We start from the raw sequence: 225,572 nt of genomic DNA, 5'->3' as shown, positions 1-225,572 counted from the left end.
CGTCGGGGAGCCCGGCCCTTTCTCATGAGCCCTGTGCACCGGTCAGGCTGTCGCATCCGCCTCACGCAGCCGCAGGCGGCGGATCAGCCAGGGCATCGTCATGCCCTGCACGAAGATCGAGAACGCCACTACGGCAAACGCGACCGCCACCAGCGCACCGCGCTCCGGCAGGGTGTCGGGCAGCGCCAGCGCCAAAGCCAGGCCGAGCGCGCCGCGCAATCCGCCCCAGACCAGCACATGCTGGTGCCTCGCATCGACCCGCAACCGGCTGCGGCTGAACAGTAGGCAGACCGGATACACCGCGAGTGCCCGGCCAAGCAGCACCGCGGCGATGGCGATCAGCGCATCCGGGGTGAACAGGGAAGCCGGATGCCTGGCGCCCTGCGCGCCGATCAGGATGAACACCACGGAGTTCGCCAGGAACGCCGCGAACGCCCAGAAATCGAACAGCCATCCCCTGGTCCCCTCGGAGATGGCGCCACGCCGGCCGACGTTGCCGACCAGCAGACCGGCCGTCACCGTCGCGAGCACGCCGGACATCCCGAGATGCTCGGCCAGTATGAAGGACCCGTAGGCGGCGATCGTGGTCAGCGTGGTCTCGACCAGATGATCGTCGGTGCGGCCGACCAGCAGCAGCACGCCACCAGCCACCACGGCGCCCGCGGCGACGCCGCCGAGGACGGTCCAAAGCAGCGAGCCGGCGACCGCGACGGCGCCGCTCGCATCGCCCCCCTGCACCGCCAGCAGGATGCCGAACCCCACCGCGGCCGCACCGTCGTTGAGCAGGCTCTCGCTCTCGACCAGCATGCCGAGCCGGGGAACGACATGCAGCTCCTTGAAGGCGGCGATCACCGCCACCGGATCGGTCGCCGCGATCAGCACCCCGAACAGGCCGGCCGCGATCCAGCTCCAGCCGAGCAGCAGATGCAGGGCGCCGGTCACCACGGCGGTGGCAATGGCCACGCCTGCGAAGGCCAGCATCAGGGTCACCGGCAGCGCATCCCGGAACGGGCGCCAGCGCAGCTGCAGCGCCGCCTCGAACACCAGCGGCGGGAGCAGCACCTCGAAGATCAGGTCGCGCGTGAGCCGGAAATCCAGGCCGGTCTGCATGAACGGCAGCGCGATGCCGGCCAGCACCAGCCCGACGCTGTATGGCAGGTGCGCCAGGCGGGACAGCATCGCCACCAGCGACGCGACCAGCAGGATGACGCCCAGGCCGAGGATGGCATGATCGTGCAACGGCCGGCTCCGGATCTCGCTAGATGCCGCTCAGCGGTCCAGCTTCTCGAGCTCGCGCTGCACCGCCTCGCCCATGACCGAGGTGCCGACACGCGCCATGCCGGGGCTCATGATGTCGGCGGTGCGCAGGCCGCTCGCCAGCACATGCCGGCAGGCCTCCTCGATCAGCAGCGCCTCGCCCTCAAGCTCGAACGAGTAGCGCAGCAGCATCGCGAAGCTGAGGATCTGCGCCAGCGGATTGGCGAGGCCCCGTCCGGCGATATCCGGCGCGCTGCCATGGATCGGCTCGTACAGCGCCGGCCGCCGCCCGAACGCATCGACCGCGCCCAGCGTCGCCGACGGCAGCATCCCGAGGCTGCCGGTCAGCATCGAGGCGAGATCCGACAGCAGGTCGCCGAACAGGTTGCCGGTGACGATGACGTCGAACTGGCGCGGATTGCGCACCAGCTGCATGGCGCAGTTGTCGGCCAGCATGTGCGACAGCTTCACGTCCGGATACTCGCGGCGCTGCAGCTCGGTCACCACCTCGCGCCAGAGCAGACCGCTTTCCATGACGTTGCTCTTCTCGACCGAACACACCGCGTTGTTCCGGCGGCGTGCCAGCTCGAACGCGACGCGCGCGACACGCTCGATCTCGTGCGTCGTATACACCTCGGTGTTGACGCCGCGCCGGCTGCCGTCCGGCAGCGTCTCGACTCCGCGCGGCTCGCCGAAATAGATGCCGCCGACGGTCTCGCGCACGATCATGATGTCCAGGCCGCGCACCACGTCGGCCTTGAGCGTGCTGGCATCCACCAGCGGATCCAGCACCACCGCCGGCCGCAGGTTGGCGAACAGTCCGAGCTCGCGTCGCAGCGTCAGGATGGCGAGTTCCGGACGTCGCTCGAAGCCGACATGATCCCACTGCGGGCCACCGACGGCGCCGAACAGCACCGCATCGGCGTCACGTGCGGCCTGCACCACCTGAGGCCGGATCGGCACCCCGTGCGCATCGATGGAGGCGCCGCCGACCAGCTCCTCGGTGATGTCGAAGCTCACGCCGCGCCGACGCTGCAGCCAGCCGACCAGCCGGCCGACTTCGCGCATCACCTCCGGCCCGACACCGTCGCCCGGCAGGACCAGCAGCTTCTTGTTCGAGGCCATATCGGTTCCAGTCGTCAGGAGACTGCGATAGCGGGCATCCAGGACTGGCTCGCGCTCCGCTCCCGCTCGTAGCCGTCGATCGCATCGCCATGCTGCAGGGTCTGGCCGATATCGTCCAGGCCCTCGAGCAACCGGTGCCGGCGCAGCGCATCGACCTCGAAGCCGATCTCCTGGCCGTCCGGCCGCACCACCACCTGGCGCTGCAGATCGATGGTCAGCCGGCTGTTGGCGCCCTGGGTCGCATCTTGCATCAGCTGGTCGCAGATCTCGCGCGGCAGCCGGATCGGCAGGATGCCGTTCTTGAAGCAGTTGCTGTGGAAGATGTCGGCGAACGACGGCGCGATCACGCAACGTATGCCGAAATCCAGCAGCGCCCACGGTGCATGCTCGCGCGACGAGCCGCAGCCGAAATTCTCGTGCGCGATCAGTATGCCGGCATGCCGGTACGGCTCGCGGTTGAGCACGAAGTCGGGCCGCTCGACGCCGTCCTGGTAGCGCAACGGATCGAACAGGTTGGCGCCAAGGCCGGAGCGCTTGATGGTCTTGAGGAAGCGCGACGGGATGATCTTGTCGGTGTCGATGTTGGCTTCCGGCAGCGGCGCCGCGACCGCGGTCAGCGTGGTGAAGGGCTGCATTCGCTAGACGAGCTCCCTGACGTCGGTGAGCCGCCCGGTGACCGCGGCGGCGGCGGCCATCGCGGGCGACAGCAGGTGGGTGCGGCCGCCCGGGCCCTGCCGTCCCTCGAAGTTGCGGTTCGAGGTCGAGGCGCAGCGCTGGCCCGGCGTCAGCTTGTCCGGGTTCATGCCGAGGCACATCGAGCAGCCCGCCTCGCGCCATTCGAAACCGGCGTCGCGGAAGATGCGGTCCAGTCCTTCCGCCTCGGCCTGCTGCTTCACGATGCCCGACCCCGGCACCACCATCGCCCGTACGCCCGGGGCTACCCTCCGGCCGGACGCGACATGGGCGGCGGCGCGCATATCCTCGATGCGGCCGTTGGTGCAGGAGCCGATGAAGACGGTATCGACCGCGACATCGGTCATCCGCTGCCCCGCCGACAGGCCCATGTAATCCAGCATGCGCTGCAGCTGCGCCCGCCGTGCCTCGTCCGGCGCGCTGGCCGGATCGGGAACGACGCCCGTTATGGCGACCACATCCTCGGGACTGGTGCCCCAGGTGACCAGCGGCGAGATGTCCCCGGCACGCAGTTCCACCACCCGGTCGTAGTGCGCTCCGGAATCGGACGGCAGCGTGCGCCAGTATTCCACCGCCTGCGCGAACGCCTCGCCTTTCGGGGCGAACGGCCGGCCCTCGACATAGGCGAACGTGGTCTCGTCCGGCGCCACCAGGCCGGCGCGGGCGCCCGCCTCGATCGACATGTTGCAGATCGTCATCCGCCCAGCCATGTCGAGCGAGCGTATCGCCGAGCCGGCATATTCGATCACATGCCCGGTGCCGCCGGCGGTGCCGATGGTGCCGATGATCGCCAGCATGACGTCCTTGGCGGTGACACCGGGAGCAAGCGCGCCCTCGACCCTGACCAGCATGTTCCTCGCGGGCTTCTGCAGCAGCGTCTGCGTCGCCAGCACATGCTCGACCTCGGATGTGCCGATGCCGAACGCCAGCGCCCCGAGCGCGCCATGGGTGGAGGTGTGGCTGTCACCGCAGACGATGGTCATCCCCGGCAGCGAGATGCCCTGCTCAGGCCCCACGATGTGCACGATGCCCTGCCGCGCCGACAGCAGCGGGAAATACGGCACCCCGAACTCGGCGACGTTGCGCTCCAGCGTCTCGATCTGCAGCCGGCTCTCCGGCTCCTCGATCGGCTTGTTGCGGTCGCTGGTCGGCACGTTGTGGTCGGCGACCGCGATCGTAGCGTCCGGCCGTCGCACCTGCCGCCCGCTCATCCGCAGCCCCTCGAAGGCCTGCGGGCTGGTCACCTCGTGCACGAGGTGGCGGTCGATGTAGAGGATGGCGGTGCCGTCCTCGAGCCGCTCGACGACGTGGCTCTGCCAGATCTTGTCGAACAGGGTGCGCGGGGCCGTGGCTTGGCCGGACATGCTGGCAGGTCCTCCAGGGGGCGGCGCACCCCGGAGGGTGCCGTAACCCCGTTGCTGACTACTCGGGAGGGTGTGGCGTTACCCGGCGGCCGGAGCGACCATTTCACGGGCGCGCTCGGCGATGCGGGCCGACTTGCCGCGACGGCCGCGCAGGTAATACAGCTTCGCGCGACGCACGTCGCCGCGACGCACCACCACGATCTCGGCAATGGTCGGCGCATAGAGCGGGAACACGCGCTCGACGCCCTCGCCGTACGAGATCTTGCGCACGGTGAAGTTGCTGCCCAGCGCCTTGTTGGAGCGCGCGATCACCACGCCCTCGTAGGCCTGCAGACGGGTGCGCTCGCCTTCGACCACGCGCACCATGACGCGCACGGTGTCGCCGGGATCGAACTCGGGCACCGCGCGGGCGGCGGTCAGGCGGGCGATCTGCTCCGCCTCGTATTGCTGGATCACGTTCATCTGGAGGGTCCTTTTCGTGGCGTCAGTTACGGTGCCCGGCCGTACCCGGCAAGGCGTTGTTTGAAGTGCGGGAGGCGTACGCGGCCCACAGGTCGGGCCGGCGCGCACGGGTGTCGGTCTCGGCCGACGCGCGGCGCCAGGCAGCGATCGCCGCATGGTTGCCGGACAGCAGGATCTCCGGCACCGCGCGGCCCTGCCAGTCGGCCGGCTTGGTGAAATGCGGGTACTCGAGCAGCCCGTCCGAGAAGCTTTCCTCGAGGCCGCTCCGCTCGCTGCCCATGACGCCCGGCAGCAGCCGCACGACGCTGTCCAGCAGTACCAGCGCCGCCGGCTCGCCGCCGGACAGCACGTAGTCGCCGATCGAGACCTGCTCGACGCCGTGCGCCTCGAGAACCCGCTCGTCGATGCCTTCGTAGCGGCCGCACAGCAGCACGACGCCGTCGCCGGCGGCATACCGCCGCGCATCCGCCTGGGTCAGCCGACGGCCACGCGGCGTCAGGTAGATCACCGGTCGCACGTCGCCGGCACCGAGCACGCCGGAAAGCGCCGCATCCACCACGTCCGGTCGCATCACCAGCCCGGCGCCGCCGCCGAACGGGGTGTCGTCCACCGCGCGATGACGGCCCAGACCGTACTCACGGAGATTGTGCGTCTGCAGCGACCAGTCGCCACGCTCGCGTGCACGCCCCGCAAGCGACAGGCCGAGCGGGCCGGGAAACATCTCGGGGAACAAGGTGAGGACGGTAGCGCGCCAGTTCATTCCGCCGCCTCGCCGACGTCATCTTCGTCCGGGCGGACCTCGATCTCTTCCGGACGCACGATCACCACTCGACCGCCGGCCATGTCGACCTCCGGCACGCACGCGCGGGTGAACGGAAGCACGAGGCTGCGGCTCCCTTCGCCGATCTCCAGGCTCGACCCGGCTCCATAGTCGTGCACCGCAAGCACGTTGCCGATGACGGCGCCGTTCTCGTGCACCGCGAGCCCGATCAGGTCGGCGAGGTAGAACTCGTCCGGCTCCGGCTCCGGCAGGCGATCGCGCTCGACATAGAGCTTCCGGTTGACCAGCGCCTGCGCGGCTTCCCGGTCACGCAATACCTGGCCGTCCGTGCCGCGCAGTTCGCCGATCCCCTGGCCGCGCCAGGTCAGCGTCCACCCGCCGCCGCGATCGTCATGCAGCGTGCCGTAGGACGCAAGGTCGGCCGGCACCGCGGCGTAGCTGTGCACATGCACCAGCCCGCGCACGCCGTGCGGCCGTCCCACCACGCCCATCAGGATACGCTGCCCGCTCATCGGTCCTGTTTATGCCGCGGCGCTGGCGTTGGCGGCGGCGCGCTCCTGGGCCTTCTTCTTCGGCAGCGACTGCTTCGGCTGCTCGCGATAGACCGGCTTCTCGGCAAGGCCGGCATTGCCCAGGAACTTCGCGACGCGATCGGTCGCCTGCGCGCCCTCCGACAGCCAGTAGCTGATGCGCTCGCCGACCAGGCGCACGCGGTCCTCGTGCTCGGCGGGTAGCATCGGGTTGTAGCTGCCGACCTTCTCGATGAAGCGGCCATCGCGCGGCGAGCGGCTGTCGGCAATCACGATGTGGTAGTATGGGCGCTTCTTCGCACCGGCGCGGGCAAGGCGGATCTTGAGGCTCATAGTCTGCTGGTTCCTTGAACTGTTACGAAACGAAAATCAGTGCGGACGCTGACCGGGACCACGCCCGCCACCCGGTCCACCCTGCGGCATCATGCCCTTCGGCATCAGCGCCCCCAGGCCCTGGCGCATCAGTCCCTTGGCGCCGAGCTTGTTGATGCGCTTCATCATCGTCGACATGTCGTCGAACTGCTTGAGCAGCCGGTTGACCTCCTGCACGGTGGCCCCCGATCCCGCCGCGATGCGCTTCTTGCGGCTCGCCTTGATGATGTCGGGCGTGCGTCGCTCGGACTTGGTCATCGACGAGATGATCGCCGTGTGACGCTTCAACACCGAGGTGTCGAGATCCTTGCCGGCGAGCTGGCTCTTCATCTGTCCCATGCCCGGAAGCATGTCGAGGATGCCGGAAATCGACCCCATCTTGTTGATCTGCTTGATCTGCGCTGCATAGTCGTCAAGATCGAACTTGCCGCGCAGCATCTTGAGCGCAAGCTTCTCGCTCTCCTCCGCATCAAGCGTGTCGGACGCCTTCTCGACCAGGCCTGCAAGGTCGCCCAGTCCGAGGATACGTCCCGCCACGCGCTCGGGATGGAAATCCTCCAGTGCGTCCAGCTTCTCGCCCGAGCCGGTCAGCTTGATCGGCGCCCCGGTGATGTGGCGCATCGACAGCGCCGCACCGCCACGCGCATCGCCGTCCATGCGCGTCATCACGATGCCGGTGACGCCGACCGCCTCGTTGAAGGCGCGCGCGGTGTTGACCGCATCCTGGCCGGTCATCGCATCGACCACCAGCAGTGTCTCGGCCGGGTTGGTGACGGCGCGGATCTGCCGGACCTCCTCCATCAGCGCCTCGTCGATCGAGAGCCGCCCGGCGGTGTCGAGGATGACGATGTCGTAGCCTTCGCGACGGCCGGTCTCCATCGCCCGTTGCGCGATCTGCACCGGCGTCTGTCCGGCGACGATCGGCAGCGAAGCCACCCCTGCCCGCTGGGCGAGCTGCGCGAGCTGCAACTGCGCCGCCGGACGCTGGGTATCGAGGCTCGCTAGCAGCACGCGGCGACGCTCGCGACCGCCGAGACGCAGACCGAGCTTGCCGGCGGTGGTGGTCTTGCCGGAACCCTGCAGCCCGACCATCAGGATCGGGATCGGCGCTGCCGCATTGAGGTTGAGCGGCACCGCACCGGCGCCGCCGAGCGCCTCGACCAGTGCATCGTTGACGATCTTGGCGACCGCCTGTCCGGGCGAGATGCTTTCCAGCACCTCGGCGCCGATGGCGCGCTCGCGCACCCGGTTGATGAAGTCCTTGACCACCGGCAGGGCCACGTCGGAGTCCAGCATCGCCAGGCGCACCTCGCGCATCGCCTCGGCGACATCCGCCTCGGACAACGCGCCGCGCGTACGCAGGCGATCGAACACTCCGGTCATCCTGCCCGACAGGCTGTCGAACATGCGGCCCTACCCCGGTTTCAGCCCTCGGCACGAGGGCCAATAGTTGACGCGCCGCTGCGCGAACCTTCGCGGAGCGACGTGTCTGGTGGAGCGGGGCTTAGAAGCCGGGGTGCCGGCTGTCAAGAACCGGAAGCAAGCCGCGCCGGCAACATGAAGGCGCTCGCGCCCAGCACGACCGCCATGCATGCCACCAGCCCCAGCGCCACCGTCAGGGAGCTGTGCTGCGCCACCAGGCCGAGCAGCGGCGGCATCGCCATCACCCCGGCGTAGGCAAGCGTGGTCACCCCGCCAACCGCGCGCGTGGAGCCGGCCGAGCCGAGATCGGCGCCGATGCGGCCGGCGACGTTGAACAGGATCGGCGCCGCGTTGCAGAGTGCCAGCCCGGTGAGCGCGAAGCCCAGCACGGTCAGCCACGTCACCGGCGACAGCACCGCAGCCCCCAGGCAGACGCCCGCAAAGCCGACACAGGCGAGCACGGTCCGGTCACCCAGGCGCGAGCGCAGCCAGTCGCCGCAGAGCCTTCCGCTGAGCGTCGCACCGGCGAAGGCCGCGTAGCCGAGGCCGGCAGCCGCCTTCGGGACATGATGGTACTCGCGCAGGAAGATCGCGCTCCAGTCGAGCAGTGCCCCCTCCACCCCGAAGGCCAGCCCCATCAGTGCCCCGGTCAGGATCAGCACCGGCTGCAGCAGCAGCCTGGGCCGGGCGTCTGCATTGGACCGCTCACCCTCCTGCATCGGCAGCTGCGTCCGCGACACCAGGAACACGGCGGCGAACGCCGACCCGGCCAGGACGAACGCCTGCCACGGCGGCGGCAGCAGCGTCAGCAGCAGCGCGCCGATCCCCGCTCCGGACAGCGCTCCGAGGCTCCACAACCCATGCAGCCCGGACATGACCGGCCGCTGCATGCGCGTCTCGACCTGCACCGCCTGCGCGTTCATCACCAGGTCCACGGTGCCGATGCCGGCTCCCATCAGCAGCAGGGCGCCGCCAAGCTGCCAGGCGCCACCGGCAAGCACCGCCATCGGCAGCATCACGCAGCCCAGCAGCATCGCGGCGCGCTGCAGCAACGGGGCGCCCAGGCCGCGCATCAGCCGCGGTGCCAGCTGCATGGCGATCACCCCGCCGACGGCGCCGCAGATGAGGGCCAGTCCGAGCACGCCCGGCTCGAGCCGAAGCCGCTCCTTGACCAGCGGGATCAGTGTCGCCCAGGTGCCGAACAGCGTCCCGTGGGCGGCGAAGGTGACCGACACCGCACGCCGCGCACGACGCACGGCGCTCTCGGGAAGCGGGCTCAGTTGTCCGCGTACGGGTTCTTGGTGCCGCGCAGCTGCAGCCGGATCGGCGTGCCGGGCATCTTGAAACGCTCGCGCAGGCCATTCACCAGGTAGCGCTGGTAGTCCTCCGGCAGCATCTCCGCCCTGGTGCCGAAGATGATGAAGGTCGGCGGCCGAGCCTTCGCCTGGGTGATGTAGCGCAGCTTGAGCCGGCGCCCTTCCACCAGCGGCGGCGTGTGCCGCTCCAGTGCCGACTCGAACCAGCGATTGAGCTCGCCGGTCGGCACCCGCTTGTTCCAGATCTCGTGGGCGGCCCGGATCGTCGGCAGCAGCCGCTTGATGCCGGCGCCGGTCAGCGCCGAGAAGGTCACCACCGGGATGCCGCGCATCTGCGACAGCGAGAACTCGATGCGGTCGGCGATCGCCTTTCGCGTCACCTCGCGGTCCTCGACCGCGTCCCACTTGTTGAGCGCCAGCACGCAGCCGCGTCCCTCGCGCTCGATCAGCCGGGCGATCTGCAGGTCCTGCTCGTGCACGCCCAGCGTCGCATCCAGCGTGAGGACCACGATCTCGGCCATCTTCAGCGCCTCGATCGAGGCCGATACCGACATCTTCTCCAGCGGCAGGTCGACGCGAGCCTTCTTGCGCATGCCCGGCGTGTCCACCAGTTCGATCGGCCCGACCTCGTCGGCGAACCGCACCGCCACGCTGTCGCGGGTCAGCCCCGCCTCCGGGCCGGTGATCATGCGCTCCTCGCCGAGCAGCCGGTTCAGCAGCGTGGACTTGCCTGCATTCGGGCGCCCGATGATCGCGAGCTTCAACGGCCCCGGCGGACGCGGCGGCACCTCGTAGTCCTCGTCGCCGTCCTGCGGCTCCGGCAGATCCTCAACCACGTCCGGCACCACCTCCGGCGGCACCCGGTCGGCGATCTCGCCCATCAGGTCGGCGATGCCCTCGCCGTGTTCGGCCGAGATCGACAGCGGACTGCCGAGCCCGAGGCTGTAAGCCTCCATGGCCGCCGCGGCGCCCGCCCGGCCCTCGGTCTTGTTGGCGATCAGCAGCACCGGCCTGCCCTGCCGGCGCAGCCAGTTGGCGAAATGCTGGTCCGCGGGGGTGATGCCGGAGCGGGCATCGATGCAGAACAGCACAAGGTCGGCGTGCGCCACCGCCATCTCGGACGAGGCGCGCATGCGGCCATACAGGCTTTCCGGCGCCGCCTCCTCTAGTCCGGCGGTGTCGATCAGCCGCACCTTGCGGCCGCGCAGCATGGCCACCGCGTCCTTGCGGTCGCGCGTCACCCCGGGCGTGTCCGCCACCAGGGCATGCCGACGCCCGGCCAGCCGGTTGAACAGGGTCGACTTGCCGACATTCGGGCGGCCGACGATGACCACCACCGGAAGGTACGGGACCGCAGCCTCGCCGCCGGGAGGTCCGGGTTCAGCCATAGGCGGTCAGTCGGCCATCGTCGGTGATCAGCAGCAGCTTGCCGTCGGACGCCGTCGGGGCCAGGCCGGAGGTCGATCCCAGCCTGGCGGTCGGCCCGACCTTGCCGGTGACCGCATCGACGCTGACCATCGCCTGGCGGTTGAAGTCGCTGACGCAGATCAGCTGTCCGTTGGCCAGCAGCGGACCGCTCCAGACGATGGCGCCCTTCTGGCTCTTGGTCTTGCGGAAGCGTGGCAGCGTGCTGACCCAGCGGACATGGCCGGAGAGGCGGTCGAGGCAGGCCAACTGCTGGTCGGCCGACAGCACGAACAACCAGTTGCCCGACACCACGAGCCCGTCCTTGCCGCTGACGGTGCGCTCCCAGAGCCGGCGCCCGGAGCGCATGTCGAGCGCCACCAGCACGCGGCCCAGGCTGATGACGTAGGCAGTGCCGTCGGCAATCACCGGCAGGCCATGGATGGAAGAGAAATCCATCACCGAGTTGCGGCCACCGGCGGCGCCCAGCGTATCGCTCCAGACAGCCTCGCCGGTCTCGATGCGCACGGCGACGATGTCGCCGGAGCCGAACCCGGCCAGCACCACGTTGTCGACGATCGCCGGTGCCGGCTGGCCGAACACGACGGTCGCGGACGGCGTCGCCGCGTAGGTCCAGAGCTGCCGGCCGGTGGCGGCCTCGAGGGCGATCAGGCGCTCGTCGATGGTGCCGAACACCATGTGGCCGTTGACCACGGTCGGCGCCGAGCGTCCCGGCGTGCCGACATCGACGCGCCACTTGATGGTGCCGTCATGCGCGTCGAGCGCCAGGCTCTCGGCCACGCCGTCGACGACATAGACGATGCCGTCCACCACCGTCAGGCCGCCGCCGATGTTCGACGACCGCATCTTCCGGGGCTTGGTGGGCGTGCGCCAGATCTGTTCGCCGCTGTGCAGCGAGAAGGCGGTCAGCACGCCGGCGCCGTCCATGGTGAACACCCGGCCGCCATCGACCATCGGCTGTGCTGCGAGCACGCCGGCTCCGTTGGCGCCGACGCCGATCCTGGCCGACCAGATCTGCTTCAGGCCGATCGGATCGGTGCTGTTCGCGACCCCTGTCGCCGACATCGACATGCCCGGCAGCGCGGCGTTCACGCTCTCATGGCTCGTCACCCGGCCGGGCTGCGGCCACGCCGGCACCGGCACCGGCGCAGGCAGCGAGATCGCCGCGGTATCGGCCGGATCGACGGTCAGCCCGGCGCCGACGCTCAGGACGTTCTCGCGCCTGCCGACGATGATCGGCTTCTCGTCCTCGTCGAACAGCCCGCAACCGGCTGCGGGCGCGGCCAGCACGAGGGCAGCGCCTCCGAGCAGCGCACGCCGCCGGCTGACCAGCATCGTATCCTTCGCGCGGCCGGCCTTCGCCATGCCAGTCCGTGCCGTGTGCTTCATCCCGGGCTCTTCTTCGTCGTGGCCCCGGATGTGTCCGGGGGCGTGTTGTCCTCGAGGGTCTCGTTCAGTCCGGCTGCCCGGTTGCGCAGCTCTTCCGAGGCCGATCCATCCTCGCTCAGCATGGCCAGCTTGCGCCTTGCCTCGGCGACATGGCCGGCCCGCAGGTCGATCAGGGCGTCGAGTTCCTGCGCCATCGGCCGCCAGGGAGCGCCGGGCCTGCTCAGGCTGCCGAGATGGCTTTCCAGCAGGGCGGGATCGCCGTCATCGACCTGGTGCTGCACCCAGAGCAGATCGGCGAGGCCGCGCAGGTCGGGGTCGGCCGCGGCATCGGCGTGGATCGTGCTCCACAGGCCGAGGGCGGTCTTGTGGTCGCCGGCATCCCAGACCAGCGCCGCCTGCCGGAACCGGGCCAGGGTGCGGAAGCCTTCCGGGCCGTCGCGCTCCACCTGCTGGAACAGCGGCACCGCCTGCATCGCCGCGCTATCGCCAGGCGAGCGGCTGCTGTCGGCCTGCTTCATGGCAGCGAAATAGACCGATGCGGTGGCAGAAGCCGCCTGGCGCTGCCGCCAGAGCTGGAACTGCCAGACACCGACAGCGGCGGCAATCACCAGCACGGCCACGACCGCGACGATGCCATACCGACGCCCGGCGGCCCGCAGGCGCTCCGCACGCAGGTCCTCGTCTATCTCCTTGAAGATGTCGTCGGCCAATGTCGCCGTGTTCCCCCTGCCCGCGCAGCCGCCCCGCGTCGGCGCGGCGGACCATAGCGGCGAGGCAACAGGCGGGCAACCGAACCGCCCGCAGGCCCCTCGGAAACGTTTCCTTCACCTGCCGATGCGATGATGCGCGATCATGAACGCAGCAAGACGGATCGCTGGCCACCTTGCCTGCCTCGGCCTGTTGGCCGGCCTGCCCGGCTGCGTGGATGTCGCGGTGTTCCACCGCAGCATCCCCGATCTGATCTATTCCGGGGTCAGCGGCAGGGACTGCTCGGTAGTCCGTCTCGACCAGGGGCAGAGCTACTGCGTCCCGGTGGCGCAACCGCCAAAGCCGCCGCCCTACTGCACCCGCAGCCTCGGCGGCATCGATTGCTGGGCGCATCCGGAGCTGGTCACGAACCTGCCACCCCAGGTCGCGCAGGGACCGCATGACGGCGCGCAGGCGCTCACCGAAGAGCAGGACCGCAGCCGCCTCGCCCGCTGGCCGGCCGATCTGCAATGATCACTCGAGCGAGGGGCGGCGAGACGCGCTGCTCACTTCGCGCCCAGCTTCTGCCCCGCGCTGTGCAACTGCGCCGACAGGGCACTGAAATTGCCGGCGATGCGCCGCTGCACGGATGCGGCTCCGGCGTTGATCACGTCCATGCGGGCACGCGCCTCGTTGCTGATTGCCGTCTGCTCGCTGCCGGCCTGGCGGTTCACGCAGGCGCTGTAGGCACGTGCCGCCTTGTCGTAGGCGCTCACCTTGTCGATGCTGGAATTGTACTGGGACACCGATCCAGACTCGACCGCGGGCGGCGCCGGTTCGCGGCCGCAGCCGGACGCCGTCCAGCCGGCGGCGGCGCGGGACGGCGCCGTGTCTGCCATCGCGACCAGCGGAAGCAGCAGGCCGACGGCGCACCACCTTGAAATTCGTCCGCTTCTCGTCACCATCCTGGTCCTCTCGTCGGCAGCGCGGCATCCGAATGGAGCCGCCGGCTTTCGTCAAGCGGATCAGGAGACATGTCCATGGATGACCGCCACGAAAGCCGGGTCCTGCTCGGCGAACTCACCAGCACCGATGCGAGCCGCCGGATCGCAGCCGGTGCCATCCTGCTGCTGCCCCTGGGCAGCCAGGAGGACCAGGGGCCGCACATCCCGATGGGCGACCATCGCTGCGCCGAGCGCATCGCCGCGATGATCGCGCAAGCGGCAATCCGGGCCGGGATCGACTGCCTCGTCGTCCCGGCGCTGCCCTTCGGCGGCCGCGACTTCTTCGGCAGCCGGCCCGGCGGCATCGCGCTGACGCAGGAGACGCTGCGCGCCGTGCTGCGCGACATGTTCGGCTGCCTGCTGCCTCACGGCGCGACCCGGATGATCGTCATCAACGGCCATGGCGGCAACGCGCAGGCGATCCACGACGTCACCCAGGAGATCCTTCTGCGGCAAGGCGTGCTGGTGCCGAACCTGCAGATCTGGCGCATCGCCGCCGGGTTGCTCCCCGCGATCCTCGGCGCCGACATGGCCTTCCGCGCGCAAGGCCACGGCGCCGACCCGCTGGCCAGCGTGGCGATGCACCTGTTCCCGGACCTGATCCGGCCCGGGACGATGCCGCACGGACCAGCTCCCGCGCGCGACGTGTTCGGCCTGCGGGCTGGAAACTTCGGCACCGGACACCTCGAGACCGACCTCGGCGCTGTGGAGATCGCGCTGCCGCTGGAGATCGGCGACAGCGCCGTCAGTGGCGATCCTACCCTGAGCTCCGCCGGCACCGGCGCAGCACTGACCGGGCAGCTGGTGGCGATCGGCGTCGCACTGATCGCCACCCTTACCGCCCGGGGCTGGGGCGCCTCCTCACCAGCAGCGCCAGCAAGACAAGGATCGTCAGCACCGTGAGGCCCCCGGCGAGCCGCAGCAGCTTGACGATGGCCAGGCTGTAGCGGCCGGTCGCCGGATCGTAGTGGAAGCACAGCAGCAGCACCGGCGAGGCACGGGAGCCGATGCCGTGCGCCCGCGCCACTCCGAGGGCCGCGCGCACCGATGCCGGCTGGTAGCCGACCCCGAGCAGGTAGGACGACACCAGACCCGCCGGCGTCAGCACCACCACGCCGGCCGGGTGCAGGAACTGCTTGAGCGCCACGTCGTAGCGGCTGCGATAGCCGACCGCCCGGCTGACCGAGGAGATGGCGGCTGCATCCGCGGTCGCGAAATGCCACCCCTGCCGCGCGCCGGGGACCGGCGCACGGGCGAGATCGGACGCCAGTGCCCGCGCCGCATCCGGCGCGCGCTCCGCGGGATCGATGCTGAGGAACACCAGGTGGTAGTCGCGCGGTGTCGCCAGGCCCGATGCGGCCAGGGCGTCGAACAGGTCGTCGCGGATGACCCCGCACAGGCTCGGGCAGGTGTAGTAGCCCAGCACGAGCAGGGTCGGAATGTGTCCGATCATCGCCCCGAGGGTGGTCCGGCTGCCGTCCGCATCGACCAGCCTCGTCTCGAGCGGCACCTGGTCGCCGAGCTGTTGCGTATAGCCGAGGCCTCCGAGGTCGGGTGCCGCCGCGCAGGACGGCTGCGGAAGCCCGGATGCGGCCCAGAACACGCCCAGAAGGAGCGCTGCCCTTCTCACGCGGCGAAGTGCGCCAGCCGTCCGCGTGGTGCGCCGAGGATCTCGTCGTCGCGCATCACCGCTTCGCCGCGCACGATGGTGGCGACCGGCCAACCGGTCACCGTCATGCCGTCGAACGGCGTCCAGCCGATCGGGGACGCGATCCAGCTGTTCTCGATGCGCCGGCGTGCGCGCAAATCCACCAGGGTGAAATCCGCATCGTTGCCGGCGGCGATGCGTCCCTTGCCGACCAGGTCGTAGACCCGCGCCGGACCCGCCGCCATCAGGTCGACCATGCGCCCGAGCGACAGCCGGCCGGCATTCACATGGTCCAGCATCAGCGGCACCAGGGTCTGCACCCCGGGCAGCCCGGCGGGGCAGTCCGGCCACGGTTTCGCCTTGGCCGCCAGCGAATGCGGCGCATGGTCGGAACCGATGGTGTCCACCGTGCCGTCGCGCACCGCCCGCCAGCTCGCCTCGAAATGCCGTGCATCGCGTATCGGCGGGTTCATCACCGCGAGCCCGGCCAGCCGCTCGTAGCATTCCGGCGCCACCTGGGTCAGGTGGTTGACCAGCACCTCGACGGTGGCAATGTCGCGGAACGCCTGCAGATACTCCAGCTCCTCCGCTGTCGAGACGTGCAGGATATGCGCCGCCCTGCGGGTGCGACGCGCCAGCGCCATGATCCGCCTGGTGCCGAGGAAGGCGCATTCCTCGTCGCGCCACAGCCGGTGGCTGTCGTACGGATCGCCGCTGCGGAACAGCCTGCGGCGTTCCTGCAGCCGGTATTCATCCTCGCTGTGGAATGCGATGCGCCGGCGGCCGAGTTGCATCACCCGCTCGATGCCGTCGTCGTCCTCGATCATCAGGTCGCCGGTCGAGGAGCCCGCGAACAGCTTCACCGCGCACACGCCGTCGAGTCGCTCGTAGTCGCCGAGCGCCTCGGTGTTGCCCCGGGTGGCGCCGACATACATCGCGAAATCGGTCCAGCTCTCGCGCGATGCGTACTGCTGCTTCCAGGACAGCATTTCGGCGTCGGTGATGGCGGGAGCGGTGTTCGGCATGTCGAACACCGTGGTGATGCCGCCCAGGGCCGCGGCACGGGTGCCGGTGGGGATGCTCTCGATGCTGGCGTCGCCCGGATCGCGCAGGTGCACGTGCGGATCGATGAGCCCAGGCAGCACGTGCAGCCCACGCGCGTCGATGCGCTCGCCGGCCTCGTCGGTGGCGGCCGCCGACAGGCTGGCGATGCGCCCGTCGCGCACCCCGATCCCGGTCGCGACCTCCCCCCAGGGCAGCACGCAGGTGCCGCCTTCGATGATCAGGTCATAGTGCATCGCCGTCTCCCGCTGCGCCGCATCCGCCGGTCTATCTAGACGCGGCACGCACGGGGATCGAGATGCTAGCCGGGACGACGGCCCTGTCCCGGAGGCAGGCTCCGGCCGGTCAGCAGGATGTGCGACGCGCGGTCGAGGAAGTGCCGGCTGTGCGCGTAGCGGCGCTCGAGCTCGTCGAGATCATGCTGGAACTCGCCCTCGTCGCCGATCGCCGGGTTCCAGTGCGGATGCGGCGCGAACCGGCTGTGGAACAGGTCGAGGCCGGTGACCTGCTGCATCGACAGCTTGGCCGCGAACAGCGCCTCCAGCTCGCGCGCGCTGAACAGGTGCGACACGAAGCTGACATGGGTGCCGTCGCGCATGTCGATGTCGAGCCGGTCCAGGCTGTTGTCCTGGCGCCACGCGGCGGCCTTCTCGACGCCGTCGATGTAGATGGTGGGCAGGCTGCCGACGGTGCGCACGGTGACGAACAGCGTGCCGGCGGTGACGCGCGCGAGTTCGGCGGCGACCGCATGCATGGCCGGGCGGGGGATATGGTTGAGGACGCCGTAGAGGCAGAGGCAGAGATCGAAGGCACCATCCGTGAAGGGCAGCGGCTCGGTGGCGTCGGCCACCGTGAAGGACAGCCGCAGCCCGGGCGCCTCCAGAGCCGCCGCGGCCCCGCGGGCGAGCTCGATCATCGTGCCGGAGATGTCGAAGCCGTCCGCCGCGATGTCGGTAAAGCCGAGCGCCGCCGCACGCCGCGCCAGGCGCAGCAGCCAGGTGCCGGGTCCGCAACCGGCATCGAGGACGCGCAGGCTGGTGCGGCCGGAGGCGGCGAGACCGGTAAGCATCGCGTCGATCCGCGCCCAGATCTGCCGGTCGGCGTGACCGTAACGGCTGGAAAAATCCAGCGGCCGCAGCGCGTCGCCGTCCGCATAGGCAACGTAGCCGGCCCCGGCGAGGTCATAGGCGGAGGCGGCGTCGTCCGGCGCCGCCGGTCGTCGCTCGTGTCCGGCTTGGTGGGTGCTGGTGAGCATCGCGTTCGTTGGCTCCAGGATCGATGGTTGGGGACACCCGGCCGACAGGACAGCCAGTGTCTCGATCGCAGATCTGGCCGAGGCCGCCGTAAAGCCGCCATGCGCTTTGCGCCGGGCTGACGTAAAGGCTGCATTGCGGCGCCTGCAGGATTGCCGCCGGCGCGGCGCTACCGTAGGGAGCGGGAATGAGCGGAACGCCATGGAACTGACCGGCCGGGAGGGCATGCTCGGCCGCATCCTGCGCCCGCTGCGCGCCCTGATGCCGCACGACGAGCAGTTCGTGGCCCGGCTGTGCCAGCATTCGCGCCACGTGGTGGAGGGCGCCGTCGCCTTCCGCGACCTGCTCTCCGGCGGCGACCTCGAGGCGCACTACGCCGACATCTGCCGCTACGAGGAGGCCGCCGACGACGTCACCCGGCAGACCATCCAGGCCATCCACCGCAGCTTCATCACGCCGTTCGACCGCAGCCAGATCCTGGAACTCACCACCGCGCTCGACGACACCATCGACCTGATGAAGGAGGCCGGCCGGCGCATCCGGCTCTACGGCGTGGCGCCGAGTGCCGAGATGACCGCGATGGCCGAGTGCGCGGTGCGGGCGACCACCGTGATACGCGACAGCATGCCGCTGCTGAACGCGATCGCGCGCAACGTCGAGCCGCTGAACGCCATGCAGCTTCGTGTGCGCGAGGCCGAGGGCGAGGCCGACGACCTCTGCGACCTCGGGCTGCGCCGGCTGTTCGCGTCCGACCGGTCGGCCGGCGACAAGCTGCTGGTGGAGAAGGTGTACGACCTGATCGAGAGCGTGGTCGACCGCTGCGAGGACGTGGCCGACGTGCTCGAGAGCATCGTCGTCGAGCAGGTCTGACCGCCGCGATGCATCCCGGGTCGCTGCCGCCGGCCGCCCTGTTCGCGCTGGTCGCCACCGCGCTGCTGTTCGACTTCCTCAACGGCATGCATGACAGCTCCAACTCGATCGCGACCGTGGTGTCCACCCGCGTGCTGCGCCCGATCACCGCGGTGTTCTGGGCGGCGTTCTTCAACTTCATCGCCTTCCTGGTGTTCGGCCTGCACGTCGCCAACACCGTCGGCAACGGCCTGGTCATGCACGGCGTGATCGATGCGCGGGTGGTGTTCGGCGCACTGGCCGGGGCGATCGCCTGGAACGTCATCACCTGGATCTTCGGCATCCCGTCGAGCAGCAGCCACGCGCTCATCGGCGGCCTGGTCGGCTCGGCGATGGCCAAGGCGGGGCCCGCCGCGATCCACTGGAGCGGCCTCGACACGGTGGCCGCCGCGATCCTGCTGTCGCCGCTGATCGGCTTCCTGCTCGCGGTCGGCCTGGTGCTGGCAACCGCCTGGCTGTCGCTGCGCGAGACGCCGTTCGCCGCCGACCGCCGCTACCGGGTGCTGCAACTCGTCTCCTCGTCGCTGCTCAGCCTCGGGCACGGCGGCAACGACGCGCAGAAGACCATGGGCATCATCACCGTGCTGCTTGTCTCGCAGGGCCGGCTGCATGGCGGCTTCCACGTGCCGCTCTGGGTGGTGCTGTCCTGCCAGGCGGCGATGGCGCTCGGCACCTTCAGCGGCGGCTGGCGCATCGTGCGCACGGTCGGCTCGCGCATCACCGACCTCAAGCCGATCCAGGGCTTCTGCGCCGAGACCGGCGGCGCGTTGGCCTTGTTCGGCGCCACCTGGCTCGGCGTACCGGTCTCGACCACGCACACCGTCATCGGCGCGGTGGTCGGCGTCGGTGCCGCGCGACGCACGTCCGCGGTGCGCTGGGGCATCGCGCGCAGCATCGTGGTGGCCTGGGTGGTGACCTTGCCGGCCTCGGCCGCGGTCGGCGCCCTGTGCTTCTGGCTGGCCGGGCTGGCCCGCTGACGGCGATCGAGAGACCACCGCGGAAGAGGGATATTCGATCCCCTCGCTGATGTTGCTGTTCAATCCGAAGCTCTGCAGTGCAGTTGCAGGCGGCGCTTCAGCTCGCGCATGACCACGCCGGCGAACAGCCTGCCCTTTCAGCCAGACGCCGGTCAGGCCGCCAGCGTCTCGAACACGTCGCCTTCCGGCGCCAGCCCGAGCACATGCGTGCGGTGCCAGAGCGCATAGAACAGCAGGGTCCAAGCCGCATGCTGCTCTCGGCGGCCGGTCGCGTGCCGGAACAGCCGCATCACCGCCTCCGGCGCCGCGATCTCCTCGATGCCCGGCTGGCGCGCCACCAGGGACGCCAGCCGATCGCCGGCGCCGGCGATCCAGGCGCCGACCGGGACGGTGAAGCCTTGCTTCGGCGCGAACGGCCGCGCTTCCGGCAACTGCGTCTCCAGCCAGCGCCGCAGCAGCCACTTGCCCATCCGGCCGCGCACCTTGAGGTCGTCCGGCAGCAGGAAGCCGGCCGCCGCCACCGCCGGATCGAGCAGCGGCGTGCGGCCTTCCACCCCGTGCGCCATCAGGCAGCGGTCGAGCTTGAGCAGCAAATCGTGCGGCAGCCACTCGGCGATGTCGCTCTCCTGCGCCGCCGCCAGCCGCGACCCGCGCTGCGGCACGCGCAGCTCGATCGCCGCGATCCCGTCGCGCCAGTGCAACGGCTGCCGGCGCAGCACGCCGAGCCCGTCGAAGGTGCCCTGCCGGCGCATCCCGCGCCCGCCACGCCACCATGGCCGCATCGCCCGGCGATAGCGTCCGTAGCCGGCGAACATCTCGTCGCCGCCCTCGCCGCTGAGGATCACCTTCATCTCGCGCGAGGCCCGGCGTGCCAGCAGCCAGGTCGGGATGATCGCATAGTCGGCGACCGGATCGTCGAACGACGCCACGATCTCCGGCAGGTGACGCCAGACCATCGCCTCGTCGATGCGCATGATCTCGTGCCGCGCGCCGCAGGCCTTCGCCACCACCGCCGCCTGCGTGCTCTCGTCGGCGGCGCCGCGCACGTCGAAGGCGGCGGTAAAGGCGCGCACCGGCTGGTCGCTCACGCGCTGCATCATGCGCAGCACGCTCGCACTGTCGATGCCGCCTGACAGGAACATCCCGTACGGCACGTCGCTGCGGCAGTGCAGCGCCACGCTTTCCTCCAGCGCCGCATCCAGCCGGGCCAGCGCCGCAGGCTCGGCGATGCTCTCGACGCGGCCCTGCGGCAGCGCGTCGATGCGGGTGCGATCCAGCACCCGGCCGCCGGCGATGCGTATGGTCTCTCCCGGCAGCACGCGGCTGATACCGGGATAGATCGTTTCGCGACCGGTGGTGAATTGCAGTTGCAGCAGCTCGTCGCGCGCCTGCGTCCGCACGCCCTGGCGCTGCACCAGGCCGGCTTCCAGCAGCGCGCGCGGTTCCGATGCGAAGGCCAGCCCGTGCTCGAGTTCGGCGATGTACAGGGGCTTGATGCCGAACGGATCGCGCGCCAGCATCAGGTTGCTGGTGCCGCGCTCGTGGATCGCGATCGCGTACATGCCGCGCAGCCGCGCCACCGAGGCGGCGCCGTCGCGCAGCCACAGGTGCAGCGGCGGCTCGCAGTCGCTGCCGGTGGCGAAACGGACTTCCGGCAACGCGGCGCGCAGCGCGAGATCGTTGTAGATCTCGCCGTTGGCGATCAGCGCCGCCGGTCCCGCGAAAATCGGCTGGTCGCCGCCGGCAATGTCGATGATGGCGAGCCGGGTATGCACCAGCGCCACCCGCCCCACCATGGTGTGCCCGGCACCGTCCGGACCGCGATGCGCCAGCGCCTGCGTCATCGCCGCCAGCGCGGAACTATCGGGACGCGGCGCGTCGGCGGCGAAGACAAATCCGGCAATGCCGCACATCAGGCCTGCTCCAGTCCGGACAGCACCGTGGCCCAGCGTGCCAGCACCGGGGCCTCGGCGAAGTCGCGTTCGAATTTCCGTCGTCCGGCTTGCGCGAGCCGCGACGCCAGCGCGGGATCGCCGAGCACCGCGCCGATCGCCGCCGCCAGGGCCGGGGCGTCCTCGGGCGGCACAAGGATGCCGTCCTCGCCGCTGTCGATCAGCTCGACCGGCCCGGCCGCCGACGCCGCCACCACCGGCAGCCGCGCCGAGAACGCCTCGATCACCACGTTGCCGAGCGGCTCGTGCCGGGACGGGCACACCAGCAGGTCGGCTGCGGCGAACAACGACCCGGTGTCGTCCGACCAGCCCGGCATACGCAAGCGCGACGCCACCCCTACCGAACGCGCAAGCGCCTCCAGCGATGCCCGCTCCGGGCCTTCGCCGGCGATCAGCAGGACCGCGTCGGGGATCTCCGCCATGGCGCGTATCAACACGTCGAACGCCTTGTTGCGATGCAGCCGGCCCAGCGCCAGCACCAGCTTCGCCCCCGGCGCCAGCCAGGACGGACGGGACCGCGCTACATCGCCATGGTCGGTGGCGAAATTCGGCAGGTAGTGCACGCGTGCCGCTGGCCAGCCCTGATGCGCGATCCAGTCGACGATGCCGCGCGTGTTGCCGATCAGGTGGTCGCAGCGCCGGTAGTACGAAAGGTCGTAGAAGCCGCCGAGCCGTCCGGCCAGCACCCAGTCGCCGCGCGGCGCGAGGCGGGCGGCCCGGTTCATCCAGGCTACCGCGACGTCGGGACCGAAGCGCTGCAGCGCGCGCCGCAGCCGCGGCCGGGTGAGCAGGTCGAGCCGGCCGCCGAAGCGCAACTGCAACGGCCCCACCCCGCCGGCACGGAGGCGCCGCGCCCGTGCCGCATCGGCGCGCATCACCGGCAGGATCGCGCTGCCGGCGCCGTGCTGCGCGGTGACCAGCCTCTCGTAGAACAGCTCGGCGCCCCCAACCCGGGCACCCGCCATGATATGGGCGATCCTCATGCTTCCCGCCTTGCGCGATCGAGCAGCAGCAGGGCGGCATCGGCCACTGCCTGCACCGTGAGACCGTCCATGGCGGCCGCGCCGGATGGGCCCGGTGCCTGAACGAAGGCGGCGCAGCGGCCCGTCGGGGCATATTCCTCCGCGCGCGACGGCCCGAACAGACCGAGCGTCGGCGTGCCGGCGGCAGCGGCGAGGTGCATCAGGCCGGAATCGTTGCCGACGAACAGCGCGCAGCGTCGCAGCGCCGCGGCCACCCCCGGCAGCGACAGCCGCCCGCACAGGTCGATCGCGCCGGGCAGCGCGTCCAGCACCGGCGCCGCCATCGCGCGCTCCGCCTCGCCCGGACCCGCCACGATCACCGGGACCGCCCCCGGCAACGCCGGCGCGAGCTGTCGGAACAGGGCGACGAAGCGCTCCGCCGGCCACACCTTGCCGGACCAGTTGGCGGTCGGGCCGAGTGCCACCAGCTGCTTGCCCGGAGGCGGCAGCAGCGCAGCAGCGGCGGCGTCATCGGCCGCACCGGTCCAGACCACCGGCGACGGCGGCGGATCCAGCCCGAGCACCGCCGCCAGGTGCAGCGTGCGATGGCCGGCCCGGCGGCCGCCGCGCATGATCGCACGCCGCCGGGCCGGCAGCAGCAGCGTCACCGCCGAGCCGCGCAGGTCGATGGCGAGATCCCAGCGCGTGGCGACGCAGCGCCGCCAGACCAGCAGCCAGTGCAGGTCGTATCGCCGCTTCTCCACCACCAGCGTGCGTTCGCGACGCGGCAGCCGCTCGAACAGCCCGGACGCGACCGGCCCGCAGGCGACGGTGAAGCGCGCCTCCGGCATCGTCCGCACCAGGTGGTCGAGCAGCCCGGTGGACAGCACGGCGTCGCCGAGCCGGGTCGCAGTGATGAACAGCACGCGCATCCGCGCCGCATTATTGCATTGCGTGGCGCTTATCCAGCGCAGGCGGGGCGGACGCATGGCCGGCACGCGGAGGAGACACGCCGCCGGCACCCTTGCCGCATCCGGACGTGGAGGCCAAATTCACGCCATGCTGAAGCTGGCCCATCTCCCGGAACGCGCGGTCGTCGCCGTCACCGGCCCCGATCGCGTGACCTTCCTGCAAGGACTCGTATCCAACGACGTCGCCCTCGCGGCACCCGGCAAGGCGGTCTGGGCGGCGCTGCTGACCGCGCAGGGCAAGTGGCTTGCCGACTTCTTCATCCTCTCCGTTAGCGATGGGCCGGACGGCGGACGGCTGCTGCTCGACTGCGAGCGCGCTCAGGCGGCGATGCTGGTGCAGCGGCTGTCGCGCTACCGGCTGCGCGCCGACGTCGCCCTGCGGCAGATCGACCTGCACGTCCATGTCGCCTGGGACACCGAGGCCCGGGAGGCGCACGCGATGGTCGAGCCCGGCAGCATCGCCGCACCCGATCCGCGGCATCCGGATGCCGGCTGGCGCATCCTGTCGCCGACCGAGCGCGAGTGGGAAGCGGATGAAAGCGACTGGGACCGCCACCGCCTGCTGCTCGGCCTGCCCGAAGGTGCGCGCGACTGCGAGAGCGAGAAGACCGTCCTGCTCGAAGCCGGCTTCGACGAACTGCACGGCATCTCCTGGACCAAGGGCTGCTACATGGGCCAGGAGCTGACCGCCCGCACCCGCTATCGCGGCCTGCTCAAGCGCCGGCTGGTGCCGGTCACCTCCGAGGCCGCCCTGCCCGCGCCCGGCACACCGATCACCCATGACGGTCTCGAAGTCGGCACCATGCGCTCGTCGCGCGACGCGCTGGGCATCGCCCTGCTGCGGCTGGAACACCTGCATGGCGACCTGCGGGCCGGCGGCCATGCGCTTCGCACCCGGATCCCGGACTGGATGCGCCTGCCGGCCGAGACGGCATGATAGCCGATCGCCGCGTCCTCGACCGCGTCGCCTTCGGTCCCGACGGCCTGATCGCCGCCATCGCCCAGCAGCATGACACCGGCGAGGTTCTGATGCTGGCGTGGATGAACGCCGACGCTCTGGCCGAGACCCTCGCCACCGGCCAGGCCTGCTATTTCAGCCGCAGCCGAAACAGGCTGTGGCGCAAGGGCGAGAGCTCCGGCCAGACCCAGCGCGTGGTCTCGGTGCGCCTGGATTGCGACCAGGATGCGGTGCTGCTGCTGGTCGACCAGACCGGGGTCGCCTGCCACACCGGGCGGCGGAGCTGTTTCTATCTTGAAGCCGGCCCGGACGGCCTTGCCGAAATCGCCGCCCCGCTCGTAGCACCCGACCAGCTCTATCGCTGACGTGCAGGACGCCACCCTCTACATCGTCGCCGGCGAGGCCAGCGGCGACGTCCTCGGTGCGCGCCTGATGCAGGCACTGCGGACCCACCGCCCCGGGCTGCGCTTTGCCGGCATCGGCGGCGTGCGGATGACCGAGCAGGGCCTCGACAGCCTGTTCCCGATGCGCGACCTCGCGGTGATGGGCCTGGCCGAGGTGCTGCCACGCCTGCGCTCGCTGTCGCGCCGGCTGGACCAGGCGGTCGGGGCGATCACCACCTCCCGGCCCGATCTGGTGATCACCATCGACAGCCCGGGCTTCACCCTGCGCCTGCTGCGCCGCATCGCACCGCTCGGCATCCCGCGTGTCCATTATGTCGCCCCGCAGGTCTGGGCCTGGCGCGAGCATCGGGTACGCGAGTTCCCCGGCCTGTGGGAGCGGCTGCTCTGCCTGCTGCCGTTCGAGCCCGCGTTCTTTGGAAGGCATGGCCTGGAAGCCCGCTTCGTCGGCCATCCGGTGCTGCAGTCCGGCGCCGATCGCGGCGACGCGGCCCGCTTCCGGCAGCGCCATGGCATCGCGGCGGACGCGCCCGTCCTGATGCTGATGCCGGGCAGCCGGCGCAGCGAGGCGCCGCGCCTGCTGCCGGTGTTCGGCCGCACCCTTGCATTGCTGGCTCGCGACATGCCCGGCCTGGTGCCGGTGGTCGCGGCCTCGCCGGTGGTGGCCGAGCAGGTGTTGCGGGCGGCGCGACGCTGGCCGCTGCGGCCGGTGCTGGTGACCGATCTCGACGACAAGCACGATGCCTTCGCCGCCAGTGGCGCGGCGCTGACCAAGTCCGGCACCTCGACGCTGGAGCTCGCCCTCGCCGGCGTGCCGATGGCGGTGACCTACCGGGTCAATCCGCTGACCGCCGCCATCGCGCGGCGGCTGATCCGGGTGCCGCACGTGGCGATGGTCAACCTGCTGGCTGGCCGCGCCCTGGTCCCCGAACTGCTGCAGCAGGATTGCCGGCCCGACCTCCTGGCGAGCGTGGTGCGCAGGCTGCTCGGCGATCCCGCCACCGCGCAGGCGCAGCGGGACGGCTTCGACGCGGTCATGGCCGGCCTGCGAGCCCCGTCCGGCAACCCGGCCGAAGCCGCGGCGCGGGAGGTGCTGGACCTGCTGGACACCCTGCCGCCTCGCCCGCACACCGCCTGAGAACACATGGAACTTGTCCTTTCCGCGGTGCTGCCGATCTTCGGCCTGATCCTGGCCGGCTATGTCTGCGGCCGGCGCAACACGCTGGGCGATGGCGCCACCGACAGCCTGAACCGCTTCGTGGTCTACCTGGCGCTGCCGGCCCTGCTGTTCCTCGGCGCCGCGCACGTCAACCGCGCGACCGCCGGGCCGCCCGGCTTCCTGGTCGCCTTCTCCGCAGCCATGATGGCAAGCTTCGCACTGTCCTTCGCGCTCGAGCGCCGGGCCGGCCACCGGGTCGCCGACAGCGCCATCGCCGGGCTGGGCGGCGGCTACGCCAATACCGGCTTCATGGGCATCCCGCTCTGCCTCGCCCTATTCGGTCCCGCCGGACTGCAGCCGGCGCTGATGGCCAGCCTGCCGAACATCAGCGGCCTGTTCGCGGTGGCCCTGGTGCTGATCGAGTTCGACCTGCAATCCGCGCCCGGGCTGGGCCGCACCCTGCTCAAGGTTGCCGGCGCACTCGCCCGCAACCCCCTCGTGGTGGCGCCGCTGGCCGGCTTCGCGCTCGACCTCAGTGGCCTCGGCATGCCGCCGGCGGTGCTGCACTTCATGACGCTGCTCGGCGACGCCGCCAGCCCGTGCGCGCTGGTCACCATCGGCCTGTTCCTGTCGCACCGCCCGGACCCCGCGCACGTGCCGGGCGACCAGCCGGCCGAACTCCGGAGCATCGTGCGCCAGGTCGCGACCAAGCTGCTGGTGCAGCCCGGTGTGACCTGGCTGTGCCTGCTCGCTCTCGAGCGCTGGCAGGGCGTTGCCATGCCGACGGTCTGGAGCGCCAGCGCGATCCTGATCGCCGCCCTCCCCACCGGCACCGGACCGTTCATGCTGGCCAAGCTTTACGACCGCGAGGCGGCCAGCATCAGCCGCGTCATCCTGGTCTCGACGATCCTCTCTGTTGTCAGCATCACGCTGCTGGTGGCGGGGCTGGTGCCTGGTCCGGCCACGCGCTGATCCGCAACCCGCCGGCAGCTTGGACCGGAGCGGCCGCTGCAGCAGGTCGCGGTGCCGCTGCCCCCGGCCGCGTCACCCGATCGGCTGCTGCTCCAGCACCGTCGCGATCTTCCGCTCAGGTGGCGCCAGCAGCAGCGGCGTCTCCGGTGCACCCGCGCGCAGCAGCGCCAGCCGCTCGATGTTGCGCCGGATCACCGGATGCTCGTCGACCAGGCGCAGGAACTCTCGGGCCCGGATCGCCAGCAGATGGCCGAAGCGCAGGCCGCGCACCGCAGCCGGCATGCGCCGCCCGGCCAGCAGTTCCTCGGCGCCGATCACGTCGCCCTCGGCGAAGCGGATGTCATGCTCGGCGACATGGCTCTCCAGCACGCCGGCGCTGATGAAATAGACCATGTCGGCCCGGGCCCCGCGCCGGTACAGCACCTCGCCTGGCGCCACGAAGCGGATCGACAGCATCATCGCGACGTCGTGCACCACCGCATCCGGCACGCCGCGCAGCGCCGGCACGCTCTTGATGCGCGCCTCGATGCCGCTCTTGAGGTTGAACTTCAGCCGTCGGTCGAGCCGGCGACGGCGCCGCTCGGCATCGCGGCCGAGATCGCGGTGCAGTTCCTCGCTGATCAGGCTCTCGTTCAGCAGGATGTCGTATTCCTCGCCCTCCAGCCGGATCGCCACCTGGCGCAGCATCCGGCTCTCGAGCGCTTCCGAGTAGCCGAGATAATGCAGCCGCATGGTCTCGATGGCGTCCTGCAGCAGCTTCTGCCGACGCTCCAGCACCTCGGAGACGATGTCTGCGACGCGCATGCCGAGCGTGGGCTCGATCCTGCGGCGCATGAAGCGGGTCAGCGCCAGCGACACCAGGTGCTGGATCAGCAGCCGCTCGAAACGTTCCATCATCGCGTACATCAGCGGCTGGTCGATCCTCGCGGTACGGTGCACCCACTGCGCCAGCTTGAACCGCCAGGACGGCCGCAACTGGCGCCGGATCGCCCGCACGTAGCCGAAGCGCCCCTCCAGCCGGGCGCCGTCCACCATCGCATCGGCGGAGCGCAGCAGCGTCTCCATGACGCTGCGCGACAGGCCGCGTATGCGGAACAGGTCGAGCAGGATCGAGCGCTCCTGGTTGGCGATGGTGATCAGCGCGAGCGTCACCCGCTGGCGGTCGCCGAGCGCGCTGTCGAAGGTGTTGGCCTCGCGCTCCTCCTCGATGCGGCGGTCCAGGCCTTCCAGCACCGGGCGGGTGGCATCGCCGGAAAACCCGAAATCGCCGGCCAGCCGCCGCGCGCGGTCGCGCACCTCGCGCAGGCCGATGCCGAGGATCTGGTGGCGCAGCGCCTCGTCGATCGCGTTCAGCCGGTTCAGCCCGAAATACACCACCATCCAGCGCAGCGTGGTGCCGTTGACCAGCAGCGTGATCAGCACGAAGCCGGTCGCCAGGATGCCGATGAAATGCGCGATCGGCACCGGCACGTCCGGATTCTCGGTCACCGCCAGCGCGAGTGCCAGCGTGATGGCGCCACGCAGCCCGCCCCACACCATGGTCACCTTGAACGGCAGCGGCACCGGCGGCGAGATCCTGGTCGCCGCCAGCAGGGGCAGCATGCCGAACACCACCGCCGAGCGCGCGATCAGCCCGGCTCCCAGCGCGATCGCGATCAGCACGCAGTCCCAGCGGGTCAGGCCGACCAGCAGGCGCGGGATCAGCATCGAGGCCAGCACGAACACCAGCGAGCCGGCCCAGAACACCAGCTGCTCCCACAGCTCGCCGAGGAACCGCCAGGTCTGCGGCCGCAGCGTCGACGGGCCGTACAGCGAGAAGGTCAGCCCCGCCGCAGCGGTCGCCACCACCCCCGACAGGCCGAGGGCGTCGTCGCACAGGATATAGGCGATATAGGGCAGCGCGATGGTCAGCGTGACCTCGCCCGCCGGGGTGCCGCCGAGGGCGGTGATCATCAGCAGGGTCAGCCGCCCGAGCAGCGCCCCCACTCCCATGCCGCCGATGAAGGAATGCAGGAACTCCCAGAGCGCGGCGCCGGCATGGACCCGCTGGTGCGCGGTGACGGTGCCCAGCAGGATCGAGAAGATCGAGATCGCGGCGGCGTCGTTCAGCAGCGCCTCGCCCTCGACCAGACGGGTCAGCCGGGTCGCGGCGCCGATGTCGCGAAAGATACCGACCACCGCCGATGGATCGGTGGTGGCGACGATAGCTCCCAGCAACAGGCAGACCTCGAGGTTCATGCCCGCGAACGGAAACAGGGCAAGCCCGATGGTTGCGGTGCTGACCACCACGGCGAGGACCGCAAGCAGCAGGACGGTGCCGATCTCGTGCGACAGCCGGCGCACGTCGATCTCGAGCGCGCCCTGGAACACCAGGATCGGCAGGAAGATGAGCAGGAACGCCTGGCTGTTGATCGGGAAGTTGAGCACCGTGCGGGCGGCGCCGTCGAACACGTTGGTCAGGCTCGTGCGCAGCAGCAGATCGGCGGAGCCACCGATCAGGATGCCGACCAGCGCCAGCAGCACCGTCTCCGGCAGGTGCAGCCGGGCCGCCAGCGGCTGCACCGTGCTGACGATCACCAACAGCACCGCGATTGCCAGCAGGATCGCCGCGAGACCAGTCACCACCATTACGATCTCCTTTCAGCGTCCTGTTTTCACGACATGTTCCAGACCTAGCACACCGCCGGGCCGGCGGTCGCGTGAGGCGCGCCGCCGGGATGGCGGCGGTCCCGGTTTCGTGGCACCGTGAGAACGAAACCGGGCCTTCCACGTGCCCCGGGGTCGGTTGGGAGTTCCGGATGTCTGCATCCCCGCACCGCACGACAGCGCGGGCGCCGCACGCCACCACAATCGGCGCGAGACCGTCCAGGACCGTACACGGCCTGCTCTCGCTCCTGCTGGCCGGAGCGGCGCTGATCGGCACCGCCCCGTTGCAGGATGCTCGCGCGCAGCACGCCACCCAGGGCAATTCGCTGGCACCGGATCCCGCCCAGGCGGCCCCGGCCAACGCCGCCAGGCCGGACCAGAGCGCGCATGGCAACGCTGCCGCCGGGCCTGCCGCCGAGAACGCGCCGCCGCCGCTGCCTCCCGGTCATCAACCGGACGCCCATCCGCCCGCCAACCCGCCCGCGCCGACTGCCTCTGCCGACGCCGCGCCCGCCCCGGTCGCGGAGCCGGCCTCCACCGCCTATGGCCCGATCCTGACCCAGCCGATGCCGTCCGATGCGGCGAAGGTGGCGCTGATCAGGCGCGGCGAATACCTGGTGCAGGCGGCCGACTGCATGCCTTGCCACAGCGCCATCGGCGGCCGTCCCTATGCCGGCGGCCTGATCCTCAAGACGCCGTTCGGCAACATGGCGACGCCGAACATCACACCGGACCGCGCGACCGGCATCGGCGCCTGGACGCAGGAGCAGTTCTGGAACGTCCTGCATCGCGGCCTCGGCGAGCACGACAAGTACGTCTACCCGACGATGACCTACACCTCGTACACCAAGATGCCGCGCGCCGACGTGGACGCGGTGCACGCCTACCTGATGTCACTGCAGCCGATCTATGCGCCACGGCTCGACGTCTCGCTGAACTTCCCCTTCAACATCCGCGAATCCCTGCTCGTCTGGCGCACGCTGTATTTCAGCCCCGCCACCTTCAGGCCCGACCCGTCGAAGCCGGCGGAATGGAATCGCGGCGCCTATCTCGTCGAAGGCCCCGGCCATTGCGGCGAGTGCCATTCGCCGCGCGACGCGATGGGCGGCATCATCAACAGCCGCAGCCTCGCGGGTGCGCGCATCGACAGCTTCTGGGCGCCGAACATCTCGTCCGATCCGCACTGGGGGATCGGCGGCTGGAGCGAGGACGAGCTGGTCGAGTTCCTGCAGACCGGCAGCACCCACAAGGGCGTGGTGTTCGGCCCGATGAGCGACGTCGTGCACGAGAGCATGGCGCATCTCACCGCCGACGACGTGCATGCCATCGCCTTCTACCTGAAGAACACCCCGCCGCGATCCGGCCGTCCCGGACCGGCACTCGCCCGCGCCGAACGCGTCCGCTCGATCGCGCGCGGCCAGGCGGTCTATCTCGCGAACTGCGCGCAATGCCACCAGCCCAACGGCATGGGCGTGAAGGGCGCGATCCCGAACCTCGCCGGCAACGCGGCCATCTCCGGCGACGATCCCGGCAACGCCATCACGCCGGTGCTGGCGGGGCTGCAGGGCCAGGGCAACTATGGCGGCATGCCGCGCTTCGGCGGAGCGCTGGGCGACCGCGAACTTGCGGACCTCGCCAACTACATCCGCACCGCCTGGGGCAACGACGCGTCGGCGAACGCCACCTGGAGCTTCGTGCGCGACCTGCGCGGCACCGCCGCGGTCGGACTGGGTGGCAGCGTCGTCGCCCGCGCCTTCGACTGCCCGAAGATCGGCGACACCACCATTCCCGGAGCGCTCGCGACCGAAGCCGACGTCACCATGCTGGCCACCGCCGACCACAGCAACCTGCAGAACGGCATCACCGGCGTGATCGCCCGGGTGCGCCACGACAACCCCGATGCCACTTCGTCCGATGTGGTGACCACGCTCACGGCCGCCTACTGCCCGGTGGTGGCGACACGCGGCGACCTGACGCAGGCAGAGAAGCGCGCCACCCTGATCGCCTTTTCGAACCAGGCTGGACGCCAGTTCGCCCGCCTCAACCCGCCCGACGTCAGCAAGGTGCTGGTGACCGCGCCGCTGCCGCCCGAGGCGGCGGCGCAGATCGACCAGGCGGCGGCGGCGGCCGGCATGACACCGGGCGCCTATATCGCCAGCAAGCTGGCAGCGCCGAAATCTTCCAACTAGGAGAGGCCAGGGCGCTGCCCCGGACCCGCCGGGGCCCCTCCTTGACGAGAATGGAGGCCCCGGCCCCCAATTTATTTAGCCAACTTCGGCGAGTGTCTCCCTGGCGGCGCGGACGACCGCTTCGGTGGTGATGTCGAACTTCTTGTAGACGTCACCGATCTTGCCGGACGCGCCAAAGCCGTGCATGCCGACGAAGCGACCGTCCAGGCCGGTGTAGCGCTCCCAGCCCAGCTCGACCGCGGCTTCCACGGCGACACGCGCACGGGTCGTGCCCAGCACCGTCTTCCTGTAGGCAGCGTCCTGCTCCTCGAACAGCAGCCGGCTCGGCATCGAGACCACCGCCGTCGGGATACCCTCCTTCTGCAGGATCTCGCGTGCCTGGACAGCGAGATGCAGCTCCGACCCGGTGCCGATGATCGTCAGCTTGCGCTCGCCACCTTCGGCCTCGAGCAGCACGTAGGCGCCGCGCGCCGACCTGTTCTCGTCGCCGGGCTCGCGGCGCAGCAGTGGCATCGGCTGGCGCGACAGCGCGATCAGCGCGGCACGGCGCGGCGCCTCCAGGATCAGCTCCCAGCACTCCGCGGTCTCCACCGGATCGCCCGGACGGAATACCGCGAGGTCGGGGATCGCACGAAGCGCCGCCAGCTGCTCGACCGGCTGATGGGTCGGGCCGTCCTCGCCGAGGCCGATCGAGTCATGCGTCATCACGAAGATCGTGCGGATCCGCATCAGCGCCGCAAGCCGGATCGACGGACGGCAATAGTCGGAGAAGCACATGAAGGTGCCGCCATACGGGATCAGGCCGCCGTGCAGCGCGATGCCGTTCATCGCCGCCGCCATGCCGTGCTCGCGCACCCCGTAATGCATGTAGGTGCCGAGGTACTCGCCGGGCCGGATCTCGACCATGCCCTTGGCGCGCGTGTTGTTCGACGGCGTCAGGTCGGCCGAGCCCCCGAGCAGCTCCGGGATGGCGGCCGCGAGATGATCCAGCACCGCGCCGCTGGCCGAACGGGTGGCCATTTCCTTGCCGCTGGCGATGAACTCGGCGCGTGCCGCGGAGATCGCCTTCTTCCAGTCGGCCGGCAGCTCGCCGTTGTTGCGGCGCTCGAACTCGGTGCGCAGTTCGGTCGGCGCCGCCTTGACCCGATCGGCCCAGGCAAGGCGCGCCGCCCTGCCCTTCGAGCCGATCTCGCGCCAGGCCGACAGCAGGTGCTCGGGGATCACGAACGGCGGGTAGTCCCAGCCCAGGATCTTGCGGGCACCGGCGATCTCCTCCTCGCCCGGTGCGTCGCTATGCGCCTTCTGGGTGCCGGCCTTGGTCGGGAAGCCGAAGCCGATGATGGTCTTGCAGGCGATCATCGACGGCTTGTCGGTCACCGCGCGGGCGGCGTGGATGGCGTCGCGGATCGCATCGGTGTCGTGGCCGTCGATCTCCTGCACGTGCCAGCCGGAGGCGCGGAACCGCTCGACCTCGTTGTCCGACACCGACAGGCTGGTGGCGCCGTCGATCGAGATCGAGTTGTTGTCCCAGAACGCGATCAGGTGGCCGAGCTTGAAGTGGCCGGCCATCGAGATCGCTTCCTGGCTGATGCCCTCCATCAGGCAGCCGTCGCCGAGGAACACATAGGTCCAGTGCTTGCAGAGATCGTCGCCGAACTTCGCGTTCAGGATGCGCTCGGACAGCGCGAAGCCGACCGAGTTGGCGATACCCTGGCCAAGCGGGCCGGTGGTCGTCTCGATGCCATCGGCATGCTTGTATTCGGGGTGGCCGGCGGTCTTGCTGTCGATCTGGCGGAAGCGCTTCAGCTCGTCGATCGTCATGTCGTGCGAGCCGGTCAGGTACAGCAGGCTGTACAGCAGCATCGAGCCGTGCCCGTTCGACAGCAGGAAGCGGTCGCGATCGAACCAATGCGGATCGGCCGCATCGAACTGCATGAAATCCTTGTAGAGTACGGTCGCAATATCGGCCATGCCCATCGGCGCGCCCGGATGCCCGCTCTTGGCCTGCTGCACGGCGTCCATCGACAGGAAGCGGATACAATCGGCGAGGTCGCGCAGATGCTGGTCGCGCGGCTTCGGCACCGACTTTGGCTCGGCAGGCGCGGTCGATGAGGAGGCTGAAGAATGGCTATCGGCTTGACTTGACATCGAGGTGTCTCCTGTTCGCGAAACCGCTGTCGAAGACGGTATGGCACGGCTGGGCGGACACCGGAACCGGGGGGCCGGTCGCTACAGGGGTCGCTGCGGTGCCGGCGCGGTCTCATAGGCGCCCCAGATCGCCTGGTCGTATTCGATCACCGACCCGGTCATCAGGCCAGACTCCGAGGTGGCCAGGAAGGCCACCGCGCGTGCGACCTCCACCGGGTCGATCAGCCGGCCAGCCGGCTGGTTCTGCGCCGCCGCCGCCAGCCAATCCTCGTCGGCGCCGTGATATTCGCGCTGGATGCGGTCCTCGCCGTCCGACGCCATCCAGCCGATATGCAGGGCATTGACGCGGATGCGGTTGCGCAGCAGCGCGTAGGCGGTGTTGCGGGTCAGGGTCCCGAGCGCACCCTTCGAGGCAGAGTAGGCCGCGATGAACGGCTGGCCTGCAAGCGCCGACATCGAGCCGATATTGACGATGGTGCCCTCGATGCCGTCCCGCCGCATCAGCTTGATGCAGTCCTGCATCAGGAAGAACGGCGCCCGCACGTTGACCGCGAAGATAGCGTCGAACAGCTCCGGCGTGGTGTCGAGGATGGTGCCGCGATCGGTCGACCCGGCCGAGTTCACCAGCGTATCGACGCGGCCGAAGCGGCGATCGGTCTGAGCCACCACCTCGCGACAGGCGGCGACGTCATGCAGCTCGGCCGGCACGAACGCCACCTGGGTGCTGCTCGCCGCCATGATGGACGCCGCCACCGCCTCGCCGCGCGTCCGGTTGCGCCCGGTGATGACCAGGGCCGCCGCGCCACGCCGCGCCAGCTCACGGGCGATGGCGGCGCCGAGGCCCTGGGTGGCGCCGGTGACGATGGCCACCTTGCCGGTCATGTCGTGCGTCATGTGGTTCTCCGCTTCATCCAGGCCCCGTTTCATCCCGGCCCCGCTTCATCCCGGCCACGAGAAGCGGATCGTGTCGTCGCGCAGGCCAGCCAGCACGACATCGATGCCGCCGGAGCGGATCATCCACTCCAGCCGGTGGTCGCGATATTCCCGCCGGCGGCCGCCGGTGCGGTAGAAATCGGCCGCCGCCTGCATCTTCGCCGCCGCTTGGTCGAACTCCTCGAAAGTCTCCTGCACCGAAGCCCGTGTCTGCAGCCTCGTGTGCCACTCCGCAAGCGGCGAGCCCGGTGGCGGTCCGAGACCGTAATGCACCGATCGGTTGACCATCGGCGCCACCGCTGCGTCGGCCCAGCCGAAGGCGTGGCCGCCGAACCAGTCCGCATCGCCGAGCCGGCCGGCAAGCCAGTCCTGCAGTGCAGTGGTGTCGCGCGCGGCCTGCTCCTTGAGCCGCTGCGCCGCCGCACCCTCGGCGCGGCGGAACCACAGCAGCTCTCCGAACCCCCAGTTCACCGCTTCATACTGGGAGTCGCAGACCTCCTCGGTCATGCGTGCATAGGCGCGGCGCAACGCATCGCGCGGCAGCAGGGCCGGCTCCGGCCAGCTCTCCTCGATGAAGTCGAGGATGATCGTGGACTCGAAGATCGGCGTCCGGCCGTCGGGCAGCAGCACCGGCACCTCGCCGCGCGGGTTGGCGTTGGCGAACCCGGTATCGCGCCGGCCGGTGCCGAAATCCTCCGGCAAGATCCGCTCGAAGGCGACGCCCTTCTCGCGCAGCGCGATCTTCACCTTCTGGCAGTAGGACGAGAGCGGGTGGTCGTACAGGATCAAACCGGCTTCCTCCGATCGCGTGGTCCATGCGATCAGTTGACCATCCTGCACCTGGGCTTGGTGGTCCAGAGATCCAGGACCAGGGTCGCCCGGGCCAGGCGCGAGCGCAGCATGTGCAGGTCGGGCACCCTGTCCAGCGCGGCGGCCTGACGTCTCGACATGGTCAGCGCCACCAGCCAGAACCGGCTCGCGTCGCTGAAATCCCCGCTGGCTTCGCTCCTGCAGGCCTGCTCGCACCAGAAGGCCGTCTCGTCGACGCAGGGCAACGCCGCGTAGGATTTCGGCGGACGCCCGATGGCGGACTTGATGACACTGCCCTGTGACATGCTGCTCTCTCGAAGAGGTGCGTAGCATCCAGAGTTAAATCTCGAAGCCGGAACGAACTGCGAGACAACTGTCACAAGATAAACGACTATTGGTTGCGTATTGATTAAGGCCACGAGGGGGCCCTGTGGCCCCGTCGCGCCGGGGGCGGCGCCCCCGCTTCGCGCTCCCTAGAACGGGATCTCGTCGTCCAGGTCGCTGCCGCCGCCGGGGGCATCCCAGCCACCTGGCGCCGGAGCCGGGCTGCCACGGCCCGGCGCGGCCCCGCGAGCTGGTCCGGCAACCTGGCGAGGAGCCGAGTAGCCACCGCCGCCGCCCTCGAACCCGCCGCCTTCGTCGCCGCCGCGGTTGGAGTCGATCAGCTGCAGGTCACCGCGGAAGCGGTCGATCACCACCTCGGTGGTGAATTTCTCGGCGCCCGACTGGTCGGTCCATTTCCGGGTCTGCAGCGTGCCCTCGACGAACACCTTGCGGCCCTTCTTGAGGAAGCGCTCGGCCACGTCCGCGATCCGCTCGTTGAACACCACAACCCGGTGCCACTCGGTCTTCTCCTTGCGCTCGCCGGAGGCCTTGTCGTTCCAGGTCTCGCTGGTGGCCAGCGTGAAGGTCACGATCTTTGTACCGTTCTGGGCGTTGCGGACTTCCGGGTCTTTTCCCAGGTTTCCGATCAGGATCACCTTGTTCACGCTTCCGGCCATCGTCACTTCCTGTCTTTCCTGTGGACCGGCCAGGCGGGCGCGGTCACGCTGATCCCAGCTTACCCAAGCAGCCGGACCACTGCACCAGCCCGACGGGGGTCCCCTGCCGGCATGGTAGCCCGTCGGTGCGGAACATAGTATGAACGAACGACCAGAAGCAGGAAACCACGGATGACGCCTTCGATCCGGGTGCGTGGCGCGCGCGAGCACAACCTCAAGAACATCGACGTCGATATCCCGCGTGACCAGCTCACCGTGGTGACCGGCCTGTCCGGCTCCGGCAAGTCCTCGCTTGCCTTCGATACCATCTATGCCGAGGGCCAGCGCCGCTACGTCGAGAGCCTGTCCGCCTATGCGCGCCAGTTCCTGGAGCTGATGGGCAAGCCGGACGTCGACTCGATCGAGGGCCTGTCGCCCGCCATCTCGATCGAGCAGAAGACCACCAGCCGCAACCCGCGCTCCACCGTCGGCACCATCACCGAGGTGCACGACTACATGCGCCTGCTGTGGGCGCGCGCCGGCATCCCCTACTCGCCCGCCACCGGCCTGCCGATTGAGGCGCAGACGGTCAGCCAGATGGTCGACCGGGTGATGGCGATGCCCGAGGGCACCAGGCTGCTGCTGCTGGCTCCCGTCATCCGCGACCGCAAGGGCGAGTATCGCAAGGAACTGGCCGAGCTGCAGCGTCGCGGCTTCACCCGCGCCAAGGTGGACGGCACCCTGTACGACATCGGCGACGTGCCGAACCTGAACCGCAAGCTCAAGCACACGCTGGAGGCGGTGGTCGACCGCGTGGTTGTCAAGGATGGCATCCAGTCCCGCCTTGCAGACAGCTTCGAGACCGCGCTCGGGCTGTCCGACGGGCTGGTCTATGCCGAGGAGGCGCTGCGCGAGGGCAGCAAGGCCGAGCCGGCCCGCACGGTGTTCTCGTCGCGCTTCGCCTGCCCGGTCAGTGGCTTCACCCTGGAGGAGATCGAGCCGCGGCTGTTCTCCTTCAATGCGCCGCAGGGCGCCTGCCCGGCCTGCGACGGCATCGGTCTGGAGAGCTTCTTCGACCCGCTGCTGGCGATCCCCGACGAGACGCTGAGCCTGACGCGCGGCGCGGTGGCGCCCTGGAACGGCACCCAAAGCCCGTACTACGACCAGACCCTGCAGAGCCTCGCCCGGCACTTCAAGGTGAGCACCGCGCTGCCCTGGCACGACCTGCCCGAGGCGGTGCGCGACGCCATCCTGTTCGGCACGAAGGAGGATGTCGAGTTCACCTACAAGGACGACCGCCGCGCCTACAAGGTGACCAAGCCGTTCGAGGGCGTGCTGCGCAACCTGCAGCGGCGCCTCACCGAGACCGACAGCGCCTGGGTGCGCGAGGAGCTGTCGCGCTACCAGGCCGAGAAGCCGTGCGAGGTCTGCCACGGCGCCCGCCTGCGTCCCGAAGCGCTTTGCGTGAAGGTGGCCGGCTCCACCATCGCCGAGGCCTCCGAGCTGCCGATCCGCCGGGCGCTGACCTGGTTCAGCGAGGTCGAGCCGCAGCTCAGCCCGCAGCGCCGCGAGATCGCCCGGCGCATCCTGCGCGAGATCGTCGAGCGGCTGCGCTTCCTCGACGATGTCGGGCTCGACTACCTGACGCTATCGCGTGGATCGGCCACGCTCTCGGGCGGCGAGAGCCAGCGCATCAGGCTCGCCAGCCAGATCGGTTCCGGCCTGACCGGCGTGCTGTACGTGCTTGACGAGCCATCGATCGGCCTGCACCAGCGCGACAACGAGCGCCTGCTCGGCACCCTCGAGCGGCTCAAGCGCCTCGGCAACACGCTGCTGGTGGTGGAGCACGACGAGGAGGCGATACGCGCCGCCGACTACCTGATCGACATGGGACCCGCCGCCGGCACCCTGGGCGGCCACGTCATCGCGCACGGCACCCCCGACGAGGTGGCCAATCATCCCGACAGCCTCACCGGGGCATACCTCTCCGGCCGCAAGCGCATCGAGGTCCCGGCGCAGCGGCGTCCACGCGACAAGAGCCGGCAGGTCAGCGTCATCGGCGCACACGGCAACAACCTGAAGAACGTCACCGCGCACTTCCCGCTCGGCACCTTCACCTGCATCACCGGGGTCTCCGGCGGCGGCAAATCCACCCTGGTGGTCGACACGCTGTACAAGGCGCTGTCACGGCGGCTGATGGGATCGGGCGAGGTGCCGGCGCCGCACGAGGCGATCGAGGGGCTGGAGCTGCTCGACAAGATCATCGACATCGACCAGTCGCCGATCGGCCGCACGCCGCGCTCGAATCCGGCCACCTACACCGACCTGTTCGCGCCGATACGCGACTGGTTCGCCGAGCTGCCGGACAGCAAGGCGCGCGGCTACAAGCCCGGCCGCTTCAGCTTCAACGTCAAGGGCGGCCGCTGCGAGGCCTGCCAGGGCGACGGCGTGCTGAAGATCGAGATGCACTTCCTGCCCGACGTGTTCGTCACCTGCGACACCTGCAAGGGCGCCCGCTACAACCGCGAGACGCTGGAGGTGAAGTTCCGCGGCAAGTCGATCGCCGACGTGCTGAACATGACGGTCGACGAGGCGGTGCCGTACTTCTCGGCCGCCACCCGTATCCACGACCGGCTGTCGATCCTGCAGCGGGTCGGCCTTGGCTACGTCAAGCTCGGCCAGCAGGCGACCACGCTGTCCGGCGGCGAGGCGCAGCGCATCAAGCTGTCCAAGGAACTGGCCCGGCGCGCCACCGGCCGCACGCTGTACATCCTCGACGAGCCGACCACGGGCCTGCATTTCGAGGATGTCCGCAAGTTGCTGGAAGTGCTGCATGCCCTGGTCGACCAGGGCAACACCATCCTGGTCATCGAGCACAATCTCGAGGTCATCAAGACCGCCGACTGGGTGCTCGACCTTGGCCCGGAAGGTGGCGAAGGCGGCGGCCGGATCGTCGCCGTCGGCACTCCGGAGGACATCGCCGCCAGCCCGGAGAGCCATACCGGCCGCTTCCTGGCGCCGATGCTGCCGGTTCCTCGCAAGCGCAAGCGCGCCTGACCTGGTTCACGGCCTGGCGCGCAGCGAGGCCGCCAGGACTGCCAGCCGATCGCCCAGTCCACGCTGCGCGGCGGCGGGGTTGTCATGCGACGCAGACAGGTCGCGCGACGCCAGCACCCTGATCAGCCCCGCGGCGCGGCACGGGCGGGACAGACCCGGCCGCCCGGCCTGCGACAGCCATCCCTGGCCCTCCTCGCGCAGCCAGGCAGCCCTGTCCGGCGGGGCATCCGGCGGAAACGGTTCGCGTCCCAGCGCCAGGACCGCCGGAAGGTGCCGCAGCAGTGCGCCGGCCCCATAGGCAGCCCCAGCCGCCCGCAGCCGGCGCAGCACATCCGGATCCTTCTCGCCCAGCGCCTGTGCGAACGCCACCTGCAGCCCGCCCGGCCCGCCCAGCATGGCTTCCCGCCAGGCTTGCATGGTCTCCAGACCCTCCGCCTCGGCCTCGCGCGCCTCTATCACCTCCAGCAGGGTCTCGCGCGGCAAGGTGTGATCGCCGAGCATCGCCTGCAGCGGCGCCGCCAGCTCGTGGCCTGCCGACCGTCCCTCGATGACATCGCGCCACCACTGCAGCCGGATCAGCGCCGCCATCGGGCCGGCGATGGCGCGGGACGTGGTCATCTCCAGCGCCCGCACCAGCTCGTGGTTGACAGCGATCAGCACGAACAGGCGCTCGCGTCGAACGGCCGGCGCGAACAACGCGGTGAGGAAGCGGTCGGGATCGTGGCGCTGTGCGATCGCGCCGGCAGCGGAGAGGGAGTTGGCCATGACCGTCAGATGACGCCGCGTGTCAAGCACGGCAACTCGCTTGACGACGCGCGGGATGCTCCATAGCTGAGACAGGCGTGCCTGAGACGAAGCGCAAACCTGCGCTGCCGCGAAACGCTAGGTGGTTGTCGTAGAGCACCACAAGCTAAGGAGAATTCCGCATGGCCTTCGAACTGCCGCCACTGCCGTATGCCTACAACGCCCTTGCCGGGCGCGGCATGTGCCAGGAGACGCTCGAGCTGCATCACGACAAGCATCACCAGGCCTACGTCACCGCGCTGAACGGCTTCGTCGAGAAGAACGAGGCCCTGCAGGGCAAGTCGCTCGAGGACATCATCAAGCATAGCCACGGCAATGCAGAGATGGCGCCGGTTTTCAACAATGCGGGCCAGCATTGGAACCACATCGTGTTCTGGCAGGCGCTGTCGCCGACCGGCGGCGCGATCCCCGGGTCGCTGGAGAGCAAGATCACCGAGGACTTCGGCAGCGTCGAGAAGTTCAAGGAGGCCTTCAAGACCGCCGCCACCACCCAGTTTGGTTCCGGCTGGGCATGGCTGGTCGCCGGCAGCGACGGCAAGCTCAAGGTGACCAAGTCGCCGAACGGCTCCAATCCGGTCGCCACCGGCGAGGGCAAGGTGCTGCTCGGCCTCGATGTCTGGGAGCACAGCTACTACATCGACTTCCGCAACCGCCGGCCTGACTACGTGACCAACTTCCTCGACAAGATCGCCAACTACGAGTTCGCCGAGGCGCAGCTCAAGGCGGCCTGATCAGGCAGGCCCGGCCGAGCCATCGACCGGGCCGCCCCCTACTCCTTGACGACCTTGGCCGGAGGAGCGGCATCGTTCGCCGCCACCGAGCTGAGCACGGTGCTGATGGTGTCGCGCACCACCTGCACACGCACGTTCGGCGCAATCTCGACCTCGACCTCGTTGGCGCCGTCGCGCACCTTCTGAACGGTGCCAAGGATGCCGCCGGAGGTCACCACCCGGTCGCCGCGCTTGAGTGCCGATACCATGGTCTTCAGCTGCCGCTGCTTCTGCTGCTGCGGCCGGATCAGCAGGAAGTAGAACACCACGAAGATCAGGACGATCGGCAGGAACTGGCTCAGCCCTGCGAGATTGCCGAACATGCCGCCGCCGGCGTCCTGCGCGTAGGCTGGGGTGGAAAAGAGGCTCATCGCTCGGTGTTCCTGGTGCTGCTCGCAGATCGGGACGGCGCGAGCCTTGCCGCCTCAGGTCGCGGACCATAGGTTTCGCCACCGCGCCGTCAAGCAGCGCCGTGAGCCAGGATCCTGCATTGCCCGATTTCGAGACGCCGCACATCGACAACCGGGTGTTGACCCGTATCGCCGACGCCCTGGAGCGGCTGGCGCCACCGCCGGCGGTGCTCGGCTCGCTGGACGACGCGACCGCCTATGTCTGGCATCCCGAGCAGGGCCGCCTTGCCCCCGTCGGGGCGGTGAGCCATGTCGACCTTGCCCTGCTGCACGGAATAGAGCGCCAGCGCGATCTCATCCTGGACAACACGGCGCGGTTCGCGCGCGGGCTGCCGGCCAACAACGCGATGCTCTGGGGCGCCCGCGGCATGGGCAAGTCGTCGCTGGTGAAGGCGGTGCATCACGAGGTGAACCAGGACCGGCACGGCACCGACACGCTGCTGCTGATCGAGATCCAGCGCGACGACCTCGCCACCCTGCCGATCCTGCTCGGGCTGTTGCGCCAGACCTTGCGACGCATCCTGGTGTTCTGCGACGACCTCTCCTTCGAGCGTGAGGACGCCGACTACAAGGCGCTGAAGTCGGTGCTCGACGGCGGCATCGAGGGCCGCCCCGCCAACGTACTGTTCTACGCCACCAGCAACCGCCGGCACCTGATGCCGCGGGACATGATCGAGAACGAGCGCAGCACCGCCATCAACCCGAACGAGGCGACCGAGGAGAAGGTGTCGCTGTCGGACCGCTTCGGTCTGTGGCTCGGCTTCCACAACTGCAGCCAGCCCGACTACCTGGCGATGGTGGAGGCCTATGCCGCCGCACGAGACCTGCACATCGGGCGCGAGGCGCTGCATGCCCGGGCCAACGAATGGTCGATCACGCGCGGCAGTCGCTCCGGCCGGGTCGCGATCCAGTTCATCGACGACCTGACCGGACGGCTGGCCGGCGGCACCTAGCCGCCGCCGGCTCCGGCCGCCTTCGCTCAGGCGAAATGCGCGGCCAGGTCGTGCTCCGGGGTGTTGGTGAGGTCCTTGCTGAGGGACTTGCCCAGCTTGGCCGACGCCGCCTTGTCGAGCGCCTCGCGGATGTCGTGCAGCATATGCGCGGGGGCTGCCAGCACGATCTCGTCGACCTTGCCGGTGCGCACCGCCTCGTTCAGGCGCGCCGCGACTTGCTTTGCGAAGTGCGACTTCGACTGGTCGTGCGGATCGGATTTCGGCGCCTTCAGCTGGCTCGTCCCGGCGCTGGCATCCTCATCGGTGTCGCCATGCCCGCTGGCGTCGAAATGCTGCAGCGTCCGCAGGTTGTCGGCATCTCCGGCGAGGATGCGGGCCTTGCCGCCATCCGCCACCACATACCAGGTCGTTCCCTTGCTCATCTCGTATATCCCCTTGTCCGGAGCATGGAACGCAGCGCGGCGGCAACTGTTCGCCGCCGCCGGCCGGACCGTCAGGCGGCGATCCGCCGCAGACCGGGCAGATAGGTTTCGAGCGCAGGCGGCACGGTGATCGAGCCGTCCGACTGCTGCCACGTCTCCATCACCGCGATCAGCGTCCGGCCGACCGCCAGGCCCGACCCGTTCAGCGTGTGCACGAATTCCGGGGCGCCACCTCCCGTCGGCCGATAGCGCGCGTTCATCCGGCGGGCCTGGAAGTCACGGGTGTTGGAGCAGGAGCTGATCTCCCGCCAGGCCTGCTGCCCCGGCAGCCAGACCTCGAGATCGTAGGTGCGCGCGGCGCCGAAGCCGGTATCGCCGGCGCACAGCAGCATGCGCCGCCAGGCCAGCCCGAGCCGGTCGAGGATGCCCTCGGCGCACGCGGTCATGCGCTCGTGCTCGGCCGCGCTGGCCTCCGGCGTGGTCACCGACACCATCTCGACCTTCTGGAACTGGTGCTGGCGCAGCATGCCGCGGGTATCCCGCCCGGCGGCGCCCGCCTCGGAACGGAAGCAGTTCGACAGCGCGGTCAGGCGGTGCGGCAGGGTCGCCGCGTCGATGATCTCGCCGGCTGCCAGCATCGTCAGCGGCACCTCGGCGGTCGGGATCAGCCAGCGCCCGTCCGTGGTGACGAAGGACTGGTCGGCGAATTTCGGCAGCTTGTCGGTGCCATACATGGCCGCCTCGTTGACCAGCACCGGCACCGCCACCTCCTGGTAGCCGTTCGCGCCGGTATGGGTGTCGAGCATGAACTGGCCGAGCGCGCGCTCCAGCCGGGCGAGCGGCCCACGCAGGATGGTGAAACGGCTGCCCGACAGCTTGGCGGCCTGCTCGAACTGCATCATGCCCAGCGCCTCGCCGAGCTCGAAATGCTGACGTGGCGCGAAATCGAAGTCACGCCGGGTGCCGCGCTCGTGCACCACCACGTTGGCGCTCTCGTCGGCACCGTCCGGCACCTCTGGATCAAGCCGGTTCGGCAGCTCGGCCAGCGCCGCGCGGATCTCGCTGTCGAGCCGGGCCGCGTCGCGCTCCAGTGTCTCGATCTCGCCGCGCAGGGCGACCGCCTCGGCTTCCAGCGACGCGCTGTCGGCACCGATGCGCCTGGCCTGCCCGATCTGCCTGGACAGCGTGTTGCGGTGCGACTGCCGGTCCTGCAGGGCAGTCAGCGCAGCGCGGCGGGCCTCGTCGCGCGCCACCAGCACCTTTGCCACCCCGGGTGCGCCGCGACGCGCGAGATCGGCATCGAAGCCGGCCGGATCGGCACGCAGCGCCCGCAGATCATGCATCAGGCCTCCTCCTCGACGACCGCCTTCGGCTCGACCAGCTTGGCGGTGAAGATCGAGATCTCGTAGAGCGCGATCAGCGGCACCGCGAGGCCGGTCTGGGTGATGACGTCGGGCGGAGTCAGCACCGCGGCGACCACGAAGGCGCCGACATAGGCGTAGCGGCGGACTTTCCGCAGGCCCTTCGAGGTCACCAGTCCGACCTTGGCGCACAGGGTGAGCACCACCGGCAGCTCGAAGGCTATGCCGAACGCCATGATGAGCTTCATCACCAGGGCGAGGTATTCGCTCACCTTGGCCTGCAGCTCGATCTGCAGCCCGTCGGTGTTGTTCGTCTGGAAGCTGAGGAAGAACCGCCAGGCGAATGGAAATACGAAATAATATGCCAGTGCCGCGCCAAGCAGGAACAGGATCGGGGTGGCAACCAGGAACGGCAGGAACGCGCGTTTCTCGCTGCGGTACAGGCCGGGTGCGACGAAGATCCAGATCTGGCTCGCAACCACCGGAAACGAGAAGAAACCCGCGCCGAAGAACGCCACCTTGATGTAGGTGAAGAACGCCTCGTAGAGCGCTGTATAGATGAGATGAGGCTGCTCACCCTTCTGGCGCATGATGGTCGCCAGCGGCTGCGCCAGGAACAGGTAGATGCGAGCCGAAAAATGGTAGCAGACCAGGAAGCAGATCGCGAACGACACCGCTGACCAGAGCAGCCGCCGGCGCAACTCGACCAGATGCTCGAGCAGCGGCATCGGCTTGTCGTCGATGGCATCGCCGGTCACGGAACCGGTACCTACGCCGTCTGGGGGCATGGCGGGGTCTGGAGCATGGCTAGGGACCTAGAGCATCAGGCGGGGATGCGGAAGCCTGTCGTCTAGTACCGGCTCGCCTGCGGCCGCGACGCCGAGGGCGGCAGGAACCAGGGCGGCGGGGCAGCGGCCCGCTCGCGACGCAGCCGGGCGGCGGTGCGCGGCGGAATCACCACCGGCGCCGGGTCGGTGCTCTCCGCAAGCTCGATCGCCTCGTCGGGCGCATGCGGCGCCGGCCTGTATGGAGGCGGCATCGACACCGTCCCCTTGTCGAGCAGGCTCTGGCCGCTGACCGCCGTTCCGATGTCGACCGCGCCAGGCAGCGCCGTCGCGGCGGCTGCCGGCACCGGCGAGAGCGGGTTCTCGGTCAGGGTCCGTCGCAGGCCGCCGTCGCTGTCCAGGGTCCGCATGATCTGGCCGCGCAGGTTCATGCTGCGCAGTTGCCGGAACGAGTCGCGGGCCTCGCCGAGATCCGCCTCGCGTACCATCTCGTCGACATGGGTCTGGAACTCGCCGGCGAGCTTGCGGCCCTTCTTCAGGATGTTGGTGACCGCCCTGATCGCAGTCGGCATGTCCTTCGGCCCGATGAAGATCAGGGCGACGATGCCGATCAGGGCGATCTCGGACCCGGCGAAGTCAAACATGGTGCCCTGGCATGGGATGGTTTCTTCCGCCGGCGCGGCGCCACCGCGCCCGCATCGTCGGCAGGACTAGCATGCCTCCCGTTCGGCCGAAACCGGCTGCCCGGCGTCCGTCCCGGCTGCGTCTGCCGGCGTCGCCACGGAGGGCAGCTCGACCAGCAGTTCCTCCCGGCGCGGCAGGTCGCGCAGGTCGCGCAGGCCGAAATGGCTCAGGAAGGCCGGTGACGTGCCCCACAGCACCGGCCGCCCAGGCACCTCCTTGCGTCCGCGCGGCACGATCAGCGAGGCTTCGAGCAGACCGTCCAGGGTCGCCTGGCCGAGCGATACGCCGCGTATCTCCTCGATCTCGGTCCGCGTGCAGGGCTGGTGGTAGGCGATGATGGCCAGCGTCTCCATCGCCGCCCTGGGCAGCCGGCGCGGGCGGTGCATCACCTTGGTGAGGGCCGGCGCCAGTTCGGGCACGGTGCGGAACTGCCAGCCACCGGCAACCTGCACCGGCTGCACCGCGCGGTCGGCACAGGATGCCTGCAGCGCCGCCAGCACCGCCCCGAGCGCCGCGGATACATCCTCGCCGTCCGGCAGCGCGTCCTGGCTCTGCAGCAGATCAAGCAGGGCGCGCTCGCGGACCGGCTCGGCGCTGGCGAACAGCATCGCCTCCGCCAGCCGCACGGCCCTTGCCAGCACCGGCACCGTCTCCGTCCCGCTCATTCCGCTGCCTCCTGGATGATGGCGGGATCCGCACGACGCAGCAGGATGGTACTGAAGGCATGCTCCTGGCGCAGTTCGAGCGCACCGCTGCGGGCCAGCTCCAGGCCTGCGATCAGCATTCCGGCCATCGCCGCCCGCCGTTCCCGCGACGCCTGGGCATTGTCGCCGCCACCCTCGCCCACGGTCACGGCCTGGGCGCGGATGAAATCCGGCAGCATGCTGTCCAGCGCGCACCAGTTCGGCAGGTCGCCGCCGAGCAGCATGCGCAGCCGGGCCAGCGCATCCTGCACCGTCCAGAACGCCAGCGGCTTCGGCCGGTAGACCCGCCGCCGCGCGGTCCGGCGCATCGCCGCCATGTAGGCGCCGAGCAGCTGCGGCAGCTCCAGCACCAGCCCGGAGCGGTCGATCTCGGTGAGCTCCTCGGCGGCGCCGCGACAGAACACCTCGTGTCCGAGCTGGTCGCGGCCGCTCAGCCAGCCCGCCGCCCGCCCGACATGGCCCAGTTCCGCCAGCCTTGCCTGCAGCAGCCCGGCGGCCTCCTCGCCATCGGCGGCATCCTCGTCCTCCTGCGGCAGCAGCAGGCGCGATTTCAGCCAGGCCAGCCACGCCGCCATCACCAGCCAGTCGGCGGCAAGCTCCAGCCGGATCGCGCGGGACTGCTCGACCACGGCGAGATACTGCTCCACCAGCCGCAGGATCGAGATGCGGGCGAGATCGACCTTCTGCGCCCGCGCCAGTTCCAGCAGCAGGTCGAGCGGCCCCTCGTAGCCGTCAAGCACCAGGAGAGGACACGCCGGGCCAGCCTCGGTCCCCGGTGCGACGGCGTCGGGAGCCTGCCCTAGCACAGCAGGCCGTCGCGCTCTGCCGCGAGCAGCCGGGCATCCAGCGGGCGGCGATGCTGCTCGACCGTGGCGCGAGCCGCGGCCAGCCGGTGCAGCGCCGGCGCATCGAGCGGCCGCACCCGCGCCAGCACGTCGGCGGTTTCCTCGAACACCCCGGAACAATGCAGCGCGATGTCGCAGCCCGCCTCCAGGGCCGCCGCCGCGCGTGCGCCGGCCGGCCCGGACAGCGCCTGCATGGCAAGGTCGTCCGACACCAGCAGGTTGCGGTAGCCGATCCGTCCGCGCACCACTCCCTGCAGGATCGGTCGGGACCAGGTCGCCGGGTTCGCGGCGTCGTCGTGCCGGAAGCGGATGTGCGCCGTCATCATCCAGGGCAGCCAGGCGAGCAGACGGAACGGCTCGAGATCGTCCGGCTCGATGCGATCCAGTTCGGGCATGGCGAGATGGCTGTCCAGGACGGCACGGCCATGGCCCGGCACGTGCTTGGCCACCGGATGCACGCCCGCCGCCAGCAGGCCGCGCGCCACCGCCTGGCCCAGGTCGGCGATCGCCTGCGGGACCCGCCCGAGGGCGCGGTCGCCGATGACGTCGTTGGCTCCGGCGACCCGCCGATCGAGCACGGGTGCGGCGACCACGTCGAAACCGGCCTGCCGGCAGTCGATCCCGATCAAGGCGCCGGTGAGCCAGGCCGCCCGGATGCCGCCGGCAGGATCGCGCTCGTGCAGCCTGCCGATCCAGGCTGCCGGCGGATGCGCCAGCCACTGCGGCGGACGCAGACGGGCGACCCGCCCACCCTCCTGGTCGACCATCAGCAGGCCGTCCGGCGGCAGCACGGCGCGGATCGAGGCGATCAGCGCCTTCAGCTGCGCCGCCGACAGGATGTTGCGCCGGAACAGGATCACGCCCAGCGGCGCGCACCGTCCCAGCAGGCCGGCCTCTGCCGGTGTCAGTTCCGGACCGGAGACACCGACGATCGCGGCGAGCGGTGCGGCCATCATCAGAAATCGGCGACGGTGCAGGCGACATCCTGGGCCCGCGCCTGCCTGCAGAAGGACAGCGCCGCGGCCTGGCTGCCGAAGCCACGCATGCGCAGCCGATAGATCGCATGGCCGTCGCGATCAGCGCGCAGCACCTCAGGCGTCTTGCCGCCGTCGATCTCCGGGGTGAACAGCCCGGGATGGCGACCCGACAACCGCTTCCATTCCGCCTGTGCGGCATCGTGGCTGTCGACGGCCGCAAGCTGTATGGCAATCCCGCCGGACGCCCCGCCGGTGGAAGCCGATCCCGCAGCCGGCGCCGGCAAAACATCGGTGCGCAGGTCCCTGGCCGGCGCCGGCTGCTCGCTCGCCTTGTCCGGCGCGCCCGGCAGGATCGGCGGTGGCGTGGTTGCCGCGGGCGACTGGCGGGAGACCTTCGGCGGAGCGGCGACGGCGTCGCCACTGCCCTGATCCGCCGCCCGCCGGGCAGCATCGACCTCGGCCTGCAACGCCTCCGGACGCGGCGCTTCCGGCCCCGGCGCAAGCGCCTCCCGGCCGTTGCCGTTCACCGGCGGCGGCGCCTGCGCTCCCAGCGCCTGCATGCCGCCAGCATCGACCGGCTTCAGGCGCACCGGCCCGGCCGCAGCCTCGATCACCGGAATACTTCCGGCATGCCTGCCGCCAAACGCCCAGCCGCCGACCAGGATCGCCAGCAGCAGGCCGATCCCGCCCGCGATGATCGCCAGCCGCCTGGTTGCGGGGTCCATCGCCTCCCGGCCACGCTGGTCCGACGCGCCGTAGCGGCCGCCATCTTCCTCGTCCAGCGCGCGATCCTCGTCGACTGGGGTCATCGTATCTCCTCGGCCGCCGTCATCCCGTGGCACCAGAGCCCGGCCTGGACCGCATCCGCCGTCGCCAGCATCAGGGCCAGATCGACAAGCGCCCGATCGGCCTGCGCCTGCTCCAGGGCCCGGACGGCCAGCCCGAGTGTCGCATGCAGGCCCGATTCGTCCCACACCGCTTCGAAAACCTCCGACAGCGCGCCGAGCCAGCGCCATACGCGGTGCCGGTCCACCGGCGGCGCGGCAGGGTCGAGCAGCACGCAGCCCTGTTCGAGTTCGCAGAGCAGCGTCCGCCGGATGCCGGTCGGCGTGGATGCGATCCGGCCGGCGCGAATGCGCGCAAGCTCGCCGATCCATCCGGCGGCGGGGTCTTCGGCTGCGGCCCGGACCACGCTTGCGCAGCGTGCATGCATGTACTGGATCCTGAACCGGAAATCGCGCAGGTCCATGCACCCCGGCGGCACGAGCCACGGCACAGGCGCCGGTCGGCCAGCCCCGGCAGGCTTTGCCAGCAGACGGGGAAGCAGCCGGGCCAAGGCATCGTCGGCGAAGGTGAGATTGATGAAGCCCGGACCGGAGACGGCGGCATCGTCGATCGCGGGGAGCATGCCCAGCCGGGCCGCCACCTCCCCGGCCAGCGAGACTGCCGGCCGGCCCGCGTCGCCGGCCAGGACGAGGGCAGCATCGGTGCTGACGTCACCGCACCGGGGGCGACGGGACCGCCACATCCGGATGTCCGCCATCCGGCCCGCAGCCGGTGCAAGCGGGACAACCTCCCGTATGGTCTCGATCAGCGCAGGGTGCGACAGGATCGCCGCCACGTCGCACCTCCATCAACACCGGCACCGACCGGGCCGCCGCACCTTCCTGGCTGCGCGATCCCCTGATCTGCGCGATCCACTTGGGAAACGCCTCCGGGCACGCTATCTGAAAAGCATGGAAACAGCGACCGCCGTCCAGGATCCCGGGCCCGCCCCCGTCTCCCGCTTCTCCGTCTCCGAGCGCGCCGCGACGCGTATCGCAGAGATCGTTGCCGCGCAGCCCGGTGCCGCATCCCCGGAGGCGCACGCTCTGAGAGTGGCGGTGCTGGCTGGCGGCTGCAGCGGGTTCCAGTACAGCTTCAAGCTCGATCCGGCCCCGCAGCCGGACGATATCGAGATCAGGGCCGGACAGGCGCGCGTGGTGGTCGATCCGGCGAGCCTGGACCTGCTCGGCGGCGCGCAGCTCGACTACAGCGAGGCGCTGATGGGCGCGCATTTCACCGTCCGCAACCCGAATGCCACCTCGTCCTGCGGCTGCGGAACCAGCTTCTCCATCGACTGAGCCGGCCGGTGAAGCTGGCCACCTGGAACGTCAACTCGATCCGCCAGCGCGAGGCGCACGTGGAGCGCTGGCTGCAGCGCGAGCAGCCGGACGCGCTGCTGCTGCAGGAGATCAAGTGCGAGACCGGCGCGTTCCCGATGCCGCGGTTCGAAGCACTCGGCTACCGCGCCGTCGTCGTCGGCCAGAAGGCCTACAACGGGGTCGCGATCCTGACCCGCGAGGCCCCCGAGATCATTCATCGCCGGCTGCCGGGCCTGCCGGAAGACACGCCCGCCCGCTACGTCGAGATCGCCCTCGGCGGCATCACCATCGGCAATCTCTACCTGCCGAATGGCAATTCCGGCGGCGAGGCCGGCTACCAGGCGAAGCTGGACTGGATGCGGGCGCTGCACGACCGCGCCGGCACCCTGCTCGCGCTGGAGCAGGACTTCGTCCTCGCCGGCGACTACAACGTATGCCCCGCCGACGAGGACCTGGCGCCGGGCGTGCTGGGCGCTGACGACGCGCTGGTGCGGCCGCAGACGCGCAGCCGGTTCCGCAGCCTGCTCTGGCTCGGACTGACCGATGCGTTGCGGGCGGTGCACCCGAGCGGGCCAGCCTACACGTTCTGGGACTATCAGGCCGGCTGCTGGCCGCGTGACCGCGGGCTGCGCATCGACCACGCCCTGCTGTCCCCGAAGTTGGCGGAGCGCCTGCTGACCGTCACCCCCGACCGTGGCGAACGCGACGCGCCCTCGCCCTCCGACCACGTGCCTCTCGTGGTCAGCCTGGCGCCAGCCTGATCGAGCGATCGCGGCGGTATCCGTGTAATGCCGGCGCTGACGGCACCGGTGCAACTTCAAGCTGTCCAGGGTCGTTCCAAGCGTCACAAAATCTGGAGCGTTCCATGCGAATTGAGATCGGTGCCGCCATGCTCGCGGCTGTCATGATCGCCGGCGTCACCAGCGCTTCGGCAAGCGGGCAGACCCTGCCGCACAAGCAGGTCGGCAAGGCCTCGTTCTATTCGAACCGCTTCCAGGGCCGGCACATGGCGAACGGCGAGCGCTTCAACGTGCATTCCAATGCCGCTGCCAGCAAGACGTTGCCGATCGGCACCAAGGCGCGGGTGACCGACCTGCAGACCGGCAAGTCAGCCATCGTCACGATCAAGGATCGCGGCCCGGTGCCGAAGGGTCGCGTGGTCGACCTTACCCCGGCAACCGCGAAGCAGATCGGCCTCACGCCGAAGCAGGGCATTGCGCCGGTGGCCGTGGTACCGACTGCGCTGCCGCCCCGGACCGAGACCGCCAGCACACACTGACGTCCGGGTCAGTCCAGCCGTCCCAGGGCGGCCTGGATGCGGGCGCGGTCGCTACGGAAGCCCTGCAGCCTCGCCCGCATCTCATCGACCACCTCAGGCTTCGCGCGGGCCACGAAGTCCGGATTGGCCAGCTTGCGCTCCGCCTTGCCGATCTCGTCGGCTAGCCGCGCATCCTCTTTCCCGAGTCGGCTGCGCTCGACTTCGACATCGATGAGCCCGTGAAGCGGCAGCACCAGCGTCGCCTCGTCGAGGACCAGTTGCGCCGCACCCTTCGGCATGACGCCTTCCAGTACGCCGACCTCGGACACCCGTGCCATCCGCCCGATCGCCTCGCTCCAGCGATGAGCGCGGGCGACCGTCTCCGGGCCGGCATCGCGCAGCAGCACGGGCGCCATACGCGCGGGCGGCACATTCATCTCGGCGCGCACGGCGCGGATCTCGGTGATGAAGCGGATCGCCCAGTCGACCTCGCCGGCAACCGTGTCGTCATGCAGCGTCTGGTCGGCAACCGGCCATGCGGCGCGTATCAGGCCGCCACGCTCGCCATAGCCGAGCCCGGCCCATAGCGTCTCGGTCACGAACGGCATCATCGGGTTCAGCAGGCGCAGGATCAGGCCCAAGACGTGCGCCGCAGCAGCGCGCACCTCGGCCGCATCGGGATGCTCGGCTGATCCCAGGATCGGCTTCGCGAACTCCAGGAACCAGTCGCAGAACCGGTTCCAGGTGAACCGGTAGCCAGCCTGCGCATACTCGTCGTAGCGGAATGCCTCGAGCGCCGCGTTCATGTCCGCCGCCGCGTGCTGCGCCTCGGCCACGATCCAGCGCGACAGCGGATGCCGTGCCGAGCGCGGGTCGAATGCCGGATCCGGCCGCACCCCGTTCATCTCGCAGAACCGTGCCGCGTTCCACAGCTTGGTCACGAACGACCGGCTCTCCTCGACCCGGCGCGCCCCCAGCCGCGCATCGCGCCCAAGGCCGGTGATCGCGCACACGGTGAAGCGCAGCGCATCGGCGCCGTATTGGTCGATCATCTCGAGCGGGTCGATGCCGTTGCCCAGGCTCTTGGACATCTTGCGGCCCTGCTCGTCGCGCACCAGGCCGTGGATGAACACCGTCCGGAACGGCACCTCGTCCATGAAGTGCAGCCCCATCATCATCATCCGGGCCACCCAGAAGAAGATGATGTCGAACCCGGTGATCAGTGCCGCGGTCGGGTAGTAGCGAGCCAGCTCCGGCGAGCGCTCCGGCCAGCCGAGGGTCGAGAACGGCCACAACGCCGAGCTGAACCAGGTGTCGAGCACGTCGGGATCCTGGGTCAGCGCCGGTGCCGGCTCCCCGGGACGGACGCCGTAATGCGCCTGTGCCTGAGCCTGCGCCGCCTGTGCGTCATGCGCCACGAAGACCTCGCCGTCCGGGCCATACCAGGCCGGAATGCGGTGGCCCCACCACAGCTGCCGGCTGATGCACCAGGGCTGGATGTCGCGCATCCAGGCGAAGAAGGTGTTCTCCCACTGCCGCGGCACGAACTGCATCCGGCCCTGCTGCACGGCGGCGACTGCAGGTCCGGCAAGATGCCTCGCGTCGCAATACCACTGCGTCGTGAGGCGTGGCTCGACCACGGCGCCGCCACGCTCGGCATGCGGCACCTGGTGGGTATGCGCCTCGATGCGGTCGAGCAGACCGAGCCGCTCCAGCTCGGCCACGATGGCACCACGCGCGGCGCCACGCGCCTGGCCGGCGAGCGACCGCACGAAGGCCGGATCGGCGATGCCCTCGACCGGCTGCAACTCGTCCCGGATGTCGTCGAGCACGATGCGCGCCTGCGTATCCAGGATCTGCGGCATCGGCAGGCCGTGCCGCTGGCCGACCTCGAAATCGTTGAAGTCGTGCGCCGGCGTGATCTTGACCGCACCAGTACCCTTCTCGGGATCGGAGTAGTCGTCGGCTACGATCGGAATGCGCCGCCCGGTCAGCGGCAGCACCACTTGCCGCCCGACGAGGGCCGCATAGCGCGCATCCTCGGGATGCACCGCGACGGCGCTGTCGCCCAGCATGGTCTCCGGGCGGGTGGTCGCGACGGTGATGAATTCGCCGGGCGCATCCGCCACCGGGTAGCGCAGGTACCAGAGATGTCCGCGCACCTCGCGGCTCTCGACCTCGAGGTCGGAGATCGCCGAGCCGAATTCCGGATCCCAGTTGACCAGCCGACGGTCGCGGTAGATCAGGCCCTGCCTGTGCAGGGTGACGAACACCTCGCGCACCGCCTGCGACAGGCCCTCGTCCATGGTGAAACGCTCGCGCGCCCAGTCGAGGGACGAACCGAGGCGGCGCAGCTGATGGGTGATGCTGCCGCCGGATTGCTGCTTCCACTCCCACACCCGCTCGATGAAGGCATCGCGACCGATCTGATCACGGCCGCTGCCTTCGCTGCGCAAGGTGCGCTCCACCACCAGCTGGGTAGCGATGCCGGCATGGTCGGTGCCGGGCTGCCAGAGCACATCGTGGCCCTGCATCCGGCGCCAGCGGACCAGCACGTCCTGCAGGGTCATGTTCAGGGCGTGGCCGGCGTGCAGGGTGCCGGTGACGTTGGGTGGCGGGATCATCACCGCGAACGGTGGCTTGCCGCTCTCCGGATCGGCGGCGAAGGCACCGGCACTTTCCCACAGCGAGTAGAGCGGCGCTTCGACGTCCGCCGGGATGAAGGTCTTTTCAAGCATGCCGCAACGCTAGGCCATAAGCGACTTCGGGCCAATCAGCTGCCGCGGCGAACCATCTTCTCGATCTGCGAGCGTACCAGGGCTTCGACCAGGCCCGGCAGGTGCTCGTCCAGCCAGGCGCTGAGCAAGCCGCGCAATTCCTGTCGCACCATGTCCTCGAGGCTCGGACCACCGCCGCGCAGCAGCATCGGCGACGGCGCCGCAGGGGGCGCGTTGGCCGCCTCCTCGCGCTTCAGGGCAGCGTGCAGGGCGTCGAACGATTGCTCGGTTGCCGCTCGCGTACGCGCGGCGATCAGTTCCTCGAGTGCCGCGCGTTCGCTGTCCTCCGCCCGGGAGCGCTGGCTGGCAACGCCAGCAAGGCGAGGCGTGAAGCCCGAGGATAGCGCGGGCGGCGAGATCGACGCCGACTCCGGTGGGACGGGCGGGATGGAGAGCGGAGGCTCGCGCCGTTCAACCGGCTCGGGACGGATCGCTTCCGGCTCCGGCCTGGCTGCGGCGATCGTGCGGGTGTCCACGCTACCCGCTTCCGGTGCGCCGACCCCCGGCCTGGCCACTTCAGGTCTGGTCTCAGGGGGCTTTACCGTGTCGGGCTTCGCAATCTCCGGCCTTGCGGGCTGCGAACGAGCCAACATGGAGTCGTCCAGGATCAGCACCTCCTCGGACGGCCGGTCCCGCGGCGCTTCCGCCGGCGCCGCCTCGTCCTCGTTCAGGATGCGCCGGATCGAGGCCAGGATGGTGTCCATCGATCCATCGTCGTCGCCGGAGGTCTCGCCGGCCTGCTTCGTATCTCTGGGTTTGATCGTCAAGGAATCAGCGTCCCGGTTGCCCTACGGCGTAGTCGTTGAGGCCCCACAGCCGGTCCGCGACCGCCTTGTAGTACGCCGTTTCGTCATAGATGGGCACGTTCAGCTTCAAGTCACGGGCGGTCAGGCGCCCGATCGCCGAGGCCACGCTGTATGACGAAGTGACCATGCTGCTCAGGCTCTGCACCAGGGCGAGCTGTGCCGAGAGCAGCGTCTGCTGCTGCTGCAATACCTCGAGCGTCGTGCTGGTGCCGACGATCGCCTGCCGCTCGACACCGTCCAGCGCCACGATATTCGCCTGCACCGCGGTCCGGTTGCTCTCGATGGAGGCCCGGTAGGCGATCAGGTTCTCCCAGTTGGAGACCCCGCTCTGCAGCGCGGTGCGGCGCTGGACGTCGACCTGGCGACGAGCCTCCTGCTCGGTCTGCCGTGCCTGCCGGACCGCCGCATACTCCGCGCCGCCCTGGTAGATCGGCACCGTGAAGTTCAGCAGGGCCGACTTGACGTCGACGGTGTAGCCCTTGATCCCCTGGTTCAGCTCATGGTTGTAGGCAGCCTCGGCGGCAACCTTGGGCAGCAACTGCGACATCGCGACGTCGAACGCGTCCTTCTGCTGCGCCTGGGTGAACAGGGCGTTGATGACGTTCGGATTGTTCGAGACCGCTTCCGACATCACCTGCTGCTCGTTGCGGACCGGCAGGGCCAGCGGCTGCGGCGGAATGAGGTTCGGCGCCGGCGGCATGCCCACCACCTGGACGTAGGTCGCATTCGCCGTCTGCAGGGTGCCCTCGGCCTGCTGGCGGGTCGCCCGCGCAGTCGCCAGCGCGGCCTGGGCCTGCGCGACATCCGTGCGGGTGATCTCGCCGACCCGGAAGCGATCATCGGTGGCGCGAAGCTGCTCTTCGAGCACCCGCTCGTTGTTGGTCTGGATCTGCAGGTTCTGCTGGTTCTGGATGACGCCGACATAGGCGCTGACGACGTTCAGGAAGACCTGCTGCTCGGTCGCGATCAGGTTGGCGCGCTCCGCCATCACCCGGTTGACCGCCTGGTGGGTCTGCGACGTGGTCCGGCCGCCGGAGTAGAGCGGCTGGCTGATGGTGACGCCGCCGATGTAGCCGGGATTGTCCACCGTGCCGCCGCCCAGGCCAGCCGTGGAGCCGTAGGAGGTGACCCCCTTGTCGTAGGTGAGCTCGGCGGTGCCGGTGATGGTCGGCCGCCAGCCGGCGAGCGCGGTCGGCACGTTCTCGTCCACCGCCCGCAATGCGGCGCGCTCGGCCTGGAGCTGCGGGTTGGTGAGGTAGGCGGCGGCGAACGCTTCCTGCAACGTATGCGGAATGAAGGTCGGCGCACCGGTGCCGTCATATTTCTGCGCCAGCGCCGTGCCGTTGCACAGCAGCGCCGCGAGCCCTGCTCCAATCCCGGTGCGAACCATCATCCCGCCCTTCCGTCAGCCAAGCGCTCATTCTTCGCGCGTTCGAACACCTGCCGGAGATCTCTGCCACAGAACCACACGGCGCTGCCAGCATCGCCGCACCCAGCCGTGCGGCTTGACCAGCTCAGAAGCTGAAGCGTGGCGCCGCCATCAGTTCGGGAATCAGCGGCGTGGTGGCGTCGAATTGCTGCCGGGCCCTCAGGCTGTGGCCGGAATGTTCCGCAAGGACGCCGCTGCCGACCTTGCCCTCTGGCCACAGGACCGTGGCAAGCCGGCCGCCCGGAGCCAGCTGGCCGGCCAGACTGTCCGGCAGGCTGCGTACCGCACCGTCGATCAGGATCAGGTCGTATGGCGCCGCATCCGGGTAGCCATCCGCCAGGGTGCCGGTCACATACCGCACCGTCGGCGCCAGCTCGGCGCACAGGGCGGCACCGGTCCCGGCCAGCGCCGCATCCTGTTCCAGCGCCACCACCGACAGGCCGAGCCGGGCCAGCAGGACCGCCGAGTAGCCGGTGCCGGCGGCCAATACCAGCGCCCGCTCGCCGCCCAGCGGCACCGCGACCTGCAGCAGGCGCGCGATGATGCGCGGCTCGGTCAGCACGCGCCCGGCAGCCAGCGGCACACCCCGGTCGGCGTAGGCGATGGCAACCCGGTCGGCCGGGACGAAGCGCTCGCGGGGGATGTCGCGCATCGCCTTGATGATACGCGGATCGCTGACCTGGAGCGGCCGGATCTGGGTATCGACCATACGGTTGCGGGCTTGTACGAGGTGTTGGAAATCACCGGGCGGGATGGCCACGGCATCGGACGATCCACGCAGGCCGGCGCCGATATGCGCCGGCCAGACGGTTGCCGTGGCGCCAGGCGCTGTCGGTGCGGGATCCAGAGTTTTCATGGGGGCAGCATACCGGTCGCCTCCGGGCCGCGTAAAGCGTCGGCCGGCCCGCGCTCAATGCTCGATCCTGAACACCTTGTGCATCGCCGACATCTCCAGCAGCCGCGCGATCGAGCCGAGCGGCTTGCGCAAGGTCAGCGACGAGCCGGAGCTGCGCAGTTCATCCTCGGCAATCAGCAGCATGCCGAGTGCAGCGGAATCGAGGAATTCCAGACGGCTCAGATCCAGCGTGTGGCGGCAGGAGGGTCGCGCCCGTAGCGCCTCCAGCATCGTTCCGAACTCCCGGAAGTCATTGAAGGTGAAGGAGCCGTCCAGCGTCATGACGGCGCCCTCCGGGGTGTTCTGCTGGGTAAACTTCATCGCCTCGCATCCTCATGCACAGGTTCCCGTCCGCCTTGCGGCGCGGCCGGGTTCAGAACAGCTCGATCTCGGACGCCTCCGCCGGCGCCTCGGCTGCGATGTCCACTTCGGTGTCCCGGTCCGACAGCAGCTGGGTCAGCATGCGGTGCTTGGCCGCGCCGAGGGTCTGCTTGCCGACGATCCGCTCGACCCAGTCGTGGCCGACACCGCTGGCGCCGGCGAGACGGGGGACCGCCGTTATGGTCGCCTCCTGCAGGGCCAGCGTGTTCGCCTGCAGGACGCCGAGCACATCCACCACCTGGGCAAGATGCTGCTTGGTGCGATCCTGGAACTGCATGCCGGTGATCAGCTGGCCGATGGTCTTGGTCAGGTCGCCGGAGGTCTGGGCGGTATCGGCGAGTGCCGCCTTGAATGCGTCGTTCTGCGCCATGATGCCGACAAGCAGATAGTCGATCTGCTGTTTCGCCATGATGTGCTCGGACAGGTCGAGGGTCGCAATCTCCCGGAGCACGCTATGGCTTTCCTGCATGCCGATGCGGATCGCCGAAATGCGGCCGTTCACCGCGCCCGACATGGTCGCGATCTCCTGCGACAGGTCCTTCATCTCCCGCGCGATCACCCCGAAAGTCCCGCCGGCACCCCCGGCGCGGCTCGCCTCGATGGCAGCGTTCAGCGCCAGGTAGCGCGTCTTCGCGTTGATCGCGTCGATCTGCCTGACACACTGCTCGGAGCCCTCGATGTCGCCGGCGACCTGATCGAGCGCGTACACCATGCGCATGGCATGCTTGGACACCGCCAGGATGGCGCCGATTACCTTTACCAGCACCTGCTCGACCTGATGCATGGCATCCTCGATGGGCACCGCCTCGCCATCGACCTCGATCGACTTGGCAAGCCCGATGATCTTGTCGACCTGTCCGACCTGGCCTCGCGCGATGGCGGCCAGATCCTGGAATCGCTCGCTGAGGTCGAGCGTGCTGACCTCGACGAGATCGGACGACCGGATCAGCTCGCGTGACAGCGCGACGAAGGTGCGGCGCTCCACCTCGGAAAGTTCGAGCCATTTCTGAAGCATCATGGCCGCCGCATCGGAAACCGGCGTCGCATCCCGATCGATCGCAGTCCTGATCATGATCGTCTCGGGAACCACACGATGATCGTCCTTCCTATGAATGTGCCGACGATCGGCCTTGATCACCTTCGGGAACGAAGACGCCTCTCGTCATCCCGGATGCTAGCCCCCAGGCATTAACAAATTCCCCTGCTTCGAGGGAGGTTCGACGCCGGAGGCAGGACCGAGCGCCACCGCGACCGCCATGACATCGTCCGAATGGTCGAGGCATCCATACCGGGATCGCAACAGATTGAGCTGGAGCACGGCGTTCGAGGCTGCCTCCTCGAGGCGTCCGGCGGCGGCGATCGCGGCCGCTCCGGACATGGCCGACGCGATGGCCGCCGTCGGGATATCCTCCGAGCCCGCGCCGCTTTCGTAGAGCCCGTCGCTAAAAAGACAGAGGATGCCCGGTCCGCGCAGATCCGCATAGTTGCTGCTATAGCGCTCGCCGGCACGCACGCCGAGTGGAAGGCCACTCGCCTCGAGAGTCCTGCCCCCGTGCGCATCGACGAACAATGGAGGCGGGCCACCGGAACTGGACCAGGCGAGCCTGTGACGGGCCGGGTCGAGCTGGGCATAGATCATCGTGGCGTAATGGCCGATTGGCAGCAGATCATGCAGCCGCTGGTTCAGCAGGCCCGTCATCCGAGCCGGCATCGCGCGCGGCAGGGTGCGCTCGGACAGGATGGCATGCAGCCTGAAGGTGTTCAGCGCAGCACTCAATCCATGTCCAGCGAAATCCGCCAGAGCAAGTGCGAGCCGGCCGCGGCCGGTGGGCCAGGCACCCCAGAAATCACCGCCGACAGCATCGCCAGTCTGGCAGAAGTCGGCCAGGCCAATGCCGCATTCCGCTTGCAGCATGATCCGTTGATCAGCTGTCGGCAGCAGACCAAGCTGCATTCGTCTTGCCGCCGCCAGATGCTCCGCCGCCTTGTCGCGGCCGCGATCCATGCGACCCAGCAGGTCCGGACGCCGCATCGCCTTGCCGACCTCAGTGACGACGTCCTGCGCCAGGAGTGGCCTGACGATGACCGACGAGCCGGCGTCGCGCGTGGGCGCGAAGTCGCAGGCGTTCGCGGCGGGACCAAGGGCCTGACGTAAATCCTGTCCGTTCTGCGCGCGGCTATCGGGTTCCAGCAGCCAGACGACGTTGGGCGCGAGCGCGTGGCCGCAATCCGCGACATGGTCGAACAGGCGCCGCCTGGCGATGGAAGAGACGCCATCCCCGATGATCAGCAGCTCGGCGCGCCGCCTGCCGAGCATGAAGATCGCTTCGTCACAGGTTCGCGCGGTGCAGATCATGTCCAGCCCGGCCGATCGCAACCAACCTGCGATCTGCCGTCCCTCCTTTGCATCGGGGTCAAGCACGATGATCGGCGCCTCATGCGCAGCGCTCACCATGATGTCGAACAGCTCTGATCGGTCACGCGAAACGCAAGCCGCGTGCAGCAGCCGCCATGCAGGATCTCGACTTCCGCCCCGGCGTGGGCCAGCATCAGGCCGCGCCCGGCGGCACGCCGGTTGCCACGCGACGATGCGTGTTCGGCTTCGTCGACCTGGTAGCCCGCCCCCTCGTCCGCCACCGCCGCGCAGGCGCTGATCCCGGGCGTCCATGCGACCGCCACCGTCACCACGCGGGCGGCAAGCTCGACGCGGCTGAGAGCGTCCGCCAGCAATGCCTCGCGCGCAACCAGGTCGGACCATTTCGACAGGCGTCCGGACGTCATGCCGAGATTGCCGTGCAGAGCAGCATTCAGGATGATCTCGTGTAGGGCGAGTATGCCGAGCGGCGCGATGGCTGCACCTTCCCGGCTCAGCATGGCGGCGATGCTGGCCGCAAGATCCGCCTTCAGCGCGATCGCCGTGGTAACCGACACCGCCGCACTTTCGGTAGCATCGAAGCCGTCCAGCAGCACGGCAGGTGCGTGATGGAGCGGCGGCGGGCCGCCAGTCTCGACAAGCCACACACCGCGCCGAATGCACACGGCGAGGGATACCGTGCCCTGGGCGCCCTCGAGGGCGAGAGGTTCAACCAACATCGTCATCTTCAACAGACTACGGCTGCCCTTGCTAAGGATCCGTTAACCGGCCACGGCGCATGACTCAGCGATGCCGCTCATCCCGACGAGGTTCGATCGCCCATCGCCACACGCAACCAACAACCTGCGGCTGCGCAGCGTCATCGACGAGATACAGGTTGCGCGCTTGGGCTGCCCGCGCCTTGACGCGGTGGTTGCTGACATACTCGCGGAACTGGAGCAGGTCGCGCATCCGGACATCGAGTACCAGCGCTACACGTCACCACCGTTTGCCTGCTGGTCCACAAGCCTGACGGATGCCATCGGGCTACTGCCGCCAAGCTACAATTTCTCGGTCGGCCGGCGTGACAGCGTCTCGTGGGCGTGGATCCAGCCGAACGATCGCTGGCAGCCGCAGGAGCACGAGGTGCGTCACGACCATCCCGGCGGCAGCGGACTGGTCGTCGCCTACACAGCGGCGCTGGCGATGACCTGCGCGGTGCTCATCCTGCACAGCCGCCGCCTGATCATCGAGACTGCCTGACGATGGCGCCGACGAGATGCTCGAGAGACATCTCCGCCTCGACCGCCCCGATATCCTTCGCGGCCTTCGGCATCCCGTAGATCAGGCAGCTCGCCTCGCTCTGTCCGAGCGTGTGCGCCCCTGCCTGGCGCATCGCAAGCAGCCCGGCCGCGCCGTCCCGCCCCATGCCGGTCAGGATGATCCCCAGGGCGTTCGACCCGATGGTATCGGCGAATGACCGGAACAAGACATCCACCGAAGGACGATGTCCGGACACCGCAGCGCCGTCGTGCAGCCGGCAGGAATATCGCGAACCGCTGCGGGTCAGCTCGAGATGCCGCGCTCCGTTGGCGATATAGACGTGCCCGGGGTTCACCACCTGGCCGTCCGTCGCCTCGCAGACCGACATCATGCAGATCTGGTCCAGCCGCTTTGCAAACGATGCGGTGAAGCCGGGTGGCATGTGCTGTGCGATCAGGATCGCCGGGCAGTCTGCGGGAAGGTCGACGAGCAGTCGCTGCAACGCCTCGACGCCGCCTGTCGATGCGCCCACCGCGACGATGCGTCCGGCCGCGGATAGCAGCGGGTCGACCCGCGGTCTGAGCCTTGTCGCCGGCTCGCTTCGCGCCCGCGGTCTGGCCTGCGCCGCCGCCTTCACCTTGGTCAGCAGCTCCTCGCGCAACAGGAGCAGGCCATCGCGCACCCCGAGCGTCGGCTTGGCAACGACATCGACCGCACCGAGTTCCAGTGCGTGCAGGGCGATGTCGGTACCCCGCTGCGTCAGCGTGGAGACCACCACGACCGGCATCGGCCGCAAGGCCATCAGGCGCTCCAGGAAGCTGAGCCCGTCCATTCTCGGCATCTCGATATCGAGGGTAAGAACGTCAGGGGCGAGTAGCTTGATCTTCTCCCGGGCGATATAGGGATCGCCCGCCGTACCGACCACCTCGATGCCGGGATCGCTTGCAAGCATCTCCGTCATGAGCTGGCGCATCAGTGCCGAATCGTCGACGATCAGGACCCGTATTGCCATTTCAGTCGAACAGCTCGATGGAACCGGTGGGCGTTTTGCGGATGCTTCGGGCAAAGCCCTGCTCCAGTCTGGCGACCTTGCTGTTCGCTGACTCGATCTGCAGCATCATGACCTTGCCGGTCAGTGGCAGGTATTCGACGCGTCGTGCATGCAACCCACGCAGATCGCACGCGGCAACACTCATGTTTTCCGCGCGCAGATAGGCTTCGGCAAAATCCGCATTCTTGCATCCGATCGCCGCATGGTCCGCCATCATCAGTCCGCCGCCGAACAGCTTGACCTCGAGCCGGCGCCGCACGCCGCCGAGCTGCAGTATGTCGTTGATCAGCCGCTCCATGGCAAAATTGCCGTAGCGCATGCTTTCGCTCGCATCGCCCCAGTTGCCCGTATCGCTCTGCGGCAGCATGAAGTGGTTCATGCCGCCGGCACCGGCGACCGGGTCGCGGATGCAGGCGGCGATGCAGGATCCCAGCACGGTTATGATCAGGTGGCTGGGGTCGCGCGTGACAAAATGTTCGCCGGGACCGATCTTGATTTTCTTCATGTGGCGGAGCTGGCTATCAGCGGATCTTGCGGTAGATGGTGCGGCCCTGGCTCTCGAACCGGTCGCTGACGCCGAGCAGGCTTTCGGAATGACCGATGAATAGCCAGCCATCCGGCTGAAGCAGGTCGGCGAGCCGGTCGAACAGCTGGCGCTGCGTCGGCTTGTCGAAATAGATCACCACGTTGCGGCAGAATATGACGTCGAACCGGCCCTGCATCGGCCACTTGTCTTGAAGATTGAGTCGCTTGAACGCGATCAGGTCGCGCAGTGCCTGCTTCATCTCGACCAACCCGTCCAGGCGGCGTCTTACGAGCCTCTCGAACTGCGGCGGTATCGCATCTGCCCGCTCAGCCTGGTAGCTGCCGGCAGCCGCGAGGTCGACCATGTTGCTGTCGATGTCGGTCGCCAGGATACGCGCGTCCCAACCGCGCTTCATGGCTCCGGCTTTCTGCAAGGCGCCATGAACCACCATCGCGATCGAATACGGCTCCTCCCCGGACGAGCACGCGGCCGACCAGATCCTGAGCCTGCGCTGTTCAGCCGTCGCGAGCATCCGGTCCAGCAGCTCCGCTAGCGCCACGAAATGATGCGCCTCGCGGAAGAAGCTGGTGAGGTTGGTCGTCAGGGCATTGATCATCTGCAGTCGCTCGTCGTCGCCGGCGGGGCTGTCGACCAGCAGACGGTACTGCGAGAAGTTCTCCAAGCCGAGAACTCCCAGTCGTCGACGCAGGCGGCCCGAGACCAGGTCCCGCTTGCTGTCACTCAGCTTGATGCCGGCGATGCGGTGCATAAGCGCCCGGATCGCGTCGAAGTCCTCGCGGCCGATGAGATCGTCCTGGATCGCCACTGCTGCCGGTGCCACCACGAATTGGCCCTCAGAACTCCTTCCAGTCGTTTGCATCGCTGCGCTCAGGCTGTCTGGCCTGCGGCACCGGGCGGCGCATGGCGGCCGGCGCCACGCGCGCGGCTGGAGCGGACTTGCGTGCTACCGGGCCATGCTGTGCGACCGGCACGGGCCGCACCGCGTCGCCGAGGGTGAAACCCGCGACCATGGCGGCGAGGCCGTCGGTCTGGTCCTCCATCGACTTCGCCGCCGCCGCCGCCTGCTCGACCAATGCCGCATTCTGCTGGGTGATCTTGTCCATCTGCATGACCGCGGTGTTCACCTGCTCGATGCCGCCGCTCTGCTCCTTCGATGCGGCGGAGATCTCGGCCATGATATCGGTGACCCGCTTCACCGAATGGACGATCTCCTCCATGGTCTGGCCGGCCGCCGCGACCAGCCGCGAGCCAGACTCGACCTTCCCCCCGGACTCCGAGATCAGCGACTTGATCTCCTTTGCTGCGTTGGCGCTCCGCTGGGCGAGGTTGCGCACCTCGGCCGCGACGACGGCAAAGCCCCTGCCCTGCTCGCCGGCGCGGGCCGCTTCCACTGCCGCATTCAGCGCGAGAATGTTGGTCTGGAAGGCGATCTCGTCGATGACGCCGATGATATCGGTGATCTTCCGGCTCGCTTGGCTGATCCCCTCCATGGTTCGAACCACATCGCCTACGACGATGCCGCCCTTGATCGCGGTCTCGGATGCTGAATTAGCCAGCTTGTTCGCCTGCTGGGCGTTGTCGGCGTTCTGGCGGACCGTTGCGGTGAGTTCCTCGAGACTGGCGGCGGTCTGCTCCAGGCTGGAAGCCTGCTCCTCGGTGCGCTGCGAGAGGTCCGTATTGCCCATGGAGATTTCACGGGCGCCGGTTGCAATCGTGCTCGACGCCTCCACGATGCCGGAGACGACACCGACCATCATGTCGAGGAGACCGTTCACTCCGGCGCACAGGCCCTGGATGTCGCCAGCCTTGCCCTCGAGCGGCACCCGTTCGCTCAGGTCGTTGGACTGCGCGCTGCTGACGACGGCCTGGATCTGCTGCACCGCCAGGCGAAGCAGCTCGGCGGCGCGCACCTGCTCAGTGATGTCGGTAGCGTATTTCACGACCTTGAACGGCTTTCCGTTCATGTCCATGATCGGATTATAGCTCGCCTGCAGCCAGACGTGGCCGCCGCCCTTGGCGATGCGCTTGTACTGGCCGGCATCGTAATCGCCACGCCCGAGCTTGTCCCAGAAGATGCGGTAGTCGGCGCTCTGCCGGTCGACCGGATCGACGAACAGGCTGTGATGCTGACCACGGATCTCGTCGATCGAGTAGCCCACGGCATTGAGGAAGTTCGGGTTCGCGGTCAGGATCCGCCCTTCGAGCGAGAACTCGATGACCGCCTGGGCCTTGCCGATGGCCGCAAGCTGGCCGGTATAGTCGGCATTCTGCAGCTTCTGCTCGGTGATATCGGTTGCCGACTTGACGACCTTGAGTGCCTTGCCCTGTGCGTCGACGACCGGATTGTAGCTTGCCTGCAGCCAGACCTCGCGGCCTCCCTTGGCAATGCGCTTGTATTGGCCGGCATCGTACTCGCCGCGCCCAAGCTTCTCCCAGAACGCCTTGTATTGCGCGCTCTGCCGGTAGGCAGCATCCACGAACAGGCTATGGTGCTGACCGACAACCTCCTCAAGCGTATAGCCCATCGCCGTGAGGAAATTCTCGTTGGCGTGGATCACGCGGCCATCGAGTGCAAACTCGATCACCGCCTGAGAGCGGCCGAGCGCCGTGATCAGGCTGGTATTGGCGACGGACCGGATACGGTCATCCGCATCCGACCATTCGATGCAAAAGCCTATGCGGGTCGCGTTCTCCTTCAACGACGACACCCGCACGTCAAAGGTACGGGTACCGAGCTTGATGGTCGCCTCTTCCGGCACCTCCAGGACCGCCGACATCCGACGCTGGAGGGATGGGTTGCCCTGGAAGATGTCGACGTTGCTGCCGATAAGTTTCCTGGCATCGAAGCCCGGCACCTCACGGCGCATCTCGGGCTCCGCCGCCTGCATCAGGGCGGTGGCGGCCGAGTTCATGTAGGTTATCACCAGGTCGTTGCTGACCAGCATCACGCTTGCCTGCAACGCTTCGAGGGCTGCTTCCCGGCTGTTCAGCCGGCTGAGTTCTACGCTCGCCGCCGCGCGGCGCTCACGGCCGCCACGCCGGTCGATCAGGGTGCTGAAGAACGAGGGAGCGCTATCGTTGAGCATGATTGTCTTTCGCTGATCGAGCCGCCGGAACGGCAAAAAAGAACCTGACAGGAGTGCCCCGCCCTACGCTGCGGCCAGAAGCATGCCGTCGTGGATGAGCGGGGCGGCACCGCCGGTTCCGATCAGCCGTTCGAGAGAAACCAGCGACACCATCCGGTCGTCGAGTGCCACCAGACCTGTCAGCAGGCTCTCCTGCTCGCCCGCCCCCATTTCCGGTATTGCCCGGATGGAGGCAGGCGCCACCGTGATGATGTCCGAGACCGCATCGACCAGCAGGCCGGTGGTGCGCGTGCCGAGCGTGATGATGATGACCACGTGCATCGCCGTCGGCTCGGTGAGCGCCATGCCGAAGCGCGCCCGCAGATCCATGATGGGAACGATGATGCCACGCAGGTTTATGACGCCTCGAATGAAATCGGGAGCGTGCGGGATCGAGGTCGTCTCGATCCACCCCTTGATCTCGCGTATGGCCATGATGTCGACACCATATTCCTGCTCGGCGAGCGTGAAGGTGATGAACTGGCTGCTGTTGCCGGCAGCGGCCTCCGGGGCGTTCGAGGCCCCGCGATGGCCGGTTCGTGACGTCGGACGGTCCATTATCAGTCGTCCCTTGAGTTCTGGTCAGTGGATGGTGGAGACCGCGGCCGGGGACGCGGGGGCGGATGGAAGGTTCGGGGAGCGACCCGCGCCGGAGGTTGCGGGCATCTGACCACCGCGCAGGCCGGCTACGTCGAGGATCAGGGCAACGCGACCGTTGCCGAGGATGGTGGCGCCACCGACCCCATCGACTGCGCCGTAATTTTCCTCGAGGCTCTTGACCACTACCTGCTGCTGCCCGAGCAACTCGTCGACTACCAGTCCGACCTGGCCGGAGCTTTCGCTCTCGACCACGACCACCATGGCGCGGGACGGATCCGTGGCGGCTCCCGGGATGTCGAAATGCCGCGAGAGATAGATCAGCGGGACATAATCGCCGCGGATGGCGACAACCTCGCCGCAGCCGACCACGGGGTGGATGTCGACGCTCTTCGGCCGCAGGCTCTCGATGATGTTGGTCAGCGGAACGATGTAGCGCTCACGGCCGACCGCCACGATCATGCCGTCGAGAATGGCGAGCGTGAGCGGCAGCGACAGCACGAAGCGTGATCCGGTGCCGAGTTGCGAGTGCACGGTAATGCGGCCGCCGAGCGCCTGTATGTTGCGGCGGACCACGTCCATGCCGACCCCGCGGCCGGAGACGTCCGAGACCACTTCGACGGTCGAGAAGCCCGGGAGGAAGATCAGGTTGTCGATCTCCTCCTCGCTCGGCGTCGCGGCCTGCGGCACCAGCCCGCGTTGCCGCGCACGCGCCAGGACACGCTCGCGGTCGATACCGCGACCATCGTCGCTGACCTCGATCACGATGCGTCCGCTACAATGTTCGGCAGTCAGTCGCACGGTACCCTGCGCGGGCTTGCCGGCGGCGATCCGCCGCTCCGGCGTTTCGATGCCGTGATCGAGCGCATTACGGAGCAGATGAGTAAGCGGATCTGCCAGCTGCTCGATCACCGTCTTGTCGATCTCGGTGCCTTCGCCAGCGATCGCGAGATGGACATCCTTGCCGAGCTGGGCTGAGAGTTCGCGCACCAGCCTCGGCATCCGCGAGAACACCGAGCCGACCGGCTGGGTGCGTATCGCCATCACACCCTCCTGCAGTTCCCTCAGATGCTGCGACAGCGTCGCCAGGCCGCCAACCAGCTCCGGGCACAGATCGGGTGGCAGCAGGGCGCCCAACTGCACCAGCATCGCCTGGTTGATGACCAGCTCGCCCACCAGGTTGACCAGGCGATCGACCTTCTGCACGTCGACACGGACCGTGGTCGGTGCAACATGAGCCTCGCCACGGCGGGGAGCCGGCGGTGGCGGCGCGGTCGCGGTATCGACGGCTGCGGATTGCGTCCCGCGCCCGCGATCCACGGCCTCGACCGGCTCGATCACGAGATCGCACTGGTCGGAGACGAAATCGAAGATCTCCTCGATACGAGCCGGTCCGGCCGAGGTCGAGAGCCGCATGGTCCAGCCGATGTAGGCATGCTCGGGCTCCAGCTGCTCGAGCGGTGGCAGGCGGGAGAGATCGACGCACAAGGTCGTCTCGCCGAGGCGGTTCAGTGCGCGTATCAGCAGCAGTGGCTCGTTCGCATTGCGATAGAGCAGGACATGCGGTGTGAAGCGGATCTCGTACAGGACAGCATCCTCCGTATGCTGCGGCGCTTCCCGGGCCGGCGGCTGTGCGATCGGGTTCGCCTGTGCCAGTTCCGGCGACGCGCAGGCGGCGAGTTCGACAAGAAGCGCGTCCTCGAAGCCCTCGCGCGCCGGGATCGCGGTGCGCTCCGCCGCGACCAGGTCGCTCAGCGCGTCCGTGGCGCGCAGCAGCAGGGCGATGACCGGGGCGCCGGCGGCGATCCTGCCGTCGCGTACCAGGTCGAGAAGCGTCTCGAGCACGTGCGCGAAGGCGACCATGCGGTCGAAGCCGAAGGCGCCGCCCCCGCCCTTGATCGAATGGAAGGCGCGAAAGATTGCATGGATGGTGTCCTGATCCTGCCGTCCCTCATCGAGCGCCGTCAGGCTCGCGTAGGCGCTGTCGAGCAGTTCTCCGCATTCCTGGAAATAGGTCGCCTTCAGGTGATCGAAATGACCAGTGGTCATGGCACTAGCCGCAGACGCGGTTGACGACGTCGATCAACTTGTCGGGGCTGAACGGCTTGACGATCCAGCCGGTAGCGCCGGCACTGCGTCCTTCGGACTTCTTCGATGCATCACTCTCGGTGGTCAGCATCAGGATCGGCAAGGCGCGCCATCTCGGGTCCGCACGCAGCGCTCGGATCAGCGCGACCCCGTCCATCACCGGCATGTTCAGATCGGTGATGATGACGTCTACTGGATTGCCGGCGAGCAGCCCCAGCGCCTGACGGCCGTCCTCTGCCGCAATCACGGTAAAGCCGGCGCTGCGCAGGGTGAACCCGACCATGTCGCGCATCGTCTTGCTGTCATCGACCGTCATCACCCGCTTGGTGGTCATGCGGTCGCAAGTCCGAGCGCCCCGGCAAGGCCGAGATTGCGAATTGCTTCAGCAAGCACGCCCGACATCGTCTGCAGATGGAAGCCCTGGCCGCGCGCATCGGCACTCGCGGATGCTGACGCAAGAACCTGAAGACAGGCCGAGGACACCGCCTCGACATCCTGTCCATCGATGACGAGGTCGGTCCCGGCCTGCAGCCTGCTGAGCAGTTCGGCATGCAGCGCGTCGGCCGCCGGCAGTTCAAGCGAGACGGGCAGCCGGTGCACCGCGCCACTGCCGGTTTCGCCGGATGTCATCGGCGTCTGTGATGCCTGCATGTTCTGCCCAGTGCTCATGTCGAGGCGCGTTTCGCCGCATCCCCGCTTATGAGCGCGAATGCTTTCGATCTGCTTAACGACGCGCCGCGTTGTCAGCGGGCCGACGCCACCACCGGACGCACCAGTCGATGTCGGCCGGCCGGAGATCTGGTCCTGCCCACCCCGGATCCGCAGGTGCGGTCAGCACCTAGATTAACCGCGACAACTCGGATATAGCCTGCAGGCCGGGGTCGACGGGGTGGGTTTTCCACCTCTTCAGGCTCCCATGCCCGGCCCCGAGGTCCGGTGGCAGAGTGGTGATGCAGCGGACTGCAAATCCGCGAATGTGGGTTCGATTCCCGCCCGGACCTCCAGGTGCTGCCGCATCCGGGCCACACGCTCCTCATCAGCACAGGCCACCTCCGCGATGGAACAGCAACTCGAGCATCATGAGCATGCCGGTCATGCAGCCGAGCATGGCAACAAGCACGCGGCCCTGCTGGTGGCGGTGCTGGCAGCCTGCTTGGCGATCAGCGAGCAGGGCGCCAAGCATGCCGAGATCAGGGTCAACGAGAACTCGATCGCCGCGGCCGATGCCTGGACGCAGTATCAGGGCAAGTCGATCCGGCAGGCGCTCGCCCACGACCTCGCGGCACTCGGCGCCACGCTGGATCCACCGCAGACGCCTCAGGGCGCCGCCGCGCGCCGGTCAGTGCTGGAACAGCTGGCCGAGGAGCAGAGCCACTACGAGCGGGATCCCGGCGACGGCAAGCAGGCGGTCGCCGCCCGGGCGCACCACTTCGAGGCTGAGCGCGACCTCGCCATGCAGCGCACGCACAGCTACGACAATGCCGCCGCGGCGCTGGAACTCGCGATCGTCCTGGCCACCGTCTCGGTGATCGCCTCGTCGCGCATGCTGCTCGCCGCTTCGATGGCGCTCGGCGCAATCGGCCTCGCGCTCACCCTGCTTGGCTGGCTGGCACCGTCGTACGGGAGCTTCTGAACCGCCTCAGACGTGCAGGCCGGCGCCCGGATCGGTCACGCCGACCAGCTGGATCCGGGTGCCGTCGGCCAGGGCGATCAGGGTCGACCCATTCGCGACCGATACCGACACCTGGCTGGCGTTGTACCCATACAGGTTCACGCTGTCCGGGCCGGGCCTGAAGCCGTGCAGCACGTCGGTGCCGCCAGCCTGGCCGTCGACGACCTGGAAGGTTGCCGCCCCGCTGCCCTCGTCGATGGTGGCGGTGCCGGCGCCGAGCAGGACCTGCAGGCTGCCACCGCCGCCGCTGACCGTGGTCGCTCCCGCGTTCGCGAAGATGAGGCTGGCCCCGTTTCCGGTGGCGATGTCGGATCTCGTCGAGGATGCGGCCACCAGCATGTTGGCACCGCGACCGGTCACGCTGAGCGCGCCGCTGCCGCCGATGACGGAGTCCGCACCGTCGGTGCTGCCGGTCAAGGACAGCGCACCGGTCCCCCCGAAGACAGCGTCGCCATGCTGTGCGGTGACCTGCAGGGCTCCCGCAGCGCCGATGATGGTGTCGCCGCCCGCGCTGCCTCCGACGACGCTGCTGGACCCGTTTCCGGTAAACATCACGGTGCTGCCGGCACCGCCAAGCATGGTGGTGGCACCCGTCCCGCCGACGAGCGTCTCCGATCCGGCGCCCGCCACCATGACATTGTTGCCGGTGTTAGAGCCGAACAGCACGTCGCCGCCGACAGCACCCGCAAGCGTCGTGTTGCTGCCCCCGGCTCCCTGCGCCACCAGAACGTTGTGGCCACCGCTACCGCCCGCATACCTGCCGCCCCCGGCGCCGCCAAACAACGTGGCGGCGCCGGTGCCGGCGGTGACGTCGCTGGCGCCACTCCCGTTGATGAAGGTGATGTTGCCGGCACCGCCCAGGACGGTGACGTCGCCGGCAGCGGCCTCGACCGTGTCGGCGCCACTGCCGGCCTGGACAGTGGCGCCGGCGGGCGCCGCGTAGCTCTGGCTGGCGCCGCCGAGCGTCACCACCCCGACCGGTGCATCGGTGATGGTGACACCCGCCGTATCGGCGGTCGCCTCGGCGTCGACCACCCGGATCAGGTCACCCGGGTTGGCCATGTGGACTGCGGCACTGACCCGGCCGCCGGAGAGCGTCAGCGGGATGAAGGCGCTCTCGGTGGCGCCGGTCTGGGTCAGCACCTCGAGGTAGATCGTCCCGGTCTGGTTGCTGGTGGTCACCGTTTCGGTCACCGTCACCCCGGCACCCTTGCCCGGCTCCTGCACGGTGCCGGGCTGCGTCAGGCTGATCGTCGGCATCGAAGCGGCCGCGCCGGACGGCGCGCTGTAGCTCAGGCTGACGATATGCAGCTGCACCGTGCTGGTGCTGGTGTTGAACGAACCACCCTGCACCTCGGCGCCGAGCACCTCGTTGCAGCCGCCGTCGGCCGCGTCGAGCGGGACGTGGGAAGTGTCCTGCCAGTATTCCTGGCCATCGATGTAGTAGGTCAGGCTGCCGCGTTCCCAGTTGACCGAATAGGTGTGCTGGACCGACGGATCGACATCGATCGTGTGGTAGATCTGGCCGTCATCGTTCTGCCACGACGCGTCGTAGTAGTGCTCGGTGGACAGCACGGTCTTGCTGCCGTCGAGGCTCTCGAGCAGGTCGATCTCGCTATCGACCCCCGGCGCACTCGATGGGAGGAACTGGTTGTCCGCGCGCCACATCAGGACCGCCACGCCGGCGCCCTGGTTCGGGTTGCCGTAGCCGGTGAACTGGTAGAGGCCGTAACCCTCGCCGGCCTGCGCACCCGCCGCGGTCTGCATCATGCCGACCGGCGACCAGCCCTGCGATTGATAGCCGGTCATGGTGAGGGTGCCGTTGCCGAAGCTGGACTGGTCCGGATTGCCCCAATGGTCGGGCCAGAGCGCCGCGTTGTAGGTCGGGTCGCTGCCAAACTGGTCATCGAAGACCAGGGAGAAATTCGAGGTGTTCAGCGTCACGTGCAAGCACTCCGGTCCCGCGCAGGGCCCGGGTGCGACGCCAGGATGAGCGGCGACCCGGACAGGAACCGGCACAAACAAGGGCTACGTTATTATGATGTCAACGGTTCGTCACTGCCACAGCGGCCTTGGGGTTCGACTGTTGCAACAAGCACGCAGGATGCAGGTTGGCGTCAGGAGAAGTCTGCCATCAGCGACACATGCGCGGTGACGATGCGCCATCCATCCTCGAACCGCACCCAGCACTGGGTCTGCCGTCCCACCCCGGCATCGCCATGTGTCGCAGTCCGCCGGAATTCGATGCAGGTGGTGGCGAAGTCTCGTCCGAAGCTGCTGACGGCGCGACGCAGCACCGTGCGCGGCGGCGAGCCTCCCGGACGGGCACGCCGGAACGCGAAAATCGCTTCTGACCCGTAGAGGTTCTCGCCGACGCCATAGCGGACGGTATGCGGCGACTGCCAGAACAGCGCATCGAGAGTCGCCACGTCGTTCTGCATCAGCGCCTGCTCATAGAGCGCGAATACCGCCTCGACCTCCGCCAGCACCTCCGGATCGTCCACCGCCGGCTCAGACATAGTCGAGCGCCTGGCATCCGGCGACGCCAACCGCTTCCAGCCGTTCCGCCAACTGCAGACCGAGCGCCTCGGCGAACGGCCTGGTGATCAGCTGCACCCCGATCGGCAGGGCTCCGACCTCGCACACCGGAACCGTGACCACCGGCAGGCCAATGAAGCTGATCGGTTGCGCGAACAGTCCGAGGTTGGCGCGCGCGGGTACCGGCGCGTCGTCGAGCAGGATGGTGGGATCGTCGAACCGTGGCGCCATGCAGGGCGTCGCCGGCGCCAGCAGCACGTCGTATTGCTCGAACGCCGTCAGCACCTGCCGTCGATACCAGGACCTGAAGCGCTGTGCCTGCACCAGCACGGCCGCCGGCAGCAGGGCACCCGCAAGGAGCCGTTCCCGGGTTGCCGGATCGTATTCCATGGCGCGCAGGGACAGTCTCGGCAGATGCAGCGCGCCGCCCTCGGACGCCGAGATGCAGAATGCCGCCGAACGGGCGCGGTCGGTCTCCGGCAGATCGAGATCGCCGGCGCCGCCGAGGGCCTCGGCGACTCGATCCACCGCGGCCCTGGCTTCAGGGGAGCCGCGATCGAACCATCCGCGCAGCCTTGCCACCCGTGGCGGTCTGGCATCGGCACCAAACACGGTCGGCTCGATGGGGCGGGTGCACTGCACCGGATCGTGCGGGTCGTCGCCCTGCATGCAGTCGTAGGCCAGCGCGAGCTCCCGCACCGTACGGGCGAATGGCCCGACATGATCGAAGCTGGAAACGAACGGATAGGCGCCGGCGCGCGACAGCCGGCCGTAGGTGGGCTTCAGCCCGAACACCCCGCAGAGCGAGGCCGGCACCCGGATCGAGCCATTGGTGTCGGAGCCGAGGGCGAGCGGCACCAAACCGGCCGCGACGGCGGCGGCGGAGCCTCCGGAGGAGCCACCGGCCATGCGCTCCGGATCGTGCGGATTGCGGGTGCGGCCGTGATGCGCGTTCTCGGTCGAGAAGCCGTAGGCGAACTCGTCCATGTTCAGGCAGCCGACCAGGATGCCGCCGGCCCGGCGCAGCTGCCGCACCACGAACGCGTCGGTGGCCGCCGGTGGCTGGTCCGCCAGGATCTTCGAGCCGGCAAGCGTGGTAACGCCCTCGACGTCGAACAGGTTCTTCACGGCGAACGGCACACCCGCGAGCGGCAGGGCCGGCTCCCCGGCCGCATCGCGCGCATCCTGCGCCCGCGCCGCCGCCAGCGCCTGCCCGGACAGGATCGTGGTGAAGCAGTTCAGCACGCCGTCATGCCGCCCGATCCGGTCGAGAACGGCGGCGATGCGGGCCTCGGTTGCACCGGTCATCAGCCGGGCCGGCCTGGGGCGGTGGTCGTCGGATGCGGCTCGCTGGCGAACACCGGCGCGATCTCGACATCCGGCGCGAGCCCGAATGCCATCACCCGCGCGGCATGCGATCGCAGCAGATCGAGATTGGCCGCCACTCCGTCGAGCAGTGACGGTTCGATCCGGACACCCAGCATGGCGGCTGCTTCCAGGGCGAACCGCCGGCTCTCCTCACTCATGTCGTCCCCCTGGACCGTCGTTCCGTCAAATGTTCCGGCTTATGTCTGCAACGCCCGTGCCATGCGTCAGCCGTCCCGCCGCCAATCTTGTTGCACAGCCGGAACATATGCGGCACCCTTTGGCGATGAGAGAATGCCCCGGACCCCGCATTTCGAAGCGATCGTTCGCGCTGCTGGCCCTTCTCTGGATCACCGGGTGCAGCACCACCGATGCGCCACTCTCGTATAGCCCGGCGAGCCCGATCCAGCCACTCGGGCCGCCCGCCATCGGCGCCGTCACGGCTACCGACCTGCGTCACGAGGACGACCCTGGCTGGTATGGCGCCGTCCGCGGCGGCTTCGGCAATCCGATCAAGGTATTGCGGACACCGCAGCCGCTTGCCGACACCGTCGCGGCTGCCTTCCGCGCGGCGCTGGCGCAACGCGGGGCGCTCGGGTCAACCGCATCGGCGCCGCTCGCCCTGCGGATCGAGATCGCAACCTTCCTGACCGACCAGTACATCAACCGGGAGTGCACGATCGAGCTGCGCCTCACGCTGCGCACCCGCGATGGCACGGTGGTCTATGCGGACGCGCCGTCGACCGACCAGCACGAGGACAACGACCCGTTCTCGGTCGGCATCTTCGGCTCCGTCGAGAAGCTGCGCGCCTTCGACGAGCGCACGCTCGGGCAGCTCATCGACAGGGCGCTGCTCAAACCCGGCTTCGGCGATGCGCTGCAGCGCGCCCGCCGGCCCGAGGCAGTCTCAGAGGTGGCTCCAGCCCCTGCGCTCGAAGTCAAGCTCGGCACCGGCCGCATCCAGGACGCGCACCCGGCACGTTCCGGCCTCGAGATGGCCGATGCGGCTGATGTCGGTCCCGCACGCCAGGGCGGCGGCCCGTAGCGCCGCCTCGTTCGCGGGCGGCACCGCCAGCAGCAGCTCGTAGTCGTCGCCGCCGGTCAGGCATGTGGAACGCCAGGCCGGCCCGGCTTCCCGCGCCGCTCCGGAGAGCGGCACCAGCGCCGCCTCGATGACCGCGGCCACGTGGGACTGCCGGCAGACATGCCAGCAATCCTGCAGCAGCCCGTCGGAGATATCCATCGCGGCGGTGGCGATGCCGGGCAGCGCCTGCCCGAGCGCCACCCTCGGCAGCGGCAGCCGGTAGCGTGCGGCAAGATGGCCCGAAGGATCCTCGAGACCGCCCTGCAGGACCACCAGTCCGAGCGCCGCATCGCCGATGCTGCCGGTGACCCAGAGACCGTCACCGGCGGCGGCCCCGTTGCGACGCAGCGCAGCCCCCGGCGCGACATGCCCGAGGATGGTGAGCGACAGCACCAGCGGTCCCGAGGTCGAGGTGGTATCGCCGCCAAGCAGGCTCAGGCCGAACTCCGCCTGGTCGGCGGCGAGGCCGGAGCAGAAGCCGGCGAACCAGTCGTCGGTCATGTCGGGCGGCAGCGTGACGGTGAGCAGGTAGCCCAGCGGCACCGCCCCCATGGCGGCGAGGTCGGACAGGTTGACCCGCAGCAGCTTGCGCCCGACGCTGTCCGGGGAATCGCCGGGCAGGAAATGCACCCCCTGCACCATGGCGTCGGCGGACACCACGAGCTCCCGTCCGGGCGGTGGCGCGAACACCGCCGCATCGTCGGCAAGGCCGAGCGCCGCCGGTCCGGCGAGGGAGAGGAAATGCCGCTCGATGAACCGGAACTCACCCGGTGTGGCGTCGGCCACCCCACCCGGACCGGTCGCGTGTCCGGATGTCGGCACCGGGTCCATCGCGCAAGACGTCAGGAGGACGGTTCGGCGACGCCGGGCGGGGGCTCGCCGCCACGCTGCGGGAAATCCTGCGGCCGCAGCCGGCGCCCGATCACGTCGAGCAGACCGTTCGCCATGCGCGGCTCCTCGCCCGAGAAGAACCCGTGCGCGACATCGAGATATTCATTGATCACCACGCGGCCAGGCGGACCATCGCTCATGGTGAACTCGGCGCCGGCGGCGCGCAGCAGGGCACGCAGCACCGGGTCGAGCCGTCCGAGCGGCCATTCCGCCGGCAGCGCCTCGACCAGCAACGCGTCCAGCCGGTCCTGCTCGCGCACGGCGGCACGGACGATGCGCCCGAACAGCGCCACGTCCGCCTCCGGCACCCGGCCCTCCTCGTAGCCACCGGTGCCCGGCAGCTCGCCGAGCCGATGGCGCACGAACTGGTCAATCACCGTCTCCGGGTTCTCGCCAGCCTGCTCGCTCTGGAACAACGCCTGAACTGCGCCGACGCGGGCGGCGGTGCGCGGTCGGCTGCGCGGCGTGCGCCCAGCCGAAGCGGTGCGCCCTGCCGGAGTGGCGGCCGGCGGGGACGTCTCGTGATCGGTCATGGGCGCTTCATCGCGCCTTTGCAGCGACGGGTCCAGCCTCCCTGACGCCACCCTCCTTCGTACCGGCCGGCTTCGCAGCCGGGGACGATGCCGGCCCGTCGCCGGCGGTGGTGCCCGGGATCGGAACACCCGGCAGGCTCGGCAGCGAACCCAGGATCGCCTCGAAGTCGCGCGCCTCGCGGAAGTCGCGATAGACGCTGGCGAAGCGCACGTAGGCCACCGCATCGACCTCGCGCAGCGTGTCCATCACCAGCTCGCCGAGCTGCTTGCTGGCGATCTCGACCTCGCCGGACGCTTCGAGCTGGCGCACCAGCCCGTTCACGATCCGCTCGATGCGATCCTCGTCGATCGGTCGCTTGCGCATGGCGATGCGGATCGAGCGGGCCAGCTTGTCGCGCTCGAAAGGCACCCGCCGCCCATCGACCTTGGTCACCACAAGCTCGCGCAGCTGCACCCGCTCGATGGTGGTGAAGCGCTGGCCGCAGGACGCGCAGAAGCGGCGGCGCCGGATCGCGGCGCCATCCTCGTTCGGCCGGCTATCCTTGACCTGCGTATCCTCGTGGCCGCAGAACGGGCAGCGCATGAAGCCGGCGATCCTCGATGGTTGAACGACGCCGAACACGTGCGCCCGCGGGTGATTGCTGACAAGTGCTGTGAACCGGCTCAAGTTGTCGCAATCGTGTTCCGACTCCGGACTTACAAGCCGCCACGTCAACCGTCACCGCACCAGCAATGGGGCGTCACCGCACCAGCGAAGCGCTGCAGCAAAGGGAGTTATTACGGCATGAGCCAGTCGATCGGTGTGACCTGGCCGGACAGCCCCCCACTTCCGGGCAACGCGATCATCGAGGCGGCGGATCACCGGGCGAGACACTGGCACAGCCAGCACCAGGGCCGGCTGCGGCCCGGCTCGGCATCCCACAAGCATGCCATGTGCACGATGTTCCACGAGACCTTCAACCCGTACAAGCCGTCGGTGATCGACTGGCCGGCGCTCGACGACGAGACCCTGGCGCGCATCACCGCGCTGCCGATCTGGGACATCGCGGTGCAGACCGAGGGCAAGGCGCGGCTGCGTATGAAGGCCTACGCCGACAGCCTGAAGGATCCCGAGCTGCACGAGGCGATCGGCCTCAATGCCTGGGAGGAGAACCGCCACAAGGAGGTGCTCTCGCGCATGGTCGGGCGCTACGGCATCAAGCTGGCGCCGGAACCCGAGTACAAGGCGCCACGCGATGCGGAGTGGGCCTACATGGTCACCGGCTACAGCGAGTGCATCGACAGCTTCTTCGCCTTCGGGCTGTTCGAGATGGCGCGCCGCTCGGGCTTCTTCCCGGAGGAGCTGATCGAGACCTTCGAGCCGGTGATGCAGGAAGAATGCCGGCACATCCTGCTGTTTGCCAACTGGGTCGCCTGGCACCGCCGCACCATGCCGGTGTGGAAGCGTCCGATCTTCGAGCTGCGGGTGGCGGCGGTCTGGGTGTTCCTCGGCTGGGAGCGCATCGGGCTGGCGCGCGGCATGGACGCCGATGGCGAGGAGGTGGTGCAGGACAACAACTTCACCGTGAACGGCGCGAAATCGGTCACCGACGAGGAGATCAGCGTGCGTGAACTGATGGGGCTGTGCCTGCAGGAGAACGACCGTCGCTTCGCCGGCTACGACAGCAGGCTGCTGCGGCCGACGACGATGCCGAACCTGGTGCGGTTCGCCCGCCGGTTCATGCGCAAGCCCAAGGCCCGCGCAGCGTGAACCTCGCGGGGCCGCGCCGGCTGCGCTGCCTGCTGAAGGGTGCGGTGGTGGCATCCGGGCTGGCCACGGCGGGCGTCGCCCATGCGGCACCCTTGACGGACGTAGGCGTGTCCGACGGCTGGATGCGCGCCCTGCCGGGCCTGCCGGCCGCGGGCTACCTTACGTTGCACAATGCCGGCAGCAGCCCGGCAACCCTGATCGGCGCGACCTCGGCGTCCTGCGGCAGCCTCAGCCTGCACCGGACCAGCCGGCTGCACGTCATGAGCCACCGCAGCGGGCTCGCGCCGGGCTCGATGGCGGCTGCGCCCGGCATGACCACCATGCAGCCGGTCGCCGCGATCGAGATCAAGCCGGCCTCGTCTGTACGGCTGATGCCAGGCGGCTATCACCTGATGTGCGACCAGCCTGCCGCGCGGGTCATGCCGGGCGCTACCGTGCCGGTCACCCTGCACTTCTCCGGCGGCGGCAGCGTCGACACCATGCTGCCGGTGCGCGGGCCCAGGGGCTCCTAGCCGAAGGTCCTCAAACCGTGATCGGCGTTTCCGCGAGTTCGCGAAGACCGCGTCACCGCGCTCGCGTTGCGTCGACTTGCAGTCTGGGAGAGACGAGATGCGTGCATTGTGCTGGCACGGCAAAGGCGACATTCGCTGCGACACGGTTCCCGATCCGAGCATCGAGGATAGCCGCGACATCATCCTGAAGGTCTCGAGCTGCGCCATCTGCGGCTCCGACCTGCACCTCATGGACGGCCAGATGCCGACCATGGAAAGCGGCGACGTGCTCGGTCACGAGTTCATGGGAGAGGTCGTCGAGACCGGCTCCGCGATCACCGGCTTCCGCAAGGGCGACCGCGTCGTGGTGCCGTTCAACATCAACTGCGGCTCGTGCCGGCAGTGCAAGCTCGGCAACTGGGCGTCCTGCACGGTCTCGAACCGCAACGGCGAGATGGCGGCCAAGCAGTTCGGCTATCCGACCGCCGGGCTGTTCGGCTACTCGCATCTCACCGGTGGCTACGCCGGCGGACAGGCCGAGTATGTGCGGGTGCCGATGGCCGACGTGGCACCGATGAAGGTGCCGGACGGCATGACCGACGAGCAGGCGCTGTTCCTGTCCGACATCCTGCCCACCGGCTGGCAGGCTGCGGCCTATTGCGACATCAAGGGCGGCGAGATCGTGGCCATCTGGGGCGCGGGTCCGGTCGGGCTGTTCGCGATCAAGTCGGCCGCGGTGATGGGTGCGGCGCGCATCATCGCCATCGAGACGGTGCCGGAGCGCATCGCGCTGGCGCGCAAGGCCGGCGCCACCGACATCATCGACTACGCCAACGACGACGTCATGGCGCGTATCAAGGAGATCAGCAACGGCGAGGGTGCCGATGCGGTGATCGACTGCGTCGGCATGGAGGCGAGTGCCGGCCACGGCATGTTCAACCTGCTGAGTGCGGTGCAGGAAAAGCTGACCAGCACGCAGCGGCCGTATGCGCTGGAGCAGATGATCCAGGCGGTGCGCCCGAGCGGCATCGTCTCGGTGCCGGGTGTGTACGGTGGCCCGGTTCCGGTGAATATGGCGGCGGTGGTGCAGAAGGGCCTGACCATCCGCAGCGGCCAGACCCATGTGAAGCGCTGGCTCGGGGACCTGACCAGGCTGATCCAGGACGGCACCATCGACCCGACGTTCCTGATCACCCACCGATCCTCCCGCCTCGAGGATGGTCCTGAGCTGTACAAGACCTTCCGCGACAAGACCGACAACTGCGTCAAGGTCGTGTTCCACCCAGGCGGAACCTCGCTGCCGCAGGCCTGACGGTGTCGGTCCGGGGCCATCGCGCCCCGGACCAGTTCCGTGCGTCCTACTTCAACAGGGCTCGCCGCATGGCCTCCTGCCATCCGGCGACCACCTTCCCGCGCTGACCTGCCGCCATAGTCGGCTCGAACAGGCTGGCCCGGCTCCAGGTCGCGGCAACCTCATCGAGGTCGCGCCAGACCCCGACCGCCAGCCCGGCCAGGAAGGCCGCTCCGAGCGCCGTCGTCTCCAGGTGGCGCGGCCGCTCCACCGGCACCTGCAGCATGTCGGCCAGGAACTGGCAGAACCAGTCGTTCGCCGCCATGCCGCCGTCGACACGCAGCGCCTGCGCCTCGCCGCCGCCATCGCGCTGCATCGCCTCGGCCAGGTCGAGTGTCTGGAACGCCACCGATTCCAGCGCGGCGCGTGCGATGTGCGCCGCCGTCGCGTCCAGCGTCAGGCCGCAGATCAGCCCGCGCGCGTGCGGGTCCCAGTGCGGCGCGCCCAATCCCACGAAACCCGGCACCATGTAGACACCGTGATTGTCCGGCACCCTCGTCGCCATGTCGTCGGTCTGCGACGCGTGCGTGATCAGGCCGATGCCGTCGCGCAGCCACTTGATCGCCGCACCGGCGACGAAGATCGCGCCTTCCAGTGCGTAGGTGGTGCGGCCGTGGATCCGATACGCGATCGTGGTCAGCAGCCGGCTTTCGCTCGCCACCGCCTCGTCGCCGGTGTTGAGCAGCATGAAGCAGCCGGTGCCATAGGTGGATTTCGCCATCCCCGCGGCAAAGCAGGCCTGCCCGACCACCGCGGCCTGCTGGTCGCCCGCCATGCCGCCGATCGGGATCGCGCGCCCGAACAAGGATGGCTCGGTCTCGCCGAAGATCGTGCTGTTGTCACGCACTTCGCCGAGCAGCGAGGCCGGGATATCGAACAGCCGCAGCAGTTCCTCATCCCAGCACTGCCGGTGGATGTCGAACAGCATGGTGCGGCAGGCATTGGTGATGTCGGTCGCATGCACGCGGCCGCCGGTCAGCCGCCAGAGCAGGAAACTGTCGATGGTGCCGAACGCCAGCTCGCCGCGCTCCGCCCGCGCCCGTGCGCCATCGACCTTGTCCAGCAGCCAGGCCAGCTTGGTCGCCGAGAAATACGGGTCCAGCAGCAGCCCGGTGCGCGCCCGCACCAGCTCCTCGGCGCCCTGTTCGCGCAACTCCGCACAGCGCTCCGCGGTGCGCCGGTCCTGCCATACGATGGCATGGTGGATCGGCTCTCCGGTCGCACGGTCCCATACCACGATGGTCTCGCGCTGGTTGGTGATGCCGATCGCCGCGATGTCCCCGGCACCGCCGCTCCGCTCGATCACCGCATGCGAGACCTCCAGCACGTGCCGCCATATCTCCTCGGCGTCATGCTCGACCCAGCCATGCTGCGGATAGAACTGCCGGAACTCGCGGCGCTCCGTCGCCAGCGCCTCGGTGGCCTGGTCGAACACGATGGCCCGGGTTGAGGTGGTGCCCTGGTCGATCGCCAGGATCTTTCTCGTGCTTGCCATGGTCTTGGGTCCCCTCGCCTTCATCCAAGGCAACGGCGCTCCGGCCGATGCGGTCAAGTGGGGAAACCTTCAGCCCTTCAGACTGGCCAGCACCTGCGGACCGTAGCGCTCCAGCTTGGATGCTCCGACGCCCTTCACCTGTCCCAGGGCCGCAAGGTCTGCCGGATGCTGGCTGGCGATGTCGCGCAGCACGCTGTCATGGAAGATCACGTAGGGGGGCACCGATTGCGTACGCGCCTCCTCCCGGCGCCACTCGCGCAACGTCTCGAAACGCAGCAGCGCATCGCCGCCGAGGTCGGACGCCGCCATCTCGCGCGCCGCATCGCCTCGTTCACGCGGTGCCCTGCCGGCACCCGCCCGGCCGGATCCCGCCACCGGATCCACCGCGTCCTCGCGCAGCATCAGCTTCTGTTCGCCGCGCAGGATCGGCCGCGCCACCGCCTCGTTCAGCGCAAGCGTGGCGTATTCGCCCTCGCCGGTCTGCAGCGCGCCGCGCGACACCAGCTGGCGGATGACGCTGCGCCAGAAGCCTTCCGGGTGTTCCTTGCCGATGCCGTACAGCGGCAGCCGGTCATGCTGGTGCCGCGTCACCATGTCGGTCTGCTTGCCACGCAGCACCGAGACGATGTGCATCGCTCCGAAGCGCTGGCCGGTACGATAGATCGCCGACAGCGCCTTCTGTGCCGCGATCGTACCGTCAAAGGTGGCAATCGGCGTCCGGCAATTGTCGCAATGCCCGCAATCCTGCCCGAGCGTCTCACCGAAGCAGGCCAGCAAGGCCCGCGTGCGGCAACCGGTGGTGTCGGTCAGCGCGATCATCGATTCCAGCCGCTGGCCCATCACCTTCTTCTGCGCCGGCGGCGCCGTCGACACGTCGAGCCAGTGCCTGGCCCGCGCGATATCCTCGCCGCCATACAGCAGCAGGGTCTGCGCCGGCTCGCCATCGCGTCCGGCGCGGCCGATCTGCTGGTAGTAGCCTTCCGGACTGTCCGGCATGTCGAGATGCACCACGATCCGCACGTCGGGCCGGTCGATGCCCATGCCGAACGCGATGGTCGCCACCACCACCACCGGCTCACCCGACCGGAACCGCGCCAGCGCCGCGCGCTTCTCCAGTGGCGAGATGCCGGCATGGAACACGATCGCCGGCCAATCGCGCTCGCGCAGGCTGCGCGCGATGCGCTCGGTCTTGTTGCGGCTGCCGCAATAGACGATCGAGGCGCCGCCGCCCGCCTTGTGCCTGCCCAGCATGTCGGTGAGCTGCCCGAGCTCGCTTGCCTTCGGCTTTGCCGCGATATGCAGGTTCGGACGGTGGAAGCTGGCCGCAAGAACCTCTGCCTCCGGCATCGCCAGCGCCTGCAGGATGTCGACCCTCGTGCGTGGATCGGCGGTCGCGGTCAGCGCGATACGCGGCACCCCGGGCAATGCCTGCGGCAGCCCGGCGAGGGCGCGATATTCCGGACGGAACTCGTGCCCCCACTGCGACACGCAGTGGGCCTCGTCGATCGCGATCACCGAAATCTGCTGGCGGCCCAGCCGGTCCAGCATGCCGGGCGACAACAGCCGTTCCGGAGAGACATAGAGCAGGTCGAGCCGTCCGGCGGCGAAGTCTGCCTTCACCCGCGGCGCATCCTCGGGGCTGAGCTCGGAATGCAGCGCCGCGGCATTCACGCCGAGCTGGCGCAGCGCCGCCACCTGGTCGTCCATAAGCGCGATCAGGGGAGAGACCACCAGCCCCATGCCGGGCCGGCACAGCGCCGGGATCTGGTAGCAGAGGCTCTTGCCGCCGCCGGTCGGCATCAGCACCAGGGCGTCGCCGCCCGTCATCACCTGCGAGATCGCGGCATCCTGCAGGCCGCGGAAGGCGGCGAAGCCGAACACGCGCGACAGGACCTCCAGCGGCTCGCCGCCTTCGCGACGGAAGCTCGGGGTCTCCACCAGCATCTAGGCTGCGGCGAGGGCGCTGCCCTCGGTCCGCCAGGGCTCCGTGCCCCGGACCCGGGTTCTGAGAAAGGATTCCAAAGGCGAGCCTTTGATGGGGTCGAGGGGCGACGCCCCTCGCCTGGCTGGCAACAACTTCGAGCCTAGCACACTCCTCAGTTGCCGAAGTCGATCTCCACCCGCCTGGCGCCGATGCCTGGGTCCTCGTTGGAAGGCGAGCGCGGGTTGATCTGGATGCGGTTGGCGGCGACCCCGTCCGCCCGCAGCGCCGACGCCACCACCTGGGCGCGCTGGTCCGACAGCATCGCATCGGCCGTCAGGCTGCCGTTGGCCTGCGCGTAGCCCTCGACCTGGATGTTCAGCTCCGGATGGTTGGCGGCAAGATCCGCGGCGTGGCTGATCACCTGGCGCGCCGGGCGATCAAGCGACGCCGAGCGGGTCTCGAAGAACACCACGTATTTGCGGCCGAGCGCCCCGCCCTCGAAGAAGGAGCAGCCGGCCAGCAGGACCGGAAGCAGGCAGGCGGCGGCAAGGACAGGCGTTCGACGCATCGTTTGATCACTTCCACGGAACCAGGACAGCGATCCCATAGAGCATCGACGCCCTGTCGGGGAAGCACCCGACGGCCGCTCAGGCCGCCGGCACGGCGCGTCCCTGCTGCAGCCGCCAGACCCGGTCGAGTCGCTCGACCCCGGTCAGGCGGTGGGCGATCAGGATGACGGTCCGCCCCGCCGCAACCTCGAAGAGTGTCGAAAGGAACGCCCGCTCGGTGTCGCTGTCGAGGCCGGCGCAGGGCTCGTCCAGGATCAGCACCGAGGCAGGCGAGAGCAGCGTGCGGGCCAGTGCCAGCCGCCTGCCCTGCCCGCCTGATACGCCGGCGCCGTTCTCGCCGAGCCACTCGTCCAGCTGGTCGGGCAGGCTGCGCACGAACTCCGCGATCCGTGCCTGCTCGAGCGCCGTCCAAAGCGCGGCATCGTCTGCGTCCGGCGCCGCGAGCAGCAGGTTGGCCCGGATGGTGTCGTCGAACAGATGCGTGCTTTGGCTCAGCCAGGCGATCTGCCGGCGCAGGCCGGCGACATCCAGGCCGGTGACGTCCACCCCGCCATAGGTGATGCGGCCGGATTGCGGCGCAACGACCCGCAGCAGCAGGCTGGCGAGCGTGGACTTGCCCGCTCCGGACGGACCAAGCAGCGCAACCCGGGCACCAGCGGGGATGGCCAGGCTCAGCCCGTCGAACACCGGTGGCCGGTCGGCGCTCCACCGGTAGCCGACGTCCTCCAGCCGCAAGGTCGCATCGGCCGGCGGCGTCGGGCGCATCGAGGCTTGCGGCACCGGCGGCGTCGGGCCCGCAACCGGTCCGGTCGCCGCGCCCGCCTCCAGGACCCGGCGTGCCGATTGAGCCATGCTTCCGGCGAGGACGCCCGCCCGCACCAGCCCGGAAACCGACTCGAAGCAGGCCAGCAGCAGGAACAACGACAGCACCGCCGCCAATCCGCTGATGCGTGGCAGCCCGAAGCCGATTGCTGCCGCCAGCACCAGCAGGACCGCCGCCTGCCCGCACAGGAACGAGACGGCGCCGGCGGCCGCACCGTTGCGCGCCAGGCTGTGCTGCGCCACCAGCAGCCTGCCCTCGCGTTCGCGGACGATTTCGGCGATGCGCGCACCGGCCCCGAAGGCGACGATCTCGCGCAACCCCGCGGCCAGGTCGAGTGAGGCGACGCGCAACCCGGACTGCGCCTCGGCCAGCGGAACCCCGGCCCGGGTGGATGCCCGCGCCGCCAGCCAGGGCAGCAGCAGCGCCACCGCCACGAACAGCAGGCACACCGGCAGCGCCAGCGAAACGCTGCGCGCCCCGATCACCAGGGCAAGCAGGGGCAGCGTCAACAACACTCCGCTCAGCGGCACCAGGAGGCGAAGGTAAAGGCCGTCGAGCGCCTCGACATCTCCGACCAGGCGGCCGAGCACGTCGCCGGTGCGCCGGAAACCGAGGCCACCGGCGGCACTGACGGCGATGCGGCGGAAGAACCACACCCGCAGGTCGGCAAGTGCCTGGAATGTCGCGGCATGTGTCATCAGGCGTTCGAGATAGCGCAGTACGACCCGGCCGAGCCCGAGGCCACGCAGCAGCAGGCCGGATGCCAGCAGAAGCCCGAGGGCGGAGCCGGCAAGCCTGAGGCCGGACAGGCTCAGCAGCGCGAGACCGCTGGCGAGCGCCACCAGCGAGACCAGTATGCCAGCACCCAGCGCCGGAAAGCGTGGCCGCCAGAGGCGCAGGATCGCCAGCAGAGGCGGCAGCAGCGGCTTCATACGACGCCTCGATCGACTGTCGCCGCCAGGGGATTGGCCATTGCCGGCTGAGGCTCGACCATCGCCGGCAGGGGCCTGGGCATCGGCGGGATGGCATCCGCCGCCTCAGGTGGTGCGGCGTGTTCGGCCGGACGCAGCTCGATCCGCCGCCCGGCCAGCGACTGTGCCTCGAGGGCGTGGGTCGCCATCACCACCGTACGATCACGCGCCAGCTCGCGCAGGCTGGCCAGGATGGATCTCTCGGTGTCGGGATCGAGATGCGCCGTCGGCTCGTCGAGCAGCAACAGCGGCGCACCGTGCAACGCGGCACGGGCGATCGCCACGCGCTGCGCCTGGCCACCGGACACGCCATAGCCGCCCTCGCCGATCCTCGTCTCCAGGCCGTCCGGCAGGGCGGCGACCAGGTCATCGAGTGCCGCGACGGCGAGTGCCCGCTGCAGGGCGGCCGTGTCGGCGTCCGGCCGGCCGAACAGGATGTTCTCGCGCAGGCTGCCGGCGAACAGCATCGGGTTCTGGCCGATCCAGCCGATCATGCCGGCCCGCTGTGCCGGGGCCATCTCCCGCAGGTCGATCCCGTCGATCAGGATACGGCCCGCCTGCGGCTCGATGAAGCCGAGCAGCAGCTCGATCACCGTCGACTTGCCGGCCCCCGACGGCCCGGACAGCAGCACGGTCTCGCCGGGCGCCGCACTGAACGAAAGGCCGTCCAGCACCCTGCCGCGGGCTTCCGACCAGCCGTAGCGGACATCCTGCAGTGTCACCGTCACGCCGGCGACGGCAACCGGCCGTGCCGGGGAATCCGGCGGAGCGGACGATGCGGCCTGTGGCAGCCACGCCAGCGCCTCGGCACACGCTCCGGCCTGCATGCGGTCCTGGTAGGCGAGGGCAAAGCTGCGCAGCGGCGCGAAGAACTCCGGCACCAGCAGCAGGACGAACAGGGCCCGGTTCACCGATAGTGAAGGCGCGGATCCCGGCGCGGGCGATACGGCGGCATGCAGCAGTCGTCCGCCGTCATGCAGCGCGATCGCCACCAGCGCCACCGCAAGGGCGCAGTCGAGGCCCGCCGATGACAGGAAGGCGACGCGCAGCACACGCATGGTGCGGCGGCGCAGTTCGGCGGCGGCGATGGCGAGCCGTTGCGCCTCGTCCTCGGTGCGCCCGGCCAATACCAGGGTGGCGATGCCACGCACACGATCCACGAAGGTCACCTGCAGGCGCGAGAGGGCCTGGAACTGCCGGCGCGACGCGGCGGCGGCGCCGATGCCGAACACCGCCTGCATCACCGGCACCGCGAGACCGCAGCAGAACAGCACCAGTGCCGCGTAGGGCTGCACCAGCCATGCCACCGCAAGCACCAGGGCAGGAGCCGCCATCGCCAGCGTCGCGGAGGGCAGCCAGCGGGCGAAGAAGCCGTCGACGGCCTCGATGCGGTCTACCAGCAGGGCTGCGATCGCACCGCTGTGCCGGTCGCGCAGCAGCGCCGGTCCGGCCTGGATCATGCCCTGCAGTGCCTCGCCGCGCAGTCGTCGCCGCGCCGCGATGCCGGCGCGGGAGGCCAGGATCTCGCCCGCCGCCTGCAGGGCAGCCCTGGCCAGGGCTGCGGCGACGAAGCCCGCCAGTGCCTCCAGCAGCAGTCGATGCTGCCCGGCGCCGGACAATCCGGCGGCAAGGATCAGCGCAACGCACCAGGCCTGCAGCAACGATGCGATACAGCCGCAGAGGCCTGCCAGGATGGCGGGCCTTGCCTGCTGCCTGCCTAGCCTGGACTGCGTGCGGGTCCAGCTGCGTGTCGCTGCGGTTCGCTTCGTGCTCATTTCGCCCATTCATCCCGGCTGCTCGCACCGATCGGCTCCGGATGCGGCAGATCTAGACAACGGGCACCGCCGGCAACAGGGGTCGGTGCCGTTGTTAATCCGCGATACCCGGCCGGCAATCAGGGTCGTGGACGAAACTTCACGCCCCGGTTGAACCACCCCGTGCCGTGGCACCCGCCCACTGGCCGGCATCCGCCTCCTCGAGATCCTCGGCCTCGGCCTCCGGCTGCAGCGGGAACACCAGCAGATAGCGGGTGCCGCCGCCGTTCTCGGTCCAGCCTTCCTGCACCTCGAGCCCGGCGCCGAGCTGGCGCGCGAACCCGCGGATAAGCTGGATGCCAAGGCCATCGCGGATCCCGGTCTCGGTTTCCGCGCGGCCGGCTGGAATACCGACGCCGTCATCCTCGATGGCGAGCCGCGCGCGGCCGTTGCTGGTCGCCGCGAGAACGACGCGGACCTTGCCGGCCCGTCCACCGGGGAATGCGTACTTCACCGCGTTGCTGACCGCTTCGGTCACCACCAGCGCCAGCGGCACCGCCTGGTCGGTGGACATCGCCATCTCGGACGCGTCGATCTCGAGCCGGATGCGCCGGCCTTCCTTTTCCCCGATGGCCTGGAAAAGCTGGCCGCACAGCTCCTCGAGGAACGAACGCATGTTCAGCGTCTGCAGCTCGCCCTCGGAGTAGAGGTACCGATGCAGCGTCGCCAGCGCCCGCACGCGGTCCCGGGCGGAGGCGAATTCCGCGCGCGCCTCCGGCTGGCGGATGCGGTTGGCCTGCAGGTTCAGCAGCGAGGCGATGATCTGCAGGTTGTTCTTGACCCGGTGATGGATCTCCTTGATCAGCAGCGCCTGCTTGGTCTCCGCCTCGCGCAGGTTGTTCTCGTGCCGCGCCAGGCTGCGGGTGGCCTGGGTGAAGGCGCGTGAGAGCTCGCGCAGCTCGGTCGGCATGTAGCGTATCTCGCGCGCCTCGTAGTCGCCGGCCTGCCGCCAGTGCAGCACGACCCCGGTCAGCTCCTGCAGCGGCGTCACCACCAGCCGGTTGGCCCAGACGGCGACCGCGATGAGCCCGACACCCAGGATCAGGACGATGCCGATCACGCGCATGATGAAGACGCTGAGCGCGCGGGCTTCCTCTGCGGTCGGCTCGGTGACGGTCAGCAGGTCGAGGCCATCGCCGATCCGGGTCGTTGCCAGCGACTCGCCATGCCAGGCGATGGCGACACCATGACCGGTGGCCGCCTGTGCGCGCAGATCAGGCAGGCTTCCAGGAGCGATCCAGCCGCAATCGATGCAGAGCGGAGAGGCCGCCTGATCGTCGCGGAACAGCCACGCCCGGACCGGCCGATTGCGTCCGAGGAAGCCGACATGGCCGAAATCGCCAAAGATCTCGTCGTGCGACCAGCCGACACGGGTCACACCCACCAGGGTGCGGCGGCCGTCAGGTCCATCAGCGCTTACGCGCTGCACCACGGCACCACTTGGCTGCGGCATCGATGCTCCGGAGCCGGCGTCGTGGACCGGCTCCCCGGCGGAGCACAGCAGCCGGCCGCCGGCGTCGTAGAACCCGAGGTCGAGGGTGTGACCATTTTGGGTTGCGAGCGCCACCCTGAGGGCCCGGTTGCAATCCTGGGGATCACCGAGGTCGTCGAGATGCGCGACCGCATTCAGGAAAACGTTGTCCTGGCTGAGATCCTGCCTCGCGCGCTCCTGGAACATCCGCGCCATGGCCTCGGCACGCGCACTGCTGTAGCCGGAAACCGCCTGGTAGCTATGCCAGGAAACCAAGCCGCTGAGCAGAGCCAGAGGCATCGACGACAACAGGATGATCGCGATCATGCGGGTGCTGACCGCGTCCACCGAGCCGCCGATCCAGCGGCGCAATGCGCCCGTCAGACTTTCCGGGGCAGTGCCGGTCGGCAGTGCCGCGCCCGGACTGCTCATCAGGACTTGTCATCCTCGATGATCTTGAGGAGCTCCTCGGGGATCGGCTCCTTGGCGACGCCGTCGAAGAGCTCGTGGAGGCCCCGATCGAGCCATTGATCGAACGCCAGTGATTGCTTCGTCCGGCCGACGCGGTTCGGCCGGTTTGCTGAATCCTTTCCCTCGGTCATCGGCATCAGTCCTGGCTCACACGCACGGGCGTCTTGTTGAGACCCAAGCGAGCATGGACAGCCGTGGTTCCTCTTCGCAGGTGCAACACAGCGGGCCTGCAATCACCTTTGCGATGACGCCCGCGGATGACCCGGCCCGGGTGCCGGGTCCCCGACGGGCGGACCCATGGCCTCCGGAAGCTCAGGCAGGTGTCGCGGCAAGTGGCAGCGAACGGGCGGCTTCCTTCAGGCGGGCGTCCACCTGGCGGCTAAGCTGAGCGGCTTTCGCGGCAACCCGCGCACCCTCCTTGCCGGGGGTCTCGCCCATCAGCCAGGTCTCGAGCTGACGGCGGGCGCGGAACACACGGCTCTTCGCGGTGCCAACCGCGCAACCGGTGGACTCAGCCAGCGCCTCGTAGCTCATGCCCTGCACCACCACCATGATCAGCGCCTCGCGCTGATCCGCCGGCAGGCGACCGATCGCCTTGCTGAGGTCCTTCAGAGCAAGCCGGTCCTCGTGCGGCGCTTCGGTCGCGAACACCGACGACGGCACGTCGTCGATGTCGGTGGTGTCGCGACGCTTGCGCAGGTTCGAGATGAAGCGGTTGCGGAGGATGCGGTGCATCCAGGCGGCGAAATTGGTGCCCGGGATGAAGCTCGCCTGCGCCGAAAGAGCGTTGCAGACGGCGTCCTGAACCAGATCCTCGGCTGCGGCCCGGTTGCGGGTCAGGGCCAACGCCTGGATCCGCAGCTTCGGCAGGATGGTGATGACCTGTTCGTGGAAGCAGTTCGACATGGGCGCAAGATCTCCAACTCTGGCCGACCAATGAACCGGCTTTTCATCGGGTTGCACCGTGCCGCAACTATTGTGTTCACGAAAAACGGAGCGCGCCGCCGGGTCCGGCCACGTTTTGCGTTCCGCCGCCGGCACGCTACGCTGATGCTTCAAACCCTGGAGAAGGATCGCCGTGATCGCTGCCCTGCGCGCCATTGCAGTATTGAGCGCGCCCGGATGTCAGCTCTCGGCCGATACCGTCCGTGCAAGCTGGCTGCGCGCCCGGGACACGCGCGCCTTCATGGTGCCGACCGGGACCCCACAGATCGCGGCAGCCTGTTCGTGACTGAGTTCCTGCGCGCCGACCAGCACCAGGGCCTCGCGCAGCAGCGGCGGCAGGGTGAACAGCATGCGCTGCAGGTCGGCGACCTCGGCACGATGCGAAGCTGCCGGCGCCACGGTGTCCGCCTCCGGCATGCGCCGGCTCAGCACCCTGGTCTCGCGCTGGCGACGTCGCGCCTGCTCGTAGAACGCGTTGCGCTGGATTGTGAACAGCCAGGCCTTCAGGTTGGTATCCGGCTGGAACTGCGCCTGTGCCGCCAGCGCCCGCACCAGGGTGTCCTGCACGAGATCGTCGGCGGTGGTCGCATCCCGGGTCAGGAAACGTGCGAAGGCGCGCAGGTCGGGCAGCAACGCCGACATGTCCCGCTGCAGCGCCCGGTCCGGCGCCATCGGGCCACCCGAACCCCGATCGCCCCTGACCCGGGGCAATTCCCCATGCGTTTCCGCGCGCGTTTCGGGGGGGGCATCCGGGGCGCCGTTGCTTCGGGTGCTACGCTGCAATCAAACCTCACGCCTTGCCCGGCTTCCGGGTCTTGCCGGAAGGCCCGCTCTCGCCCAGAACCGGCCTGTTGCCCACAAGCCCGGCTTACACCAGCCACGCCCTGCCCAGAAAGAAACGCCTGATGGCCACGACCCGGCGCGACGACCTGATACGCGCTCTCCCCTACGCTCGACGTTATGCGCGTGCCCTGACCGGAAGCCAACCACGTGGCGACCTGCTGGTGGCGGAGAGCCTGCGCGAGCTGCTGTCCGCCCCGACCGACGACCGCACCGCCCGGCAGGGTCTCTACAAGTGGGTGACACGGCGGTTCGAGATGGGCCTGGTCGATCCCGGTGCGGTCGAGGAGGGGCTGACCGCGCGCCAGCGGCAGCTGCTGCTGCTCACGTCGCTCGAAGAGGTGCCGATCGAGGAGGCGGCGCCGATCGTCGGCCTGGAGGTGACCGAAGCCGGCGCGCAACTGGCCCATGCCCGCGAGCGGCTGCGCGCCTCGGCGGCGACCGATGTCCTCATCATCGAGGACGAGCCGATCATCGCGATGGACATCGAGGAGCTGGTTCTCAGTTGCGGACACCGGGTGGTCGGCGTGGCCTCGACCGAGGCGGACGCCGTCAAGATCGCCCAGAAGACGCGACCGGGCCTGATCCTCGCCGACATCAACCTGGGCCTCGGCGGCGACGGCACCTCCGCCGTCAGCCGCATCCTCAAGCATCACTACGCCCCGGTGATCTTCGTCACCGCCTATCCCGAGCGGCTGCTGACCGGCGAGACGGTGGAGCCAGCCTTCGTCATCACCAAGCCGTTCGAGCCGCTCACGCTGGCGATTGCCACCTACCAGGCGGTGACCGGCGGCCTGAGCCTGAAATAGGCTTCCGCCAGGCGGTGGCGCCGCGTTTAACGGGAGCGTAACGAGGGAACCGGCCTCTGCGACAAGGCGTTCGCGCAACAATGGCATGAGGTCGAGGGCCAGCCTGGGTCGGGGCCGGCGGAAATCGGGAGCCTGCAGGGGTCGGGATCGCCTTCCCCGTAGTTGACTCCGAGCGCTGACGGCTTTCACCACAGCAACTGCAAGATACCTGGACGACAACAGGACCCGGCGCATCCGGCCGACCGGGTCCAGCATCGGGACGCGCCATGGACTCGCTAGAGAACACCAGCTCACACGAGCCTATCCTGCGATCGCCGCCTTGCATCGCATGGCTGAGCAGCACGTCGCGTGACGACCCGGCCGGCTATGCCGGGTCCACCCACCTGCTGCTGTCCGACCTGCTGGCGGCGGGCAGCGATGCAGGGGTGCTCGATAGCCGGGATACGGCGTGGCAGGCGATCGCCACGGCGGCGGTCTCGCTAGCCGGCGGACGGGTCTCGGAGCCGATGCCGCTGCTGATCGATCTCGCCCTCGATTGCGTCGCCGTCGATGGCGAGGCAGCGCGCGCCCGGCCGGACCTGTTCGGCCCACCGGACCCCGCCACCCTGCTCGATCCGCGCCGGCAGCACACTCCGCACCTGGCGCGTCCGCTGCTGCAGGACGAGGCGAGCGCGACCCGCCTCGGCACCTGGTGGGGAGAGACCATCGCCGGCCTGAAGGAAGCAGGTCTTGCTGGCGTGCGGCTGCGCGGCCTCGCCGGACTGCCGCCGGACCTGCTCGCGCCGCTGCTCCGTGCCCTGCGCACCGCGGCACGTACCATGACCCTGGTCGCGGATACCGCCGGGGTGGATTGGACCGCGCTCGCCTCGCTGCGCGGCGTCGGCCTCGATGCGGTATCCTGCTCGCTCGCCTGGTGGAACTGGCGGGATCGCTGGCTTGCCGACGAGCTCACGCTGCTTCGGTCGGTTGCGCCGGTGCTGGCTCCGCTGCCGACTTCCATGGTGCCATCCGGGGCTGCCCAGGGACGTGCCCTCGGCTACTGCCTTGCCCACGGGATCGGCTGGATCGCGCCGCCCGCCGAGGAAGCGCGGCAGGCGGCGCAACTGGCCCGGCAGGTCTCGGGCTACCGCCCAGGCCGCTCCCTCACCGCCCCCGGTTCCGGCATACAGGCTACCCTGCGTGCCGATGGCGACGATCCGCGGTGGAGTGGAAAGGCTGTCATCCTGCTGCTGAACCCCGCCACCGACCGGCCAGCCTCGATCGATCCTGCCGCCTTCCTGCCCGGCGTCGGGGGCAGCTTCACCGCGTTCGACAACGCCGACGGTGTCCGGCTGGTGCCGGGTCAGCGTCTCAGCCTCGGCGCCGGCGAGACCCGGCTGTTCGAGGCGACGCAGCTTGCCGCGCCGCCGCACCCGGCGCTCGATCGCGCGCTTGCGACCACCGCCGGCAGATGGAACCGGCTTGCCATCGAGGCGGTCGCGCCAGCGGTCGATGGCGGCCTGTTCCCCGTCAAGCGCACCACCGGCGATCTGGTCGATGTCGAGGCCGACGTGATCGGCGACGGCCACGACATTATGTCGGCAGCCCTGCAGTGGCAGGGCCCGGGCATGCGCGGCGAGACCGGCTGGCAGGAGGTGCGCATGCGCCTGCTCGGCAACGACCGGTGGGCGGCGAGCTTCCCGCTAGTCGAGCGTGGCCTGCACCGCTACCGGGTGGTGGCGTGGCGCGACATGTTCGCCAACTATCGCCACGAGCTCGGCGCGAAGTCCGCCGCCGGCGTGCCGATCTCGCTGGAGCTGGTCGAGGGGCAGGCCCTGGTACGGGCGGCGTCGCAGCGCGGCAGTGCTGCCGCGACCGAACTCGCCCGCCTGCTGGCGAAGATAGAGGCGGCGGGCGAGCAGTCCGCAGGCAAGGAGGACGGCGAGACCGCGCAGCGCGACCTGCTGCTGGCGCCGGACCTCGCGGCGCTGATGGATGTGGCCGACGACCGTCCGCATCTGGTCGCCTCGGACGAGATGCCGGTCGATGCGGAGCGCACCGGCGCCGGATTCGCCAGCTGGTACGAGGTTTTCCCGCGTTCGATGGCGGACGACCCGCATCGGCACGGCACCTTCCGCGATGTCGAGCGCCATCTGCCGCGCATTCGCGAGATGGGCTTCGACGTGCTGTATTTTCCGCCGATCCATCCGATCGGGCGCATCAACCGCAAGGGCCCGAACAACACCCTGACGCCGGGGCCGGAGGATGTCGGCAGCCCGTACGCGGTGGGCTCCGAGGAGGGTGGCCACGATGCCATCCATCCGGCACTCGGCACGCTCGCCGAGTTCCTGCACCTGCGCCGCGCCGCCGAGGAGAGCGGGCTCGAGCTGGCGCTGGACTTCGCCATCCAGTGCGCGCCCGACCACCCCTGGCTGCGCGGGCATCGCGACTGGTTCGCCTGGCGGCCGGACGGCAGCATCCGCTATGCCGAGAACCCGCCGAAGAAATACCAGGACATCGTGAACGTCGATTTCTACGCCGGCGGCGCGGTGCCGGATCTCTGGATCGCGCTGGCCAACGTGGTGCTGTTCTGGTGCGAGCAGGGGATCCGGCTGTTCCGGGTCGACAACCCGCACACCAAGCCGTTTCCGTTCTGGCAGTGGATGATCGCCGAGGTGCGTGCACGCTACCCGGACGCGGTGTTCCTGGCGGAAGCGTTCACCCGACCGAAGGTGATGAACCGGCTCGCCAAGGTCGGCTTCGGGCAGTCGTACACCTACTTCACGTGGCGCAACAGCAAGGCCGAGATCACCGAGTACCTCACCCAGCTTTCGCAGCAGGCGCCGCGAGACTTCTTCAGGCCGCATTTCTTCGTCAACACGCCCGACATCAACCCGGTCTTCCTGCAGAACTCCGGCCGTGCCGGGTTCCTGATCCGGGCGGCCCTCGCCGCCACCATGTCCGGCCTGTGGGGCGTCTACAACGGCTTCGAACTGTGCGAGGGCGCTGCGTTGCCGGGCCGCGAGGAATATCTCGACAGCGAGAAGTACCAGATCCGCACCTGGGACTGGCAGCGTCCGGGCAACATCGTGGCCGAGATCACCCGGCTGAACCGCATACGTGCGGAAAGCCCGGCGCTGCGTACGCATCTCGACATCGCCTTCCTGCCGGCCGCCAACGATGCCGTGCTGTTCTACGAAAAGGCGACCGCCGATCGCAGCGACTGCGTGCTCTGCTTCGTCAGCCTCGATGCGCACCAGACGCAGCAGGCGAGCATCGAACTGCCATTCTGGAAATGGGGCCTTCCCGACCAGGCTACGCTGCAGCTCGAGGACCTGATCGGCGGCGACCATTTCAGCCTGACCGGCAAGTACCACACCGTGACGCTGACCCCGCAGCAGCCCTACCTGATCTGGCGCGCCCGGCCGGACAGTTGAGCCCACCTCCAAGCGGCCGCACGGTCCGGCCGACGCCTGAATATCTGCAGCACCCCGAAGAGGGCCCCGATCGCCTATGAGCACCGAAACCGCATCGAACTTCGTCCAGAGCGAAGAGGCCCGCAACGCCGAGGCGCAGCCGATCGGGCTGGCACCGATCGCCGACCCGCTCTGGTTCAAGGATGCCATCATCTACCAGATCCACCTGAAGTCGTTCTTTGATGGCAACAACGATGGCGTCGGCGACTTTGCCGGCCTGCTGCAGAAGCTGGACTACATCGCCGAGCTGGGCGTCACCGCGATCTGGATGCTGCCGTTCTACCCGTCGCCACGGCGCGACGACGGCTACGACATCTCCGACTACCGTGGCGTGCATCCGGAATACGGCACCATCAACGACCTGAGGACTTTCGTTGCCGCCGCGCACGAGCGCGGGCTCAGGGTCATCACCGAACTCGTCATCAACCACACCTCCGACCAGCATTCCTGGTTCCAGCGTGCCCGGCGTGCGCCGGCCGGCTCGCCGGAGCGCGACTTCTACGTGTGGTCCGAGACCGACGAGAAGTACGACGGCACCCGCATCATCTTCATCGACACCGAGAAGTCGAACTGGACCTGGGACGAGGAGGCGCAGGCGTACTACTGGCACCGCTTCTACAGCCACCAGCCGGACCTGAACTTCGACAATCCGAAGGTGCTCGAGGAAGTGCTCTCGGTGATGCGCTTCTGGCTCGATCTCGGCGTCGACGGCCTGCGTCTCGATGCCGTGCCGTATCTGGTCGAGCGCGAAGGCACCAACAACGAGAACCTTCCCGAGACGCACGCGATCATCAAGAAGATCCGCACCGAGATCGACGCCTATGCGCCCGGGCGCATGCTGCTGGCGGAAGCCAACCAGTGGCCGGAGGATGCGCAGGTCTATTTCGGCGACGGCGACGAATGCCACATGTCGTTCCATTTCCCGTTGATGCCGCGCATGTACATGGCGATCGCGCGCGAGGACCGCTTTCCGATCACCGACATCATGCGCCAGACGCCGGCGATCCCGGCGACCTGCCAGTGGGCGGTGTTCCTGCGCAACCACGACGAGCTCACGCTGGAGATGGTGACCTCCTCCGAGCGCGACTACCTCTGGGAGACCTATGCCAGCGACAAGCGTGCGCGCATCAATCTCGGCATCCGGCGGCGGCTGTCGCCGCTGATGCAGCGCGACCGTCGCCGCATCGAGCTGATGAACGGGCTGCTGCTGTCGATGCCCGGCACGCCGGTGATCTACTACGGCGACGAGATCGGCATGGGCGACAACATCTATCTCGGCGACCGCGACGGCGTGCGCACGCCGATGCAGTGGTCGGTGGACCGCAACGGCGGCTTCTCGCGCGCCGATCCCGCCGGACTGGTGCTGCCGCCGATCATGGACCCGATCTACGGCTTCCAGGCGGTGAACGTGGAAGCGCAGTCCGGCGACCCGCATTCGATGCTGAACTGGACCCGGCGCATGCTGACCGTGCGCAAGGCGCACCAGGCGTTCGGTCGCGGCAGCCAGCGCTTCCTGTATCCCGGCAACCGCAAGGTGCTTGCCTACCTGCGTGAGTTTACCGGAGAGGACGGCGTCGATGAGACCATCCTGTGCGTGAGCAACCTGTCGCGCGCGGCGCAGGCGGTCGAGCTCGACATCTCCGAGTTCGCCGGCCGCGTGCCGGTGGACATCGTCGGCGGCTCGGCGTTCCCGCCGGTGGGCCAGCTCACCTACCTGCTGACGCTGCCGCCGTACGGCTTCTACTGGTTCCTGCTGGCGTCCGAGCGCGCGCTGCCGTCGTGGCATACCCCGGCGCCGACGCCACTGCCGGAATTCTCCACCATCGTTGTGCGAAACGACCTCAGCGAGCTGCGCGCCCCCGCCGCGCGCCAGCTGCTCGAGCGCGAGGTGCTGCCTGAATACCTGCCGAAGCGGCGCTGGTTCTCCTCGAAGTCCGAGCGCCTCGGCTCGATCCGCTTCGCCTACCTCGTGCCGCTGCAGACCGGGCGCGACAACCGCTCGGTGATCACCGAGATCGAGGTGAAGGTCGGTGACCGCACCGAGCGCTACTGCCTGCCGCTGAGTGCGGTCGACGAGACCACCTGTATCCCGCTGGCGGCCCAGCTTGCTCTCAGCCGGGTGCGTCGCAGCGCGCTTGTCGGCTACATCACCGATGGCTTCACGGTCGACGACTTCACCCGCTCGACGCTCAACCTGATCCGCGATGACGCGGTGCTGCGCATCGAGGGCGGCGCGCTGCATTTCAGCCGCACCGAGAGGTTCGGCGACATCGAGCTGCCGCCGACGCTCTCGATCCGACGGCTGTCGGCCGAGCAGTCCAACAGCTCGCTGATCATCGACGACCTGATGGTGCTCAAGATCGTGCGCAAGGTGGTGTCCGGCGTGCATCCGGAGGCCGAGATCAGCCGCTACCTGACCCAGCGTGGCTACGCCAACACCCCGCCGCTATACGGCGAGGTCACGCGCATCGACGACGACGGCACGCCGAACACTCTGGTGCTGGTGCAGGGCTTCGTGCGCAACCAGGGCGACGGCTGGAGCTGGACGCTCGACTTCCTGGCGCGGGCCGCCGACGACAGCGTCTCGGAAGCCGACGACCCGGCGCACGAGGACGCCTATGCGAACTATGCGAGCTTCGCCTCTGCGCTCGGACGGCGGCTTGCCCAGCTGCACGAGGTGTTCGCATCGCCCACCGACGATCCGGCCTTCAGGCCGGAGGTGGTCAACGAGGCCGACCTGCATGAATGGGCAAGCGGCACCATGGAACAGGTCGACGGCGCCATCGCGGCGCTGCGCGGCGCCGTGACGCGTGGCGATCTGGATGCCGATACCGTGGAGCTGGCGAACCGGCTCACCGACCGCCGCGACGCGATAGAGAAGCTGGTGCGCAGCCTGGCCGCGCGCGGTGCCGGCAGCCTGCGGACCCGCGTGCATGGCGACTTCCACCTCGGCCAGGTGCTGGTGGTGGGCGGCGACGCCTACCTGATCGACTTCGAGGGCGAGCCGGCGAAGACCATGGAGCAGCGTCGGGCGCACTCCTCGCCGCTGCGGGACGTCGCCGGCATGATGCGTTCGTTCGACTATGCCGGAGCCACCGCGTCGTCACGGCTGGAGAGCGGTACCGACCTGACCAACGAGCGCTACACCCGTCTGCTGGAGCGGTTCCGCCGCAACGCCGGCAACGACTTCCTAAACGCCTATCGCGAGGTGCTGGAGGCAACGCCGAACCGCTGGGTCAGGCGAGAGAGCGAGGCGGCGATCCTGGACCTGTTCCTGCTGGAGAAGGCCGCCTACGAGATCCGCTACGAGGCCAACAACCGGCCGCACTGGATCTCGATCCCGCTCTCCGGCTTCGACCAGATCGCAACCCGTCTGCTGGATAATGGTTCGAACCAAAATGGCTGATCATACCGCGACACCTGCCTCGACCGACGCCCCGCCGGCCGCTTTCGCCCCGGCGCAGGCGGTGTCCGCCCACCTGCCGCACCCTGGCGCGATCGACAGCTTCGTCCGTGCCCGCCACGGCGACCCGTTCTCGCTGCTCGGTCCGCGCGCGACGCCGGACGGCATCGTGGTGCGCGCGTTCCTGCCGGATGCGGTCCGGGTGCAGGTGATCGATCGCGTCAACGGTTCCGTGTTCGGCGAACTCACCCGCATCCATGCGGACGGGCTGTGGTCGGGACCGGTCGGCTCGGCGCAACCTTACCTGTTGCGCTCCACGGTTGCCGACGGCGCCGGCGGAGAAACTGTAGTCGAGACGGAGGATCCGTACAGCTTCGGCATGCTGCTCGGCGAACTCGACATCTACCTGATCTCGGAAGGCAGGCATCGCGACCTCGGAAGCATACTCGGCTCGCACGTGGTCGAGATCGAAGGTGTTCGCGGAACCCGCTTCGCCGTGTGGGCGCCCAATGCGCAGCGCGTGTCGGTGGTGGGATCGTTCAACAACTGGGACGGCCGCCGCAATCCGATGCGCTTCCGGCAATCCGCCGGCGTATGGGAATTGTTCATCCCGCGTGTCGGCGCCGGCGCGCTCTACAAGTACGAGATCGTCGGCCCGCATGGCGACGTGCTGCCCTGGCGCGCCGATCCGGTGGCCTGGGCGACCGAGGTGCCGCCGCAGACCGCGTCCCGCGTTGACGATCCGCACTTCGTCTGGAACGACGACGACTGGATGGCGACCCGCGCCGCGCGGCAGGCGCCGGATGCGCCGATGTCGATCTACGAGATGCACGCGATGTCGTGGCTGCCTCATGACGGCACTCCCGCAAGCTGGGACACGCTCGGCGACCGCCTGATCCCGTACCTGACCGAGCTCGGCTTCACCCATGTCGAGCTGATGCCGATCATGGAACATCCGTTCGGGGGCTCGTGGGGCTACCAGACGGTGAGCCAGTTCGCGCCCACCGCGCGGCTGGGCTCGCCCGAGCAGTTCGCGCGCTTCATCGACCGCTGCCACGCCGCCAACCTCGGCGTGATCCTGGACTGGGTGCCGGCGCATTTCCCGACCGACGCGCATGGCCTGGCGCGCTTCGACGGCACGCCGCTCTACGAGCATGGCAACCCGTTCGAGGGCTATCACCAGGACTGGAACACCTACATCTACAACCTCGGCCGCAACGAGGTCCGCGGCTTCATGATCGCCAGCGGCCTGTTCTGGCTGCGGCACTTCCATATCGACGGGCTGCGCGTCGATGCGGTGGCCTCGATGCTGTATCGCGACTATTCGCGCAAGCATGGCGAATGGGTGCCGAACCAGTATGGCGGCCGCGAGAACCTCGAATCGATCGCCTTCCTGCAGGATCTCAGCCGGGTGGTGCACGAGGACGCGCCGGGCGCCATCCTGATCGCCGAGGAGAGCACCTCGTTTCCTGGCGTCAGCCGCCCCGCCGACGAGGGTGGGCTGGGTTTCGACTACAAGTGGAACATGGGGTGGATGCACGACACCCTGCACTACATCGAGGAGCAGCCGGTCTACCGCCGCTGGCACCACGGCGAGATCTCCTTCGGGCTGGTCTATGCCTTTTCCGAGAAGTTCGTGCTGCCGATCTCGCACGACGAGGTGGTGTACGGAAAAGGCTCGATGATCGGCAAGATGCCGGGCGACTGGTGGCAGCGCTTCGCCAACCTGCGCGCCTATTACGGCTTCATGTGGACGCATCCGGGCAAGAAGCTGCTGTTCATGGGCAGCGAGATCGCCCAGGAAGCCGAGTGGAACCACGATACCGGCCTGTCCTGGTGGCAGCTCGACAACCCGATGTATCGTGGCGTGCAGCTACTGATCGGCGACCTGAACCGTCTCTATGTCGACAACCCGGCGCTGCATGCCCGCGATTGCGATCCGGACGGCTTCCGCTGGGTGGTGCTGCACGATGCGGACCAGAGCGTCTATGCCTGGCTGCGCTACGGTCATCCGGGCCAGCCTCCGGTACTTGTGGTCTGCAACTTCACCCCGGTGCCGCGCCACGACTACCAGCTCGGCGTCTCGCAGAAGGGCTTCTGGAAGGAGGTCCTGAACACCGATGCATCGCGCTATGGCGGCTCCAATGTCGGCAATTACGGAGGGGTCGAGGCGCATGAAGGCGAGTCTCATGGCCAGCCCGCCTGGGTGAAGCTTACACTGCCGCCGCTGGCTACCATTGTCCTGACGCCGTCCTGAAAACGCCTGCTTTCCGGTTCCGCAGGTCCCCGGGCCGGCGGCGCCACCAGCCTCTCTCGAAATGAAATGGCCTGTCTGCCTTCGCGCGCCGCGTGCGGATCCGGACAGACGGCCTCCAGGGACGAGTTCCAGCGCATGCACGACGAAGCCGATGCCGACCTCAGGCGACTCTGCGACCGGGCCGGCGTCGCGACGCAGTGGTCGGACATCTTCGGCAAGACCCATCAGGTGGCGGCGGAGGATCTCCGCGACATCCTGGCTGCGATCGGCCTGGGCGTCGATGACGACCACGGCATCGCCGCCCGGATCGAGGAGATCGAGCGCGAGTTGCGCACGTTGCCGCCGTTGATCACCGCGGCGGCCGGTGAACGGATCAGCCTGCCGCTGGATGCGGGCGACTACCGGATCGAGCTGGAGGATGGCTCCGAACGTTCGGGGCGCCTCGAGGCCGACCTCATCCTCGGCAGCAGCCTGAGTGCGCCGGCGCAGCCCGGCTATCACACGCTGGTGCTGGGCGATCGCAGGATCTGCCTGGCGGTCGCGCCCGAACGATGCTTCTCGGTCAGCGACGCCATCGGCAGGCCGGATGCCAGGGCCTGGGGGATCGCGGTCCAGCTCTACTCGCTGCGCCGGCCGGGCGATGGCGGCGTCGGCGACTACCCTGCCCTTGCCGGCTTTGCCCGACAGGCCGCCGCGCGTGGCGCCGATGCACTGGCGATCAGCCCGGTACACGCCCAGTTCTCCGCCGATCCCGATCGCTTCAGTCCGTATGCGCCGTCGAGCCGGGTCATGCTCAACGTGCTGCATGTCGGCGCCGACGAAACCGGCCCCGAGGGCGCCATCGAGGCGAAGCGTCTCGAGGAGCTGGAGCTGGTCGACTGGCCGGCGATGAGCCGCAACCGCCTCGCGCGGCTGCGTCGCGAATACGACGCCGGCGGCGACCGGGATCCGAAGTTCTCCGCCTGGCGTGCGCAGGCCGGCGAGGCGGTGGATGCGCATGCCTTGTTCGAGGCATTGCACGCGCATGTCTGGGGGGCGGACCACGCACTCTGGCACTGGCGCGACTGGCCGGCCGAGTATGCCTCGATGGACGCGCCGGGGATTGCCGGCTTTCGCGACAGCCACGCGGCAGAGATCGGCTTCCATGCCTGGCTGCAGTTCCGTGCCGACGGCGCGCTCGCCGCGGCGCAGCAGGCGGCGGTCGATGCCGGCATGACGATCGGACTGATCTCCGACCTCGCCGTCGGCACGGACTCCGGCGGCAGCCATTGCTGGAGCAGGCAGGGCGAGACCCTGCGCGGCCTCACCGTCGGCGCGCCGCCCGACCTGCTGCAGATCAAGGGCCAGAACTGGGGCATCACCGCGTTCTCGGCGCGCGGCCTGCGGCAGAACGGCTACCAGGGCTTCATCGAGATGCTGCGCGGCGCCATGCGGCATGCGGGCGGCGTGCGGATCGACCACGGCATGGGCATCGCCCGGCTGTGGGTGATCCCGGAAGGCAAGACTGCCGACCATGGCAGCTACCTGGCGTTTCCCGAGCAGGACCTGCGCCGGCTCATCGCGCTGGAGAGCCAGCGCAACCGCGCCATCGTGCTGGCGGAGGATCTCGGCACCGTTCCGGAAGGCTTCCAGGACCGCCTGCAGGCCTGCGGCATCGACGGCATGCGCATCCTGATGTTCGAGCGCGACGATGCCGGCTTCACCGCGCCGCGTGGCTGGACCCGCAAGGCCAGCGCGATGACCAGCACCCACGATCTGCCGCCGGTGGCGGGCTGGTGGGCCGGCCAGGATATCGAGGTGCGCGGCGAGTTGCTCGATACCGAGGAGGCCAAGCTCGCCGACGAGCGCGCCGACCGGAAAAAGCAGCGGGCGGAGCTGTGGCATGCGATGAGGGAAAGCGGGGCGGCGCATGGCGAGCAGCCGGCGGACGACGAGCCCGGCCCGGTGGTCGATGCGGCGCTTGCCCATGCGGGCGGTTCGGCCTGCGAGATCGTCATGATCCCGCTGGAGGATGTGCTCGCCTTGCCGGACCAGCCGAACTTGCCGGGAACGGTCGACGAGCATCCGAACTGGCGGCGCCGCCTTGGCCGCCCGGTCGAAAGCGTGCTGGACGTCCCGGCGGTCGAGGCGAGACTTGCGGCCCTCGCGGCGTCACGGAAGCGGTCGCAGGCCTGACAGCGGTCACATCATCCGCGACACGCGCACATTCTCTTTAGCGGCCTGCTTTCGAACCGGTCGAACACTACATGATGATGAAGTCCCGGCATGCGCCCCGGGCGGCCAAGGGGGGTCCGGATGAGCAGACTGGTCGTCATATCGAACCGTGTGTCTGTCCCGACCGGGGGTGCCAAGGCCGGCGGCCTTGCCGTCGCGCTGAAGGACCTGATGGAGCGCCAGGGGGGCCTCTGGTTCGGCTGGAGCGGCGACACCAAGGCCGAGGCGGCCGGCGTGACCCTGCCCTACCTCGTGCACCACGAGAACGTCGACTACGCGACGATCGACCTGACGCCCGAGGAACTCGATCTCTACTACAACAGGTTCTCCAACGCGACGTTGTGGCCCCTGCTGCACTCGCTGCCCGAGCAGATGCATTTCGACCGCCGCAGCCTGCAGGCCTATCGCGGCGTCAACGAGCGCTTCGCCGACGTGCTGGTGCCGATGCTGCGGCCCGGCGATACGATCTGGATCCACGACTACCACCTGCTCGCCCTGGCCAGCGCCATGCGGGCCCGCAACGTCACCGCGCCGATCGGCTTCTTCCTGCACACGCCGTTCCCGTCGCCGGACATGCTCGGCAGCATCCCCGAGGCCGCGCTGTTCATACGCGACCTGCTCGCCGCCGATCTGCTCGGCTTCCAGACCTCGAACGACGCCGAGAACTTCGCCACCTCGGCGCAGCGCATCGCCGGTGCGGCGCGCATGGCCGGCGGCGGGCTGCAGCTCGGCAACCGGCAGATCCGCGTCGGCGTGTTCCCGGTCGAGATCGAGCCCGCCGAGTTCGCCCAGATGGCCGAGCAGGCGTTCGCCTCGCCGGAGACGCAGCGCCTGCACCGCAGCCTGGATGGCCAGAGCCTGATCCTCGGCGTCGATCGCATGGACCCGACCAAGGGGCTGCGGCATCGCCTGGCCGGCTTCCGGCGGCTGCTGGAAACCCGACCGCAATGGCATCGGCAGGCCACCTTCCTGCAGATCGCCGCCGAGAGCCGGCAGGATGTCGGCGCCTACCAGGACCTGCGCGAGGACCTTGAGCGCGAGGCCGGCGCGATCAACTCGACCTACAGCGACCCGGACTGGACGCCGCTGCGGCTGATGGCCCGCGGTGGCACCCGCGAGGCGATCTCGGGCTACATGCGCGAGGCCCGCATCTGCCTGGTCACGCCGTTGCGCGACGGCATGAACCTGGTGGCCAAGGAATACATCGCCGCCCAGGATCCGGAAAATCCGGGCGTGCTGGTGCTCTCCAAGTTCGCCGGTGCCGCCCGCCAGCTCGGCGCGGCGATCCTGGTCAACCCGGTCGATCCGGACGAGATCGCCGATGCGCTCGACATCGCGCTGCGCATGAGCCGGCCGGAGCGGCAGGATCGCTGGAATGCCTGCTGGGAAGCGATCAAGGATACCTCCGCGCTCGCCTGGGGTCGTTCGTTCGTCTCCGCCCTCGCCCGCGTCGGCCAGGAGGGCCAGATCGTCCCCCGCCCGGACCGGGAGGCGTCCGCCTATACGCCGCGCCGGCAGGCACAGGGGCCGGATGGGCGCACCACCGACATCCGGCTGGTCTCGCCGGCGCCGTCCAGCCGCAACGCCGGCTGAAACTTCGCTCATCTACCGGGCCATCCGGCGCCCGGGTCCAGGCTGGCCATTGAACCCGGACCGCCGCCGCGCCAGAACAGGCGCATGGCGCCACCGCTGCTTCTCCTGTCTGATATCGTCCTCACCCTCGGAGGCCGGCCGCTGCTCGACGGCGCCGGCTTCGCGGTGTCCGCCGGCGAGCGCATCTGCCTGGTCGGCCGCAACGGGTCCGGCAAATCCACGCTCCTGAAGATCGCCGACGGCAGCCTGCTCGCCGATAGCGGCACCCGCTTCCTGCAGCCCGGCAGCACCATCGCCACCCTGCCGCAGGAGCCGGACCTCTCCGGCTACGCGACCACGCTGGACTATGCGCGCTCGCTGCTGACGCCGGACGATCCCGGCTACCGCGCCACCGCCCTGCTCGACGAGCTCGGCCTGACCGGTGCCGAGGACCCGCGCCACCTGTCCGGCGGCGAGGTGCGGCGCTGCGCCCTCGCCCGCACGCTGGCACCGGAGCCCGACGTGCTGCTGCTCGACGAGCCGACCAACCATCTCGACATGCCGACGATCGCCTGGCTGGAGCGCGAGCTGTCCTCCCTGCGCTCGGCCATCGTGCTGATCAGCCATGACCGGCGCATGCTGGAAACCCTGTCGCGCAGCGTGGTGTGGCTGGACCGCGGCACCACTCGCCGGCTCGACCAGGGATTCGCGAAGTTCGAGGCCTGGCGCGAGGAGGTGCTCGACCAGGAGGAGACCCAGGCGCACAAGCTCGACCGCCAGATCGCGCGGGAAGAACACTGGATGCGCTACGGCGTCACCGCACGGCGCAAGCGCAACGTGCGCCGGGTCGGCGAACTGGCGGCGCTGCGGGCGGAGCGTCGCGATGCCATCAAGGCGCCCGGCGGGTTGCGGCTGGAAGCCAAGACCGCCGACTTGTCCGGCAAGCTGGTGGCGGTGGCGGAGGGCGTCGCGAAGTCGTTCGACGGCCGCGACATCGTGCGCGACCTCGATCTGCGTGTGCTGCGCGGCGACCGTCTCGGCATCGCCGGGGCCAACGGTGCCGGCAAGACCACGCTGCTGCGCCTGCTGACCGGACTGGAGACGCCCGATGCCGGCCGCATCGCCATCGGCACCGCGCTGTCGGTGGTGACGCTCGACCAGCAGCGGCGCAGCCTCGATCCGGATGCGACGCTGTCCGACACGCTGACCGGCGGCGGTGGCGACATGGTGCAGGTCGGCACCGAGAAGCAGCACGTCATCGGCTACATGAAGCAGTTCCTGTTCCGCCCGGAGCAGGCGCGCACACGCGTGGGCGTGCTGTCGGGCGGCGAGCGCGGCCGACTGATGCTGGCCTGCGCGCTGGCCAAGCCGTCCAACCTGCTGGTGCTCGACGAGCCCACCAACGATCTCGACCTGGAGACGCTGGACCTGCTGCAGGAGATGCTGGACGGCTATCCCGGCACCGTGCTGCTGGTCAGCCACGATCGCGACTTCCTGGACCGGGTGGCGACCTCGATCGTGGCGGCCGAGGGCGGCGCGCGCTGGATCGAATATGCCGGCGGGTATTCCGACATGCTGGCCCAGGGCGGCCGTATCGCGGGCGGGGCATTGGACCGGTCGGGGGCGGGCTCGGCGCTGGTCCGCAAGCCGGTCGAGCAGCCGGCGGCCGCGACGGTGCGCAAGCTCACCTTCAAGGACAAGCACGCGCTCGAGCAGCTGCCCGGCAAGATCGCGGCGCACGAGGCGGAAATCGTGCGGCTGCGTCACCTGCTGACGGATGCCGGGCTGTACAACCGCGACCCGAAGCGCTTCGCCGCCACCACCGCTGCCCTGGAACGCGAGGAGGCGGCGCTCAGGGCGGCGGAGGAACGCTGGCTCGAACTCGAAGTGCTGCGCGAACACCTCGCATCCTGACCCGGAGAGCACGATGACGACCTCCCTCGCCGATCGCGCGTGCACCGCCTGCCGTGCCGGCACCGCGAAACTCTCGCCCGGCGAGATCGCGCACTATCTCGCGCAGGTTCCAGGCTGGCAGCTTTCGCACGATCCCGACCGCATCGAACGGCGATGGAAATTCGGCAACTTCGCGGAGGCCTTCGCATTCGTCAGCCGCGTCGCGGACCTTGCCGAAGCGGCCGACCATCATCCGGACATCGGCCTCGGCTGGGGCTACGCCTCGGTATCGCTGCACACCCACGCGGCGGGCGGCCTGCACGAGAACGACTTCATCCTCGCGGCACGGATCGGATAGCCCGCCATGCGTAACCTGGGTCCGGTGCTGGCCGATGCCTGGCGCCTGTTCAAGCCGTATTTCTTTCACTCGAGCGAGCGCCGACTGGCGCTGACCCTGCTGATCAGCGTCGGCGTGATGTCGGTGGTGCAGACCGAGCTCGGCGTGCTGACGACCTTCTGGTCGAACCTGCTGTACGACAGCCTGCAGCAGAAGGATCAGCACTCCTTCATGGCGCTGATCTTCACATGGCTGCCGCTGCCGAGCGGCTGGTTCATGCCGGGCCTGCTGGCCATCGCGATGCTGTTCATCCTGGTCGGCGTCACCCAGCTGTTCGTCACCGAATACCTGCAGATACGCTGGCGCCGATGGATGACCGGCGACTTCCTGCAGCGCTGGCTCGCCGACCGCGCCTACTACCGCATCAGCGTCGCGGGTGATCCCGAAGGCGTCGGCACCGACAACCCCGACCAGCGCCTGTCGGACGACATCGCGGCATTCTGCGGCGCCGGCGGCAACGTGCGGCCGGGGACCGACACGCTGAGCCTGCTGCTCGGCCTGTTGAGCAACGTCGTCTCGCTGTTCAGCTACATCATCGTGTTGTGGAAACTGTCCGGGCGTACGCCGGTCTTCGGCCTGCATATACCGGGCGGCCTGATCTGGGTGGCGCTGCTGTTCAGTCTCGGCGGCACCCTGCTGACCTACCTGATCGGCCGCCGGCTGATCGCGCTGCGCTTCTTCCAGCAGCGCTACGAGGCGGATTTCCGCTTCGGACTGGTGCGCGCGCGCGAGAACACCGAGGGCATCGCGCTGCAGGGCGGCGAGCACGAGGAGAATGCCGTGCTGCTGAGGATCTTCGGCGCCATACGCGGCAACTTCATCAGCCTGCTGCGACGCATCCTGCTGCTCAACGCCACCACCATTTCGTATGGCCAGATCGCCAGCGTGCTGCCGTTCCTGGTGATCGGGCCGTCCTTCTTCGCCAGCCGGATCACCCTCGGCACCCTGATGCAGGTCAACCAGGTGTTCGGCGAGGTGCAGGGCGCGTTCTCCTGGTTCGCCGACAGCTTCCCGACGCTTGCGATGTGGCGTGCGACGGTCGGACGTCTGGCGACCTTCGATCGTGCGGTGCGAAGCGCGCGCGAGGCCGCCGCCGCCGGCATCCAGGTGCATGACGGCGCCGACGCATACCGCCTGCAGGACGTCGCACTGGCGCTGCCGAACGGCGAACGCCTCGGCGCACCCCTGAACATCACCCTGGCGCCCGGCATCGACACCCTGATCAGCGGGCCATCGGGGGCCGGCAAATCCACCCTGTTCCGGACGCTCGCCGGGATCTGGCCGTTCGCCACCGGCCGCATCGAGCGCCCCGCCGGCCGGACCCTGTTCCTGCCGCAGCGGCCGTACATCCCGATCGGCACCCTGCGGCACGCGCTGTGCTATCCGGCTGCCGTTGCCGATATCGAACCGGATGCCGTCCGCCGCGCCCTGGAGGACGCCGACCTCGCCGACCTCGTGCCGGAACTCGACCAGCCGGACGAGAACTGGGTGATGCGGCTGTCCGGCGGCGAGCAGCAGCGCCTCGCCCTCGCCCGCGCCTTGCTGGCGCGTCCCGACTGGCTGTTCCTCGACGAGGCGACCGCAGCGCTGGACCCCGACAGCGAGGGCCGCATGCTCGTCATGCTGAAGCGCCGCCTGCCCGGCACCACCATCGTCTCGATCGCGCACAATCCCGCGGTTGCCGGTTTCTTCCGCCAGCACCTCGTACTGGACGGCTCGGGCGGCACCCTGCAGGCGGCGGACTGATCCGCCTCTAGGCCGCCACCACCAGCCCGGGCTCGACGACGCCTGCGCTCTGCTTGTGGATGGTGACCGGGATCGACTTGGCCGCCGGGGTCTTGCTGCCCTCGGCGTAGTGGTTCATCGGCAGCAGGACGTTCGCCTCCGGATAGTAGGCGCCGATGCAGCCGGCCGGCATGTCGTAGCCGACCACCGCCAGCCCGCCCAGCTCACGGTGCACGCCATCGTTCGACGCCGTCTGCAGACGCACCGTGCCGCCCTCGACCAGGCCGAGCCGGGCGATGTCGTCGCGGTTCATGAAGACGATGTCGCGGGTGCCCGAGATGCCGCGGAAACGGTCGTGGTAGCCGTAAACCGTCGTGTTGAACTGGTCGTTCGAGCGCAGCGTCATCAGCCTGAGCACGTCGTGCCCGACCTCCGGCATGTCGAGATCCTCGTCGAGACCCTTCGGCGTGATGAGGTTCGCGCGCCCGGTCTTGGTCTTCCAGATCCGCTCGCGCGCCGGCATCGGCCGCTTGAAGCCGCCCGGCTCCCACATGCGCGTCTCGTAGTCGTAGAAGATCTCCGGATAGGTGACGCCGATCTCGCGCCGGATCAGGCTGTAGTCGTTTGTCCAGTCGTCCCAGCGCAGCTTCGGGTTCGGATCCAGCGTTGCCTTGGCGATCTCGGCGATGAACCTGACCTCGCTGATCAGGTGCGGCGAGGCAGGGTTGCGAACCCCCTTCGAGCCGTGGATGCAGCCGCTGGTGTCCTCCATCGAGACCGCCTGGTCCCCGGCCGCCTGCCGGTCCTTCTCGATGCGGCCGATCACCGGCAGGATGAAGCTGATCTCGCCCGGGATGATCTGGCTGCGATTCAGCTTGGTCGCGACATTCACCGTCAGGCGGATGCGCCGCCAGGCCGGCTCGAACCGGCCGGTATCCGGCACCGCACGCACGAAATTGCCACCCAGGATGACGAAGGCCTCGATCCTGCCGGCGAGGATCTCCTCGCAGGCGTCGACGGTAGCCAACCCCTCCTCGCGAGGCGGCTCGAAGCCGAACTGCTCGGCGAGCTTGTCCAGCGGCACCAGTTCGGGCTTCTCGCTGATGCCGACGGTGCGCTGGCCCTGCACGTTGGAATGGCCGCGCACCGGGCAGACGCCGGCGCCGTCGCGGCCGATATTGCCGCGCAGCAGCAGCAGGTTCATCACCATCTGCACCGTCTCGACGCCGGCACGATGCTGCGTCAGCCCCATGCCATAGATGCCGATCGCGGACTTCGCGCGGCCGTAGATGCGCGCGGTGCTTTCCATCGCCGCCCGCGCCAGGGCCGAGCGGCGCTCCAGCTCGTCCCAGTCCTGCACGCGCAGCCACTCGATGAAGCTCTCATGCCCATGCCCGTGCTCGGCCAGAAAGCCGTGGTCGAGGAACGGCTCGCCGCCGGACTCTCTCGACTGGTCGTCCAGCTCGACCAGCGCCTTGCAGATGCCGGTCAGCGCCGCAAGGTCGCCGCCGGCCTTGACCTGGTGATAGGCCGAGCTGATCCGGGTCGCATGGCCGCCGACCATCTCGGTCACCGATTGCGGATTGGTGAAGCGCTCCAGGCCGCGTTCGCGCAGCGGGTTGAACGAGATGATCGGAACCCCGCGCTGGGCCGCCTCCTGCAGCGGATGCAGCATGCGTGGCGCATTGCTGCCGGGGTTGTTGCCGAACACCAGGATGCACTCGGTCTTGGCGAAGTCGTCGAGGCTGACGGTTCCGATCGGCACGCCGATGCTCTGCGGCAGCGCCACCGAGGTGGTCTCGTGGCACATGTTCGAGCTGTCCGGCAGGTTGTTGTTGCCGTAGACCCGGGCGAACAGCGCGTACAGGTAGCTCGCCTCGTTGGAGCAGCGGCCGGAACTGTAGAACACCGCCTTCTTGCGATCGCTCACGGCGCGCAGCTCACGGCCGATCTCGGCGATGGCAGCGCCCCACGACACCGGCACGTACTTGTCGCTCACGGCGTCGTAGCGCATCGGATGGGTGAGCCGGCCGCTCTGCTCGAGCTGGTAGTCGTCCCAGGTCAGCAGCTCGGTCACGGTATGGCTGGCGAAGAACTCCGGCGTGCAGCGATGCGCGGTGATCTCCCAGGCGGTCGCCTTCGCGCCGTTCTCGCAGAACTCGAACGGCAGCGGCGTGGCCGGCTTGATCCAGGCGCAGCTCACGCACTGGAAGCCGTCGACCTTGTTCTGGCGCGACAGCGTCAACGCTCCGCTGGCCAGGACGCCTTCCTGCCGCAGGATATTGCCCAGGGACCGCGCCGATCCCCATCCGCCAGCCGGCGCTTCGTAGGGTTTGTTGACGGCATGTCTGGCCATGGCATTGCTCCGCGATTTGGGACTGAACATCGCCGGTTGCGGCGCGTTGCATGGCCTGCTTACTCCTCCTTTTAAGTAAACAGGTGTCTAATGGTCAGCAGGGCCTATCTTCTCGAAAAGCCGGCAGGACCTTCGGGAGCGAAGCTGTTTCTCGACCAGACCATCACCCCGATCCTGATCAACGCCGCAGGCTCGGTCGAGGACGTGCTGGAGCGGGTCGCGGTGCGTACCCGCAAGCAGCCGGTCAGGACGCTGGCGACCGGCTTCACCCTCGGCACGATGGGGATGCTGCTGGCGGGCCACCTGCTTTGTTCCAGACGATCCACGCCCATCTGAAGCCTTTGCGTTCCGGGCCGGCAGGCTCATCATCCTCGCGAGCGTCCGGCAGAGGCGCACGAGGATTTCCATGCAATTCGAGCATCTCGCCAGGAATGCGGCCAACCATGTGCCGCTATCGCCGCTGAGCTTCCTGGACCGCGCGGCGTCGGTGCATCCGGATCGCCTCGCGGTGGTGCATGGCAGCCACCGCGCCACCTGGCGCCAGACGGCGGCGCGCTGCCGGCGGTTCGCCTCCGCCCTGTCGCAGCAAGGCGTCGGGCGCGGCGATGTGGTGGCAGTGCTGGCGCCGAACACGCCGCCGATGTTCGAGGCGCATTTCGCGGTGCCGATGCTGGGCGCGGTGCTCAACGCCATCAACATCAGGCTCGAAGCCGACACCATCGCCTACATCCTGCAGCACGGCGAGGCACGCGTGCTGCTGACCGATCGCGAGTTCTCGCCGACCGTCGCCGCCGCGCTCGAACTGCTGCCGCGCGACCGCCGCCCGCTGGTGATCGACATCGACGACCCGCTCGCGGGCGGCGGCGGTCTGCTCGGCGACATCGAGTACGAGGCTTTCCTGTCCGGCGGCGATCCGTCGTTCCGTGGCAGCCTGCCGCCGGACGAGTGGGATGCGATCTCGCTGAACTACACGTCGGGGACCACCGGCCGGCCCAAGGGCGTCGTCTATCATCATCGCGGCGCCTACCTGAACGCGATCGGCAATGCGCTGAGCTGGGACATGCCCCGCCACCCGGTCTATCTCTGGACGCTGCCGATGTTCCATTGCAACGGCTGGTGCTTTCCGTGGACCGTGACCGCGCTGGCCGGCACCCATGTCTGCCTGCGCCGTGTCGACGCCGATGCCATCCTGGCCGCACTCGATGCCGAGAGGGTCACGCATCTCTGCGGCGCGCCGGTGGTGATGGGCATGATCCTGAACGCATCCGGCATCACGCGGCGTGACCCGCCGGTGCAGGTCGCGACCGCGGGTGCGGCGCCGCCCGCCGCGGTGATCGAGGGCATGGAGCGGCTGGGCTTCGCGGTCACCCACACCTACGGCCTGACCGAGAGCTACGGCCCGTGCATCACCTGCGAGTGGAACGCGGACTGGAACACGCTCGAGGCCGGCGAGCAGGCGGTGATGAAGGCGCGGCAGGGAGTGCCGTACGTGACGCAGGAGGCGCTGGTGGTGGCCGATCCGGTCACGCTGGAGCAGGTGCCCGCGGACGGCGTCAGCCTGGGCGAATTGATGATACGCGGCAATGCGCTGATGAAGGGCTACCTGAAGAACCCGGCGGCGACCGAGGAGGCCTTCGCCGGCGGCTGGTTCCACACTGGCGATCTCGGCGTGTGCCACCCGGACGGCTATGTCGAGGTGCGCGACCGCTCGAAGGACATCATCATCAGCGGCGGCGAGAACATCTCGACCATCGAGGTGGAGAGCGTGCTGTACCGCCACCCGTCGGTGTTGGAAGCCGCGGTGGTGGCGATGCCGGACGACAAATGGGGCGAGGTGCCGTGCGCCTTTGTGACCCTCAAGCCCGGCACCGACGCCAGCGATGCCGAGTTGATCGCCTTCTGCCGCGCCGCCCTTGCCCACTTCAAGGCGCCGCGCCGCGTGGTGTTCGGCCCATTGCCGAAGACCAGCACTGGCAAGATGCAGAAATACATCCTCCGCGAGCGTGCACGTCTCGTCTAGCTGATCGGGTTTGGCAGGAGGTAGAAGTCCCCCGCGCGAAGGGTCTCGGCAATCGGCCGGTGAGTGCCTCTTGATGCTCTCGCAGATAACCACTCTTTCAAGAATTGCCGGGACTACAAACTCATCGATTGGGAGGCCGCCCACTCCCAGTCGCCTATGGTCTCCCAGCTTCGGCCAACCACTTCGACGGAAGAACCGCCGACGGACTACTACGCTGAATCAAGACAGCAGGCCGCGTGTGTCGAGCAGGGGAGCCGCAGCCACGAACAAGGCAACGTCTTTTGCACCAACAGACTTGAAACGACACCTGGAAGACCGCGGCGGTTGCCGAGCTAGAGCGTGACCGCAACAAGGCCGTCAATTCGTCGCAACTATTTCAATCGCGTTGGGGTAAATCTCGGTTCCACTTCCAGTCTGTATTATATATCGCGGTTCGCCGCCCGCATCGTTACCGACCACAAGTTCGGTAAGCTTGCGGCCTGCGCGCCGAATAATCAGAACGCCGTCATCGTCAGCAGCCCCGACAACTCCATCCGCCGGCGTGACGCCGCGATGCCGTCGGTCACCGCGATCGCCGCCGCCAGTGCGCGGATGCCGGCCTCGGCATCGACCAGAACCGGGGCGCCGTCGAGGCAGGCCGCCACGAAGGCCGCATGCTCGGCGGCCAGCGTGTCGTGCTCGCGCCAGCTCACCGCCTCGCGCCGGAAACCGCCGGTGCCGGGCAGCAGCATGCCGCGCTGGCGGCCGATCATGGTCAGCTCGCGCGCGGTGAAGTCCGCCGACAGGTAGCCTTCCTCGGAGAACAGCCGCATCCGCCGCTCGGTCTTGAGCGAGATCCGGCTCGCGGTGATGGTGGCGACGCAGCCATTCTCGAACCGCACGCGGGCGTTGGCGATGTCCTCGTGCGCGCTGCTGACCGCGCAGCCGAGCGCGTCCACGCTCTCGATCGGGCTGTCGACGATTGCCAGCACCAGGTCGAGATCATGGATCATCAGGTCCAGGATCACCGAAACGTCGGTGCCGCGCGCCTTGTACGGCGCGATACGCGTCGCCTCGATATAGAGCGGCCGGGTGATCCGCTCGGTGATCGCCGCATGCTCGGCGGAGTAGCGCAGCAGGTGGCCGACCTGCAGCACCAGACCGGTGGCGGCGGCGGTGCCGGCGAGCAGGCGCGCCTCCTCCAGCGTGGCGGCGATCGGCTTCTCGACCAGCACGTGCCGACCGGCATGCAGCGCCACCGTGGCCAGCTCGAAATGCACCTCCGCGGGCGCCGCGACCACCACCGCGTCGCAGGCATCGAGCAGCGCCGCCAGCTCCAGCACAGGCACGCCGCCGGCCTCGCGCGCCACCAGGGCGGCACGCCCGGGGTCCGGATCGTGGATGCCGGCCAGCACCGCCCGCTCGCCGGCGGCGACCTTGAGGGCGTGGTACCGGCCGAAATGCCCGGCGCCGATCACCCCGATCCGCAGGCGCCGCGTATCGCCCCGCGCGTCCCCGGTCTCACGCCGCCGTGCGCCCGAACCCAGCAACGCCATCGAGAGCCCTCCCTGCAGGCAGCCTGGGTAGCAGCAGAAGTTGCATCCCGAGAAGCACATCGGCATGTTCCCGCCGCCTGCGGCGCCCCGCCGCCCCCGGCAGTCGTCGACGGAGCTCCTTCTTCAGCATGATGTACTACAGCCGCATGAAGACGGCCTCCGTGCTGGGTGTCTGCCTGCTCGGTCTGCTGCTCTGCCTGCCGAACCTGCTGCCGGCGCCATCCCGCGCGATGCCCTGGCGGCAGATCCATCTCGGCCTAGACCTGCGCGGCGGCTCCTACCTGCTGATGCAGGTGGACATGCCGACGATCACCCGCGAGCGGCTGGAGGCGCTGACCGACGGCGTGCGACAGAACCTGCTCGCCGACGGGCTCGGCTACCGCAACCTCGCCACCGACCCTGGCAGCCGCAGCGTCACCTTCGTGCCGCGCGATCCCACCGAGCGCGACCGCGACATCGCCAGCCTGGCCAAGCTGCCGCAGGCGTCACCCGGCGAGTTCACCGTGGGCGCCCGTCCGGACGGCAGCATCGCCGTCACCCTCTCGCCGACCGCGATGACGGCGCGCGCGCAGGATGCGGTGACGCAGTCGATCGAGATCGTGCGGCGGCGCATCGACGCCACCGGCGCGGTCGATCCCGAGATCACCCGCCAGGGCAGCGATCGCATCGTGGTACAGCTGCCGGGCATCACCGATCCCGAGCGGGTCAAGCAGCTGCTCGGCACCACCGCGAAGATGACCTTCCACCTGGTCGATGCGACCGCCAATCCGAACGGCCTGCCGCCGCCCGGCGTCGAGATGCTGCCGATGTCGGACAATCCGGCGCAGCGCGTCGCAGTGATCCGGCATGCCGATGTCGACGGCGCCGATCTCACCAATGCCTCGCCCGGCCAGGACACCCAGACCGGCGGCTGGTCGATCAACTTCACCTTCAACTCGGTCGGCGCCCGGCGCTTCGCCGACGTCACGCGCACCAATGTCGGACATCAGCTGGCCATCGTGCTCGACAACAAGGTGATCAGCGCGCCGGTGATCCAGAGCGTGATCGCCGGCGGCCAGGGTCAGATCACCGGCAGCTTCACCGCCCAGCAGGCCACCGACCTCGCGCTGCTGCTGCGCGCCGGCGCGTTGCCGGCGCCGCTGGCGGTGATCGAGGAGCGCTCGGTAGGGCCCTCGCTGGGTGCGGATTCGATCAGGGCCGGCGCGATCAGCCTGGTGGTCGGCTTCGTGCTGGTGATCGCCTTCATGGGCCTGTTCTACGGGCTGTTCGGCTGGTACGCGAACCTCTGCCTGGTCGCCAACCTGGTCCTGATCCTGGCGATCCTGTCGCTGTTCCAGGCGACGCTGACGCTGCCCGGCATGGCCGGGATGCTGCTCACCCTGGGCATGGCGGTGGACGCCAACATCCTGATCAACGAACGCATCCGCGAGGAGGTGAAGCGTGGCCGGACGGCGCTCAACGCCATGCAGGTCGGCTTCCAGCGCGCCACCTCCACCATCGTCGACAGCAACGCCACCGCCCTGCTCGCCCACGTCATGCTGTTCGTGTTCGGCACCGGACCGGTGCGTGGCTTCGCGCTCACCATCACCATCGGCATCGTCACCACGCTGTTCACCACCCTGCTGCTGTCGCGCATGCTGATGGTGCGCTGGTATGCGCTGACCCGCCCCACCCTGTTGCCGGTCTGACCCCGACATGAACGCACTCCTCGGCCGCCCGCTGCTGCGCTTCGTGCCGGATGGCACGCGCATCAACTTCATGCGCGGCCGCTTCATCGGGCTGGCCACCTCGGCCTTCCTGTCGCTGGCCTCGGTCGGGCTGTTCTTCTGGCCGGGACTGTCGCTCGGCATCGACTTCAAGGGCGGCATCGTGGTCGAGGCGCGCACCCAGGGGCCGGCCAACTTCGACGCCATCCGGGCGGCGCTGCAGCAGCGTCATGTGCCGGCGGCCGGGCTGCAACGCTTCGGCGCCGACAACGACGTGCTGATCCGGCTCGACGCCCCGTCCGGCAAGGACGCCGCCAGCGAGGCCGCCACCCAGTCGCTGGTCGACCGCACCCGCGCCGGCATCGTCGCCGCCCAGCCCGGGGCGCAGATGCTGCGTGCGGACGCGGTCGGCGCCTCGGTGTCGTCGGAACTGTTCCGCAACGGCCTGCTGGCGCTCGGGCTCAGCCTGCTGATGATCCTGGCCTATATCTGGATCCGCTTCGAATGGGAGTTCGCCATCAGCGCGGTGATCACGCTGGTTCTCGACCTAACCAAAACTGTCGGCTTCCTGGCGCTCAGCCGGTTCCAGTTCGACCTGGTGATGGTGGCCGCCATCCTGACCATCCTGGGCTACTCCACCAACGACAAGGTGGTGGTCTACGACCGGGTGCGCGAGAACCTGCGCAAGTACCGCAGCATGCCGCTGCGCGAGCTGATCGACCTGTCCATCAACGAGACCCTGAACCGCACGCTGGGCACCTCGTCCACGGTGTTCCTGGCTGCCCTGCCGCTGGCGCTGTTCGGCGGCGCGACGCTGTCGGGGTTTGCCTGGGTGATGCTGTTCGGCATCGTCGTCGGCACCTCGTCCTCGATCTTCATCGCCGCCCCCATCCTGCTGCTGCTCGGCGAGAAGCGGCTGCGTCGCGACCTGCATGCGGTCCAGAAGCGGTAGCGGACGATGACCGGAATGGAGGCGCCGGCAGGCAACGGACCGGCGGGTGTGGCGGAATGGCTGGCCCGGGAATTCTTCCGCCGTGTCTGGACGCCGCCGCACGAGCTCGATGCGATCGACGAGCTGATGACCGAGGATTATCGCATCACGACTGCCGGCCAGGTCGTCGAGGGGCGTGCGGCGTTCAAGGCGTGGGTCGGCCGGATGCAGGAGACGGTGCAGGACGCCACCAACGAGCACCTCGAGATCATGACCAACGCCAGCGGCGACCGCGTCGTCTCGCGCTGGGTGACGCGCGGCACCAACAACGGCATGTTCGGCCTGCCAGCCAGCAACCAGGCGGTGGAATTTTCCGGCATCGCGATCTGGCGCGTGGCGGGCAACCGGCTGGCGGAGTGCTGGGTGGAGCGCAGCGCGCTGGAGCTGTACGAAAGGCTGCGCGCCGGCTGAAGCCTGGCGGATGCGATCCGCTTTGGCCGGACCTCGTAGCCATCGGAGCGCCGGGTGCTGCCGGGCTGCCCCGGATCAGCTGTGGTGCGCGCCCGCGGGCCCGCCGTCGGCATCCATGCGCGTGGTGTAGTCCATCAGTGCGCGCACCGCGCTGCTGGCCTGGGACAGGCTGGTCCAGCTCGGGCCGCCCTGGTTGCCGCGCAGGGCGACCAGCGCGGCATGGTCGTAGCGCACCAGTTCGAGCAGCGAGGACGGGTTGGCGCGACCCGACATCAGGTAGCTCTCGGCCATGCCGTGCGCGATCAGGTAGGTGATGACCACCTCGCGTGTGGCGTCGCCGAGGGTGCTGGGCGGGGTGATGGCGCCGGTCGCCTGGCAGCCCACCACTGTCGCCGCAAGCGCCGCCGCCGCGAGGATCCGCCGCAAGGTGATGCTCCGGATCAGGGCAGCGGCTGCCCGATACGCGCGACCTCGGCCGGCCGGCTGGCCAGAAGGTCGCGGATCTCCGCCAGCAGGGTCTCCGACGGGGTCGGGCCGGCCGCAACCGGCTTGGCGTCCTCGCGCACATGCAGGCGGGTCAGCAGCTTGACCACCCAGAAGATCACCAGGCCGACGATCAGGAACTGGAACACCGCGTTCAGGAACAGGCCGACATTGAGCGTCACCGCGCCGGCCTTCTGGGCGGCGTCCAGGGTGGCCAGATGCGGGCCCTTCAGGGTGAAGAAGATGTTGGTGAAATCGATGCCGCCGACGATCAGGCCGATGATCGGCGTGAAGATGTCCTTCACCAGGCTCTGCACGATGCCGGTGAAAGCGGCGCCGATGATGATGCCGACGGCAAGGTCGACGACGTTGCCCTTCATGATGAAGCCGCGGAACTCGCTCACCCAGCCGGGTGCCCGCACGCGCACATGGTGGTCGCTCAAGGCCATGCCTGTTCTCCTGCCGCCTGGACGGGCAATCGCGTTACGCCGGACCCGCTCCGCGACGATAACAGGAAGGCAAACGCCCTAAACCTGCAACCCTGCGCCGGTGAAACCCACGCGAGCTCCCGGGATCAGAGACTTCTAGCGTCATACCGGGAGGTGGGACTGACGATCTCGTCCTGTGCCGCCACCAGGCAGAGCTCGGCCGATCCGGCGGACGCGGTGCGCGCCAGCACCGCCCAGGTCGCGCTGCCGGCGCATTCCAGCGCATGCCTGAGGGCTGCGCCGCTTCGGTCGCCGCTCGCCACATGGAACAGGAAGAGGGCCGCGATCAGGTCGCCGGCGCCGTTCGCGTTCAGCGGCAGCCTCGGCGTCTTCAGCAGGAACGATGCCTCCGGAGAGGCGGCGACAAGTTCGACCGTGTCGTCCGCGGTCTCGCCGGTGCGCACGCTGGTCACCAGCACCAGGCGCGGGCCGTCACGGCGCATGCGGTCCTGCAGGCTGCTTATGGCGCGCAGAAGTTCGGCGCGGCTGTGGCACGAAATCCCGGTCATCTGTTCGAGTTCGAACTGGTTCGGCGTCATGATGTCGGCGGCTGGCGCCGCGTGGTCCAGCAGCAGCGGCGGAATATCCGGATGCACGAACAGGCCGCGTCCGGTATCGCCCATCACCGGGTCGCAGCAGTAGAGCATCGCCGGACTGGCGGCGCGGGCCTGGGCCACGATGTCGAGGATGGCCCGGCCCACCCCGGCATCGCCTAGATAGCCCGACAGCGCCGCGTCCAGCGACAGCGCGCCGCGCGCCGCCAGACCCCGTGCAAGATCGTGCAGATGATCGCCGGTGAACACCTGCCCGGTCCAGTCGCCGTAGCCGGTATGGTTGGAGAACTGCACCGTATGGATCGCCAGCACCTCGGCGCCGAGCCGTTGCAGCGGGAATATCGCCGCCGCATTGCCCACATGCCCGAAGGCGACCCAGGATTGCATGGAGAGGATTTTCAGGGTGCCTCCTTCACGGCGTTGCCTTCGAGCGCCAGTAGTAGGGCTAGTATCAGGTGCCGCGAAGCGACGCGCATACGGCATAGTCGCACCGGGTTCTAAAGGTATCGAGGCCAGATGATGCGTTGTTTCCTGCGTTCCCGGCCCGCAGCCCGCCGGGGCGCGCTCATGCTCGGGTGCGCCCTGCTGGCGATGCCCGCCATGCCGGGGCCTGCCATGGCGGCGCGATCGGCGCTGGCGCAGAGCGAGGCGCCGGCACTGGCGCCCGATCCCGTGCCTGGTCCCGATTCCAGCCCGGCGCCCAGCCCGGCCCCCGATCCCGCGCATGCCACGTCCGATGCCGCGGCGCCGATGATGAGTTCGTCCGGCCTGCGTACCCGTCTCGGCCGGCAGCAGGCCGAGGCGCTCGAGGCGCACATCACCACCCTGCACCGGAGCTGGCACATCACACCGGCGCAGGAGCCGCTCTGGAACCGGCTGACCGGGACCATGCGCCAGGGTGCCGTGCAGATCGATGCGGAGTATGCCCGCCGGGAGCAGCGCGGCAGCATGAGCGCGCGCGACGACCTGCAGTCCTATGCGATGGTGCAGCAGACGCACGCCGCCAATGCGCAGGCGCTGCTGGCGCCGTTCGCCAGTCTCTACGACAGCTTCAGCCCGGCGCAACGCCGCCTCGCGGACGAGACCGTGCGGCGCTTCACCGAGAACGCCCTCAGGACCTCGCGTTGACCCGTCGGCCTGCCCGGCCCGACACCCGCCCAGGTTGAGGTTCCGGCCGCAACCGTCTATAGCGCCCCGATCGCGTCCCGGTCGGCATCGGCGGCGCCCCACAGAAAGCGGCAGATCATGAAGTCCGGCATCCATCCCGAGTACCACGAGATCAACATCGTCATGACCGACGGGACGCAGTTCACCACGCAGTCCTGCTACGGCAAGGCCGGCGACACCCTGCGCCTCGACGTCGATCCGAAGTCGCATCCGGCCTGGACCGGCGTCCAGCGCATGCTCGACACCGGCGGCCAGGTCGCCAAGTTCAACAAGAAGTTCGCCGGCATCGGCATGCGCAAGTCGTAGGCCACGGGCTGGGCCCTGCGGGCTCGCAGGCCAGCGGATTTTTTGCCGCCGCTCCTTGATGCAGGGAGCGGCGGTTTCTATTTCAGGCTGTGCCGGGGCGCCCTTCTGGGGCTTCGGCGAACAGACGACACTTTCCCAGGGGCCGGCCTTCCAGGCGGCCCTGAACCGAAAAATGCTCCTCAGGAGGTTTTCAATGACGTACGACTTCTCGCCGCTGTTCCGCAGCACCATCGGGTTCGATCGTCTCGCCCGGCTCGTGGACACGGCATCCCAGGCGGCGGCCCAGCCGTCCTATCCTCCCTACAACATCGAGAAGACCGGCGACGACAGCTACGTGCTGACGATGGCGGTGGCGGGCTTCGGCCCCGAAGACATCGAGATCACCGCGCAGGACAATACCCTGCTCGTCTCCGGCCGCATCAAGGACGAGCCGAAGCGCGAGGTGCTGCATCGTGGCATCGCTGCCCGGGCGTTCGAGCGTCGCTTTGCGCTCGCCGACCACATCGTCGTCGAGGCGGCGGATCTCCGCCACGGCATGCTGCATGTCGGGCTGAAGCGTGTGGTTCCGGAGGCGCTGAAGCCGCGCCGCATCGCCATCGGCGGCAACGTCGGGCATGCCGGTCCGCAGCTCGAGGGCCAGTCCGTCGCTGGCGAGCTGCCGGCCAACGACCGGTCCCGCGAGGGCGACGTACAGGCCGCCTGAGCTTCGCGGCGAGCCTGATCCAAGGCAGATGGGGGGCCGGGCGACCGGCCCCCTTTCATCTGTCCAGACCACCCCATTTCACCCTCCGGCGTGGCCAAGATCCCTTGACCACCCGGGCGCGCCGGCCCCATATCGAGGCACTCGCCGCGCTTCGGCAGGCATCCTGGACCACGGTCAGAGACGCTGCCGCGTAACGCGGCGCCCTGATGATCCGATAGGACCAGCGCCATGACCCTGCCCCTGATGCCGAAAGCGACAGCCGTCTGGCTGATCGAGAAGACCGCCCTCACCTTCACGCAGATCGCCGAGTTCTGCGGCATGCACCCGCTCGAGGTGCAGGCCATCGCCGATGGCGAGGTCGCGGCCGGGATCGTCGGCTACGACCCGGTGGCCAACCACCAGGTGACGCAGGCCGACATCACCCGTTGCGAGGGCGACCCGTCCTTGCGGTTGAGCATCCTGACCGTGACCAATCCGGTGACCCGTCGCTCGCGCGGCGCCCGCTACACGCCGGTTGCCAAGCGAAACGACCGGCCGGACGCGATCGTGTTCCTGCTGCGCAACTTCCCTCAGCTCTCCGAGATGCAGATCATCAAGCTGCTCGGCACCACCAAGGACACCATCGCCAAGGTGCGCGACAAGCAGCACTGGAACAGCGCCAACATCAAGCCGCGCGACCCGGTGATCCTCGGGCTCTGCAGCCAGACCGATCTCAACATGATGGTCAACCTGGCCAACGAGCGCCTGGTCCGCGAAGGCCACAACGTGCCGCAGCCGCTGCCGATGACCGAGGACGAGGAGGCGGCCTGACGGCCGCCCCACGATACCTGGCGCTCAGCTCCGGCTGAGCCGCTCGACCTCCTCCTTGACCCGCAGCTTCTCCAGCTTGAGGCGGTTGAGGGCAGCCTGGTCCGGCTGCGGCCGGTGATCCTCCTCCGAGATGCGCGTGTCCAGGTTGGCATGCCTGGTCTTCAGGCTGTCGATCCTCGCTTGCACGCTCATGCTGCCTCCGAAAGATTGTTGCAGAACGGCGACACCTGCCGTCCGATCGAACCCTAGGCTCCGATCGGGCGGCTTCGCCACGCAAAACCGACACAAGGCGCGTACCGCGGATCCGGCACGCCGCGCATGGAGGGCGAAGGCCGCGCATGCTATGGCAGCAACCCATGCTGACAGATCACGACACCCTGCTGCGGCAGCTGCACGAGCTGCGTAGCGAGCACCGCGACCTCGACACGGTGATCGGCCGCCTCGCCGCACAGCCGATAGACCAGCTGCAGCTGCAGCGTCTCAAGAAGCGCAAGCTGATGCTCAAGGACGAGATCGCATGGCTGGAAAGCCGCCTGATCCCGGACAGCATCGCATGACGGAAGGCCACCCGATGATCCGCGCATCCATCGACGACCCTCGTGCCACCGTGGACTACCCGCTCGGCGCCCCGGCGCCGGATGAGTTCGCGCCGCAGGACTCTGCCCTCGGCGACTTGATCGCGGATGGCGGCGTCGTGCCCGGGCCGGACGATCCCGCCGAGACCGGCCAGCGCGGGCGGATCCGCATCGGTCTGATCATGGGCAGCCAGTCCGACTGGCAGACGCTGTCGCATGCCGCCGAGATGCTTGCCACGCTGGAGATCGGCTACGAGACCCGCATCGTCTCGGCGCACCGCACGCCGGATCGCCTGGTCGAGTATGCCGGCACCGCCCGACTGCGCGGCCTCAGCGTGATCATCGCCGCGGCCGGTGGCGCTGCGCACCTGCCCGGCATGTGCGCCGCCTGGACCACCCTGCCGGTGCTGGGCGTGCCGATCGAGAGCCAGGCGCTGCGTGGCATCGACAGCCTGCTTTCCATCGTGCAGATGCCGGCCGGCGTCCCGGTCGGGACGCTCGCGATCGGCAAGCCGGGCGCAATCAACGCGGCGCTGCTGGCGGCCTCGATCCTCGCCGTCGAGGACGATGCGGTCGCGGCCAGGCTCGAGGCGTGGCGCTCGCTGCAGACCGCCTCGGTACCGGACGAGCCCGACAGCGGGGCATGAGCGAGGCGTCTCTCCCGCCCGGCAGCGTCATCGGCATCGTCGGCGGCGGCCAGCTCGGCCGGATGTCGGCGCTGGCCGCGGCACGGCTGGGCTATCGCTGCCACGTGTTGACCGAGGAAGCCGACGGCCCGGCTGCACAGGTCTGCGCCTCGCGCACGATCGGCTCGCACGCCGACCCCGACGCGCTACGCCGGTTTGCCGAGGCGACGGACGTGGTGACCTTCGAATTCGAGAACATCAGCGCCGACGGCCTCGATCTGCTGGCCTCGCTGCGTCCGGTGCGGCCATCGGTCGGCATCCTGCGCACCAGCCAGGACCGCATCCTGGAGAAGCGCATGCTGGAGGCCGCCGGCATCCCGGTGGCGCCCTGGCACGCGGTGACAGACCGCGCCTCCCTGCAGGCGGCGGCCGCGGCGGTCGGGCTACCGCTGGTGCTGAAGACCACCCGCCTCGGCTATGACGGCCGTGGCCAGGCGGTGGTGCGCGACGCCGGAGAGCTGGAGGCGGCGTTCGACCGGCTGCAGCCGCATCCGCTGGTGGCCGAGGCACTGGTCGGGTTCGCCGCCGAGCTGAGCGTCATGGTGGCGCGCGGCATCGACGGCACCGTGCGCTGCTTCGACGCCGTGCAGAATCACCATCGCCACCACATCCTCGACGTCACCCTGGCGCCGGCGCCGGTCGGCCCGGAGCTGCGCGCCGAGGCGCAGGCGCTGGCGGCGCGCATCGCGACGCACCTCGACCTGGTCGGGCTGCTCGGGGTGGAGATGTTCCTCACCGAGGGCGGCGGCCTGCTGGTCAACGAGATCGCGCCCCGGCCACACAATTCCGGGCACTGGACGATGGATGCCTGCCCGGTCAGCCAGTTCGAGATGCACATACGCGCCGTCGCCGGCCTGCCGCTGCCGCCGGCGAGCCGTCATTCCGACGCGGTGATGAAGAACCTGGTAGGCCCGGACGAGCTGGCGCTGTGGCCGCGCATCATGGCGGCGGACGACCTGCTGGGGCATCTGTACGGCAAGCACGAGGCGCGTCCGGGCCGCAAGATGGGCCACGTCAACCGGCTGTTCGCGCGCGACGCCCTGCCCGGCCGCTTCGGCCTCGCCGACGCCCTTGCACTGTTCGGCGGCTACGACCCCGGCGCCTGACTAGTACGGCGTCCAGCCACCCGGGCATACAGCGCCGGCAGCACCAGCAGGGTCAGCAGCGTCGAGGTCAGCAGGCCGCCGATCACCACGGTGGCCAGCGGACGCTCGACCTCGGCGCCGGCGGTGGTCGAGATCGCCATCGGGATGAAGCCCAGGCTCGCCACCAGCGCCGTCGTCAGCACCGGGCGGAAACGCGACTCCGCCGCCTCGGCCGCCGCCTTGCCGGCCTCGGCGCCCTCCGACTGCAGCCGCACGATGGTGCTGACCAGCACCACACCGTTGAGGATCGCCACCCCGAACAGGGCGATGAAGCCGATCCCCGCCGACACGCTGAACGGCAGGCCGCGCAGCACCAGCGCGAACACCCCGCCGGTTGCCGCCACCGGCAGGTTGGCGAAGATCAGCCCGGCGATGCGGAACGAGCCGAACGCCATGTAGAGCATGACGAAGATCAGCGTCAGCGCCACCGGCACCACCAGCGACAGCCGCGCGGTAGCCTGCTGCAGGTTCTGGAACTGGCCGCTCCACTCGATCCGGTAGCCAGTCGGCAGGTGAACTTCCTGGCTGACCGCCTGCTGCGCGGCTGCAACGAAGGAGGTGGCGTCGCGGCCGCGCACGTTGGTCTGCACCACGGTGCGTCGCTGCACCTGGTCGCGGCTGATCTGCGACGGCCCGCTCGACAGGCTGACATGCGCCACTTCCTCGAGCGGGATCGCGCCACCGGTCGCGCGCTGCACTGTCAGCATGCGGATATGCTCGAGGCTGTCGCGATCGCCCGGCGCGAACCGCACCTGGGTGTAGAGCTGCGCGTCGCCGACCACGACGATGCTGCCGACATGGCCGCCGACCGCCTCCACCACGTCCAGCACGTCGCGCGCATTGACACCGCGACGCGCCGCCGCGTCGCGATCGATATCGACGTGCAGGAACGGCAGGCCGCCGATCTGCTCGGGCTGGGTGTCGGCCGCGCCCCGCACGCCACCGACGACGCGCGCGACCTGCTGGCCGAGGCTGGCAAGCTTGCCGAGATCGTCGCCATAGATCGAGATCGCGACATCGGTGCGGACACCCTCGAGCAGGTCCTCCATGCGCATCTGCACCGGCTGCGACCAGGTGAACAGCATGCCCGGCACCGTCTGCTGCAGCGCTTTGCCATAGGCGCTCACCAGCCCGGCCTGGTCGGGCGCCGTCTTCCACTGCCCGCGTGGCCTTAGCATGATGAAGCTATCGCTCTGGTTGACACCCATCGGGTCGGTCGGGATCGCCGCGGTGCCGGTATTGCTCACCACCGTGGCCACCTCGGGAAAGCGCTTCAGGGTGCGCTCGATCAGCGTGGTGTCGGCGATCGAGGTCGGCAGCGCCACGCTCGGCAGCCGTTCCGAGGTGACCACCAGCGAGCCCTCCTCGAGTTGCGGGATGAACTCGCCGCCGAGCCCGCGCGCCAGCAGCGCCGCCACCGCCACCAGCACCAGGGCGGCGCCTGCGGTCGGCCAGGGATGCGCCTCGCACCAGGCCAGCGCCGGCCTGTACGGACGTCGCAGCGTGCGGATCAGCCAGCTCTCCCGCTGCCCCGCTGTCGTCCGTTTTGCAAGCGCCACCGAGGCGATCGCCGGGATCCAGGTCAGCGACAGCAGCAGCGAGGCGAGCAGGGCCAGGATGACGGTGAACGCCATCGGCCGGAACATCTTGCCCTCGATGCTCTGCAGGCTGAGCACCGGCAGGTAGACGATGACGATGATGGCGATGGCGAAGCAGATCGGCCTGCTGACCTCGCTCGCCGCGTCGCCGATCAGGCCGCGCCGGCCCTGCTCCCCCGAGCCCTCGCGCGTGCCGCGCCGGCGCAGCACGTTCTCGACCAGCACCACCGAGCCGTCGACGATCATGCCGAAATCGATGGCGCCCAGGCTCATCAGGTTGGCCGAGATGCCAAGGTGGTGCATGCCGATCATCGCCAGCAGCAGGGCGAGCGGGATCACCGAGCCGATCACCAGCGCCGCCCGCCAGTCGCCCAGCACCAGCAGCAGCACCGCCACCACCAGGAAGGCGCCGGACAGCAGGTTCTCCTCGACGGTGCGTATGGTGCGCCGGGTCAGGTCGGTGCGGTCGTAGAACGGCCGGATCGCGATCCCCTGCGGTAGCGTGCGCTGGATCGCCTGCAGCTTCGCACGCGCCGCGGCGGCGACCACGCCGGAGTTGCTGCCGGTCAGCATCAGCACCACGGCATTGACGATCTCGCCATGGCCGTCGCGGGTCACCGCCCCGAGCCGTACCCGCGGCGCCATCCGCACCTCGGCCACGTCGCGTATCAGCACCGGCACGCCGTCGGCACCGGTGCGCAGCACGATGCGGCCGAGATCGTCCAGGCTGCCGATCAGCCCGTTGCCGACCACCACCTGCTGTTCCTGGTTGTGCTCGATCCAGGCGCCGCCGGCAGCCGCATTGTTGGCATCCACGGCGCGGAACACGTCGCCGACCGGGATGCCATAGCGGATCAGCGCCGAGGCATCGACCCGCACCTCGAAGGTCGCCTCGTCGCCGCCGTTGATGTTGAGGTCGGCGACACCCGGCACCTGCTTGAGCTGCGGCGCGACCTGCCACTGCATGATGGTGTGCAGCTGCATCAGCGATCTCTGCGCGTCCCCGGCAGCTTCGGGCCGTTCGTCGGCGAGCTGGAACTGCATTATCTCGCCGAGGCCGGTCGAGAGCGGGCCGATGCTGGGCGCGATGCCGGGCACGCCGATCATCGCCCGCGCCGCCTGCAGCCGCTCGTTCACCAGCGTGCGGTCGAGATAAATGTCGGTGTCGTCGGCGAACTCGACATAGACCACCGAGACGCCGAAGCGCGATACCGAGCGCAGGTCGGTGACCTTCGGCAGCCCGGTCATCTGCGTCTCGATCGGGAAGGTGACCAGCCGCTCGACATCCTCCGGCGCGAGGCCCGGGGCGACGATGGTGACCAGCACCTCGCGCGGCGAGATGTCCGGGACGCTCTCCACCGGCAGCTGCAGCACGTCCAGCACGCCGCCGGCGACCAGCAGGCCGACCGCCAGGAACACCAGCGTGCGGAAGCGCAAGGCGAGGCCCGCGAGACCCGCCCTGTTGCGCGGCATCCTCAATCGCCGGATCCAAGCTCGTCCTGCAGGCGTTCCGACTTCAGCACGAAGGAGCCGGTGGTCACCACCTCGTCGCCGGCATGCAGCCCGTCCTGCACCTCGACGAAATCCGCCGTCTGCACGCCGAGCCGCACGCGATGCTGCTGGAAGGTCTCCGGCCCGGTGCGGGTGAACAGCACCGGGTGATCGTCGATCCGCTGCACCGCGGCTTCCGGCACCACCACCGCCCGCGCGGAGCTCGTGGTCGGCAGTGCCGCACGTACGAACATGCCGATGCGCAGATCGTGCGACGGGTTGTCGATGTCGCAGCGCACCTGGAGCGCCCCGGTGCGGCTGTCGAAGGCGCCGGCAACGCTCTCGATGTGCGCCGGCAGCACGCGTGCACCGGACGCCTGTCCGGGCAGGCCCGGCACCGTCACGGAGGCCTCGCCGCCGGGCTGCACCATCGAAGCCTGGTCCTGGAACAGGCTGGCGACTACCCAGAGCCGGTCAAGATTGACCACCGTCAGCAGGGCCTGGCCGGGCTCGACGAGATCGCCGGGTGCCGCCGCCGCCTGCAGCACGACGCCGTCCAGCGGAGCCACCAGCGACGCCACCGAAGCGGCGGAATCCTGGTATCGCACCCCGTACTGGCGCAGCCGCAGCTCGAGATCGGCGATCGCGGCGCGCTGGCTCTGCAGGTTCGCCTGCGCCTCGCCGAGCAGCGCCCGGCGGCGGTCCACCTCGCCGCGCGCCACCACGGTGCCGGCCAGCGCCTGCCCGCGTGCCAGCGAGAGGCGCGCCGTCGTCGCCTGCGCCTGCGCCTGCGCCAGCACCGCGCGTGCGGTCGCCAGACGCATATGCAGGTCGCCGAGGGTGACGTCGTCGTAGGTGAGCAGCACCTGCCCGCGGCGCACGGCGTCGCCCGGATGCACCGCCACGCTCAGCACGTGGCCGCGCCCGAGTGGCCGCAGGCGTACTAGCCGCTGCTCATCAGCCGCGATCACCGCCGGCACCTCGATGCGCCGGGCGATTTCCCGTGTGGTCGCGACCGCGGTCCGCAGCCTGATGTCGAGTTGCGCCTGCAGGTCGAGCTTTACCTGTCCGGGCGGCGCGTGGCGCTCCTGCCCGGCTGCCTGCGGCTTGCCCGGTGCCGGAGCGGGCGCGATGGCATGGCCGGCCCAGAAAGCGCCCGCCAGCCCCGCGACGGCCAGTGCCGACAGCCCGATGACCCGGGTCCGCGCCAAACCTGCCTTCAAGGCAGCACACCCTCCGCAAGGGCGACCTGCCATTGCGCGGCCTGCAGCATGGTCGACGCACGCCGCGCCGCGAGATCGGCGTCGAAGGCGGCGGTCTGGGCACGGGTGGCCTCGATCAGCGGCATCTCGCCGACGTGCCAGGCGCGCACCACCTCGACCGCGCGACCGTCCAGCTCGCGCGCCACCGTTGCCGCGGCGCTGCGGTTCGCCCGTGCGGCGCGCAACCTCGCCAACGCCTGCTGCAGACCGATCGCCACCAGACGGCGCTGCTGCAGCAGGCGGGCCTCGGCGGTGTTGAGCCGGGCCGTGGCGGCGGCGATGCGTGGCAGGTTGCGTGCCGTGCTGCCGAACGGGACCTTGAGCATCACTCCGACCCGGTTGTCCCAAGGGCTGCCGAACTGCTTCTCATGGATGCCCTCGATGCCGACCTCGGGATCGTCGCGGTCGGCCACTCGCACCAGCCGCAGGGCCGCCTCCGCCGCCTCGAGCTCGCGATGCGCGCTGGCCACCCGGGGATCGCGCTCCAGCTGCTCGGCCCCCGGGAGGGTGCGGTCCGCGGCGAGCACGGCCGGGTTCGCCGTCAGGTCCGGCAGCTCGGCCGAGCCGGTGAGCGCAACGAGGGAGCCCTGCGCCCCGGCGAGCTGCGCCTCGGCATCTGAGAGCGCGATCTGCGCAGAACCCAGCGCCGCCTGCGCTGCCTCGGCATCGATGCCGGGCGCCTCGCCGGTGCCGACCGCGTGCGACACGATGTCCTGCAGTTGCCGGGCGGCCTGCACCCGGCGGGCGGCGACCGCACGGTTGTCGGCTGCGAATTCTCCGGCGGTCGCCTGCTCCAGCACCTGCCGGGCCAGCTCGAGGCGCATGGCCTCGCCCTGCTGGGACAGATGGAGCAGGTCGGCCTGTGCCGAACGCTCCGTCGCGGTGCCCTCGCCCGGCAGCCAGAGTGGCGTCGCCAGCTCGCCCTGGTAGGTGGTGTAGCCCTGGTTGCTGCCGATCAGGTGATCGTCGAAATACTCGCCGGTGGCATAGGGGGCGCCGGGGAAGAAGGCGCGCGCCGCCCGGGCACGGGCTGCCGCCTCGCCGCGCTGGCCGTCCAGCGCATAGCTATCGGGGGCCAGGGTCCAGGCCGCCTGCACCGCGTCATGCAGGCTGGGAGCACGAGCCGCGATCGCCCTGGAAGCGGCGACCATACCCAGCACCCACATGCAGGCAGGTGCCAGGGCTACCCGGGCCGGACCGGTCCATCGCAAGCAGCTCATCGGCCCCTCCGCCCAGCTAAGCGCATGCTTGCTGGCCGGTTGCACTAAATTACAGTTCAAGGCACCGCCGGACGAGCGGGCGTCAGGCCGGCGGCTGCAGCAGGCCCTCCTCGCGGAAGCTGGTCCAGCGGCCGTTGCCGATGATGACGTGGTCGCGCACCGCAATCCCGAGCACGGCGGCCGCCTGCACCACCTGGGCGGTCATCGCGATGTCCTCGCGCGACGGCGTCGGGTCGCCGCTCGGATGGTTGTGCACCAGGATGATCGCCGCCGCGTCCAGCTCGAGGGCGCGGCGCACCACCTCGCGCGGATAGACCGGCGTGTGGTTCACGGTGCCCCTCGCCTGCGCCTCGTCGGTGATCAGCCGGTCGCGGCTGTCGAGGAACAGGATGCGGAACTGCTCGATCTTCTCGCGCGCCAGCACCGCCGTCAGGTAGGCGATCAGCCGGTCCGGATTGTCGAGCACGGTCTCGCCCTGCATCCGAGCCCGGGCCAGCCGCAGCGCGGTCTCGTGCAGCAGCCGGACGGCAGCCATGCTGTGCGCATTGAAGCCGGCGAAGCCCTGCAGCTCGCGCAACGGCGCCGCCAGCAGCGCCGCGAAGCTGCCGAACCGCTCCAGCGCCTCGCGGGCCAGCCGCGCCGGATCCTCGTGTGCCGGCATGGCGTGGGTCAGCAGCAGCGACAGCAGCTCGAGATCCGCCCCGGCATCGCCGACCGGCATCGCAGCCGCGATCTCCCCCGCTCCAGGCAAGGCGGGCAACTTCGTCTGGCGGGCAGGCATCGCGAGGCTCCGGCGTCAGGCATTGCAGAAAATACGATATCGCAACGATCAGGTTTTCGCCTCCTAATCCTGGTCGCGCTAGGATCGGACGCATGAGATCGACCCTGGCCACCCACCGATGACTCCGCATGATGCAACCCCGCGCGCCGCCGGGCGGCCCGATGCGCGGCGGTGCGTGCCGCAGGCTGTGCTGCTCGATCTCGACGGCACCCTGATCGCCTCGCGGGACGGCATCATCGCCTGCCTGCGTCGCGCCCTTGCCGAGCTTGGCTACACCATCGACCCGGCGGCGGACCTCGACTGGGTGGTAGGCCCCCCCCTGCCGGACATCATGGCGCGTCTGCTGGCGGAGTTTGGCGACGACCGCGTCGAGGCGGCGGTGCAGGCCTACCGCCGCAACTACGAGGCCAGCGGCATGATGGAGAGCCCGCTTTTCGACGGCATCGCCGGCTTCATGCATGACCTGGCTGCGACCGGACGGCGCGTCCTGCTGGCGACCTCGAAGCCCGAGCACCTGGCCCGGCGGATCCTCGAGATGCGCGGCCTGACCGGCTATTTCCACGGCTTCTACGGCGCCCGCCCGGACGATAGCGGTGCCGAGAAGCCGGAGCTCATCGCCCGCCTGATCGAGACCGAGGCGATCGATCCGGCGCACAGCGTCATGGTCGGCGACCGCCGCTACGACATCAGCGGCGCGCACGCCAACGGCATGCGGGCGATCGGCACGCTGTGGGGCTATGGCGGCCGCGCCGAGCTGGAGGAGGCCGGCGCCGACGCCCTGGCCACCAGCCCGCATGCGCTGCTCGCCGAAATCGAGCGCCAGCTGGTCCGCGCCGAGGTTCATCCCTGACGGGCGAACCCGGCCTGACACGATGCGTTCAGCCAACATCCCCGGAACTGCCGGGTCCGGTAGCGGGCGACGGTGAAGAGCGCCCGGCCAATCCGCTGCACACGGCCAACCAGCCCCGGATGGCCGATCAGCCCCGGACGGCCAGTCAGCCCCGGCAGGCCAATCAGCCAAGGAGGATCGTCGCATGCCCATCACCATCAACGGCCAGTCCGTCGCGGTCCCAACGGATCCCCGCGTCTCGCTGCTCGACCTGCTGCGCGAGCACCTGCATCTCTCCGGCACCAAGAAGGGCTGCAACCAGGGCGCCTGCGGAGCCTGTACCGTGCTGGCCGATGGCGAGCGCATCCTGTCCTGCCTGGCGCTGGCGGTGCAGTTCGAAGGTCGCTCGGTGCTGTCCATCGAGGGCATCACCGACGACGGCGCGCTGCATCCGCTGCAGCAGGCCTTCATCGAGCATGACGGCTACCAGTGCGGCTACTGCACGCCGGGCCAGATCTGCTCGGCGATCGGCATGGCAAGCGAGATCGAGCGCGGCGTGCCGAGCGCCGTCACCGCCGATCTCGCGTCCGACAGCATCGACCTGACCCACGAGGAACTGCGCGAGCGCATGAGCGGCAATCTCTGCCGCTGCGGCGCCCATAACGGGATCGTCGATGCGATCTCGGAGACCTATGCCAGCAGGACCGGTGCAAGCCGACCGGCCGTCGCGGAGATTGCCGAATGACCCCGTTCGACTATGCCCGTGCGGGAGACACGGCAGCGGCGGTGCGCATGGGCAGCGTCGCCGGCGCCAGGTATCTCGGTGGCGGCACCAACCTCGTCGACCTGATGCGCGAGAACATCGAGCAGCCGGCATCGCTGGTCGACGTCACCGGCCTCGGCAGCGCCATCGAGGAGCGCGCGGATGGAACCGTCTGGATCGGCGCGGCGGCCCGCAACACCGCGATCGCCGGGCATGCCGCGATACGCCGGCGCTACCCGGCCCTGAGCCGTGCGATCCTGGCCGGCGCCAGCGGCCAGATCCGCAACATGGCGACCCTCGGCGGCAACCTGCTGCAACGCACCCGGTGCACGTACTTCTATGACGACGCAGCCCGCTGCAACAAGCGCGAGCCCGGCTCGGGATGCGACGCCATCGACGGCTTCAACCGCATCCATGCCATCCTCGGCGCCTCGGTCGCCTGCGTCGCGACCCACCCGTCGGACATGTGCGTCGCACTCGCGGCCCTTGATGCCGTGGTGCACCTGGAGGGCAGCGCAGGTGCGCGTACGCTGCCGTTCGACGCCCTGCACCGGCTGCCCGGCGGCCGGCCGGACCGCGACACCGAGTTGCAGCCCGGCGAGCTGGTGACCGGCATCGAGTTGCCGTCGCTGGCTTTCGCCGCGCGCTCCACGTACCGCAAGGTGCGCGACCGCTCCAGCTACGCCTTCGCCCTGGTCTCGGTCGCCGCCGCGCTGGATGTCGGCGGGGACGGCACTGTCCGCGATGTCCGCATCGCGCTCGGTGGCGTGGCGCACAAGCCGTGGCGCGCCCACATTGCGGAGCAGTCGCTGCGCGGCCAGCCGGCGACCGAGGCGAGCTTCCGGGCAGCCGCTGCGGCCGAACTCGCCGACGCCGCGCCGCTTACCCACAACGCGTTCAAGCCGGAGCTGGCACGACGGACCATCGTCGCCGTGCTTTCCGGGCTGACGGAAACTCCGATGAAGGAGATGGCGCCATGAGCATCCTCGACACCGCCAAGCAGGCCGCCGCCGGAGTGCTGTCGAAGCTGCGTCCGGAGACGCCGCCGGATCCGCTGATCGCCCGCCAGGCCACGCCCGGCAAGCACGGCTCGCTCGGCACCTCGGTGCCGCGCATCGACGGCCCACGCAAGGTCCGAGGCAAGGCGCGGTTCGCCGCCGAGGTGCCGGCCGAGCATCTGACCTACGGCGCGCTGGTGTTCTCCTCGATCCCCCGCGGGCGCATAGCAAGCCTTGATACCGCCGCCGCCGAGGCAGCGCCCGGGGTGGTGCTGGTGATGACCCACCGCAACGCGCCCCGCATGAAGCCGCCCGCGGGCTTCATGTCGGATCCGCGCGCCGCCGGCTCCAGCACCCTGCCGGTGATGCAGGATGCGTCCATCCACTGGAACGGCGAGCCGGTCGCAATCGTGCTGGCCGACAGCCAGGAGCAGGCCGACCACGCCGCCACCCTGGTCGCTGTCACCTACGAGGCCGCGCCGGCGCGGTTGAACTTCGCGCAGCAGATCTCGCAATCGCATCAGCCGGAGTCCGTGCTGGGCGAGCCCCCGATGATCGAGACGGGCGACGCCGAGGCCGCGCTGGCAGGCGCCCCCATCAAGGTCGACATCACCTACGAGACGCCGAGGCACAGCCATGCCGCGATCGAGCCGCATGCGGCGACGGTCTGGTGGGACGGCGAGGATCTGGTGATCCACGACACCACCCAGATGCTGCACCAGACGCGATGGACGCTGGCCGGCGTGTTCGGCATTCCGGAGAACCGGATCCGCATCCTGTCGCCCTTCGTGGGCGGCGGCTTCGGCGGCAAGGGCCTCTGGAACCACCAGATCCTGGCGGTTGCCGCCGCGAAGCTGGCCGGCCGGCCGGTTCGCCTCGCCCTCTCCCGCGAGGCGGTGTTCCGCATCGCAGGCGGTCGCACCCTGACGCGCCAGCGCGTGGCCCTGGGAGCGAAGGCCGACGGCACCCTGGCGGCGCTGATCCATACCGGTACCGTCGCGATGACCGAACACAACAACTGTCCCGAGCAGTTCACCTTCCCGGCCCGGCACCTGTATTCCGCCGAGACGTTCCTGCTCGAGCAGCGCGTCACCGACATGGACATGCTCGCCAACACCTTCATGCGCGCGCCCGGCGAAAGCGTCGGCACCTTCGCGCTCGAGACCGCGATGGACGAGCTGGCGGAACGTCTCGCAGTCGACCCGATCGAGTTGCGCCGCCGGCTGGAGCCGCAGCAGGACCCGACCTCGGGCCTGGCGTTCTCGTCGCGACACATGCTGAAGACGTTCACCGACGGCGCCGCGCGGTTCGGCTGGGATCGCCGCAATCCGGTCCCGGGTTCGCGGCGCGAGGGCGAGTGGCTGATCGGCTTGGGGGTCGCCACCGCGACCTACCCCTACTACCGCATGCCCGGTGGCGCCGCGCGCATCACCCTGACCCGCGACGGCGAGGCCAGGGTGGCGATGGCCAGCCACGAAATGGGCATGGGCACCGCCACGGTTCAGGCGCAGGCCAGCGCCGACCGCCTCGGCCTGCCGGTCGAGCGCGTCACCTTCGAGTATGGCGATACTGCGTTGCCGCACGGCACCGTCGCAGGCGGATCGTCGCAGACCGCCACCATCGCCGCGGCGGTCACCGCGGCCAGCGGCAAGCTGATCGCAGACCTGCTGCAGCGCGCCGGCAACGACTCTCCCCTGGCCGGATTATCCGCGGCCGAGGTGGAGGCACGCGACGGCGGGCTCGGACACCGCGAGAAGCCGGAGCTGTTCGAGAGCTACGCCTCGATCCTGTCACGCGCCGGTCTCGAGGAGCTGGTCGCCGAGGCCGACGCGCCGCCACCGGGCGAGGCCAAGCAGTTCTCGATGCATTCGTACGGCGCGCAGTTCTGCGAGGTGCGGGTGAACGCGGTCACCGGCGAGACCCGGGTGTCGCGCTTCCTCGGCTCGTTCGATTGCGGGCGCATCCTGAACCCCCGCATGGCGACCAGCCAGTTCCGTGGCGGCATCATCATGGGCCTCGGCCTCGCGCTGATGGAGGAGACCCAGTTCGACGAGCGCAGCGGCCGGGTGATGAACCCGTCGCTGGCCGAATACCACGTGCCCGTGCATGCCGACGTGCCGGAGATCGACGTCATCTGGACCGACATCGCGGATCCGCGCGCACCGCTCGGGGCGCACGGCATCGGCGAGATCGGCATCACCGGGGTCGGTGCGGCGGTGGCGAACGCGGTCTACAACGCAACCGGCAAGCGGGTGCGGAGCCTGCCGATCACGCTGGACAAGCTGCTGTAGCGGACGACGCCGGCGGCGAGGCTAGAGCAGGCCCTTCTGCTTCAGGCTGACCCAGTTCTCGCCGCCGATCAGCATGTGGTCGTGCACGATGATCGCCAGCGGCGCGGCGGCGCGCGACAGTTGCCGTGACAGCGCCGCCTCGCGCTCCAGCACCGCCTTGGCGATCGCACGCGGCGGGACGATCCGCACCACCACCAGGGCGGTGGCGTGCAAGCCAAGGGCGTTGCGCATGATCGAGCGGGCGGCGCCGCCATCTTCCGGCGCGGTCCCGCCCGGCCCCGCCTCGCCGCCCTCGGCGACCGCCTGGTCGGCCAGCAGGCGGTTGCGGTTGTCGAGGAACAGCACCCGCAACTGCCCGGCGATCGCGCCGGTCAGCGCGCTCTCGAAGTAGCCATGCAGCCGCTCCCAGTTGTTCAGGATCGGATGGTCGCGTGCCTCGGCTTTGGATAGCAGCCGCCCCGCCGCCTCCGGCAGCCGCAGCAGGGACGCGCATTCCGGCGTCAGGCCGCCCTGGCGCTGCAGCGCCTCGGGGGAGGCCGACAGCACGGCGGCCAGCGAGCCGAAACTGTTGATCAGCGCCTTGGCCAGTGGCTTGGTGTCGCGCCGGGCGATGCCGAGGAACAGCAGCATCTCCAGCACCTCGTAGTCGGCGAGCGCCGCGCCGCCATGCAGCAGCAGCCGCTCGCGCATGCGCCTGCGATGGCCCTGCGGCCCGGTGCTGGCGAACGGGGCCTCCTGGTTGTGGCCCGGCGGCGCCGGCAGCACGGGCTTTGCGACGAACACCGGGAACGGCCGGTCGAGCGCAGCAGGCGGCACTTCCGCCACGCGAACCGGCGGCGCGCCACGACGGAGCAGTCCCGACAGCGGAAAGCCGCCGGCTTCGGAGAACCCCCAGACCATGCCCCCGCCTCCCGATATCCCCTGGCGGAGCGCAGCCTATAACGTTTCGTTAAAGCAACCAACAGGATCTTGCGGGCGCCGGGGTTTGGCGTCTTCCCCGCGCGCGGGCTATATCCCGGGGCGTGACAGATGCCCCGCAGACCAGCAGCTTCCCGCCCCAGGCAGAGGCCGAGTTCCTGCCTGCAGAAGATTACCTGGAACGCCTGAACCCGGAACAGCGCGAAGCGGTCGAGACACTGGACGGGCCGCTGCTGGTGCTGGCCGGCGCCGGCACCGGCAAGACCCGCGTGCTGACCACCCGCTTCGCCCACATCCTGCTGTCGCGCCGCGCCTTCCCCAACCAGGTGCTGGCCGTCACCTTCACCAACAAGGCGGCCCGCGAGATGCGCGAGCGGGTCGGGCACCTGCTCGGGCGGCCGGCAGAGGGCCTGTGGCTGGGGACCTTCCACGCGCTGTGCGCCCGCATGCTGCGCCGGCACGCCGAGTATGTCGGCCTCACCTCCAGCTTCACCATCCTCGATACCGACGACCAGATCCGCCTGCTCAAGCAGGTGATGGAGGTCAATCGCATCGACAACAAGCGCTGGCCGCCGCAGGGACTGATGGGGGTGATCCAGCGCTGGAAGGACCGCGGGCTGTCGCCGGATCGCGTAACGCCCGCCGAGGATAGCGAGTTCGCCGGCGGCAAGGCGAGGCTGGTCTACGCCGATTACCAGGCGCGGCTGAAGCAGCTCAATGCCTGCGACTTCGGCGACCTGATGCTGCACATCACCGACATCCTGCGCACCCGGCCGGACGTGCTGGCGCAGTATCACCGCAGCTTCCGCTACATCCTGGTCGACGAGTACCAGGACACCAACACGGTGCAGTATCTCTGGCTGCGGCTGCTCGCCCAGAAGGATCCGGCGCAGTACCCGGGCGGCGCCAACATCTGCTGCGTCGGCGACGACGACCAGTCGATCTATTCCTGGCGCGGCGCCGAAGTGGAGAACATCCTGCGCTTCGAGAAGGATTTCGCGGGTGCGCGCATCGTGCGCCTGGAGAGCAACTACCGCTCGACGGCGCCGATCCTGGCCGCCGCCTCCGCCCTGATCGCCCACAATGGCGGCCGGCTCGGCAAGACGCTGCGGCCGGGGCGTAACGACAGCTCCGGCGAGAAGCTGCTGGTCGCCTCGGTGTGGGACAGCGACGAGGAGGCACGCACGGTCGGCGAGCGCATGGAGCAGCTGCACCGCGACAAGCACCCGCTGTCGGAGATGGCGATCCTGGTGCGCGCCGGCTTCCAGACCCGCGCCTTCGAGGAGCGGCTGATCACGCTCGGGCTGCCGTACCGGGTGGTCGGCGGGCTGCGCTTCTACGAGCGCGCCGAGATACGCGACGCGATGGCCTACATGCGGGTGCTGAACCAGCCGGCCGACGACCTCGCCTTCGAGCGCATCGTCAACGTGCCCCGCCGCGGCGTCGGCGACGCGGCGCTGCAGGCGCTGCATGTCGAGGCGCGCGAGGCACAGGTGCCGCTGGCGATGGCCACCATGCGGCTGATCGAGCGCGGCACCCTGAAGGGCCGGCTGCGCGAGCAGCTGACCCTGCTGATGGCCGCCTTCGGGCGGGCGCGCGAAGCCCTGTCGCAGAACCCCGGCACCGGCAGCCATGTCCTGGTCGTCGAGGCGTTGCTGGACGAGACCGGCTATGCCGACATGTGGAAGCGCGACAAGTCGCCGGAAGCCCCCGGACGGCTGGACAACCTCAAGGAGCTGACCCGGGCGCTGGCCGACTTCGAGAGCCTCGGCGGCTTCCTGGAGCATGTCTCGCTGGTGATGGAGAACGAGGAGAACGCCGGCGCCGACCGGGTCAACCTGATGACCCTGCATGGCGCCAAGGGGCTGGAGTTCGACACCGTGTTCCTGCCCGGCTGGGAGGAGGGCGTGTTCCCGAGCCAGCGCACGCTGGACGAAGGCGGCAACAAGGGGCTCGAGGAGGAGCGCCGGCTGGCCTATGTGGGCATCACCCGGGCGCGCAAGCGGGCGATCATCAGCCACGCCGTCAATCGCCGCATCTACGCCAACTGGCAGAGCTCGATCCCGAGCCGGTTCATTGACGAACTGCCCGCGGAGCATGTCGAGCAGGCGGGCTCGGCAGCGCTGGCGCGCGAGCAGCTGCGTTCCGCCCCGCCGGTATTTGGCGGCCAGTTCCCGCTGACCGCGCGACGCCCGCGCACGGTCGAAGCGTGGGAGGAGCCGCCGCGTGCGAAGCGGCAGACCAGCATCGCGGTCGGCACCCGGGTGTTCCACCAGAAGTTCGGCTACGGCACCGTGCGCGCCGCCGACGACGACCGGCTCGAGATCGAGTTCGAGCATGCCGGGATGAAGAAGCTGCTCGACACCTACGTGGAACCGGCAGGGTCGTCCTCTTGAGCGCCCAGCACCTGGGCAGCCGGCGCCGCCACGCGCTCCGCCTGGAAACCGTGCACGTCACGGTTCCGGAAGCCGCCGTCGAAGCCTACGAGGCGGCGCTGGCCAGCGTCTGCGGCACCGTCGGCATCTTCGAGGCGGACGACACCCAGACCGTCTGGCGTATCGAGGGGGTCAAGGACGAGGGTGCCGATGAGCCGGCGCTGGCGACCGCCCTCGCCCTGGCGCACGCCGCCACCGGGATCGCCGCCGCGCTGTATCGCGAGCCGACCGAGGCGGAGGGCTGGCTTTCACGCACGTACTCCTCGTTCCCCGAGCAGCATGTCGGCCGGCGCTTTGCGGTGCGCGGGACCCATCTGGGCCCGGCGCCGCGCGGCGAGCGCCTCACCCTGGTGCTCGATGCCGGCATCGCCTTCGGGTCCGGCGAGCATGGCTCCACCCGCGGCTGCCTGCGCGCGCTTGAGATCGTGGCGCACCGGCGTCCGGCCCGCATCCTCGATCTCGGCGCCGGCTCCGGCATCCTGGCGATGGCCGCCGCCGCCCTGCTGCACCGCCCGGTGCTGGCGGTCGATATCGAGCCCTGGTCGGTGCGGGTGGCGGCGCAGAACGCGGCGATGAACCGGCTGCACCGGCTGGTCGCATGCCGGCTCGGCAACGGCTGGCGCACGCCGGCAATTCGAGCGGGTGCACCGTACGACCTGGTTTTCGCCAACATCCTGGCGCGTCCGCTCTGCAGGATGGCGCTTTCGCTCGCGACCAGCCTGGCGCCGGGGGGGACCGCGATCCTGGCCGGCCTGCTCGGCACCCAGGTGCGCATGGTGCTGGCCGCGCATCGCCGGCAGGGCCTGGTGCTGGAGCGCGTGCTGCGCGAGGGCGACTGGGCGACGCTGATCCTGCGTCGCCGCGCCCGCATTCCGGGCCACGCCGCATGACGGTGCGGCCTGCCACCGAGCAGGACCTGCCCGCCATCCTCGACATCGCCAACGACGCCATACGCAACGGCACCGCGCTGTGGACCCTGACCCCGGACGATCTCGCATCCCGGCGTGGATGGATGCGCGAGCGTGTCGCGGACGGATACCCGGTGCTGGTCGCCGAGTTGTCGGGACGTGTCGCCGGGTATGCGTCGTATGGCCGGTTCCGGCCGCACGAGGGCTTCCTGCACACCGTCGAGCACTCGCTGTACGTGCATCCCGAGGCGCGCGGCCAACGCCTCGGCACGGCGCTGCTCGCCGCCCTGCTGGTGGACGCCGAGGCAAGTGGCAGGCATGTGATGATCGGCGGCATCGAAGCCGGCAACCTGGCGTCGATCGCGCTGCACGAGCGCCACGGCTTCACCCGGGGCGCCCTGCTGCACCAGGTCGGACGCAAGTTCGGCCGCTGGCTGGACCTGCTGTTCATGCAGAAACTGATTGCCGCACATCCAACCGACCTCGACGGAGCGCCGCGCGCGTGAACGACACCCGACCACTCCCCGATCCCGCCGCACGGCTGCAGGCGCTGCGCACCGCCCTCGATGCGGCCGGTGTCGACGGCTTCATCCTGCCGCGCGGCGACGAGCACCTGGGTGAGTATGTGGCCGCCTGCAACGAGCGGCTGGCCTGGCTCACCGGCTTCACCGGCAGTGCCGGCCTGGCCATCGTGCTGCCCGAGACGGCGGCGGTGTTCTCCGACGGGCGCTATACCCTGCAGCTCGCCGAGCAGACCGATGCCAGCCTGTGGAGCCGGCAGCATTCGATCGAGCAGCCGCCGGAAGCCTGGCTCGCCCGGCACCTGACCGCATCCCGGTCGCGCATCGGCTACGATCCCTGGCTGATGAGCCCGGATGCGCTCGCCCGTTTCGAGACCGCGCTCAAGGAGAAGGGCGGCGTGCTGGTGCCGCTGCAGCCGAACCCGGTCGATGCGCTCTGGACCGACCGTCCGGCGCCACCGATGGAGGCCGCCCGGCCGCATCCGCCGGAGTATGCCGGCCGCGACAGCGCCGCCAAGCGGCACGAGATCGCCGCGGTGCTGAAGCAGGCCGGCCAGCAGGCGGTGGTGCTGACCGATCCGGCGTCGATCGCCTGGCTGCTCAACCTGCGCGGCGCCGACGTGCCGTTCACGCCGCTGGCGCTCGGTTTCGCCATCCTGCGCGACGACGAGGGCGTCGTGCTGTTCATGCATCCCGGGAAGCTCGATGCCGGGATGCGGCACTGGCTCGGCAACGGCGTGCAGCTGGAGCCCCCGGAGGCGCTGCCGGCGGCGTTGTCCGCGCTTGCCGGACAAACGGTGCGGCTCGACGCCGGCGGCAGCGCGGCCTGGTTCGCCCAGCGGCTACGCGAGGCGGGCGCCACCGTGAGTGCGGCCCCCGATCCGGTGCTGCTGGCGAAGTCGCGCAAGAATGCGGTCGAGCAGGCCGGCGCCCGCAGCGCCCATCATCGCGACGGCGTGGCGCTGTGCGGCTTCCTGCACTGGCTCGACGAGAGCGGCGTCGGGCAGACCGAGATGGCGCTGGCGGCGAAGCTGGACGGCTTCCGGGCGGCATCCCCGCTGTATCGCGGCGAGAGCTTCCCGGCGATCTCGGGTTCGGGTCCGAACGGCGCCATCATCCACTACCGGGTGACGCCGGAGACCGACCGCACGCTTGCGGCCGACGAGGTCTACCTGATCGACAGCGGCGCGCAGTATCCGGACGGCACCACCGACGTGACACGCACGATCTGGAGTGGTCCCGGCCCGGCGCCGGACGCGGTGCGCGAACACTACACCCGCGTGCTGCGCGGGCATGTCGCGGTCGCCGCCACCCGCTTCCCGCAAGGCGCACCGGGCGCGCGGCTGGACAGCCTGGCGCGCGCGCCGCTGTGGGAGATCGGCCTCGACTACGACCACGGCACCGGGCATGGCATCGGCAGCTTCCTGTCGGTGCACGAAGGACCGTGCAGCATACATCCGCGCAACCAGGGTGTGCCGCTGGAGCCCGGGATGATCCTGTCCGACGAGCCTGGCTACTACCGCACCGGCGCCTACGGCATGCGCATCGAGAACCTCCTGCTGGTGCAGGACGCGCCACTGGCGGAACCAGACGGGCGCCGGTTCCTGGCCTTCGAGACCCTGACGCTGGCGCCGTTCGACCGCAGGCTGATCGAGGCCGCCCTGCTGCACGAGCATGAGCGGAGCTGGATCGACCGCTACCACGCCCGCGTGCTGTCCGAGGTCGGCCCGGCGCTGCCCGACGCCGCCAGGACCTGGCTGCAGGCAGCGTGCGCCCCGCTCTGAGCAAGCCCGCCCTACGACACAAGGAACTCTCCTGATGAGCCACGCCACCGGCGACAAGATCCCCGCCACACTGATCCCGGGCGACGGCATTGGACCCGAGATCGTCGATGCCGTGGTCGAGGTGCTTGATGCACTCGGCGCGCCGTTCGAGTGGGACCGCCAGCTCGCCGGCATGGCGGCGGTCGCCGACAGCGGCGATCCGCTGCCGCTGCGCACGCTGGACAGCATCCGCCGCACCGGGCTCGCCCTGAAGGGGCCGCTGACCACGCCGGTCGGCGGCGGCTTCAAATCGATCAACGTCACGCTACGGCAGGAATTCGAGCTGTACGCCAACCTGCGTCCGGCGCGCACGCTGATCCACGGCCAGCGCTACGACGATATCGATATCGTGCTGATCCGCGAGAACCTCGAAGGCTTCTATGCCGCGATGGAGCACTACCTGCCGATCGGGCACGACCCGAAGGCGATCGCGATCTCGTCGGGTTTCAATACGCGCGCGGAATGCCAGCGCATCGTGCGCTACGCCTTCGAGTATGCGGTGAAGAACGGCCGCAAGAAGGTGACGCTGGTGCACAAGGCGAACATCCTCAAGGCGCTCACCGGCATCTTCCTCGAAGCCGGCTACCAGATCGCGAAGGAATACGAGGGGCGCGTCGAGGTGAACGACCGCATCGTCGATGCCTGCGCGATGCAGCTGGTGCTCGATCCCTGGCAGTACGACGTGATCGTCACCACCAACCTGTTCGGCGACATCCTGTCCGACCTGATCGCCGGGCTGGTCGGTGGGCTGGGCATGGCGCCGGGGGCGAATATCGGCACCGACGCCGCGATCTTCGAGGCGGTGCACGGCTCGGCGCCGGACATCGCCGGCAAGGGCGTGGCAAACCCGCTGGCGCTGCTGCTGGCGAGCGAGATCATGCTGGCGCATGTCGGGCGCAAGGATCTCGCCGACCGCCTCGAGGACGCCATCAACGATACCGTGCTGACACGCAGCATACGCACCCGCGACCTCGGCGGCACCGCCGACACGCGGACGCTGACCGACGCCTTGAAGCAGCGCCTCGCCTGAATTTCCTGCCCGGCGGGCATCATCGTCCGGCCGGCGGGCAGTCGATCGGATGCCGCGCCGGTTCCCCGTTCAGGCCCTGGTCATCTTTTTCTGGGCATGATGCGCCAGTCGGGACAGGGATCCATGGACAGTGTCAGCCAGTATCTGCGTCGCGCCGCATGCGAGAGCGCGGTCGGAGGCCCAACGCGAGGGCTACGACACACATTGCCTGATGCGGCGGCGGCTGTGCGACCGCGGCCTTGTCGCCCTCGAGATGTCCTGCCGCATAGCCGGACGCTCGCGGATGCAGCCCGCCTGGAGCCCGCGCGGCCAGGCGCGTGAGCGTGCCGCCATGCGACATGCTCTGGAGGTCGCGCAAGCCTGGACCGGTGGCGGGCTGCCTGCCCTTTCGCTCAGGATCGGCGACGCGATGCCGATCGGCGACCTGCTGATCCAGACGCTGGCCGACCTGCTCGCCGAGAGCGGATTTCCGCCATCGCGGCTGCAGCTCGAGTTCTCGGAAGCGGCGCTGCAGCCGGAGCAGCCGGAACTGGTGTTCGCTCTGGCCGGGCTGCGCGATCTCGGCGTCACGCCCGTGCTGACCGGCTTCGGCGGCGGCGTCTCAAGCCTCTCGCTGCTGCGCCGGCGTTGCCTCACAGGCCTGCTGGGCGCAGTCCGGCTCGATGCGGCGATGGTGCGCGAGTTCGATATCTACGCCGGCGACATCGACTACCTGCACGGCCTGGTTAAGGCGACCCACGCGCTCGGTCTGGTTGTCCTGGCAGAAGGCGTGGACACGCCTTGGCAACTCGACCGGCTACTTGCGGCCGGATGCGACGAGGGCAGCGGACTGCTGTTCGAGGGATTGTCCGGCGGCTTCGTCATGCCGGCGGCCGCCCGGGCCTGAGCAGCGTCCGGTGGCTCGCCACCGGTGCTTCCCGGAGGCATTGTGCGGGCATGACGACAGACCCCGGGGCCATTCGCGAACAGATCATGCGTCTGCTCGAGGCGCGCGATGCAGGCAAGTCCATCTGTCCGAGCGAGGTGGCACGCGCCCTGTCGCCGGATTGGCGGCCGCTGATGAAGCCGGTCCGCAACGTCGCGATCGGTTTGATGCGCGACGGTCTCATCGACATCCTGCGCAAGGGCCGACCCATCGAGATCGAAACCTCCGGGCAGGAAACCGCCGACGTCAAGGGCGTGATCCGGCTACGGCGACGCGCCGGACCGGAGTGAGCCTTCAGCCGATCTTGAGCAGGCCGCTGAGCGCTGCGAGCAGCATGCCGGTGCGCGGTGTCACCAGCGCGTCGTTGCCGTGGCGCAGCTCGGTGGTCAGGACGCAGAGCGAGGAGGCGCTGAGCAGGACCGCGCCGACCCGCTGGGTCGATCGGGTTACCACCAGGGCGGCGCCAAGCAGTTCGGAGGCTCCGATGGTCTGCATGTCGCGCTTGCTCCAGCCCCAGCTTTCGAACAGCTCGCGCTGCGGCGCGACCGCCAGCAGCTTGCTTATCCCGGCGGCGGCAAAGCCCAGCCCGATGATGCTGTGCCAGATCGAAGGCCGATATTTGGACATGCGCAGAGCTCCCGTTTGTCCGGGAACGCGTGCGTCCGGGGCCGGTTCACCAGGATGATGCGCAAAGCCTGCCGGCGGCCAGCAGCCCCGTGACCTGGCCGCAAGGATCTGCGCCACCGGCAGCCGGCATCGCCAGTCTCGGATGAAGCTCCCGCCTGAAGTAGGCCAGGCCTTTCACGGCATGTTAATCAACGGCCGCTAAGACGAACCCGGCGGCATGACGCGTCTGGAGGTTCGGGATGTCGATCAATTCGATTTCAGGCGGCGGCTCCGACTGGAAGATGCTGCAGCAGTTGCGAAAGGAGCTGGCGTCCGCGTCCACCGATGGCAGCAACTCGTCGGCTGCAGGGAGCAGTGCATCGTCCGCCACCGCGTCGGCATCCACCGCAGCACTGCAAGGTCCACCGCCGGGTCCACCTCCCGGGCCACCGCCCACCGCCTCGGACGGCGCATCTTCGAGTGCCACCAGCTCCTCCAGCAGCGCCGGCGCCATCGATACCGCGTCCAGCAAACTGCTGGCAGACCTGAAATCACTCCTGGTCAGCCTGCAGGCCGACCTGAGCGGTGGAACCACCAACGCTACGACAAGCAGTGCCGCGACTGGCACGACGGCCACAGGCACGAACTCTGCCAGTGCCAGCAGTTCCACCGGTGCATCTTCAAGCGGAACGTCCGGCGACCTGACTTCCGAACTGATGAACGTCCTGAACGACCTGCGGAGTGCGCAACCAGGATCCAGCTCGACGGCCCAGGCCGGTGCGTCCATCGGATCACCTCCTGGCACCGGCTCTGCTGCATCATCGACTTCTGCCAGTTCCGCGACGTCGGCAGCCTCATCGGTTGCCGGGACCGATACGAGCGGTGCAAGAATTGCCCAGCAGCTCATGAGCATACTCGAGGCCTACAGCAAGCAGACGGCGGCGCAATCGATGGGCACGACGGCCGCTATCACCGCCTGACCGGCAGATACGCGAGCGGCCGGTAGCGCCACGGAGCAGCCCCGGGAATGCCCCGATGGAACGCCTCGTGGTAGCGGACAGCCTTCCTGACCCGGACAATCCTGCGGAGCCCTGCCCGCTCGGCCCGCGTGCCGTCATGCTCGGGCAATTCGCCCAGGCACTTCCTGTCCTGCGACGCGCCGCACCTGGTGGAGAAAGCCTGGAGCAGAGTATCTGGCAGGCGCTTTGCCTGGACGAACTTGGTCGCCGCGGCGAGGCGCTGGAGGTTCTGGAGACCGCAGCCCGCAGCAACCTGCCGCAGACCTACGGCGCCCATTTCGCGCTCGGCCTGATGATGGCGCGCTTCGGACGCCACGAGGAAGCGGCCCGGTTGTTTACCGGCTGTGCCGTGATGCAGCCGACGCGACCGGACGCACGGCATCATCTCGGCAAGTCCCTGCAGGCGAGCGGGCACATCGACGCCGCCGTCGAGGCCTTCACCGGCGCCATGCGGCTGGATCCCGGCAATGCCGACATCTTCGTCGACCTCAGCTCAGCCCTCTGCGACGCGGGCCGCTTCGCCGAGGGGCTGATTGCCGCCCAGGTCGCCAGCGTGATCAGCCCGGCCTGTCCGGAAGCTCACAACAATATCGGCTATGCCCTGCTCAGCCTCAACCGCAGCATCAAGGCCCTGCCGGCGTACGAGACGGCGATTGCGTTGCGAGCCGGTTTCACCCACGCACGGTTCGGCCACGCCGTCGCCCTGCTGAAGAGCGGCGACTTCGTGCGGGGCTGGCGGCAGTACGAGGCGCGGTGGCAGGATTGCCAGATCGCCCGCAGCGACCTTGGTCCGGCTTGGCGAGGCGAGGACCTGCGAAACACGACGATCCTGCTGCACGCCGAGCAGGGTCTTGGCGACACGTTGCAGTTCGTGCGCTTCGCCCCGCTGGTCGCGGCACGCGGCGCCCGTGTCGTACTGGAAGTTCCCGCCTCCCTCGTGGAACTGCTGCATGGTGTCGAAGGAGTAGCGGACGTCATTGCCTGCGGCGATCCGCTGCCGCCGATCGACTGGCATTGCCCGATGGCGAGCCTGCCACTGCTGTTCGACCTGCGCATCGACGCCGTCCCGGCAGCGCCGTACCTGCGCGCCCCGGCCTCATTCGAGACACCGTGCTGCCACGAGCACGCGGATCTGAGGGTGGGCCTGGTGTGGGCCGGCGATGCGCGCCCGTCCGACACGCGTTCCAATCTCATCGACCGCCGCCGGTCCACGTCGCTTGGAACCTTGGCGCCGTTGTTCGCGATCCAGGGCGTCCGCTTCGCGAGCTATCAGCTCGGGCCGCCGCGTGCCCAGATCGAGGATGCCGGCCTGCCGGTTGTCGACGCCATGCACGGGGTTACGAGCTTCGCCGATACGGCGGCACGCCTTGCCGGATGCGACCTGCTCATCAGCGTCGATACGGCGATGGTCCATCTGGCTGGCGGTCTCGGCAAGCCGGTCTGGATGCTGTCGCGGTTCGACGGTTGCTGGCGCTGGCTCGAAGAGACCAGCGAGACGCCCTGGTATCCCTCGATGCGGATCTTCCGCCAGCCCACGCCGGGCGACTAGACCGGCATGATCCTGGGCGTCCGCGACAGCCTGGCAGCTCTGGCCGCGGCTCACGCTGGGACATAAACCGCGACCGCCCCGGCAGCGTCCGCCGGGCGCATCATTCCCGCGCCCGGGGCCGAACATGCCTGTCCCCGGGCCGGCGCTTCCTGCCGAGCGCCGGGCCGTGGAGTGCTCAGCTCTCGTGCGAGAGCGTGCGCACGCGCTCCATGTGGTCCACCGCGAGCGCTGCCAGGTCCATCAGCAGGGTGCTCTGCTCGCCGGTCAGGGCCGGGCGCGGCCGGTTGTCGACGATGCACAGCGCCCCGAGCACGTGGCCATCGATCGGGCTGAACATCGGCGCACCTGCATAGAAGCGCAGGCCGTTCGGGCCGGTGACGTGCGGATTGCCGGCGAAGCGGGGATCGCGCGCGGTGTCGCAGATCACCAGCGGCGCCGAGCCGGCGATGGTGTGCGAACAGAGCGCGGTATCACGCGGCGTGCTGAGCAGGTCGATCTCGTAGCGCCCGATCAGTTGCACCTCGCTGGCGCCGACCAGCGAGATGTATGCAGCCGGGCTGCCGAACAGGCCGGCGGCCAGCCGCGCAAGCTGGTCGAGCTTGGCGCCCGCCAGGCCGGCTGCAACCATCGCATATGGCTCCACCGCTTGCAGCCGGAGCGCCTCGTCGACGGCGACCGGGGCCTGGCGCGCTGCCGTCATCCCGCCGAAGCTGACCACGCGGTTGCGTCCCAGCCGCTTCGCCTCGTAGAGGGCACGATCGGCGGAAGCGACCAGCTCGGGGCCGTCGAGGCGCGGATTCTCGTGCGACGGATAGATGGTGGCGCTGCCGACGCTGACGGTGACGACGCCGCCTCCGCGGGGATTGCCTTCGTGGCGCAGGCTCAACGCCTCGATCGCCGATCGCACCCGCTCGGCCACGACGCCGGCGCCGGTCTCCGCGACACCGGGCAGCAGCAGCGCCATCTCCTCGCCGCCATAGCGCACAGCGAGGTCGGCCGGCCGCCTCGCCGTTCCCGCCAGCGACGCCGCCACCGCCTGCAGGCAGCGATCGCCAGCCTGGTGGCCGTAGCGATCGTTGAATTTCTTGAAGACGTCGACATCGAGCAGCAGCAGCGACAGTGGCTGGGCATCGCGCGCGGCGCGCCGGCATTCCCGGGCAAGTACGTCCTCGAACTGGCGCCGATTGGCGAGACCGGTCAGGCCGTCGCTGTTGGCCAGGTGTGCGAGCTCGGCGTTCGCCGCCTCGAGCTGGTGCTCCGCCGCCTTGCGCCTGGAGATGTCGCGGAGTGCCACCACGAAGCCGCCATCCTCGGGCAGGTAGCTGTAGCGCCCTTCCATCCAGACATATTCGCCGTTCTTGTGGCGAACCCGGTAGGTCGCCTCCGTATCGGCGAGGGTCTGCTGCGCCTGCTCGAGAAGCTGCGCGACCCGCGACCAGTCGTCGGGATGCACCAGGGCATGTGGATGCCGCCCGATCAGCTCCTCCGGCTCGAAGCCGAGGCGCACCCGGACCGACGGCGACACGTAGGTGCGCACCTGGTTGTGGTCCAGCCGCACGATCACGTCGCTCGCGTGGTCGGCCAGCATCCGGTAGAGCCGCTCGCTCTGGCGATGGCCCGCCTCGGTGTCGATGCGCCGGCGTGTCTCCCGCCGGTGCAGGATGCCGAAGGCGACCGACGTCGCGCACAGCATCGCCAGCACCAGGCCGATGACCAGGGCGCGGCTGTGCCAGACGGCGAAGATGTCGCTCTCCGCGAGCGCCACGTCGAGCACCAGCGGCAACCCGGCGACGTGGGTGAAGCTGTAGACCCTGCGCACCCCGTCGATCTGCGACGGCGCGGTGAAGGTGCCTGCCGCGCCTTCCTGGAAGCGGCGAAAGTTCGCGCTGTTCGCGATGTTGCGGCCAGCCAGCGACGGATCGTATGGCATGCGCAGCAGGTACGTGCCGTCGTCGCGGAACAGGCTGACCGCGCCGTTCGGACCCAGCCGGGACCGGCCGAACAGGGCCCTGAGGCTGCCGATGCGCAGACTTCCCACCACGACGCCGTCGAAGCTGCCGTCCGGACGGCTGAGCCGCCGGCTGAGCAGGATCGACGGACCCCGGCCGAGCACGCTGCCGGGATCGAAATCGATGCGCAGGCCGGCCGCGGCGTCGCGCCGGACGGCCTGGAAGAAGTCGCTGGCGCCATATGACGCAACCGTGGCGACCACGTCGCGAGCGGCATCGCGCACCACCTGTCCGTTGCGATCAAGCACCAGGATGGTGCCGAACGTCTGCGCGGTGGCCGAGCGGTCGAACAGCATGAGCCGTTGCACATGCGGCGGCAGCCGGTCGAGGCTGGGCTCGTGCAATCCGGCCGCCACTTCCTGCAACGACAGGTCATAGTCGCCGATGGTGCGCGCGATATCGGCGGCCATCGCGGCATTCAGGTTGGCCGCCCCGGTGACGGCCTGGTTCCAGGTGTCCCGGCGCAGTTGCACCAGCATGACGACGGAGACGAAGGTGAAGCCGGCGATCAGCAACGCGATGGCAGCCACCGGTCCGCGCGAGCCTTCCGCGCGGAGCCTGCGGCCGCCAGGGTGTCCAGGCATCGTGTCTGTCGTCATGTCGAGGCTTCCGCACGGCCGTTTACAACGTTTGTCAGACCTAAATAACGATTTGTTTACGAGCAAGACAATTCGTTTTCCGTAACAATCCGGCCTGTGCGGGGTGACGGGCAACCGCCTGCGCACCTCGCCGTTACCGGATCGCGTCGGTTGCTGCTGGCGCGCCGCCAGGAGACAACGGTGCAACGAACATCCATCCGGACGGCCTGGCTTCTCGCCGCCACCGCTGTCGCGACAGGCCTGCTCGTCGGGGTGGCCGGCGGGCCGGCGGGCGCTCTGCCGCCGAGACTTCCGCCGCTGCAGCAGCCGGCCACGGCCGAGCATCATCCCGGCAAGGTCATCTTCGAACAGCTGGTGACGCCCGACCTGCAGGCGGCCGAGCGCTTCTACGGCGGGCTGTTCGGCTGGAGCTTCAGGGCGTTGCCCGGCGGGTCGGTGCCGTACGCGACCGCCTGGCTCGGCGATCGCCACGTTGCCAGCCTCTACCAGCGTGATCTGCCGCCCGGGGCGAAGATGCAGTCGGCGTGGCTGACCTTCTTCTCGGCGCGCGATGTCTCCGCGACCAGCGCCACCGCCACCTCGCACGGCGCAAGGCTGCTGTTCGGGCCGCGTGACATTCCCGATCTCGGCCAGGAAGCGGTGCTCCGGGATCCGCAGGGCGCGGTGTTCGCACTGCTGGCCTCCGGCAGCGGCGACCCGCCGGATACCGCCGCCGGACCGGGCGATTGGATCTGGAGTTCGCTGATCACCACCGATCCGGACGACGCCGCCGCCTTCTACCAGACCCTGCTCGGCTGCGACGTCTACGACACCACCACGGCAGCCGATGCCCATCATCTCGTGCTGGCCTCGGATGGCTATGCCCGGGCGAGCGTGAACCCGGTCCCGGCCAGCCGCCCGGACGCACACCCGCGCTGGCTCGACTACCTCCGGGTCGCAGATGTCGACGCCACCGCGAAACAGGCGGTAGCACTCGGCGGACGCGTCCTGGTGGCGCCGAAGCTCGACCACGGCGGCAGCCGGATCGCCGTCGTCGCGGATCCGCTCGGCGCCGCATTCGGGCTGATGCAATGGTCCGACGACGCTGCCCAGGGAGACGCGAAATGAGCGCCCGGTCCGTGCGCCCGCTGGCGTTCCTCGTCCTCGGCTGCGTCGGCATCCTGGTTGCCGGCTGTGTCGGTCCTGGCGGCCCCGGCTACGATTACGGCGGCGGCTACTACGAGGGCTATGGCGGCAGCTATGGCGGCTGGGGACCCGGCTACGACGTCGGCCCGTTCGGGGGCGGCTACTACCGCGGGGGTGGTGGACACCCTTGGCATGGTCCACGTGGCGGCGGCCGTATTCCGTCCATCCCGGGTGGACGCGGCGGCTTCGGCGGACATCCGGGCGGCGGCCATTTCGGCGGTGGCGGCGGTGGCCGCGGCGGCGGTGGTGGTGGCCACGGCGGCGGTGGACACGGTGGTGGTGGTGGACACGGGCGTTGAACTCCCGGCCATCCGACAACTGGTCCTAGTCGAGGTCGAGCCGGCCCAGGGTGTCGGCGATCCGTTTGCGCGCGGTGTCCGGCAGCGGCCGGATCGGCAATGGGGGCTGTGACCGGCACAGGCCGAGATGGTTCGCGCAGGCATACATCACGCGCAGGCTGCTGAATTCGGTGAACAGATCCCACAGCGGCTGCATGCGGCCCTCGGCTTCGGCCGAACGTGCCGCGTCGCCTTGCGCCACCGCCTCGACGATTGCCACGCATGAGCGCGGGAACAACCCGCCCGCCACGCTATACCAAGCATCACCGCCAGCCCGGAGCGCGGCCGTCGCCTGCCAGTCCACCGAATAGCCGACCGAGAAGCCGGACGGCGCGGCAGCGCGCAACGCGTGCAGGTTCCCGGCGACCAGCCGAGGCAAGGGCGCCGGGGTCTTGATCGCGACGATGCCGGGCGCCCGGCTCAGCCGTCCGACGAGCCCCGCCTCGAAGCTGAACCGCGTCGTTCCCGGATTGTCGTAGATGCAGAGCGGCAGCCGCACCGCCTCGGCGACGGCGACGAAGTGCGCGGCCACCTCTTCGGCAGTGAGCGGCGTGTAGGAGACCGGCGCCAGCAATACGCCTGCCGCACCGCAGCCACGCGCATCCTCGCCCAGCCGGATTGCCTCGTCGGTGCGCAACGCGCCGATGCCGACCAGCAGCGGCACCCGTCCCGCCACCTCGTCCACCGCCGCCTCGATCGCCCGGCGCCGCTCGGTGCGGTCGAGGTAGGCGTAGATGCCGGTGCTGCCAAGCAGTCCGATGGACGGCACGCCGGCCTCGACAAGCCGGCGCAGCAGGCGCCGGAGCGCATCGGTATCGACCCGCCCGGCCTCGTCCGCCGGCGTGATCGGGAACGCGACCAGGCCGCGGAACAGGTTCATGCCGGCACCTGCAGCGCCGCCTGGATCTCCCGGCTGCGCCCACCCTGCTCCATGTACTCCCGGACATGCGGCCGACGCTCGAGCTGCAGCCGGTGCAGCGCATGCGTCGCCGCCACCAGGCTGCCCGAGCGCTCCAGCATGGCGTCGCCCAGCTCGATCAGCCGCAGGTTGGGCCACGCCTTCTCGCGAATGGAATGCACCAGCTGCACGATCTGCGCCGCCGGAGCGTCGGGCATCGCCTGCGCCAGGATCAGCACCAGCGCCGCCGTCGAGCGCGAAATGCCGGCATGGCAGTGGACGAGCAGGCTGGCCGCTCCCTGCGGCTCGTCGTGCAGCGTCCTGCCGAACGCCAGGATGGCCTCGACATGCTCGGGCCCGGGACGCTGCTCGCCGTCACGGTCCTCGATGATGTCGTGGAAGCGCAGTTCCAGCCGGACATGCTCGCCGTAGAGGCCGAACGCCTCCGGCACCGGATGCCCTGGATCGAGGATCGACAGCACGTGCGACACGGCGCGGCCGTTGCCCGGCGCCGCTGCGTCGCAGAGTTCCTCGATACCGCAGACGGTGATGGCGAACGGCGATGATGGGCGGTCAAGGTCGGGCATGACGCACAGGCTAATCGCCCGGTGCTTCCATGGCGAGGCTGTCAGGCGCGACCGGGCAGCACCTCGGGATTGACCACCCGCACGGGCTGGCCGTCCATGAAAGCCTGCGCGTTCTCCACGCTCTGCGGATAGAAGTCGGCCCAGGTCTCGGCGACCCCGTAGCCGAGATGCGGGACCAGAACGCAGTTGCCCGCATGCCGCAGCGGATGATCGGCCGGCAGCGGCTCGCGGTCGAACACGTCGAGCGCGGCGACGATCCGGCCACCCTGCACCGCGTCGATCAGAGCCGCCTCGTCGACCAGCGGCCCGCGGGAGGTGTTGATCAGGATCGCGCCCGGCTTCATGCGCGCCAGTTCGGCCGCCCCAAGGGTAGCCCGGCTGCGCTCCGAGAGCACCAGGTGCAGGCTGACGGCGTCCGATCGCTGCAGCAGCGCGTCGAGCGGCACCCGTGTCGCCCCGGCGGCGGTGGCGGCCTCGTCGGTGAGGTTCCGGCTCCAGGCCACCACCTCCATGTCGAGCGCACGCCCATACTGCGCCATGCGGGCGCCGAGCCGTCCGAGGCCGATCAGCCCCAGCGTCCGTCCGGCGAGCCCGATGCCGACCGGCAGTCCCTGCTGGAACCGGCCGGCTCGCATGTTGGCGTCTGCTGCCGGGATGGCACGCGCCGCCGCCAGCAGCAGGCCGAGTGCCAGTTCCGCCGTGGCGTATCCGCCCTGTCCGGAGGAAGCCGTGTTGCAGACGACGATGCCATGCGCCGTGCAGGCGGCGACATCGAGCGAGGGATTCTTCGCTCCGGTGATGCCCAGCATGCGCAGCCGGGGCAGTCGCTCGATCAGCGAGCCCGGCAACGGCGTCCGCTCGCGCATCGACAGCACGATCTCGAAGCCGGCCAGCGCCGCGGCCGCCGCATCCTCGTCCGCGAACGCCTCCTCGAAGAAGCGCAGCCCGGCCCTGGCGGCGAGCCCGGACCAGTCTGCACTTTCCCGCGCGACCCCCTGCCAGTCATCGAGGATCGCGATCTGCATGGCGGTGTTCCCTGTATCCGGAGCGTCAGGGCTTGCGGGCGGCGATGACCTCGATCTCGATCAGCATGCCGGGACCGGCAAGCCCCGCTACCTGGAACGCTGCCCGCGTCGGCAGGTTCGGCTGCGCGGCAGTTCCGAACGCCTCCTTGTAGGCCTTCATCATGCCGGGGAAATCCATCTTGCCGGTCTTCGGATCGGGGGCGATGAAGACGTGCATCGCCACCACGTCGCCAAGTCCGAGATGCATCGCGGCCAGCTCTGCGCCGAGCCGCTTGATCTCGCTGCGCGCCTGGCTCTCGGTGTCGGTGGCATGGTCGGCCGGGTCCGGGCCGACGCCGGAGAGGTAGATCGTGGAGTATCCCGCCGGCACCTCCACCGCGGCCGAGATCGGGAAGTTCGGCACCGGATGGCGAACGATGCCGTCTGCCAGCGCCGGGACGGCGAGGCCGCAGCCGAGCAGCAGCGCACAGGTGCCCTGGGGAAGACCGGCCTGGAACAATCGCGTCACTCTCTCAGTTCTCCATGGTCGGCGCCGGCCCGCGCAAGGCGGCGATGTCGGCGGATTTGACTGGGTCCTTGTAGTCGTTGCCGAAATGCGTGCGCACGTAGGTGATCACCGCGGCGACCTGCGCATCGGACAGCATGCCGTTGAACCAGGGCATGCCGCCGAGGCCGTTCAGCACGACGTAGGTCGGGTAGCCTGCGCTCTCGAGCTTTGCGTTGTGCGCCAGCGCCGGGATGCGGGCCGCGCCGACGCCACCCTGGCCATTCGCCATGTGGCAGCCCTGGCAGACATGCTGGTAGACCTGCTGGCCGGAATCCGCCTTGATGGCCGGGCCGCCGCCGGCGCTGCTGGCGGCGTCGGCGTGCGCCGGCCCGGTCGAGCAAAGCGACGCCGACGCCGCGAAGACGGCGGTGGCAAGTGCGAGGCGGCGCATCATGCGGCCCTCACGGCGCGCTGGTGCAGCTGGGTGATCGCCGCCAGCGAGGACAGCAGCGCGCCCTCCTGCCAGCAGCCGACATAGGAGGCGTGCTCGCCGGCCAGCACCAGGCGGTTGTCCATCTCGGTCAGGTCCCTGTAGTGCTTGCGACGGCTCTCCTCGCTCCAGGTGGCGCAGCAGCCGAGCGTCCAGGGCATCCGGCTCCATGCCACCCCGACGCCGGTCCTGAATTCCTTCGGATACTGGTGGTGCAGCGCAGCCCCCTGCTGCAGCGCGGCCTGCACGCGCTGTTCCGGCGTCTTGCCGGCGAAGTCGTAGGCGGCCGCCCCGAACATGTAGGCGCCAAGCAGCACCGCCGGACCGTCCGAGAAGTAGCCGTGGCTCGGATAGGAGATCTGGCTCATCGGCTGGTCGGTGAAGCTGATGCCGCCGTAGATCTGCTCATCCTCCTCCCAGAACCGCCGGTTGAATTCCAGCCCGACCTTGACCGAGCTCGCATACGGCACCGCCTGGATCGCCTGCCGCAGCGGCGCCCTCGCCTGCACGTCGATCTGGCTCAGCACCGAGAGCGGAATGGTGCAGACGCAGTAGTCGGCCTTCGCCTGGCCGACCGCACCGCCATGGTTGTTGTCGTCGTAGGTGACGGTGACGCCGCGCTCGTCCTGCTCGATGCGGGTGACCTTGACGTTGTGGGTCACCAGGCCCTCGACCTGCCGGGCAAAGGCCTTGCCGATCATGTCCATGCCACCGACCGGCTGGAACATCGTGGTCTGCATCTCGTAGTTCATGTTGAAGGCGAGCCATTGCCACAGGCCGGACTTCATCACCTCGGCACGCGGCAGCGGCTGCGAAGGGACTGGCGCGCCATCCGGCCCGCCGCCCTGCGCCTTCGCCCAGCCACGCCGCAGCGAGACCTTGTCGCTCTTCCTGTAGGCATAGTCGACGTCGAGCAGGCCCCAGCCACGCATGGCGGCGAGCAGGTCGTGCCGTTCGTCGGCGCTGACCACGTCATCGAGATGGTTCTGGTTGATCGCCTTGGCCAGCAGCTCGGCGGTCTGGCCGTTGAAGTCCGTCATGATGTCGCGGTAGCGCTGCGGCGTGCCGCCGAAGCTCGCGCTGTTGTGCAGCAGCGCGTTGTGGTTGACCTCGATGAACGGCTCCAGCGCCACCCCGAAGGCACGGCAGTAGTGCAGGATCGCCTGGTGATGGTACGGGATGCGCCACGGCCCCGGATTGATGTAGTTGCCAGGCGCGAACCCGACCTTCTGGGTGGCGCCACCCAGTTCGGTCAGGCTGTCTCCGCCACGCAGCGAGAAGTTCCGGCCGCCGGAGCGGTTCTGGTACTCCAGGATGCGCACGCCGTAGCCGGCGCGCTTGAGCTCGTAGGCCGCCAGCATGCCGGCGAGCCCGGCGCCGAGCACCACGACGGTCGTCCCCTGCTTGGCGCCGCTGAGCGCGGGCGGGCTCCTGAAATCGGTGCCGGCGGCATGGCCCATGCGCGTCATCGCCTGGTACATCGCGGCGCTGCCGGCGGTGACGCCGATCCGGGTCAGCAGCTGTCGCCGGGTCGGGGGAAGCTTCATCTGCGTCGCGCTCAAGCATTCTGCTCCAGATCAGTGCAATCCACTAGTCAAGAATGAGGCAAATGGCGTATTCATAGGCATATCTTACGAAGATGCCGTAAAACCTGCCTGCCTTCAACTTGATGCATGCCTGACATGATTGCGGGCCGGTGATCAACGACTGATTTCTAGGCATCTTCATCATGACGGCACGATGAATGCTGCACGATCAGGCACCATGGTGATCATGCGGGATTGCAAGCCTGTTGCAATTACGATTTCGCCACGGCGCCGGGAACGACTATGGTCGCGTGCAACGCGTCGCGCGCCGCGATGCAACGAGCGATCGAGGACTGATGGACCACGCCTTTCCGACCACCGACGCGCTCCCGGACGGCGACGTGCAGACGGATCCCCAAGCCGGGCCGACATCGCCCGGGAGCGCGGGACCCGGGAGCGCGCAACCGGCCGGGCGCACCGCCCCGGCGGCTCGCGGCGTCGAGGAAAGCGGCCGCGACCTGCGTCGTGTGCGCTGCCATCCCGACCACTGGTACCCGGTGGCGTGGTCGCGCGAACTCAAGCCCGGCGGAGTGCTTGCGGTGCGCTATGCCGGCGAGCCGATCGTACTGGTGCGCCCGAAAGAAGGCCCGGTCTACGCGCTGGAGGATCGCTGCGCGCATCGCCAGGTGCCGCTGAGCAAGGGCACGGTGGAAGGCCAGTCGGTGCGATGCTGCTACCATGGCTGGGCCTATGGCCGATCGGGCGCCTGCGTGGACGTGCCCTACATCGGCAAGGACAAGCTGCCGAACGGCGTACGCTCCTATCCGTGCCAGGAAGTCGGCGGGCTGATCATGGTGTTCCCGGGCAAGGCGTCGCTGGCCGCCGGCACGCCGGTCCCGGCCTTCGGCTCCTCCGCCGACCCGGCCTACAAGACACGCCGCTTCGGCCGGGTGGTCGGCTGCCACTACAGCTTCATGCACGAGAACCTGATGGACATGAACCACCAGTTCATGCACGCCAAGCAGATGGGTCAGATGCGCCCGCGCTTCCTGGGCCAGGACCGCGGCGAGGACTGGATCGAGGCGCGCTACAGCTTCGCGCGCACCGGCGGCAAGCAGCCGCTCGGCGAGGCGCTGATCTTCGGGGAGCGCCGCGGCACCGAAACGAAGCATGCCGACCGCGACGTCATGACCATACGCACCGAATATCCGTACCAGACGCTGCGCATCCGCACCAAGGACGAGGCGCCTGTGATGGATCTTTGGATCGCCTATACGCCGCAGGACGAGGAGCAGCGCAGCAACCGCACCTTCGGGCTGCTGTCGGTGAGGAAGCCGAAGATCCCCGGCATCCTGCAGGCGGCCTGGCCGCTGCTGGTGATGTTCACCGAGCGGATCTTCCAGGAGGACCGCGACATCGTCGAGATGGAGCAGGCAGCGCACGACGCTCAGGGCTGCGATCGCAACCAGGAGGTGTTCCCGGTGATACGCAACCTGCGCGGCCTGCTGGCGGCACGCGGCATCGTTGCGGATGACATCGCGTCCGATGCGACGCCGTGCCCGGTTGCCAGGCAGGTCGCCGGGGCTGCGTGATCGAGGGCCGCGTGATCGAAACGGCGCCACCTCCGGCGCGGCCCGTGCCGCGTGCGGCGACGGCGCCGATCGTCACCACGCGCTTCATCCTGCGCTCGCCGTGTCCGCAGGATGCCGAGGCGATCCACCGGCTGGTCAATGACTGGGGCGTGGTGCGCATGCTGCCGCGCCTGCCGTTCCCGTACCCGCGCCGCCTGACCGACGACTGGATCGCCTCCACCGCCGAACAGGCGACAGCCGGCACCGCCCACCACTACGCCATCATCCGCTCGGAGCCAGGTCCCGAAACCCGGGTCCAGGAGCAGCCGGATCCGGAGGGGCAGCCGGGCGAGTTGCTCGGCTGCATCGGGCTGCGCCTCGACGGCACCACACGCAGCGGCAATCTCGGCTACTGGATCGGCCGGCGGTACTGGGGCGACGGCGTCGCCACCGAGGCTGCCGGGCGCATCGCGCGGTGGGCGCTCGCCAACCTCGACATCGACCGGCTGGTGGCGCAGGTGGCGACCGACAATCCCGGCTCCGCGGCGGTGCTCCGCCGCATCGGTTTCCGCGAGACCGGAACCGGTCAGCAGGAGTTCCTCGCCCGCGGCGGCAGCCACCCGGTGCTGCAGTTCGAGGCGACCCACGCCGACCTCATCGCCGATCCCGGCCTGCAGGCCCGGCCGCGTCCGGTCCGCGAGGGAAAGCCGGCACCGGCGGCGCAATCCACCGCCCCGCGGCTGATGCTGGTCGCGGCCTGTGCGCTGATCGACGGCGACGGACGCATCCTGCTGGCACGCCGCCCCGAGGGGCGCTCGATGGCCGGGCTATGGGAGTTCCCGGGCGGCAAGATCGAAGCCGGCGAGACCCCGGAGCAGGCGCTGATCCGCGAACTGCAGGAGGAACTCGGGATCGACGTGTCGCGGACCTGCCTGGCGCCCTTCACCTTCGCCTCGCACACCATTGCCGCCACCGCGACCGCCGCCGCCGTGCACCTGCTGATGCCGCTCTATCTCTGCCGGCGCTGGACCGGCATTCCGCAGCCACGCGAGGGCCAGGGCCTGGCCTGGGTGCGACCGGACAAGCTTGGCGACTACCCGATGCCGGAGGCCGACAAGCCGCTGGTGCCGATGCTCAGGGACCTCCTGTAGGCCCTACCGGCAGGCGAGCCGGAAGGCCTCGTCGATGCATGAGCCGCTCGCCCGGCACCCGCCCCCCCCCCCGCCGCCGGACCGACGAAGGCTACGGCTGCCGATCGAGGCCGAGCGCCATCTGCGGCGTCGCGACCTCGCCGGACATGCTTGCTTCGGGCATGCCTGCGCGACGGGCGAGCTCGGTGCGGGCGGTGAACGCCATGTCGGCATTGCCGTCGCCGGCGGCGATGCGCTCGAGCACCTCGTGGTCGAGGTCGCGCCAGTTCCGGTAGCGATACGGACCATAGGGGACGCGCGCCAGCAGGGCGGGCTCCGCCGACCAGGCCAGCAGCTGCTCCACCGTCGCCACCGCCAGCATGTCGCGCAGATGGTGCGCCGTGACATAGGCGTCCGGGCCGGCCCGGTGCGCAGGCAGCCCGAGCGCGCGATCCAGACCCTCCGGACGCCGCCAGTAGCGCAGGCCCTGGTTGGAGTGGCCCGGCGCCTGCGGCCAGATACGCAGCGCGCACTTGTAGGTGCAGATCCAGCGCGCGTTGCCGGAGACCGCCGGCACGCACCAGCGCTGCTCGAATGCCGAGCGGTGCGCCGCCAGCGCGATCGGCCTCGGCTCCGAGGTGCCGCCGCCGCGCAGGACGCCGGGTGCCACCTGTAGCCAGGGCGGTGCACCGGCCACATCCTCGTCGATCAGGTGGTGGATCGCCGAGGTGGCTGGCGAGATCGGATTGCCCGGCCGCACCAGCAGCGCCTGCGGATCGCCCTGCAGGCGCCAGCCGGACTTCGTCTCGACAAGGTCCTGCCAGCCGATCTCCACCACCCCGCCGTCGGTGAAGCTGTTGCCGGTGGTCTCCAGGTCGATGACCCGGAGCAGCCGTCCGTCGGGAGCAAGGTCGGGGGTATGGATCGCCGTCATCGGGCCCATGTAGGCATGCATCCACCCTTTATCGAGCGAACCGCATGAACCCCACCGCCTGCATCCTGGTGATCGGCAACGAGATCCTGTCCGGCCGCACCCAGGACGCCAACGTCCAGTTCCTCGCCCGCCGCCTCGGACAGCTCGGCATAAGCCTGCGCGAGGTGCGGGTGATCCCGGACGTCAGCGAGACCATCGTGGGAACCATCGTCGAGCTGCGCGCCCGGTACGACCACCTGCTGACCACCGGCGGCATCGGCCCGACCCATGACGACATCACCAGCGCCTGCGTCGCCGAGGCATTCGGGGTGCCGTGGGAAATCCATCCGGACTCGTTCGCGAAGCTCGAGGCCTACATGGCGCCGGGCAGCTTCAATGCGGCCCGCCAGCGCATGGCGATGCTGCCACGCGGTGCCACGCCGATCGACAACCCGGTCTCGGTGGCGCCGGGCTACAGCATCGGCAACGTGCATGTGATGGCCGGGGTGCCGCGCATCATGCGGGCGATGTTCGAGAACCTGGCACCGTCGCTGGCCGGTGGCCGTCCGGTGGTGTCGCTGGCCTGGCACGCGGACGGCATGCTGGAGGGCGCCATCGCCGAGGGCCTGGAAGCGATCCAGCGCCGCATGCCGGCGGTCGAGATCGGCAGCTACCCGTACGAGCGCCCGGATCGTCGCGGCGTCAGCCTGGTCAGCAAGGGCATCGACGCGGACGCCGTTGCCGAGGCAGGCGTTGCGGTCCGGGCGCTGATCGCGGAGCTTGGCTACACCCCGGTCCAAGGCGAGCCGCCATCGGCGCAGCCAGGCGCCGCGGCAGGCACCGCCGGCTCTTAAGGGTCGGTTAGGGAAGGCCCACCTACAACTTTGCGGAGAAGACACACGCGACGCCCGGGGCGCCCGCCTCAGGCCGGCTGAACAGGACAATGTCCATGTGGGCGACTGCCGGTCACGGGCGCTTCTCGATCGGCAGGAAGATCGCCGCGGCGGTCGCGATCCTGCTGCTGGCATTGATCGCGCTTGACCACGTTCGTGGCCGAGGTGCGGGCGGCCTGAGCAGGCGCCTCAGACAGCCGGTTCGCGGCTCATCGCAAGGTATTTCTCGCGTCTCTGCGCGCGCAGGGCAGCCGGATCCAGCGCCAGCAGGCCAGGCAGCGCCGTGGCGATGGCGCGCCCCACCGCCTGGATGGTGACCACGGGATCGCGATGCGCGCCGCCGACGGGCTCGGGGATGATCTCGTCGATCAGCCGGAAATTCCTGAGGTCGGTCGCCGTCAGCTTCATCGCCTCGGCGGCGGCGGCGGCCTGGGTGGTGTCACGCCACAGGATCGAGGCGCAGCCTTCCGGCGAGATCACCGAATAGATCGAATGCTCCAGCATGAACACGCGGTCGCCGGCGCCGAGCGCGATGGCGCCGCCGGAGCCGCCCTCGCCGATCACCGTCACCAGGATCGGCACCGGCGCGCTGAGGAAGGCGTCGGTCGAGCGCGCGATCGCCTCGGCCTGGCCGCGTGCCTCCGCCTCGATGCCGGGAAACGCGCCGGCGGTATCGACGAAGGACAGGATCGGAAGTGCGAAGCGGCTGGCCAGCTCCACCAGGCGTCGCACCTTGCGGTAGCCCTCGGGCCGCGCCATGCCGAAGTTATGCTTCAGCCTGGTGTCGAGATCGTCGCCGCGCTCGGTGCCGACCACCACGACCGGGCGATTCTCGAAGCGTCCGAGGCCACCGACGACCGCATTGTCCTCGGCGAAGCTGCGGTCGCCGGCGAGCGGCGTGTATTCGGTGACCAGGGTGCGGATGTAGTCGAGCGTGTGCGGCCGCTGCGCGTGGCGCGCGACCTGGACCTTCTGCCAGGGCGTCAGCTTGGCGTAGGTGGCGCGCAGCTGGCGGTCTGCCTTTTCGGTCAGCCGCGCCACCTCCTCGGAGATGTTGATGCCGTCGGTCTCCGACATCCTGCGAAGCTCGTCGATCTTGTCCTCGAGCTCGGCGACCGGTTTTTCGAAATCAAGGAACTGGCGCATGCGGGTGCCTCTAGCACAGTTCCCGGTTGTGCCAATCCCCTGCCCGGACGCGCATCCCGGCACCGATCCTGCGCGTCTGCCGCGGCTGCGTGAGCAGACGGATCAACCCTGCGAACCGCTTGCGTCAGCCCGCTCCGCCATCCGCAAGCGGGTGGTGGGCCTCGACGAGTCGGGCCAGACGCTCCGCCTGCACATGGGTGTAGATCTGCGTGGTGGCGATGTCGGCGTGACCGAGCAGGGTCTGCAAGGCGCGCAGGTCGGCGCCGTGCGCCAGCATGTGGCTGGCGAAGGAGTGCCGCAGCACGTGCGGCGACAGCCGCGCCGCGGGAATGCCGGCGCACCGGCCAGCCTCAGCCAGGATCAGGTCGAAACCCTGGCGGCTCAATGGCCGGCGTGGATCGCGACCGGCGAACAGCCACGGCGAGGCCGGCGCGGCGCGGTCCCGCAGCATGGCGTCGGCCGCCTCGCGCGCTTCGTCCGATAGCGGCACCACACGCTCGCGGCCGCCCTTGCCACGCACCAGCAGCATCGGCGCGGTGCCGGAAAGCGCCTCGCGCCGCAGCGCCAGCAACTCGGAGATGCGCAGTCCGGTGGCGTACAGGATCTCGATCGCCGCCCGCGCCACCGCCTGGCGCTGCGGCGCCATCGGGCCCCCCTCGGCGCAGGCGGCCAGCAGCGCATCGACCTCGGCTTCCGACAGGTGGCGCGGCAGCGCCGGAGCCTGGCGCGGCGCATCCAGCAGCAGGCAGGGATCGTCGGTCCGCACGCCCTCGCGCAGGAGGTGCAGGAAGAACTGGCGCAGGCAGGACAACCGGCGGCAGGCGGTGCGCGCGGACAGCCCGCGACGCCCCAGCCCGGCCATGTAGTCACGCACCGTTGCAGTGCAGGCCGCGGCCGGCCGCTCGCCGGCAGCCTGCGCATGCGTGGCGAAATCGGCCAGATCGGCGCCGTAGGCCTTCAGCGTGTTGGCACTGGCGCCGCGCTCGGCCACCAGCATCTCGAGGAAGCCCTCCAGGTGGCGGTCCACGCCGGGCTCTTCCTGCAGAAGACGGCCGCGCCTGCTCAGCTGCCGCCGAAGCGGTCGTTCGGCAGCAGGACGTGCATCTGCTGGACCTGCGGCCTTGGCGGCTTGGCACCGAGATAGATGAACCCGCCGGCCAGCGCGACCACGCCGAGCACCAGCACGGCGAGGAAGAACTTGATCATCTGCAACGCCCTCGATCCTGCCGTCCGGTCGCCGTGCGGCCAGCCGGCCAGCGCGACCGGATGCGCAGCCCGCGGGCTCATGACGACGTCGCAGCGTCTATGCTAGCTTCACGACGATGTCACGCGACACGGCAGCCGCCAACATCCCGCTCGAGGCCAGCCTGGACGAACCGCTCGCGGTGCGGCGGGCTGTCACGGATGCGGCCGCCCTGGCCGCCACCATGCGGGCCGCCACGACGCGGGCCGCTCTGGCCGGCCGCTCGGTAGTGCTGGTCGGCCTGATGGGGGCCGGCAAGACCACGATCGGAAAGCGGCTGGCGACGAAGCTGCAGCTGCCGTTCCACGACGCCGACGCCGAGATCGAGCGCGCCGCCGGCTGCAGCATCGCCGAGATGTTCGAGCGCTGGGGCGAGACGGCGTTCCGTGCCGGCGAACGTCGCGTCATACGCCGCCTGCTGGAAGGCGGTCCGATGGTGCTGGCGACCGGCGGCGGTGCCTACATGGACCCGCTTACACGGGCCCTGATACGCACACGCGCCGTCAGTGTCTGGCTGCGCTGCCCGCTCGAGGTGCTGGCGCAGCGAGTCGCGGGCCGGCATCATCGCCCGCTGCTGGCCGGCCGCGATGCGCGGGAGGTCCTGCGGGAGCTGATGGCGATCCGGCATCCAACCTATGAGAAGGCCGACCTGGTGATCGACTGCGACAACGACACCTCGGAGGAGACCACCCGCGCAGTGCTCGGCGCCCTGGCTGCGCGTGCCGCCGCATCGCACGAGGCATCGTCCGAGCCGCCGGTGCCGGTGCATGTGCCGCTGCGCGCGCATCCCTACGACATCCTGGTCGGGCGTGGCGTGCTCGCGCAGGCGGGAGCCCTGTTGGCGCCGCTGCTGCCGCAGCGTCGGGGCATGATCGTGACCGACGAGACGGTCGCCGCGCTGCACCTGCCGACGCTGCAGGCAGCCCTCGCAGCCGCCGGCATCGAGTGCGGCACGGTGGTGGTGCCGCCGGGGGAAGCGACCAAGTCGCTGCGCGGCTTCGGCACGGTGACCGACGCGCTGCTGGCGGCCGGTGTCGAACGGCGTTGCAGCGTGATCGCGCTCGGCGGCGGGGTGGTCGGCGATCTCGCCGGCTTCGCGGCGGCCTCGGTACTGCGTGGCCTGCCCTTCGTGCAGATCCCGACCACGCTGCTGTCCCAGGTCGACAGCTCGGTGGGCGGCAAGACCGGCATCAACACCGTGCACGGCAAGAACCTGCTCGGCGCCTTCCACCAGCCGATCGCCGTGCTGGTCGATACCGCGGTGCTCGACACGCTGCCGCCGCGCGAGCTGCGGGCCGGCTATGCCGAGATCATCAAGGCCGGATTGATCGGCGACGCCGCGCTGTTCGAGTGGTGCCTGCACAACGGTGCCGCCATCGTCGGCGCGGATACGGCAGCCGGCATGCAAACCACCGCAGCGCTGCAAGCCGAGGCGATCCGCCGGGCCTGCCGCTTCAAGGCGGACGTGGTGGCCGACGACGAGCGCGAGACGGCGTCGAACGGCGGCCGCGCCCTGCTCAACCTGGGTCATACCTTCGCGCACGCGCTCGAAGCCGAGTTGCTGTTCGACGGCAGGCTGCTGCATGGCGAGGCGGTCGCGATCGGCCTCGGCCTTGCCCTGCGCCTCTCCGCGGAACTCGGCCATTGCAGTCCAGCGCTAGCCGGTCAGGTCGTCCAGCACCTGGAGCAGCTCGGCATGCATGCCCGCATCTCGACGCTGTCGGTCTCGCTCGGGACCGCCCTCTCGGCGGCGCGCCTGGCCGCGCACATGCAGCGCGACAAGAAGTTGCGTGACGGACGCATCGGCTTCGTGTTGCTCCGGCAGGTCGCCGACGCCTTTACCTCTCACGATGTTGACGCCGAAACGGTGCAGCGATTGCTGGTCGACGAAGGTTGCATCACGTAATCCGGAGCTTCGGCTTCATGATATCCTGTCACAAGAATGCAACAGCGGTGGCTGTCGAAGCCAACTGTCCGCATTTCGTCGCGGTGCACAAATTCGACGTTTGTCAGTCCAGCGCTGAGGCCTTCCGAATTACGTGACGGTACCGGAATTGATTGTGCTTTTGATGCCACGGTCGCTGCGGTAATGGCCCTCTAACGTTCAGACAGGCTCCGCAGCAGCAACCAGAGGTTCTATATCGGGCTTAGGCATCCCACTGAGGCTGCGCCGCCTATGGTTGGTGGCTGCCGCACGGGTGATTAAGAGGACGGAACAATGCGTCTGCGCACGGCGTTACTTGCAACTACACTCCTGGCGGCCGCTCCGGTTGCCGCGATGGCGCAGCCCGTCGCTGGGCCCTATGTCAGCCTCGGCGCTGGCTACAACCTTCAGCAGACCCGGGGCGTGCACTACTCGCCCACCACCGAGGCGGACGGCACCGAAGGACTGGGCGGCAGCAAGTCCAGCATCCGCTTCGGCGACGGCTTCACCGGTGACGGCGCGGTCGGCTTTGGCTTCGGAAACGGGCTGCGGACCGAAATCCAGGGCGCCTACCTTTACAACAACGTCAACCACCGTGGCGGCACGCCGGTCGCCGGCGACACCAGCGGCCGCGACGAGAAGTACGGCGCGTTCGTGAACGTGCTGTATGACCTCGACCTCGCGCAGTTCGGCCTCGCCCTGCCCGTGACCCCGTATGTCGGCATCGGCGCCGGCTATCTCTGGGAGCACCAGGGTCCGCTCAGCACCACCTACGTCGTGAGCAGCGAGGACCGCACCGGCGGGACCCAGGGCAGCTTCGCCTACCAGGGCATCATCGGCGCCGCCTACAACATCGAAGCCGTCCCCGGCCTCGCGGTGACCGGCGAGTACCGCTTCGTCGGCACCACCCCGCAGACCACCGGCAGCGCGTTCTCCTCGACCGCGTACAACCCGACCGGGATCCACAAGGGCAACGCCGACTTCAACGACAGCTTCAACCACGAATTCCTGGTTGGCCTGCGTTATGCCTTCGACACCGCCCCGCCGCCGCCGCCGCCCGCTCCGGTCGCCCCGGCTCCGGCGCCCGCACCGGCCCGCACCTACCTGGTGTTCTTCGACTGGGACAAGTCGGCCCTCACCGGCCGGGCCCGCGAGATCATCGCCGAGGCGGCGCAGGCTTCGACCCGCGTGCAGACCACCCGCATCGAGGTCAACGGCTACACCGACAACTCGTCGATCCACGGCGGCGAGCGCGGCGCTCGTTACAACGAGGGCCTTTCGATCCGTCGCGCCGACAGCGTGAAGGCAGAACTGGTTCGTGACGGCGTGCCGGCAACCGCGATCGACATCCACGGCTATGGCGAGAGCCACCCGCTGGTGCCGACCGGCCCGAACACCCGCGAGCCGCAGAACCGTCGCGTCGAGATCATCCTGCACTGATCTCGTTCGAACACACGCGACACGTTACGGAAGGGGCACCGAGAGGTGCCCCTTTTCGTTACTGGAAGTTAACGGCTTCCGTGTTCTACATTGCTATCCCGGCGCACCCGCGCGGAGGCCCACAGCCGCATGATTGACCAAGATGTCATCTCCGAAACCATGACGGCCGACCCTCGCGACAGCCGTGTGATGGGTGTCCTCGACAGCGTGCTGGACCGGCTGCCGCAGACCGGTCCGCTGGCGCTGACCCCGGCCCGCCGCACCCTGATCATGCAGTTCATGCGCTTCGGCGTGGTCGGCGTGCTCGGCTTCCTGTGCGACGCGACCACCGTCTATGCCATGCGGCACGTCATCGGGCAGGCGGGCGCGCTGATCCTCGCCTACTTCGTGGCAGCGTCGATGAACTTCGTGATCAACCGGCTGTGGACGTTCCGCGGCGTCGGCGCCGGGGACAACCTGCTGCGCCAGTGGGGCATCTTCCTCGCCGCCAACTCGCTCGGCTTCCTGCTCAACCGCGGCACCGCGCTGACGCTGACCTACACCGTGCCGTTCATCAACCAGCACGTGGTGCTGGCGCTTGTCGCCGGCACCCTGGCCGGCATGTTTTCCAATTTCACCCTGTCCCGCCGCCTGGTCTTTCGCTGAACGCCTGCCCGCAGCGGCAGGCAGCTTCAACGGGAAAGCGATCCGACGCATTCCCGGAAGCCGTCCAGGCCCGGGCCGGTGAAGATCCTGCCGCCTGAGAAGGCGATGCCGCAGGTGATCATGAGATTGTCCGCGAGGCCGAACTCCTCGATCTCGAGGCCGTCCCTGTCGCGCAGGCGGCCATCCTCGTCGCGGGCCGCGGCGGGATCGGCGATGCGGCAGCGGTCGGCGTAGGACACCGTGCTCTCGCTCCAGCCGAACACCGTCAGGCCGAGCGCGCGGGCAAAACCGATCTCGTAGACGGTTCCCGCATCGGAACCGGGGCCGCGGAACGGGGTCAGGTTGGCGATCACCGCGCCACAGCTCCGGATGTGGGCCTCGTTGCCGCGCGCGATCCGCTCGGCGAGGCTCCCCTCGCCCGCTGCCGGTGCAGGATCGAGCGGAAACACGCCCTCGAGCCCGGCCCCGGCGCAGATCGCCTTGAGCACCTCGCCCCGGCGTTCTGGCCGCGCCACGAAGACGTCCGGTCCGGCGAGATATACCCTCAGCATTCGGCGCCTGCTCCCATCCCTGCCACCCGGGCCCAACCTTCCCTGACTACGGTGGCTGCGCTAGAGCAGGACCATGCAGAGCAGCAACGACATCCGCGCCGCCTTCCTCGACTACTTCGCCGCTCACGGCCATCGGGTGGTGCCGTCCTCGTCGCTGGTGCCGCGCAACGATCCCACCCTGCTGTTCACCAATGCCGGCATGGTGCAGTTCAAGAACGTCTTCACCGGGCAGGAAAGCCGTCCCTACAGCCGCGCGACGACCGCGCAGAAGGTGGTGCGCGCCGGCGGCAAGCATAACGACCTCGACAATGTCGGCTACACCGCCCGGCACCACACCTTCTTCGAGATGCTCGGCAACTTCTCGTTCGGCGACTATTTCAAGCCGCTCGCCATCGAGCTCGCCTGGAACCTGGTGACGCGCGAGTTCGGCCTGCCGGCGGACCGGCTGCTGGCCACGGTCTACGCCGAGGACGACGAGGCCGCCGCACTCTGGAAGAGCATTGCCGGCCTGCCGGACAGCCGCATCATACGCATCCCGACCGCCGACAATTTCTGGCGCATGGGCGATACCGGCCCCTGCGGCCCGTGTTCCGAGATCTTCTATGACCATGGCGAGGACGTCCCGGGCGGCCCGCCCGGCTCCCCCGACGAGGATGGCGACCGCTTCGTCGAGATCTGGAACCTGGTCTTCATGCAGTATTTCGAGGATCCGCCGGGCACCCGCACGCCGCTGCCGCGCCCCTCGATCGATACCGGCATGGGCCTCGAGCGGGTCGCCGCCATCCTGCAGGGCCATCGCGACAACTACGACACCGACACGCTGCGCGCCCTCATCCTGGCGTCGGCCGAGGCCACCGGCCAGGCGCCGGACGGGCCGTTCCGCACCAGCCACCGCGTCGTCGCCGATCATCTGCGCTCGTCCTCGTTCCTGATCGCCGACGGCGTGCTGCCGGCCAAGGACGGGCGCGGCTACGTTCTGCGCCGGATCATGCGCCGCGCCATGCGACACCTGCACATGATGGGCACCACCGGTCCGGTGTTCGACCGCCTGGTGCCGGCACTGGTGCGGCAGATGGGCGCTGCCTACCCGGAACTGGGCCGTGCGGAAGCGCTGATACGAGAGACCATGCGGCTGGAAGAGGATCGCTTCAAGGCGATGCTGGAGCGCGGTCTGGCGTTGCTGGCCGACGAGACCGGCCGGCTGCCCGACGCGATGCCGCTGCCGGGCGAGGTCGCCTTCAAGCTGTACGACACCTTCGGCTTCCCGCTCGACCTCACCCAGGACGCGCTGCGCGAGCGCGGGCGGAGCGTCGACCTGGACGGCTTCGAGACCGCGATGTCGGCGCAGCGCAAGCGCGCCCGCGCCGCCTGGTCCGGCTCCGGCGAGGCCGCCACCGAGCAGGTCTGGTTCGAGCTGCGCGAACGCCTCGGCACCAGCGAGTTCCTCGGCTACGACACCGAGCAGGCGGATGCCACCATCGCCGGACTGGTGGTGGACGGCGCCGAGCGCGCCAGCGCCGGACCGGGCGAGGGTGTCGCCCTGCTGCTCAACCAGACCCCGTTCTATGCCGAGAGCGGCGGCCAGGTCGGCGATACCGGCCGCATCACCGGGCTCGCCACGCACCCCGGCCAGGATGCGCTGGTGATCGAGGTCACCGACACCCAGAAGAAGCTGGGCGACCTGGTGGTGCAGATCGGGCGGATCGTGTCCGGTGAGGCACGCCCCGGCCTTGCGGTCACCGCCACCGTCGAGCATGGGCGTCGCGGTGCGATCCGGGCGCACCACTCCGCCACCCATTTGCTGCACGAGGCGCTGCGCCGCCGGCTCGGCACCCATGTCACCCAGAAGGGCAGCCTGAATGCGCCGGACCGGCTGCGCTTCGATGTCAGCCAGCCGCGCCCGATCGAGGCCGCGGAACTGGCCGAGGTCGAAGCCGAGGTGAACCGGCGCATACGCGAGAACAGTGAGGTGCGCACCCGCCTGATGACCCCGGACCAGGCGGTCGCGGAAGGCGCGATGGCGCTGTTCGGCGAGAAGTACGGCGACGAGGTGCGCGTGGTGTCGATGGGCGATCCGGTGGCCGGCGAGGCCCGCACCGCCTACTCGCTTGAGTTGTGCGGCGGCACCCATGTCGCCCGCACCGGCGATATCGGCCTGTTCCGGATCACCTCGGAGAGCGGCGTGTCCGCGGGCGTGCGGCGTATCGAGGCGGTGGCGGGGCTCGCGGCCGAGCAGTCGATGCTGCTCGCCGAGCAGCGCCTGCAGCAGGCGGCGGCGTTGCTGCGCGTCAGTCCGTCCGAACTGCCCGAGCGGATCGCCACCCTGCTCGAGGAGCGACGCAGCGCCGAGCGCCAGCTTGCCGACCTGCAGCGCAAGGTGGCGCTGGGAACGGCGGGCGGCGGCGAGGCTGCGACCGCGACCGAAAATATCGGTGGCATCGCGTTTGCCGCCCGCAATCTCGGCGAGGTGCCGGCGCGCGACCTCAAGGGGCTGGCCGAGGCGATCGTGCAGCAGATCGGCTCCGGCGTGGTGGCGCTGCTGTCGGGCGCCGACGGCCGTGCCAGCATCGTCGTCGCTGCCTCCGCCGATCTTGCCGGGCGCGTCGACGCGGTGGCGCTGGTGCGGGCCGCGTCGGTCGTTCTCGGCGGCAAGGGCGGTGGCGGCCGGCCGGACATGGCGCAGGCGGGCGGGCCCGACGCGAGCCGGGCAGAGGATGCCTTTGCCGCCATCCGGACACAGCTCGCAGCCGCCAGTTCCGCCTCGTGAGCCGGTCGATGCGCCGGATCATGGCAGCCGGCGTGGTCGCCTCGGTGGCCTGTGGCGCCGGCGCGCACGCCCAGACGGCGTCCACGCCCCGGCAGCAGGCGCGCCATCCCAAGGCTCCTGCCGCAGCGGCGCCGGCAACCCCTGCGCCTCCGGCAGAGAACCTGGTCGTGCATGGCGCCCGGCGCTACCAGAGCGCCCCGGTGCCGAACCAGTCGATCCACGATCCTGCCGAGGCGCTGCGCGACCCCGCCACCGGAGCGCCGATCGGCCGCTTCGGCCACGCCTACATGGACGCCAATCCGGTGCCGCCGATCAACCCGGAACTGAACGGCAACCAGAGCCCGGTCTCGGTCGGGGTGCAGCGCTGAGGCTGCGGCGCAACTGCGGGAGGCTTTGCCAGTTCCTGCGGGATGCAAACCAGCGACGCCAGGGCAGCGGCCGATGAGCCGACCGAACCGCCTGCCTACAACGCGATCAGCGACTACGGCCTGATCGGCGACACCCACAGCACCGCGCTGATCGATCGCAACGGGTCGATCGACTGGCTGTGCTGGCCACGCCATGACAGCCCGGCCCTGTTCCTGCGGCTGCTGGATGCCGGCAAGGGTGGGGCCTGCTGGATCGAGGTCGACAAGCTCGTCTCGGTCTCCCGCCGCTACGTGCCGGAAACCAATATCCTCGAGACGCGGTTCGTCAGCCGCACCGGCGTCGCCGTACTGACCGACCTGATGCCGGTGCATCCGCCGGAGACGATGCCGGAGGAGGGCCCGGACGGCGAGACCGAGAGCCGGCTGATCCGGCTGCTGCGTTGCGAACAGGGCGCCGTCGCCGGCCGCTTCGTCGTGCGGCCGACCTTCGACTACGCGCGCGCCGCCTGCACGGTGTCCGCGGATGGCGAGTGCCGCACGCTGTTCCGCACCGCCAGCGAGATGCTGAGCGCGACCTCGACGCATGCGATGCGGGCGCTGGAGGATCGCGGCGTCAGCGACTGGGCGCTGCAGGAGGGTGCGCATGCCTGCCTGGTGCTGACGCATGGCGAGAACGGCGATACCCCGCCTCTCGACGGCGTGCAGGACGCGCTCGAACGCCTACGCCGCACCAGCCACTACTGGCAGCAGTGGAGCGCCGCCTGCACCTACCAGGGGCCATATCGCGAGGCGGTGCTGCGCTCGGTGCTATGCCTCAAGCTGCTGACCTATTCGCCGACCGGCGCCATCATCGCCGCACCCACCATCGGCCTGCCGGAAGCGGTGCCGGGCAACCGCAATTTCGACTACCGCTATAGCTGGCTGCGCGACGCCTCGTTCACCGTCAGCTCGTTCGTGCGCCTCGGCTACACCCGCGAGGCGGCGGAATATCTTCGCTTCCTGCGCCACGCCGACCCGACCCACGGGCGCGACCTCAAGCTGATGTACGGCATCGCCGGTCCGGTGACGCCGGAGCAGACGCTCGACCATCTCGAGGGCTGGCGCGGCGTAGGCCCGGTCAGCATCGGCAACGGCGCCGAAGGGCAGACCCAGATCGACATCTTCGGCGAGTTCCTGATGTCGCTGCACGGCTTCCTGGATGCGGTGGATTTCAATCCGCCGCAGAAAACCAACGACCATCTGCCGGAAGCGATCCAGAACCTTGCCGGCCAGGTCATCAAGCTGCGCCACGAGCCGGATCACGGCATCTGGGAGATGCCCGGCGAACCGCACCAGATCCTGCACAGCAAGGGCATGAACCGGGTGGCGCTGGAATGCGCGATCGCCATCGGGCGGCGCATCGGCAAGCCGGACGAGGCGACCCTGGCCGCCTGGCAGCGTATCGCTGACGAGATCAAGGACGAGTATCGGCGCGAGGGCTGGAACGAGGCGCGTGGTGCGTACACCATGTGGTATGGCGCCGACCAGCTTGATGCCTCGCTGCTCCGGCTGGTGCTGTACGAGGCGTTCGATGCGCACGATCCCCGCGTCGTGGCCAGCTTCCAGCGGATCTGCGCGGAGCTTGGGGATGGCGACCTGCTGTATCGCTACCGCTTCGACGATGGCCTGAAGGGCAAGGAGGCGACCTTCTCGGCCTGCTCGCTATGGCGTGTCGGCGTACTGGCGCTGATGGACCGCACCCGCGAGGCGACCGAACTGTTCGAGCGCCTGCTGGAACGCGGCAACGATCTCGGCCTGTTCGCCGAGGAGATCGACGCCACAACCGGCGAGCAGCGTGGCAATTTCCCGCAGGCGTTCACCCACATGGCGATCATCAACAACGCGGTGCGGCTGGAGAAGCAGATCGACGCGGTGGGGATCTGACGGGACCCGGTGGGCCACTGGATGCAGCCGGGGCTCACTGGAAACCTTCCAGGCGGTTCAAGTCGCCGCAGTAAGCCTTGAGAGTTCTAAAGCCCGTGCTGGATCGCCCGTACGGCGCCATACAAGCGTTCGCAGTTCTGTAGCCAGGTGTCGCGGGTGAACAGCCGCATCACCCGTTGGCGAGGCACGAGCCTGTCGATCCGCAGGGCCTGGGGGATCGCGGCGGCCAGGGCTTCCACATCGTCCGGTGGCGCAAACACACCCGCCTCGGCGACGATCTCCCGCGCGGCGCCACGATCGAAGCTCGCCACCGGAAGCCCGCACGACATTGCCTCGACCGCCACCAGGCCGAACGGCTCGTCCCAGCAGGGCGTGAACAGGAACAGCGACGCGCGCCCGACCTCGCCGGCAAGCGCGGCCGCATGCAGGTGCCCGCCGTAGCGAATGCTTCCCCCGAGTGCCGGCTTCACCACCGCATCCCAGTAGTCGCGCTCGTCGATCGAGCCGAACAGCGTCAACGCGATCCCGCTGCGCCGGGCGGCCTCGATCGCAAGGTGCGTGCCCTTGTTCGCGTTGATCCGGCCGCACCATACGGCGCTGCCATCGCCCTGCGCCTGGAATGGCCAGGCGGTCGGGTCGATCCCGTTATACAGCACCGACGCCTCCGCCGGCGGACCGTCCGGAAACCAGGCGTGCATCTGCGCCGCCGACGTCACCGTCAGGCGATGGTGCGGCCCCGGGCTCGCCTTGACGAACCAATGCAACGCATCGAACGGTGGCACATGCAGCGATGTCAGTGTCGGCACGCGGTCCGTGCGGTCCCGATGCAGCGGAAACCGGTGCAGGCTGTTGTTATGCACCACGTCGAAACCACCAGCCGCGATGCGGTCGCACGCCGCCTCGTAACCGGCATCGACATGGGCGATCAGCGGCGCGCTGCCGCGATGCTCGTGCCACGGGAATGTCCGCTCGTAATGCTCGGCCAGCACCGAATCGATGGTGAAGCGCCGGTCGCTGTCGCCTGATGCGAACAGCACCACCTCGTGCCCGCGCGCGGCGAGCCCGGCGGCGAGGTGCCAGCAATGCGCCTCCATGCCGCCCATGAACGGTTCGGCGATCGGCTGACGCACATGCGCGAGAACCGCGATCCTCATGCAGCGGCGGTATCGGCCTGCCGGACGCGCTCCTCCAGCAGCCGGATCACGCTGGTGGTGTTGGCGTAGGGCTGGTGGCTCAGCTGCCCGGTCAGCGCGAGGTCGGCGGCATCCGGACGGCGCAGGATGCGGATCGGCGCGCCCGGCGTATCGTCGATCAGTCCCATCAGGCGGAACGCGTGCAGCCAGTGGCCCATCGTGCGGTAGCCCCACTTCGCCTCGAACACCTGTGCGTTGCGCACCACGCTGTCGAGATGATGGACCGGCGGCATGTGATGCCGGTGGTACTGGTGATAGGCGAGCGCACCACGGGTCCAGGCGATCGGCACCCCTCGCCGGTCCAGCAACTTGCCGAAATCGGTGTCCTCGCCGCCGTAGCCGAGATAGCGCTCGTCGAAGCCGCCCGCCGCCAGGAAGGTGGCGCGCCGCATCGCGAAATTGAGCGACCAGAAGCAGCGATAGTCGTTGCACAGTTCGAGCCCCTGCGCCGGTGGCCCGCGCCGGTCGGAATGCCGCACCGCGACCGCGGCGAAACCGTCCCACGTCCATCCCGGCATGGTTGCCTCGCCAGGCAGGTACAGCACCTCGCCCATCAGCAACCCGTCGAGCGTGTCGAGTCCACGCGCATAATCCGCGATCATGCCGGGGGTCGGGATGCAGTCCATGTCGAGGAAGATCACCGCATCCCCGATCGCCGCGCGAACTGCCGCGTTGCGTGCCGAAGCCAGCGGCAGCGCGTCGCCGGGGATCATGATCTGGCGTATCGGGAAGCACGCCGCCGGAAGCTCGTATCGCGTGTCCTGCATGACGGCGACGACCAGTTCCGCCGGCGCATGGGACTGCTGGCTCAGCCCGACGATCATGTTGCGCAGGTGGTCAGGCCGTCCCTTGGCCAACGTCACGACCGACACGCTCGTCATTGTTCTCAGGCTCCCGTCAGCATGGTTGGTGATCCGGCGGACACCGTCCTGAGGGTCGGCGCCGGCCAGAGCGTGGCCGCCAGCTGCTCCAGCCAGGCGGCGGCTTGTTCGGCGGGGCGTTCGGCGATCAACGCGCGCTGCCGGTCGGGACGATGCGACTGCAGCGTCTGTGCGAGCGCGTCCCGCCACGCGTCGGCGGAAGACGGCAGATGCGGCCGGACACAGGCGACGCCGGCGGCGGCGAGTGCCTCGGCCTTGCGGTGCTGCTCGTCGAAATAGCGCCATTCCGGTATTGCCAGCCACGGCCGCGCCGCAGCCAGGATCTGCTGGCATGTGGTGTTTCCGGTCGAGGCGACGACCAGGTCGGCGGCGGCGACGTAGGACGCCGCATCCTCCACCCAGCCGCGATGCTCTATGTTGGCCGGCTCGGTGGCGTGCCAGTCGCGCTGCACCGGGCCGATGGTAAGCCAGAGCGCATCCGGCCGGCAGCGGGCGCCGATGCCGAGCGGCGCCTGGGTGAAGCCGTTGCCGCCGCCGCCTGCCATCACCAGGATCACGGTCCGGCCTGGATCGATGCCGATACGCCGGCGGGCAGTCCCGCGATCCGGTCCCCTGGTGTCGACACCCAGGCCGCCGGCGAAGCAGGTGCGCGCGCGCAGCGCCTGGTCCCATTCCGGCTGCGCAAGGGCTGCGTCGAACGGCGCCAGCAGGCCGGCGGCGCCGTCATAGGCAGCCTGGTGGCCGGCATCGCCACGGTTGCCGTGCTGGAGCACCTTCACGTGCGGCACGCTGCAGATGCGCGCCAGTTGCGCCACCTCGGCGGAGACGTCGCAGATCATCAGGGCAGGATCGGCGCTGTCGAACCAGGCCACCATCGTCGCCATGGCGCGGCGGATCGACGGCCAGCCGAGCGGAGCACAGTGCAGCGTCGCCGGTGTCGGCACGTGATCCATCGTCGTGGCTTCGTCGCCGCGCGGCTCGAACAGCGACGGGATCGGCACGATCAGCACATTCGGCGGCAGATCGGGAAAGATGTCGTCGCGGGCGCAGAACACCGTAAGCGGGCGGGCGGGCGGGAGTGCGTGCGCGATCGCGGAGCAGCGTTCAGCGTGCCCCCTGCCCTGGTGATGCACGAAATATCCGAACGGACGCATCATGCCGCGGCAACGCGACCGGTTGACTGGAGGCGCGGCTGGCACAGGCCTGCGTAGAGCGATACCGAAAGCCTGGCATAGCGGTCCCAGTCGTAGTGACCGACATGGCGCAGCGCCGCCTTCGAGAGGCGCCGATGCAGATCCTTGTCGGAACTGATTTCGAGGCACGCCGCCCCTATTGCTGCCGGATCGCACGGGTCCACCAGCAAGCCATGGCCGAGGGTGGCGACGATCTCGGACGGACCGCCATGACGGGTCGCCACCACCGGCACGCCCGCCGCCGCGGCCTCGATCAGGGTCAGGCCGAACGGCTCGTGCAGCGCGGCATTCACGAACACGCCGCCACGTGCGGCCTTCGCGTAGAGGGCCGCGACATCGTCGGCGTCGTGGCAAGGCGGCAGCGCCATGCATCCGCGCAGGCGCTCGTCGTCCTGCAGTCGCTCGAGCTCCCCGACAACCTCGGCTTCCTCCGCCGACGCCGCGCCGGTGCGCTGGCCGGCCAGGATCACCAGGTTGGCGTGCTCGATCAGCGCCGGCGTCGCGAGATAGGCGTGCACCAGGCCCGCGAGGTTCTTCTTGCGGACCGGCCGCGCGATCGCCAGCACGATCGGCTTTCGCGGATCGCGCAGGCGCTCCAGCAGCCTGGCGGCAAGCCGCGTCTCCTGGCCTGGTCGCGCCCGCCGCGGGACGCCGGGCGGCAGCGTCATCGTGCGGGCGGTCGCGCCGGCGACGCCGTACGCCCGGACCTGCCGTTCCGCTTCGTCGCGGGTGGAAACGATGATCGCGTCCGCTTGCGCGATGGCAAGCCGCTCTGCCTCGATGCGCGTATCGAGGCCACCGCAGTCCGGCTGCACGATGCGCTTATCGATGGCCAGCGCATGCGGTGTGTAGACGACCGGGATGCCGAACCGGCTGCGCGCCGCCAGCGCCGCCGCCGCCGCATCCGAGAAATGCGCATGAATGACATCCGGCAGGCGTGGCGACGACGCCAGATGCGCGCAGAACGCCTCGATGAAGTCGGGCAGGTCGAGCGCCAGTGCCTCCTTCTCCAGGTATTCGCGACGGCCGGTGGCGATGCGGTCGATGCCAATTCGTTCACCGAGCGGCTCGTGCGGCCGATCGTGGGCGGTACCCAGGCGGGCATCCTCGAACAGCCGGGTCACGATCGAGACCCGCTCGACCTGCTGCAGCCTCGCCTGCGCCAGGGCTGCTTCCAGCACGTAGGCGATGTGCCCGCCGGTGTCCGCGGTCACGCCGAACAGCACCGGGGGTGCCTTCAGACAGCCTCCGAGCGCCAGATGCATGATGTACAGGTGTGGATCGCTGTCCGGGGTTGCGGCCTGCCGCTCGATCCCGTCCGTGGCTGCGCTAACTTTCGGCAAGGTCAGGCATCGGGCCCGGACCGCGACGTCGGCAACACTCCGCAGCCTCTTGTCGCATCGCAACCCCCCATCGCCACATTACGCCGCAATGCGACGTTAAGTTGCCGGAAGGTGCGCCGTGTGTCCGGTCGAAGGCGCTGCGCCGCCGCCGCTCAGCCCGGTCCGACCTCGTAGTCGAGCCCGACATCCAGCACGGTCACGCTGTGCGTCAGCCAGCCCGCCGAGATCAGGTCGACGCCGGCCTCGGCAATGGCGGGCGCGGTTTCCGGGGTGATCCGGCCGGACGCCTCCGCGATCCCCTGGCCGCCGATCATGGACACCGCCTCGCGCAGCATCGCCGGGTCCATGTTGTCGAGCAGGTAGGCATCGGCGCCGACCGACAGCGCCTCGCGCAGCTGCTCCAGCGTATCGACCTCGACCTCGATCTTCACCAGGTGGCCGATCGCCTCGCGCGCCCGCAGGATCGCCACCGCGACGCCGCCGGCCATGGCGATGTGGTTGTCCTTGATCAGCACCGCGTCATCGAGGCCGAAACGATGATTGGCGCCACCGCCGGCCCGCACCGCGTATTTCTGGATCGCGCGCAGGCCGGGCGTGGTCTTGCGCGTGCAGCTGATGCGCGCCCTGGTGTGCCGCACCGCCTCGACAAGCCGCGCGGTGGCGCTGGCGATGCCGCTCAGGTGGCACAGGTAGTTCAGCGCCACCCGCTCGCCCATCAGGATGCCGCGCGCCGGGCCCTCGATGCGGGCGATCACGTCGCCCGGCTGCAGCCGGCTGCCATCCTCGATCAGGGTGCTGAAGCGCAGCCGCGGCTCGACCAGGGTGAAGGCAAGGCGCGCCAGCCCGATGCCGGCCAGCACGCCGGGATCGCGCGCCCGCAGCACCGTGCTGGAGACCAGATCGGCCGGCACCACCGCGTCGGTGGTGATGTCGCCGGCGCGGCCGAGATCCTCGAGCAGGGCGGCGCGCGCCAGCGGCTCGAGCATGATGTCGGGCAACGGCGTCATGACGCGCGCCGCCGCATGGTGGCCGGGGCGGCGGCAAGCGCCTCGGCAGCGGTCCAGACGCGGCGGACCGCCGGCTCCTGCCTTGCCGGATGGTCGGTGCGGCAATGGCCGCCGCGGCTCTCCTGCCGGGCCAGGGCGCATTGCGCGATCATCAGGCCGAGCAGGGCCGCATCGCTGGCTTCGGCGAGTGGCGCCAGTGCCGCGATGGCGCGGTTCAGGCCGTCCGCGTCGCGCAGCACGCCGACATCGCGCGACAGGATCCGGCGCACCGGTTGCAGCGTCGCGTCCGAGCCGGCCGGCCGCGAGGCAACCGGCGTGGCACGCACCGCCAGCCGCGCCGGCTGTTCGAGCAGGCTTGCCGCGACCCGCTCGCCGCACACCGCAGCTTCCAGCAGCGAATTGCTGGCGAGCCGGTTGGCGCCGTGCAGGCCGGTGCAGGCCGCCTCGCCGCACGCCCATAGGCCAGGCAGCGAGCTGCGACCGTCGGCGTCCACCGCTATGCCGCCCATGTGGTAGTGCGCCGCCGGCCGGATCGGGATCGGCATGGTGGCGGGATCGATGCCGTGCGCGCGGCAGGCGGCGTCGATGCCGGGGAAACGCGTCCCGAAACGCGCGCCGAGCGCCGTGCGTGCATCGAGGAACACGCCGTGTCCGGCGGCGAGATGATGCCAGACCGCGCGCGACACCACGTCGCGCGGCGCCAGCTCGTTCTCCATGAAGCGGGCGCCGGTCTCGTCGACCAGGGTGGCGCCCTCGCCACGCACCGCCTCGCTGACCAGGCTCATCGGCGTGGCACCTTGCGGTCCGGCGTCGACGGCGAGTGCGGTCGGGTGGAACTGGATGAATTCGAGATCGCCCAGCGCCGCACCGGCGCGGGCCGCGATGGCGAGGCCGGAGCCGGTCGAGCCGAGCGGATTGGTGGTGTCGAGGAACAGGCCGCCGGCACCGCCGGTGGCGATCACCACCTGCCCGGTACGAACCAGCTGCACGCGGTCGCCGATGCGGATCTCCGCGCCGGACACCACGCCGTCGGCAACCTGCAGGCGCACCAGGACGGCACCTTCCAGGACGGTGATGCACGGAGTGGCGCGGACCGCCTCGGCCAGTGCGCGCACGATCTCGGCGCCGGTGCCGTCGCCGCGTGCGTGCACGATGCGACGGCGCGAATGGGCGGCTTCCAGCCCAAGCGCCAGGCGGCCCTCGCCGTCACGGTCGAAGCGCACGCCATAGCCGGCGAGCCGCTCGATGGCGCGCGGCCCGCCTCCGACGATGGCGCGCACCGTATCGGGGTCGCACAGCCCGTCGCCGGCGGCCAGCGTATCGGCCACCTGCAGCGAGACATCGTCATCGTCGCCGACGGCTGCCGCGATACCGCCCTGCGCCCAGCCGCTGGAGGCCTCGCGGGTCAGCGGCGCCATGCTGAGCAGCAGGCAGGGATGCGGCGCCAGGCTCAGCGCCGCCATCATGCCGGCGAGGCCGGCGCCGACGATCACCGGCACGTTGTTCGGCAACGCTACCGGCGTCGTCAGGGTGCGGACGCGGGTCATAGCGCGAGCATCCGCTCGACCGCCTGGCGCGCCCGGACGGCAAGGTGCGGCTCGATGCTGACCTCGTGGGTCATCGTTTCCAGGCTATGCCGGAGGGTGCCGAGCGTGATCCGCTTCATGTGCGGGCACAGGTTGCAGGGCCGCACGAACTCGACGTCGGGATGCTGCACGGCGAGGTTGTCGCTCATCGAGCACTCGGTGATCAGCACCACGCGCGACGCCTTTCCGCTGGCGACGTAGTCCGACATGCCCGCAGTGGAGCCGGCATAGTCGGCCTCGGCGACCACCTCCGGCGGGCACTCCGGATGCGCCAGCACGATGATGCCGGGGTTGTCGGCGCGCAGCCGGCGGATCTCGGCCGGCGTGAAGCGCTCGTGCACCTCGCAATGGCCGGCCCAGGTGATCATCTTGATGCCGGTCTCGTTGGCGATGTTCTGCGCGAGGTACTCGTCGGGGATCATGATCACCCGGTCGCTGCCAAGGCTCTCCACCACGCGCCTGGCGTTGCCCGAGGTGCAGCAGATGTCGCTCTCCGCCTTCACCGCCGCCGAGGTGTTGACGTAGGTCACCACCGGCACGCCGGGATAGCGCTCGCGCAGCAGCCGCACGTCGGCGGCGGTGATGCTCTCGGCAAGCGAGCAACCGGCGCGCAGGTCGGGGATCAGCACCCGCTTGGTCGGGTTCATCAGCTTGGCGGTTTCGGCCATGAAATGCACGCCGGCCATGACGATGACCTCGGCATCCACCGTCTGCGCCTCTCGGGCCAGCGCCAGGCTGTCGCCGACGATGTCCGACACGCAGTGGAAGATTTCCGGCGTCTGGTAGTTGTGCGCCAGGATGACGGCGTTGCGCTCGCGCTTCAGGCGCAGGATCGCCTCCACGTCGTCCTCGAACAGGCGCCATTCCGCCTGCGGCACCACGCGACGGACGCGCTCGTAGAGGGCGTCGGATCGTGTCGGCAGGTCCTGCAGCATCGCGTGTCCTTAATGCTCATGTTGAGCATAACCTGGGCCATAAAAAGACGCCGAGATGGCGCTGGTTGTTATGCTACAGATGAGCATAAGCACGTCAAGCCGGATTTCAAGGGAACGCGGCTCCGCGGCGGACCGTCATCGGGCAGGCAGACCCGATAGAATTCGCGCTTTCGTTCCGTTCGCGCTACGATCCTGGCATGGCGCACCCGGTCAGGCGCCGGGGGGATCCCGAGTGGCGGACAGGCTGTCCATGATACGGACCGGACGCCGGGACAGGAACCTCTATACCCAGTTGCTGGACAACGCGCTGGACCGCGCCGTGGCGCTGGACGGCAGGCTGTCGGCCGCCACCCTCGGCATGACAGGCATGTCGGGGCGGTCGTACCGGATGCTGGTCAACAACCTGGTCGCCTCCGTGCCGGATGCGCGCTACCTCGAGATCGGCTCCTGGATGGGCTCGACCGCCTGCTCCGCGATGGAGGGCAACAAGGTCCGCATCATCTGCATCGACAACTGGTCGCAGTTCGACGGGCCCAAGGACGCCTTCCTCGCCAATGTCGCCGGCTGCGTCTCCGAGCATGTCGCCTTCGGCTATATCGAGCGCGACTTCCGGCAGGTCGACTACACGACGATCGGCCGGTTCAACATCTACCTGTTCGACGGCCCGCACAGCCCGCAGGACCATTACGACGGCGTGTCGCTGCCGCTGGTGGCGCTGGACGAAACGTTCTTCTTCATCGTCGACGACTGGAACTGGGAAGGCGTCCGCCTCGGCACGGCGCAGGCGTTGCGCTCGGCCGGGCTCACCACGCTTTACTCGATCGAGATCAGGACTACCCAGGACGGCAGCCACGCCGCCGCGTGCCAGCAGAACAGCGACTGGCACAACGGCTACTTCATCGCGGTGCTGCAGAAGCCGCACTGACGGCATTGCGCCGCGCGCTCACCCCAGCCAGGCGGAGCCGCGTATCACGCTGCAGAAATTGCCGCGCACGAAGCCCGGATCCTTGTCGGCCAGCACGTCGGCCTTGACGTTGCCGAAGGTGGTGCCGGGCTTGTGCCGGATGCCGTCGTAGAAGGCCTCGATGATGTCCTCCTTGAAGCCCGGCGTGCGCGGATGCTCGTGCACCACCGCCTCGCGCTCGGCCTCGTCGTATTCGCCGTAGGTCAGGCCGAGCACGTCCATCTCGACGCCGGCGGTGACCAGCGCCACCACCGGATGCATGTGCTTCGGGATGCCGGGCGTGGTGTGCAGCGCGATCGCGGTCCAGACGGTGTCGATGTCCGACGGCGCGATGCCGCGGCTGCCGAGGAAATCGCGCGCCGCGTTGGCGCCATCCACCTCGAAGCGCTCGTGCGGGCTGCTGTGGCGGGGGATCAGCCCGATATCGTGGAACATCGCGCCGGCATAGAGAAGCTCGGCGTCGAAGGCGAGGCCACGGCGCAGGCCCGCCAGTGCGCCCCAGTAGAACACCCGGCTCGAGTGATGGAACAGCAGCGGCGACGCGGTGTCGCGCACGAAGTCCGCGATGTCGCGCGCCAGCCTGCTGTCCGGAATGGCGACGCCGTTGATGGGAAGTGTCATCGATCCTGTCCTGTCGTTGTGACGTGGACACCACCGTACGGCGGGCGCACCATGGCAGCAACGAACGTCATGCGACGATTCCTGCCATTATGGCGCCGAAGCCGACAGGTGAACGATCATGGAGACGAGCGCGCCTGCCGGGCGGCGCCAGCGCGGGACGCGGACAGTGGCGATCCTGGCGATGCCCGAGGTCCAGCTGCTCGACGTCTCCGGGCCGCTCGACGTGTTCGCGGAAGCCAACGTGCAGGCCGGGCGTCCCTGCTACCGCCTGCTCGTGGTCGCCGGCACCGCGGGCCCGATCCGCAGCTCGTCCTCCGCGCGGCTGCTGCCGGACCACGTCATCGGCGATGCCGGCATCGGCGCGATCGACACCCTGCTGGTGGCGGGCTCGGCGGACGCGGCGACGATCGATCCCGATCCCGCCGCGGTCGATTGGGTGCGCCGCACCGTGCCCGCCACCCGCCGCCATGGCTCGGTGTGCGCCGGCGCCTTCCTGCTGGCGGCGACCGGCCTGCTGGAGGGGCGGCGCATCACCACGCACTGGGCCGTCGCCGGCCGGCTCGCCGAGCGCCATCCGGGGGTGATCATCGAGACCGACGCGATCCACGTCCGGGACGGCCGGCTGCGCACCGCCGCCGGGGTCACCGCCGGGCTGGACCTTGCCGTCGCCCTCGTCGAGGAGGATCTCGGGCGCGAGCTGGCGCAGAAGGTCGCAGCACAGCTCGTCATGTTCTTCCGGCGGCCCGGCGGGCAGCTGCAGTTCAGCCGCGGCCTGGAAACGGCACCCGCCGGCCGCGCCGCGCTGCAGGAGGTGCAGCGCTGGGTCGCGGCCAACCCCGCTGCCGACCTGAGCGTGGCCGTCCTTGCCGACCGCACCGGCCTGAGCCCTCGGCACTTCGCACGGTTGTTCCAGAGCGAGGTCGGGATGACGCCGGCAGCCTGGGTCGAGGCCACCCGCATCGCCGCCGCGCGCCGCCTGCTGGAGCACGGCCACGAGAGCCCGAAGCAGGTGGCGGCGCATTGCGGCTATGCCGACGCCGACACGCTGCGCCGGGCCTTCCTGCGCCAGGTCGGCGTGACTCCGGCCGAATATCGGCGCCGCCATGCGCATGCCGGCGAGAACAGGCTAGGCTGAAGCAGCCGGTCGTGCGCCGGCGCCCCGTGGAGAGGAAGATCGGCTCATGGACGCAGGCCAGCGGCGAGACAGTTTTCCGATCGTCTGCGTTGGCGGCTCGGCCGGCGGACTGGACGCCTACACCCGCCTGCTGGGTGAACTGCCGTCCGACCTCGGCGCGGCCGTGGTGATCGTCAATCATCTCCGCCATTTCGCCACCCGGCTGCACGAGATCCTGCCGCGGTTCACCGACATGCCGGTCGAGCTGATCACCGAGCGCCTGTCGATCGAGCCGGGCCGCGTCTTCATCATTCCCGAAAACCGCGACCTGCACGTGCTCGACGGCGAGTTCCGGCTCAGGCCGGTCTCCAAGCCGAGAGGATGGCCGGACGTCATCACCGTCTTCCTGCAGTCGCTGTCGCAGCACTGGCACGGCAAGATCATCGCCGTCATCGTGTCCGGCTACGACGGCGACGGCGCGGCGGCGCTGCGCAGCATCAAGGACGCCGGCGGCACCACGATCGCCCAGCAGCTCGAGACCGCGCTGCAACCCGACATGCCGCACAGCGCGATCGACACCGGCTGGATCGACTACGTGCTGTCGCCCGAGCAGATCGCCGGGAAGATCAGGCAGATCACCGGCGAGGCCGCGTAGGGCAGCCGGCGGGGGACGCCAAGCCGGCGGGGCGCTTGCGCCTGGCTCGCAACGCTTGCTACCCCGAGGCCCGCCGCCCATCTTTGCTGCCGGGCGCACGCGCATCAGGGGAACATCATGGGGTATCGGGTAGCCGTCGTCGGCGCCACCGGAGCGGTCGGGCGCGAAATCATCAAGACGCTGTCCGAACGCGAGTTTCCCGTCGACGAGATCGTCGCCCTCGCCTCGCCGCGCTCGACCGGCCAGGAGATCTCGTTCGGCGACAAGACCGTGCTCAAGGTGCGCAACCTCGAGACCTTCGACTTCCAGGGCTACGACATCGCGCTGTTCTCGCCAGGGGCCGCGGTCTCGGCGGTGTATGCGCCCAAGGCGGCGGCCGCCGGCTGCATGGTGATCGACAACACCAGCCAGTTCCGCATGGACCACGACGTGCCGCTGGTGGTGCCGGAGGTGAACCCGGACGCGCTGAAGAAGAGCCTCAAGCGCCGCATCATCGCCAACCCGAACTGCTCGACGATCCAGCTGGTGGTGGCGCTCAAGCCGCTGCACGACCTGTTCACGGCCAAGCGGGTGGTGGTCTCGACCTACCAGGCGGTGTCCGGCGCCGGCAAGGAGGGCATGGACGAGCTGTTCACCCAGTCCAAGGGCACCTTCGTCAACGACGCCATCACGTCGGAGCAGTTCACCAAGCAGATCGCCTTCAACTGCATCCCGCACATCGACCGCTTCATGGAGGACGGCTCGACCAAGGAGGAATGGAAGATGGCGGTCGAGACCCGCAAGATCCTCGACCCGGACATCGCGGTGTTCGCCACCTGCGTGCGGGTGCCGGTGTTCATCGGCCATTCCGAGAGCGTGGTGGTCGAGTTCGAGGAGCCGGTGGATCTCGAGGAGGCGCGCCGCGTGCTGCGCGACAGCCCCGGCGTGATCCTGCACGACCATCGTGACGATGGCGGCTACGTCACCCCGGTCGAGTGCGTCGGCGAGGATGCGGTCTATGTCAGCCGGCTGCGGATCGACCCCTCTGTGAGGAACGGCCTGGCGTTCTGGTGCGTCGCCGACAACCTGCGAAAGGGCGCTGCGCTGAATGCCGTGCAGATCGCGGAAACCATGATCGCCTTCGACCTGTTCGACCGCAAGGCGGCCTGAGCGGGGCGGTTTGCTGCACGGCAAAATCAGCGGGTCAGCTTCATTGACCCTTCACCGGCCCGGGCGTAGGACCGATCCACCGCCGGACCAACCGGACCCTGCAGGAAAGCAACCGACTGCGTCATGAAGGATATCCGCGACGCCCAGTACGTGGCGCACAGGAGCGACGGCAGCATCGTCCGCCGCCCGATGTCCCCCCACCTGCAGGTCTATCGCCCGCAGCTCACCTCCGTCCTCTCGATCGGCAACCGGCTGACCTCGATCGCCATCTCCGCCGGCACCCTGCTGCTGGTCTGGTGGCTGGTCGCCGCCGCCAGCGGCCCCAAGGCCTTTGCCACCGTGCAGCACGTGATCGCCAACCCGATCGGGCTGCTGGTGCTGTTCGGCTGGACCGTATCGCTGGTCTATCATTTCTATGCCGGCATCCGGCACCTGGTCTGGGATAGTGGCCACGGCTTCAGCCTGCCGGCGACGCATCGCAGCGGCTGGCTGACCGTCGGCCTCACCGTGGCGACCACCCTGCTGGTGTGGGCGATCGGGCTCAGCCTGTGGCTGGGAGCCTGATCCGGTGAGCGAGAAATCCGCAGAGGCGGTTGCCGACCGGGTCCGGGTGATGCGCTCGCAGCTTGGGCGGGCACGTGGCCTCGGGGCGTCGAAGTCGGGAGTGGAGCACTGGTGGGTCGAGCGTGTCACGGCCATCGCGCTGGTGCCGTTGACGATCTGGTTCATCGTCTCGGTGCTGACCCTGCTGCATTCCGACCAGCCGGAGGTGCGGCAATGGGCCGGCCGGCCGGTCAACACGGTGCTGCTGCTGGCAACCGTGATCATGACCTTCCATCACATGCAGTTGGGCCTGCAGGTGGTCATTGACGACTACGTCAAGAAGAGCCACCTCGCGGTAACCTTGTTGAACAAGGGTGCGGCTCTGCTGCTGGGGCTGTTCTCGATCGTCGCAATTCTCAAGATGGCGTTCTAAGACGCCGGGAACGACCTGCCGATGAACGCCATGCCTCCCTCTTCGTCGCTCACCGGCGGCGCCTACAAGGTGGTCGACCACGCCTATGACGTCGTGGTGGTGGGCGCCGGCGGCTCCGGCCTGCGCGCCACACTCGGCATGGTCGCCAGCGGCCTCAAGACCGCCTGCGTCACCAAGGTGTTCCCGACCCGCAGCCACACCGTCGCCGCGCAGGGCGGCATCGGCGCCTCGCTCGGCAACATGGCCGAGGACAACTGGCGCTGGCACATGTACGACACCGTCAAGGGGTCGGACTGGCTCGGCGACCAGGACGCCATCGAATACATGTGCCGCGAGGCGGTGCCGGCGATCCATGAGCTCGAGCATTTCGGGGTGCCGTTCTCGCGCACCGAGGATGGCCGCATCTACCAGCGCCCGTTCGGCGGCCACATGTCGGAATACGGCAAGGCCCCGGTCCCGCGCGCCTGCGCCGCTGCCGACCGCACCGGGCATGCCATCCTGCACACGCTCTACCAGCAGAGCCTGAAGCACAACGCCGAGTTCTTCGTCGAGTATTTCGCCCTCGACCTGATCATGGACGAGGACGGCGCCTGCCGCGGCGTCATGGCCTGGTCGCTCGAGGACGGCCAGATGCACCGCTTCCGCGCCAACATGGTGGTGCTGGCGACCGGCGGCTACGGCCGCGCCTACCAGTCCTGCACCTCGGCGCATACCTGCACCGGCGATGGCGGCGGCATGGCGATGCGCGCCGGGCTGCCGACGCAGGACATGGAGTTCGTGCAGTTCCACCCGACCGGCATCTTCCCGGCCGGCTGCCTGCTCACCGAGGGCTGCCGTGGCGAAGGCGGCTACCTCACCAATTCCGAGGGCGAGCGGTTCATGGAGCGCTATGCGCCCACCGCCAAGGACCTCGCCTCGCGCGACGTGGTCTCACGGTCGATGACCATCGAGATCAACGAGGGTCGCGGATGTGGTCCGAACCGCGACCACATCATGATGCATCTCGAGCATCTGGGTGCGGACCTGCTGCACGAGCGGCTGCCCGGCATCAGCGAGACCGCGCGGGTGTTCGCCGGCGTCGACGTCACCAAGGAGCCGGTGCCGGTGCTGCCGACCGTGCACTACAACATGGGCGGCATTCCGACGAACTACCACGGCGAGGTGTTGCGCCCGACGCAGGCCAATCCCGATGCCATCGTGCCCGGCCTGATGGCGGTCGGCGAAGCGGCCTGCGTGTCGGTGCATGGCGCCAACCGGCTGGGGACCAACTCGCTGCTCGACCTGGTGGTGTTCGGCCGCGCCGCCGCGTTGCGGGCCGCCGATATCGTCAAGCCGGGTGCCGCGATCGCCCCGCTGCCGACCGGCGCCGGAGAGGCGACCCTGGCGCGGTTCGACAAGCTGCGCCATGCCAGTGGCGGCACCCGCGTTGCGACGCTGCGCGAGGAGCTGCAGCGGACCATGCAGGCGCATGCGGCGGTGTTCCGCTCGGGCGACAGCCTGACGCAGGGTGTCGGCAAGATCAAGAACCTGTGGACGGGCCTTTCCGACGTCTCGGTGTCGGATCGTTCGCTGATCTGGAACAGCGACCTGATGGAAGCGCTGGAGTTCGAGAACCTGATCGCCAACGGCACGGTGACGATGGGCAGCGCCGAGAACCGCGAGGAGAGCCGAGGCGCCCATGCGCATGACGATTTTCCCGAACGCGACGATGCCGGCTGGATGAAGCACACCGTCTCGCACCTGGACGCCAAGGGCGACGTCTCGATCACCTATCGCCCGGTGCGGATGCAGACCCTGACCAACGAGGTCTCGGTCTTCCCGCCAAAGAAGCGCGTGTACTAAGGCCGGAGCCTAGCCATGGTCGAATTCTCCCTCCCGAAGAACAGCAAGATCGGTCGCGGCCGCACGTTCAAGGCGCCGGCCGGGGCCAAACGGGTCAAGGAATTCAAGGTCTATCGCTGGAACCCGGATGACGGCCAGAACCCGGTGCTCGACAGCTATGAGCTGGACCTGGATGCGATGGGTCCGATGGTGCTGGACGCGCTGATCCACATCAAGAACGACGTCGACCAGACGCTGACCTTCCGGCGTTCGTGCCGCGAGGGTATCTGCGGCTCGTGCGCGATGAACATCGACGGCACCAACACGCTGGCCTGCCTGAAGCCCATCGAGGAAGTGAAGAAGGCGGTCAGCATCTATCCGCTGCCGCACATGCCGGTGGTCAAGGACCTCGTGCCGGACCTCACCCAGGCCTATGCGCAGCTGCGCTCGGTGGAGCCCTGGCTGAAGACTGACAGCGCCCCGCCGCCGGACGGCGAGCGCCGGCAGAGCATCGAGGAGCGCGCGGTGCTGGACGGCATGTGGGAGTGCATCCTGTGCTTCTGCTGCACCACCGCCTGCCCGTCGTACTGGTGGAACGGTGACCGCTATCTCGGTCCTGCAACGTTGCTTGCGGCCTATCGCTGGATCGCCGACAGCCGTGACGAGTTCACCGGCGAGCGTCTCGACGCGCTGGAGGATCCGCTCAAGCTGTATGGCTGCCGCACCATCATGAACTGCACGCAGACCTGCCCGAAGGGTCTCAACCCCGCCGAGGCGATCGGCAAGATCAAGCAGCTCCAGCTGCAGCGGAAGGGCTGATCACCCGGGCTTCGTTGCGTCCCTCCGTGCTATCGTTGCGCCATGTTCGATGAAGCCCTGAACGGTCGCGCCAGCCGGAATGCCGCCTGGCGCGACAGCCTGCTGGTCGATCATGCCATCTTCCGCACGGTCTGGTCGAACTTCGCACCGGTGCTGGCGGGGCGGGTCTACCGCTGCAATCACCCGACGCCGGCTCGGCTCTCCGACCTCGCCTCGCGCTACCACATCCACACCCTGATCAACCTGCGCGGCCATCGGCGCTGCGGGTCTGACGCACTCTCGCGCGAGGCCGCGCGCGATCTCGGGCTGGCGCATGTCGACATGGCGTTCGAAAGCAGGGGCGCGCCGCACCGGGACCGCATCCTGCGCTTCGAGCAGATCTATCGCGGCGTGACGTTCCCGATCCTGATGCACTGCAAGTCAGGCGCCGACCGGGCCGGACTCGCCTCGGGACTGGTGATCATGTTCGAGGGCGGCACCGCGGCGGAGGCGCTGCGCCAGCTCTCCTGGCGGTTCGGGCATTTCAACCGCTCGCGCACCGGCATCCTGGATGCCTTCTTCCTTCGCTTCCAGCGGGACGCCGAGGGCAGGCTTCCATTCCTGGAGTGGGTGCGCGACGAATACGACGAGGCCGCCCTCAAGCGCGATTTCGTCGCCGGCTCCCTGGCCAGCTTCATCAACGACAGCGTACTACGCCGCGAATAGCGCCACGCGGCGCCTCCTGCGGCGCCGGATCGGCAGCAGGCCAGCTATTCCGGACGTTCCGCCACCGGCCCCATCGACTTGATCAGCTCGAGCACGCGCTTTCGCACCGGCAGCTCGCTGATGCGGTAGTAGGCGCGCACCAGGTCGACGGTCTCCTTGCGGGTGAACAGGTCGTCGCCGCCGCCGAAGCCTTCCTGTCCCTCCGCGAAACCGCCGGCCTGCTGCAGGCTGGAGCGTGCGCCGCTCGCCGCATAGGGCGCCGGCAGATCGTCGAAGAAGAAGCTGACCGGAACGTCGAGCACCCGCGACAGGTCGAACAGCCGCGAGGCACCGACCCGGTTGGCGCCACGCTCGTATTTTTGCACCTGCTGAAAGGTCAGGCCGAGACTGTCGCCGAGGCGCTCCTGCGACATCCCGAGCAGGGTGCGGCGCAGGCGTATGCGACTACCGACATGGACATCGATCGGGCTCGGCCGCGAGTCCCGCTCGCCCGTGGGCTCGCCAGGTCCGCCGGAGGGCTGCGACGGGTCTCGGCTGGAAGCGACACGCGACATACACACCTCGACTAGACGGTGTCCTGATTGGTAAACGCTCAACCTGTGGCTGTCAACGTTTACGAGTTCGCGTCAAACTTGAGATGAAAGTGCGGTCGGGTCGCCGGCTGATCGGGTAATGCGACGGGTACGCCCCGGAAGCTTCAACCCCAGGATGCAGAGCAGCGCCATCAGCAACGGCACCCAGAGCCCGTGGCGTGCAAACAGCGTCGGCGGCAGGGGCGGCGGAAGGGCAACATCCAGGCTGCCGCTGCGACCCCATCCGAGTTCACCGAGCCGGCGGCCGAAGCCATCGAATGCCGCCGAGATGCCGGTATTGGCGGCGCGGGCCAGCGGCAGCCCTTCCTCCACGGCGCGCATGCGGGCGGACTGCAGATGCTGGTGAGGCCCGGCGCTGTCACCGTACCAGGCATCGTTTGTGATGTTGAGCAGCCAGCCTGGCCGGTCACCCGGCTGCACCACCCGCCCCGGAAAGATCACCTCGTAGCAGATCAGGGTGCCGAAGGGGGCGAGGCCGGGCAGCCTCAATGTGCGCGGTCCCGGGCCGGCGGCGAAACCGCCGCCCGGCACCACCTGGAACGGCAGGCCGGCGGGCTGGTACTCCCCGAACGGCACCAGGTGCGCCTTGTCGTACAGGGCGGCGATGCCGCCATCCGGCCGCAGCGCCACCATGCTGTTGCGCGGGCGTTCGTCGGCACCGAAGCGGACGCTGCCGATCAGTCCGGCCGACGCACCCGGCGCCTGCGCCATGATCACCGCGCGTGCCTGCGCGTCCTCGTCAAGCAGGCCGGGGAAGGCGCTTTCCGGCCAGGTGAACACCATCGCTCGGCCGGAAGACCTCGCGCGCGCGCCAGCCTGCGCGGCACCCCCGGCGGTAAGCGCCAGGTATTTGCGGAAGGTCTGCACCGCGGTGTCGTGGTCCAGCTTCTCGCTCTCGGGGATGTTGCCCTGCACCAGCAGCACGACCGGTCCCGGCGCACCCACCGGGCGGATCGTGCCAAGCCGCAACGTGCCGGCGCCCGCCCAGAGCGCCAGCAGCACGAGGCTGCCGGCGATGCCGCGCCGGCCGAGCGTCGGCAGCAGGGCTGCCAGCAGCGTCAGCAGGGTCAGGCCCGGCACGCCGACCCAGGCCGCCGGCTGGATCATGATGTCGCCGGCCCGGCCCGGCCACTCCCAGCTGCTGCCGAGCGGGTTCCACGGAAAGCCGGTGAACAGGAACTCGCGCGCCAGGTCGGACAGCGTCCACAGCCCCGCGAAGGCCGCCACCCGCCGCCAGCCGGACGGCGCCAGCATCGCCAGGGCGCAAGGCAGCGCCAGCACGACGGCAAGCGGCACGGCGCACAGCGGAGTCGCCAGCGGGACCGCCCACCAGAACTGGTCGACCCGGGTCAGGATGGCGTTGGTGATCCAGTACAGCCCGGCACAGTAGTAGCCGAACCCGAACAGGAAGCCGTCCAGCAGGGCGCCGTAGGCCGCCCTGCCGCGGACCGGCCGCGCGCCGAGCCTGGCCAGCAACAACGGCAGGGTGAGCCAGAGGATGCCGGTGAGACCGACCGGCGGCAGGGCCAGGGCCGAGGCGGCGCCGAGCAGCAGATTGAACATGACGGCAGCTCTGGAGCGGCGACGCGCCGGTCAGTCCAGGGCGTCGCGCAGCTGGCGCTCGTAGTGCCGGTAGTACTTGTCGGTGATCAGGTCGGTCTTGACCACCACCGCGACATCGGTGGTGTTGAACTGCTGGTCGACCACGGCGCCGTCGCCGATGAAGCCGCCCAGACGGAGGTAGCCCTTCACCAGGGGAGGCAGCAGCAGTTGCGTTCGCTTGTGGTCCAGTGTCGCCGGATCGCAGCGGCGCATCTCGATATGCCGGGCGGGAACGGCGCGCAGGCGCAGCGCCGGTGGCGCCAGATGGTTGTGATACAGGTAGGTCAATTCGGCGGCGAGCCGGTCCGGATCGGTGCCGGGCAGGCTCGCGCAGCCGAACATCACATCGATCCGGTGCAGGAACACGTAGGCGGCGATGCCGCGCCACAGCAGCTGCATCACGGCGCGGCCACGATAGGCCGGGTCCACGCACGACCGTCCCAGTTCGAGCAGGCGGCCGGGAAAGCCGGTGATGCGGCTGATGTCGTACTCGTCCGAGGTGTAGAACCGGCCGACCCGCTCGGCTCCCTCGTTCTGCACCAGCCGGTAGGTGCCGACGACGCCGCGCGGGCCGGAGCCGAGCGCATGGTCGATCACCAGCAGGTGGTCGGCGACATCGTCGAAGATGTCGATGTCGCGCTTCAGCCGGCGCGCGGTGTCGTCGGGCTGCGCGCCCATCTCCTCGTAGAAGATGCGGTAGCGCAACGCCTGCGCCGCATCGCGTTCGGCGGCGCTGACCGCGATCCGGACACCGAGATTGCCGGCGCGCAGCTCGCCGAAGCCGCCATCGCGCTTGGGCGGCAACAGTGGCGGCGCCACGATCGGAGTTGTCAGGCTCACCTCGTCACTCCGTTCCGGTCGCGTGCCCTGCCGCCATCCTGCTCGGCCACGATGTCGCCGTCCCCGTTCGGTCGGTCGGCTCCGGGCTCGGCGCCGGTGCGGCGGCGCCCGAACAGCTCCATGCGGTGCGACACCAGGTCGAAGCCGAGTCGGGTCGCGATCTGCCGCATCAGCTGCTCGTGCTCCGCATCCTCGAACTCGATCACGCGGCCGCTCTCGATGTCGATGAGGTGATAATGATGGCCGTGCTCGGTCGCCTCGTAACGTGCCCGGCCACCGCCGAAGTCGCGTCGCTCGAGGATGCCCTTCTCCTCGAGCAGCCGGACCGTCCGATACACCGTCGCCACCGAGATCCTGCTGTCGAGCGAGGCGGCGCGGCGATACAGTTCCTCGACGTCGGGATGGTCCTCGGCCTCGGACAGCACCTTCGCGATCACCCGCCGCTGGCCGGTCATCTTCAGGCCGCGCTCGACGCACAGGCGCTCTATGCGGGATGCCATCGCATCACCACGTCGCGGTCCCGCAGGAAGAGGCGTGCACTCATTGGAGGTCGCGTATCCCAAGATCGCGGGCCTTGTCCAATCCGCTCCGGATTGAGTCGCAGATGGATCGGGCGGCGCCGCTTCCGGCATGCTGGGCAGAACGCCTGGCTACTGCGACGAAGGCGACGCTGGCGAGCGGGGCCGCACCGATGCCCCCTTCCTAGCGGACGACGCGCGGCTTGGTGCCGAGGCCGATCTGCTTGGCGAGCGACGACCGGTGGCGCGCATAGTTCGGCGCCACCATCGGATAGTCGGCCGGCAGGTTCCAGCGCTCGCGATATTGCTCGGGCGTCATGTTGTAGGCGGTCTTGAGATGCCGCTTCAGCATCTTGAGCTTCTTGCCGTCCTCGAGGCAGATGATGTGGTCCGGATAGATCGACTTCTTGACCGATACCGCCGGCTGCGGCTTGTCCACCGGGGCGACGTCGCGCCCGACGGCGGCGAGGGTTCGGTAGACATCGGCGATCAGCGCCGCAAGCGCATCGGACTGCACCGCATTGTTTGCGACATGGGCGGAGACGATCTGCGCCGTCAGCCCCAGCACGCCCAGTCCCAGAGCGCCGGGGTGTCCCGCCTGATCGGTCATGTCCGTGCCCCTTGGTCAGATATACTCGCATTCCATATAAATGTTATTCCGATTCCCGCAATGTGTATTCCGCCTTACTCCGCCTCGACCGGTATGCGGAAGGAGCTCGTGGACGCTATGCCTGACCATCACCTCGATATAACCCGCGAGACCTGCCCGATGACCTTCGTGCGGACGCGGCTGGCACTCGACCGGATCGTTCCAGGAGAGACGCTGCACGTGCTGCTTGCCGGCGACGAGCCGCACCGCAACGTGGTGCGCAACGCGGAGAGCCTGGGCCACGCGGTGACCGCCGATGACGCGCGTCCGGATGGCTTCAGGCTGGTGTCGATACGCCGCCGGTAAGGCCGAGAGACAGCACGAGGGCGTCGCTGCCGTCGCGGTAATAACGGCGTCGCCGGCCGACCTCGACGAAGCCGCGGCGGCGATACAGCGACTGCGCCGCCGCATTGCCGGCGGCTACCTCGAGCAGCACCTCGTGGGCGCCGCGGCGGGCGCACTCCGCCAGCCCGGCACCCAGCAGCCCGGCGCCGATCCCGGCCGACCGGTCCGCCGGACGCACGCCTATGGTGAGCACCTCGGCCTCCCCGGCGGCGACGCGGAACAGGGCGAGCCCGGCCGGACCGTCCACGGTTTCGGCCACTACCGCAAAGCAGGCTGGCGCCTCCAGCAGCCCGGCGAACGCCTTGGCACTCCAGGCCTCGTCGCCGGGGTGCACGAAGCTTTCCTCGTGCAGCGCCGCCAGCAACGGTGCCCAGCAGGGTGCGGCGACGATCCGGTGCGAGGCGGTCAAGCCGGAGCCGGGCGCAGGCCGTTTGCCGGCAGCTTCGCCTCTGGGGGATCGACATAGAACGGCTGCGCGGCCAGCGGCGGCAACCGGCCTGCGGCGCGATCGATCGCCACGCCGGCGATTGCCGAAAGCTCCGGACGGTCGATGCCGAGGGTGCGCGAGGCGATGCCGGCATGCTCCAGCACCGGTTGCACCAGGTCGCTGGCGTTGCCGGCAAGGAGCAGCGGCCCCGGACCCTGCGACGGCAGCGCCTGCAGCATGCATCCGACCGGCTCCAGCCCGTCGCGCTCCAGGAACACCCGGCCGGTCCGTGCCGTGGTCACGCACCACAGCGGCAGAGAGCGCGGCCCGGCCGTGCGTCGCAGGGCCTCGCCGACGGTGACGCCCACCAGGCTTGTTCCGCTGCCGAGTGCGAGGCCATGCGCCAGCGCCAGGGTCGCACGCAGGCCGGTGAAGCTGCCCGGGCCGACGATGGTGGCAATCAGGCCGATCGCGGACAGCTGCAGGCCGGCCGCCGCGAGCATCGCCGGCAGAGATCCGGCCAACCGCTGCGCACCGCCACGACCGCACTCCAGCGCGTCCGACAGCATGACCAGCCGGCCGTCCGCGGCGGACCGCACCAGCCCCATGCGGCCATCCGGTCCGGCGCCGTCGAGCACCAGGATGTGCAACCGGCGCGTGCCGTCGCTAGAGCAGCAGGCAGGCTTCGTCGAAGGCCAGCCGCGGCGCCCGTGGGTGCGACGGCTCACCGTCCGCGTAGCCGAGATTGAGCAGGAAATTCGATCGCCAGCCCTGCCCCGACAGGAAGATCTCGTCGACCTTGTCGTTGTCGAAGCCCGACATCGGCGCCGCATCGAGGCCGAGCATGCGTGCCGCCAGGATCAGGTAGCCGCCCTGCAGGCTGCCGTTGCGCGACGCGGTCTCCTCGGCGAGCACGATGTCGGCGGCGAACCAGGAGCGCGCCTCGACCTGCGGATACAGCCGCGGCAACTGCTCGTAGAACAGCGGGTCCTGCGCCACGATCACGGTCAGCGGCGCGCTCATGGTGCGTTCGACGTTGCCGCTCGACAGCGCCGGCCGCAGCCGCTCCCGGCTGTCGCGGCTGGCCAGGAACACGAAGCGTGCCGGCGAGCAGTTGCCCGAGGTCGGGCCGAGCTTCACCAGTTCGTAGAGTGCATGCAGCAGGGTCTCCGGCACCGGCAGGTCGCGCCAGCGCTCCGGCGTGCGGGCCTGGCGGAACACCTGCTCCAGGACCGCGTCCGGAACACCGGCGGGAACGTCGGCCACCGCCGCACGTGCGTGGTGTTCATCCCCGGCCCGGGCGGTTCCGGTGAGCCCCTCGGCCGGCTCCGAGCCAGGCTGCATCGTCTCGGAGGCCATGGCCGCGGATCAGGCCTCGACCTGCTCGACCGACTGCACTTCCGGCACGTAGTGTCGCAGCATGTTCTCGACGCCGTGCTTCAGCGTGGCGCGCGAGGACGGGCAGCCGGAGCAGGCGCCCTGCATGTGCAGCCGCACGATCCCGTCGCGGTAGCCGCGGAATACGATGTCGCCGCCGTCGCCGGCCACCGCCGGGCGCACGCGGGTATCGAGCAGTTCCTTGATCTGGGCGACCACCTCGCTGTCCTCCGGAAGGGTGTCCTCCTCGGCGAGGTCGCCCTGCCCCTCGACCACCGGCCGGCCGGAGACGAAATGGTCGACGATCACCGAGAGCACCATCGGCTTCAGCGCAGACCAGTCGACCGCCTCGGTCTTGCTGACGGTGATGAAGTCGGCGCCGAGGAATACCCGCGCCACGCCATCGAGATCGAACAGCGCCAGGGCCAGCGGCGAGCGGGCAGCGCTCTCCGGGCCGCTGAAATCGGCGGTGCTGTAGCCCATCACGTCCCGGCCGCCTGGAATGAACTTGAGGGTGGCCGGGTTCGGGGTGTCCTCGGTTTCGATGAACATGTTGTCAGGATCCTATGAAGTGCCGGTGAACCGGCAACTCTGTCGGCTTCTCATGTGGCAAGAAGCACCCGGCAGGCAAGTGCCGTGTATCGAACCCTGACCCTATCCACCGGCACGCCAGCGGATCGTCGGGGATGCCGGCGTCCCGATGCCGCGGCATCCCCGGGTGCGACCAGAGGCGCATCGCCTAGAAAGGCGTGCGCAGGCTCACGATCCAGTTGCGCTGATAGACCGGCAGCAGTGCCGGCTCGGTGCGGAAGGCGGGAGTGAGCGGGAACTGGTAGCCGACGCCCAGCGCGACGCCGAAGCGGTCATGGATCGTGAACTTGCCCAGGACGGCTCCGACCGTCATCAACACCTGGTTGCTGCCGCCATGCTGGGTGCCGTTGAGCCAGTCGGTCCAGTTGAACTCGACCTCCGGCCAGATCACCTTCTCGAAGCGATACTGGAACACCAGGTTGCTGACCAGCGACGTTCCGTAGAGGTGCGACTGCGACGTCGGTATCGACGGCCCGAAGGTCGCCTGGATGTCGAAGTCGCCGAAGCCCTTGCCGCCGCCGATATTCGGATTGACGAAGAAGACGTGGTTGGTGAACTTCGAAGCCCCGATCGGGGCGGTCGCCGTGATCCAGCCGCTCAGCACGTAGTTGCCGTCGTTCGGGCCCGCGCTCAGCAGGCGCTGCTTGAACAGCGCGAACTGCCAATCCCCGAATCCGGTCGCCGGATTCTTGTTCTGGCGCTGCTGGTACGGGGGGATATTGATGTCGATCTCTTCGGTGGTGTCCGGGATCAGCTGCAGCCCCTTGTTGACGCCGAAGTTCTGTACGCTGGCATCGTTGCCCAGATGCTCGATGTACTGGTCGTACCGCATCTGCTCCACCAGGAAGGGCGGCGGTGCCACCAGCGCCGCGACCCATCCCGGCTGCTCCGATTGCGCGAGGGCGACCCGGCGGAACCAGTTGCGGAAATAGGCCTCGACGCCGCGCTCCTCTTCCCAGGCCGGAGTCGGCGCAGCGTCCGGCACAGGTTGCTCCCGCATCAACGCAGCCTGGCTTTGCCCAGGCCCGAGATCGACGGCGGCTGCCGGAACCTGGGCATGCGCCGCCGGGTCGGCGAGACGCGACACGATGACCGCAGCGGCGGCACACGTCATAGACCGCTTCGACAGCAATACAGAAAACATCGGTAGCCTTGTCACTATAGCACGGGGAGCCGGCAGTTGCTGTTGCCGTCGATCGCAGCGTCTGTCGCCGGTTGGCTGCTCTCGAGGTGGCGTTATTGCACGACAGTAGTCATGTCAACGCCGGAGCCTGAACAGGAATGTCGACAGATCGATCGTGTCCGCGATGCGAGAATGCTTATGCCGAGGGAGTATTATCTCTGGGCCTGCGCCAACGACCGTTGCGACGCTGCAGGCTGTCATCATTAGTTCGGTATAGTCAGAATTCCTGCGTCCGTGCTGCATCCGGAACGGAATTGGGGTCCGTGGAGATTGCCGACATCCGATGCCCTCCCGACCCTTGTAGGAGCATGGCCCGCGCTTTATCAGGACCTCCTGCAATGACGCCACATGACCTCAGACATCGGGAAGCAGGATATTGTCGATAGGATCGCTGTCCCTGGCTTTGCTGATCGTCGGGGGAACGATCGCGTTTGGCGTCGTCGGCGTCGAGTGCGGCAGACGTATCGTCAAGGGCAAGGTTGTAGAAGGCCACAACGATGTCCTGGTGCCGCTGTTCCTCACCGCCGGGGTGATCTATGCGGTCCTGCTGGGCTTCATGGTGGTCGCCGTCTGGGAGACATATTCCGACGCGCACGACAACGCCGCCCAGGAAGCCGCGGTCCTGGTGCCGCTGTATCGCCAGACATCCGACATGGCCGACGACAAGCGCGTCGAGATGCGACATCTCCTGCGCGACTACGCCGAAACGATTGTCAGTGACGAGTGGCCACGGCTGGCCGGCACGGGGCAGGCAAGCCCCAGGGCGCAGTACCTGATCGGGCAGATCTACAAGGAATTCGGCACGCTGGCGCCGGCGACGAAGATCAAGGAAATCATCGACGCGGAATTCCTGCGCACCCTGTCGTCGGAGCTGGTGTTCCGCAACAAGAGGCTTCTGCAGGCCTCCGAGGGATTGTCGTGGGTGATGTGGCTGGGAGCGATCGGGGGCGCGGTCATCACCATCGGCATGACCTTCGTGCTGTTCATGGAAAACAAGTGGCCGCAGCTCCTGTGCGTCGGAACGATGTCGGCATTGATCGGAATGCTGCTCTACATCCTGGCCATCCTGAGCCACCCGTTCAGCGGGCCGCTGGCGATCGATCCCGCCGCCTTCGAGGCGTCGCTGGCGACATTCCAGATCATCGACCACGAGACGTAGGAGAGGCCAACATGCACATCAGCACTCTCGGCGAGAAGACCGGCCACGGCAGGGAACTCGGGGTGGTCTACGCCTCGGTCGAAGGCGTCAACGACGAGTCGTTCGACGTCTGCATCGTGGAGCTGATCGAGAAGGCCCACAAGCTTGGCGCGAAGGCGCTGGTCGGGTTGCAGCTGGTGCAGAGCCAGTTCCAGTGGAACCAGCGAACCAGCCTGCTCGCCACGGCGCTTGCGGGGATCGAATAATTGGGCACGACCACGCCAACCGTACGTGCGAGGCCTCGACTGCGTGGTTTCCTGCCGTTGCAGCCGGCCGTCTCCGTCAAGGAAATGATCCGGATCGGCATCGGATCGTTTCTCGGGATCGGCCTGACCGGCGCGCTCACGACCTGGTGGTTCGGCGCATCCTGGGCAACGCCGATCGTGATCGCTCCGATGGGAGCCGCGTCGGTGCTGCTGTTCGCGCTGCCGGACAGTCCACGCATACAGCCGTTCGCAATGGTCGCCGGATGCTTCCTGGCCGCCTTGATCGGGGTCACCTGCGCGCGCTACGTCGCCAACCCGCTTCTGGCCGTCAGCCTGGCGATCGGCCTCACCCTGGTTGCCCAGGCCCTGTGCCGGTGCACGCATCCGCCGGGTGGCGCCGTCGCGGTCGTGGCGGTACTGGGAGGTCCGAAAGTCCTCGCGGCAGGCTACGGCTTCGTGTTCATGCCCGTGATGGTCAACACGATCATCCTGCTGATCATCGGGTTCTGCTACAATAACCTGACCGGCCGCACCTATCCGCACATCCCCTAGCCACCGGCCCTGGCCATTGGCCCTGGTGACGGGCAGGGCGGGCGCCGGCGGTCGTGCCCGCCCGGCAGGGGCGATGAATTGCCTCAGGGACCGCTGGAAACGATGGCTTCAAGTGCCTGAGAAGCCTATGGAGGCATCAACCGGCACGGCCGACAACATGGCCGGGGCCGGCGCTTCAAGCGAGTTGCCCATGAACAGACCCCGCTCCGCCGCCGGCCTCCTTGCCCTCGCGCTGTTCGCCTCCGTGCCGCCGATCGCGGGCGCCCGCGCGCAGACCGCGCCACATCCGGAACGGCTCGCCTTCGTTCTGAACTCGGCCGACGCGTCGATCAGCGAGATCGACATCGACAGCCGGCAGGAGGTGCGCCGCATCCCGGTGCTGCGCGAGCCGCACCACATGGCGCTCAGCCCGGACGGACGCTCGCTGGTGGTGGGCGACACCGCCGGCAACGCGCTTTTCTTCCTCGACCCGATCACCGGCGCGATGCAGCGCCGCATCGCCGTCAGCGACCCCTACCAGATCTCGTACAGCCCGGACGGGCGCTGGCTCACGGTGGCCGGCCTCGCCCGCAACCAGGTCGACATCTACGACGTCGCCACCATGACGCTGGCACACCGGGTGCCGGCGAGGTCGATGCCGAGCCACATCAACTACTCGCCGGACTCCGCCGTCGCCTATGTCAGCCTGCAGGACAGCGGCCGGCTGATCGCCATCGAGACCGCGACCGGCCGGGTGCAGTGGGACAGCAAGGTCGGCTCGACCCCCGCCGGCGTGCTCTGGCACGAGGGCCACGTGCTGGTCGCCAACATGGGAACCGACTTCGTCGCCGTGGTCGACCCGCGCGACGGCCATGTCGAACGCGAGATCCACATGGCGCCCGGTCCGCACAACCTGTTCATCACGCCCGACCACAAGCGGCTCTACGTGACCTGCCGGGTATCCGGCACCATCACCCAGCTCGACTGGAACAGCCTCGACGTGGTGCGCAGCTACCACCTGCCCGGCGGACCGGACGACATCGTGTTCGGTCCGGACGGCAGCATGTGGGCGACGCTGCGCTGGCGCCAGCATGTGGCGGTGCTGGACCTCGCATCGGGCAACTACACCACCATCGCCACCGGCCGCTCGCCGCACGGCATCTGGCTGAACACCGCGATGCCCGGCCGCAGGATCAGCATGCTGACGGGGAACTCCGCACCCGCCACGCGCTAGTCCCCCCGCACAACAGCAGCGGGAGCGACGGCCATGCCGGGCGCGGTGATCTTCGACGTGGACGGCACCCTGGTGGACAGCGTCACCCTGCACGCGCAGGCGTGGCAGGACGCCTTCCGCGACTTCGGGCATGAGTTCGAGCTCGACAAAATACGCGGCCAGATCGGCAAGGGCGGCGACCAGCTGCTGCCGGTATTCCTCGACGAGCGCGTGTGCGAGGAGCAGGGCGAGGCGATCAACAAGCACCGCGCCGGAATCCTGAAGGAGCGCTATCTCGGCCGCATCGAGGCGTTCCCGCAGGTGCGCGCCCTGGTTCAGCGCCTGCAGGCCGAGGGCTGGCGGGTCGCCCTCGCCTCCTCCGCCAAGGGCGACGAGCTCGCCACCTACAAGAAGATCGCCGACATCACCGACCTGATCCAAACCGAGACCTCGTCGGACGACGCCGAGCACAGCAAGCCCGAGCCGGACATCTTCCAGGCCGCGCTCGAGAAACTGGACGGGCTGGACCCGAAGCAGGCGTTCGTCATCGGCGACACGCCCTACGACGCCGAGGCAGCCGGCAAGGCGGGGGTGCGCACCATCGGCGTCACCTGCGGCGGCTGGTCCGAGGCGGAGTTGCGACAGGCCGGCTGCATCGCGGTGTATCGCGATCCGGCCGACCTGCTCGCCAAATATGAGCAGTCGCCGCTGGCCCGGTCCTGATCCTAATGTTGCCCTCCAACGAAGGAGGGCGCGCGCGATGACCCCTGTCCCGACCGCCCTGGTCCTGGCCGGAGGCAGCTGGATCGGGCTGCATGTCGGCGTCGCCGGCACCGCGCTGCGCGGCGTCGTGGCCCGGCGCACCGGCGAGAACGGCTTTCGCATCGTGTTCTCGACGCTGTCGGTCGCCACCATCGCCTTCCTGGTGATCAGCTACCGGAATGCCCGGGCGCAGGGCTCGCCGACCTTATGGACCACGCCGCACTGGCTCGGCTGGCTGCTGGTCCTGTTGATGGCGCCCGCCTTCGTGCTGCTGGTCGGCTCGATGACCAGGCCGAATCCGACCGCGATCGGCGGCGAGAAGCTGGCCGGCCAGGAGCCGCGTGGCCTGTCGCGTATCACCCGCCACCCGATGCTGTGGTCGTTCGCGACCTGGTCGGTGGTGCATGTGATCGGCAACGGCGACCTGGTCTCGCTGCTCTTCTTCGGCACCTTCGGCGTCACCGCCCTGCTCGGCATGCCGTCGATCGACCACAAGCTCGCCGCCCGCGATCCGGCAGCGTGGCGGACACTGGCCTCGACGACGTCGATCCTGCCGTTCGGCGCGATCCTGGCCGGACGCAACCGGCTGGTGCTACGCGAGATCGGCTGGATCGCGCCGGTAGTGGGACTGGTGCTCTGGGTCCTGCTGGTGCTGGTGCATCCGTGGCTGTTCGGCGTGTCGCCGCTGCCGTCCTGACGCACTGTTGCACGGCACGGGCAGCTTGCTGTTCCGGACGGCGCAGACACGGCCGGCGAGCGCCATGTCGCCTCAGCGGTTGCGGCGCCAGACCTCTTCCTGCAGGAACGATGCGAACAGCACCCAGCCGGCCAGCGGAACGCCGGCCCAGGCGGCGCGGCGATCGACACCGGCAGCAGTCGCCACCGCCCCGCCGGAGGTCGCCAGCATGGCGACGGTGACGCCGGTCGCGGCGCCGAGCTGCCTGCGGCCGAACAGCACCCAGGGGAAGCCGGCGACGCCGAGCACGTTCAGGCCCCAGAACCCGAGCGCGACCGTGCGCTGCAGGCTCGGCTCGGCTGCCAGCAGCCGGGTGCCGCTATAGGCCAGCAGCCCGTCGAGCCCGGTCCAGACCGCGCCGAACACCGGGCCGGGCGGCGTCGCCGACGGCTTGCGCAGCTTTGCATACCAGGCGGCGGTGCGCGGATGGTCCGGCGTCGGGCTGTAGCGGCGGCCGCTCGCCTGGGCGAGGGCGACGGCGCTGGAGGCGAGCAGGCTGGCGGAGGTCTTGCGCATGCGTGGCGATCCTGAAGGCGGGCGCCCTGCCTATACCAGCGCCGCGCTCGCCACGCGATGCAGTGCCAGCAGTCGGTCCAGCCCGCCGGCGTCCCCGAGCACCGCCGCGCGCTCCCGCGCCGACAGGCCGGCCAGCGCCGCCGGCAGCGTGTCGGCGTCGGACAGTTTCGCGAGGCCCACCAGCAGGTCGGCCTCCGGCGCGCCCTCGCCGCGTCGCCGGGGCGGCGGCAGCATCGCGCGGTGGGCGGCCAGCAGCGCCGGATCGCGCAACAGCGCCTCGAGCGGATCGGCCGGGATGGTGGCCTCCAGCTCGCGCGCCAGCGCATTGGCACGCGCCAGGATCGGCGGCGTCGCCACCTCCTCCGGGATGCGCAGCAGGCCGAGCCGGGCGAGCCCCAGGCCGGGCGCACGATCAGCGGTGATCGCGGCCAGCGGCACCGCCAGCACGAGGCCGAGCAGCACCGGCGTCATCCACAGGAACAGGGCGGGCGACACCGTCCAGGCGATCGCGGTCAGCACCAGGCCGAACAGCATGTGACGCCAGTAGCCGCGCCACACCTCGCGCCACGGCACCCGCCCGTCATCGCGTCGCTGTGCGTTCCAGCCGCTGTCCCGCCCGGCCAGGATCGAGAGCACGCCGCCGGTCTGGATCAGCATGGCGATCGGCGCCACCAGGCCGCCGACCAGGGTCTCGATCAGCACCGACAGCAGCGAGCGCAGCGCACCGCCGCTCCCGCGCCGCGCCTGGCGGTCGAACAGCAGCGCGATCCAGGCGAACAGCTTGGGAGCCAGCAGGATCGCCATGGTGCCGATGAACACGTAGCGCGCCAGCACCGGATCGACCCGCGGCCAGTTCGGGAACAGCGACTTGGTGGCGCCGAAATATTCCGGCCGCAGGAAATGCGACTGCACCGAGATCGCGATGCCGCACAGCAGGAACACCAGCCAGAGCGGCGAGGTCACGTACGAGCCGATGCCCATCATCAGATGCAGCCGGCTGACCCAGTGCAGCCCGCGCGCCGGCAGGACCTTGGCGTGCTGCAGGTTGCCCTGGCACCAGCGGCGGTCGCGTATGGCGATGTCGGTCAGCGAGGGCGGGCTCTCCTCGTAGGATCCCGGCAGCCCCGGCACCATGTGGATCGCCCAGCCGGCGCGACGCATCAGCGCCGCCTCGACGAAATCATGGCTCAGGATATGGCCGCCGAACGGCTTGCGGCCCGGCAGCGTCGGCAACCCGGCCTGCTCCGCGAAGGCGCGGGTGCGGATGATGGCGTTGTGGCCCCAGTAGTTGCCTTCGGAGCCGTGCCACCAGGCGATGCCATAGGCGATCATCGGACCGTACACACGCCCGGCGAACTGCTGCATGCGCGCGAACAGCGTGTTGCCGTTGACGATCACCGGCAGCGTCTGGATCAGCGCGACGCCGGGATGCCGCTCCATGGCGCCGGCCAGGCGCACGATGGTGCCGCCATCCATGACGCTGTCGGCGTCCAGCGTCATCATCTGCGGATAGGCGCCCCCGAACCGGCGCACCCAGTCGGCGATGTTGCCGGCCTTGCGCTCGGTGTTCTTCGCACGCCGCCGGTAGAACACCCGCGCCTGTACCCTCAGACGCTCCCGCAACGAAAGGAAGGCGGCCTCCTCGGCGATCCAGACATCGGCATTGGTGGTGTCGGACAGGACGAAGACGTCGAAGGCGCCGAGCCGGCCGGTCGCCGCCAGGCTCTCGATGATCGCCTGCAGGCCGGCCATCACCCGCGCCGGGTTCTCGTTGTAGGTCGGCATCAGCAGCGCGGTGCGGGCGGAAAGCTCCGGCAGCGGTCCGTCGCGGGTGATGCCGAGCGACAGTCCGCCATGGCCGAGCAGGGAGACGAAGCCGGCCACCGCGCTGGTGAAGGCGAGCGCGATCCAGGCGAACAGCACCACGAACAGCAGCAGCACGACGATGCCGAGCAGCGACGGCCCGGCGCCGTTCAGCACCAGGTACATCTCGCGCGCCGCCGCCAGCGTGAGTGCGATCGCGCTGCCGATCACCAGCAGGCGACGCAGCCCGATCAGGGTCGGCGCGGTCATCGGCCGCGCAGACCGCCCGGGCCTGGCCTGGAGGGATTGCGCCTTCATGCCGAGCGGCGCCTCGGGCGGCAGGAACGGGGCCTGGATCATGGCTAGCGTATCCAGCGCGACAGCCACATCTCCGACAGCGCCTCGGTGTCGCTGTTCAGGGTGCAGTGCAGCTCGGCGCTGGCGGCGCTGCCCGGGTCGTATTCGAAGATGATGCGCCAGCCATGGATCTCGGGGTTCGGCTCCACCACGACGTTGCGTATGCCGCCGGCGCTGGCACCGGCCTCGGCATGCAGCTTGGCATCCTGCGGGAGCGACTTCACCGCATCGCCGGTGAAGTCGATCGCCACCACGCGGGCCTTGTGATCGTCCGACGCACCGATGCGTGTCTGCGCCACCCGAGCCAACCTGGTCGCCCAGGGGTTGTCCCAGCACCAGTGCATCCGGTACGTGAAGGCATATTCCCCGGCGGCGTTCAGCTTTTCCTTCGGACGCCAGAACGCCACGATGTTGTCGTTCACCTCGTTCGGCGTCGGCAGCTCGACCAGGTCGACCGCGCCCTCGCCCCAATCGCCGATCGGCTCGATCCACAGGCTCGGCCGCTTCTCGTAGTCCAGCGCCAGGTCCTGGAAGTCCGCGAACGAGCGCTTGCGCTGCATCAGGCCGAAGCCGTGCGGGCTGCTCGACGAGAAGGCCGAGAACTGCAGGTCGCGCGGATTGACCAGCGGCCGCCAGAGCTGGTCGCCATGCCCGGTCCATACCGACAGCCCCTCGCTGTCATGCGCCGCCGGACGCCAGTCATCGACGCGCGAGCGGTCGTTGGCGTCGAAATAGAACATGCCGGTCAGGGGTGCCACGCCACTCTCGTGCAGGTCGTGGCGCGGATACAGCGTGCTCTCGACATCGAACACGGTCTCGTCGCCGGGGCGGATCGAGAAGCGGAAGGCGCCGGCGAGGCCGGGGCTGTCGAGCAGGGCGTGCACCACTACCGACGGGCTGCCGGGCTGCGGCCGTTCCAGCCAGAAGGCGGTGAACAGCGGGAACTCCTCGCCGCGGTTGCTGCCGGTGCCGTTGGCGAAGCCCCGCGCCGACAGGCCGTAGGCCTGGCCCTTGGCCACCGCGCGGAAATAGGATGCGCCCTGGAACACGCACAGCTCGTCGAAATAATCCGGGCGGTTCAGCGGCGCATGGATGCGAAAGCCGGAGAAGCCGAGATCCTCGGTGACGCGGATCGACGGGTCATCGTAGCCGAACAGGTCGGGATCGTAGGGGACGCGCTCGGCCTTGCCCGCGACCACCTCGAAGATGTCGATCCGCGGCCGGTACAGGAAGCCGCGCGGCAGGAACTCGACCTTGAAGGGCAGATTGAGGCCCTGCCAGAGCGCTCGGCTCTTCTGGTAGCGGATGCCGCGATACTGGTCGAAGCTGAGCGCGTCGATCGCCTTCGGCAGCCTGGTGTCGGGCGACTGGTAGGGATGGCGCGCCAACTCCTGCGCCAGCCGCCGCACCGTCGAGCCATCGAATGCGCCGGGCTGCGGGTGCGGTGGTCTCGCGGACGGATCGGCCGCCATCGCCGGATGCGCCAGCAGGGCCGCCAGCGTGGAGGCGGCGCCTCCGGCAACCAGGGTGCCGACAAGCATCGAGCGGCGGGGCAGCAGGGCGGGGACCGGAGGCGGCGGCACAGGCGGCAAGTGGACGTCCTTCGACAGGGACCGGCCGACCTCGACCGGTATCGCCTCCGCCTTATGCCTCAGGAAGCCACAAAGAATAACGTATTCCTGACGCAGGCGTCGCGCGGACGCCCCGAGCCGGCCGCCAACGCCGCTTCAGAATCCTAGTGGGTGGCGTTGTCGCCGATCACGCCGTTCGGCAGGGTGCCGGTCAGAGGCGGATTGCCGTTGTTCAGCCGCTCCTTCGAGATCTGCCGCGGCGGGGTGTCGGCCGTGCAGCCGGCGAGCAGGGCGACGCCGAGCATCAGGGCAACGATCTTCACGATGGTCTCTCCTACGAGGGATGATGGTTTTCGATACAGCCAGGCGCGTCAAAGGGCATTTGCGGATATGGATGAACCCGACCATGGACTAGGTGCGCAACGATGCCGGATGGCCAGCCCGCTTGCACCGATGGATCAGCGGTTTCCGAGGACCGTGTGGCATTTCTGCACTGGCGTCTGTTCGTTGCGATTTAGCGTCTTGTTAAAGCGACATCCACTCGACTAAGGAAGGATCAGCCCAATCAGTGCATTGACTTCATAACTCTGTCAAAGCGTGGATTTCGACATGCTCCCTGGAAATGCCTCGAGATCCAGCCTGCTGGTTGCGACCGCTCTCGCCGGCGTCGCACTGGCCTCGGCGATACCCGCCCGCGCGGACGACACCGGTGCCCAGATCAACTCGATCGAGAAGCAGATCCGCAACCTGCAGGGCGAGCTCGGGCGCATGAAGCACAGCCTCGCCCAGCGCGACGCCGATGTGCGCGCGGCACGCGCCGAGGCAGCCGCCGCCAATCGCCAGGCGCTGTCGCTGTCCCAGCGTACCACCAACTCCTATGGCCAGCCGTTGCCGCCGCAGGCGCTCTCCACCCCGCCCGGCTATCCGGTGGGCCCTGCCACGCCGGGCAGCATTCCGAAATACAGCCCCTACGTGAATGTCGACGGCGTGCCGACGCCGGTACTGTATCCCGGCAAGCCGCTGCAGAAGGGCCAGTTCCAGCTGATGGGCGTGCGCGTGACCCTCGGCGGCTTCGTCACCGCGGACAGCATATTCCGGTCACGCAACGAGACCCTCGACATCGGCAGCAACTTCAATGGCACCCTGCCCTACCGCAGCAGCCCGAACTACCACACGCCGGAGTTCCGCGAGACCGCACGCGCCAGCCGGGTTTCGCTGCTCGTCGAGGCCAACGCCGACCCGGTGACCAAGCTCACCGCCTATTGGGAAGCGGATTTCCAGGGCGTCGGCTCCGGATCCAACTCGGTGGAGAGCAACAGCTACGTGCTGCGCCAGCGCATCCTGTATGCGCAGATCACCCGCAGCGACTGGGACTTCTACGTCATGGGCGGCCAGTCCTTCTCGCTGCTGACGCAGAACCGCATCGGCATCACGCTGCGGCAGGAGAACACGCCGCTCACCATCGACACCCAGTACGTGCCCGGCTTCGTCTGGACCCGCCAGACCGGGCTCCGCTTCGTCAAGGGCTTCGACAACGACAAGTTCGATCTCGGACTGGCGTTCGAAAGCCCGCAGGCGACGTACTATACCGGGGGCAACGGCACCGGTTCGACCGACGGCACCATCGATGCCACCAACACCGGCAGCGGCACGCTCAATCCCGACACCTCCTACTCGGACGACATCGCGCCGGACGTGATCCTGAAGGGCACCGCCGATCCGGGTTGGGGCCACTACGAGCTGTTCGGCATCGCCCGCTTCCTGCACGACCGCACCAGCTTCGTCGGCAGCGGCACCAACCATACCGTGCTGGCCGGCGGCGGCGGCGGCAGCGCCATCGTGCCGATCATCCCCGGCAGGCTCGAAGTCAACGGCAGCGTACTGGCCGGCGAGGGTATCGGGCGCTACGGCACCTCGCAGCTCACCGACGCCACCTTCTCATCCAGCGGCGCACCCAAGCCGCTGCCGGAAGTCATCGCCCTGGTCGGCCTGGTCTCGCATCCGTATGCGCGCTTCGACCTCTACGGCTACGTCGGCACGGAGCAGATCACGCACCGCGAATCGTTTACGGAAGGCGGCAAGGGCTACGGTTATGGCAGCCCGCTCTACAGCAACGTCGGCTGCAACACGGAGCAGCCGATCACGACCACGCTGGCCCTGCCCTGCACGGCCAACACGTCTGGCGTGGTGGGTGCGGCGGTCGGTGGCTGGTGGCGCTTCCTGCGCGGCGACTTCGGCACCATGCAGACCGGCATCCAGTATTCCTACATCCACAAGACCGCGTTCGAGGGCCGCGGCGGCAGCCCGAACACGGACGACAACATGGTGTTCCTGAGCTTCCGCTACCTCCCCTTCCAATAAGACTGTCCGCGATCACCTGCTGCTGGCGATCCGACGCATCGTCCCTGCGCTCCGATGCTCACGGCCAGACGGACGCTCCGCTTCGCTGCTCGACATGGCACGCCGGAGGCGGCCAAGCGTCCGCTCTCATCCAGCATCAGGCGATTGCGAACAGTCTTTGGGCTCGCTTGATCAACAGGTAGAAGCGGAAGTCAGCCTGCGTAACAGGCGAGTTCGATCAGGTTGCCGTCGGGGTCGTGGCAATACACCGAGACCGTTGGACCCAGTGCGCCCAGGCGCTCGACCGGGCCTTCGGTGACCGTCACGCCGCAGGTCTGCAGGTGCTCGATGATGTCCTCGGTGCGCACCGCAGTCACGAAGCACAGGTCCTGGCAGCCGGGGATGGCATCGTCGGCGGTGATCCAGCCTTCGCTGCCATAGGGGCGCAGGTTGACCTTCTGGCCGCCGAACTTCAGCGCCGAGCGGTTGTTGCGACCATATTCCTCGCGCTCCATGCCGAGCACGCGCTGATACCAGGATGCGGTGATCTCGACATCGCGGCAGGTGATGACGATGTGGTCGAGCCGGTCGACGGTGAAGCGCATCAGGTCAGGCCCCCGGCCGTGCTCAACTCAGGCCATCGTAGAAATCGTTGCCCTTGTCGTCGATGACGATGAAGGCGGGGAAGTTCTCGACCTCGATGCGCCATACCGCCTCCATGCCGAGTTCCGGATACTCCAGCGTCTCGACGCTGCGTATGCAATCCTGCGCCAGCCGTGCCGCCGGTCCGCCTACGGAGCCGAGGTAGAAGCCGCCGAACCTTCGGCAGGCGTCGCGGACCGCCTTCGACCGGTTGCCCTTGGCCAGCATGACGAACGAGCCGCCGGCTTCCTGCAGTGCCGCGACATAGCTGTCCATGCGCCCGGCGGTGGTCGGGCCGAACGAGCCGGTCGGCATCCCCTCGGGCGTCTTGGCGGGGCCGGCATAGTAGACCGGGTGGTCGCGCAGATAGTCCGGCACCCCCTCGCCCCGGTCCAGCCGCTCCTTGAACTTCGCGTGCGCGATATCGCGCGCCACCACCACGGTGCCGCTCAGCGATAGGCGCGTCTTCACCGGATACTGCGAGAGCTGCGCCCTGATCTCGCCCATCGGACGGTTCAGGTCGACCTGCACCACCGCATCGCCGAGCACCTCGTCGGTCGCCTCGGGCAGGTAGTGCGCCGGATCGGCCTCCAGCTGCTCGAGGAAGATGCCGTCCGGGGTGATCTTGGCCTTGATCTGGCGATCGGCGGAACAGGACACGCCGATGCCGACCGGCAGGCTGGCGCCGTGCCGCGGCAGCCGGATCACCCGCACATCGTGGCAGAAATACTTGCCGCCGAACTGCGCGCCGATGCCGAGCGACTGGGTGAGCTTGTGCACCTCGGCCTCCAGCTCGACATCGCGGAACGCGTGCCCGAGCCGGCTGCCCTCGCGCGGCAGCCCGTCGAGCCACTTCGTCGATGCGAGCTTGACGGTCTTCAGGGTCAGCTCCGCCGAGGTGCCGCCGATCGCGATCGCCAGGTGATAGGGCGGGCAGGCCGACGTGCCGAGGGTGCGTATCCTGGTGCCCAGCCACTCCAGCAGCTTCGCCGGCGACGCCAGCAGCGCCCGTGTCTCCTGGTACAGGAAGGTCTTGTTGGCCGAGCCACCGCCCTTGGCGATGAACATCAGGTGCAGCTCGTCGGCATGATGCTCGCCGGGGGCAGCGGCGATGTCGAACTGCACCGGCAGGTTGTTGCCGGTATTGACCTCGTCGAACATCGTCAGCGGCGCCATCTGCGAATAGCGCAGGTTGGTCTCGGTGTAGGTGCGGTGCACTCCGTATGAGAGCGCCTCCTCTTCGTCGCCATCGATCCAGACCCGCTGGCCCTTCTTGCCGAACACGATGGCGGTGCCGGTATCCTGGCACATCGGAAGCACGCCGCCGGCGGCGATCGACGCGTTCTTGAGCAGGTCCATCGCCACGAAGCGGTCGTTCGCCGACGCCTCCGGGTCGTCGAGGATGCGGCGGAGCTGGGCGAGGTGGCCGGGACGCAGAAGATGGCTGACATCGCGGAAGGCCTGTGCCGCCAGTTCGGTCAATGCCTCCGGCCGCACCCGCAGGACGCTGCGTCCGTCCACGACCGTGGTGGAGACGCCCTCGATCTCGAGCCTGCGCCAGGGCGTCGCGTCTGCCGCCAGCGGAAACATCGGCGAATAGGCAAAATCCCTGGCAGGGGCCCCTGTCGTGGAGACCTTCGGCGGTATCGCGTTCATCTGGTTTTCCTAGGAACTGATCCTTGCAGGTCCGCAGGCCGTGTCAGTTGCCCGGGCCACGACGCCGGAACGCATCGAGGCTTACCACCTGCGGCGTGCTGTCGGCCGGCGCGTCCTCGCCTGCCGGCTTGTCCCGCGAGGCATCCTCCGCGGCGGCCAGTCCAGCCGGCGAAGGCCTGGAGTGCGGCAGTTGTGCAGGGGCAGCCGCGGTCTCTTCGGCCGGCGGTGTGAAACGCAGCACCATGCGGACCTGCGGGTCGGCGAAACCGGTGATCGCCGCGAACGGGATCACCAGCGTCGAGGGAATGCCGCCGAACGACAGGCCGACGCTCATCACGGCGTCGGACGCATCGACCTTGAGGTCCCAGAACTGGTGCTGCAGGACGATGGTCATTTCCTGCGGATACTGCGCCCGCAGCCGGTCCGGGATGCCGACGCCCGGGGCCGAGGTCAGGAAGGTCAGGTAGAAATGGTGCTGGCCGGGCAGGCCCTCGTCACGCGCGAAGCACAGCGCCTTGACCATGACCTGGCGATAGGCGTCCTCGACCCAGCGCTCGTAGGGCAGCAGGCTTGCCGGCAGGCCGGCCTCGTCCTCTCCGGTCTCGCCGATCGGGCCGTCGCCGTCGAATTTGTCGCTCATCGGCCTCTCCGTTTCGGCATCCGGTCCCGAACCTCTCCTGTTGCCACGCGTCCGGCGCCGCCACAAGGCCGACCGGATCAGCAACACCCGCCTGCCGGCGGGGGGTGGACGTAAGTGGGGGGGCTTCTGTTGCCCGGTGCCCCCCCGTACCGCGCTTGTCACTTATGCAGCGACAGCGAGCGCCTCGAAGTTATCGTTGGCACCTGTGTTTTAGCCCGATAACGGCGGTACAATGCCGGGCAAAAGGTGGGTCTTTACCACGCGTGTCGAGCCTGTGTCGCCCCCATGCTCTCCCGGACACTCGCATGTCCCGGAGAGAAGTTGGTGGAGGCGCCGGGCACTGCCCCCGGGTCCACAACGATTATTCCACGCACCGTTTATCGCCATAGTCTTGCCCGAAGGCGTAACACCCCGGATGTAGGCGCATCCGGCGTAATATGGAAGGGTCCGCAGGACCCTTTTCGGCATGCGTCGCGACCGGGACATGGTGCGACGGCGGCCGCCGGATGCTAGATGCGGATGCATGATGCCAGACCAAGCGCACGCCACCGACCAAGCCGCAGCCGAGCAGCTTCCTGCCACCGGCGACCTCCGGGACACCACCCAGCCGACGCGCCGGGCCACCGTGCCCGCGCTCGAGGCGATGCTGCACACCGCCATGCCGGTGCTCGACCATGGCTTCGTGCGGGTGGTGGACTACATGGGCGACGACGGCGCGATCGTGCAGGCGGCCCGGGTCTCGTACGGACGCGGCACCCGCAAGGTGAGCGAGGATACCGGGCTGATCCGCTACCTGATGCGGCACCGGCATTCGACCCCGTTCGAGATGTGCGAGATCAAGTACCACGTGAAGCTGCCGATCTTCGTGGCGCGGCAGTGGATCCGCCATCGCATGGCGAACGTGAACGAGATCTCCGCGCGCTACTCGATCCTGGACCGCGAGTTCTACATCCCGGAGCCGCAGCATCTCGCCGCCCAGAGCACCAGCAACCGCCAGGGCCGCGGCGACGTGCTCGAGGGCGAGGCCGCCTGCGCCGTGCTCGACCTGCTGCGCGAGGATGCCAGCCGCTGCCACGACCACTACGCCCTGATGCTCGGCGAAGGCGGCTCGCCGGAAGCCCCCGAGTCCGGCTATGGCCTGGCGCGAGAGCTGGCGCGCATGAACCTCACTCTCAACACCTACACCCAGTGGTACTGGAAGGCCGACCTGCACAACCTGCTCGGCTTCCTGTCGCTGCGACTCGACAGCCACGCGCAGTACGAGATCCGGGTGTATGCGGAGGCGATGCTGCGCAGCGTGCGTGCCTGGGTGCCGATCGCGGCAGCCGCCTTCGAGGACTACCGGGTCGGCGCCTTCACCTTCTCGGCCTCGATGCTGGCTGTGCTGCGTCGCCAGCTCGCCGGCGAGGCTGTGACCCAGGCACAGAGCGGGCTGAGCCGGCGCGAGTGGGACGAGATGCAGGCGGTGCTGGCCGGCGGCGACGCCATGACGGCAGCCTGACCGGGATGTCCGGGCAGGAGCCTGGTCCGACACCACCCGGACGGCGCCCGCCGGATTTCACGCCGTGGATCGTGCTGGTGGCGCTGCTCGGACTGATTGCCCTGGGCCTCTACCTGTTCCCGATGGTCAAGTCCTACATGAACTACCAGGACTGCGTCGGCAGCGGCCGCGTCGACTGCGCCGGCCGGACCTGAACGCCGCCTACAGCCGCAGCGATTCCGCGACCTTCGCCGCCAGGGCCGCATAGGCGCGGCCGGCATCGCTCTCCGGCGCCGAGGCCATGATCGGCGTGCCGGCATCCGAGCTGGTGCGTATGTCGAGCAGCAGCGGGATCTCGGCCAGGAACGGCACGCCGAGGGTCGCCGCCTCGGCACGCGCCCCGCCATGGCCGAACAGCTCGGTGCGCTCGCCGCATCTCGGACAGCAGAAGAACGACATGTTCTCGACGATGCCGAGCACCGGCACGTTGGTCTTCTCGAACATCGCCACCCCGCGCCGGGCGTCGAGCAGCGCGATGTCCTGCGGCGTCGAGACGATCACCGCCCCCGCCAGCGACACCTTCTGCGCCATGGTGAGCTGGGCATCGCCGGTGCCGGGCGGCATGTCGACCACCATCACGTCGAGCGCGCCCCATTCGACGTCGCCCATCAGCTGGTTCAGCGCGCCCATCACCATCGGGCCGCGCCAGACCATCGCCGTTCGTTCCTCGACCAGGAAGCCGATCGACATCGCGCGCAGGCCCCAGGCCTCGATCGGCACCATGCGCTTGTCGCGCACCTCCGGCTGGCCGGTGATGCCGAGCATGCGCGGCAGGCTCGGGCCGTGGATGTCGGCATCCAGCAGCCCGACCGCGAGGCCGCGCCGGGCCAGGCCGATGGCGAGGTTGACCGCGGTGGTCGACTTGCCGACGCCGCCCTTGCCGGACGCCACCGCGATCACCCGCTTCACGTCGGCCAGCAGCTTGCCGGGCGGTGCGGTCCCGCCCAGCCGGATCGGGGCGTGCGAAGGTGCGGCGGATGCGGTCGCCGCCGGTCCGGGTGCCGCATCCACCGCCGCACCCCGGTGCGCGGTCAGCATCACGGTGACGTTTGCCACCCCGGGCAGCGCCCGGATCGCCGCCTCGGCCTGCGCCGCGACACGTTCCATCGACTGCTGTTCCTGGCGGCCACTACGCAGCACCAGCTGCACCAGGCCGCCCCGCACCACCAGGCCGTCGATCCGGTCGCTTGCCGGCAGGTCCTTTCCGCTGACCGGATCGATGACGCGGGACAGGGCGTGCAGCACCGCCGGCTGATCGGGCGCCTTCGGGAACAGGGCCATGATTTTCTCCTGGGCGGTACGCTGGTCGCAACAACCGGGCGGCCGGATGTGACTTAAGGTAAGCTGGCGGTGGACGCACTGGAAGCGGACCACCCGCCTCGCCTATCTGTTGCCAGCCATGCAGGAGCCGGACCCCGGATGACGCAATCCAGCGCCCCCGCTTCCCGGGCAATCCCCCCGACGCCACGCAAGGGCCGGGACCATCGCGTCGATGCCCTGCGCGGCGCGGCGCTCGGCATGATGTTCGTCGACCACATCCCGGACAACCTGCTCAACCGCCTCACCCTGCGCAACCTCGGCTTCTGCGACGCCGCCGAGATCTTCGTGCTGCTGGCCGGCTTCGCCTCGATGCTCGCCTATGGGCGCGCCTTCGCCCGCGAGAGCGTGCGCTCGGCGATGAACAAGCTGCTGCGCCGCTGCGCCAAGCTCTATGTCTTCCAGGTCGGCATGCTGCTGATCAGCATCGCGGTCATCACCCAGTGGCGGCAGATCCACTGGGTGCCGGTGGACTTCCTCGAGCCGGAGCTGGCGCACGGCTGGACCAGCCTGTGGCGGGCGATGTCGCTGATGGCGCTGCCCGGCAACCTCAACATCCTGCCGCTCTACATCGTGCTGCTGCTGCTGTTCCCGGTGATCTACTGGGTGCAGCGCCGTTCGGTCTGGCTGGCCCTGGCGCTGAGCGGATGCGCCTGGCTGACGGTCAATCTCGACCCGGCGCTCAACCTGCCGAACTGGCTCGACCCGGACGGCTGGTATTTCAACCCCTTTGCCTGGCAGTTCCTGTTCACCCTGGGCGCCCTGGCGGCAAAGGTGACCGAGGCACGCGGCGGCGACCTGCCGCGCTACCGGCTGGTGGTGGCGTTCTGCTGGGCCTACCTCGCCTTCAGCGCGGTGCAGGAGTTCCCCTGGGCGCAGTGGCACCTGCCGAACCTGGCGCCGCTCGATATCGATCCGCCGCTGAAGACGCCGCTCTCGCCGCTTCGCCTGATCGACGTGATGTCGATCTTCTACCTGGTGCAGAGCAGTCCGACGATGTCCCGCTTCGCAGCCAGCCGCACCGGCCAGGTGCTGGCGGTGCTTGGACGGCATTCGCTGGAGGTGTTCTCGGCCGGTACCCTGCTCGACCTGTTCGCCAAGCTGCTGTTCGCCACCTTCGGCAGCCACTGGGCCCTGCAGATCGGCATCAACGTGATCGGCCTTGGGACGCTCTTCCTGCTTGCCCGCGCCCTCGATCGCCGCAAGACGCAGCGCAAGCTCGAACAGAAGCAGACCGAGCAGCGGACGGAGCGCCAGCAGGCCGAAGCAGCGCAGCGTGGCGCCTCCCATCCTGTCGCCGCGTCCTGAGGCAATGCCCCAGACCATGCCGCCCACACCTGGCCCCACCCACGACACCGATTCCGATGCCTTCGGCTTCGGGCTGGATCCGCGCTGCCTCGCCCGGTCGCGTGGCGCGCTGGCGGAACGCCGGGCGCTGCGTATCACCGCCTTCGGTGCCTCGACCACCGAGGGTATCGGCGCATCCTCCCCGGAGCACGGCTACCCGGAAGTGATGCGGGCCAGGCTGGTCGCCACCGGCATCGCGCCGGTGGAAGTGCGCAATCGCGGGGTCGCCGGCAACACCGCGCGGGACCTGCGCGGGCGGCTGGGAGAGGTCGTCGCGGACGCACCGGACCTGGTGCTGTTCCAGACCGGCAGCAACGATCCGCTGCAAGGGCTTCCGGTGAAGGAGTTCGGAGATCTCACCCGCGAGGACCTGCTCGCCCTGCGCTCGCGCACCGGGGCGGACATCGTGCTGATCGACCAGCAGTTCTGCCGGACGCTGCAGGAATGCGAGGGATTCCCGCCCTATCTCACCGCATTGCACGCGGCAGGAGCCGCGACCGGGGTGCCGGTGTTCCCGCGCTACCAGATGATGCAGAGCTGGAGCATGACGCCCGGCATGGATCGCGACCGGCTGTCGCCGGACGGGCTGCACATGGGCGATGCCGGCTACCGGCTGCTGGGCGAGGCGCTGGCCGGCTGGCTGCGCGACGCCCTGCTGCATCCGGACGCGGCGTGACGAGCTGGATGCGTCAATCCGGCGACAGCGGCGTTATGGAAAGGCGACATCTTGGGTTAGAGAATGGCCCGACGGATCCCTGAGGACACTCGCTGCATGCGCCCTGCTCCACGTCTCGCCTGCCTTGCGGCGGCGGCCCTGCTCCAGGCCGGAGTGCCGGCGGCGACCGTGGCCGGGCTGCCCGCGCAGGCGCTGGCGCGCGGTGCCCCGGACAGCTTCGCCGATCTTGCCGCCAGCCTGCTGCCGGCGGTGGTCAACATCTCCTCGACCGAGACGGTGACCGGTGATGCGCCGGAGGACGACGACGACCAGGGTGGCGGCGGCGGCGGTGGTGGCGACCAGGGCCAGGGTCCCGACGTGCCGGCATTCCCGCCCGGCTCGCCGTTCGAGAAGTTCTTCCACGACTTCATGAACCGCCAGCATGGCGGCGGCAGCCCGAATGCGCCGCCGCGCAAGATGCAGGCGCTCGGCTCCGGCTTCATCGTCGATCCGTCCGGCATCATCGTCACCAACAACCACGTCATCAGCGGCGCCGAGGAAATCACCGTCACGCTGCAGGACAACACGGTGCTGAAGGCCAGGCTGCTCGGCCACGACGACCGCACCGACCTCGCGGTACTGCAGGTGCATGCCGACCACAAGCTGACCGCCGTTGCCTTCGGCGACAGCGACAAGTCGCGTGTCGGCGACTGGGTGCTGGCGATCGGCAACCCGTTCGGCCTGTCCGGCACGGTCACCGCCGGCATCGTGTCGTCGCGCGGCCGCGACATCCAGCAGGGGCCGTACGACGACTTCATCCAGACCGACGCGCCGATCAACAAGGGCAACTCGGGCGGTCCGCTGTTCAACATGGACGGCCAGGTCATCGGCATCAACACGGCGATCTATTCGCCATCCGGCGGCTCGATCGGCATCGGCTTCTCGATCCCGGCCAACGAGGCGCGGCTGATCATCGAGCAGCTGCGCCGCTTCGGCCATGCCCGGCGCGGCTGGATCGGGGTGCACATCCAGGACGTCACCCAGGACATCGCCGACAGCCTCGGGCTGAAACCCGCGCACGGCGCGCTGATCGCCGGCATCGAGCCGAAAGGGCCCGCGGAGAAGGCCGGACTGCAGAGCGGCGACGTCATCCTGCAGTTCGACGGCCGCGACGTCGATGGCCGCAGCCTGCCGCGCCGGGTGGCCGAGACCCCGGTCGGCGACGCCGGCCAGTTCTCGATCTGGCGCGACGGCCACCGGCAGCCGCTGACGATCCCGATCGGCGAGTTCCCGGAGCAGGAGGCCAAGCCTGCCGCTGCGCCGAGCCCGAAGCCCGCCGCCAGCGCCGCGATGTCGCTGCCTGCACTCGGCATCAAGGTCTCGTCGATCACCGCGGCCCTGCGCCAGAAGTACCAGCTCTCCGACAGCCAGAAGGGCGTCGTGATCACCGAGGTGGCGCAGGACGGCCCGGCCGCCGATCGCGGCCTGCGTGTCGGCGACGTGGTGGTCGAGGTGCAGCAGGCCGCTATCTCCACCCCGGCGGCGCTGCAGGAGCAGGTCGACAAGGCCCGCCGCGCCAGGCGGGCCTCGGTGCTGATGCTGGTCCAGGACGGCGATGCGGTCCGCTTCGTGCCGCTGCCGGTCGGAAGCTCGCACGCAAAGGGTTCCGGTCCCGACAAGGCCCCCTGAGACAACGACCGACAGTACCGGCCCGCGCATCCCGGCCATCCTGCCATGATCCAGGCCCTGCTGCGTGCCGGGATCGGCCGTCGGCATCGCGCCTGGCTCAGGCAGGCGGCGCGGACCCTGGTCTCGGTGTTCCTGTCCGGTGCGGTCTCGGAACTGTTCGGCCTGCACGAGGCGCCCTGGGCGCTGATCACGGCGGCCATCGTCACGTCAAGCAGCGTCACCGGCACCTGGACGGCGGGCCGCGACCAGATCGTCGGCACCCTGATCGGCGCCGTCGCCGGTGCCGCCGCGATCGGCCTGGAGCTGCTCGGCTATCCGAAGATGCCGGTGTTCTGGGTCGTGCTGGCGCCGCTCGCGCTGCTCGCCGCCGCACGTCCGACGCTGCGGCTGACCTGCGTGACCCTGGTGGTGGTGTTCCTGTTCCCCTCGCCCGGATCTCCGTTCGCCCGCCCGGTCGATCGTGTCTTCGCCATCCTGACCGGGGCGCTGGTGTCGCTGGTGGTGTCGTTCGTGGTGTTCCGCTCGCGCGCGCGCGAACAGGCGTTCGGCGCCGCCCGCGAGATGCTGGGCGTGCTGCGCCAGCTGCTCGCCGAGGTGATGACGGGTCGCGGTCCGGCATCCTCCCGCGATGCGCTCAACGACGCCTCGATCACCGCGCTGCGCCAGCTGGCCGACGCGGTGATCGAAGCCCGGCGCGAACATGTCAGTGCCCTGGAGCAGGCCGACCCGCTGCTGGTGCGGCTGGTGCCGATGCTGCGCCGGCTGCAGAGCGACGTGCTGTTCGTGACCCGCGCGATGGACGAGCTGCCCGATGCGGTCGCGTTGCGCGGCACCCTGGCCAGTGCCAGCCAGGCCTTGACGGACGTGTTCGACGGTCTGGCACGGCGCTGCGCCGCGATCGAGAATGGCCGGCCGGGCATCGAGGCCCCCGGCGACGGCGCCGCCGAGATCGCCAACCTGGACGATACCCTTGCCTCGCTGGGCGACACCGCCGGCGTGCCGCTGCGGTTCACCCTGCAGATGTTGCGGCGCGATCTCGACGACATGGAGACGGCGATCCTGCAGGACGCGCAGGAGGGGGGCGGAAGCCTGCCGGCCGGAGCAGCCTGACCATGCAGGCCAGGCGGGTGGTTGCAGGTGGTTGTCGTAGTCGCCGGCTCGCGCGGCGATGCGTTGCCGGAAGCGCCCGACAAGCGCAGGCCGGCGGTCGTGGTGGAGCATGACGGGCTGTTCGCGCCGGCCTGTCCGGACACCACCCTGGTGCCGCTCACCGGGGACGGCACCCTGGTGATCCCGGACCTCCCGGTCCGCCATCGCGCCGACGCCGGAGAACGGCTGCACCAGGCCATGCCGGGCGGTGTCGCACCTGGTCGCCACCACGTCCAAGTTGCGGCTGCAGCCGACCGCCTCCCGCATCACCCCCGGATCAGCTCACCGCCGTGCGCCGGCAGATCGCCCTCGCGCCCGCATCGAGTGGCACGACGCTCAGTTCGGCGCCGGACTGGGCGTATTGGACGGCATCGAGGCATGCGACACCCCCGGCTGTGGCGCCGCGCTGACCGCGCCGGCGGCTACCGGCTGCTGCGCCGCGGACGTGGGCGCGGAGGCGTCGATCCGGTTTCCGGTTGCAGGACGCTGCGGCGGATGCGCGTCGAGATAGCCAAGGCAGGTCTTGACCGCCGGCGAGCAGAACGCGTCGGTGGCGAACAGCGCGTTCTTCTCGCCTGAATACAGCACGTTGGTGACGATGCCGTCATCGGCCCGCGCGGTGATGTGGCAGTTGCCGCCGAACGAGAGCGAGATGCCGCCGACGATCGGCGGCGCCAGGCTGACCGCTGAGCTCGATGCGGTGTACCAGGTCAGCACGTCGGTGCCGGGGAAGCTGGAATGCTGGTCCGGGCTGCCGAGACAGGCGACCAGATCGACCTCGCGCAGGCCTATCAGTGCGTGCTGCGCGCGGTGCGCCGCCACCGCATCGGTCACCGCACAGCCGCCCAGGGCCGGCATCGCCGCGAGCATCGCGCACAGGGCAAGGCTGTCTACGTGCTGCTTCATCGAGACGCTCTACTTCCGGTTGCCGGTCGTTCGCGTCAAACCATGCGAGGGGCCGCGGCGGCAAGCCCCTCGACTTCCGGGCGCCGCATCGGCACATGATCCGCGCCATGTCCGACCCCGCTTTGTCCGATCCCGCGATCCTGCCGACCAGCCACTACGATTTCGACCTGCCGGACACGCTGATCGCGCAGGCGCCGGCGCGTCCGCGCGAGAGCGCCCGTCTGCTGGAGGTTTCGCGGCAGGGCCTCGGCGACCGTATCGTTCGTGATCTGCCCGGCCTGCTGCGCGCCGGCGACCTGCTGGTGGCGAACGATACCGCCGTCATCCCGGCGCAGCTTTCGGCAAGCCGCGCCGCCAGCCGGGTCGGCGATGCCACGGTACCGGGGGCCCGCATCGGCATCACCCTCGACCGCATCCTGCCGGACGGCAGCTGGCACGCCCTGCTGCGCAACGCCCGGCGCACCCGGCCCGGCGAGGACCTTGCCTTCGCGGGCACCGACATCACCGCGCGCATCGTCTCGCGTGACCAGGAGGGTGGCGCGGTGCTGCGCTTCTCGGTCGAGGGCGCCGGCTTCGACCACTTCCTGCGCGAAACCGGCGCGCTGGCGCTGCCGCCCTATATCGAGCGCCCGCTCGGCCCCACCGAGGCGGACCGCAGCGACTACCAGACCGTGTTCGCCCGCCACGACGGCGCAGTCGCGGCCCCCACCGCGGGACTGCACTTCACCCCGGCCCTGCTGCAGGCGCTGGAAACGGCCGGCGTGTCGCGCACCACGGTCACGCTGCATGTCGGCGCCGGCACCTTCCTGCCGATGCGCGGGGACGACGTCGGCAGCCACACCTTGCATGCCGAGCGCGGCATCGTGGGCGCCGCGGCGGCGGATGCCATCGAGCGCACCCGGGCGGCCGGCGGCCGGGTGATCGCCGTCGGCACCACCAGCCTGCGCCTGCTGGAAAGCGCGGTGGATGCGTCGGGCCGGGTCAGGCCGATGGATGCCGATACCAGGCTGTTCATCCGCCCGGGCCACCGGTTCCGCACCGCCGACCTGCTGCTGACCAACTTCCACCTGCCGCGCTCGACGCTGTTCATGCTGGTCTGCGCCTTTGCCGGCGAACAGCGCATGCGGGCCGCCTACCGCCACGCGATCTCGACCGGCTACCGGTTCTACTCCTATGGCGATGCCTGCCTGCTGCATCGCGATCCGGCGGCCTCGGCATGAAGTTCAACTGGCAAGGCGTCGCCGTCGACGGCTCGGCGCGCGCCGGCACGATGAACACCGCGCACGGCAACGTGCCGACGCCGACCTTCATGCCGGTCGGCACCGCCGGCACCGTGAAGGCGATGACGATGGATGCGGTGCGCGCCACCGGCGCCGGCATCGTGCTCGGCAACACCTATCACCTGATGCTCCGCCCCGGCGCCGAGCGGGTGCAGATGGCCGGCGGGCTGCACCGGTTCATGGACTGGCCGGGGCCGATCCTGACAGATTCCGGCGGCTTCCAGGTGATGTCCCTCGGGGCCCTGCGGAAGCTCGACGAGGACGGGGTGACATTCCGCTCGCATCTCGACGGCAGCGCGCACCGGCTCACCCCGGAACGCTCGACGCAGATCCAGCACGCGCTGGATGCGACCATCACCATGTGCTTCGACGAGTGCCTGCAGCTGCCGGCGACGACCGAGGCCATCGCCGCCTCGATGCAGCTCTCGATGCGCTGGGCGGCGCGGTCGCGCGAGGCGTTCGTGGCACGCGACGGCTACGCGCAGTTCGGCATCGTGCAGGGCGGCACCGATCCCGCACTGCGCGCCGACAGCGTGCGTGCGCTGCTGGAAATCGGCTTCGAAGGCTATGCGGTCGGCGGCCTCGCGGTCGGCGAAGGCCAGCAGCTTATGTTCGCGACCCTGGACGCCACCGTGCCGCTGCTGCCCGCGACGGCGCCGCGCTACCTGATGGGGGTGGGCACCCCGGACGACCTGCTGGGCGGCGTGCAGCGTGGCATCGACATGTTCGACTGCGTGATGCCGACCCGCGCCGGCCGCACCGCGCGCGCCTATACCGGCTTCGGCCAGCTCAACCTGCGCAATGCCCGCCATGCGGACGACCTCGGTCCGCTGGAGCCCGGCTGCGCCTGCCTCGCCTGCACCCGGCACAGCCGCGCCTACCTGCACCATCTGTTCCGCGCCGAGGAGATGCTCGGGCCGATGCTGCTGACCTGGCACAACCTCGAATACTACCAGTCGCTGATGCGCGGCATCCGCGCAGCGATCCTGCAGCAGCGGCTGGAGAGTCATGCCGGGTCGCTGCGCCGGGCTTGGGCGGGCAGCGGCGCGGCCGCCTCCGCATGACCGGCGCCACCACCCTGCGCGATCGCATCCGGGACAAGGCACTGGCGCTCGGCTTCGATGCGGTCGGCTTCACCGAGGCGAGGCTGGGTCCGGAGGCGCGCACCCGACTGGCCGACTTCCTGGCCAGCGGTGCGCATGGCGAGATGGACTGGCTCACCGGGCGCCAGGAGCAGCGCGGCGATCCGCGCGCGCTCTGGCCGGAGGCGCGCAGCGTGGTGTCGCTGGGGTTGTCGTACGCACCGGACGAGGACCCGCGCGCCATCCAGGGCCGGCCGGATCGCGGCGGCATCTCGGTCTATGCCCGCAACCGCGACTACCACGACGTGGTGAAGGGGATGCTCAAGCACCTCGCCCAGTTCATCGTGAAGGCCTCCGGCCAGGCCGGGGTGAAGGTGTTCGTCGACACCGCGCCGGTGATGGAGAAGCCGCTCGCCGAACAGGCCGGGCTCGGCTGGCAGGGCAAGCACACCAACCTGGTGTCGCGCCGGCACGGCTCCTGGCTGTTCCTGGGCGAGATCTATACCAGCCTCGAGCTGCCGCCGTCGGATCGTCCGGCCGGCAGTTGCGGCAGCTGCACGGCGTGTCTCGCCGCCTGCCCGACCGATGCCTTCCCGGCGCCGTACCGCCTCGATGCGCGGCGCTGCATCTCGTACCTCACCATCGAGCATGCGGGACCCATCCCGCATGAGTTCCGCCCGGCGATCGGCAACCGCATCTATGGCTGCGACGACTGCCTCGCCGCCTGTCCGTGGAACCGCTTCGCCACCACCGCGCGGGAGGCGAAGCTGCAGGCGCGCGAGGATCTGCGGGCGCCGCCGCTGGCCGAACTCGCCGCCCTCG

Annotated in this window: 211 protein-coding genes, 1 tRNA gene and 1 other RNA gene (1 of these 213 only partly in view); 91 read left to right on the top strand and 122 right to left on the bottom strand. The window is 69.3% G+C overall.

Annotated elements, in window-relative coordinates; all coding sequences use genetic code 11:
- Positions 1–42: 42 nt before the first annotated feature.
- The 13 genes from FE263_RS10605 to FE263_RS10545 all read right to left on the bottom strand — a co-directional run bounded on the left by FE263_RS10605 (position 43) and on the right by FE263_RS10545 (position 12,846).
- Positions 43–1,239 carry a cation:proton antiporter gene (locus FE263_RS10605; protein WP_138325971.1) on the bottom strand — a complete coding sequence of 399 codons (1,197 nt, stop codon included), beginning with the start codon at positions 1,237–1,239 and terminating at the stop codon, positions 43–45.
- 30 nt (positions 1,240–1,269) lie between these two features.
- Positions 1,270–2,382: a 3-isopropylmalate dehydrogenase gene (gene leuB, locus FE263_RS10600; RefSeq protein ID WP_138325970.1), complete on the bottom strand. Its 1,113-nt coding sequence runs from the start codon at positions 2,380–2,382 to the stop codon at positions 1,270–1,272.
- Between the two features lie 14 nt (positions 2,383–2,396).
- Positions 2,397–3,017 (bottom strand): 3-isopropylmalate dehydratase small subunit, encoded by a 621-nt coding sequence (gene leuD, locus FE263_RS10595; protein ID WP_138325969.1) that lies wholly within the window; start codon positions 3,015–3,017, stop codon positions 2,397–2,399.
- A 3-nt stretch (positions 3,018–3,020) separates the two neighbouring features.
- Positions 3,021–4,439: a 3-isopropylmalate dehydratase large subunit gene (leuC, locus tag FE263_RS10590; protein ID WP_138325968.1), complete on the bottom strand. Its 1,419-nt coding sequence runs from the start codon at positions 4,437–4,439 to the stop codon at positions 3,021–3,023.
- A gap of 78 nt (positions 4,440–4,517) precedes the next feature.
- Positions 4,518–4,901 (bottom strand): 50S ribosomal protein L19, encoded by a 384-nt coding sequence (gene rplS, locus FE263_RS10585; RefSeq protein WP_138325967.1) that lies wholly within the window; start codon positions 4,899–4,901, stop codon positions 4,518–4,520.
- Between the two features lie 22 nt (positions 4,902–4,923).
- Positions 4,924–5,661, bottom strand: coding sequence for a tRNA (guanosine(37)-N1)-methyltransferase TrmD (gene trmD / locus FE263_RS10580; protein WP_138325966.1), 738 nt, complete (start codon positions 5,659–5,661; stop codon positions 4,924–4,926).
- Positions 5,658–6,194 (bottom strand): ribosome maturation factor RimM, encoded by a 537-nt coding sequence (rimM, locus tag FE263_RS10575; RefSeq protein WP_138325965.1) that lies wholly within the window; start codon positions 6,192–6,194, stop codon positions 5,658–5,660. Before rimM ends, trmD begins: the two co-directional genes overlap by 4 nt.
- Before the next feature lie 9 nt (positions 6,195–6,203).
- Positions 6,204–6,545 carry a 30S ribosomal protein S16 gene (gene rpsP, locus FE263_RS10570; RefSeq protein WP_138325964.1) on the bottom strand — a complete coding sequence of 114 codons (342 nt, stop codon included), beginning with the start codon at positions 6,543–6,545 and terminating at the stop codon, positions 6,204–6,206.
- Between the two features lie 36 nt (positions 6,546–6,581).
- Entirely contained in the window at positions 6,582–7,991 is a 1,410-nt protein-coding gene (gene ffh / locus FE263_RS10565) for a signal recognition particle protein (RefSeq protein WP_138325963.1), read from the bottom strand.
- 119 nt (positions 7,992–8,110) lie between these two features.
- Positions 8,111–9,262 carry an MFS transporter gene (locus FE263_RS10560; RefSeq protein ID WP_171034038.1) on the bottom strand — a complete coding sequence of 384 codons (1,152 nt, stop codon included), beginning with the start codon at positions 9,260–9,262 and terminating at the stop codon, positions 8,111–8,113.
- 20 nt (positions 9,263–9,282) lie between these two features.
- Positions 9,283–10,710, bottom strand: a complete 1,428-nt coding sequence (gene der / locus FE263_RS10555; protein ID WP_138325961.1) for a ribosome biogenesis GTPase Der — start codon at positions 10,708–10,710, stop codon at positions 9,283–9,285.
- Positions 10,703–12,136 carry an outer membrane protein assembly factor BamB family protein gene (locus FE263_RS10550; RefSeq protein WP_240759359.1) on the bottom strand — a complete coding sequence of 478 codons (1,434 nt, stop codon included), beginning with the start codon at positions 12,134–12,136 and terminating at the stop codon, positions 10,703–10,705. Before FE263_RS10550 ends, der begins: the two co-directional genes overlap by 8 nt.
- Positions 12,133–12,846 carry a tetratricopeptide repeat protein gene (locus FE263_RS10545; protein WP_138325960.1) on the bottom strand — a complete coding sequence of 238 codons (714 nt, stop codon included), beginning with the start codon at positions 12,844–12,846 and terminating at the stop codon, positions 12,133–12,135. The genes FE263_RS10550 and FE263_RS10545 overlap by 4 nt, the downstream gene beginning before the upstream one ends.
- A gap of 142 nt (positions 12,847–12,988) precedes the next feature.
- Here FE263_RS10545 and FE263_RS10540 point away from each other — a divergent pair, with 142 nt between their 5' ends.
- Positions 12,989–13,357 carry a hypothetical protein gene (locus FE263_RS10540; protein ID WP_138325959.1) on the top strand — a complete coding sequence of 123 codons (369 nt, stop codon included), beginning with the start codon at positions 12,989–12,991 and terminating at the stop codon, positions 13,355–13,357.
- Positions 13,358–13,389: 32 nt separating this feature from the next.
- Here FE263_RS10540 and FE263_RS10535 read toward each other — a convergent pair whose 3' ends face one another.
- Positions 13,390–13,788, bottom strand: coding sequence for a hypothetical protein (locus FE263_RS10535; protein ID WP_138325958.1), 399 nt, complete (start codon positions 13,786–13,788; stop codon positions 13,390–13,392).
- Between the two features lie 75 nt (positions 13,789–13,863).
- Here FE263_RS10535 and FE263_RS10530 point away from each other — a divergent pair, with 75 nt between their 5' ends.
- Positions 13,864–14,730 carry a creatininase family protein gene (locus FE263_RS10530; protein ID WP_171034037.1) on the top strand — a complete coding sequence of 289 codons (867 nt, stop codon included), beginning with the start codon at positions 13,864–13,866 and terminating at the stop codon, positions 14,728–14,730.
- Here FE263_RS10530 and FE263_RS10525 read toward each other — a convergent pair.
- The 3 genes from FE263_RS10525 to FE263_RS10515 form a co-directional block, all read right to left on the bottom strand.
- Complete coding sequence (locus FE263_RS10525; protein ID WP_138325956.1) at positions 14,663–15,457, bottom strand: SCO family protein; 795 nt, start codon at positions 15,455–15,457, stop codon at positions 14,663–14,665. The genes FE263_RS10530 and FE263_RS10525 overlap by 68 nt on opposite strands.
- The gene (locus FE263_RS10520) at positions 15,454–16,773 is read right to left on the bottom strand and encodes a dihydroorotase (RefSeq protein ID WP_138325955.1); all 1,320 of its coding nucleotides are present in this window, start codon (positions 16,771–16,773) and stop codon (positions 15,454–15,456) included. Before FE263_RS10520 ends, FE263_RS10525 begins: the two co-directional genes overlap by 4 nt.
- A 65-nt stretch (positions 16,774–16,838) precedes the next feature.
- Positions 16,839–17,792: a class I SAM-dependent methyltransferase gene (locus FE263_RS10515; RefSeq protein ID WP_138325954.1), complete on the bottom strand. Its 954-nt coding sequence runs from the start codon at positions 17,790–17,792 to the stop codon at positions 16,839–16,841.
- Positions 17,793–17,991: 199 nt separating this feature from the next.
- On the opposite strand from FE263_RS10515, the gene FE263_RS10510 reads away from it, so the two are divergent.
- Together FE263_RS10510 and FE263_RS10505 are read left to right on the top strand one after the other, a co-directional pair.
- Positions 17,992–18,660, top strand: coding sequence for a DUF47 domain-containing protein (locus FE263_RS10510; RefSeq protein WP_138325953.1), 669 nt, complete (start codon positions 17,992–17,994; stop codon positions 18,658–18,660).
- A gap of 8 nt (positions 18,661–18,668) precedes the next feature.
- A complete protein-coding gene (locus tag FE263_RS10505; protein WP_138325952.1) occupies positions 18,669–19,676 on the top strand; it encodes an inorganic phosphate transporter in 1,008 nt (335 codons plus the stop codon).
- A gap of 152 nt (positions 19,677–19,828) precedes the next feature.
- Here the strand turns inward: FE263_RS10505 and asnB are convergent, their stop codons facing one another.
- Genes asnB through FE263_RS10490 form a run of 3 tightly spaced genes read right to left on the bottom strand, consistent with a single transcriptional unit; the run spans position 19,829 to position 23,522 of the window.
- Entirely contained in the window at positions 19,829–21,589 is a 1,761-nt protein-coding gene (asnB, locus tag FE263_RS10500; RefSeq protein ID WP_138325951.1) for an asparagine synthase (glutamine-hydrolyzing), read from the bottom strand.
- A complete protein-coding gene (locus FE263_RS10495; RefSeq protein ID WP_138325950.1) occupies positions 21,589–22,611 on the bottom strand; it encodes a glycosyltransferase in 1,023 nt (340 codons plus the stop codon). The genes asnB and FE263_RS10495 overlap by 1 nt, the downstream gene beginning before the upstream one ends.
- Complete coding sequence (locus tag FE263_RS10490) at positions 22,608–23,522, bottom strand: glycosyltransferase family 9 protein (RefSeq protein ID WP_138325949.1); 915 nt, start codon at positions 23,520–23,522, stop codon at positions 22,608–22,610. The genes FE263_RS10495 and FE263_RS10490 overlap by 4 nt, the downstream gene beginning before the upstream one ends.
- 127 nt (positions 23,523–23,649) lie before the next feature.
- Between FE263_RS10490 and ygfZ the strand changes: the two genes are divergently transcribed.
- Genes ygfZ through FE263_RS10470 form a run of 4 tightly spaced genes read left to right on the top strand, consistent with a single transcriptional unit; the run spans position 23,650 to position 27,051 of the window.
- Positions 23,650–24,498 carry a CAF17-like 4Fe-4S cluster assembly/insertion protein YgfZ gene (gene ygfZ / locus FE263_RS10485; RefSeq protein ID WP_138325948.1) on the top strand — a complete coding sequence of 283 codons (849 nt, stop codon included), beginning with the start codon at positions 23,650–23,652 and terminating at the stop codon, positions 24,496–24,498.
- The gene (hisI, locus tag FE263_RS10480) at positions 24,495–24,884 is read left to right on the top strand and encodes a phosphoribosyl-AMP cyclohydrolase (RefSeq protein ID WP_138325947.1); all 390 of its coding nucleotides are present in this window, start codon (positions 24,495–24,497) and stop codon (positions 24,882–24,884) included. Before ygfZ ends, hisI begins: the two co-directional genes overlap by 4 nt.
- A 1-nt stretch (position 24,885) precedes the next feature.
- Positions 24,886–26,058, top strand: a complete 1,173-nt coding sequence (gene lpxB, locus FE263_RS10475; RefSeq protein ID WP_138325946.1) for a lipid-A-disaccharide synthase — start codon at positions 24,886–24,888, stop codon at positions 26,056–26,058.
- A 6-nt stretch (positions 26,059–26,064) separates the two neighbouring features.
- The gene (locus FE263_RS10470; protein WP_138325945.1) at positions 26,065–27,051 is read left to right on the top strand and encodes an AEC family transporter; all 987 of its coding nucleotides are present in this window, start codon (positions 26,065–26,067) and stop codon (positions 27,049–27,051) included.
- A 72-nt stretch (positions 27,052–27,123) separates the two neighbouring features.
- Here FE263_RS10470 and FE263_RS10465 read toward each other — a convergent pair whose 3' ends face one another.
- On the bottom strand, positions 27,124–29,679 hold the full coding sequence (locus tag FE263_RS10465; protein ID WP_138325944.1) for a cation:proton antiporter: 2,556 nt from the start codon (positions 29,677–29,679) through the stop codon (positions 27,124–27,126).
- 170 nt (positions 29,680–29,849) lie between these two features.
- On the opposite strand from FE263_RS10465, the gene FE263_RS10460 reads away from it, so the two are divergent.
- Positions 29,850–31,886, top strand: coding sequence for a c-type cytochrome (locus tag FE263_RS10460; RefSeq protein WP_171034036.1), 2,037 nt, complete (start codon positions 29,850–29,852; stop codon positions 31,884–31,886).
- Between the two features lie 75 nt (positions 31,887–31,961).
- Here FE263_RS10460 and tkt read toward each other — a convergent pair whose 3' ends face one another.
- From tkt to ssb, 5 genes are all read right to left on the bottom strand, one after another.
- On the bottom strand, positions 31,962–33,968 hold the full coding sequence (gene tkt, locus FE263_RS10455) for a transketolase (RefSeq protein WP_456306567.1): 2,007 nt from the start codon (positions 33,966–33,968) through the stop codon (positions 31,962–31,964).
- Between the two features lie 147 nt (positions 33,969–34,115).
- The gene (locus tag FE263_RS10450) at positions 34,116–34,928 is read right to left on the bottom strand and encodes an SDR family oxidoreductase (RefSeq protein ID WP_138325941.1); all 813 of its coding nucleotides are present in this window, start codon (positions 34,926–34,928) and stop codon (positions 34,116–34,118) included.
- Positions 34,929–34,973: 45 nt separating this feature from the next.
- On the bottom strand, positions 34,974–35,756 hold the full coding sequence (locus FE263_RS10445) for a glutathione S-transferase family protein (protein WP_138325940.1): 783 nt from the start codon (positions 35,754–35,756) through the stop codon (positions 34,974–34,976).
- A 32-nt stretch (positions 35,757–35,788) separates the two neighbouring features.
- On the bottom strand, positions 35,789–36,082 hold the full coding sequence (locus tag FE263_RS10440; protein WP_138325939.1) for a hypothetical protein: 294 nt from the start codon (positions 36,080–36,082) through the stop codon (positions 35,789–35,791).
- Positions 36,083–36,250: 168 nt separating this feature from the next.
- Complete coding sequence (gene ssb, locus FE263_RS10435; RefSeq protein WP_138325938.1) at positions 36,251–36,778, bottom strand: single-stranded DNA-binding protein; 528 nt, start codon at positions 36,776–36,778, stop codon at positions 36,251–36,253.
- A 171-nt stretch (positions 36,779–36,949) separates the two neighbouring features.
- Here ssb and uvrA point away from each other — a divergent pair, with 171 nt between their 5' ends.
- Positions 36,950–39,814 (top strand): excinuclease ABC subunit UvrA, encoded by a 2,865-nt coding sequence (gene uvrA, locus FE263_RS10430; protein WP_138325937.1) that lies wholly within the window; start codon positions 36,950–36,952, stop codon positions 39,812–39,814.
- A 6-nt stretch (positions 39,815–39,820) separates the two neighbouring features.
- On the opposite strand, the gene FE263_RS10425 is transcribed toward uvrA, so the two are convergent.
- Complete coding sequence (locus FE263_RS10425) at positions 39,821–40,579, bottom strand: squalene/phytoene synthase family protein (protein WP_138325936.1); 759 nt, start codon at positions 40,577–40,579, stop codon at positions 39,821–39,823.
- Between the two features lie 161 nt (positions 40,580–40,740).
- On the opposite strand from FE263_RS10425, the gene FE263_RS10420 reads away from it, so the two are divergent.
- Positions 40,741–41,349 (top strand): superoxide dismutase, encoded by a 609-nt coding sequence (locus FE263_RS10420; protein WP_138325935.1) that lies wholly within the window; start codon positions 40,741–40,743, stop codon positions 41,347–41,349.
- A gap of 38 nt (positions 41,350–41,387) precedes the next feature.
- On the opposite strand, the gene yajC is transcribed toward FE263_RS10420, so the two are convergent.
- Entirely contained in the window at positions 41,388–41,759 is a 372-nt protein-coding gene (gene yajC, locus FE263_RS10415; protein WP_138325934.1) for a preprotein translocase subunit YajC, read from the bottom strand.
- Between the two features lie 101 nt (positions 41,760–41,860).
- Here yajC and FE263_RS10410 point away from each other — a divergent pair, with 101 nt between their 5' ends.
- Positions 41,861–42,751, top strand: coding sequence for an ATP-binding protein (locus tag FE263_RS10410; RefSeq protein WP_240759357.1), 891 nt, complete (start codon positions 41,861–41,863; stop codon positions 42,749–42,751).
- Between the two features lie 26 nt (positions 42,752–42,777).
- Here the strand turns inward: FE263_RS10410 and FE263_RS10405 are convergent, their stop codons facing one another.
- The 9 genes from FE263_RS10405 to FE263_RS10365 form a co-directional block, all read right to left on the bottom strand.
- Positions 42,778–43,173, bottom strand: a complete 396-nt coding sequence (locus FE263_RS10405) for a baeRF12 domain-containing protein (RefSeq protein WP_138325933.1) — start codon at positions 43,171–43,173, stop codon at positions 42,778–42,780.
- A gap of 71 nt (positions 43,174–43,244) precedes the next feature.
- Complete coding sequence (gene serS / locus FE263_RS10400; protein WP_138325932.1) at positions 43,245–44,516, bottom strand: serine--tRNA ligase; 1,272 nt, start codon at positions 44,514–44,516, stop codon at positions 43,245–43,247.
- Positions 44,516–45,322, bottom strand: a complete 807-nt coding sequence (tatC, locus tag FE263_RS10395; protein ID WP_240759355.1) for a twin-arginine translocase subunit TatC — start codon at positions 45,320–45,322, stop codon at positions 44,516–44,518. The genes serS and tatC overlap by 1 nt, the downstream gene beginning before the upstream one ends.
- Before the next feature lie 62 nt (positions 45,323–45,384).
- Entirely contained in the window at positions 45,385–45,963 is a 579-nt protein-coding gene (tatB, locus tag FE263_RS10390) for a Sec-independent protein translocase protein TatB (protein WP_138325931.1), read from the bottom strand.
- Between the two features lie 66 nt (positions 45,964–46,029).
- Positions 46,030–46,668, bottom strand: coding sequence for an SMC-Scp complex subunit ScpB (gene scpB, locus FE263_RS10385; RefSeq protein ID WP_138325930.1), 639 nt, complete (start codon positions 46,666–46,668; stop codon positions 46,030–46,032).
- Positions 46,665–47,513 (bottom strand): segregation and condensation protein A, encoded by an 849-nt coding sequence (locus FE263_RS10380; protein WP_138325929.1) that lies wholly within the window; start codon positions 47,511–47,513, stop codon positions 46,665–46,667. Before FE263_RS10380 ends, scpB begins: the two co-directional genes overlap by 4 nt.
- Positions 47,507–48,508, bottom strand: coding sequence for a beta-N-acetylhexosaminidase (gene nagZ / locus FE263_RS10375; protein WP_240759340.1), 1,002 nt, complete (start codon positions 48,506–48,508; stop codon positions 47,507–47,509). The genes FE263_RS10380 and nagZ overlap by 7 nt, the downstream gene beginning before the upstream one ends.
- Positions 48,508–49,338 (bottom strand): SPOR domain-containing protein, encoded by an 831-nt coding sequence (locus FE263_RS10370; RefSeq protein ID WP_138325928.1) that lies wholly within the window; start codon positions 49,336–49,338, stop codon positions 48,508–48,510. Before FE263_RS10370 ends, nagZ begins: the two co-directional genes overlap by 1 nt.
- Positions 49,335–50,150, bottom strand: a complete 816-nt coding sequence (locus FE263_RS10365; RefSeq protein ID WP_138325927.1) for a DALR anticodon-binding domain-containing protein — start codon at positions 50,148–50,150, stop codon at positions 49,335–49,337. Before FE263_RS10365 ends, FE263_RS10370 begins: the two co-directional genes overlap by 4 nt.
- Positions 50,151–50,265: 115 nt before the next feature.
- On the opposite strand from FE263_RS10365, the gene FE263_RS10360 reads away from it, so the two are divergent.
- The 3 genes from FE263_RS10360 to FE263_RS10350 all read left to right on the top strand — a co-directional run bounded on the left by FE263_RS10360 (position 50,266) and on the right by FE263_RS10350 (position 51,952).
- Complete coding sequence (locus FE263_RS10360) at positions 50,266–50,652, top strand: HesB/IscA family protein (RefSeq protein ID WP_138325926.1); 387 nt, start codon at positions 50,266–50,268, stop codon at positions 50,650–50,652.
- Between the two features lie 8 nt (positions 50,653–50,660).
- Positions 50,661–51,434: an exodeoxyribonuclease III gene (locus FE263_RS10355; protein WP_138325925.1), complete on the top strand. Its 774-nt coding sequence runs from the start codon at positions 50,661–50,663 to the stop codon at positions 51,432–51,434.
- Positions 51,435–51,538: 104 nt separating this feature from the next.
- Positions 51,539–51,952: a septal ring lytic transglycosylase RlpA family protein gene (locus FE263_RS10350; RefSeq protein WP_138325924.1), complete on the top strand. Its 414-nt coding sequence runs from the start codon at positions 51,539–51,541 to the stop codon at positions 51,950–51,952.
- 8 nt (positions 51,953–51,960) lie between these two features.
- Here FE263_RS10350 and FE263_RS10345 read toward each other — a convergent pair whose 3' ends face one another.
- The 8 genes from FE263_RS10345 to FE263_RS22545 all read right to left on the bottom strand — a co-directional run bounded on the left by FE263_RS10345 (position 51,961) and on the right by FE263_RS22545 (position 61,312).
- Positions 51,961–54,669, bottom strand: a complete 2,709-nt coding sequence (locus FE263_RS10345) for a valine--tRNA ligase (protein ID WP_138325923.1) — start codon at positions 54,667–54,669, stop codon at positions 51,961–51,963.
- Positions 54,670–54,704: 35 nt separating this feature from the next.
- A complete protein-coding gene (locus FE263_RS10340) occupies positions 54,705–55,475 on the bottom strand; it encodes a DUF2497 domain-containing protein (protein ID WP_138325922.1) in 771 nt (256 codons plus the stop codon).
- Positions 55,476–55,479: 4 nt separating this feature from the next.
- Positions 55,480–56,907 (bottom strand): TolC family outer membrane protein, encoded by a 1,428-nt coding sequence (locus FE263_RS10335; protein ID WP_138325921.1) that lies wholly within the window; start codon positions 56,905–56,907, stop codon positions 55,480–55,482.
- A gap of 121 nt (positions 56,908–57,028) precedes the next feature.
- Positions 57,029–57,799: a protein-L-isoaspartate O-methyltransferase family protein gene (locus FE263_RS10330; protein WP_138325920.1), complete on the bottom strand. Its 771-nt coding sequence runs from the start codon at positions 57,797–57,799 to the stop codon at positions 57,029–57,031.
- A 54-nt stretch (positions 57,800–57,853) separates the two neighbouring features.
- Positions 57,854–58,159, bottom strand: coding sequence for an STAS domain-containing protein (locus FE263_RS10325; RefSeq protein ID WP_138325919.1), 306 nt, complete (start codon positions 58,157–58,159; stop codon positions 57,854–57,856).
- A 52-nt stretch (positions 58,160–58,211) separates the two neighbouring features.
- Positions 58,212–59,291 carry a methyl-accepting chemotaxis protein gene (locus FE263_RS10320; RefSeq protein ID WP_138325918.1) on the bottom strand — a complete coding sequence of 360 codons (1,080 nt, stop codon included), beginning with the start codon at positions 59,289–59,291 and terminating at the stop codon, positions 58,212–58,214.
- A 102-nt stretch (positions 59,292–59,393) separates the two neighbouring features.
- Positions 59,394–60,134, bottom strand: a complete 741-nt coding sequence (locus tag FE263_RS22550; protein ID WP_240759458.1) for a PP2C family protein-serine/threonine phosphatase — start codon at positions 60,132–60,134, stop codon at positions 59,394–59,396.
- Positions 60,135–60,667: 533 nt separating this feature from the next.
- On the bottom strand, positions 60,668–61,312 hold the full coding sequence (locus FE263_RS22545; protein WP_240759338.1) for a hypothetical protein: 645 nt from the start codon (positions 61,310–61,312) through the stop codon (positions 60,668–60,670).
- Positions 61,313–61,382: 70 nt separating this feature from the next.
- On the opposite strand from FE263_RS22545, the gene FE263_RS10310 reads away from it, so the two are divergent.
- The gene (locus tag FE263_RS10310) at positions 61,383–61,835 is read left to right on the top strand and encodes a hypothetical protein (RefSeq protein WP_138325916.1); all 453 of its coding nucleotides are present in this window, start codon (positions 61,383–61,385) and stop codon (positions 61,833–61,835) included.
- Here FE263_RS10310 and FE263_RS10305 read toward each other — a convergent pair.
- From FE263_RS10305 to FE263_RS10270, 8 genes are all read right to left on the bottom strand, one after another.
- Complete coding sequence (locus FE263_RS10305; protein WP_138325915.1) at positions 61,819–62,847, bottom strand: protein-glutamate methylesterase/protein-glutamine glutaminase; 1,029 nt, start codon at positions 62,845–62,847, stop codon at positions 61,819–61,821. The genes FE263_RS10310 and FE263_RS10305 overlap by 17 nt on opposite strands.
- 1 nt (position 62,848) lies before the next feature.
- The gene (locus FE263_RS10300; RefSeq protein WP_138325914.1) at positions 62,849–63,391 is read right to left on the bottom strand and encodes a chemoreceptor glutamine deamidase CheD; all 543 of its coding nucleotides are present in this window, start codon (positions 63,389–63,391) and stop codon (positions 62,849–62,851) included.
- A 16-nt stretch (positions 63,392–63,407) separates the two neighbouring features.
- Entirely contained in the window at positions 63,408–64,256 is an 849-nt protein-coding gene (locus FE263_RS10295) for a CheR family methyltransferase (RefSeq protein ID WP_205880332.1), read from the bottom strand.
- Between the two features lie 10 nt (positions 64,257–64,266).
- A complete protein-coding gene (locus FE263_RS22810; RefSeq protein WP_205880331.1) occupies positions 64,267–66,519 on the bottom strand; it encodes a methyl-accepting chemotaxis protein in 2,253 nt (750 codons plus the stop codon).
- 63 nt (positions 66,520–66,582) lie between these two features.
- Positions 66,583–67,116 carry a chemotaxis protein CheW gene (locus FE263_RS10285; protein ID WP_138325912.1) on the bottom strand — a complete coding sequence of 178 codons (534 nt, stop codon included), beginning with the start codon at positions 67,114–67,116 and terminating at the stop codon, positions 66,583–66,585.
- Positions 67,117–67,140: 24 nt separating this feature from the next.
- Complete coding sequence (locus FE263_RS10280; RefSeq protein ID WP_138325911.1) at positions 67,141–69,204, bottom strand: chemotaxis protein CheA; 2,064 nt, start codon at positions 69,202–69,204, stop codon at positions 67,141–67,143.
- A gap of 4 nt (positions 69,205–69,208) precedes the next feature.
- Positions 69,209–69,577 carry a response regulator gene (locus tag FE263_RS10275; RefSeq protein ID WP_138325910.1) on the bottom strand — a complete coding sequence of 123 codons (369 nt, stop codon included), beginning with the start codon at positions 69,575–69,577 and terminating at the stop codon, positions 69,209–69,211.
- Positions 69,574–69,912 (bottom strand): STAS domain-containing protein, encoded by a 339-nt coding sequence (locus tag FE263_RS10270; RefSeq protein WP_138325909.1) that lies wholly within the window; start codon positions 69,910–69,912, stop codon positions 69,574–69,576. The genes FE263_RS10275 and FE263_RS10270 overlap by 4 nt, the downstream gene beginning before the upstream one ends.
- Positions 69,913–70,173: 261 nt before the next feature.
- Here FE263_RS10270 and FE263_RS10265 point away from each other — a divergent pair.
- A tRNA-Cys gene (locus tag FE263_RS10265) sits at positions 70,174–70,247 on the top strand.
- 53 nt (positions 70,248–70,300) lie between these two features.
- The gene (locus FE263_RS10260; protein ID WP_138325908.1) at positions 70,301–70,876 is read left to right on the top strand and encodes a DUF4337 family protein; all 576 of its coding nucleotides are present in this window, start codon (positions 70,301–70,303) and stop codon (positions 70,874–70,876) included.
- Positions 70,877–70,882: 6 nt separating this feature from the next.
- Here FE263_RS10260 and FE263_RS10255 read toward each other — a convergent pair whose 3' ends face one another.
- The 7 genes from FE263_RS10255 to nrdR form a co-directional block, all read right to left on the bottom strand.
- Positions 70,883–72,859, bottom strand: coding sequence for a family 16 glycosylhydrolase (locus FE263_RS10255; protein WP_138325907.1), 1,977 nt, complete (start codon positions 72,857–72,859; stop codon positions 70,883–70,885).
- A 173-nt stretch (positions 72,860–73,032) separates the two neighbouring features.
- Positions 73,033–73,434, bottom strand: a complete 402-nt coding sequence (gene hpxZ, locus FE263_RS10250) for an oxalurate catabolism protein HpxZ (RefSeq protein ID WP_138325906.1) — start codon at positions 73,432–73,434, stop codon at positions 73,033–73,035.
- Entirely contained in the window at positions 73,427–74,761 is a 1,335-nt protein-coding gene (locus tag FE263_RS10245; protein ID WP_138325905.1) for an AtzE family amidohydrolase, read from the bottom strand. Before FE263_RS10245 ends, hpxZ begins: the two co-directional genes overlap by 8 nt.
- Positions 74,761–74,979, bottom strand: a complete 219-nt coding sequence (locus FE263_RS10240) for a DUF4089 domain-containing protein (RefSeq protein WP_138325904.1) — start codon at positions 74,977–74,979, stop codon at positions 74,761–74,763. The genes FE263_RS10245 and FE263_RS10240 overlap by 1 nt, the downstream gene beginning before the upstream one ends.
- A 746-nt stretch (positions 74,980–75,725) precedes the next feature.
- On the bottom strand, positions 75,726–76,733 hold the full coding sequence (thiL, locus tag FE263_RS10235; RefSeq protein WP_138325903.1) for a thiamine-phosphate kinase: 1,008 nt from the start codon (positions 76,731–76,733) through the stop codon (positions 75,726–75,728).
- 11 nt (positions 76,734–76,744) lie between these two features.
- Complete coding sequence (nusB, locus tag FE263_RS10230; protein WP_138325902.1) at positions 76,745–77,326, bottom strand: transcription antitermination factor NusB; 582 nt, start codon at positions 77,324–77,326, stop codon at positions 76,745–76,747.
- 7 nt (positions 77,327–77,333) lie between these two features.
- The gene (nrdR, locus tag FE263_RS10225) at positions 77,334–77,909 is read right to left on the bottom strand and encodes a transcriptional regulator NrdR (protein ID WP_138326296.1); all 576 of its coding nucleotides are present in this window, start codon (positions 77,907–77,909) and stop codon (positions 77,334–77,336) included.
- Positions 77,910–78,110: 201 nt separating this feature from the next.
- Between nrdR and FE263_RS10220 the strand changes: the two genes are divergently transcribed.
- The 3 genes from FE263_RS10220 to FE263_RS10210 all read left to right on the top strand — a co-directional run bounded on the left by FE263_RS10220 (position 78,111) and on the right by FE263_RS10210 (position 80,879).
- Positions 78,111–79,076 carry a ferritin-like domain-containing protein gene (locus tag FE263_RS10220; protein ID WP_138325901.1) on the top strand — a complete coding sequence of 322 codons (966 nt, stop codon included), beginning with the start codon at positions 78,111–78,113 and terminating at the stop codon, positions 79,074–79,076.
- Complete coding sequence (locus FE263_RS10215) at positions 79,073–79,588, top strand: copper chaperone PCu(A)C (RefSeq protein ID WP_138325900.1); 516 nt, start codon at positions 79,073–79,075, stop codon at positions 79,586–79,588. The genes FE263_RS10220 and FE263_RS10215 overlap by 4 nt, the downstream gene beginning before the upstream one ends.
- Before the next feature lie 97 nt (positions 79,589–79,685).
- On the top strand, positions 79,686–80,879 hold the full coding sequence (locus FE263_RS10210; protein ID WP_138325899.1) for a zinc-dependent alcohol dehydrogenase: 1,194 nt from the start codon (positions 79,686–79,688) through the stop codon (positions 80,877–80,879).
- A 46-nt stretch (positions 80,880–80,925) separates the two neighbouring features.
- On the opposite strand, the gene glpK is transcribed toward FE263_RS10210, so the two are convergent.
- From glpK to FE263_RS10170, 9 genes are all read right to left on the bottom strand, one after another.
- Positions 80,926–82,413, bottom strand: coding sequence for a glycerol kinase GlpK (gene glpK, locus FE263_RS10205; RefSeq protein WP_138325898.1), 1,488 nt, complete (start codon positions 82,411–82,413; stop codon positions 80,926–80,928).
- Between the two features lie 69 nt (positions 82,414–82,482).
- A complete protein-coding gene (gene recQ, locus FE263_RS10200) occupies positions 82,483–84,357 on the bottom strand; it encodes a DNA helicase RecQ (RefSeq protein WP_138325897.1) in 1,875 nt (624 codons plus the stop codon).
- A gap of 152 nt (positions 84,358–84,509) precedes the next feature.
- The gene (locus FE263_RS10195; RefSeq protein WP_138325896.1) at positions 84,510–84,905 is read right to left on the bottom strand and encodes an OmpA family protein; all 396 of its coding nucleotides are present in this window, start codon (positions 84,903–84,905) and stop codon (positions 84,510–84,512) included.
- A 79-nt stretch (positions 84,906–84,984) separates the two neighbouring features.
- A complete protein-coding gene (gene cydC, locus FE263_RS10190; RefSeq protein ID WP_138325895.1) occupies positions 84,985–86,661 on the bottom strand; it encodes a thiol reductant ABC exporter subunit CydC in 1,677 nt (558 codons plus the stop codon).
- Entirely contained in the window at positions 86,658–88,475 is a 1,818-nt protein-coding gene (gene cydD / locus FE263_RS10185; RefSeq protein ID WP_138325894.1) for a thiol reductant ABC exporter subunit CydD, read from the bottom strand. Before cydD ends, cydC begins: the two co-directional genes overlap by 4 nt.
- A 139-nt stretch (positions 88,476–88,614) precedes the next feature.
- Entirely contained in the window at positions 88,615–90,417 is a 1,803-nt protein-coding gene (locus FE263_RS10180) for a sensor histidine kinase (RefSeq protein WP_138325893.1), read from the bottom strand.
- Positions 90,417–90,587, bottom strand: a complete 171-nt coding sequence (locus FE263_RS22070) for a hypothetical protein (protein WP_171034034.1) — start codon at positions 90,585–90,587, stop codon at positions 90,417–90,419. Before FE263_RS22070 ends, FE263_RS10180 begins: the two co-directional genes overlap by 1 nt.
- 181 nt (positions 90,588–90,768) lie before the next feature.
- Positions 90,769–91,362, bottom strand: a complete 594-nt coding sequence (locus tag FE263_RS10175) for a sigma-70 family RNA polymerase sigma factor (RefSeq protein ID WP_138326295.1) — start codon at positions 91,360–91,362, stop codon at positions 90,769–90,771.
- 219 nt (positions 91,363–91,581) lie between these two features.
- Positions 91,582–92,073 (bottom strand): sigma-70 family RNA polymerase sigma factor, encoded by a 492-nt coding sequence (locus FE263_RS10170; RefSeq protein WP_240759333.1) that lies wholly within the window; start codon positions 92,071–92,073, stop codon positions 91,582–91,584.
- Between the two features lie 233 nt (positions 92,074–92,306).
- On the opposite strand from FE263_RS10170, the gene FE263_RS10165 reads away from it, so the two are divergent.
- The 9 genes from FE263_RS10165 to FE263_RS10125 all read left to right on the top strand — a co-directional run bounded on the left by FE263_RS10165 (position 92,307) and on the right by FE263_RS10125 (position 109,987).
- Positions 92,307–93,050, top strand: coding sequence for a response regulator (locus FE263_RS10165; RefSeq protein ID WP_138325892.1), 744 nt, complete (start codon positions 92,307–92,309; stop codon positions 93,048–93,050).
- A gap of 266 nt (positions 93,051–93,316) precedes the next feature.
- Positions 93,317–96,466: an alpha-1,4-glucan--maltose-1-phosphate maltosyltransferase gene (locus FE263_RS10160; protein WP_138325891.1), complete on the top strand. Its 3,150-nt coding sequence runs from the start codon at positions 93,317–93,319 to the stop codon at positions 96,464–96,466.
- Positions 96,467–96,542: 76 nt separating this feature from the next.
- Positions 96,543–99,911, top strand: coding sequence for a maltose alpha-D-glucosyltransferase (gene treS, locus FE263_RS10155; protein ID WP_138325890.1), 3,369 nt, complete (start codon positions 96,543–96,545; stop codon positions 99,909–99,911).
- Positions 99,904–102,165: a 1,4-alpha-glucan branching protein GlgB gene (gene glgB / locus FE263_RS10150; RefSeq protein ID WP_138325889.1), complete on the top strand. Its 2,262-nt coding sequence runs from the start codon at positions 99,904–99,906 to the stop codon at positions 102,163–102,165. Before treS ends, glgB begins: the two co-directional genes overlap by 8 nt.
- Before the next feature lie 135 nt (positions 102,166–102,300).
- On the top strand, positions 102,301–104,340 hold the full coding sequence (malQ, locus tag FE263_RS10145; RefSeq protein WP_138325888.1) for a 4-alpha-glucanotransferase: 2,040 nt from the start codon (positions 102,301–102,303) through the stop codon (positions 104,338–104,340).
- Between the two features lie 120 nt (positions 104,341–104,460).
- Positions 104,461–105,972 carry an alpha,alpha-trehalose-phosphate synthase (UDP-forming) gene (locus tag FE263_RS10140; protein WP_138325887.1) on the top strand — a complete coding sequence of 504 codons (1,512 nt, stop codon included), beginning with the start codon at positions 104,461–104,463 and terminating at the stop codon, positions 105,970–105,972.
- 84 nt (positions 105,973–106,056) lie between these two features.
- Positions 106,057–107,865 (top strand): ABC-F family ATP-binding cassette domain-containing protein, encoded by a 1,809-nt coding sequence (locus tag FE263_RS10135; protein ID WP_138325886.1) that lies wholly within the window; start codon positions 106,057–106,059, stop codon positions 107,863–107,865.
- A gap of 13 nt (positions 107,866–107,878) precedes the next feature.
- Positions 107,879–108,202, top strand: coding sequence for a 4a-hydroxytetrahydrobiopterin dehydratase (locus FE263_RS10130; RefSeq protein ID WP_138325885.1), 324 nt, complete (start codon positions 107,879–107,881; stop codon positions 108,200–108,202).
- Positions 108,203–108,208: 6 nt separating this feature from the next.
- The gene (locus FE263_RS10125) at positions 108,209–109,987 is read left to right on the top strand and encodes an ABC transporter ATP-binding protein/permease (protein ID WP_138325884.1); all 1,779 of its coding nucleotides are present in this window, start codon (positions 108,209–108,211) and stop codon (positions 109,985–109,987) included.
- 7 nt (positions 109,988–109,994) lie between these two features.
- On the opposite strand, the gene FE263_RS10120 is transcribed toward FE263_RS10125, so the two are convergent.
- Complete coding sequence (locus tag FE263_RS10120) at positions 109,995–112,322, bottom strand: FdhF/YdeP family oxidoreductase (protein WP_138325883.1); 2,328 nt, start codon at positions 112,320–112,322, stop codon at positions 109,995–109,997.
- Positions 112,323–112,412: 90 nt separating this feature from the next.
- Here FE263_RS10120 and FE263_RS10115 point away from each other — a divergent pair, with 90 nt between their 5' ends.
- Together FE263_RS10115 and FE263_RS10110 are read left to right on the top strand one after the other, a co-directional pair.
- Entirely contained in the window at positions 112,413–112,658 is a 246-nt protein-coding gene (locus FE263_RS10115) for a hypothetical protein (RefSeq protein ID WP_138325882.1), read from the top strand.
- A gap of 70 nt (positions 112,659–112,728) precedes the next feature.
- A complete protein-coding gene (locus FE263_RS10110) occupies positions 112,729–114,342 on the top strand; it encodes an acyl-CoA synthetase (RefSeq protein WP_171034033.1) in 1,614 nt (537 codons plus the stop codon).
- A gap of 494 nt (positions 114,343–114,836) precedes the next feature.
- Here the strand turns inward: FE263_RS10110 and FE263_RS10105 are convergent, their stop codons facing one another.
- Entirely contained in the window at positions 114,837–115,877 is a 1,041-nt protein-coding gene (locus FE263_RS10105; protein WP_138325880.1) for a Gfo/Idh/MocA family protein, read from the bottom strand.
- Positions 115,878–116,005: 128 nt separating this feature from the next.
- Between FE263_RS10105 and secD the strand changes: the two genes are divergently transcribed.
- The 3 genes from secD to FE263_RS10090 are packed head-to-tail and all read left to right on the top strand — an operon-like array spanning position 116,006 to position 118,985.
- The gene (gene secD, locus FE263_RS10100; RefSeq protein ID WP_138325879.1) at positions 116,006–117,565 is read left to right on the top strand and encodes a protein translocase subunit SecD; all 1,560 of its coding nucleotides are present in this window, start codon (positions 116,006–116,008) and stop codon (positions 117,563–117,565) included.
- Between the two features lie 7 nt (positions 117,566–117,572).
- Positions 117,573–118,535, top strand: coding sequence for a protein translocase subunit SecF (gene secF, locus FE263_RS10095; RefSeq protein WP_138325878.1), 963 nt, complete (start codon positions 117,573–117,575; stop codon positions 118,533–118,535).
- 6 nt (positions 118,536–118,541) lie between these two features.
- On the top strand, positions 118,542–118,985 hold the full coding sequence (locus tag FE263_RS10090) for an ester cyclase (protein ID WP_138325877.1): 444 nt from the start codon (positions 118,542–118,544) through the stop codon (positions 118,983–118,985).
- Between the two features lie 75 nt (positions 118,986–119,060).
- Here the strand turns inward: FE263_RS10090 and FE263_RS10085 are convergent, their stop codons facing one another.
- The 3 genes from FE263_RS10085 to pdxY form a co-directional block, all read right to left on the bottom strand.
- Complete coding sequence (locus tag FE263_RS10085; RefSeq protein WP_138325876.1) at positions 119,061–119,411, bottom strand: hypothetical protein; 351 nt, start codon at positions 119,409–119,411, stop codon at positions 119,061–119,063.
- Between the two features lie 14 nt (positions 119,412–119,425).
- Entirely contained in the window at positions 119,426–119,917 is a 492-nt protein-coding gene (mscL, locus tag FE263_RS10080) for a large-conductance mechanosensitive channel protein MscL (RefSeq protein WP_138325875.1), read from the bottom strand.
- Positions 119,918–120,042: 125 nt separating this feature from the next.
- Positions 120,043–120,897, bottom strand: coding sequence for a pyridoxal kinase PdxY (gene pdxY, locus FE263_RS10075; RefSeq protein WP_240759332.1), 855 nt, complete (start codon positions 120,895–120,897; stop codon positions 120,043–120,045).
- 180 nt (positions 120,898–121,077) lie between these two features.
- On the opposite strand from pdxY, the gene FE263_RS10070 reads away from it, so the two are divergent.
- The 4 genes from FE263_RS10070 to FE263_RS10055 all read left to right on the top strand — a co-directional run bounded on the left by FE263_RS10070 (position 121,078) and on the right by FE263_RS10055 (position 123,496).
- Complete coding sequence (locus FE263_RS10070) at positions 121,078–121,638, top strand: Spy/CpxP family protein refolding chaperone (protein WP_138325874.1); 561 nt, start codon at positions 121,078–121,080, stop codon at positions 121,636–121,638.
- A gap of 117 nt (positions 121,639–121,755) precedes the next feature.
- Complete coding sequence (rpmE, locus tag FE263_RS10065; RefSeq protein ID WP_138325873.1) at positions 121,756–121,983, top strand: 50S ribosomal protein L31; 228 nt, start codon at positions 121,756–121,758, stop codon at positions 121,981–121,983.
- Between the two features lie 193 nt (positions 121,984–122,176).
- Positions 122,177–122,686 (top strand): Hsp20 family protein, encoded by a 510-nt coding sequence (locus tag FE263_RS10060; RefSeq protein WP_138325872.1) that lies wholly within the window; start codon positions 122,177–122,179, stop codon positions 122,684–122,686.
- Between the two features lie 228 nt (positions 122,687–122,914).
- On the top strand, positions 122,915–123,496 hold the full coding sequence (locus FE263_RS10055; protein WP_138325871.1) for a DUF1013 domain-containing protein: 582 nt from the start codon (positions 122,915–122,917) through the stop codon (positions 123,494–123,496).
- Between the two features lie 24 nt (positions 123,497–123,520).
- Here the strand turns inward: FE263_RS10055 and FE263_RS10050 are convergent, their stop codons facing one another.
- Positions 123,521–123,688 (bottom strand): YdcH family protein, encoded by a 168-nt coding sequence (locus FE263_RS10050; RefSeq protein WP_138325870.1) that lies wholly within the window; start codon positions 123,686–123,688, stop codon positions 123,521–123,523.
- A gap of 164 nt (positions 123,689–123,852) precedes the next feature.
- Between FE263_RS10050 and FE263_RS10045 the strand changes: the two genes are divergently transcribed.
- From FE263_RS10045 to FE263_RS10035, 3 genes are all read left to right on the top strand, one after another.
- Positions 123,853–124,053, top strand: coding sequence for a YdcH family protein (locus FE263_RS10045; protein WP_138325869.1), 201 nt, complete (start codon positions 123,853–123,855; stop codon positions 124,051–124,053).
- Between the two features lie 200 nt (positions 124,054–124,253).
- Complete coding sequence (gene purE / locus FE263_RS10040; protein WP_138326292.1) at positions 124,254–124,718, top strand: 5-(carboxyamino)imidazole ribonucleotide mutase; 465 nt, start codon at positions 124,254–124,256, stop codon at positions 124,716–124,718.
- On the top strand, positions 124,715–125,863 hold the full coding sequence (locus FE263_RS10035) for a 5-(carboxyamino)imidazole ribonucleotide synthase (protein WP_138325868.1): 1,149 nt from the start codon (positions 124,715–124,717) through the stop codon (positions 125,861–125,863). The genes purE and FE263_RS10035 overlap by 4 nt, the downstream gene beginning before the upstream one ends.
- On the opposite strand, the gene FE263_RS10030 is transcribed toward FE263_RS10035, so the two are convergent.
- From FE263_RS10030 to radC, 4 genes are all read right to left on the bottom strand, one after another.
- Complete coding sequence (locus FE263_RS10030) at positions 125,845–128,973, bottom strand: efflux RND transporter permease subunit (protein WP_138325867.1); 3,129 nt, start codon at positions 128,971–128,973, stop codon at positions 125,845–125,847. The genes FE263_RS10035 and FE263_RS10030 overlap by 19 nt on opposite strands.
- A gap of 2 nt (positions 128,974–128,975) precedes the next feature.
- Positions 128,976–130,214 (bottom strand): efflux RND transporter periplasmic adaptor subunit, encoded by a 1,239-nt coding sequence (locus FE263_RS10025; protein WP_171034032.1) that lies wholly within the window; start codon positions 130,212–130,214, stop codon positions 128,976–128,978.
- A complete protein-coding gene (locus FE263_RS10020; RefSeq protein WP_138325865.1) occupies positions 130,211–131,473 on the bottom strand; it encodes a TolC family protein in 1,263 nt (420 codons plus the stop codon). The genes FE263_RS10025 and FE263_RS10020 overlap by 4 nt, the downstream gene beginning before the upstream one ends.
- An 82-nt stretch (positions 131,474–131,555) precedes the next feature.
- Complete coding sequence (gene radC / locus FE263_RS10015) at positions 131,556–132,254, bottom strand: RadC family protein (RefSeq protein ID WP_138325864.1); 699 nt, start codon at positions 132,252–132,254, stop codon at positions 131,556–131,558.
- A 118-nt stretch (positions 132,255–132,372) separates the two neighbouring features.
- Between radC and FE263_RS10010 the strand changes: the two genes are divergently transcribed.
- The 4 genes from FE263_RS10010 (at position 132,373) to FE263_RS09995 (ending at position 137,135) form a co-directional block, all read left to right on the top strand.
- Entirely contained in the window at positions 132,373–133,104 is a 732-nt protein-coding gene (locus FE263_RS10010; RefSeq protein WP_138325863.1) for an HAD hydrolase-like protein, read from the top strand.
- 184 nt (positions 133,105–133,288) lie between these two features.
- Complete coding sequence (locus FE263_RS10005; protein WP_138325862.1) at positions 133,289–133,828, top strand: 2Fe-2S iron-sulfur cluster-binding protein; 540 nt, start codon at positions 133,289–133,291, stop codon at positions 133,826–133,828.
- Complete coding sequence (locus FE263_RS10000) at positions 133,825–134,826, top strand: FAD binding domain-containing protein (protein WP_138325861.1); 1,002 nt, start codon at positions 133,825–133,827, stop codon at positions 134,824–134,826. Before FE263_RS10005 ends, FE263_RS10000 begins: the two co-directional genes overlap by 4 nt.
- A complete protein-coding gene (locus FE263_RS09995; RefSeq protein WP_138325860.1) occupies positions 134,823–137,135 on the top strand; it encodes a xanthine dehydrogenase family protein molybdopterin-binding subunit in 2,313 nt (770 codons plus the stop codon). Before FE263_RS10000 ends, FE263_RS09995 begins: the two co-directional genes overlap by 4 nt.
- A gap of 21 nt (positions 137,136–137,156) precedes the next feature.
- Here FE263_RS09995 and FE263_RS09990 read toward each other — a convergent pair whose 3' ends face one another.
- The gene (locus FE263_RS09990; protein ID WP_240759330.1) at positions 137,157–138,035 is read right to left on the bottom strand and encodes a JAB domain-containing protein; all 879 of its coding nucleotides are present in this window, start codon (positions 138,033–138,035) and stop codon (positions 137,157–137,159) included.
- Positions 138,036–138,157: 122 nt separating this feature from the next.
- Between FE263_RS09990 and FE263_RS09985 the strand changes: the two genes are divergently transcribed.
- The 7 genes from FE263_RS09985 (at position 138,158) to FE263_RS09955 (ending at position 145,985) form a co-directional block, all read left to right on the top strand.
- Entirely contained in the window at positions 138,158–140,449 is a 2,292-nt protein-coding gene (locus FE263_RS09985) for an ATP-dependent helicase (RefSeq protein WP_138325859.1), read from the top strand.
- Complete coding sequence (locus FE263_RS09980; RefSeq protein WP_138325858.1) at positions 140,446–141,378, top strand: 50S ribosomal protein L11 methyltransferase; 933 nt, start codon at positions 140,446–140,448, stop codon at positions 141,376–141,378. The genes FE263_RS09985 and FE263_RS09980 overlap by 4 nt, the downstream gene beginning before the upstream one ends.
- Positions 141,375–141,902, top strand: coding sequence for a GNAT family N-acetyltransferase (locus FE263_RS09975; RefSeq protein WP_138325857.1), 528 nt, complete (start codon positions 141,375–141,377; stop codon positions 141,900–141,902). The genes FE263_RS09980 and FE263_RS09975 overlap by 4 nt, the downstream gene beginning before the upstream one ends.
- Entirely contained in the window at positions 141,899–143,701 is a 1,803-nt protein-coding gene (locus FE263_RS09970) for an aminopeptidase P family protein (RefSeq protein ID WP_138325856.1), read from the top strand. The genes FE263_RS09975 and FE263_RS09970 overlap by 4 nt, the downstream gene beginning before the upstream one ends.
- 34 nt (positions 143,702–143,735) lie before the next feature.
- Entirely contained in the window at positions 143,736–144,770 is a 1,035-nt protein-coding gene (locus tag FE263_RS09965) for an isocitrate/isopropylmalate dehydrogenase family protein (protein WP_138325855.1), read from the top strand.
- A 130-nt stretch (positions 144,771–144,900) separates the two neighbouring features.
- On the top strand, positions 144,901–145,656 hold the full coding sequence (locus FE263_RS09960) for an EAL domain-containing protein (RefSeq protein WP_138325854.1): 756 nt from the start codon (positions 144,901–144,903) through the stop codon (positions 145,654–145,656).
- A gap of 50 nt (positions 145,657–145,706) precedes the next feature.
- Positions 145,707–145,985 (top strand): DUF3253 domain-containing protein, encoded by a 279-nt coding sequence (locus tag FE263_RS09955; protein ID WP_138325853.1) that lies wholly within the window; start codon positions 145,707–145,709, stop codon positions 145,983–145,985.
- A 4-nt stretch (positions 145,986–145,989) separates the two neighbouring features.
- On the opposite strand, the gene FE263_RS09950 is transcribed toward FE263_RS09955, so the two are convergent.
- Together FE263_RS09950 and FE263_RS09945 are read right to left on the bottom strand one after the other, a co-directional pair.
- On the bottom strand, positions 145,990–146,322 hold the full coding sequence (locus FE263_RS09950) for a DoxX family protein (RefSeq protein WP_138325852.1): 333 nt from the start codon (positions 146,320–146,322) through the stop codon (positions 145,990–145,992).
- 184 nt (positions 146,323–146,506) lie between these two features.
- Positions 146,507–147,088, bottom strand: a complete 582-nt coding sequence (locus tag FE263_RS09945; protein ID WP_138325851.1) for a hypothetical protein — start codon at positions 147,086–147,088, stop codon at positions 146,507–146,509.
- A 248-nt stretch (positions 147,089–147,336) separates the two neighbouring features.
- Between FE263_RS09945 and FE263_RS09940 the strand changes: the two genes are divergently transcribed.
- Positions 147,337–148,869 carry a tetratricopeptide repeat protein gene (locus tag FE263_RS09940; protein WP_138325850.1) on the top strand — a complete coding sequence of 511 codons (1,533 nt, stop codon included), beginning with the start codon at positions 147,337–147,339 and terminating at the stop codon, positions 148,867–148,869.
- Between the two features lie 175 nt (positions 148,870–149,044).
- Here FE263_RS09940 and FE263_RS09935 read toward each other — a convergent pair whose 3' ends face one another.
- A complete protein-coding gene (locus FE263_RS09935; RefSeq protein ID WP_171034031.1) occupies positions 149,045–151,477 on the bottom strand; it encodes a diguanylate cyclase in 2,433 nt (810 codons plus the stop codon).
- Between the two features lie 180 nt (positions 151,478–151,657).
- On the opposite strand from FE263_RS09935, the gene FE263_RS09930 reads away from it, so the two are divergent.
- Positions 151,658–152,584 (top strand): VOC family protein, encoded by a 927-nt coding sequence (locus FE263_RS09930; protein ID WP_171034030.1) that lies wholly within the window; start codon positions 151,658–151,660, stop codon positions 152,582–152,584.
- Positions 152,581–152,961, top strand: coding sequence for a hypothetical protein (locus FE263_RS09925; protein ID WP_138325847.1), 381 nt, complete (start codon positions 152,581–152,583; stop codon positions 152,959–152,961). Before FE263_RS09930 ends, FE263_RS09925 begins: the two co-directional genes overlap by 4 nt.
- 25 nt (positions 152,962–152,986) lie before the next feature.
- On the opposite strand, the gene FE263_RS09920 is transcribed toward FE263_RS09925, so the two are convergent.
- From FE263_RS09920 to FE263_RS09895, 6 genes are read right to left on the bottom strand one after another with little or no spacing between them, the layout of a single operon-like run.
- On the bottom strand, positions 152,987–153,880 hold the full coding sequence (locus FE263_RS09920; RefSeq protein ID WP_138325846.1) for a dihydrodipicolinate synthase family protein: 894 nt from the start codon (positions 153,878–153,880) through the stop codon (positions 152,987–152,989).
- Positions 153,877–154,485 (bottom strand): tyrosine phosphatase family protein, encoded by a 609-nt coding sequence (locus tag FE263_RS09915; RefSeq protein WP_138325845.1) that lies wholly within the window; start codon positions 154,483–154,485, stop codon positions 153,877–153,879. Before FE263_RS09915 ends, FE263_RS09920 begins: the two co-directional genes overlap by 4 nt.
- Before the next feature lie 41 nt (positions 154,486–154,526).
- Positions 154,527–155,510 (bottom strand): NAD(P)-dependent oxidoreductase, encoded by a 984-nt coding sequence (locus FE263_RS09910; RefSeq protein WP_138325844.1) that lies wholly within the window; start codon positions 155,508–155,510, stop codon positions 154,527–154,529.
- Positions 155,511–155,535: 25 nt separating this feature from the next.
- Positions 155,536–156,009 carry a RidA family protein gene (locus tag FE263_RS09905; protein ID WP_138326290.1) on the bottom strand — a complete coding sequence of 158 codons (474 nt, stop codon included), beginning with the start codon at positions 156,007–156,009 and terminating at the stop codon, positions 155,536–155,538.
- Between the two features lie 13 nt (positions 156,010–156,022).
- A complete protein-coding gene (locus tag FE263_RS09900; protein WP_408886182.1) occupies positions 156,023–156,451 on the bottom strand; it encodes a c-type cytochrome in 429 nt (142 codons plus the stop codon).
- Positions 156,448–158,034: a flavin monoamine oxidase family protein gene (locus FE263_RS09895; protein ID WP_240759440.1), complete on the bottom strand. Its 1,587-nt coding sequence runs from the start codon at positions 158,032–158,034 to the stop codon at positions 156,448–156,450. The genes FE263_RS09900 and FE263_RS09895 overlap by 4 nt, the downstream gene beginning before the upstream one ends.
- Before the next feature lie 335 nt (positions 158,035–158,369).
- On the opposite strand from FE263_RS09895, the gene FE263_RS09890 reads away from it, so the two are divergent.
- Both FE263_RS09890 and FE263_RS22805 read left to right on the top strand, forming a co-directional pair.
- Entirely contained in the window at positions 158,370–159,605 is a 1,236-nt protein-coding gene (locus tag FE263_RS09890) for an aromatic ring-hydroxylating oxygenase subunit alpha (protein WP_138325843.1), read from the top strand.
- A gap of 44 nt (positions 159,606–159,649) precedes the next feature.
- Positions 159,650–160,735, top strand: a complete 1,086-nt coding sequence (locus tag FE263_RS22805; protein ID WP_408886188.1) for a bifunctional GNAT family N-acetyltransferase/(deoxy)nucleoside triphosphate pyrophosphohydrolase — start codon at positions 159,650–159,652, stop codon at positions 160,733–160,735.
- A gap of 91 nt (positions 160,736–160,826) precedes the next feature.
- Here FE263_RS22805 and FE263_RS09880 read toward each other — a convergent pair whose 3' ends face one another.
- A complete protein-coding gene (locus FE263_RS09880; RefSeq protein WP_240759328.1) occupies positions 160,827–161,657 on the bottom strand; it encodes a DNA polymerase III subunit epsilon in 831 nt (276 codons plus the stop codon).
- 35 nt (positions 161,658–161,692) lie between these two features.
- Between FE263_RS09880 and FE263_RS09875 the strand changes: the two genes are divergently transcribed.
- A complete protein-coding gene (locus tag FE263_RS09875) occupies positions 161,693–162,481 on the top strand; it encodes a competence/damage-inducible protein A (protein WP_138325842.1) in 789 nt (262 codons plus the stop codon).
- A 228-nt stretch (positions 162,482–162,709) separates the two neighbouring features.
- Here the strand turns inward: FE263_RS09875 and FE263_RS09870 are convergent, their stop codons facing one another.
- The 3 genes from FE263_RS09870 to FE263_RS09860 all read right to left on the bottom strand — a co-directional run bounded on the left by FE263_RS09870 (position 162,710) and on the right by FE263_RS09860 (position 164,953).
- Positions 162,710–163,666, bottom strand: coding sequence for an acetyl-CoA carboxylase carboxyltransferase subunit alpha (locus FE263_RS09870; RefSeq protein ID WP_138325841.1), 957 nt, complete (start codon positions 163,664–163,666; stop codon positions 162,710–162,712).
- Between the two features lie 124 nt (positions 163,667–163,790).
- Positions 163,791–164,693, bottom strand: a complete 903-nt coding sequence (locus tag FE263_RS09865) for a tyrosine recombinase (RefSeq protein ID WP_276611181.1) — start codon at positions 164,691–164,693, stop codon at positions 163,791–163,793.
- 35 nt (positions 164,694–164,728) lie between these two features.
- Positions 164,729–164,953, bottom strand: a complete 225-nt coding sequence (locus FE263_RS09860) for a hypothetical protein (protein WP_138325840.1) — start codon at positions 164,951–164,953, stop codon at positions 164,729–164,731.
- Between the two features lie 35 nt (positions 164,954–164,988).
- Here FE263_RS09860 and aroB point away from each other — a divergent pair, with 35 nt between their 5' ends.
- From aroB to FE263_RS09845, 3 genes are all read left to right on the top strand, one after another.
- Positions 164,989–166,815 carry a 3-dehydroquinate synthase gene (gene aroB, locus FE263_RS09855; protein WP_138325839.1) on the top strand — a complete coding sequence of 609 codons (1,827 nt, stop codon included), beginning with the start codon at positions 164,989–164,991 and terminating at the stop codon, positions 166,813–166,815.
- Positions 166,816–167,127: 312 nt separating this feature from the next.
- The gene (locus FE263_RS09850) at positions 167,128–168,273 is read left to right on the top strand and encodes an OmpA family protein (RefSeq protein WP_138325838.1); all 1,146 of its coding nucleotides are present in this window, start codon (positions 167,128–167,130) and stop codon (positions 168,271–168,273) included.
- Between the two features lie 129 nt (positions 168,274–168,402).
- Positions 168,403–168,918: a GtrA family protein gene (locus FE263_RS09845; protein ID WP_240759326.1), complete on the top strand. Its 516-nt coding sequence runs from the start codon at positions 168,403–168,405 to the stop codon at positions 168,916–168,918.
- Between the two features lie 26 nt (positions 168,919–168,944).
- Here FE263_RS09845 and FE263_RS09840 read toward each other — a convergent pair whose 3' ends face one another.
- Positions 168,945–169,469, bottom strand: coding sequence for a nucleoside 2-deoxyribosyltransferase (locus tag FE263_RS09840; RefSeq protein ID WP_138325837.1), 525 nt, complete (start codon positions 169,467–169,469; stop codon positions 168,945–168,947).
- 73 nt (positions 169,470–169,542) lie between these two features.
- Here FE263_RS09840 and alaS point away from each other — a divergent pair, with 73 nt between their 5' ends.
- From alaS to FE263_RS09825, 3 genes are read left to right on the top strand one after another with little or no spacing between them, the layout of a single operon-like run.
- Complete coding sequence (gene alaS, locus FE263_RS09835) at positions 169,543–172,236, top strand: alanine--tRNA ligase (protein WP_138325836.1); 2,694 nt, start codon at positions 169,543–169,545, stop codon at positions 172,234–172,236.
- Positions 172,237–172,244: 8 nt separating this feature from the next.
- Entirely contained in the window at positions 172,245–172,604 is a 360-nt protein-coding gene (locus FE263_RS09830) for a hypothetical protein (RefSeq protein ID WP_138325835.1), read from the top strand.
- Positions 172,605–172,646: 42 nt separating this feature from the next.
- Complete coding sequence (locus tag FE263_RS09825; RefSeq protein WP_138325834.1) at positions 172,647–174,527, top strand: glycoside hydrolase family 15 protein; 1,881 nt, start codon at positions 172,647–172,649, stop codon at positions 174,525–174,527.
- 86 nt (positions 174,528–174,613) lie between these two features.
- On the opposite strand, the gene FE263_RS09820 is transcribed toward FE263_RS09825, so the two are convergent.
- From FE263_RS09820 to nadA, 7 genes are all read right to left on the bottom strand, one after another.
- A complete protein-coding gene (locus FE263_RS09820; RefSeq protein WP_138325833.1) occupies positions 174,614–175,681 on the bottom strand; it encodes a glycosyltransferase in 1,068 nt (355 codons plus the stop codon).
- Entirely contained in the window at positions 175,678–176,601 is a 924-nt protein-coding gene (locus tag FE263_RS09815) for a glycosyltransferase family 2 protein (RefSeq protein WP_138325832.1), read from the bottom strand. The genes FE263_RS09820 and FE263_RS09815 overlap by 4 nt, the downstream gene beginning before the upstream one ends.
- A 5-nt stretch (positions 176,602–176,606) precedes the next feature.
- Positions 176,607–177,758, bottom strand: a complete 1,152-nt coding sequence (locus FE263_RS09810) for a glycosyltransferase (RefSeq protein ID WP_138325831.1) — start codon at positions 177,756–177,758, stop codon at positions 176,607–176,609.
- Positions 177,755–179,137, bottom strand: coding sequence for a glycosyltransferase (locus FE263_RS09805; RefSeq protein WP_205880330.1), 1,383 nt, complete (start codon positions 179,135–179,137; stop codon positions 177,755–177,757). Before FE263_RS09805 ends, FE263_RS09810 begins: the two co-directional genes overlap by 4 nt.
- A gap of 152 nt (positions 179,138–179,289) precedes the next feature.
- Positions 179,290–180,144, bottom strand: a complete 855-nt coding sequence (nadC, locus tag FE263_RS09800; protein ID WP_138325830.1) for a carboxylating nicotinate-nucleotide diphosphorylase — start codon at positions 180,142–180,144, stop codon at positions 179,290–179,292.
- Positions 180,141–181,691 carry an L-aspartate oxidase gene (locus tag FE263_RS09795; protein ID WP_138325829.1) on the bottom strand — a complete coding sequence of 517 codons (1,551 nt, stop codon included), beginning with the start codon at positions 181,689–181,691 and terminating at the stop codon, positions 180,141–180,143. The genes nadC and FE263_RS09795 overlap by 4 nt, the downstream gene beginning before the upstream one ends.
- Positions 181,688–182,665 (bottom strand): quinolinate synthase NadA, encoded by a 978-nt coding sequence (gene nadA, locus FE263_RS09790; RefSeq protein WP_138325828.1) that lies wholly within the window; start codon positions 182,663–182,665, stop codon positions 181,688–181,690. The genes FE263_RS09795 and nadA overlap by 4 nt, the downstream gene beginning before the upstream one ends.
- Before the next feature lie 250 nt (positions 182,666–182,915).
- Between nadA and FE263_RS09785 the strand changes: the two genes are divergently transcribed.
- On the top strand, positions 182,916–183,590 hold the full coding sequence (locus tag FE263_RS09785) for a hypothetical protein (RefSeq protein ID WP_138325827.1): 675 nt from the start codon (positions 182,916–182,918) through the stop codon (positions 183,588–183,590).
- Between the two features lie 18 nt (positions 183,591–183,608).
- Here the strand turns inward: FE263_RS09785 and FE263_RS09780 are convergent, their stop codons facing one another.
- Positions 183,609–184,250: an HD domain-containing protein gene (locus tag FE263_RS09780; RefSeq protein ID WP_138325826.1), complete on the bottom strand. Its 642-nt coding sequence runs from the start codon at positions 184,248–184,250 to the stop codon at positions 183,609–183,611.
- A 118-nt stretch (positions 184,251–184,368) separates the two neighbouring features.
- Here FE263_RS09780 and FE263_RS09775 point away from each other — a divergent pair, with 118 nt between their 5' ends.
- From FE263_RS09775 to FE263_RS09740, 8 genes are all read left to right on the top strand, one after another.
- Positions 184,369–185,385, top strand: coding sequence for a GlxA family transcriptional regulator (locus tag FE263_RS09775; protein WP_138325825.1), 1,017 nt, complete (start codon positions 184,369–184,371; stop codon positions 185,383–185,385).
- Positions 185,386–185,431: 46 nt separating this feature from the next.
- Complete coding sequence (locus FE263_RS09770; RefSeq protein WP_138325824.1) at positions 185,432–186,019, top strand: chemotaxis protein CheB; 588 nt, start codon at positions 185,432–185,434, stop codon at positions 186,017–186,019.
- Positions 186,020–186,136: 117 nt separating this feature from the next.
- Positions 186,137–187,168, top strand: coding sequence for an aspartate-semialdehyde dehydrogenase (locus tag FE263_RS09765; RefSeq protein ID WP_138325823.1), 1,032 nt, complete (start codon positions 186,137–186,139; stop codon positions 187,166–187,168).
- A 123-nt stretch (positions 187,169–187,291) separates the two neighbouring features.
- Positions 187,292–187,732 (top strand): succinate dehydrogenase, cytochrome b556 subunit, encoded by a 441-nt coding sequence (gene sdhC, locus FE263_RS09760; protein WP_138325822.1) that lies wholly within the window; start codon positions 187,292–187,294, stop codon positions 187,730–187,732.
- Positions 187,733–187,781: 49 nt separating this feature from the next.
- The gene (gene sdhD, locus FE263_RS09755; RefSeq protein ID WP_138326282.1) at positions 187,782–188,144 is read left to right on the top strand and encodes a succinate dehydrogenase, hydrophobic membrane anchor protein; all 363 of its coding nucleotides are present in this window, start codon (positions 187,782–187,784) and stop codon (positions 188,142–188,144) included.
- A gap of 21 nt (positions 188,145–188,165) precedes the next feature.
- Positions 188,166–189,986 (top strand): succinate dehydrogenase flavoprotein subunit, encoded by a 1,821-nt coding sequence (gene sdhA, locus FE263_RS09750; protein ID WP_138325821.1) that lies wholly within the window; start codon positions 188,166–188,168, stop codon positions 189,984–189,986.
- A gap of 15 nt (positions 189,987–190,001) precedes the next feature.
- Entirely contained in the window at positions 190,002–190,784 is a 783-nt protein-coding gene (locus FE263_RS09745) for a succinate dehydrogenase iron-sulfur subunit (RefSeq protein WP_138325820.1), read from the top strand.
- Positions 190,785–190,826: 42 nt separating this feature from the next.
- The gene (locus FE263_RS09740; protein ID WP_138325819.1) at positions 190,827–191,489 is read left to right on the top strand and encodes a protein-tyrosine phosphatase family protein; all 663 of its coding nucleotides are present in this window, start codon (positions 190,827–190,829) and stop codon (positions 191,487–191,489) included.
- A 44-nt stretch (positions 191,490–191,533) separates the two neighbouring features.
- On the opposite strand, the gene FE263_RS09735 is transcribed toward FE263_RS09740, so the two are convergent.
- From FE263_RS09735 to FE263_RS09715, 5 genes are all read right to left on the bottom strand, one after another.
- Positions 191,534–192,043 carry a helix-turn-helix domain-containing protein gene (locus tag FE263_RS09735; protein WP_138325818.1) on the bottom strand — a complete coding sequence of 170 codons (510 nt, stop codon included), beginning with the start codon at positions 192,041–192,043 and terminating at the stop codon, positions 191,534–191,536.
- Between the two features lie 72 nt (positions 192,044–192,115).
- The gene (gene lnt, locus FE263_RS09730; RefSeq protein ID WP_138325817.1) at positions 192,116–193,645 is read right to left on the bottom strand and encodes an apolipoprotein N-acyltransferase; all 1,530 of its coding nucleotides are present in this window, start codon (positions 193,643–193,645) and stop codon (positions 192,116–192,118) included.
- Between the two features lie 30 nt (positions 193,646–193,675).
- Positions 193,676–194,518, bottom strand: coding sequence for a GNAT family N-acetyltransferase (locus FE263_RS09725; RefSeq protein ID WP_408886187.1), 843 nt, complete (start codon positions 194,516–194,518; stop codon positions 193,676–193,678).
- A gap of 2 nt (positions 194,519–194,520) precedes the next feature.
- Positions 194,521–195,024, bottom strand: coding sequence for a Fur family transcriptional regulator (locus FE263_RS09720; RefSeq protein ID WP_138325815.1), 504 nt, complete (start codon positions 195,022–195,024; stop codon positions 194,521–194,523).
- A 202-nt stretch (positions 195,025–195,226) separates the two neighbouring features.
- Positions 195,227–195,652, bottom strand: coding sequence for a MucR family transcriptional regulator (locus FE263_RS09715; protein WP_138325814.1), 426 nt, complete (start codon positions 195,650–195,652; stop codon positions 195,227–195,229).
- A 117-nt stretch (positions 195,653–195,769) separates the two neighbouring features.
- Between FE263_RS09715 and FE263_RS09710 the strand changes: the two genes are divergently transcribed.
- Positions 195,770–195,997, top strand: a complete 228-nt coding sequence (locus FE263_RS09710; RefSeq protein WP_138325813.1) for a sulfurtransferase TusA family protein — start codon at positions 195,770–195,772, stop codon at positions 195,995–195,997.
- Here the strand turns inward: FE263_RS09710 and FE263_RS09705 are convergent.
- The 5 genes from FE263_RS09705 to FE263_RS09685 form a co-directional block, all read right to left on the bottom strand.
- On the bottom strand, positions 195,969–196,445 hold the full coding sequence (locus FE263_RS09705) for a GNAT family N-acetyltransferase (RefSeq protein ID WP_138325812.1): 477 nt from the start codon (positions 196,443–196,445) through the stop codon (positions 195,969–195,971). The two genes, FE263_RS09710 and FE263_RS09705, sit on opposite strands and share 29 nt — an antisense overlap.
- Positions 196,442–197,113, bottom strand: coding sequence for a tRNA (adenosine(37)-N6)-threonylcarbamoyltransferase complex dimerization subunit type 1 TsaB (gene tsaB / locus FE263_RS09700; protein WP_138325811.1), 672 nt, complete (start codon positions 197,111–197,113; stop codon positions 196,442–196,444). Before tsaB ends, FE263_RS09705 begins: the two co-directional genes overlap by 4 nt.
- A 16-nt stretch (positions 197,114–197,129) precedes the next feature.
- On the bottom strand, positions 197,130–197,822 hold the full coding sequence (locus tag FE263_RS09695; protein WP_240759325.1) for a malonic semialdehyde reductase: 693 nt from the start codon (positions 197,820–197,822) through the stop codon (positions 197,130–197,132).
- A gap of 9 nt (positions 197,823–197,831) precedes the next feature.
- Complete coding sequence (locus FE263_RS09690) at positions 197,832–198,392, bottom strand: NifU family protein (RefSeq protein WP_138325810.1); 561 nt, start codon at positions 198,390–198,392, stop codon at positions 197,832–197,834.
- 187 nt (positions 198,393–198,579) lie between these two features.
- Entirely contained in the window at positions 198,580–199,545 is a 966-nt protein-coding gene (locus FE263_RS09685) for a hypothetical protein (protein WP_138325809.1), read from the bottom strand.
- Between the two features lie 445 nt (positions 199,546–199,990).
- Here FE263_RS09685 and FE263_RS09680 point away from each other — a divergent pair, with 445 nt between their 5' ends.
- The 6 genes from FE263_RS09680 to FE263_RS09655 all read left to right on the top strand — a co-directional run bounded on the left by FE263_RS09680 (position 199,991) and on the right by FE263_RS09655 (position 204,221).
- Entirely contained in the window at positions 199,991–200,773 is a 783-nt protein-coding gene (locus tag FE263_RS09680) for a bestrophin-like domain (protein ID WP_138325808.1), read from the top strand.
- 11 nt (positions 200,774–200,784) lie between these two features.
- A complete protein-coding gene (locus tag FE263_RS09675) occupies positions 200,785–201,018 on the top strand; it encodes a hypothetical protein (protein ID WP_138325807.1) in 234 nt (77 codons plus the stop codon).
- Positions 201,019–201,570, top strand: a complete 552-nt coding sequence (locus tag FE263_RS09670; RefSeq protein ID WP_171034029.1) for an HPP family protein — start codon at positions 201,019–201,021, stop codon at positions 201,568–201,570.
- Positions 201,571–201,760: 190 nt separating this feature from the next.
- Positions 201,761–202,783 carry a YVTN family beta-propeller repeat protein gene (locus tag FE263_RS09665; RefSeq protein WP_240759322.1) on the top strand — a complete coding sequence of 341 codons (1,023 nt, stop codon included), beginning with the start codon at positions 201,761–201,763 and terminating at the stop codon, positions 202,781–202,783.
- Between the two features lie 33 nt (positions 202,784–202,816).
- Positions 202,817–203,485 carry an HAD family hydrolase gene (locus tag FE263_RS09660; RefSeq protein ID WP_138325805.1) on the top strand — a complete coding sequence of 223 codons (669 nt, stop codon included), beginning with the start codon at positions 202,817–202,819 and terminating at the stop codon, positions 203,483–203,485.
- Between the two features lie 37 nt (positions 203,486–203,522).
- Positions 203,523–204,221 (top strand): NnrU family protein, encoded by a 699-nt coding sequence (locus tag FE263_RS09655; RefSeq protein ID WP_171034028.1) that lies wholly within the window; start codon positions 203,523–203,525, stop codon positions 204,219–204,221.
- Between the two features lie 72 nt (positions 204,222–204,293).
- Here FE263_RS09655 and FE263_RS09650 read toward each other — a convergent pair whose 3' ends face one another.
- The 4 genes from FE263_RS09650 to FE263_RS22065 all read right to left on the bottom strand — a co-directional run bounded on the left by FE263_RS09650 (position 204,294) and on the right by FE263_RS22065 (position 208,830).
- Positions 204,294–204,776: a TspO/MBR family protein gene (locus FE263_RS09650; protein ID WP_138325803.1), complete on the bottom strand. Its 483-nt coding sequence runs from the start codon at positions 204,774–204,776 to the stop codon at positions 204,294–204,296.
- A gap of 30 nt (positions 204,777–204,806) precedes the next feature.
- Positions 204,807–206,939: a glucans biosynthesis glucosyltransferase MdoH gene (gene mdoH, locus FE263_RS09645; RefSeq protein WP_138325802.1), complete on the bottom strand. Its 2,133-nt coding sequence runs from the start codon at positions 206,937–206,939 to the stop codon at positions 204,807–204,809.
- A gap of 2 nt (positions 206,940–206,941) precedes the next feature.
- Positions 206,942–208,477 (bottom strand): glucan biosynthesis protein, encoded by a 1,536-nt coding sequence (locus FE263_RS09640; RefSeq protein WP_138326279.1) that lies wholly within the window; start codon positions 208,475–208,477, stop codon positions 206,942–206,944.
- 194 nt (positions 208,478–208,671) lie between these two features.
- Complete coding sequence (locus FE263_RS22065) at positions 208,672–208,830, bottom strand: RING finger protein (RefSeq protein ID WP_171034027.1); 159 nt, start codon at positions 208,828–208,830, stop codon at positions 208,672–208,674.
- A 286-nt stretch (positions 208,831–209,116) separates the two neighbouring features.
- Here FE263_RS22065 and FE263_RS09635 point away from each other — a divergent pair, with 286 nt between their 5' ends.
- Positions 209,117–210,868, top strand: a complete 1,752-nt coding sequence (locus tag FE263_RS09635; RefSeq protein WP_138325801.1) for a hypothetical protein — start codon at positions 209,117–209,119, stop codon at positions 210,866–210,868.
- 191 nt (positions 210,869–211,059) lie between these two features.
- On the opposite strand, the gene FE263_RS09630 is transcribed toward FE263_RS09635, so the two are convergent.
- From FE263_RS09630 to ssrA, 4 genes are all read right to left on the bottom strand, one after another.
- Complete coding sequence (locus FE263_RS09630; protein WP_138325800.1) at positions 211,060–211,452, bottom strand: VOC family protein; 393 nt, start codon at positions 211,450–211,452, stop codon at positions 211,060–211,062.
- A 22-nt stretch (positions 211,453–211,474) separates the two neighbouring features.
- Positions 211,475–213,145, bottom strand: coding sequence for a fumarate hydratase (locus FE263_RS09625; RefSeq protein ID WP_138325799.1), 1,671 nt, complete (start codon positions 213,143–213,145; stop codon positions 211,475–211,477).
- A 43-nt stretch (positions 213,146–213,188) separates the two neighbouring features.
- The gene (locus FE263_RS09620; RefSeq protein ID WP_138325798.1) at positions 213,189–213,785 is read right to left on the bottom strand and encodes an SspB family protein; all 597 of its coding nucleotides are present in this window, start codon (positions 213,783–213,785) and stop codon (positions 213,189–213,191) included.
- A gap of 113 nt (positions 213,786–213,898) precedes the next feature.
- Positions 213,899–214,232, bottom strand: a transfer-messenger RNA (tmRNA) gene (gene ssrA / locus FE263_RS09615).
- 76 nt (positions 214,233–214,308) lie between these two features.
- On the opposite strand from ssrA, the gene thyX reads away from it, so the two are divergent.
- The gene (gene thyX / locus FE263_RS09610; RefSeq protein ID WP_171034026.1) at positions 214,309–215,286 is read left to right on the top strand and encodes an FAD-dependent thymidylate synthase; all 978 of its coding nucleotides are present in this window, start codon (positions 214,309–214,311) and stop codon (positions 215,284–215,286) included.
- 5 nt (positions 215,287–215,291) lie between these two features.
- Complete coding sequence (locus FE263_RS09605; protein WP_138325797.1) at positions 215,292–215,480, top strand: hypothetical protein; 189 nt, start codon at positions 215,292–215,294, stop codon at positions 215,478–215,480.
- Between the two features lie 7 nt (positions 215,481–215,487).
- Here the strand turns inward: FE263_RS09605 and FE263_RS09600 are convergent, their stop codons facing one another.
- On the bottom strand, positions 215,488–216,606 hold the full coding sequence (locus FE263_RS09600; protein ID WP_138325796.1) for an Mrp/NBP35 family ATP-binding protein: 1,119 nt from the start codon (positions 216,604–216,606) through the stop codon (positions 215,488–215,490).
- 138 nt (positions 216,607–216,744) lie between these two features.
- On the opposite strand from FE263_RS09600, the gene FE263_RS09595 reads away from it, so the two are divergent.
- The 4 genes from FE263_RS09595 (at position 216,745) to FE263_RS09580 (ending at position 221,443) form a co-directional block, all read left to right on the top strand.
- Positions 216,745–217,950: an OpgC family protein gene (locus FE263_RS09595; protein ID WP_138325795.1), complete on the top strand. Its 1,206-nt coding sequence runs from the start codon at positions 216,745–216,747 to the stop codon at positions 217,948–217,950.
- Positions 217,951–217,966: 16 nt separating this feature from the next.
- On the top strand, positions 217,967–218,665 hold the full coding sequence (locus tag FE263_RS09590; RefSeq protein ID WP_138325794.1) for an SGNH/GDSL hydrolase family protein: 699 nt from the start codon (positions 217,967–217,969) through the stop codon (positions 218,663–218,665).
- A gap of 96 nt (positions 218,666–218,761) precedes the next feature.
- A complete protein-coding gene (locus tag FE263_RS09585) occupies positions 218,762–220,333 on the top strand; it encodes a DegQ family serine endoprotease (RefSeq protein ID WP_138325793.1) in 1,572 nt (523 codons plus the stop codon).
- A gap of 45 nt (positions 220,334–220,378) precedes the next feature.
- Positions 220,379–221,443 (top strand): FUSC family protein, encoded by a 1,065-nt coding sequence (locus tag FE263_RS09580; RefSeq protein ID WP_138325792.1) that lies wholly within the window; start codon positions 220,379–220,381, stop codon positions 221,441–221,443.
- Positions 221,444–221,818: 375 nt separating this feature from the next.
- On the opposite strand, the gene FE263_RS09570 is transcribed toward FE263_RS09580, so the two are convergent.
- Positions 221,819–222,388 carry a hypothetical protein gene (locus FE263_RS09570; protein ID WP_138325791.1) on the bottom strand — a complete coding sequence of 190 codons (570 nt, stop codon included), beginning with the start codon at positions 222,386–222,388 and terminating at the stop codon, positions 221,819–221,821.
- Positions 222,389–222,495: 107 nt separating this feature from the next.
- Here FE263_RS09570 and queA point away from each other — a divergent pair, with 107 nt between their 5' ends.
- The 3 genes in view from queA to queG are tightly spaced (each overlapping or abutting the next) and all read left to right on the top strand, a layout consistent with a single transcriptional unit that may run on beyond the window.
- Positions 222,496–223,608, top strand: coding sequence for a tRNA preQ1(34) S-adenosylmethionine ribosyltransferase-isomerase QueA (gene queA / locus FE263_RS09565; protein ID WP_138325790.1), 1,113 nt, complete (start codon positions 222,496–222,498; stop codon positions 223,606–223,608).
- Complete coding sequence (tgt, locus tag FE263_RS09560) at positions 223,605–224,732, top strand: tRNA guanosine(34) transglycosylase Tgt (RefSeq protein ID WP_138325789.1); 1,128 nt, start codon at positions 223,605–223,607, stop codon at positions 224,730–224,732. Before queA ends, tgt begins: the two co-directional genes overlap by 4 nt.
- On the top strand, positions 224,729–225,572 hold the 5' portion of the coding sequence (queG, locus tag FE263_RS09555; protein ID WP_138325788.1) for a tRNA epoxyqueuosine(34) reductase QueG. It continues 203 nt past the right edge of the window; 844 of the gene's 1,047 nt are visible here — the first part of the coding sequence; it begins with the start codon at positions 224,729–224,731; the stop codon falls past the right edge of the window. Before tgt ends, queG begins: the two co-directional genes overlap by 4 nt.

The sequence above is a fragment of the Lichenicoccus roseus genome (assembly GCF_005844085.1).
Classification (GTDB): domain Bacteria; phylum Pseudomonadota; class Alphaproteobacteria; order Acetobacterales; family Acetobacteraceae; genus Lichenicoccus; species Lichenicoccus roseus.
The sequence above is the reverse complement of the archived record's forward strand: the minus strand, read 5'-3'. Positions and strand labels throughout refer to the sequence as shown.

Bases quoted from the DNA above. Each gene is read 5' to 3' on its own strand.
- ssb (WP_138325938.1), bottom strand. From the start codon at position 36,778: ATGGCCGGAAGCGTGAACAAGGTGATCCTGATCGGAAACCTGGGAAAA.
- FE263_RS09570 (WP_138325791.1), bottom strand. From the start codon at position 222,388: ATGAAGCAGCACGTAGACAGCCTTGCCCTGTGCGCGATGCTCGCGGCG.
- glpK (WP_138325898.1), bottom strand. From the start codon at position 82,413: ATGGCAAGCACGAGAAAGATCCTGGCGATCGACCAGGGCACCACCTCA.
- FE263_RS10000 (WP_138325861.1), top strand. From the start codon at position 133,825: ATGACCCCGTTCGACTATGCCCGTGCGGGAGACACGGCAGCGGCGGTG.
- FE263_RS10420 (WP_138325935.1), top strand. From the start codon at position 40,741: ATGGCCTTCGAACTGCCGCCACTGCCGTATGCCTACAACGCCCTTGCC.
- FE263_RS09765 (WP_138325823.1), top strand. From the start codon at position 186,137: ATGGGGTATCGGGTAGCCGTCGTCGGCGCCACCGGAGCGGTCGGGCGC.
- tatB (WP_138325931.1), bottom strand. From the start codon at position 45,963: ATGTTTGACTTCGCCGGGTCCGAGATCGCCCTGATCGGCATCGTCGCC.
- FE263_RS09915 (WP_138325845.1), bottom strand. From the start codon at position 154,485: ATGCCCGACCTTGACCGCCCATCATCGCCGTTCGCCATCACCGTCTGC.
- FE263_RS10540 (WP_138325959.1), top strand. From the start codon at position 12,989: ATGAACGCAGCAAGACGGATCGCTGGCCACCTTGCCTGCCTCGGCCTG.
- FE263_RS10505 (WP_138325952.1), top strand. From the start codon at position 18,669: ATGCATCCCGGGTCGCTGCCGCCGGCCGCCCTGTTCGCGCTGGTCGCC.
- FE263_RS10035 (WP_138325868.1), top strand. From the start codon at position 124,715: ATGAGCGAGGCGTCTCTCCCGCCCGGCAGCGTCATCGGCATCGTCGGC.
- purE (WP_138326292.1), top strand. From the start codon at position 124,254: ATGGGCAGCCAGTCCGACTGGCAGACGCTGTCGCATGCCGCCGAGATG.
- serS (WP_138325932.1), bottom strand. From the start codon at position 44,516: ATGCATGATCTGCGGGCGCTGCGTGCCGATCCGGCCGGCTTCGATGCC.
- FE263_RS10005 (WP_138325862.1), top strand. From the start codon at position 133,289: ATGCCCATCACCATCAACGGCCAGTCCGTCGCGGTCCCAACGGATCCC.
- radC (WP_138325864.1), bottom strand. From the start codon at position 132,254: ATGCCTGCCCGCCAGACGAAGTTGCCCGCCTTGCCTGGAGCGGGGGAG.
- FE263_RS09910 (WP_138325844.1), bottom strand. From the start codon at position 155,510: ATGCAGATCGCGATCCTCGATGACTGGCAGGGGGTCGCGCGGGAAAGT.
- FE263_RS09660 (WP_138325805.1), top strand. From the start codon at position 202,817: ATGCCGGGCGCGGTGATCTTCGACGTGGACGGCACCCTGGTGGACAGC.
- FE263_RS09850 (WP_138325838.1), top strand. From the start codon at position 167,128: ATGCGTCTGCGCACGGCGTTACTTGCAACTACACTCCTGGCGGCCGCT.
- FE263_RS09640 (WP_138326279.1), bottom strand. From the start codon at position 208,477: ATGCTTGTCGGCACCCTGGTTGCCGGAGGCGCCGCCTCCACGCTGGCG.
- FE263_RS10305 (WP_138325915.1), bottom strand. From the start codon at position 62,847: ATGGCAATACGGGTCCTGATCGTCGACGATTCGGCACTGATGCGCCAG.
- FE263_RS09630 (WP_138325800.1), bottom strand. From the start codon at position 211,452: ATGCGCTTCACCGTCGACCGGCTCGACCACATCGTCATCACCTGCCGC.
- FE263_RS09955 (WP_138325853.1), top strand. From the start codon at position 145,707: ATGACGACAGACCCCGGGGCCATTCGCGAACAGATCATGCGTCTGCTC.
- FE263_RS09900 (WP_408886182.1), bottom strand. From the start codon at position 156,451: ATGATGCGCCGCCTCGCACTTGCCACCGCCGTCTTCGCGGCGTCGGCG.
- scpB (WP_138325930.1), bottom strand. From the start codon at position 46,668: ATGAGCGGGACGGAGACGGTGCCGGTGCTGGCAAGGGCCGTGCGGCTG.
- FE263_RS09715 (WP_138325814.1), bottom strand. From the start codon at position 195,652: ATGACCGATCAGGCGGGACACCCCGGCGCTCTGGGACTGGGCGTGCTG.
- asnB (WP_138325951.1), bottom strand. From the start codon at position 21,589: ATGTGCGGCATTGCCGGATTTGTCTTCGCCGCCGACGCGCCGCGTCCC.
- FE263_RS10110 (WP_171034033.1), top strand. From the start codon at position 112,729: ATGCAATTCGAGCATCTCGCCAGGAATGCGGCCAACCATGTGCCGCTA.
- FE263_RS09605 (WP_138325797.1), top strand. From the start codon at position 215,292: ATGTCCGGGCAGGAGCCTGGTCCGACACCACCCGGACGGCGCCCGCCG.
- FE263_RS10045 (WP_138325869.1), top strand. From the start codon at position 123,853: ATGCTGACAGATCACGACACCCTGCTGCGGCAGCTGCACGAGCTGCGT.
- FE263_RS09995 (WP_138325860.1), top strand. From the start codon at position 134,823: ATGAGCATCCTCGACACCGCCAAGCAGGCCGCCGCCGGAGTGCTGTCG.
- FE263_RS09655 (WP_171034028.1), top strand. From the start codon at position 203,523: ATGACCCCTGTCCCGACCGCCCTGGTCCTGGCCGGAGGCAGCTGGATC.
- FE263_RS09745 (WP_138325820.1), top strand. From the start codon at position 190,002: ATGGTCGAATTCTCCCTCCCGAAGAACAGCAAGATCGGTCGCGGCCGC.
- leuC (WP_138325968.1), bottom strand. From the start codon at position 4,439: ATGTCCGGCCAAGCCACGGCCCCGCGCACCCTGTTCGACAAGATCTGG.
- FE263_RS10350 (WP_138325924.1), top strand. From the start codon at position 51,539: ATGCGAATTGAGATCGGTGCCGCCATGCTCGCGGCTGTCATGATCGCC.
- sdhC (WP_138325822.1), top strand. From the start codon at position 187,292: ATGAAGGATATCCGCGACGCCCAGTACGTGGCGCACAGGAGCGACGGC.
- FE263_RS10520 (WP_138325955.1), bottom strand. From the start codon at position 16,773: ATGCACTATGACCTGATCATCGAAGGCGGCACCTGCGTGCTGCCCTGG.
- FE263_RS10245 (WP_138325905.1), bottom strand. From the start codon at position 74,761: ATGACCGGTGCAACCGAGGCCCGCATCGCCGCCGTTCTCGACCGGATC.
- FE263_RS09925 (WP_138325847.1), top strand. From the start codon at position 152,581: ATGAGCGCCCGGTCCGTGCGCCCGCTGGCGTTCCTCGTCCTCGGCTGC.
- FE263_RS10360 (WP_138325926.1), top strand. From the start codon at position 50,266: ATGGAAACAGCGACCGCCGTCCAGGATCCCGGGCCCGCCCCCGTCTCC.
- nrdR (WP_138326296.1), bottom strand. From the start codon at position 77,909: ATGCGCTGCCCGTTCTGCGGCCACGAGGATACGCAGGTCAAGGATAGC.
- FE263_RS10240 (WP_138325904.1), bottom strand. From the start codon at position 74,979: ATGAGTGAGGAGAGCCGGCGGTTCGCCCTGGAAGCAGCCGCCATGCTG.
- thiL (WP_138325903.1), bottom strand. From the start codon at position 76,733: ATGGACCCGGTGCCGACATCCGGACACGCGACCGGTCCGGGTGGGGTG.
- glgB (WP_138325889.1), top strand. From the start codon at position 99,904: ATGGCTGATCATACCGCGACACCTGCCTCGACCGACGCCCCGCCGGCC.
- FE263_RS10465 (WP_138325944.1), bottom strand. From the start codon at position 29,679: ATGGTGGTGACTGGTCTCGCGGCGATCCTGCTGGCAATCGCGGTGCTG.
- FE263_RS09945 (WP_138325851.1), bottom strand. From the start codon at position 147,088: ATGGACGCACCGGCCTGGGCCGTCGAGCTGGATCCTGGTTGCGCACTC.
- FE263_RS10220 (WP_138325901.1), top strand. From the start codon at position 78,111: ATGAGCCAGTCGATCGGTGTGACCTGGCCGGACAGCCCCCCACTTCCG.
- FE263_RS09685 (WP_138325809.1), bottom strand. From the start codon at position 199,545: ATGACGTGTGCCGCCGCTGCGGTCATCGTGTCGCGTCTCGCCGACCCG.
- FE263_RS10130 (WP_138325885.1), top strand. From the start codon at position 107,879: ATGACGACCTCCCTCGCCGATCGCGCGTGCACCGCCTGCCGTGCCGGC.
- FE263_RS09775 (WP_138325825.1), top strand. From the start codon at position 184,369: ATGGAGACGAGCGCGCCTGCCGGGCGGCGCCAGCGCGGGACGCGGACA.
- FE263_RS10020 (WP_138325865.1), bottom strand. From the start codon at position 131,473: ATGAGCTGCTTGCGATGGACCGGTCCGGCCCGGGTAGCCCTGGCACCT.
- rpsP (WP_138325964.1), bottom strand. From the start codon at position 6,545: ATGAGCCTCAAGATCCGCCTTGCCCGCGCCGGTGCGAAGAAGCGCCCA.
- leuD (WP_138325969.1), bottom strand. From the start codon at position 3,017: ATGCAGCCCTTCACCACGCTGACCGCGGTCGCGGCGCCGCTGCCGGAA.
- FE263_RS09845 (WP_240759326.1), top strand. From the start codon at position 168,403: ATGATTGACCAAGATGTCATCTCCGAAACCATGACGGCCGACCCTCGC.
- FE263_RS09595 (WP_138325795.1), top strand. From the start codon at position 216,745: ATGACGCAATCCAGCGCCCCCGCTTCCCGGGCAATCCCCCCGACGCCA.
- queA (WP_138325790.1), top strand. From the start codon at position 222,496: ATGTCCGACCCCGCTTTGTCCGATCCCGCGATCCTGCCGACCAGCCAC.
- FE263_RS09880 (WP_240759328.1), bottom strand. From the start codon at position 161,657: ATGGGCCCGATGACGGCGATCCATACCCCCGACCTTGCTCCCGACGGA.
- FE263_RS10180 (WP_138325893.1), bottom strand. From the start codon at position 90,417: ATGAGCAGTCCGGGCGCGGCACTGCCGACCGGCACTGCCCCGGAAAGT.
- FE263_RS09810 (WP_138325831.1), bottom strand. From the start codon at position 177,758: ATGATGCGTCCGTTCGGATATTTCGTGCATCACCAGGGCAGGGGGCAC.
- FE263_RS09890 (WP_138325843.1), top strand. From the start codon at position 158,370: ATGGACCACGCCTTTCCGACCACCGACGCGCTCCCGGACGGCGACGTG.
- FE263_RS09690 (WP_138325810.1), bottom strand. From the start codon at position 198,392: ATGTTCATCGAAACCGAGGACACCCCGAACCCGGCCACCCTCAAGTTC.
- FE263_RS09580 (WP_138325792.1), top strand. From the start codon at position 220,379: ATGATCCAGGCCCTGCTGCGTGCCGGGATCGGCCGTCGGCATCGCGCC.
- FE263_RS09720 (WP_138325815.1), bottom strand. From the start codon at position 195,024: ATGGCATCCCGCATAGAGCGCCTGTGCGTCGAGCGCGGCCTGAAGATG.
- FE263_RS10330 (WP_138325920.1), bottom strand. From the start codon at position 57,799: ATGAAAACTCTGGATCCCGCACCGACAGCGCCTGGCGCCACGGCAACC.
- FE263_RS10440 (WP_138325939.1), bottom strand. From the start codon at position 36,082: ATGTCACAGGGCAGTGTCATCAAGTCCGCCATCGGGCGTCCGCCGAAA.
- sdhA (WP_138325821.1), top strand. From the start codon at position 188,166: ATGAACGCCATGCCTCCCTCTTCGTCGCTCACCGGCGGCGCCTACAAG.
- treS (WP_138325890.1), top strand. From the start codon at position 96,543: ATGAGCACCGAAACCGCATCGAACTTCGTCCAGAGCGAAGAGGCCCGC.
- FE263_RS09585 (WP_138325793.1), top strand. From the start codon at position 218,762: ATGCGCCCTGCTCCACGTCTCGCCTGCCTTGCGGCGGCGGCCCTGCTC.
- FE263_RS10135 (WP_138325886.1), top strand. From the start codon at position 106,057: ATGGCGCCACCGCTGCTTCTCCTGTCTGATATCGTCCTCACCCTCGGA.
- uvrA (WP_138325937.1), top strand. From the start codon at position 36,950: ATGACGCCTTCGATCCGGGTGCGTGGCGCGCGCGAGCACAACCTCAAG.
- nagZ (WP_240759340.1), bottom strand. From the start codon at position 48,508: ATGATGGCCGCACCGCTCGCCGCGATCGTCGGTGTCTCCGGTCCGGAA.
- FE263_RS09830 (WP_138325835.1), top strand. From the start codon at position 172,245: ATGCGCCGGATCATGGCAGCCGGCGTGGTCGCCTCGGTGGCCTGTGGC.
- FE263_RS10490 (WP_138325949.1), bottom strand. From the start codon at position 23,522: ATGCGCGTGCTGTTCATCACTGCGACCCGGCTCGGCGACGCCGTGCTG.
- FE263_RS09600 (WP_138325796.1), bottom strand. From the start codon at position 216,606: ATGGCCCTGTTCCCGAAGGCGCCCGATCAGCCGGCGGTGCTGCACGCC.
- thyX (WP_171034026.1), top strand. From the start codon at position 214,309: ATGATGCCAGACCAAGCGCACGCCACCGACCAAGCCGCAGCCGAGCAG.
- FE263_RS10370 (WP_138325928.1), bottom strand. From the start codon at position 49,338: ATGACCCCAGTCGACGAGGATCGCGCGCTGGACGAGGAAGATGGCGGC.
- FE263_RS10515 (WP_138325954.1), bottom strand. From the start codon at position 17,792: ATGCTCACCAGCACCCACCAAGCCGGACACGAGCGACGACCGGCGGCG.
- FE263_RS10090 (WP_138325877.1), top strand. From the start codon at position 118,542: ATGACCGGAATGGAGGCGCCGGCAGGCAACGGACCGGCGGGTGTGGCG.
- FE263_RS09860 (WP_138325840.1), bottom strand. From the start codon at position 164,953: ATGAGCCCGCGGGCTGCGCATCCGGTCGCGCTGGCCGGCTGGCCGCAC.
- sdhD (WP_138326282.1), top strand. From the start codon at position 187,782: ATGCGCTCGCAGCTTGGGCGGGCACGTGGCCTCGGGGCGTCGAAGTCG.
- FE263_RS10300 (WP_138325914.1), bottom strand. From the start codon at position 63,391: ATGAAGAAAATCAAGATCGGTCCCGGCGAACATTTTGTCACGCGCGAC.
- FE263_RS10105 (WP_138325880.1), bottom strand. From the start codon at position 115,877: ATGGCGTTGCTGGGTTCGGGCGCACGGCGGCGTGAGACCGGGGACGCG.
- FE263_RS09665 (WP_240759322.1), top strand. From the start codon at position 201,761: ATGAACAGACCCCGCTCCGCCGCCGGCCTCCTTGCCCTCGCGCTGTTC.
- cydD (WP_138325894.1), bottom strand. From the start codon at position 88,475: ATGAGCACGAAGCGAACCGCAGCGACACGCAGCTGGACCCGCACGCAG.
- secF (WP_138325878.1), top strand. From the start codon at position 117,573: ATGAACGCACTCCTCGGCCGCCCGCTGCTGCGCTTCGTGCCGGATGGC.
- FE263_RS10125 (WP_138325884.1), top strand. From the start codon at position 108,209: ATGCGTAACCTGGGTCCGGTGCTGGCCGATGCCTGGCGCCTGTTCAAG.
- FE263_RS09695 (WP_240759325.1), bottom strand. From the start codon at position 197,822: ATGGCCTCCGAGACGATGCAGCCTGGCTCGGAGCCGGCCGAGGGGCTC.
- rplS (WP_138325967.1), bottom strand. From the start codon at position 4,901: ATGAACGTGATCCAGCAATACGAGGCGGAGCAGATCGCCCGCCTGACC.
- FE263_RS09950 (WP_138325852.1), bottom strand. From the start codon at position 146,322: ATGTCCAAATATCGGCCTTCGATCTGGCACAGCATCATCGGGCTGGGC.
- FE263_RS09820 (WP_138325833.1), bottom strand. From the start codon at position 175,681: ATGAGGATCGCGGTTCTCGCGCATGTGCGTCAGCCGATCGCCGAACCG.
- hisI (WP_138325947.1), top strand. From the start codon at position 24,495: ATGATAGCCGATCGCCGCGTCCTCGACCGCGTCGCCTTCGGTCCCGAC.
- recQ (WP_138325897.1), bottom strand. From the start codon at position 84,357: ATGCTGGTGGAGACCCCGAGCTTCCGTCGCGAAGGCGGCGAGCCGCTG.
- FE263_RS10325 (WP_138325919.1), bottom strand. From the start codon at position 58,159: ATGAAGTTTACCCAGCAGAACACCCCGGAGGGCGCCGTCATGACGCTG.
- FE263_RS10120 (WP_138325883.1), bottom strand. From the start codon at position 112,322: ATGGCCAGACATGCCGTCAACAAACCCTACGAAGCGCCGGCTGGCGGA.
- FE263_RS09815 (WP_138325832.1), bottom strand. From the start codon at position 176,601: ATGACGAGCGTGTCGGTCGTGACGTTGGCCAAGGGACGGCCTGACCAC.
- secD (WP_138325879.1), top strand. From the start codon at position 116,006: ATGATGTACTACAGCCGCATGAAGACGGCCTCCGTGCTGGGTGTCTGC.
- FE263_RS10550 (WP_240759359.1), bottom strand. From the start codon at position 12,136: ATGAAGCACACGGCACGGACTGGCATGGCGAAGGCCGGCCGCGCGAAG.
- FE263_RS09710 (WP_138325813.1), top strand. From the start codon at position 195,770: ATGCCTGACCATCACCTCGATATAACCCGCGAGACCTGCCCGATGACC.
- FE263_RS09770 (WP_138325824.1), top strand. From the start codon at position 185,432: ATGGACGCAGGCCAGCGGCGAGACAGTTTTCCGATCGTCTGCGTTGGC.
- FE263_RS09975 (WP_138325857.1), top strand. From the start codon at position 141,375: ATGACGGTGCGGCCTGCCACCGAGCAGGACCTGCCCGCCATCCTCGAC.
- FE263_RS09875 (WP_138325842.1), top strand. From the start codon at position 161,693: ATGAACCCCACCGCCTGCATCCTGGTGATCGGCAACGAGATCCTGTCC.
- FE263_RS09620 (WP_138325798.1), bottom strand. From the start codon at position 213,785: ATGAGCGACAAATTCGACGGCGACGGCCCGATCGGCGAGACCGGAGAG.
- FE263_RS10510 (WP_138325953.1), top strand. From the start codon at position 17,992: ATGGAACTGACCGGCCGGGAGGGCATGCTCGGCCGCATCCTGCGCCCG.
- FE263_RS09895 (WP_240759440.1), bottom strand. From the start codon at position 158,034: ATGAAGCTTCCCCCGACCCGGCGACAGCTGCTGACCCGGATCGGCGTC.
- trmD (WP_138325966.1), bottom strand. From the start codon at position 5,661: ATGAACTGGCGCGCTACCGTCCTCACCTTGTTCCCCGAGATGTTTCCC.
- FE263_RS10195 (WP_138325896.1), bottom strand. From the start codon at position 84,905: ATGCGTCGAACGCCTGTCCTTGCCGCCGCCTGCCTGCTTCCGGTCCTG.
- FE263_RS09785 (WP_138325827.1), top strand. From the start codon at position 182,916: ATGATACGGACCGGACGCCGGGACAGGAACCTCTATACCCAGTTGCTG.
- FE263_RS10460 (WP_171034036.1), top strand. From the start codon at position 29,850: ATGTCTGCATCCCCGCACCGCACGACAGCGCGGGCGCCGCACGCCACC.
- FE263_RS10055 (WP_138325871.1), top strand. From the start codon at position 122,915: ATGACCCTGCCCCTGATGCCGAAAGCGACAGCCGTCTGGCTGATCGAG.
- FE263_RS22070 (WP_171034034.1), bottom strand. From the start codon at position 90,587: ATGACCGAGGGAAAGGATTCAGCAAACCGGCCGAACCGCGTCGGCCGG.
- FE263_RS10310 (WP_138325916.1), top strand. From the start codon at position 61,383: ATGCCGCTCATCCCGACGAGGTTCGATCGCCCATCGCCACACGCAACC.
- FE263_RS09735 (WP_138325818.1), bottom strand. From the start codon at position 192,043: ATGTCGCGTGTCGCTTCCAGCCGAGACCCGTCGCAGCCCTCCGGCGGA.
- FE263_RS22810 (WP_205880331.1), bottom strand. From the start codon at position 66,519: ATGCTCAACGATAGCGCTCCCTCGTTCTTCAGCACCCTGATCGACCGG.
- FE263_RS10320 (WP_138325918.1), bottom strand. From the start codon at position 59,291: ATGATCAGGACTGCGATCGATCGGGATGCGACGCCGGTTTCCGATGCG.
- FE263_RS09780 (WP_138325826.1), bottom strand. From the start codon at position 184,250: ATGACACTTCCCATCAACGGCGTCGCCATTCCGGACAGCAGGCTGGCG.
- FE263_RS10050 (WP_138325870.1), bottom strand. From the start codon at position 123,688: ATGAGCGTGCAAGCGAGGATCGACAGCCTGAAGACCAGGCATGCCAAC.
- mscL (WP_138325875.1), bottom strand. From the start codon at position 119,917: ATGGCCTTGAGCGACCACCATGTGCGCGTGCGGGCACCCGGCTGGGTG.
- FE263_RS09990 (WP_240759330.1), bottom strand. From the start codon at position 138,035: ATGGTCTGGGGGTTCTCCGAAGCCGGCGGCTTTCCGCTGTCGGGACTG.
- FE263_RS10275 (WP_138325910.1), bottom strand. From the start codon at position 69,577: ATGACCACCAAGCGGGTGATGACGGTCGATGACAGCAAGACGATGCGC.
- FE263_RS10030 (WP_138325867.1), bottom strand. From the start codon at position 128,973: ATGCCGCGCAACAGGGCGGGTCTCGCGGGCCTCGCCTTGCGCTTCCGC.
- FE263_RS10280 (WP_138325911.1), bottom strand. From the start codon at position 69,204: ATGACCACTGGTCATTTCGATCACCTGAAGGCGACCTATTTCCAGGAA.
- FE263_RS22550 (WP_240759458.1), bottom strand. From the start codon at position 60,134: ATGCTGCAAGCGGAATGCGGCATTGGCCTGGCCGACTTCTGCCAGACT.
- alaS (WP_138325836.1), top strand. From the start codon at position 169,543: ATGCAGAGCAGCAACGACATCCGCGCCGCCTTCCTCGACTACTTCGCC.
- aroB (WP_138325839.1), top strand. From the start codon at position 164,989: ATGTCACGCGACACGGCAGCCGCCAACATCCCGCTCGAGGCCAGCCTG.
- FE263_RS10070 (WP_138325874.1), top strand. From the start codon at position 121,078: ATGCTCGGGTGCGCCCTGCTGGCGATGCCCGCCATGCCGGGGCCTGCC.
- FE263_RS10285 (WP_138325912.1), bottom strand. From the start codon at position 67,116: ATGGACCGTCCGACGTCACGAACCGGCCATCGCGGGGCCTCGAACGCC.
- FE263_RS09635 (WP_138325801.1), top strand. From the start codon at position 209,117: ATGCTCCCTGGAAATGCCTCGAGATCCAGCCTGCTGGTTGCGACCGCT.
- FE263_RS09870 (WP_138325841.1), bottom strand. From the start codon at position 163,666: ATGCGCCAGTTCCTTGATTTCGAAAAACCGGTCGCCGAGCTCGAGGAC.
- FE263_RS10210 (WP_138325899.1), top strand. From the start codon at position 79,686: ATGCGTGCATTGTGCTGGCACGGCAAAGGCGACATTCGCTGCGACACG.
- FE263_RS10010 (WP_138325863.1), top strand. From the start codon at position 132,373: ATGACTCCGCATGATGCAACCCCGCGCGCCGCCGGGCGGCCCGATGCG.
- FE263_RS10425 (WP_138325936.1), bottom strand. From the start codon at position 40,579: ATGGCCAACTCCCTCTCCGCTGCCGGCGCGATCGCACAGCGCCACGAT.
- ffh (WP_138325963.1), bottom strand. From the start codon at position 7,991: ATGTTCGACAGCCTGTCGGGCAGGATGACCGGAGTGTTCGATCGCCTG.
- rimM (WP_138325965.1), bottom strand. From the start codon at position 6,194: ATGAGCGGGCAGCGTATCCTGATGGGCGTGGTGGGACGGCCGCACGGC.
- nusB (WP_138325902.1), bottom strand. From the start codon at position 77,326: ATGACCGATCACGAGACGTCCCCGCCGGCCGCCACTCCGGCAGGGCGC.
- FE263_RS10495 (WP_138325950.1), bottom strand. From the start codon at position 22,611: ATGAGGATCGCCCATATCATGGCGGGTGCCCGGGTTGGGGGCGCCGAG.
- leuB (WP_138325970.1), bottom strand. From the start codon at position 2,382: ATGGCCTCGAACAAGAAGCTGCTGGTCCTGCCGGGCGACGGTGTCGGG.
- pdxY (WP_240759332.1), bottom strand. From the start codon at position 120,897: ATGCAATCCTGGGTCGCCTTCGGGCATGTGGGCAATGCGGCGGCGATA.
- der (WP_138325961.1), bottom strand. From the start codon at position 10,710: ATGGCTGAACCCGGACCTCCCGGCGGCGAGGCTGCGGTCCCGTACCTT.
- FE263_RS10345 (WP_138325923.1), bottom strand. From the start codon at position 54,669: ATGCTTGAAAAGACCTTCATCCCGGCGGACGTCGAAGCGCCGCTCTAC.
- lnt (WP_138325817.1), bottom strand. From the start codon at position 193,645: ATGTTCAATCTGCTGCTCGGCGCCGCCTCGGCCCTGGCCCTGCCGCCG.
- tatC (WP_240759355.1), bottom strand. From the start codon at position 45,322: ATGCCCCCAGACGGCGTAGGTACCGGTTCCGTGACCGGCGATGCCATC.
- malQ (WP_138325888.1), top strand. From the start codon at position 102,301: ATGCACGACGAAGCCGATGCCGACCTCAGGCGACTCTGCGACCGGGCC.
- FE263_RS10470 (WP_138325945.1), top strand. From the start codon at position 26,065: ATGGAACTTGTCCTTTCCGCGGTGCTGCCGATCTTCGGCCTGATCCTG.
- FE263_RS09840 (WP_138325837.1), bottom strand. From the start codon at position 169,469: ATGCTGAGGGTATATCTCGCCGGACCGGACGTCTTCGTGGCGCGGCCA.
- FE263_RS09940 (WP_138325850.1), top strand. From the start codon at position 147,337: ATGGAACGCCTCGTGGTAGCGGACAGCCTTCCTGACCCGGACAATCCT.
- ygfZ (WP_138325948.1), top strand. From the start codon at position 23,650: ATGCTGAAGCTGGCCCATCTCCCGGAACGCGCGGTCGTCGCCGTCACC.
- FE263_RS09825 (WP_138325834.1), top strand. From the start codon at position 172,647: ATGCAAACCAGCGACGCCAGGGCAGCGGCCGATGAGCCGACCGAACCG.
- FE263_RS10260 (WP_138325908.1), top strand. From the start codon at position 70,301: ATGGAACAGCAACTCGAGCATCATGAGCATGCCGGTCATGCAGCCGAG.
- FE263_RS10060 (WP_138325872.1), top strand. From the start codon at position 122,177: ATGACGTACGACTTCTCGCCGCTGTTCCGCAGCACCATCGGGTTCGAT.
- FE263_RS09965 (WP_138325855.1), top strand. From the start codon at position 143,736: ATGAGCCACGCCACCGGCGACAAGATCCCCGCCACACTGATCCCGGGC.
- FE263_RS10530 (WP_171034037.1), top strand. From the start codon at position 13,864: ATGGATGACCGCCACGAAAGCCGGGTCCTGCTCGGCGAACTCACCAGC.
- FE263_RS10115 (WP_138325882.1), top strand. From the start codon at position 112,413: ATGGTCAGCAGGGCCTATCTTCTCGAAAAGCCGGCAGGACCTTCGGGA.
- FE263_RS10140 (WP_138325887.1), top strand. From the start codon at position 104,461: ATGAGCAGACTGGTCGTCATATCGAACCGTGTGTCTGTCCCGACCGGG.
- FE263_RS09795 (WP_138325829.1), bottom strand. From the start codon at position 181,691: ATGACCCGCGTCCGCACCCTGACGACGCCGGTAGCGTTGCCGAACAAC.
- FE263_RS22545 (WP_240759338.1), bottom strand. From the start codon at position 61,312: ATGTTGGTTGAACCTCTCGCCCTCGAGGGCGCCCAGGGCACGGTATCC.
- FE263_RS10450 (WP_138325941.1), bottom strand. From the start codon at position 34,928: ATGACGCACGACATGACCGGCAAGGTGGCCATCGTCACCGGCGCCACC.
- FE263_RS09625 (WP_138325799.1), bottom strand. From the start codon at position 213,145: ATGAACGCGATACCGCCGAAGGTCTCCACGACAGGGGCCCCTGCCAGG.
- yajC (WP_138325934.1), bottom strand. From the start codon at position 41,759: ATGAGCCTCTTTTCCACCCCAGCCTACGCGCAGGACGCCGGCGGCGGC.
- FE263_RS09675 (WP_138325807.1), top strand. From the start codon at position 200,785: ATGCACATCAGCACTCTCGGCGAGAAGACCGGCCACGGCAGGGAACTC.
- FE263_RS09920 (WP_138325846.1), bottom strand. From the start codon at position 153,880: ATGAACCTGTTCCGCGGCCTGGTCGCGTTCCCGATCACGCCGGCGGAC.
- FE263_RS09740 (WP_138325819.1), top strand. From the start codon at position 190,827: ATGTTCGATGAAGCCCTGAACGGTCGCGCCAGCCGGAATGCCGCCTGG.
- FE263_RS10165 (WP_138325892.1), top strand. From the start codon at position 92,307: ATGGCCACGACCCGGCGCGACGACCTGATACGCGCTCTCCCCTACGCT.
- FE263_RS09935 (WP_171034031.1), bottom strand. From the start codon at position 151,477: ATGACGACAGACACGATGCCTGGACACCCTGGCGGCCGCAGGCTCCGC.
- mdoH (WP_138325802.1), bottom strand. From the start codon at position 206,939: ATGATCCAGGCCCCGTTCCTGCCGCCCGAGGCGCCGCTCGGCATGAAG.
- FE263_RS10270 (WP_138325909.1), bottom strand. From the start codon at position 69,912: ATGAGCACTGGGCAGAACATGCAGGCATCACAGACGCCGATGACATCC.
- FE263_RS10170 (WP_240759333.1), bottom strand. From the start codon at position 92,073: ATGGCGCCGGACCGGGCGCTGCAGCGGGACATGTCGGCGTTGCTGCCC.
- rpmE (WP_138325873.1), top strand. From the start codon at position 121,756: ATGAAGTCCGGCATCCATCCCGAGTACCACGAGATCAACATCGTCATG.
- FE263_RS10175 (WP_138326295.1), bottom strand. From the start codon at position 91,362: ATGTCGAACTGCTTCCACGAACAGGTCATCACCATCCTGCCGAAGCTG.
- nadA (WP_138325828.1), bottom strand. From the start codon at position 182,665: ATGCTGCAGGACCTGCCGACACGATCCGACGCCCTCTACGAGCGCGTC.
- tgt (WP_138325789.1), top strand. From the start codon at position 223,605: ATGAAGTTCAACTGGCAAGGCGTCGCCGTCGACGGCTCGGCGCGCGCC.
- FE263_RS09650 (WP_138325803.1), bottom strand. From the start codon at position 204,776: ATGCGCAAGACCTCCGCCAGCCTGCTCGCCTCCAGCGCCGTCGCCCTC.
- hpxZ (WP_138325906.1), bottom strand. From the start codon at position 73,434: ATGTCTGAGCCGGCGGTGGACGATCCGGAGGTGCTGGCGGAGGTCGAG.
- cydC (WP_138325895.1), bottom strand. From the start codon at position 86,661: ATGAAGCCGCTGCTGCCGCCTCTGCTGGCGATCCTGCGCCTCTGGCGG.
- nadC (WP_138325830.1), bottom strand. From the start codon at position 180,144: ATGACGCCGTTGCCCGACATCATGCTCGAGCCGCTGGCGCGCGCCGCC.
- FE263_RS10405 (WP_138325933.1), bottom strand. From the start codon at position 43,173: ATGAGCAAGGGAACGACCTGGTATGTGGTGGCGGATGGCGGCAAGGCC.
- FE263_RS10335 (WP_138325921.1), bottom strand. From the start codon at position 56,907: ATGATGGTTCGCACCGGGATTGGAGCAGGGCTCGCGGCGCTGCTGTGC.
- FE263_RS09590 (WP_138325794.1), top strand. From the start codon at position 217,967: ATGCCGCCCACACCTGGCCCCACCCACGACACCGATTCCGATGCCTTC.
- FE263_RS10160 (WP_138325891.1), top strand. From the start codon at position 93,317: ATGGACTCGCTAGAGAACACCAGCTCACACGAGCCTATCCTGCGATCG.
- FE263_RS10535 (WP_138325958.1), bottom strand. From the start codon at position 13,788: ATGGTGACGAGAAGCGGACGAATTTCAAGGTGGTGCGCCGTCGGCCTG.